Consider the following 162,736-nt stretch of genomic DNA (forward strand, 5'->3'; position numbering starts at 1 on the left):
TGCTGCGCCTGCGGCAGGATATCGTGCAAGGCCGACTGGCCCCGGATGAGGTGCTGACCGAGCAATCCCTGTCGGCGCGTCTGGGCGTCGGGCGGGGCACCGTGCGCACCGCCTTGTTCAGCCTGGAAGCCGATGAACTGGTGGTCCGCGCGCCCTATTCCAATTGGCGCGTCGCCCCGCTGAACGAGCAGGTGATCTGGGAAATCTATACGCTGCGCGAAGCGCTGGAGGGATTGGCGGCGCGGGTTCTCGCCGACCGGCTGACCGAGAATGGCCTTATCCGCTTGCAGCGGGCGCTCGCGGGGCTGGTCGCGGTGGAGGATGCCTCCGCCGATGCCCGCGTCGCTGCCGACCTGCATCTGCATCGCGACATCGTCGAGCTGACGCGGCACAGCCATCTCATCCGCCGCTATGCCGCGCTCTCCGCCAAGATCGAATGGCTCTATCGCTGGTCGGAACGGCATTGGCCAAAGCGCCGGCCGATGGCCGACAGCCATATCCACCTTATCCAGGCGCTGACCGGCGGGGACGGCGATGCGGCGGAGGCCGCGGTGCGGCTGCATATCTCCATCAGCCTGCGCGAAGATCTCGACGGGTTTCGTGAATTGCAGGCGCAATCCGTCGATCCCGTCTGACCGGCCCCGAACCGCCCAGGCTGCCGCCCCTGGTGCTCTGCCGTCAGCGATGGGATAATACCCTCGACTATGCGCTGGCGGCATGCATGTCGCTGGCTTCAACCGGTATGAAAGTCGAGCGCAATGACCGAAACCGCCCCCTATACCCCGCCCAAGGTCTGGACGGCCGAAGCATCGTCCGGCGGTGCTTTCGCCAATATCAACCGCCCCGTCGCGGGGCCGACGCATGAGAAGACGCTCCCCGTCGGCGAACACCCCTTCCAGCTCTATTCCCTGGCGACGCCGAACGGCCAAAAAGTCACGATCATGCTGGAGGAGCTGCTCGCCCTCGGCCATCAGGGCGCCGAATACGATGCCTGGCTGATCCGCATCAACGAAGGCAGCCAATTCTCCAGCGGCTTCGTGGACGTCAATCCGAACAGCAAGATCCCGGCCTTGCTCGACCGCAGCACGCAGCCGCCGACGCGCGTTTTCGAATCCGGCTCCATCCTCCTCTATCTGGCGGAGAAATTCGGCGCCCTGCTGCCGCAGGACCCAGCCGGACGGACAGAGGCTTTGAACTGGCTCTTCTGGCAAATGGCCTCGGCGCCTTATCTCGGCGGCGGCTTCGGCCATTTCTATGCCTATGCGCCCGAGAAGTTCGAATACCCCATCAACCGCTTCACCATGGAGACGAAGCGGCAGCTGGATGTGCTCGACCGGCAATTGGCCGAGCACCCTTATATCGCCGGGGCTGAATACAGCATCGCCGATATCGCCATTTGGCCCTGGTATGGCGGGCTGGTGCTGGGCGCGCTTTATAACGCGGCCGAATTCCTCTCGGTGCAGGATTATAAGCACCTGGGCCGCTGGGCGGCGGAGATCGCCGCTCGTCCGGCGGTCCTGCGCGGGCGGCGCGTCAACCGGGTCTGGGGTCCCGAGGAGGACCAGTTGGCCGAGCGTCATAGCGCTGCCGATTTCGGCTGAAGCCAGGCTGCATGGCATTGGGCGCGGGGGCGATGGCCCGCGCCCGTCGCGCCCCCCAGGCTGTGACAAAACGGCTGGCAATAGGTCCAAGCGAGCCACCGCATAAATTTTAACTGGTTCGAAACGATCAGCCCTTTCGGGTTGTTCTGACCGTCCGACGCTTGGCCGGCGCTTAACCGGCGCGGGGACGCCTTGCGTCGGCGCGGCGCCTTAGCACCCCAAAATCGCGGTCCGCCAGCCGCAGCCCCGCCGTTCGATGCGGCAAGGCAATTTTTTGAATTGTACCGGTATCGAACCGCAAGGCTTGAACAATAAGTGATTTATCGTAATAATTGTCGAGAGACAAAAACGCATCTCGGCTAGCTTAGCTTCCGTCCGCCTGTCATCGGATCCAAGACGTGTGACAGCCTGACGCTCGTTTGGCTGAAGGAACGGACCCGGATAAGGGACCGTTTCAATCGACTGCCTCAGTAACGATCGTATAGCACCCCATTGCGGCTGATGGGGATGTCCAAAGATAAACGAGGGAAGTTGCGATGACCGAAGCGGTTCGGCCGAAACCAGATGAGTGCCGCGCTAGGTCTGTCGCGCAAGCCCGCGCCAAGGCGCCGTTGCGATGGGCGATAGCGGCGACACTGTTCGGGTCGGCGACCCTTGCCTATTGTCAGGCCGGGGGCAGTTTCCCTCTGATCCGCACGGCATCGGCCCAATTTGCCAGCACGCTGCCGTCTGTGGTTGTGAGCTATCCGTTACAGCATGATGAAGATGCCCGCATCGCCTTTCTGGGCCAGTTTTCCGCCGTGAACCGGGTTGAACTGCGCGCGCAAGTGGGTGGCGTTCTGTCCGAAATACATTTCCAGGACGGCCAAATCGTCCATCAAGGCGACCTTCTCTTCGTGATCGATCCGACACCTTATGAGATCAATCTGGCACAAGCGAAAGCACAGCTCGCTTCCGCTCAGGCTAAATATATTCTTGCGAAACAAGAATTATACCGCGCGCAAACCTTGAAAGAAACGACCTTCGGCACCGCCGAGAATGTCGACGAACGCACGGCCGACGCATCGCTCGCCGAAGCCGCCGTTGAAGCGGCCACCGCGACCATTCGGGATGCCGCCTTCGATCTTCAACATTGCAATATTGTGGCGCCCTTCACGGGGCGGATCGGCGCGCATCAAGTGTCGATCGGCAGTCTCGTCGCCGGCAGTCGTTTCTCGACCTCGCCTACGACCCTGTTGGGCATATTGGTTTCGCTCGATCCGATTTATTTTAACTTCGACATGAGCGAGGCGGATTATCTCCGCTTCGAGACCTATCGCAGGGCGCAAGGTACGAAATTCGAGGGCCGGGTCATGATCCGGCTGAGCGACGAGACGCATTTCCTGCATCCCGGTCAGTTGGACTTCGTCAATAACGAAATAGACCGGTCAAGCGGGACGATCCATGCACGCGCGGCCTTGCCCAACACTGATCTTTCCTTGACGCCCGGTGCCTTCGGCCGTGTCCGTTTAACCGTCAGCCCGCCCGCCCCCGCGCTATTGGTGCCGGACGCCTCCGTTCTTCTCGATCAGGACCAGCATATCGTATTGACGGTCGCCGATGACGGCACGGTTGTGCCGAAAACCGTCGAGATCGGCGGCATGCGGGGCGGTCTGCGCATGATCGATTCAGGGCTGACGGCCCAGGATCGGGTCATCATTGACGGGATCGTGCGGGCAAACCCCGGCATGAAGGTCAAGGCTGATCCCGGGTCGATAAAATATGACGCGCCGGACGGACAGCAATAATCAATCGAGGTCGTCATGCGCTTTCCGCATTTTTTTATTGACCGCCCGATCTTTGCCATCGTTCTCAGCACCTTCGTAACGATCATCGGGCTTGGCGCGCTGGTGATCCTGCCCGTCGCGCAATATCCCGAGATCGTCCCGCCGACGGTACAGATCACCACCGTCTATCCCGGCGCCTCGGCCGAGACCGTGGCGCGCACCGTCGCGACACCGTTGGAGCAGGAGATCAACGGCGTCGAGAATATGCTCTATCTCAGCAGCCAATCCACGGGTGACGGAAAACTGACCGTTACGGTCACATTCCGTTTGGGCACCGACCTTAACGTCGCGCAGATGCTCACCCAGAACCGGGTCGATAACGCACTCTCCCGCCTGCCCGATGACGTGCAGCGGCAAGGCGTGGAGGTGCGCAAATCCACGCCCAATATCCTGCTCGCCGTGCATCTGTACTCGCCGGACAAGTCCCGTGACGTGCTTTATCTCTCGAACTACGCGACGCTTCACGTCAAGGACGCGCTTGCGCGCCTTCCGGGGGTGGGTGACGTCCAATATATCGGCGCGCGCGAATATGCGATGCGCATCTGGCTGGACCCGGACAAGATCGCGTCGCGCAATATGAATGCGTCCGAGGTCCTGGCCGCCTTGCGTGCCCAGAATTTGCAGGTCTCCGCCGGCATTCTCAATCAGACCCCGGTCACCTCGCATCAAGCCTATCAGATGAACGTCGAGACTCTGGGTCGGCTGACGACGCCGAAACAGTTTGAAGATATCGTGCTTAAAACCGATGCCGACGGGCATGTGACCCGATTGCGCGACGTCGGCCGTGCCGAGATCGGCGCCGCCGATTATGGCTCGACAAGCTATATGGACCGCGGACCGGGGCTTCCGCTTTTGATCTTCGCGGAACCCGGCGCCAACTCCCTCGCCGTCAATAGCGAGGTCCTGCAGACCATGGACCGCTTGTCCCGGCAATTTCCCGCCGGGGTCGGGTTCAAGATCATTTATGACCCGACCATCTTCATCAGCAAGTCGATCGACCATGTCGTCCATACGATCTTCGAGGCGATCATCCTCGTGGTGCTCGTGGTCGTGGTCTTCCTGCAGACCTGGCGGGCCTCCGTGATCCCCGTCATCGCCATCCCGGTCTCCTTGATCGGTTCCTTCGCGATACTGAATATCCTGGGAATTTCCCTCAATAATCTTTCGCTCTTCGGCTTGATCCTTGCGGTCGGCATCGTCGTCGACGACGCGATCGTCGTGGTCGAGAATGTCGAGCGTAATCTGCGGCTCGGCATGGCGCCAAAGGAAGCCGCTCATAAGACGATGGACGAGGTCGGCGGGGCGATCATTGCAATCGCCCTGACGCTTTGCGCCGTTTTCATACCCTCAGCCTTCATCTCCGGCATATCCGGGCAGTTCTTCAAGCAATTCGCGGTCACCATCGCGGCCTCGACCATCATATCCTGCTTCGTGTCGCTGACGCTGAGCCCCGCGCTCTGCGCGCTGCTTCTGAAGCCTCACGAAATGGGCGGGCCTGCCCGTCGCGGCCTGTTGCGGCGCCTCGTCCAGGGCGGTTTCGACCGCTTCAATATCGCCTTCAATGGGATGGCCGATGCCTATAGCGCGCTGACACGTCGCTTTTTGCGACTGAGCGCCTTGGTTCTCATCATCTATGTCGGGTTGCTTGCCTTGACGGTGTTCCAGTTTTCCAGAACGCCGACCGGGTTCATCCCCGAACAGGATCAAGGCTATCTGATCACGATCGTCCAATTGCCGCCGGGCTCCACCCTCGTGCGCACGGAAGCCGTGGTCGAACAGGCCATCAACATCATGCTCGATACGCCCGGCGTGCAGCATGTCGCGCCATTCGCGGGCCTCGACGCCACGACCTTTACGGTGGCGCCGAATGCGGGGACGATTTTCTCCGGCCTGCCGTCCTTGTACGATATGGCGACGCACGGGATCACGGCGAATGGCGTGCTGGCACAGCTGCGTCAGCGCCTGTCCGTGATCAAAGGCGCCTATGTCCTCACGATACCGCCGCCGCCCGTCCAGGGCCTCGGCAATGCCGGCGGCTTCAAGATGATGCTGGAGGATCAGGCCGGATTGGGCCCCGATGTTTTGGCGCAGGCGGCCCAGTCCCTGGTCTCAGCCGCGAATAGCGATCCGGCGATCGTCGGCGCCTTCACCTTGTTCAGCACGCGGGCGCCGTCGCTTTATCTGAATATCGATCGCCAGAAGGCGGAAATGGTCGGCCTGACGCCGACCGACGTGTTCAACACGCTGCAAGTCTATCTGGGCTCGCAATATGTCAATGACTTCAACTATCTCGGCCGGACCTACGAAGTCATTGTCCAGGCGGACGGCAAATTCCGCCGCAGCAATGGCGACATCTCCGGACTGAAGGCCCGCAATATCAGCGGGGATATGGTGCCTGTCGGCACCGTCGCCTCGTTCCTCGATCGGACAGCGCCTTATCGCGTGCCACGCTACAACCTCTTTCCAGCCGCCGAGGTGCAGGGCGTGGCGGCACCCGGCGTCGCCACGGGAACGGCCTTGGCCCATATGGAGGCCTTGGCGCAAAAACTGCTGCCGCGCGGGATCAGCTACGAATGGACCGATTTGGCCTATCAACAGGAACAGAAAGGCACGCCGACCTGGCTGGTCTTCGGCGCGGCGGCCTTGTTCGTTTTCCTGGTGCTGGCGGCACAATATGAAAGCTTGAAACTGCCCTTGGCGGTCGTTCTTATCGTGCCGATGTGCCTGCTCGCCTCGGTCACCGGCTTGCGGCTGAGAGGCATGCCGATCGACATTCTGGCGCAGATCGGCTTCGTGGTCCTGGTCGGCCTGGCCGCCAAGAACGCCATTCTGATCGTGGAATTCGCGCGTCAGGCCGAGGACGAGGGCCTGTCCCTCACGGACGCCACGGCCAAGGCGGCAAGGACGCGACTGCGGCCCATCCTGATGACCTCCTTCGCCTTCATCCTGGGAGTCGCACCGCTCGTCGTATCGACGGGCGCGGGCGCGGAGATGCGGCAGTCGCTCGGCACCGCCGTCTTCTTCGGCATGCTGGGCGTCACCCTGTTCGGCCTGCTCTTTACGCCGACGTTCTATACGGTGGTCCGGCGCCTCCGCTGGAAGCGTGGTCCTGTTGCAACCCCTCACCCGGCCGAACAGACGCTCCCGAAATAGATGCCGCCGACCCGCGGATATGGTCGGCGGCCGGTCGCATCAGCGCAAACGATGGGCCTCGAAATCCTCGCCGGCCGCGAAACGCGTCATCAGATCGGTGACCATCTCCGGCTGCTCGACATGGGGAACATGGGCGCAGTCCGGAAGCCCGACGAAATAGGCTTCGCGCGCCTGCCGGCCGAGCGCCATGGCGCGATCCGCATTCGCGCGCGGGTCATTCAAACCCCATAGCATCAGCAAAGGGCAATCGATCTCGCCGAAACGGTTATGGACGTCCCATTCCCGGCAGGCTTCAAGATTCATCTTGCCTTCCATGATCGCCTCAAACCCGCGCTTCAGGTGCGGCTGGGCGAAAACGTTCATTTGCATGATTTCCAGGGCATGCGGGACGCTGGCCAGGTCATAGACCATGCCCGCCAGGCGCTTGCGCACCGTCTCCAGGGAGGGGTTCGCCATGGTCGCCAGCGCCGCCGCCTTTGCCGCGCGGAAGCTTTCCAGACGCTGCTCGTCAGGCATGGAGACCGAGGCCGAGCTCAGCAGCGTGAGCTTCTCCACCTTACCCTTGCGCGCGAAATAGATCAGCAGCGCCAGAAGCGCGCCGTAGGAACTGCCGCAGAGGAAGAACTTATCGATGCCGAAAGCGTCGAGCACGCCGAGGAGATGCTTCACCATATGCGGCTGCGGCGGACCGCTTTCGAAATCACCCACGCCAGTGAAGCCATGCCCCATCAGATCCGGCGCGATAACGGTGAAGTATTTGCTGAGCGGATCAATCACCCGCATCCATGAATCGGTTGATGCGCCAATGCCGTGTACCAGCAGCAAAGGCGGGCCGCTGCCCTCGACATAGCAGCGGGTCAGGATTCCATTGGCCTCGATATAGGCGACGCGCATTGCGGATACCTTTTTCGGATCAGAACAGAAGGGGCAGAAGTTTGTCATGCAGCGGCCGCAGGGCCGCAGGGCCGACGAACCGGCCGCAATCCTGTATCAGTTCGCCGTTGACGGTCAGCGTCTGGTCCAAGACCACGCCGTCCGGATGGTTCTCACCGCCACCTTCCTCCCACCAGGGCAGTCCCATGCCGATGGCATTGGTGCCCGGCACCCGGATATCCTCGCTGAAGGACTGGCCGGTAAAGCGGGCGGCGGGATGGAACCCCATCGTGAAATGGATCAGTCTGCCATAGCCTTGGCCGCCGGCCGCGCGTCTCAGCGAGCGTTCCAGCGTCGGCCCGTCCTCCGCGCCTCCGCCCGAGAACTGAGTGATACTGCCGTCGACCTCGATGGTCAGCGGGCGGCGCAGGATGCGATAATGCTCATCAAACAGCGCCTGCAACACGACTTTGCCGTGTGCAGTCTTGTCTTTGGGATAAATGTTCTGCGCCCCCGGGGTTGTGTGCATCCCCGGTATATTGGCGACGCGATGTCGCTTGATTTTCACGGTATCGAGTTCGAACCGCACATCCGTGCCGAGGGGGCAGGTAACATGCGCTTCCTGTCCCGCTACGCTATCCAGCCATTCGACCAGGGCGACCTGGAAATCCATCAGCGCCGGGAAGGCGACACCGCCATAGATCCGGCCGAAGCTTTTCGCGCTCGGCATATTGAGCAGTCCGTAGCGCACGCGCCCAGCCTTCAGGGCGGCCGCATGCATCCGCGACCCCGCAAGATAGGGAAAACAGAAATCCAGCCAGACGTCTGACGCTGCCGCCGCCGCGATCAGCGAATCAGGGACGAACGGATCCGCCAGCGCCCCCTGAAAGGGCAGCTGCGGCAATAGCCCTGTCATCGGCCGCGCACCACACCGCTGAACGGCCTGCATCAGGCCCTCCACCAGCGCCGCGTCGGCCGTGCCGTCCGCCGTGATCAATACGCTTTCGCCGGCCTGGATCGCGAAATGCGTCTCGACCAGCGTCCGAATGGCGAGATCAAGATATTGATCTCCACGCATCATAGTCTGCATGGCGCTAAGCCTCCTCTAAGCGGCAGAACGACGGGTCGGGCGGCCGACTGCTCGGGGATAAGTACGTTCAGATAGCGGCTGGGTATCGACGATCGCACTCAACAGACGTACGAAGGCCGCCTCGATCCGGCCCAATTGACTGCGCGGATTTGTCACCAGGTAAACGTCGATGGCGGGCGGGTCGTCATAGGGTGGCAGGCGCCACAGCAGCCCATCATCCAGGTCGCGTTTCATGACGTGAATGGGCATCGCGCCGATGCCGACGCCCGCGACCAGCAGGCGTCGCAACTCTTCCAGATTGTCGGATATGCCAACCATGGGCACGGCGAGATTGGCTTGTTTGTTCAACGCGCCAATGGTTTGAACCCAGTCGGAAAACGTAAAGACGCGGAAACTGACGGCAGGTTCCCCTTCCAGATCGCGGAGCGTCAGGCCCTCTTTTCCAAAGAGATGATGGGACCGGCCACAAAAGAAGGCAAAATGTTCCCGATACAGATGCAGATATTCCAGATCCGGGTGTTTCACGCTCGCAAGACAAATCCCGATCTTGGTCGATTTGTTCATGGTGGATTCCACCACGCTGGAACTTGGACTGACCGAGATATCCATCGTCACGCGCGGATAGCGCCGATGAAATTCTGAAAACGTCGAGTCCACCAGATCACTGACGATATGGCTGGCCAGGCGGATCTGCAGCGTGCCCACCAGTGACTCGCTTTCCTCCTCCAGCAGCTTCGGCATATGCGTGATCGTGTGAAAGATCTCGCTACACTCACGATGCAGGATACGGCCGGCATCCGTCAGCCGAAAGCTGGTCGCACTGCGCACCGCCAAGCGAATGCCAAGCTGTTGCTCCAGCCGCTTGAGCGCGATGCTGACAGCCGGCTGACTGCGACACAAGGCGACCGCCGCGCGTGAGATGCTGCCTTCTTCGGCAATCGCCCAGAAAGCGCGCAGCAAATTCCAGTCCAGATCATTGGCCAGACGGCCGGTTCGGCGGTTGCTCATTGATAAGTTACCTTACACTTGATCCGAGCCCCAGAGTCTTCAGTAGGCGGTGTCTTCAGGCGATTATAGTTGCCGAAATCTACACATATATAGATTTGATTTATGCATTCATCGAAAATCTAAACTTGATCTATACTCACATACTGCGGCATCCTTGTCCAGCAATGGAACAAATGAGCAGCACGGCAGCATGAAGGTTGTGTATTCCGCGAGACAGGAGGCGCATGCGCCTGAATACTTCCTGGTGTCCGGCCGTCAGCGCGCGCATCCTGATGTCCCGGTGCGGATCGAAAGCCTGCTGAGCGGCGTCACGACATTAGGGCCTGACGTGATTGATGCCGCACCCGTGGCATTGCCCTATTTGAAACGCGTACACACCGCAGATTATCTGGCCTTTCTCGAAAGCGCTCATGCCCGCTGGACCGTCTTGCCGAATGCTGGGCCCGAGGTCGTTCCGAACGCGCATGCAAGGCGCGACGGGGGCGGTTACCCGACCTCGGTCGTCGGTCAGGCAGGCTATCATCTGATCGATCTGGCCTCGCCGATCGGTCGCAACACTTGGCCCTCGGTCTTGTGGAATGCCCATTCCGCAGCCACGGCCGCGTCCATGGTGCGCGACGGCGAAGCCGCCTACGCCTATGCGTTGTGCCGGCCACCCGGACATCACGCCGGCCCGGATTTTGCTGCAGGATTCTGTTACCTCAACAATGCGGCAGTCGCCGTCGAAGTGCTGCGCGAACGCTTTGCGCGCGTCGCCCTGGTGGATATCGATGTCCATCACGGCAACGGCACGCAGGAAATTTTTATCGACCGCCCCGATGTGCTTGTCGCCTCGCTGCACGGCGATCCCGCAGAGTTTTACCCCTTCTTCTGGGGCTATGCCTGCGAACAGGGAACAGGCGCCGGGCTAGGCGCCAATATCAATATGCCGCTGGCGCGCGGAACCGGCGACGACGCCTATCTCACGGCCCTGGAAACGGTGTTACATCAGGTCCGCGCCTTTCGTCCGGACGCCTTGGTGGTCTCGGTGGGATTTGACGGTTTCATCGACGATCCGCTGGCATTCCTCGCCTTGACCACGCCTGGCTTTGCCCGCATCGCCCAATCCTTGTCTCGGCTGAACCTCCCGACGGTGCTCGTTCAGGAAGGCGGCTATAACACGCACGAGCTTGGCCGCAATCTTGCAGCATTCTTGCATGCCTTCGAAACCAGTTCCGACGAGGTAACCGGCTCGGCTTTCACGCAGTAGGACCCATTATCATGCCCGACAGCAATCAAGTTGGCCTCCCCCCCGACCTCGCGCGGACCTTTGAACCCGTTACCCGCGCCAGCCATGCGCCCGGCGCGCTCTATACGGACCCAGCCGTCCTGCAGCGGGAGATGGACAGCATCTTCATGCGGGAGTGGCTCTGTCTGGCCCGATCGGAGGAGATCGCCAGTCCCGGCGATTACATGACCTTCCAGGTCGGCAGCGAACCCGTCATGATATGTCGCGACAAAGACATGGCGCCCCGCGCCTATGCCAATATGTGCCCGCATCGCGGTGCCAAATTGGTGATGGGGCAAGGCAATTCCCGCGCCTTCGTCTGTCCTTATCACGCCTGGAGCTTCAATCTCGACGGGCGGCTGATCGGGGCAAGCTGGATGGCGGAAGCGGAGGGTTTTGATAAGACCACCTGCCATCTGCACGAGTTCCATCTGCGCGAATGGGGCGGTTGGCTGTTCGTATCCGTGGCGCCGGATCCGCAGCCCTTTGAAGACTATATCGCCGTCTTCGATCAGAAATTCGGCTATGTGAAGATGGAGAATTTGAAAATCGGCGTCCGCCTGGATGCCGAACTCAATTGCAATTGGAAGCTGATGGTCGAGAACTTCCTCGACTTCTACCATGGCAAGATCCTGCATAAGGACACTGTCGGTCGTTTTCTGTCCACGCCCGACGTCACCTATGACCTGCGGCCCGAGGGGCAGGTCTATGTCGACCATTACGATGTCGGTACCTTGTCCAAGGACGGCAAGATCTTCAAGAAGCGTATCCCGACCATGGCCGACAAGCCCGAGCTTTTCGCTCAGGCAGCGGCGCTGCCGCCCAATCTCAGTGTGTTTCAGCGGCTGGACTATACGGTCTTCTTCACCAGCTGGCCGATCGGGCCGAACCGCATGCGCATGACCACCATGGCGCTATGGCAGGCCGAGGATCTTGAAGGCGAGAGCGGCAAGAAGATGACCGATGAATATATCTTCATGCTGAACAAGGTGTTGCAGGAAGATTTTGACATGGTCGAATCCCTGCAGCTGGCGCTGCAATCCACATCCTTTGTGCCGGGACGCATGTCCCGTCTTGAGCAGGGCGTACAGCATTTCGTCCAGCACAGCATCAAGCGCGCCTATGGAGACGAAGACTTCCGCGCTTAACCGGGAAGCCGGCACGCATTTTGATAGACGATTGCGGCGTTTCATGCGCAGCGCGCAATGATGCCCGGGCGTCGATGCCCGGTCGTTTTTTCGCCGGATCGTTTCGCCGCTTGATCGGTCCCCGATACCGGTCAAGCCGCGCGACCCGACTGGAAGAGCCAATCGGTGAGGATTGCTTGAGACATCCACCCTGCCCGATCCCGCCTGGCCCGAAAATGCTTGCTGGTTAAAAATCTTCTTTAGCAAAAGAGCGTGATCATCTAGCGTCGGGTCAGCAGACCGAGACTATCCCCCATCTTGAGGCAAATAGCATGGATGAGTTTCGATATCCCCCGCTTGCAAACGAGGGCCCGTTCCAAACGTCCCGGCGGAGCCTGCTGAAGGCCGGCGCCATGACGGCCGCGGCCGCAGGCCTGGTCGGTTTCGGCTTCTCGGATGCAGAAGCACAGACGGCGACACCCAAGAAGGGTGGAACCTTGCGCGTCGCGATGACCGGCGGCACCTCGGGTGACACGCTCGATGCCCATAACGCGCTCACCCAGCCCGACACCTATCGGGTCATGGCGCTGTATGACGGTCTCGTCGGCATGGCGGCGGATGGGCAGGTGGTCAACGCCTTGGCCGAGACGATGGAATGCGACAGCAAGGCCTCGTCCTGGACGATCCGGGTGCGAAGCGATGCCAAATTCCATGACGGGCGGCCGGTCACGGCCAAGGATGTGGCGGCAACCTTCAATCGGATCTGCAACCCGACCGCGCCGACTGTGGGCGCCGTGGCTCTCGCCCCGCTCGACCTCAAGAATATCAGCTATCTTGACGAGCGTACGCTGCGCATTCCCACCCAGACGCCCTACGCCATCCTGCGCGATGTCATCGCCTGCCCCTTCATGGCCGGCATCGTTCCGACCGACTATGACCCCAAGAAACCCGTGGGTGCGGGTCCGTTCAAGTTCAAATCCCTGACGCCCGGTCAGCAGACCGAGTTCCTGCGTTTCGACGAATACTGGGGCGGCGCTGCCCATCTGGACGGTTTCATTTTGCAGGAACAGTTCACGGACAATCTCTCGGCCTATAACGCCTTGCAGGGCGGTCAGGTCGATGCGGTTGCCAATGCACCGGCAAACCTCGTCCGGCAGGTCAAGAACAGCAGCACCCTCAAGGCCCTGGTGTCGGAACCTTCCGAGTTTACGCCTTTCACCATGCGGGCCGATGTTGCCCCCTTCAACAATCCCGATGTCCGCATGGCGCTGCGGCTGATGATGGACCGCGAGCGCTTCGTCAAAATCACGCTCTCGGGCCTGGGCACCGTCGCGAACGACCTTTATGGCCAGTATGATCCGTCCTTCGACAGTTCCCTTGTCCGCAAGCAGGATCTGGACAAGGCCCGCTTCCTGCTGAAGAAGGCCGGCGTCACCGACCTTGAACTGACAACCACCGACATGGCGAACGGCATTATCACCATGGCGGAAGTCTTCGCACAGCAGGCCGTCAAGGCCGGGGTCAAGGTGAAGGTCACCCAGGCCGATAACAACGTCTATTCCACCAATATGTTCACGAAAGTCCCCTTCTCGCAGGACTTCTATTACTATTCGCCCATCATGGGTCAGGCGCCCCTGTCCTTCCTGCCCGGCAGCTTCCTCAACGAAACGCATTGGGCGGATGCCGAATACTTCAAAGTCTATGACGAAGCGAAAGGCATCGTCGATTTTTCGAAGCGGACGGAGATGATCCACCGCCTGCAGCAGATCGAATTCGAACGCGGCACCTATATCATCCCGGCCTATAACTGCGTCATCGACCTCCTGGCGAAGAACGTCATGGGCCTGCCCAAGGCCCGCACCGGCTATGCCCTCGGCAATTTCTCGCTGACGAAGGCCTGGCTTGCCTGATATGGCCGAAGCGGTGCGGGCGGCACCCTGGCAAGGGGGCTGGGGATGGATCAGCGGCGGCACGATCGGGGCTATGCTCGTGCGCCGCATCGCGCTTGGCTTGGTGACGCTGCTTCTCGTCTCCCTGGTCGTCTTCGGGGCCACGCAGCTTCTGCCAGGCGACGTGGCGGTCGCGATCCTCGGCCGCACCGCGACGCCCGCACGCGTCGCGGCTCTGCGCGCGGCGCTGCATCTGGATCGGTCGCCGATGGCACAATACGGTCTTTGGCTGCTCGGTCTCTTCCAGGGCAATCTCGGCCGGTCGCTGGTCACCAATACCCCCGTCGCACAGGATATCGCGGGCCGCCTGCATAATTCGGCGATCCTCGTGTCGCTGACCGCCATCATCAGCCTGCCCATAGCGGTCGTCGCGGGGATCGCCGCAGCACACCGCCACGACAAGGCGACGGATCACGCGCTCTCGGCCGTCGCGCTGTCGCTCTCGGCCCTGCCCGAATTCGTGGTCGGCATCGCCTTGATTGTCCTGTCCTCCCTCGTCATTCCGCATTGGCTGCCGATGGTCTCCCTGGTCCGGCCGGGCCATTCGCCGCTGGAGACGCCGCGCATCCTGGTGCTGCCCTTGCTGACGCTGACCTTGATCGTCTTTCCCTATGTCTTCCGCATGATGCGTGGTTCGATGATCGATGTTCTGGAAAGCGACTATATCGAGATGGCCCGGCTCAAGGGTGTCGCGCGCCATCGCCTGCTCCTCGTCCATGCCCTGCCGAGCGCCCTGCCGCCGACAATTCAGGCGATCGCCCTGACCCTCGCCTATCTCGCGGGCGGGATCGTCGTCGTCGAATATGTCTTCGGCTATACCGGTATCGGCGCCGGCATCGTGCAGGCCGTCGTCTCGCGCGATCTGCCAGAGATCCAGGATTTCACGCTGATCCTGGCCGGCATCTACGTGCTTCTCAACATCGTCGCCGATACCTGCACGCTGGCTTTGACACCTAAACTGCGAACCGGGCGCCGATGATGACGGTCAGAACCTGGCTTCGCCGGACGGACTGGCCAACCGTCTTCGCGGCCGTCCTCGTCATTCTGGTCATGGCGATCGTCATCCTGGGCCCCTTCCTGGCGCCGCAATCGCCCACCGATTCCGTGGACGATGTTTTTGCGTTGCCTGCCCCAGGCGAGTTGCTGGGCAGCGACGTTCTCGGACGCGACGTGCTGTCCCGCGTTCTCTCCGGGGGCTGGCGCTTCCTGACCATGGCCGGGGCGGCCACCATTCTCGGTGTCGGCTTCGGCAGCCTGATCGGTATCCTGGCCGCCCTCATCGGCGGGATCCTGGATGAAATCATCATGCGGCTCGCCGATGTGGTGCTCGCCTTCCCGCAGCTCATCCTCGCTTTGCTGTTTGTGAGCTTTGCCGGATCAAGCCTCAGCCTCGTCGTTCTGGTCATCGCCATCGTGCATGTGCCGCAGGTCGCACGCACCTTGCGCGCCGCGTCGCTCAGGGTGGTGGGGGAGGATTATGTCCGCTATTCGGAAAGCATCGGCCTGCCCCGCCGCCGCATTGTCTGGCTTGATATCCTGCCCAATGTGCGGACCACGCTATTCGTGGAACTTGGCCTGCGTCTCACCTTTTCCATCGCGCTGATCGCAAGCTTGTCCTATCTCAGCTTCGGCGCGCAGCCGCCCTCGGCGGATTGGGGGCTCATGATCCATGAGAATCAGATCGGGATCGAAAGCAACCCCTGGCCGGTCATCGCGCCCGTCGTGCTGATCGCCCTTCTGTCCATCGGTATCAATGTCCTGAGCGACCGGCTGTCGCGCCGCCGTGGCAAGCGAGGCCGGTTGCAGACCGCCGCTCATCTGGCGCCCGTTCCGGCCAAGCTCGGCGAGACCGCGTGATGGGAAGCCTTTTCGCGAAGACCATGGCGAAGCCTGCAGCGGGTCTGGGCGCGGCCAAGCCTACCAGTGCCGGCATCGCGGTACGGCAACTGACGATCAACACCACGGACGGCGGCGTGCCGATCGTGCGCGGCATCTCGTTCACGGTGGCACCCGGCAGCATCCTGGGCCTGGTCGGCGAATCCGGCTCCGGCAAGACCACAGCCGGCCTCGCTTTGCTGGGCTATGCCCGATCGGGGCTCAAGATCGCCGGCGGCTCGGTCTCGATCGGCGGCGTGTCGATGCTCGATCTGCCGGAGCGTGAGCTAGTCGCCATGCGCGGCCGCGAAATAACCTATGTCCCGCAGGACCCGGCGACCGCTCTGCATCCGGGTCTGCGCTTGCGCACGCAAATGGCGGAATGCCTGCGGCAGCCGTCCGGCGCGCGTGAGCAGGCGCTGCACGGCATGCTGCAAGACGTCGGCCTGCCGGATCCGGCGCGTATCCTCGCCAGCTATCCGCATGAACTCTCCGGCGGTCAGCAGCAGCGGATCGCGATCGCGATGGCCTTTGCGGCAAAGCCGCAGGCCATTGTGATGGATGAGCCGACGACGGCGCTGGATGTCACCACGCAAACGCGCGTCCTGCAGCTGGTGCGCGCGCTTGCACAGCAACACCGTACGGCTGTCGTCTATGTCAGCCATGATCTGGCTGTGATCGCCTCTCTCGCCGATCAGGTGGCGGTCATGTATTCCGGGGAGATCGTGGAATCCGGAACCGCGGCCCAGGTCATCGGCCGTCGGCTGCACCCTTATACCCACGCGCTCCTGCGCGCCGTGCCCGATCCCGATCGCGCGCTATGGCTGGAGGGGCTGCCGGGCCAGGCGCCCGACCCGGCACAGCGCCCGCCGGGCTGCGTCTTCGCGCCACGCTGCGGCCTGGCCGAGCCAGCCTGCACCACGCAATCGCCGGATCCGGTTCTGGCGGAGCCGGACCATATGGTGCGCTGCTTCCGCGCGGGCAGCCTGCATATTGCAGCCCCCCGTCTTCTGCCCGCCGTCCCGCGGCCAGCCCAGCCGGTGTCGCCCTTGCTGCGCCTGACTGCCGTCCAAGCCTGGCATGGGCGGAAAGTCCTGCACGACATCGCCCTCGATATCGCGCCTGGCCGCGCGACAGCGATCGTCGGTGAATCCGGTTCGGGCAAAACCACGCTGGTGCGCTGCATCGCGGGCCTGCATAGCGCCTGGACGGGTGAGATCGCGCTGGCCGGCCAACCGCTCGCGACCAAGGCCAAGGCCAGACCGCTGGAGCAGTTGCGGCGCATCCAATACGTTTTCCAGAACCCCTACGCCTCTCTCAATCCGCGCCAGACCATCGGGCAATCCCTGCTGGTCGCGGCCCGGCATCTGCGGCGGGGGGAGCGGATTTCCCGCAACGAGACCCTGGCGGTCCTTGCCTCCGTCGGCCTGCCCGCTGCCGTCATCGACGCGCTGCCCGGGCAGCTGTCGGGCGGGCAGCGGCAGCGCGCGGCCATTGCCCGCGGATTGATCTGCCAGCCTGAACTGCTCATCTGCGATGAGGTGACATCGGCGCTTGACGTCTCCATCCAGGCAACAGTGATCGAGCTGCTTACCCGCCTGCAGGCGGAACGCGGTCTGACCATCCTGTTCGTCGCCCATAATATCGGCCTCGTGCGCAGCCTCGCACAGGATATCGTGGTGATGCAGGCGGGGCAGCTGGTCGAATCCGGCGAGACCCAGACGGTCCTGTCCGCGCCCATTGCGGCCGAGACCATCCGACTGATGCGCAGCGCCCCCCGGTTCGGCGCGGCGGCCCAGGATGAGTTTCATGATGGCGCGGCGCTGGACGCGTCTGGGATGGAGGCTAAACCGCTTCGCGGCTGACATAGCCGTAGAAGGAGACGGCGAGCAGAATGACGATGCCGTTCACCACATCCTGCACATGCGGTGAAATGACCATGATATTCATGAAATTGCTCAGCGCCGCCAGCAGCAGCGGCGGCGGCATGACAGCCGCCGCCTTCTTCTGTCAGCCGCGATAGGCCGGGGCGCCGCCCGGCGCGCCGGTAGCGCCGCCATCGACGACGATCTCGGTGCCGGTGATGTAGCGGGATTCGTCGGAGGCCAGGAACAGCGCGGATTGCGCCAGTTCATCGGCCTCCCCGAAACGCCCGAACGGAATGGCGGGCGTATACCTGGCTTCAAGCGCCGCCAATTCCGCCGGGCTCGGCGCCCGGCTGTTCCAGATCGGCGTGCGCGTGGCCCCCGGCGTGACCTGGTTCACGCGAATGCCGCGCAGCGCCAGATCGGTCGCGAAATTCCGCGTCATCGCCCGCACGCCGGCCTTGGTCGCCGCATAGCCGGCGCTATGCGGCAGGCCGAGCACCGCGTGAACGGAGCCGTTCAGGATCACCGAACCATGGTCAGGGATAAAAGGCAGCGCCGCCTGCACGGTGAAAAACACCGCCGTCAGATTGGTGCGGATGATCTGGTCGAACTGGGCGAGCGTCGTCTGCCCAAGCGGCGTCGGGCCGCCAATGCCGGCATTAGCGAAGACGATATCGAAATGCCCCAGCGCCTCAGCCGCTTCCGCCACGCCACGCTCCAGCGCTTCGATATCGGTGACATCGGCCTGAATGGCGACGGTGCCGGCCCCGATCAGCGCCGCGGCCTCATCCAGCTTCTTGCGGTCCCGCCCGGTAATGGCGACGCGTGCGCCCTCGGCCGCGAACATCCTGGCCGTGGCCAGGCCGATGCCGCTATTGCCGCCGGTAATCAGGGCCGTCTTATTGGCTAAACGCATGGGATCTCTACCTTGTCTTGAACGATGAAAGGATTATGTTCACAATCCATATCGTGAGATTATAATCATAATCTTGTTTGTCAAGGACCCTTCCGATGGGACGTTCCCAGGCCGCCAAGGCCGAAACGCATGACCGCATCGTCCGGATTGCCTCCGAACGGCTCCGCACCCATGGGCTCGACGGCGTCAGCGTGGCCGATCTGATGAAGGAGGCCGGGCTGACGGTCGGCGGCTTCTACAAGCACTTCGCGACGCGGGAGGATCTGGTGGCGGAAGCCGTCGCCTTCGGCCAAGGCACCTGGCAGGCCCGCATCGCCCAAGCCCCGTCGGAGGCCGAGAAGCCGAAGATCGGGGAGATGATCGACCGCTATCTCAGCCCCGCGCATCGCGATACGCCCGCGGCCGGCTGTCTGGCGGCAGCGCTGGTCGCGGAAATCGCCCGTGGCGGGCAGCAGACGCGGACGAGTTTTACAGGGGGGTTGACGAAAAGCTTCGACCTACTGGTCGAGCGCCTTCAGGCGGCGGGCAATACCGGCGATGACGCTGCCCTGCGGGCCAAGGCCATCACGGTCTATAGCGCGCTGATCGGCGCCGTCGGCCTGGCGCGCGCGGTGGATGACCCGGCCCTGTCCGAGGAAATTATGGCCAGCGCGGCTGCGCAGATCAAAGCGCTGGCCGCGCCTTAACAGCCATACGCTGGGCCAAGATGCAGATACCGGGCTGCGGGCGGTCAAGCGACATCTCGACCGCCTTTGTCATGCGCCGATCAGACGCGGCGTTCGGCCGTATGAAAGGCCGGCGCCTTGCGGATGCAGAATACGATGAGGACGACAGATTTTATGGCACTTCCAACTAACCTGACGGACGCTGGTGCCTGACCGATGAAGGATCAGGCCGCCGCGATTATGCTGGCGGCCCGTTCCGCCTGACGCGCGACGCTGGCCTTCACGCTGTCGACCTCAATCCCGGTCACCCGCAGCGGCGCCGCGCCGAGCGATTCGAAGATCAGCGCCAAGTCCTGCGCTTCGCTCGCCCAGCTCGGATGCAGGGTGACAGCACCGCCGCCATTCGCGAAGGAGCGGCGATCGCCGGTATCGAGATAGCTTTCCGTCGCCAGGCCCTCGGCCAGGATGATGTCATGCTGCGTCAGCTCGACATGGAAATAGGTTACGGCCTCTGCCTCGATCTGCCGGACGCTGGTGCCGTTGATGAGATGCTTGACCGGGATCAGCACGCCTTCCGCGAAGACCGCATGATCGGGCGAGAGATAAAGGTCGCGCGCCGGGACAGTCTCCCCGAAGGCACCGGCCGCGATCCGCACCGGCAGAACCTTCTGCGGCTCGGCATGACGGCGGCAGATGACCTGACGATGGCCGATCCAATTGACCGGCAGGGCCGCGCCGGAGGCGGTGATCAGCCTGTCGCCGATACGCAGATCCTCAACCTTCACCTCGCCTTGCTCGGTCAGGATCAGCGTGCCCGCCGCGAAGCAGGGCGCCGTAAAGACGATCTCCTCGCCGCCCGTGCCGTCCGCGACCAGCGACAGAGAACTTGAGAGGTCAGTGCCCGCGAAGGTGAAGGTTTCGGTCGTGCCGCCGCTGGTGACCGTCTCCTGCAAGTTGCCGCTGACGACCGCAGCGGTCAGCGTCGCCGAAGCGAACTGGGTCAGGTCAATCGCGTCGCCCGTGCCGAAGCCGGAGATGACCGCGCTGGTGAGCCCGTATGCGGCGGTGGTGACATCCGTCTCCTCAAGCGTTCCGGCGCCGGAGAAGACCAGGCTGCCCGACATATTGGCCTTGGGCGACTGCAGATTGATCACGCCGCCGCTCGTCAGGATAGTGGTGCCGGTGGCCGCGGCATTGCCGTCGATCGCCAGCGTGCCCCCGGCAATCGTCGTATTGCTAAGGACGGCACCTTTCAGAGTGACGTCGATCACGCCGCCGCCATAGACCGTTTCGCCGACAGCGACGGGCGCTGTACCGCTGACGGTCTGTGTGCCATAGACCTGATCGCCGGTCGCCGAGCCGACCAGCAGTTCGCTACCGCCTGCCGAGATGACCGTGTCGGTTTCGCTGCCGTCCAGCGTCGCCGAACCGCCGGAGAGGATCGTCGTGCTGAGGACAGAGCCGCCGGCACTGACCGTCAGCGACCCGCCGCTGCTGACCGTCAGCCCAGAACTTTTGACCCCGCTGGAGACCACCGTCTCCGTCGATGACCCTGAACTGGAGCCGGAGCTGACGACCGTGCCCGCGCCATAGACGATCGCCACGCCGCCCGTGCCATCGCTGGTCAAGGTCAGAGACGTGGCAAGGCCGCTGCCAGCGAAGGTGAAGGACTCACTATTGCCGCCGCTGCTGACCGTCTCCACAAGATTGCCGCCGACAAACGCCGAGGTCATCACGGCGCCCGAACCGAAATTCGTCAGGTCGATCACGTCACCCGTGCCGAAACCCGAGATCGTGGCGCTGACGCCGAAGCTGCTGCTGACGATGTCGGTTTCCTCAAGCGTCGCGGCGCCCGAGAAAATCAGGCTGCCGAGCAGATTGGCCTTGGGCGATTGCAGGTCGATGACGCCGCCGCTCATCAGCACCGTGGTACCGGTGCCCGAGACATTGCCGTTGAGATTGAACGTGCCGCCGCTCGATATCGTGGTGTCGTTGAGGATCGCGTCCTTCAGATCCAGGCCGATCGTGCCGCCGCTAAAGACCGTCTCATTGAAGGCGGTCGCCGTCCCGAAACTGATATTCTGGTAGCCGTAGATCTGGTCGCCGGTCGCGGTTCCGCTCAAAACCTCGATGCCGCCGGCCGAGATGACCGAGTCGGTATCGCTGCCGCTGACCATTGCCGAACCGCCGGAGAGGATCGTCGCGCTGACGATAGAGCCGCCGGAATTGACCGTCACCGTGCCGCCGCTGGTGACCGTGAGGCCAGTGCTTGTAGCCCCGCTGGAAACCACGGTCTCCACCGGCGCGGGCGGGACATAGACGATTTCCGTGCCGCTGCCGGCATCGGTCGTCGTTGACAGATAGGCCCCGATATTGCCGGCGAAGGTGAATGTCTCGGTGCCGGCGTTCCCGACGAGGGTCGCGACCGTATTGCCGCTGACCAATTGCGTGGTGAGCGTGCCACCGCTGATCGCCGTGAGGTCGATCACGTCGCCGACGCCGAAGCCGGAAATGACGGCGAGGTCGCCCTCGTTCGAGCTGACGACCGTCGTTTCCTCGAACGTCCCCGAGCCGATGAAGGTAAGCGAACCGCTGACGCTCGCCTTGGCGGAGTCAAGATCGACGATGCCGCCATTCTCGATGACGGTATCGACGGCGGTCGAACTGCCGTTGATATAAAGCAGGCCGCCATTGTCCAGCGTGATATCGGTCGCCGTGACACCCTTGATGAGCACCTCGATCGTGCCGCCGTTATAGACCGTCTCGTCGCTGATAATGGCGCCCGACAGATCGACGATCTGCATGCCTTGCACCTGATCGCCGGTCGCGGTGCCAAGAACGGTCTCGGTCGCGCCCTGAGCGATGGTGCTATCCGTGTCGGTCCCGCCGGCGGAAACAAGAATGGTGCTGCCGGACAGGGCAGTGATGTCGCTGATGATGCCGCCGCTCAGAACCGTGATCGCGCTGCCGCTGGTCAGGGTCGTGCCGCTCAGCGGGGAGCCGCTCGATACGGTCGTGGCCGTGGCGCTTGTGGTGGCCGAGGTCGGCGCGAAGGAAACGCCACGAATATTGGTATCCGTCGCCGCCGTCTCTAGCACGACGAAACTCTCACCGGTCTGCGCCGTCGTGGCACTCAATTCGTCGGTGATGCCATAAAGATAGGTCTGGTCGAGATCGCCGAGGGTCGAGTTCGTCGCGTAGAGCAGGACCTCGCCGCCCGCCGTCACCGTGCCCGTCAGGCCGATCAGACCCGTGGTGCCGGACGTGGCAGTGTTGGCCACCAGATCGAGACCATCGGACAGAGTATAATCCAGCACCCAATCGGTGCCGTTGAAGGTCCATTTCTGCAGACCGCCGTCGCCCAGGCCGCCCGCTTTCGGATTGCCGCTATCGGCGACGTAGAGCGTATCGGCGTCCGCGAAGAAGTAGCTCTCGGGGCTCAGATTAACGATAGAGCCGACATCGGCCCCATTGACGGCATTCGCGTCGGCCGTGGTCAACATCACGCTGCCGTCGATATTGGGCAGAACTTCCGCCGTGGTATCCGACACCGGCAGAAGCGTGCCGTAGGAGGAGATCTCCGACGTGCCGTCGGTGCCGCCCTGCGTGCTGTCGCGGGAGACATAAAGGACACCATCGACGATCTGGGCGTCGCGCGTGTCGGTGGTGGTGTCGATCGCGGTGGCGGAATTGGCGCCGTCCTGCACGTAGAAGACGCCCTGCGTGTCGTCGCCCTTCACGCCCTGGCCGGTTATATAGAAGCTTGTGCCGTCGACGGTCGCGACGCTGCGGATATTGTTCGTATTGAAGACGTTGTAGACGGCGGTGCTGGTATCGACGCTGGTATCATAGCCGATATCGGCGATGACACGCGCAACCGGCGTATAGGAACTGTCCAGAAGGCTGGTGGACTGCGCCAGCCGGGGATCGCCATAAACCGCCGCGCCGCCGGTATTATAGGTCGCGGCATTGACGCCATAGCCGCCAATGGTGAGAGACTGGCCGTCCTCGGACAGCTGCAGATAGCCTTCCGAGGAGGAGCCGTATTCGCCGGAAATCGCATATTCGGTGGTGCCGTTCTCAACCGTCGTGGTCTGCGGCAGCACCAGTTCACCGACGATGGAGGCGCTCGCCGTGCCGTCAAGCGACAGCTCTTCCAGGGCGATCGGCGTGGCCTGGTTGTCCGTATAGGTCCCGCTATTGTTGACGTCGCCTACCACGCTGATGACGAGGTCGCCTGCCGTGAAGGCCGTCAGCAGCTGATATTCTGTAGACGTAGACGACATGGGGCTCTCCACAAACGGTCAAGGCATCGCGCGCGTGCCCCCTGTAAATGAGCGCCCTTGGCTTGAATAATGACAGTTCAATGGCAGCCCTGAGAGAAGGCCGAGACTCGGCCAATTCCGGCAGGACATTGATCAGGAAAATATGCGCGTCTCTCCAAAACGGTTCGACTCCTCGCGCGACGCCGCCCCTTGCCACCCCGGACAGCCCGCGGCAGACTCGCGTGCTCTATGCTTTTGGCCAGGTGTGATGATCGATAATTCCGACGCCCGGACCCTCGCCGCCTATGACGCGGATGCGGCAAGCTTCGCCGAGGATTGGGAGAGCCAACCCAAGCCTACCGATCTTCATGACGCGGTGTGGCGGTTCTTTGCGCCGGGTCCGACCGCCGATATCGGCTGCGGCAGCGGGCGCGACACCGCCTGGCTCGTTCAGAACGGCTTCGCGGCAACCGGCTTCGATGGCTCAACGGGATTGTTGCAGGAGGCAAGCCGCCGTCACCCTGGCATTCGCTTCGTCCAGGCCATGCTGCCGGAACTGGCCGGTCTCGCGGATGCGAGCTTCGCGAATATTCTGTGCGAGACGGTGATCATGCATCTGCCGCCGCATGCGATTACCCCCGCCGTGACGCGGATGGTCGATCTGCTGATGCCGAACGGCAGCCTCTATCTCACCTGGCGCGTGACAGCGGGGCAAGATCGTCGTGACGACAATGCCCGGCTCTATACGGCCTTCGATCCTGATCGGGTGCTGCAGGCCCTGACCGGCACGACATTGCTATTGAACGAGCAAACAGACAGTGCCTCATCGGGCAAGGTCATCCGCCGTATCGTCGCGCGTAAGAAATTTGCTGCCTAACCGCTAAACGCAATTGCGGGGTTTCGACCCGAATGGATCGAAACCCCGCTTGCTAACCAGCGAATGCTAGCCGCGTCAGTTTACCACTGGATCTGGGTGCCGACGCCGAAGAGCTGAGACTGGACCTGGTTATTATCGGTACCGGCATTGCCGGTCGCGAAGTTATAGCCACCCTGCTGACGGACACCATAAAGGTAATCTGCGAACAGGTTCACGCCCGGCACCAGGGTATAAGTCAGACCCGCCGCGACACCGGTATTCTGCTGCTGACCGGTCGTCAGACCGGCGGAGGTGATGGTCGCACCTGAGCCAGCATCGATACCACCGGGCAGATCGCCCGTCTGGTTGAAGCGGAAGAAGCTTGCACCGACAACCAAAGGTCCGGTCGTATACATGCCGCCGACCAGCCAGCCGACCGCTGCGGTGCCGCCATCGGGTTCAAGCTGGAAGGTGTCGCCGTCCGCCATATTGAAGGCACCGTAGGACGAATTGCCACCGACCGTGAAACCGGCATAGCTGACGGTCGCACCACCCGAGAGGATGCTCATCTGCTTGTAGCCGGTGACGCCGTCCGGATCACCGGTATTCGCGACCTGTCCGGCATTTGTGTAATCAAGTCCGATCTGCACGCCGAGAGGGCCGAACTTGTTTGTGTACTGGCCGCCGACGTCGATCATGTTGCGCGGCATGCCGCCCGCAATCGGCGTCGCCGAAGACGTGACCACCGGTCCGGTGTTTTCGGCCGTCTGGTTCGGCGTGAAGCCGACCGCAAGCTGCAGACCCCCGAAGGTCGGTGACAGATAAACGATCTTGCTCGACGCCTGATCATAGGCGCTGCCGCTGTCAGGGAAAGGATAGACCGCGATGGCGTTGCCCGGGATCATGCCCTCGATATCGCCGTTCCAGCCGCCGTCGTTGAACCCTTCAAAAGTGCCGGTTTCAAAAAGGACGGAAGGGCCGTTTTCCTGGCCGAAGCTGACCTGGCCGAGTTCGGGCAGGCCAAGATAGCCATAGGCCTGGAAGACATACAGCGTTTCGCTGCTGGCCGCCTGGCCGCCGTTCATACGGATTTCAGCGGCGGCACCATAATGCAGACCATTGGCGGCGACGCCGTCGAAGCCCGGATAAAGGCGCATATAGCCAAGAAAATTATCCGTGCTGGTCTTTTCGCCCGTCGCGCTATTGTTATCGAGGGTTGATCCCTCAACACCGGCGTACCAGTTCACGCGTCCGTTCAGACGAACCGTGATCGATCCCGGGGATAGCTGGGAAGCGGCCGGCACCGTCTGCGCCATGGCCGAGCCCATAAACCCGATGCCGCCAACGCTCGCAAACGCTGCCACTCCGGCTAAAAGTAATTTACGCATTTTCGTCTCCACCTGACCGGCTTTTCATTCTTCTTATCTCGTTGCGATCCCTTCATTGAGGGAGCGAACGTTGGTAGCACGGATAATTCGGTAATCTTTTCCACACGTGACTGCAACATGGAAAACACAGGAAAGTTCGGAATGTGGCCGGATTAACACATGCTATTTATGTTATAAGAGTCATGCATTGTTTATGATCTACCCCAAAGCGGCGCCGTAGTTGTAGGGAGTGCAACAGGAAATAGTCTTGTTACATAAAGCAAAGTTTCTGGCCGTTGATCTGTCCGCTCACGATTTTGAGAGCGGGTTTGGTGTTGAATGATAGAATCGGCCGGACTTGGCGTTCCGGCACGAAGTTTAGAAAGAATAAGTAAAAAACAATCGACTTCGAATAAGTTCATGCCCTGAAACGAACACCGCCTCATTTTGTGCATTTTTGTCACACATCCCAGAGCTTGTTTTCGGATGCGCTTTACTATGGGTGAAGGTCTTGTTTCTTTCGGCGACGATCAGGGATTTGATCGCGCATTGAATATTGACGCTTTTTCTTGAAGACCCCGTAAAAACCAAGGCCTTACTCATCAAAAAGAGTAGAAACCATGATGCAGGCGCCCTTATCGGCTCCCATACGGCTGTCGCATTACCCAAGCGTGCTTGAAAGCCAATCGGTTGTTGCACTGCTCGACAAGGCCTATGCGAATGATTGGGCCCGCTTTCTCTCCTGGTGCGAGGACAAGCACGCCGCACCGATTGCAGCCGAACCGGACAGCGTGGCTGAGTTTTTGGAAGCCGAAGCGGCTTTAGGCTATGGTGCTCAGACGATCAGGCATCGTCTTGCGGCGATCGGTCATATGCATCGGCGCCATCGGGCGGTGCCGCCGCTTCTGCATCGCGACGGAAAGGTTATTCAGCTTGCACTGACGCGCATCGGGTCTGCGCGGGGCTCTCAAAATCCCTGGCAGGCGACGACGACGATTCTTCGAAGCATTCTTCTGAGTATTGAGGAGGATGCGCTTGAAGCCAGCAGAGACCGTGCGCTGCTGGCTCTTAGAATAGCGGGGGCTTTTCAGCTGTCCGAGCTCGCGACGCTGACTTTGGCCAAGATCAAACGCCAAGACCATCAGTTGGAAATTAGTCTTGGCAGTTGGGGCAGCCGTATCCCCAACCGGCGGAATGTGCTGACCATCGTCGATGATGCTGTCTTGCAACCTGTGGCATTGCTGGACGATTGGCTGACCCGATCCAAGCTGCGGACGGGCCGCGTATTCCGTCAGGTCGCTGCCAATCAAGCCAACGGCAATCCCATGACTAAGCAGGATATCGCTGCCGCCATTCAAGCCCGCGCTCTCGCGGCGGGGTACGGCGATGATGTATTGGACCGCATCAATGCCCGGAAATCATCCGCCAATACGATTGGTTGCGCGGTATAAAGCCCCACCTCTCACGTCAGACAGGGCTTTATACGGGCGATTTACGCGTTCGTCCTAGCCTTCTGGACCGCATTGCTGCGGCGTAGGTCGGCGATGACCGAGGGCATCTGCTCCCAGACATGCCGCAATCCCGGATCTTGCTGCGTCATGATGGCGGCCCGCTCCTCGGCGATCGCCGCCGCCTGATGCCCATATCGTTTGATCAGAGCAAGTGCGATCTCGACGCTGTTTTCTTGTGCCATCCTGCCTCTCCCCTTGGTCGAATGATCCGGTCACATATGGCCGGGCGGCATTTTTTCAATCGATCTTTCGGTCGTCCGCAGACCGGCCGCTGCCTCTATCCCCGTCGAAGCTTCAGCCAGGGCTCGCGGCCTTGGGCCTTGCCTCGGCCCGGCCCCGCAGTGACCGGACAGGGTCAGCGCAAGGCTCTTATTCGTCTGTCAGACAAGGAAATTGAACAAAAGTTCCCCTTCGCCGCAAAAATTGCGATTGCGGCGCACAAAACCCTTGCGGAATTCAGAGGGGAATAGTAGGTAATTAGTCGCAGCGACGGCGGTCCAGGATCGTGTCGCTGCTTTCTTGGACGTTTCCTCCCTAAACTTGGCGGTACTTCGGTACCGCTTTTTTTTGCCTAGGGCAGCGCCTCTAGAGCACGCGGTTTCGGTTTTGACAAGGGATCATTTCCTCGGCCGTCATGTTCGCGCAATAATGTTCCAATATTCGCTATAACGAAGCAGCCCGCAACCGAATAGCACCGCGCGATCTGCCATAGGAAAGAAAGTGCCGACCGGCCTCCATCAGCACCGCCGAGCATGCAGCAGAAGACTGTGACCGATCGCGCCATCCGATATGTCGAAGGCCGAATCACGGAGTCTTCAAGAAATCGGTTTCCATAAGTTACAAAGTAATTTGTGCATTGCATCTACGGGAGACTTAGCATCGGCGGGGTAAGGCGCCGCTTATGCCGAAAGGCCAAGGGAGAACAAGGTGATGCAGACAGTCACCGTTTATAATTACTGGACCTGGGTGCCAGGCGAGGGTCTTGGCAAAATTGCCTGCCGCAAGCGCACGCAGCAGCAGATCGAGGACATCTCCGGCATTCCCATCCTGGTCACGCGGCAGGACGTGGATGAGGCCGAGCTCAGCCTTGATGGCTCCTACAAACCCGAAAGACGGGACGGCTGTCCCAACCAAACCGTCGCGGCGCTGTAGAACATCGATCACCATCTTAATCTTAGATGACTGGAAGGCTAGGTCAGCATTTGTTATGATGATTGGCCTTCAGTCTGGAGATCAGGATGGAATACGCAGACCTGCGCGTTTTGGAAGCGGTCGCGCGGCACGGCAGCATGAACCGAGCCGCCGTCGAGTTGAATATGGTGCAATCCAATGTCACCGCCCGCATCCGCATCCTGGAGGATCAGGTCGGCACGCCGTTATTCGATCGCAGCCGGCGCGGTGTCGTGCTGACGGCGGCAGGGCAGCGGCTTTTGCCCTATGCATCGCGGCTCTCCGCCATCCTGAAGGAAGCCTATGCGGCGGCGCGGGATGATGGCGTACCACGCGGCATGCTGACGATCGGCTCGCTGGAAACGACCGCTGCCCTCAGGCTACCGCCGATTCTCGCATCCTTCATGCAGGCCCATCCCTCGGTCGATCTGGTTTTAACGACGGATACGAGCAATGCCCTGGTGGAAGACGTCCTGGCCCGCAAGCTCGACGGCGCTTTTGTCGCCGGCCCCGTGCAGCATCCGGATCTGCGGGAGGAGACGGTTTTTCAGGAGGAGCTGATGCTGGTGACCGCGCCCGGCGTGACCAGCCTCAAGGCACTCGCGCGCCTGCCGGAGGTCAAGATCATTGTCTTCCGGCGCGGCTGCTCCTATCGCCAGCGACTGGACAATCTCCTTGCTCAGCTTGGCATTCAGACCGCCAGACATCTGGAATTCGGGTCGCTGGACGCGATCCTCGGCTGTGTCGCTGCCGGTGTCGGCATCAGCCTTCTACCCAGGGCTGTCGTCAGCCCCTTCTGGCAGGATGGCCGGGTGCTTGCCCATGAACTGCCGCCCCAGGACGCACGGGTCGCCACCATGTTCATTCACCACAAGGATGTTCATCCCAGCAGCGCGCTGCGGGCCTTTCTCGCCACAGCCAGGCCCTTGCCGATGCCGCCCCAACGGATGGCGGCCGAGTAGGCGATCACGAAACCAGATTACCCTTCTCTCGATAATTCGTTATCCGAGATTAAGAATTGCGCTTAGCTATCTCGCCGTCCGATTGCGAGAGAATGGCATGCCCAAATCCCGATCCCGTCACGGCGCCAAGCCGGAGGTAAGCCCCGGCCGAGCAACCCTGGCGGCCGCCTGCGCCAGCCTGGTTGGTATCGGCCTCGCCCGATTCGCCTATGCGCCGCTTTTGCCCGCCATCATCGGCGCGCATTGGTTCGCACCCTCCGCCGCCGCCTATCTCGGTGCCGCCAACCTGGTCGGCTATCTGGCGGGCGCTTTGCTCACCCGCCCGATGGCGTCAAGGCTGCCGGCCCCCGCGCTGCTCCGCGGATTCATGCTGCTGGCGAGCATCGCCTTCTTCGCCTGTTCGGTCCCCGTCTCGCTGGTCTGGTTCTTCGTGTGGAGACTGCTGTCCGGCATTGCCGGCGGCGGTTTGATGGTATTGGCCGCGCCGACCGTACTGCCCTGGATTCCGCAATCGCGGCGCGGTGTCGCAAGCGGCGTCATCTTCGCGGGCATCGGCATCGGCATCGCGGCGTCAGGAACAATCGTGCCCCTGCTGCTGCAGCAAAATCTGGCCTTGGCCTGGGATGGGCTTGGCTTGCTCGCTTTGGTCCTGACGGCCGTTGCCTGGCGCGGCTGGCCGGCCAGATCGGCACCGGCGCCGACACTGGCAGCGCGGGCAAAGATCCCGGCGCATAGCCCGCTGCCGACGACACGGCTACGCGCGCTTTATGTCCAATATGCGCTGAACGCCGCCGGGCTCGTGCCCCACATGCTCTTTCTGGTGGATTACGTCGCCCGCGGTCTTGGCCAAGGTCTCGACAGCGGCGCGCAATATTGGGTTCTGTTCGGGCTCGGCGCGATCATCGGTCCGGTCTTGACCGGTCATCTGGCCGATCGAACCGGCTTCGGTCCCGCCCTGCGGCTGGCCTTTTTCATCCAGGCCGGTGCCGTCATCTTACCGGCGCTCGGCACCGGGACAGCGGGCCTGATCCTGTCCAGCCTCGTCATGGGTGCCTTCACGCCGGGGATCGTCCCCCTGGTTCTCGGCCGCGTCCACGAATTGCTGGCCCATCACCCATCCGCCCAGAAACAGGCCTGGAGCACGGCCACCACCGCCTTCGCCTTGCTGCAGGCCGGTGGCGCCTATGGCCTCACCTATCTTCTCACCGCGACCGGCGGTGACTACCGGTTACTATTCGTCATCGGTGCCTGCGCTTTCGCCCTGGGCCTTGGCATCGATCTCGTCGTCGGTGTTTCCTTATCCCGCAGACGCTTCGCCTGATCTTCAGCCCGGCAGGCTTCGGTTGACCCGCGCGAAAACGACGCAAGCGGTCAGCAGAAGCAGAATGCCGCCGGCCAGGAAGACGCCGGTGACACCGCTGAAGCTGAAGACCGATCCGCCGAGCGCGGCGCCGGCCGCAATGGCGATCTGCACGGCCGCGACCAAAATGCCGCCGGCACTCTCGGTCTCATCCGGCACGGAGCGCGCTGTCCAGGTCGACCAGCCGACCGGCACCGCGCCGAAGGCCATGCCCCAAAGCGCGACAAGCACCGCATGGGCCGGCAGGCCCAGATGCAAAACCGCAAGCCCCAGTCCCACGGCGCCGATGATCAGCGGCGCCAGTGTCAGCGTCAGGCGCAGGCTGCGCTCCAACAGAACGCCGGCCAGCATGGTGCCGACGAAATTCGCGACGCCGAAGCCCAGCAGCATCAGGGCGATCCCATTGGCGCCGATGCCGGCGGTGGTTTCCAGGAACGGCCTGACATAGGTGAACAAGGCGAAATGCCCGCCGAAGACGAGCACGGAGCAGATCACGCCAAGCCGCATGCCCGGTCGCAGCAGCACCTCCACCAAAGTCTCCAATCTCGCCGCGTGGTGGGACACCAACTTCGGCAGGAAGGTCATCTGGCAGAGCAGCGTCACCACACCGATCAGCGTCGCGAATAAAAAGACGCTGCGCCAGCCATACAGCCCGCCCAGATAGCTGCCGAGCGGCACGGCCACGATGGTCGCGACCGAAACGCCGCTGAACAGGATCGAAAGCGCGCGCGGCACCATGGGTGCCGGCACCAGCCTGATCGCAACCGCCGTCGCCATGCTCCAGAACCCGCCCAAAGCGATGCCGAGCAAAATGCGTGCGAGCAGCAGCAGGATCAGATTGGGCGCCGCCGCCACCAGCAGATTGGACAGGATGAGCAGGACCGAAAAGCCCATCAGGACAAGGCGGCGGTCCAGCCCACGGGTGACGACGGCGGCCAGAAGGGCCGCCACAAGGGCCACCAGCGCGGTCGCCGTCACTGCCTGCCCTGCCAAGGCTTCGGAAATATGCAGGCTCGCCGCCATCGGCGTCAGCAGGCTTGCGGGCAGAAATTCGGCGGTCACCAGGCTGAAGACGCCCAAGGTCAGGGAGAAGACGGCCGGCCAGGATGCCTTCTCAGGCACCGCGACCGACCAGTTCGGTTCCACACAGTCACTCATCACATTAGTCCTTAGTACGAACGGTTGCTCGCAGCATATACTGGGCGACCCGGACGAACTATGATAATAAGTCCGCGACTATTGATCGAAAGTCCGAATATGGCCTTGTCGAACCCATCCCTGCCATCGCTTGATCTGATGAGCGAGTTGCTGCTCGGCATGCGGCTGCGCGGTATCGAGTATCGGCGGATCGAGGTCGCGCCCCCCTTCGGCCTCAGCTTCGGCAATGCTTCGCAGCGCGCGCATCTCCATGTCGTGGTGTCCGGCGCGGCCTTTCTGCGCAGCGCGGAAGGCAGGATCTTCAGCCTGCCCGCTGGCACCGCTGTCTTTCTGCCGCATGGCGGCAAGCATCAACTGCTGTCGGCGATCGATATCCCTTGCCGCGATATCACAAGCTTTACGGGGGAGCCGCTCTGCGACGCGCTGTCCGAGATCAGGGATTGCGCCGGAAAACCCGGCTGCCCGGACAATACCCTCATTTTCAGCAGCTGCATGGAATTCGATCTCGGCGGCATGCAGCGCCTGGTGCGCCTGATGCCGGAAGCCCTGATCGTCGGCACGCTGTCGGAACGTCATCCTGAGGTCCTGCCGATCCTGACAGCCATGGAGAGCGAGGTTTGCGGACGGCGCGTAGGCTTCGGCGCCATTCTGGCGCGGCTCGCCGATGTCCTCTCCGCCATCATCGTGCGCGGCTGGGTGGAATGCGGCTGCGACGGTGCCGCCGGCCTCGTCGACGCCTTGCGCGATCCGCGCCTCGCCGGCGCCATCGCGGCACTGCATCGCGACCCCGGCCGCACCTGGACGGTCGCCGACCTGGCGGCGGAGACCGGCGCATCCCGCTCCGTCTTCGCGGAACGCTTTCACGCCGTCACCGGCGTGACGCCGCTGCGCTACGCGGCCGAGTTGCGCATGCGGCTCGCGACGCAATGGATCGGCAGCGAACAGATGCCGATCGATACCGTCGCCCATCGCCTCGGCTATGCGTCTCAGGCCGCGTTCAGCCGCGCCTTCAAACGGGTGACCGGGCAGCCACCCGGTATCGCGCGGGCATCACAGCTCAGGCCCCCAGATCAGCGGGCCGTCGCCGAGACCGCGTTCCCGCAGGAGCTGTGATTGACACAGCAAATGCATATCGGTCCGGCGCGCTCTTGACCTGACATCAGCGGTGCCGCTGTGATCTTGCGTAGCCGGCCAGGACCGCCATGCCGGCGAGCCCGCCGATACCCAAAGCGGCCAAGGCGCCCATAAGCCCGAGCGGGTCGATCAATGCGCCCGCCGCGATCATCCCGATCGGCCAGCTGCCGATGCAGACCGTGACCAGCCCCATGACCCGGCTGCGAAAGGCCGGCGGCGTCTCGGTCATGACGATGGTCGTCTGATGGATATTGTAGACCGCACTGCCGACGCCACCTAGGGCGAAGAGCACCAGCATGGGAACAAGCGCATGCGGCATGCGGCCGACGATCGCCGCCGCGATCAAAACCGAAAACAGAAGCGTGGCACCGCCCGCCAGCCATCGCAGCGGATGGCCCGGCAGCGGCCGCACGGCGACAAAAATACCAGCCAGCAGCGAGCCGGCGGGTTCGGCCGCCGCCAATACTCCGATCATGAACGGTGACAGGTCCAGCACCAGCTTGCCGATCGGCGTCAGTAAGGTGCTGTAGCTATAGCCAAAGAGATTGGTCAGGATCGTGACGCCCAGCAGCAGCACCAGCGTATGGCGGCGAACGGCGAAGGCCAGACCGTCGCGCAAGTCCTGAAGCGCGCCCAGCAGCGACAAGCGACGCAGAAGATCCTGCCGGTAGTGGATCCGCGCCACCAGAATCGCCATCCCGATATTCAGACAGGCCGAGAGCAGAAACGCACCGGCCAGGCCGAAATATTGATAGGCCAAACCGCCGAGCAGCGGGCCCGCGCACCGCGTCGCATAGCTCATCATGCTGTCAACCGCGACGGCGCGCAGCGCCAGCGCCGGGCCAGCGCTTTCGGCCACCATCCGTCGCCGCGCCGGCATTTCGGTCGCATAGACAAGTCCGCTGATCAGCGCTGCGATCCCGATCTGCCAAGGCCGCAGAACGCCTATGGCCGCCAGCATGCCGACGGTGCCGGCCGAAGCGGCACTCACCACCAGGCCGCCGACGACGATGCGCTTGCGATTGGTCGCGTCGGAAATGACGCCCATGAAAGCGCCTGTCACCAGAAGCGGCAGGCTGCGGGCGGCCGAGACCAGGGCGACATCGAATCCCGATCGCGTCACCTGCAGCGTGAACAAGGCCGCTGCCAGAACTTCCAGCCAAAGCATGGCGTTCGCGGCCCCGCCTGCGATCCATAGCGGCACCAGGCCCGGCGCCTTCAACAGGCGCTGCGCTGAACCGCCAAGTATCAGCATGGGCGCAGTGCCGGCGAATGGATCGATTTGACGCATTCGGTCGCGAGCCAGGTCTTGAAAGCCATAACCACGCTGCGTTGCGCGCTCCTCACCGGAATGGTGAGGCAATAGGGCTGATCAAGCGCGATCACATGACCGACCGGCACGACAAGCTGACCTGCCTCCACGGCTTCCGCGCAAAACATGCCCTGGCCCAGGGCGACACCCAATCCGCCGATCGCAAGGTCCAGCGCCGCGCGGGAGGAATTCGCCGTCATGCCGCGCTGCACGTCGCGGTCCGCCGTCACGCCGGCACTGTCGAACCAGCTCTTCCAGGTCGGGAAAGACGCGGAGGACGGCCCCCAATCCGTATGGATCAGCCTAGCCGCGAGCAAGTCTTCGGGTGCCGCCAAGGGACCGTATCTCTCCAAAAATGCCGGCGCGCAGACCGGATAGACGCAATCCTGCGCAATCTCTTCCGTCACATGCTCCCGATAATAGAACTGCCCGTAGGACAGACGAATATCGATCAGGCTCCGCTCGAAGGGCACCGGGTCATCTTCCCCGCGCAGGGATATGTCAATCGCACCATGATGATCCATGAAATCCGGCAGGCGGGAGGAGAGCCATCCCATGGCCACGGATTGTGCGACCGATATGACGAGGGACGATCGCCGCTCGCCGCCGCTGAGGTCCCGCGACACGGTTCTGATGTCGCCAAAGGCGCCGGTGACCTGAAGAAAAAGCTCCCTGCCCGCCTCGGTCAATACGGTGCTGCGATTGACCCGGTTGAAAAGCTGCCGCGCGATCTGCTCCTCCAGCCCGCGCACAAGCTGGCTGACGGCGGCGGGAGAGACCGCCAATTCGTCGGCGGCCGAGACGAAACTGCCCAACCGGGCTGCCGCTTCGAAAGCCTGCAGACTGCGCAATGACGGTGGAACGGCCATCGGCCCCCATGACGGCTGACAGGATAGATAAGCTCAGCTTTCCTATTTCCTGATATTTATCGTTTTTGGCAAGGGCAAATCCTGCGTAGCATCGGCAGCACGGTGACTGAGCGCAAAGGATGATCAAGAATGCCGAACGGAAAAATGATTTTGGCGGCGTTCTTCTACAACCCGCAGGGCGATCATCGCTTGTCCTGGCGGCATCCCCATGCACCAGGGCGAGAGATTTTCGATCTGGACTATTATCGGCGGTTAGTCGGAGAAGCCGAGCGCGCCAAGATCGATGCCATCTTCATCGCCGACCATCTCGGTATCTGGGACAATTACGACAGTGGCGTTGCGCATTACGCCAATGCGCGGCTGGAACCTATCTCTCTCGTCTCTGCCCTGGCGGCGGTAACGAAGGATATCGGTTTCATGGTCACGGCTTCGACCTCCTATAGCGAGCCTTACAATATCGCACGCACCTTCTCGTCCCTCGATCACATCAGCCAAGGCCGCATCGGCTGGAACGTTGTGACATCAGCGCTGACGGAGGAGGCGCAGAATTTTGGCCTTGACGGCAATATCGACCATGCCCGCCGCTACGACCGTGCGGCCGAATTTCTCGATGTCACCAAAGCTTTATGGGATAGCTGGGAAGACGGCGCGGTACTGATCGACAAAAGCTCGGGCTATTTCGCCGATCCCGCCAAAGTCCATTATCTGCATCACAAGGGCGAGCATTTCCGCGTCAAGGGTCCGCTCAATGTGCCGCGCTCGCCCCAGGGATATCCGGTGATCGTGCAAGCGGGATCGTCGGAAGCCGGCAAGAATCTCGCTGCCCTGCACGCCGATATCCAATTCGCTGTCATCCGCAACCTCGAACAGGGCCTCGCCTACCGCCGCGACATGAACGAGCGATTGGCCAGACAAGGCCGCACGCCGGAAAGCTTCCGCCTGCTTCCCGGCATCCTGCCGATTGTCGCATCCTCCAAGGACGAGGCTTTGGAGAAGCAGGCGGCGCTCGAATCCCTGATGATCGACCGGGTGGGCATCGACCTGCTGTCCAGCTGGGCCGGCGTCGATCTATCGACTTTCCCGCTCGATGGCCCGATTCCCGCTTTGCCGGATCTGGAAAGCTTCAACGGCTGGCGAACCTGGCTTAAGCTCATTCAGGAGGAATCGAACAAGGGCCTGTCCATCCGGCAATTGGCGCGCAAGATCGCGAATACCGGTTCCGTGTCGATGGTCGCCGGGACAGCCGCACACATCGCCGATCAGATGGAGGAATGGTTCGTTGCGGGGGCCGCTGACGGCTATAATCTGATGTTTCCCTTGCTGCCCGATGACTGGATGAATTTTATGCAGCAGGTCGTTCCGGAATTGCAGAAAAGAGGCCTCTTCAGGACGGAATATGAAACCGGCACGCTGCGGGACCGTCTGGGGCTGGCGCGACCGGAGAATTCCTTTGTGATCCCGAACTAACCTGGACAGTCAAGCAGCCAAGCACGGCGTCCGCGATAGCACCACCGTCACTTCGGAGTCGGAACAGTCCAACATCGTTCCAGGTCAGACGGTCCGATCTGGATTTTGCTTGTCATATCGTTATCGATATAAATAGAATGCCCAAGACCAGACCTTTTATAATACGGCCACCGGCTTCCGCGATTCGCGCCGGCCGCGACATCAGGCGCTGGCCCGTTCGGTCGGGTTTAAGGCATTTTTCTGCTTTGATTGACCGAAAGATTGAAGGCAAGGACCCGATTCTACCGATCTCATCAGGAGTTGCTTGAAAATGGCTAGCTTTGTGGCATAGAAGAACCTCCGTCCAACCTAGGATTGATCCATGTCCAAAGCCTTCCTTGCCCAGGTCATTCAGGAGAGTCTCGAAACCACCGGCGTTGCGGCCAATAAGGCAGCGACCGATGTTATCGATGCCATCGTCATGGAATTGAAGAAAGAAGGTGGTTTTACCCTTCCGTCCTTCGGAACCTTCACTGTCAAGAAGACAAAAGCGCGCAAGGCGCTCAACCCTCGGACCGGTGAACCCGTCAAGGTCAAGGCAGGCAAGACCGTGCGTTTCAAGGCCTCGCCCTCTCTCAAAAAAGCCGTCTGACGCGGCGTCTCGGCACGCCGCCGAGTCGCACGCATCCCAGACGCCAATCCTCGGCGATGAGGATTGGCGTCTGAACGGCTGTACTAGTTTGTGGAAAGTCTGACGTGACCGCCAAGGCTGGAGCAGACGCGCATCCAGCGAATCGCATCCAGGGCCGTTTCTGTTTTGAACCCCACGGTCAGCGGCGAACGCCGCTCCGCGACCGGAATGGTTGCGCAGATATCGGCAAAGAAGACGCTCGTGAACTTGAAAGCAACATCGCAGGGCTCAGCGACGCGATAGGGTTTGATGTGATGAGCGTCGCGCACGGCCGCCTCGGCGGCCTTACGGATCAAGGCCTGTGCCGCCCGCGGCGACAAGGCACGCGCCGCACGCTGACCCAAAGCTGACTTTACGCGCGCGAAATGCGAACCGAGGAAAAGACTGCCGCAATGCGCCTCCGTCACGTCATCGCCTGACAGCATGATAACCGGCACGCCCATGGCACCCGCATAAGCGCCATAAAACATCGCCTCCGACGCCGGCTCCCCGTTCAGCCAGGTACGCGCGAAAGCGAAATCGCTCGTTGTATGGGCAAGGACACCGTAATCCGCCGCCCTCGCATGGTAGCCGAGGCAGATCACCCCAGCGTAGCTGTCGTCAAGGCCCGCGAACATGCCGCCATGTTTGATATTGCCCCGGATCAGTTCGGCGCGCGGATCAAGAAGATCGGGCAGGATATTGGTCATCGGACCGTGACTGTCATTGACCAGAACTTCGGTGGCGCCGCCGACGAAGGCGCCTTCGATCGCGGCATTGGTCTCCGCCGTCATCAGCCTGCGCGCATCCTCATATTCGGCATTGCCCGGCCGCTGATGTGCAGGGATGACGACACCGGCGACACCCTCGATATCGGCAGACATATAGATTTTCATATCGGCTCCGCCAGATTGGCCCGTTCTTGCTTCGTTAGACGAGGTGACTGCCGAGCATGCAGCAGACGGCCATCCAGCGGATGGCGTCGCCGATCGACGGGGCCTCAAAGCCGACCGTCAATGCCGAATGGCGGCGCGCGACAGGAATGGTTTCGCATAGATCGGCTAACACCGCGCTGGTCAGATCCAATTCCAGCGCACAGGGTTCGGCGATCGTATAGGGTTTGATCCGTGTGGCGGACTGAACGGCGCGCTCGGCCGCATCGCGGATGCGGGCACGGGCCATCTGCGGCGACAGCGCTTTCGCGGCGCGCTGTCCCAGGGCGGTCTTGACGGTCACGACCTCAGCGCCGGGGAAAAGAGCGCCGCAGCTTCGCGCCGTCACGTCATCGCCCGACAGAAGAATGACCGGTACGGCCATCGCCCCGGCATAGGCGCCGAAGACCATCGCCTCCGAGGCTGGCAGGCCGTTCAACCGCACAGCGCTGAAATCCCGCGTGCTATAGGTATGGGCCAGCACACCGAAATCGGCGGCGGCGGCGTGATAGCCGACACACATCGCACCGGCATAACTGTCATCCAGACCCGCGAACATGCTGCCCGGCTTGATCTGACCACGAATGAGTTCGGCCCGGTCATCCAGCAAATCCGGAATCAGATTGATCATCGGCCCATGGCTGTCATTGACCAGCACTTCAGTCGCCCCGCCGGCAAAGGCGCCGGCAATAGCCGCATTCGCCTCCTCCGTCATCAACCGCCGGGAATGCTCGTATTCCAGGTTTCCGGGCTGCCCCTGTTTCGGCACCACAACCCCGGCCACCCCCTCGATATCGACCGAGATGAAGATTTTCATGATTGCGGTTGCCTCGCCAATTGACCGGATGTGCCAGCAAACAGGTTAAAGTGAAAGCGACGCCTCGGCATTGAAACGCTGCCACATGGCGGCATAGCCCGCATGGTCAAAGGCATAGGATCTGGTCTCCAACCGCTCGATCCAGCGTTCCGTCGCCAGTGCGGCCGCCTGCCAGCACCAGGCGACGTATTCGCTCTTGAGCCTGCTGGATGCCGTCCGAACCGAGACGGATTCCGCATGGAACTGCCGCTCCAATGCGTCGAATTCGGCGCGTATGTCCGGTTTCACCGCCTTGTAATGCGCCATGGCACGCCGGTGCAGCCGCTCATGCCGCCACCACAGCGTCTTCTCGGTATCGATCCCGCCGGGCAGCAGGCCGACCTCCGGCAGGGGAATCCCAAACAGCAGCGGCTTGAAGATGGAGAGGTCGGTCGCCGAACTCCCCGTCATCCAAACGACGACGCTGTCGGCCCGCGTCTCGGTGATCATCGCGCCCGTCGCGTGCCAGAAACGGGCCGGTGTCGGACCCGCATGCATGCAGACACGGACCGAACGCTCATCCTGCGTGACGTCATAGGTATCCTCATCGCCGACATCGCGCAGCACGGCGGCCATGTCATGCATGGTAATAAGACCACGCTTCCCCGCGAGCAGGCCGGCGGCACAGCTTTCACGCTCATCGGCGCCGGCCTCATATTCCCGCACCGGGTCCGCGAACATCGCGCGGAAATCAGCCTTGGCCCCACCGGCCGGCAGCGATGACAATTCCCAATCCGTGGTGATCTGGTAGCGGTTGGAGATCGCTTCCGTCGCTTTCGCGCGCCGCGCCGCCCAATGCTTGCCGGCGCAATTCACGACCCAGGCCTCGGTCCGATCCGATATCAGAAAGCCGCTGTCGAATTTGAAATTGCCCATCATCTGGACATTGCCGCCCTGGCCATAGGCCTCGACATGGGCGCCGATAACCGCGACCGCCTCGCGCGCCGTCGCCCCACGTTCCAATCCCAGACGCAGAAGGTCGAGGATGATGACGCCATCCTTCTCGGCGGCCTGGTTGCTGAAGGCCGCCTCATTGCCGATGGCGACACCATGCTCGTTGCAGCCGATCTCACCGCCCCAGGCCCAGAAGGATCGGTCCAGGATCACCTCATGCGTGTGCAAAGCCTGTGGAATAACCAGATGGCTGACGCGCACCAGGCTGCCCGCGCCATAATCCCGCGCCGGAAGACGCAAAATCTGCTGCGCCTCGTTCACTTCCGTATCGGCGTTCTTGGCCAGCAGCATGGCGCCATCGGCAGTCGCCTCCGGCAATGCGACGATCGTGTCACACATGGCCCGTCCTCCCTGTCCTTGCCCTATTGAATCGGGGCATTCATCGTCTCAACCGCGAAATGGCAGGCAGCCCAACGGCCGCCCGGCAAGGTCACGCGCGGCGGCGGGGTTTCGCAGATTGCCTGCGCATCCGGACAGCGCGTGCGGAACGGACAGCCGGATGGCGGGTCAACCGGGCTTGGCGGCTCGCCTGCCAGCGGCGTCTCGTCCCCCCGCAGGGCCGTCGGGTCCGCACGGGGGATGGAGGCCAGCAGCGCGCGGGTATAGGGGTGCGCGGGCTGCGCGAAGACCGCCGATGTCGGTCCGTTCTCGACCATGGTGCCGAGATACATCACCCCCACCGTCTCACACAGATATTCGATGACGCCGAGATCGTGGGAGATGAACAGCAGGGTCAGGTCCAGATCCCGCCGCAGATCATCAAGCAGATTCAGCACCTGGGCACGGACCGAAACATCAAGGCCGGAAACCGCCTCATCCGCCACCAGCAGCTTCGGCCGCACCGACAATGCGCGGGCAATGCCGACGCGCTGGCGCTGGCCACCGGAAAGCTCCGACGGATAGCGATTGGCGGCGGAGGCCGGCAGGCCCACACGCTCCAGCAGACGTGCGACCTCCCGCTCCACCTGATCGGCCGGCACAATGCCATGCAGGCGCAACGGCTCGGCAATCGCGCGCCCGATCCGCATGCGCGGATTGAGCGAGGAATAAGGGTCCTGGAAGACCATCTGCATCTGGCGGCGCAAGGCGCGGCGGCTGGCCGGATCAGCCTTGGTGATATCCTGGCCCTCGAACCGGATGGCGCCGTCATCGACCGAGAGCAGACCCAGCACCAACCGGCCGAGCGTCGTCTTGCCGCAACCGGATTCGCCGACAAGGCCGAAACTCTCACCACGGCCGATGGCAAAACTCACATCGCGCGCCGCCTGTACCCGTCGCTGCGGCTGGCCCATGAGACCGGCAACCAGGGAGCGTCGTAAAAGGAAGTATTTATCGAGCCCGATCACGGATAGCAGCGGCTGTTCAGCCATGGGTCGCCTCCGCTGTCGCCAGTGCCGGATGAAAGCAGGCGAAGCCGCCGCCACCCGCATCCTGCGTCCAGCCCGGTGCCGAGACCTCGCAATCCTCCTGCCGGTTCGGGCAACGCGGCGCGAAGCTGCAGCCCGGCGGCCGCTGCGCGGGGTCGGGCGGCATGCCGGCGATGGGATGCAGCGGATGGCCGGCGCGCGTGCCGCGCGGGATCGAGTTCAGTAGCGCGACCGTATAGGGATGACGCGGTGCCTCGAAAATCCGCCGGATCGGCGCTTCCTCCACGATACGGCCGGAATACATCACCGCCACACGGTCGCAGGTCTGGGCCACGACCCCCAGATCATGCGTCACCAGAACCAGCGCCATGCCGAGGCGCGACCGCAGGTCGGTGAGCAGACGAAGGATCTGCGCCTGGATGGTGACGTCCAGCGCCGTCGTCGGCTCATCCGCCAAAAGCAGCCGGGGGGAGGCGATCAAGGCGATGGCGATCGCCGCGCGCTGCCGCTGCCCGCCCGAAAGCTCGTGCGGATAGGAAGCCGCGATGCGCGCCGGGTCCGGCAGACCGACAAGACGCATGGCTTCCAGCATCCGCGCCCGACGCTCGGGCGCCGATCGCACACCATGATACCGCAACCCCTCGGCGATCTGCTGTCCGACCGTGATGACCGGGTTCAGCGCCGTCAGCGGGTCCTGGAACACCATGCCGATACCCGCCCCGCGAACGGATTGCAGCGCGCTTTCCTTGGCCTGCGCCAAGTCGACACCGTCAAAGCGGACAGAACCTTGGGTAATGCGTGCCTTGCCCGTCAGCAGGCGGATGATGGCGCGGATCGTCGTGCTTTTCCCGCAGCCGGATTCGCCGACGATGCCGTAGCTCTCGCCCGCGCGAATGGTGAAGGAGACGTCCTCGACCAGCGAGACCGTGCTGTCGCCGCGCGCAATGCCGATGCCCAGATGATCGACGTCGAGAAGATCCACCATGCTCAGGCGCGCCCCAATTCTGGCCGCAAGGCGTCCGCCAGCCCGTCACCCAGCAGGCTGAGCGAGATCGCGAGCAGCACGATGGCAAGGCCCGGAAAACCGCTGATCCAGGGCGCCTGGCTGACGAAACTATAGCCGTCCGCGATGATCAGTCCCCATTCCGGCAGAGGTGGCTGCGCGCCCAGACCCAGCCAGCCGAGCGAACTGCCGAGGAAGATATCCAGCACCGCGTCCGATGTTGCGTAGACCGCCGCCTGGACAATGACATTGGGCAGGATATGGCGGGCCAGGATGCGGGTATTGCCGAAGCCCAATAGCCGCGCGGCCTGCACGTAATCCGCTTGCTTGACGACCAGAATCTCGGCGCGGGTGATGCGCGCGTAGCTGACCCAGCCGACCGCCGCGACCGCGATATACATATTCTTCAGGCCCGGCCCGAGCACCGCGACGATGGCGATGACCGCGACGAAGAAGGGAAAAGCGACGGCGATATCGACCAGACGCATGGAGATGGCGTCCGTCAGCTTGCCGAAATAGCCGGCCGCCATGCCGACCGTGGTGCCGATGACGAAGGCTGGCACGACACAGAATAGCGCGATCTGCAGATCGATCCGGCTGCCATAGATAACGCGGGTGAAGACGCCACGACCCAGATTATCCGTGCCGAAGGGAAAGGCGAGGCTCGGCGGGTGCAGCGAATGCATGAGGTCCATCGTCGTCGGGTCACCCGGCAGCAGCATGGGACCGAAGATGGCGACCAATATCCAGCCCAGCATCAGACCGAGGCCAAGCTTGAGGTTGCGTGGCCAGTGCTTCATCCGATCTCGCTCCGCCGCACCCGGGGGTCCAGCATGATCTGGCCAAGATCGGTGATCAGATAGATCAGCACGACGATGATGCCGAACATCAGCGTCACCATCTGGATGGTCGGATAGTCGCGCGTGCCGATGGAGCTGATCATGAGCTGGCCGAGACCAGGCACGGCAAAGACATTCTCGACCAGCACGGTATTGCCGACCAGAAAGCCGATATTGAGGCCGAGCACGTTGAGGGCCGGCAGGATCGCGACGCGCAGCGCATGGCTGAGCAGGACAACGCGGCCAGGCAGGCCCTTGGCACGGGCGGTATCGATAAAGCCGGCCCCCAGCGCTTCGCCCAGGCTTGTGCGCAGCGCGCGCATCACCAGCGGCGCAACGTTCAGCGCGCAGGTCAGCGACGGCAGAAACAGGTTGTACAGCCGCGCGCCCCAGGTATTGCCGTAGCCCGCGATGGGGAAAAGATGGAAGGTTACCGCCAGCAGCAGGATAAGAATGAAACCTGTCCAATAGCTGGGCAGGCCGAGCCCGGCGGTCGCGACGACGCGCAGCACGTGATCGGCGCCCCGCCCTTGCTGTGTCGCCGCCAATATGCCCGCCGGCACGGCGATGACCAGTGAAATGACCGTGCTGTACAGCAACAGGACCAGCGTCGGCACCATCCGGTTCAGCACCAGCCGCGCGACCGGCTGGCCGTAATAGTAGGAGATTCCGAAATCGCCCTGAACCAGACTTTTAAGATAAAGCAGGTATTGCACGCCGATACTGCGGTCGAGCCCAAGACGCGCGCGGACGGCGGCCATCAGCGCGGGCGTCGCATGGATGCCGAGGATGGCCCGCGCCGGGTCGCCCGGAATAAGCCGCACGAGCAGAAAGACCGCGAGGGTTATTCCAAGCGCCACCGGTATCATCAGCAATAGGCGGCGCAGAATATAGGTCAGCATGCTTGCCTCATCATCCGCCGGCCCGGCCGACGGATGTTCTCATCAGAGGAATCAGCTCTTCCACACATCTTCCAGCCAGTAATTGCCGGTCGGTAGGATCCGGAAGCCACGGACATCGTCGCGCAGGGCGGTGATGGCCGGCGTCCAGTAAAGCCAGAGATAGGGCGCGTCGGAGAAGATCTGCCGCTGCATGTCCAGATAGATGCCGCGACGCTTGGCCTCGTCCAATTCACCCAGCGCGGCCGTCGCCATCTGGTCGACCTTCGGGTTGTTATAGAAGGTCCAGACAGAATCGCTGCCTTCGTCACCCGCACCGGCAAAGGCCACCAACTCGCAGGGGTCGAAGATGTCGCTGGTCATATAGCCCTGCGCCATCTCGTATTGGGATGCGCTCACCTGAGCGAGCTGCGTGTCTTGCTCCTCCGGCACGATGGTCATCTTGATGCCGAGCGGCAGCAGCATCTGCTGCACGATTTCGGCCACCTGGGCGAAGATCGTGTCCCCGCTATAGATCGTGCATTTCGCCGTGAAGCCGGTCGGCATGCTGCTGGCCGCCATCAGTTCCTTGGCCTTGGCGAGGTCATAGGGATAGGGCTTGTCCGTGACATCGGCCAGGAACATCTTGGGCAGGAAAGTGGTCGGCACTTCGCCATAGCCGAACAGGACTGCCTTGATGATGGCTTCCTTGTCGACGGCATAATTCATCGCCTGGCGGATCTTCACATCCTGGAAAACCGGCAGCTTTTCGTTGAACTGAATCCAGTCGATCCGGTCATAAGGCACGATCTGAATATCGATTCCAGACGCGTGCTTCAGCTTATCGACCTGGTTGAAGGGCACCTGCGTGCCGATATCGATCTCGCCCGACTGGACCTTTAACATCCGGACATTGTCGTCGGCGACGATCGAGAGCACGACGCCATCGAGGTAAGGACGCTTCGGATCCCAGAAATGCGGATTGCGGGCGAAGGTGATGCTGTCGCCCTTCTTCCATTCCGTCATCGCGAAGGGACCGGACCCGATCGGCTTATTGCCGAAGACATTGACGCCGACCTTGGTGAAATAGGCTTTCGGCACGATACAGGCGGCGTGAACAGAGACGGCCGCCAGGAAGGGCGCCCAATCCTGCTGCAGTTTGAAGACCATGGTATGCGCGTCCGGCGTTTCCATGCTCAGCTTCGGAAACAGCGAGCCGCACCAGGAATCCTTATCGTAGATCGCACGATTGAACGAGAATGCGACGTCCTCGGATGTCACGGGCGTGCCGTCCGAGAAGGTCGCGGCCGGGTTCAGATGGAAGGTATAGGTGCGCTTGTCGTCCGAAACGTCCCAGCTGGTGGCAAGGTCCGGTACGACCGAATCGCCGCTCGGGCTGGTGCGGACCAGCAGCTGAAACACCAGAAGCTTCGCCCAGATCGACATATTGTCGGACGGCACCACAGGCTCGAAAGACACGACATCCGCGGTACGCGCCATGGTCAGCACGCCGCCGCGCTTGGGCGTATCATCCGCGCGGGCCATCGGGGAGAAACCCACACCGGCCAGCGCGGTCGCCGCCAAGCCGAGCGCGGAACTTTGTAACAGCCGGCGGCGCGACAGCGCCATCGGGCGTGAGAATCCAGAGGAACCGGTCATGGGGCTTTGTCCTCGCAATGCCAAAGGGGAAAGGTCGAAGCAGGATGAGATGCACGGGCGCCGAAGCAATTCTGGGCGCAATTCGGACCCTTACTAAAGTTTCTGTCAAGAAAATTTGTGACTGGCGCGATCCGCGTCAGTTTGACCAAAAGGCGAGCATCGGCCTTACTTGGCTTTGCCACCAGTAAATCCCGATTTTTTCTATATCCGTTGTTTTATATGCATAAATACTGAGCAAATCATCCCGCTATCAGCTCAGTGCATTCTTCGCATTCAAAGTCTCGGGCGTTGAAATCACCCGAAGAGTGTGTTTCTTCTAAGAAAGACGTCGGGCCATCGGCTTGACGCTTAAGCTTATCCTGCGGGGAGCCCTTCATGTCGGCGGCCACACTGACCCAGACCATCGGGCGTACTCTCGCCGAGCTTCGACAAAGCCGGGGCTGGACCTTGAAGACCCTTAGTGAGGCCACAGGCGTCAGCGTGCCGGTTCTGTCCAAGATCGAGAACAACCAAACTGGCATTTCCTTTGAAACCGCGATGAAGATCATGGGGTCTCTGTCGCTCTCGCTGGATGAATTGACGGGCGACAAGCGGGAGCCTGCCCTAGTCAGCGGACGGCGCGCGATCAACCCGGCTGGTACCGCCCTCAAGATCCCATCCATGGGCCGCAGCTACGAACTCTTCGCGACCGAACTCCGCCAAAAGCGGATGGTGCCGATGATCACGACCGTCGATGTCCACAGTGCCGAGGAATGGGGTCCGCTCAGCCGTCATGACGGCGAGGAATGGATGTATGTGCTGGATGGAAGCATAGAATTACACACGGAACTCTATGCCCCGCTGACCATGAAAGCCGGCGACAGCGTCTATATCGATTCTGGAATGGGCCATGCCATGGTCGCGCTCAACGACGCGCCGGCAAGGGTCCTGTCCGTCTATGCCGGCACAGGCGCGCCCTTCGGCATGCCCCACTCCGACGGGTAACGTGACGCTCGCTCGGCGTCGCAAGCCCCTCCATCTTCGGTCAGGACGGCATCATCATCCAAGCGGTGGCAAGTCCTGACCGGGCTTGGTGACTAAGGAGGCAAATTCGGAAGATTGATCCGACACCGGATCCACCTCAGACTGTCACATTGCGCCTTGCATTAGCGAATTCCAGTGCCTCCACGAAAACCGCGATGCTGGTCACGCGCGACAGGAAATAAGTCGAGGCGCCGCTTTCCAGAGTTCGGTTCAGGACCAATTTATCCAGAGTAGAAGCATCCGATACCAAAATAATGCTCGCGCCCGGATAGGCATCGCTCAACGTCTCGACATCGCAAAAATCAGTGAACTCGACCTGATGGGAATGGTAGATGATCGTGTCGAACACTTGTTCGCGATGGAGCAGGCAATCATCAATGCTATCAAATTCCGTGATCTCGAATGAACTATTCGCGTTGAGGACAGCGCTGGAAAGCACTTCACGCGTCAGCGAAACCTCATCCACCCAAGCGATATGAGTGTTTTTCCGCCTATTTTTGAATAAAACCTCAGCATAGGCCCCGTTGATCGGACTAGTCATAAAAACCTCAACAAGATCTATTACAACTCAAATCTAGGCTTTCTTGTCCGGCGCAATTGAATGCACTTGATCCGCCATAAAAACATATGGGACCGGCCGCAAGATCAAGCCTCTCCCTCGCTCAAAATCGCGAGAACGCTCGGCGCAAAAAAACTGCGATTCCGGCCTGCCTCGCCGTACAAGCGAAGGATCCCGATCGCGGCAAGATTGCCGACAACCTTATTCGCGGCCTGAGGACTGACGTCTAGCCGTTTGGCGACACTGTTCGCACTAACGACTGGATCGAATGCTAGTGACCGAACAATGGAGAAAGCGCTGGAATGCGCGTGAACACCGGCTGCCTTAAGAGCCTCGATCCATTCACTGGACAGTCGTTCCAGACCATCGAAACAGGTCCAGGTTTCAAGAAGAGAGTCTTCGATAATGTCCAGGAACGTAAAGCACCACAGATCCCAGTCGCCGTTCATCTGCCCTGATTGAAGGGCTTCTTCAAGAGAAGCGGCATGTTTCGCGAAGGCGCGGGAGACAAAAAGGGGTGCCAGCCCTTCCCAACGCAGCATCATTGTCGTGAGCGAGCGACCAATAGTGTAACCGCCAATACTGCACGGAAAAATTGTACAAATTCGAGCAATTGCTATTGCCAATCGCAAAAGCATCGATATTTGCCCGCCCGAATTCACAAATTCTGCGAGGGATTGAACATGTTCAGCGATCTGCGCGGACACATGCAAGCCGATTTGGTCAAAGGTCGTTGATAAGCGATTTGCACTTCGCTTGTTTGTTTGATGGGAATTCTCTCTTCCGGACATGGTTGTGGCATCGCCATCGGCAAGCCGCATTGTCTCCAGAAGTATCAAAAAATCCTCGGCGCTTTCCGGACGATTTGCCCGAAGTACTATGTCGCCGTTCTGCTTGGCGAGGCGGAAGATCGGCTGAGGTATACGAACGCCCGGGCCGTCTGCCTCATGAACCAGCAATTCCAACAAGTCGAGCGACGGCACTCTTGACCCTGTCGCAATTATAGCGTCCCGCCGGCTCATCAAATGATAAAACTGAAACAGATCTGGGTTCTTATCGAGCCTTGCGTTACATTTTCCGACCGCGAATATCAATTTTTCGATACGCGTCTGAAAGCGGCAATGATCGACATACCGTGACAGTTCTTCTGGAACAAATGATGTCATGCCATGACGGTTCGGCTTAAACTCGACAGAGCTATAATTTCCCAAGAAATTACAATCCCAATGAATAGCAAGCTTTCTCGCGCGACGAGAGATGAACGCGCCGAGCTGGCAATTTAGTAATCAGACACAAATTTATAATATGGCATTATAACAAATCTCACTCAACCAAAAAGGCGAACATCTCCCCCCAACACAGGATGAGCCTAGCCATAATCACGGCTTTATTCGACACTTGGCGGAATATGAAAGATCAACTGCAAACACAGCCTATTCATTTCGCTGTGTCAGCTATACGCGATTATCGCTAGCCAACACAATATGGTTCTAACGAAAAAGTGAAGAATGGGGTGAATTGCCCGCGATCGCGATCGCGTTTTGGCATTTGAATCATAAGGTAGCAGCATTTTTCGAAAAATTTCCAAGGCAACACAATTGCGTTTCTGCTTGGCTGTATTGGCCGCCCGGCACCCTGTCTTTGCGATAAGTTTTATATTCACACATGCGAATGCAAGGTTACCGATTCAAAGTCTCCCAGCGGCGTGACTAATAAAACTTTCTATCAAATCTCTTCGTGTTTCTAAAATTAGTGATCACAAGCCCGCTCTCTGCTTACCGCAAAGAGCCCGTATTTATTTTCCTAATGACTAATTCATTTCTATAAATACAATGCTGAACAAATGTTCACCCATAAATCCCGAAAAATTCACAAGATATTTCGTTTATTATACAATGCTGCCTTTATCGGCATCAGTGACATTGCCAAGCCTTAAGCCGATGATGGGCGGCAATTCTGCGCTCCCGCCTTTCTGTATCAGGCTTAACCCCAAAAAGGAGGGATGCTCAGACCATCATGCGGGCTGTCGGAGCCGTCAGGTATAGGAACCGCTCCAACAAGCCCGCACCAGAAAACCTGGCTCCCCGTTTAAAATCGATGAAGTCTCAAACTTTGGAACTCGCAAATATCAGGTTATTTTGAGGTCGTTACCGCAAAATCAGAAGTTGTATTGCCGTATAGGGCTTGGTCACCGCTGAAGATGTCCGATCCGTTGAGCGTGACGCCATTGACATAGAGATTGCGGTCTTCACTGTCAGAGCCGCCATAGGCGTCATTGACGAAACCGATCCCGATCGTATGCGCACCGGAACCGAAGTTTCCGCTAAAGGAAAAGCCTTGTGTGGCATTCGCCTCATGAAGTGCCGATACCACCTGCGGCGTCGTCACGGCTTTGCCGTCTATATAAAGTACGAAATCCGCATTCCCCTGCCATGCGTCTTCTGACAAGGTCAAGGTCAGATTATCGGCAGGACCCGTGCCGGTGGTAGCACCTGGACCGACCGAGAAGTTGTCGGTACTGTCACCGGGCATGCTAGCACTCGTGCCCGCATAGGTTACGCCATCATAGGCGATGGAATTGACATAAAGATTGCGATCAAGGCCCTGACCGCCGTAAGCATCGTTGATGAAGCTGATCGCCACGTCGTTAACGCCGGAATTCCAATCACCGGTGAGCAGAAAGGTATTCGCGTCATCCGACGAATGCAGCGCCGATGTTTGATACTCCCCGCCGACCTGCTGGCCGTTGACCGCGACTGTGAAGGCCGCATCCCCTTTATAGGCATCCTCCGACATTTGCAGCGTCAGTGTATGCGCTGTCGCTGCTGGCGGATCGGCAGCGGGCGGACTAGCAGGCGCTGTCGCCGGATCGGTGGCAGCTGCGCTTTGGACGCCGAAATATTTGGCCCAGGCCGCCGCTTCCTGAGGTTTGTCATCCGACGCAGCCGAGAACGCGTAATTGCCGCCGAGGTCGGAATCCCATATGCCGACATACTGGATCTGAACACCGGCATTGGCGAGGGTCGAGGATAGCCACTGGACAAAAGTCGGATTGTCGGTCAGGTTGGAACCGTCATCCAGCGTATTCCCGGCGCCGGTTTCGCAAATGGCGATCGGCTTTCCCGTCGTTTTTGCAAAGTCAATGATATCCTGCAGGCTGAGGGCCGATCCGCCGCTGTCATCCAGCGAGTATTCGGAGGAAGCGGGATCCGTATAATAATGTTCGAGGTTGACGGGGTCTGCATCCCATTGCGCCAGGCTCGTATCATAGACGGGATTGGGAGAGTTCAGCTCCTGACCGCTTTTATCCCAGTCATATATCTTTGACCCGTCATGGTAAGGAAACACATCGCCGTAAACATCGACGCCGATTGTATCGACATAGGCGTTACCAGGGTAAAGCGTCTGAGTCACGTTGTCGATATCGCTGAAATTGACGATCCCCGGGTTCCAGGCGACCGTCATATTGACGCCATCGGCTTGAGCCGCAGAATGGAGAACCGTATAGATATGTTTGAAAGCCGCGACCCAATCTGCCTGCTCGGCCGCCGTACTGCCCGCAAATGACGTGGAATCGGCGAGATTCATCTCGACGCCCGGGCGCCAAACCTGCGTCATAAAACCCGCATCTGCCCAGGATTTGACCATGGATTGCAAGATGCTGTCATATGTGCCGTTCGCGAAGTTCTTATACATCTGATCGGCGGAGGGCGAGCCGGCTGCCGTCGAACTCATAGGCAAAGCGATCGTCGGAATTTTGCCTTGAAACGTCGGTGACGCCGCGGCCGATGTCGCCGACCACTCCACGTTGCTATCCCAATCGGTGACGAGCTGGCTCGAATCTACCGAGCTATTCATGAAAGTCGGCTGCGCACCCATAAGGCTCGCAAACTGCGTATTCGCCGCATCAAATTCCGCCTCTGCGTCCGGGTCGCTGATATTCGGATTTCCGACGGAAACGCCGAGTGGAAACGGAAGCCCTGAACTTGTTGTCATAACCACTCCTTGCGCACAAGAGCGCGGATCAGGCTATTGCTGGTCAAGCAAATGGCCGGGGTTTATCGAGCAACCGGACGCCCATTGGATGTCGGGTTGATGGTTATTGAAACCGCAACTAGAAAACCCGATCGCACTCTCTTCGTCGGTAATTTAGCTTACCTCAATGGTTTGACGTTTTTGTTATTGCTAAAACAGCTGGCCGGCGAATCGGAATTGTACGATTTTTTGCTTGATCTTGATTGCGCTCACCTTTTTGAGAGACAAAAGTCATTGCGCTATCTCTTTAGCGTCACTATCTCGATCGCATTCAACATAAACGTTGTTTAATCAACATTTTTTGAATATATCCAGCTGTATTGCTTTTCTTTAAAAACCATCTTATCGGCCGCTTGTTCTGTACAGTTCTTAATCGAGGTGATTTTTACTCATAAAAATCAACAAAAAATTTTATCTTTACTCCTTCTTAACCTCTTGTCACGTTCCACCTGAATCGTCCTTATCCGGGCTTGCTGGCTTTGCGTGGGTATTGCCATAAAGCAAATATTAATAATTCTCCTGCTCTTGTGACAGTCCTTACCTTTGGCCGACAGGACAGACGAATGCTCGTCGCGATCCGGGATATCATCCGCGGCATCCGTTGATGTCGTGTGGTGAGGGCTGGGCCATGTGCCGAATAGGAGGCTCGGGAAGCCAAGCTGCCAAACAGCGCCCTTGGCTCTGGCCGACCGAAAACCACGATCCCCCTCGGCGCGACCGCTTTCTCGCAAAAAGCCGGGCTGTGAAGATGATCTGTTTTGAATTAGGAACAGACGACCGCTGCACCGATCCCGGCGCGCATGCGACTGAGAAAGACCAGCACGCCCGACCGATGCGAGGACTAGCTCATTTGGCGCTATACGATCACCACATCGTCCAGAATCGCCTTCTCGCAGCACTTTCGGGCGAGGTGCTCGCTAAGCTGGCGCCGAAACTGACCTTGGTGACGATGACGCCGCGGCAAGACCTCTGTCAGCCTGAAGCCGTGATCGACTCCGTCTATTTTCCGGAAACCGGGATGATTTCCCAGGTCAGTAATCTCGATGAGGGGGAGCAGGCCGAGGTCGGCGTTATCGGCAGGGAGGGGATGCTGGGAAGCGCGCTCATCTCCGGCGTAGAAACCTCTTACACCGAGGCAATGGTTCAGCTCGCCGGCACAGCCCTGCGCATGAGCGCCCCGGATTTCAGCCGTGAAATGGAGCAAAACCTCGCTTTTCGCGAATTGTTGCTCCGCTATAGCGAGGCATTCCAAGCCCAGATCATGCAAACCGCCGCTTGCAACGGTCGACATCCCCTGGAACAGCGGCTGGCGCGTTGGCTGCTGATGGCCCAGGACCGTAGCGGCGAGGAACAGCTTGTACTGACGCAGGAGTTTCTGGCGATGATGCTCGGTGTCCATCGTCCCAGCATCACGATCAGCGCGCGCCGTATGCAACATGCAGGGCTCATTCGCTTTTCGGCCGGCCGCGTGACCATTCTGGATCGCGACCTTCTCGAAGCCAGGTGTTGCGAATGTTATGGCGCGGTCACGCGCCGCTTCCTCGCCCTGCTTGGTCCGTCTTTTGGCTAGGAATGTAAGGAACCTGACAGCCGAATTGATGATACTGGCGCAAAAGTATTTAATCGCTACATTTATACCGGCTCGTACGCGACTGAGAGGCAACCCGCACTCCCGCCCGATCTGAGCGAGGAGTGCCGAATGGCGCCTTTTCAATGCGGCACCATTTGCAATCGGCTGCTTGCTGCCCTTCCCCCGGATTCGCTGTCACGGGTCGTCGCAAAACTTAGTCATTTTATTTTAACAACAAAACAGATCGTCCAACGCGCTGACGCGCCGATCGAGGCCGTCTATTTCCCGGCAAGCGGCATGATCTCCCTGGTCAGTAACCTGCGTGACGGCATGCAGGCTGAGGTTGCCGTTGTGGGTACGGAGGGGATGCTCGGGACCTCAGTGATTTCTGGCGCTGAGACGTCTTTTGTCGAGGCCATTGTACAGATGCCCGGAACCGCGCTCAGGATGGCCAGCATCGATTTCAAGCGTGAGATCGAGACAAATGCGCCCTTTCGTAACATCATTCTTCGCTACAATGAGGCATTGCAAGCCCAGTTCATGCAAACGGCCGCCTGCAATGGTCGCCACGGATTGGGCCAGCGGCTCGGTCGCTGGCTGCTGATCGCGCATGATCGGGCCGATCGGGCGGAATTGCTGGTAACTCAGGAATTCATTGCCATGATGCTCGGCGTTCATCGCCCCAGCATCACGATCGCCGCCGGCAATCTTCAGCGAGCCGGTTTGATCCGCAGTTCCGGCGGCCGCATCACCGTGACCGACCGGGCTGGGCTCGAAGCGGCCTCCTGCGAATGCTATGGCGCGGTCCAGAAGCGCTTCGCAAACCTATTGGGATCCTAAGCATCGGGGCCGGCCTGCCGTAACCGTTGCGTGATCCGTACTATATGTGACAACCCGCTGGAATTTAGATTGTTACACTCAGCCCTCAGGTGGGAGAGGTTTTGCGCCGATGCCCATCAATCAGGTCAATGAAAACGGCATTTTTCTTGGAACTCGGCCATGCATCGGGTGTTCGCCAAAAATCAAGACAATCGTCCAGCCTGCGACTCAACCGCGGATGATCAACGAAATTTGAAGACCGCATGCGGCAAGGCAAAAACTGACGCTGAAGATCAAGCTATTGACCCAGCCGGAGGGCTGCGGCTGATACGAGACAGGAACGGCGCTGTCATCGGTCTCTGGCAAACCAGGAGTAGCCGCGAAGGCCCAGATGACGAAATCGAGGCGTTTGTCATGACCTTGTTAGATATTCTGCACGCGGGTGAGGGAATCGGCAAAGCACGCCATCGGCCCAGTCCCGCTCATCAAAATGCTCCGGCCAATCAAACCAGACCTTATTCAGACAATACTAAGGATTAGCCTCTCCCGGCTTGTCCTCAACGGCCTGGGCCTTGTCGCTGGTGCCCGCTTTTCGCATCACATTGCCGACATGCATTTTAACGGTTGCGAAACTAAGCTGCAGCTTTTTCGCAATAGCTCGGTCTGACTCCCCCAACCATAAATATCCCAGTATTTCTGCTTCGCGTTGCGTCAGCCCATGGAGCCGAAAACCCGCGGATGCTTGCTCATCACTCTTCCTTCGGGCTTCCTCCCCTTCGTCGGGCCCGTGATAGCCTCTTGGGACCGACAAACCGCCGGCACCCACCAAGGCCAAGGTCTTGGCGAAGACTCTCAAATCGCTGACACGAGAAGAGACATAAGCAGATACGCCAGCATTGAGCACGACATCGACCACCCGTGAATCGACCGTGATCTCGTCCGAGATAATGATAAGATAGGATGCCGGAAAAGACCTTCGCAGAACTTCGGTTTCGCCAAATCGCTCAAATAGGATTTCATGGGAGTGATAGACAATAATATCAAAACATTGCGCCTTATGAGAGGCGCAATCACTCACCGATTCAAATACCGAGATCTGAAATGCAGCGTCGATCTGGTTGATGACACGCGAAAAAACTTCTCGGGTTAGTTTTACGTCGTCGATCCAAGCTATGATGATCGGGGCGATGCTCTGACCACTTTGTACGGAACCTGGAAGCGACGGCATTGCATTTTTTAGGTCCGTTCCGTCTCTCTCCTCAATCATGAGACCATCCAGCGCTAATTTTTATCTTCTGTGCGAAGACGAAATTATAATTATTGAGATGCCTGTCCCAGTCAATAATCCGAATTATTTTTCTTGGGTTTTACTGCCTGCTTTTGTGGTCAGGGCTGCAAGCTCTTTTGCTAGGCTAAGAGAAAGCACCCTACAAATTTGACTAGATCATGGCGAGGTGAGCCGTTCAGGCTAAACCAGTAGCTTGTTGGCGCCTCGCTAGGATAAGCCATCCTTATGATGATCTGGCAATATTTATGCCCATCGCAAATTCAGCCGCTCAGTGTTTGGACAATGCACTGCCGTCCCTTTGCCGTTGCTGCATTGCGGCAGCATCGTCGCGGTTTTTTGAGACAGGATTTAGACCAGCACATTATCGGCCAGAGATTTCGACTCTGCCGTTAAGCCAGGACCGGTCGGCGCCAGCTTGCTTGCAACACTCTCCCAGTTGAACCGCTCAGCACAGGCCAGTTGAAAGCGCACCAGGCGGTCCCGCAATACATGCGGGTCCATTCGGCTGATCGAGGCGAGATGCATCGCAATCTCCCCGACGCTATAGACACGTCTCACAAAAAAATAATGATCCAGGACTTCGCTTAAATCCTCGTTGACATCCGACAATGAAAGAACAATCTGATTTTGTGCTATATAGGCTAATGTCTTGAGCTTGTGCCCCGATTCGAATCGGTCGGAAATGACCCCGAACCTGATAATATCGGACGCTTCGGACTCCGACGGCAGCGGCAATATCGACAGAACCTCGGTGGCGCGCCTCGGCAGCCTGTCAGACAAAATGGGAAAGCGATTTTTGCTCCTGGCATAATCCTTGGCAAATCGCACGGCATCCCGCCGCTTCGGCCACCAATCATAGGTGCCTGACAGGACAAGGTCGCTGACGACCCGCGCACCTGGCCTGAGCATGGTGACCGGGGGCATTCCGGGCAAGGTCAGCAGCACCGGTCTTGCGCCCGGCAGACTGGCCACATAATCCTGATCCCGCTTTGAAAGCGTCGCGATCGCCGAAAGCTGCGGCGACCGAAAAATCCTCCGCTCCCATCGCCCCGCCTGAATGGCAAGAAGCCAGGCTATCGGATTGCGCGGGAATATCCTCGGCAAGGCCTGGCTGGTGATATTATGAGCGATCAGGATAGCCGGTCCCGTCAAGCTGGAGACCAAAGCGTCAAACGGTTCCCAGGAACAAATCGTCAGATCCTGCCCAGCCTGTGCCACCGATACCAGGGCACGATTGTCACGCGTTGCGAAACGAGCCCGGTTGCGCGGGATACCACGGAGGATATTCCAAAGCTCAAGCCAGCGCGGCGCCGGTTTCGGACAGACGGTGGTGACGATATGGCCCAGGTCCCGCAAAGCCTGGATAGTCTTACGGTCGAAGACCTCGTCTCCGGCAGCGCCGTCAACCGGAGACTTGCCAATCCAAAGAATAAAAATGTCTCCGACTCCCTTGCCATTTATTGGCCGCCGGAAAGCAATGGCCGAACCTCCTGGCTTAAAATCCAGACTCGCAATCCCAAGCCGTTACGGCGACCACGCCCGCGCCGGTTGTCCGGAATTATCCAAGTCAAGCCCTCGGTTTGCCATTAGACATTGGGTACTAGACCACACGCCGCTTGCTTAGGGGAAACGGCCAGCTGATCAGCCAGGCTTCGCAATGCCTATCATAGAACAGGAGATTCTCCGATTTCTCCGATGGGTCGCAGGGCGCGATGGCATAAAGGGCAGGATGTCGCATGAGACAATTTGGCGAGGACCACGGATATGCCAGCCTCCTCATCGCCGCACTGCTGGGAACTGTCCTGTCGCTATTGTCGACGGGCTATCTATTCGCGACCGGCAATAATTTGTTCCATCTCGGTATCATCGGGGCTCTTTACGATCTGCCTCAATATCAGAACGACGCTTTCATCCAGTCGCTGCGCCACTACGCGTCAGGACCTTGGCTCATTCTGTCCGGCAAGGACAGAACGCTCACCGTTGACGGCCTGTTTTTTGTCCTCCTGTTCTTTTCACGCTTTTTGTCCATCCTCGGCTTTCTGCTCTGCGCTGCCCTGCTCGGGCTGGTCTCTTGGCGCGAAAGGCTGGTCTTCGCCAGCGTCATCGCCACTTGCAGCATCATGCGCGGCCTGTCGCTTGCCGGTGGCGGCGGCCTGTTCATTCCAGAATTCACCCAGTCGGAAATCGCCAATGGCCTGACGCTGATCATGCTCTACTGCCTCGGCCGGCGGAATCTGTTGGGCGGGATAATCCTCAACGCTTTGGTTTTCTTCACCAATGCCTTTTTTGCCGTCTGGAACGCCCTGCCCTTTCTGCTCGTGACCGGTTATTGGCTTCGGACGGGCGCTGTCAGCCCAAGGCAAGCGATGCGGCAGATCGCTCTGGCCAGCCTGCCGGCAATGGTGATCGCAGCGCCGATACTGGTCAATATCAGAAGCAATCCCCATTGCGGCCAGCCCATGGCGGTCGATTACCTGACCTTTCTGACGCAATACTGGCCGCTTCATTTTTTGATTTGGTCGAATTCGCTGGGCGCGATCTTCGGTCTCGCCGTCATCGTCATTCTCGGCGCGTGGGGTCTTTGTCTGCTGCGGCCAGTCAATCCCACGATCACCTTGTCGTCCCTGGCTTTTGTCCTGGTCTATGGCTTGGGAATCCTTGTCCCGATGGCGACGCACAATCCCGCCATCCTCAATCTTCATCTGCTCAGATCCAGCACCTGTCTGCACATCATGACCAGCCTGATTCTCGCCAGCCTGCTGACCCGCTGGGTTTTGAGTGGCGACCGCTTGGAACGCCGGGTACTCGGCCCGCTGCTGCTGCTGGCCTTCTGCTCTATCCGCGCCCTGGTGCCTTTGGCAGGCATTCCGCTCGCCATTGCCATGTCACCACGCCTGCAAAGGGTCGCGCGGCATGGGATCGAGCGTCGCGGCATACATGCCAAATGGCTTGCCGTCGCTGTCGGCGTGCTGATGCTGGGGCTTTGGAGCCTCTACGGTCGGCAACAGATCGCGACCCTGCGTCTCAGCCATCAGCAGGTCCGGACCTGGACCGCGATCGGGGAATGGGCGCGCAGCCAAACCCCGAGAGACGCCGTTTTTCTGCTTCCCACCAAGGACATCAGACCTCACGCGCCCGCGCCTTATTCCTATGCCGGCGATAGTGCGATCTTTGAATTCACTTCACATCGGCAAGTCTGGGTTGATTTCATCCGCGGCGCGGCCGTCATGTGGACGCCCTCCTATTACAGCGAATGGAATAGCCGTATCTGGCCGGTTCTGGCCCTGAAAACGCCCGGACAGCGGATGGACTATGCCCGCCGGAAGGGCATCACCTATCTCGTCGAAGCCTGTACCGGCGGCAGTGCCGCTTTCGGCGTCGATGGTCTTTGCGTCTATGCGACAAAAGTCCCGGGCAAGCCACCACCCAGCCTATGATCGCGCAACGGCGCAATGCGGATAAGGGAGCCGAACAGAACCAGCATCATGACGCTCGTCGGCGCCACGATGCCACCCCCGAAAAATAGCTGCGGGATCAGAACCACCAAAGCCAGGCTGCGGCTGAAGGTGGAGCCCAGGACAGCCCAAAGCAGAAAGACGTGGAAGATGACGGCCGTCAGCAGCCCATATTCATAGATGAGCTTATTGGCCGGCCATTGCACCTGGTTATCGCCCTTGGGGGAACTGCCCGGCCCCGCGCCGATCAACAGAAAGGACGGATCGGCGATCAATGTCATCGTATCCTCGAAGGGTAGGATGAGCCGCGCATAACCGCTGGAGTTGTGCGACGAAAGCTCGGTCGAGCGCTCCAGAAGATGCGAGAAGGCCCCGTTCAGCCCGGCCAGCAGGATGAGCGGCAATCCTATGCCCATCGCCAGTTTGAGAAGCCGACGGTCGAGGCGAAACAGCAGCAAGGGCGATACCAGCGCGATCGCGGCCAGCCCCGTCCCCGCCATGCCGGCGACAAGCCCCGTCATCAGGATCGTCAAACGCCAGATTTTTCGAAACCAGAGCAATTCCGCGGTAAGGGCGATGGCCAGATATTCCGAGGCGATCGAGGGTTCCAGAAAGAAGACCCCGTTCGGGGTGAGGAACGGCGAATTCCAACTATAGGGGCGCAAATAGGCAAAGCCGCGGACGAGAAGGCTGGGCGGCAGGATGTCATCCAGATTCGGCCAGAACCGATTTCCGACCGAGAATTGCACGGCCTGCTGCGCGATGATGATCAGCGCAATGACGAGCATGCCGCGTTGGAAAATATTGCAGCAGCGCATGGCGATATCGCGGCTGACATCGACACGGAAAACCAGACTGCTGTAGATGACCAGAAAGATCGCGACGGCCGGCAGGCTGCCAATCTCGCGCCCCGCGAAAGCCTCTCCAACCAAAGCGAATGTAACGCTGGCGAGAAGGGTGACGAAAAGCAATGCCCGCGTCGGGTCGATTACCGCCCGGCCGGTCAGGAAAATCCAGAACAGCGTTCCGAGCATGATAAAGACATCGATCCCGATGCCGCTGCCGGCCCCGGACGTCAGGCCGATTTTTTGAAGATATATCGCGGAGATGGCCAGGACGCCGAATGGCACAAGTATAGCGCTCTTGCCGACGATGACGGACAAGCCAGCAGCATCGAGAGACTGGTCACGCATCATCGCTTTGGCCTTCCTCAACGCAGATCCGGCAGGTGGATGGGATCGTCACGGCTTGGACGGCGCGTAGACGCGCACATAGTCGATCGCGATCGATGCCGTCTGTTCTGGATAGACCGCAGCCTTCTCCCAGGGAAAGCCGTAGGCCAGATCGAGAATGAGGAATTGCGGCTGGTTCGCATCGGAACCCGCAGGATGCGCGATCCTGGCGACCTCCTGTCCATTCAGATACCAGACCGTCTCTGTCTTCGTCACCAGAGAGCCAAATCTATTGAACCGATCGGCAAGATCGAGGTTCGTCCCGATGCCGAAGGTCCGCTGCATATAAGGTGCCGTGACATTCGGGCTACTCGTCCGGTCGTTCCAGTGAATCGACGCGAAATAGGTTTTGGCATTGCCGAAACTCTCGATCACATCATCCTCCCACTGCTTCACATAGCGATTGCTCGGCGGCCCGATGCCCTTGTCTATCCCCAAGGTCCAGAACGCGGCCCAAGCTGCGGGATTGTCGGAAAGCTTCATCCGCGCCTCGACATAGAAGGGCGGCGCGATGGCGAAACTGTTGAAGGTCGAGATGGCGCCGCCAAAATGGGTCGGCCGGCCACGCGTCTGCGCCGGATAGGATGCGGCGGAGGAGCGCGGCATGGGGCCGGCGGAGATTGTCAGAATAGAGTTTTCAACCGAAAATGGGCTGAATTTAGCGGGGTTTTCCGTCACAAACCATTCATAGCCGAAGCCTTCTTCGTTCTGCGGCGTCCAAACGCCGGTCCCCTTGTTGAGCCCTTCCATGCTCGGTCCGCCCGATCTCAATGACAGGCTGTCGAAATCGTCGTGAAAGACCAGCCTATAGCCGATCGGCTGGGCGCCCGCGCAGGCCGGCAGACCAAAAGCAAAGGCCGCAAGGCCTGCCGCTATCCATCTTGCCAAGGACGCCCTCCGCTTCTGGCTCATGGCCGACGCTGCCTTAGCTTCGGCAGACCAAAAACCACCTCATAGATCGCCGCATAGGCCAGGATCACGACGGCAAGGCAGATGCCGCCGAACAGCAGGCAATCAATCACCGCAGTCAGGGAATGCTGCTCGAATATCCAGCCCAGACCGAGATTGGCTGCCAGCCAGAACAGCGCGATGGCGACCAGAGCCACCAGGAAGGCGCCGCCATTGACCCACAACAGCCGTCCCCGCAGGCAGGCCATGAAAACGACCCCGATCAGCACTTCCTGCGCCGCCAGCAAAGCGAGATAGACCAAGGTCGAGCCGGACCAGTAACCGAGGGCCGCGGCCAAAAGACTGGCCGTGATATAGATATATTGGCATAGGGCGACCCGCCTGATTTTGCCGGTGCGCATCTGCGTCGCGGAAATCACCTGAAAGGCGTTCCCGGCCGCACCGATTGCGAAGGAGAGCGCGATCCAGGGTTCAAGCCTGGGGTCGCCGCCATTCAACCAAAGCGCCAGCAGACGTCCGTGATCGGCGATGATGACGCAGGACACCGCGCTGGCCACCAAGGTCGCGAGCAGAATAAAACCGCCCATGATCGCATCCGCCTGATCGGCGTCGCGCGAGACAAGCTCGGCATAGCGGATAGAGGCGAAGCGGCTCAGCTGGCTGATGACCTGGCGCCCCAGACTGAACAAGGCGCGCATCGCGACGAAGGTCGTAAGCGTCGCCGGGCTCGCCATGCTCGCCAAAATCATGACCGGAAGACTGAAACGGATCCAGGTCGCTGCCGGATCGGCAATCGCCAGGGGAATCACCCGGCCGATACGCCAACCGATGTCAGGCCAACCCGATATGAAAAGGCCGAGCGACCTTGGCTGTCGCAATAGCCAAGCCTGCGCCACGACGGCGGCGACCCCCGTGCCGAGCATGACATAGGCGAGCGCCGCAGGCCCGCCGTGGAAAACGAGAAGCGCCACCACCGACAAGGCATTGCGGCAGGCCACCATGCTCAGAAAAAGCCCCTCGACAAGGCGGAAATTCCCGAGCGTATCCAGCCAATAGCCGCGTACGATGAGAAGCGTATCCAGCGACAGGGTAACGATCAGGGCGAAAGGCCAAAACTGGAAGGCCGCGCTGCCGCGGATGATGGGTAAAGCGGCCCCCATGATGACGACCGCCGTGAAGGCCAGCATGATGCCGCGCGTCAGCGCCCAGATCTGACGGAAATACGCCGCCCCCGCCGGATCTGCCTGACGCGTGCCGGAGAGCAACTGGGCATGCCCGATGCTACGCAAACCGACATCGCTCACGCTACAAAGATTCGCGATCGCCAGGATGACGAGCCAATAAGCCGTTTCCGTCTGCCCCCAGACGCGCAATTGCAAGGGGAGAAGAATCAACTGATTGACGGCCAGACAAAGCTGCGTGCCGAGCGTGATCGAGAAGAATTGCAGAAAAATCTTCAATCTTCACCGCCGCAAAGGACCGGATTGCCCGGCCGAGCGGCCTGGCGAGAAATCCTTGTCTAGCATTAGCTCTTGCCTCGGAACACTGACCCTTATGCTTAGCGTCCTCTCTCTTATTTCCTGGCCTTTCTTAAAGATCTGCCTCTCCCCGCCAGGGCAGTCACTAGCGAAGGGATTATAGACGCCCGATCCGTCTCATTGCAGCTTGTCGCACCTTTGCCCAATCCGGAGGGTCCGCAGGAGTTCAGGATGAAACTGGTCTGGCACGCGAATAATCTTCTCGAAGCCGATTGGATCAGGGACCTATTGGGAACCCTCATTGACCAGGAAGCGCTCGACCTTGATTGCTCATGCTTCGATGACAATACGATCCATGTCGTGAGCAGCAATTGGAAGCCGCTGCCGCAGTATGAATCCTATTTCGCGCAATGCAGAAGCCGCTGCAAGACCCTCATCCTCTTTCACGCCAGCGATGAATATTTCTCGGGCGGCAATGCCCTGTATCGGCATTTCGACCTCGTACTGCGCAATTTCCGCACCTATCTGACGACAGGGCCGGGCATTCTGTCCTTGCCCTTCGGCTATTCGAACGGCACGCGCCGCAGCGGGGATAGCAAACCGGCGAAGGAGCGCCGCTATGCCTGGTCCTTCACGGGTGAGATCAAGGCCTCGCGCATCGATATGGCGGCGGCGATGGAGGGGTTCGGCGATAATCTCTTTACCCGCACCGCCTCCATTGACGATGCGGCGGGGCGCAAGCTCAGCAAAGCCGAATTCGACGCCATCCTCAGCGACACGGTCTTTTCGCCTTGCCCCATGGGGAATGTCATATTGGAGACTTGGCGGCTCTATGAAAGCCTGGAACTGGGATGCATCCCTTTGATCGAGCGCCGACCCAGTCTCGACTATTACCGTACGCTGCTCGGCGATCATCCGGTCCCGACCTTCGCCAGCTGGCGCAAAGCGCGGCTTTTTGCCGAAACGCTTTACGCCGACAAGCATAGCCTCGCGCAGTTGCAGACCCATATCGGCGATTGGTGGGCGACGGAAAAGGGCAAGCTCCGCGCGACGCTCCAGACAGCGATCGCCGGGCCATCGCAATCCGCGGCGCTCAACCGTTTCGCGGCCTTGCCCCATAACCGCTACCCGGTGCTCTATGAGCCGCTCCGGCTCGCGGAACTGCTGCGGCACCAAAGCACCGCCAGTCTGCGCCGCCGGCTGATGCGACCGACGGGTCCCCTCAAGCGCATCACACGTGACGCGCTCAGGCTGCAGTCACGAAAGCCAGCCTCATGACGTGGCGGTCCCCGTCAGGAATATGCTATTGCTAAGGCTGCCGGTGTAGCCGGCAAGATTGACCGTCAGGCTCACGCCGAAAGATGACAGATCGACCAAGGATGACCCGGCCGATTGCGTGACATGGCTACCGAGAATGGCCAGGCTCGTCAGACCGGGAATATTGTCCCAGGCCAGAAAATCGCCTTGCGACGGGGTAAAATCGGCGATGGTGATCGAGCCCGCAACCGGTTTGATGTCGAATTCATCTGCACCCGAACCGCCGACGAAAATATCGTTGCCTCCACCGCCGATAAAGACATCGTTGCCGGCACCACCGCTGAGAATATTGTTTCCGCTATTGCCAATCAGCAGGTCATTCCCGGCTCCGCCCACGGCATTCAGCGTTGCCGGTGAGATGGTCGCAATCGAACCGCCAGGCGTGCCGCCCGATAAGGGTTGCTTGGCCAGGATCGCCGCATACCAATTTTGCGCCAAAAGGGCATAGCCCGCATCGGTGGGATGCGTCCCGTCAAAGATCAGATCCGAGGACGGGAAATTGCTCTGGCTGACAAGGCTGACATTCAGCCCGGCGGCAATGGCTTGCTGCACCATCGCATCGATCGCCGTATTCAGGGCCGGCACCGTGCTGACACCGGTATTCGGCGGCAATTCGGAGACATAGACATGGGTCGCCGGGTTGGAGGCTTGAATGAGCAGAAGCATTTTGTTCAGATTGGCGATGATCGTCGCCTGCGGCACAAACTGCAGCAAATCATTGGTGCCCGCGAGAAGCAGAATGGCCTGCGGATTCTGTTCCGCCAGCAGATTGGGCAGCCGTTCCAGCAATTGCCCCGTCGTATCGCCGGGATAGCCGGCATTCTCCGGATCAAGCAAGGTCGATGGCCCGTCGCTTTGATCGCCGACGAAGTTCACCAGCGCGCCGGCGGCGATGAAGGATTGCCATAAGGGACCACGATAGCCCTGGTCCGTCGTGCTGCCCTGAATCGCCCAATCATTCGCTGTCCAGCCATGCGTGATCGAATCGCCGAAGGGCATGATCGATAATGCCTGCGACCATTGATCGGTCGCGAGATTGACCACGACGCCTTTGGAGTCGCTCTGCAGATTGAGCGTATTGGCAGCGCCACTGGCGCCGGTGACATTGACCGTCAGCGCGGCGCCGAAGGTCGCGGTGCCAGTCGCATAGTCATTGGCGCTGACGGCCGTGCCGGTCGTGGCAAGATAATCGCCCGCCACCGTTCCGGGATTGAGCTGCCCACCGAAAAACTCGAAAGTCCCTGTCGTGCTCTGCGTGCTGCTATGCATCAGCGCAATATTGGAATTTGCATTGCCGTCACCGGTGAAGGTGAAGCTCAACCGCTGCCAGCTGGTCGTCGCCGTCGCTGACTGCAGATAATCGATATTGGCAGAGCCACTATAGAAGTTGAAGCTGAAGGCACCGGATCCGCTGACCAGCTTCACCCAGACGCTGAACGTATAGTCGCCCGCCACGGTCGTCGGATAGTACAGCCCCGAGGATGCCGCGGACAGCTTGACCTTGTCGGCCGTGGCTGTCTTGCCGCCCAAGGGACCGACCGCCGCATTGGCCGTGATGGTCGGCGCTGTGCCGAAACTCGTCCAAGGCGCGGCGTTGAACGCCTCCGACTGGGTGATGAGATTTTCGTCTATGATAGGACCCGGCTGGTTATAGGTCAGGCCGTCGCTCAGCGTATAGGCGAAGGAATCCTGCTCGATCTCGCCGAACAGCAAATCCGCGGTCAGCGGCAGCGCCGCGTTCAGGCTGTACGTGTAACTGCCATTCGGCTGAATGATCAGATTGCCGTAGAGTCCGGCGATCGTGGTGGTCGCGGTAATGGCCAAGCCGTCGACGCTCGCGACCGACAGCACTGTCCCGGTCGGGGTGGTATCGTTCGATAGAAGATTGCCGCTCGCGATTGTCGTGCCGCCGACCACCACCGCGCCATTGTCCGCCGTCGCGACGGGTGTCGCACCGGTCAAGGTGACGGTCAGCGTGCTGCCGAGGGGGGAGGTGACGGGCCCCGTGGTATTGATGATGCTCCCGGTTGTCGCGACATAGGTGGCGGGTGTCGACCCGCTATTGACCTGCGCGCCCCAGAGCTGAAAGACGCCGTCGTCCGTCTGATCCAGGCCATGCATGATCGCGAGGGAGGAGGCCGCGCTGCCATCCCCCGAAAACGTAATGGAAAAGCGTTGCCAGGTGGAATTCGCGACAAATTCCTGCGTGACGGAAATGCCAGCGACGGCGCCGGCATAGGCCAGGGAGAATTCTCCGTTCCCTTGCACCAGCCTTATCCAGACGCTGAACGTATATTGCCCCGATACGGCGGAAAAGATCGACAGACTGGCGCCCGGCCCGTCGATATTCGCCTGATCGGCCGTCGCCGCGCCGCCATTCGGACCGACAGCCACATTGGCTTGCACGATCATCGGCGGAATGCCGACAGCGGTCACCTTGGTCCAGATCGCATTGTCGAATGCCTCAGACTGGGCGATCAGATTCTGCTGAACCAGCGTCACCGTCTGCGTCGTGCTGATACCGTCGGTCATCGCATAGGTGAAGACATCCGTCGCCACCTGGCCATTGGCCAGCGCCAGAACGCTCGCCTCATTATTAGTCAGCGTATAGCTGTAACTTCCGTTCGCCTGAATGACCAGGGTGCCATAGGTGCCGACAATCGTCGTCGCGCCGCTGATCGTCTTGCCGTTGACACTGGTGACCGTCAGCGGCGAGCCGGTATCGTTCGTCAGAACATTGCCCTTGGCGGCCCCGGTCGCCCCCTCGGTCAAGGCCGTGGTATCGGCCGAAGCCGTCGGCGGCGTGTAGGATCCATTACCCGTCACCGTCACCGTCAGGGTTGAGCTGATGGTGATCGGGGTGGTCACCGGCACCGTCGTATTCACGGCGGTGCCCGTGGTCGCCACATAGGTCAGCGGCGCGGTGCCGGCATTGAGCTGCGCACCCCAGAATTCCAGAACGCCCCCGGCGGCCTGGGCGGCCGTCAGCATCAGCGCGACATTGGAATTGGCGTTGCCGTCACCCGTGAAGGTCCAGCTCAATCTCGTCCAGGTCGCCGTCGCCGTCGCGGTCACCAGATGGTCGGCACCGGTCGAGGCATCCCAGTAATTGAAGCTGAAGATGCCGCTGCCGCTGACGAGCTTGACATAGACGCTGAACGTATAGGCGCCGCTGACACCGGTCGTCGTATAAAGCCCCGAACCGGCGGACCCGAGGGTCACCTTATCGGCGGTCGCCGCGCCGCCCGAGGGACCGGCCGCGACATTCGCTTGGACCGTTGGGCTGGCACCCGATGTCGCGAATTTAATCCAGATGGCATTGTCGAAAGCCTCAGACTGCGTGATCAGATTCTGCTCAACCTGCGTCACCGTCTGCGTATAGGTATTGCCGTCCGAAATCGTATAGGTGAAAACGTCGCTGACCTGCTGACCATTGGCCAGCGACAGGACATTGGCTTGCGCGCTCGCCAGCGTATAGGTGTAGCTGCCATTCGGTTGAATGATCAGCTTGCCGTAGACCCCGGTGATCGTCGTCGTATTGGTGATCGCGGTTGACCCGACATTCGTCACCGTCAAAGGCAAGCCCGCCGGATCCGTATCGTTGGTTAATATATTACCGCTGGCGACAAGCGTTCCGCCCTCGGTCACCGCACCAATATCGGCTGTCGCCACTGGGATCCCGGACGCAGACATCTGTGTTTCTCTGGATTGCTAGGGCAATATTCCTTCGAGCGGAATTGCCCGACGGACAGTATTTCTTTTCTCTAGACTCAGTATCGTGCAGGTTTCAGCAGTATCTCAGACATCCCGTCCGCCAACGTCGATCTGACCGGCAAGACCGCAGACCGGGCGCCCGAACGCTCTGAATATCGGCGCCCGTCGCTGGCGTTATCTGGGACCTGTCTCGCTCCAGGCGGTATCGGATCGATCCGGAAGCGCCGGTAACGGGCGGCGACCGCTATAGCCTGCATAAAAACCCATGCCCGTCAGCAGGCGCTTTGGTGCGCCCGTGATGATCGTCGCCACCAGCGCCCGACGGTCGGCCGGCAAGCGTTTCAAGGCTTCGACAATAATCCGCTGCGGTGTCCGCTCCGCTCTGACGACCCAGATGATCCGATCCGCCAGTCGCGACAGAACCAGGGGGTCCGGCACGCGCAGCAGGGGCGGCCCATCGATGACGACAAGATCATAGACCGACCGCGCATCCTCCACGAGCCGGCGAAAGCCCCGGCTATCCAGGAAGGTGATGGCATTCGGCGCGGCACCGCGCGCAAAGAGGCAATGCAGCTTTGTTTCCGCATGGATTTCCAGAAAGCTCTCCCGGTGCAGCTTGCCTGAGACTGCCGCCTCCAAACCGTGCAACCCCTTGCCCATCTTCAAATCCTCGGCCAAGGACGGCCGATGCAGATCGCCCTCGATCAGCAAGACACGCAAACTATCCCCGGCGGCCCGCAGCGCGACGGCCGCGGCCACGCTTGTCTTCCCCTCCCCCCGTTCCGCCGAGGTGACGAGTATGACGCTGCCACCTGGTCCTGGCGCGGAGTCTTGCAGACGCAAGCGAATGCCGCGCAAGGTTTCGGCAATCGCCCCATGCGGATGATCGAGAGCCAATCGCGCCAGCGTGCCGCGTCTTGAACCGATGATCGGCAGACAGCCGAGATTGGGAACGCGCAGCAAATCCGTCAAATCGTCCACCGATCCGATGAGAGCCTTGAAAAGTTGACGCTGCACAAAGAAGGTCATGGCAAGAATGCAACCCATGACGAAACCCAGGATCACGCAAAGCGCGGTGCGGGTTGCTTCCGGGTGGAGTGCGACTGTCGCCGGCGAGACAATCTGCGCGCGGTTGAGCTGACTGGCGGCAAGCTCCACATCATGCAGGCGCGCCAGCACATTGTCGTAGATCGCGTGTTTGTTCTGCGCAGAGGTCAAAAGCTGTTGCAGCTGAAACTGATTTTCCGCGACGCCTGCCGCGGCGACTCCCGCCTTGTCAACCTCAGCCTGCAGCGCATCGACACGCGCCTGCGCGACGGCCACCCGCTCGCCGACCGAGCCGAGCGCCTTGCCGCTCGCCACCGCCATCTGGCGGCGTAGCGTCTGGATCTGGTTCTGCAGCGCCTGCTGGTCGATATTCGCTGCCCCCGCCGACGCCTGCACTGCCGCCAGCCTCTGCGACATTTCGATCAGATGCTCTCGCAAGCTTTGCACCTGGGGCGACAAAGCGGATGCATCGTCGAAGCCGGATTTGATGAGGTTTTGGGACAGCTCCGCTTCCGAAAGTTGCTGCTTGGCGGCAGACAGCAAATCCCATTCCCGGCTGAGGGTGATATCGGCATAGGATCCCTGGGCCGAGGCAAAGACGCCATGGCCATGGCGGAAGGCCAGGACAGCGGCATCCGCCGCCGCAGCATCCTGCGCGGCCGCCGCGGCCTGCGCCTTGAGCCAAGCCTGCGGGGCGGTGATGGCGGTGCGTCTGGCCTCGTAATCCGTCGCAATATAGCGCGCCATGAGGTCATTGACGACCATCGCCGCCAGCCCGGCATTGCCGGCAGCCAGGCGGATCGCGATGACCCGGCTATCCGCGTCGCCCGTCACCTTCAGATTGGCGCGGAGATAGCCGACAATGCCGTCAATATGGCTGCTGGCGCCGCCCCGCGAACGCGGCCCCAGACTGCTGCCGCTGTCGCCGCTGCCGCCGAGACTGATCCCGGTCTTATAGCCGAACAGGGTCGCCGGCAGTTGTCCCATCAGCGCCCAAGGCAGCCTCAGGGCTGGAACCAGATCCTGGCTCCGATAGAGCGCAGGCAGGGTGGCGACATCAGCCAGAAGCGACGGCGACAGCAGCACGTCGATATCGGTCATGCGCGTCATCGTCTCGGTAGCTTGGTCTTTGGGCGCGTCAAGCATGAGAAGGCCGGTACTGCCGTAGCGGATCGGCATCATCTCTGACAGGAAGAAAGCAAGAAGAGCGAAGACCAGACCCGCGAATAAAATCGCCCGTTTGCGTGGCAAAACGATTTGAAGAATGGCACGCAGATCCACGCCTTTCATCCTCATGTTGATGACACGCCAGACAAGGGCTCGGGTGAGCCGGCAAGCCTGACGGTCAAGGAATAGGAACCCTGTCCGGGCCTTAGAGCTGATCCCGGTCAGATGGACTCATCTGACCGGGTGAAGATTTTCGCAAAACAAAGCGGCACCTGTTAGCCTAGACGAACAGGAAACGCTCTCACCCATCTTGATCAAGCAACCCGTTCCACCGCCGCAAAAGACTGTTCCACCTGCTGAGAGACCCAGGCATAGGTTTTCTCGAGGCCGGCGCGCAGGGAGTCGCTCGGTGCCCAATCCAGTGTTTCCCGGATCAGCCGATTGTCGGAATTGCGACCGCGCACACCAAGCGGCCCAGGGATATGACGTTTATGGATCTTTTTGCCGGCGATATCGGCCACCAGATCGACCATCTGATTGATCGTGACCATCTCGTCCGAACCGATATTGAGCGGACCACAACTGCCGGAGCGCATCAGTCGCAGCGTGCCTTCGATACATTCATCGACATAGAGGAAGGACCGCGTCTGGCAACCGTCGCCCCAGACTTCGATTTCGTCTTCGGCCGCTGCCATGGCGATCTTCCGGCAGATGGCGGCCGGTGCCTTCTCCCGCCCGCCCGTCCAGGTGCCTTCGGGTCCAAAGATATTGTGATAGCGCGCCACATGCACATCCATGCCGTAGTTATGGCGATACGCCATATACAGACGCTCGCTGAACAGCTTTTCCCATCCATATTCGCTGTCGGGCGCCGCCGGATAGGCCGAGTCCTCGGCACAATTCGGATTGTCCGGATCGGTCTGATTGTAAGCCGGATAGATGCAGGCCGAGGAGGAATAGAAGATCCGGCCGATCGTCCGCCGATGGCAGGCGTCGAGCATATTGAGATTGATCGATGCGGAATTCTGCATAATGGCAGCGTCATTCTCGCCCGAAAAAATATAGCCCGCACCGCCCATATCGGCCGCAAGCTGATAGACTTCGTCATAGTCACGATCGACGACCTTGGCCACGAATTGCTGGTCGCAAAGATCCCCGACCATGAATTCCGTCGCCAGATGTGACGCGTATTCATGGCGCTTGCTGTCCACGCCACGGACCCAGCATCCTTCCTCCAGCAGCCGCCGGACCAGATGGCCGCCGATGAATCCACCCGCACCACATACCAGGACAGACTTCGTCATCCGTTCATTCTCCAGATTTGTTTTGGTCAGATTGGCAAGCTTGCAACCGGCCGCCCATGCCTCAGTCAAAAGCAACGAAATCGCAACGGTTGCTCTTTCAATACAAGGGATCGATTTAAGAACCCAGCTGGATCAGCTAACCCAAAGGACTCAATGGCTCTATCCTCAACGCACAAACCATAATGACCCGACTTCCTGTTTGGCGAGTAGATAGATGGAACTAGACCGAAGACGGCGGATGACCAGGCGCGTCCTGCCGACATAAAGACGCGAGGCCCAGCTTGGCTCAGTACACTCTCATGAGGAGAGCGGTTATGCGTGTCGCCATCCATGACTATGCCGGCCATCCGTTTCAGTTCGACCTGTCGCGGGCGCTCGCGCGCCTGGGCCATGACGTCCGTCACTTCTATTTCGCGGATGATCCGGGTCCCAAGGGCGATAGAAGGGTCCGCGCCGAGGACCCGGCCGGTTTCTCGGTAGAGCCGATCCGCATTCCGCTCGCCTATTCGAAAGACAGCATGCTGCGGCGCTTTATATGCGACCAGCTTTATGCGCATGCCGCGGCGCGCAGCATCGCGGCCTTCAAGCCGGATGTCGTATTGTCCGGCAACGCCCCTCTGGACGTTCAACGCATCCTGCGTGCGACCGCACATCGGCGCCGTGCCAAATTCATCTTTTGGGTCCAGGACTTCTACGGATTGGCGATGCAGAAACTGCTCGCGCGGCGCTGGTTCGGGGCCGGACGCGTCATTGCTTATTGCTATCGCGCGAGCGAGATCAAGATCATGACAGGCAGTGACGCCATCATCCTCATCAGCCCGGGGTTTTTGCGCTATCTGCCGCCCGGCCTGAAGACCTCGAACCGGGTTCATGTCGTGCGCAACTGGGGATCGGTTGCGCTGATCACCCCTGGCGCGCGGGACAATGCCTGGCGCCGAAAGATGGGGCTGTCCGGACAATTTGTCTTCATGTATACGGGCACGCTCGCGCTGAAGCATGATCCTCAATTGCTGCTCGCCTTGTGCGACGCTTATGCGCAGAATGAGGCGGTTCAAATTGTCGTCGTCGCGGCCGGGATCAATGCGCAGCGACTGGCTGAGCTGCAAAGGCAAAGCCCGCGCCGCAACCTGACCCTTCTGCCCCTGCAGCCTGCCGAGGAGCTGCCGGAGGTTCTCGCCACGGCCGATGTGCTCTTGGCAATTCTTGAGGAGGATGCGGGGGAGTTTGCCGTTCCCTCCAAGCTTTTGAATTATCTTTGTGCGGGTAGACCGATCCTGCTCTCGGCACCCGGCGATAATCTTGCGACGGTCATTATGGAAGAAAGCGGCGCCGGACTGACGGTGACACCGCAGGATGCAAGCGGCTTCCTGGAAAGCGCCCAGGCGCTTCATCGCGACGATGCCAGCCGTCAGCGATTCGGGCAATCCGGTCGCGCCTATGCGGAGCGGCATTTCGCCATTGAGGCGATCGCGCTGCGCTTTGACGGCATAATTCGCCAGACCCTGTCACCCGCGCCTTTCTCCGCGGCTTCGACCGCGCAGAGCGAGAGCCCTTCGCCCGGCCCAGGCGAAGATAGGGTTAAGGACTTAGTCCAACCCTAAGTATCCTATCTTTATGATTAGATATTTCCCGGAAATTTTGAGTGCCAGACCGGAATATCGGGACAGAGTGATTATAGAATTTTTGTTTTGAAATCGGCACATTTGTTCAAGACAGATGTCGGAACAAGCGCGGAGCCGGTCGCCGTCGCAGGATGGCCGCCGCGCTTACTGCCAAACAGGAGAATTCAGGGCAATGCTGGACTTGCCTGACGCTGCCGAAGGGGCAGCTTTGCCTGGCCAAAACACTCCCGCAACGCTCGCTTCATCACAGGGCTCGATCCCGCTTTGTGTCGATCTTGACGGGACTTTGGTGAGAACCGATCTGCTTGTCGAGGGCCTGGTGTCCACTCTGATGAACGGACAGACCTTCCAAAAACTGCCAAGCCTGCTCACGCCTGATCGCGCGCTGTTGAAGCGGCGTCTGGCAGAGTTGGAAAATGTCGATGTCACGATACTTCCCTATAATGAGGCCTTGCTCGCCTATCTGGCGGAGCAAAAATCGCTGGGCACTCGCTTGGTTCTGGTGACGGCGGCCGATGAGAGACTAGCCCGCGCCGTGGCCGAGCATCTGGGACTATTCGATCTCGTTCTAAGCTCGGATGGCAGGACCAATCTCAAAGGTGAAGCGAAGGCGCGGATTCTTGTCGATTATTTCGGCAAGGGCGGTTTCGACTATGCCGGCAATGATCGGGCCGATCTCGCGGTCTGGGCTCAGGCACGGCGCGCGCTCGTCGTCAATGCGGGTACCGCCGTCAAGGCGAAGGCCAAGGCCTTGCCGGGCAGCGATCTCCGATTTGCCGACCGCCCTTCTGTCTTTCGCTATGCTTTAAAGGCCATGCGGCCGCATCAATGGTGCAAGAACGTTCTCGTCTTCGTGCCGATGGTCATGGCGCATGCGGTGGAAGATCCGCTGACCTGGCTTCATGCCATTGCCATGTTCCTGTCCTTCTGCGCCACGGCGTCCTGTATCTATCTGCTGAACGATATCGCCGATCTATCCGCCGACCGCCGGCATCCGCGCAAATGCCGGCGTCCTTTCGCAAGCGGACGGCTCAGCCTGCCGACAGGGTTCATACTCGCAGCATTCTGCGGCATTACTGGCCTTTCTCTCGCTTTTTTAGTCGGAGGTGAGGCGGTTATTTTAATTTATGCTGCAATATCCATCGCCTATTCTTTGGCACTCAAGGAATTCCCGATACTCGACGTCTTTCTATTGGCCACGCTTTACACCATCCGCATGCTGGGCGGCGGCGTCGCGACCGGATACGACGTCTCTCTCTGGCTTTTGGCCTTTTCGGGCTTTCTGTTCCTCTCCCTGGCACTGGTCAAGCGCGCCGGCGAGATGGAAGGCGTCCTGCGTCTGGGCGGGGCCGGAAAAGCCGCAAGGCGCGGCTATCTGTCCAGTGATTTGCAGATGCTGATCAGTTTCGGCTGCGCATCCTCCTTTGCCTCTAGCATCGTTCTGGCGCTTTTCGTCCGCAGCGATGAGGCCATGCTGCATTACGGAACGCCGCAACTGCTGTGGTTCATCATCCCGCTGACCTTGTTCTGGCAATGCCGCCTTTGGCTCTCCACCACGCGCGGCCATATGCATGATGACCCGATCGTCTATGCGGCGCGTGACTGGGTTTCCTGGATCGTCATCGCGCTCGTGCTCCTCGTCGTCATCGGTGCGGCCCTCGGTCTGCCTCTGAACCGGCTGGGGATCGCACCCTGATGACGCTCGGCACACTCGGCCTCATCCTGCTCAGCGTCTCCCTCTCGGCATTGGCGCAAGCCGCGTTCAAATTTGGCGTCGGCAGCGCCGGGCCGTCGGGCTTGGCCAAGGCCGGTCTTCTGACCTCCCTCAGCCAGACGCTCCTCACGCCCGGCGTCATACTCGGCCTGACGCTTTACGGCATCGGCACGCTGATTTGGCTTGGCGTATTGCGGCGTGTCGACCTGTCCCAGGCCTATCCCTTTATCGGCCTCGGCATCGCCCTGACCGCTTTTCTCGGCTTTGTCCTATTCGGCGAAAGTCTTAGCCCGCAAAAAATCCTCGGCACGCTGCTTGTCATCGGCGGCATCATCATCGTGGCTTGGGCCTAGCCCGAGCGCAGCTAGACCGGATGGTGACAGCACGCTAAAGCCCGGGAGGCAGGGGTTGTTCCTAAACGCCCTGCCTCCTCCGCTGCGATATCAAGCGGATCTGAACAATCCATCATTCCCTGCATAATTGCCCGGTTCATCCTGCTTGAACCGGCGCGGTCTGCGCCCTTGCCCTATTGGCAAGCCATGACAGGGGTAATCGACAGGATCACCTATAAAAAGCGCTAAGCAACTTTCAGGGAAAAGCGCAATTTCCAGAAAAAGCTTAGTCTTGTTTTAGATCTGACGCAGCGACACGGAAAATCGACCGGTTCCACCTATCTCTTTGGAAGGATTCTGGGCCTAGTTCCTTGGCTAGGCCTAAATCCTATGGTTGGGCTTCTCCAGCAAGTGACAATGCCATCGGTAACGGTAAAGAAATGACATTTATTTTGTGATGACAAGGTAATGTCATTTGTCCAAGATACTATCCAACGCACTCGGACAGAGTGAAATTCTAATCGATCATTATTCAGGAACAATAAGAATGGATAATACGCCATTGGATGAGGAAGTTTCCGGAACCGAGCCCGATTCCTACCGAATAGGGTCAGCCGACAAGGCCAGCAATGCCAGCACTATATCGGTCGGCTGGATCGCGGATCCTTCCCTGACCAGAGACTGCCTGAAGGAGCTAATATCCCGGATCGACACAAGATTCGTTATAACAACCTTTGATTCGCCCCAAAACTTGCCTGACAAAGCACAAGGGCTCTTGGATCTTGTGGTCTATCACGCTCAGGGAGCCGATTCGATTGACTTGGAAGAATTGAGGACCTTGGTACTCAGCATTCCCCCTGCAATACCCCTCATCATCCTGTCCGATGCGGTTCGTCTGTCGATCGATGCCATAGCCGCGATCATGCGACATAATGTATCCGGCTTCATCTACGCGCGTGAGACTTCCGTGAAGATGCTCCTATCCTCGCTCGCCTTCGTCAGATCGGGGGGGACCTTCATGCCAAAAGATTTTTTTGTTGCCGATACAAAGATAGAAAAACCCGATGGTACAAGGCCGCGGGAGCGACCGCTGCTGACACCCCGGGAAACAGAGGTTCTTGGGCTGATCAGACAAGGCAAGCCTAATAAGCTGATAGCGCATGCCCTGAACCTCAGCCCTTCGACCACTAAAATTCATGTCCGAAATGTCATGCACAAACTCGGCGCGACGAACCGCACCCAGGCTGCGATCGAGGCTTTGCGTTATCTGCGCATTGAGGTCGATCGGCAAAACGGCGGCTAAATCCAGTCAAGGCCAAGTCAAGGGCAGGTGGAGCCGATATCGCCTGCAGCAACCGGCCGTTCCCGTCACGGATTCACCCGAGGACAATGACAGAGCTCGGTCGTCTGCTCTGTCGCTTAACGGCAAAGACCTGGTCTAAACGACGGCAAGCGACCGCCGCATGCCTTTCGCAGGACGATCGCGAGCCGATTTGTTCGCCGCCGCCGCCGGAGAGGCTTTCCGCCTTAGCCCAGATCGCTTGCAGCAAAGCCTTATCCTAATCCTGATCTGGCTTTGACGCCCAGGCGGCAAAACAATAAAAATTTCAACATCAGGGCGGGTTTTATCCCATCCGGCAGCGATATCACTTTGATTTTCCATCAAACGACCGATTGGCAACCGGTGATGCTAAAGGATTGCACGCGGCTATTCGCTTGATCAAATAAACATCCCGATGGTCGCTCTTAATTATTTAGCCTGAAATGCCGACTCCCGATGGTTGTACTTAACCTAAAATAAGTCTCTTTGGGCTTAATATTTTTATGCGAATTTCGGCCTTCACCTAATCCACTGATCGCTAAACGGCCTGAGCTCGACCCTCGGAGGATGTTTTATGAATAATCTGTCGAACCGGCTAGCTGAGCAATCGCCAAGCTTAGTCCCTGAGAGCCTTACCAAAGACCAGGATAGCAGCCATCCGCTGACCAATATCGCATTAGTCGATGAATTGCCCTTGTTTCGTGGCGGCCTAAGCCAGGCCCTTCTGCAATCGCTGGGTCAGGGCGTTGCTATCCATCCTTTTCCGACGATCGAGGAAGCCGTGAGCTCGATCGGCACCGAAACGCAACTCATCGTTTTGTTCTCCCATCACAAAACTGAACAGCTGACGAGAGACGCGATCAAGGCGATAGCGTCCCACTCCGTCCCTATTCTCGTTGTCTCGGATGAAAAATTGTCGGATCTGGTCCCGTTTTTTAGAGAGGTTCTGCAATTCGGCATCTGCGGATTTGTATCGACGGTGGAGTCCGAATTCAAAATGATGCCTGCTGCGATATCCTTCGCCGCGACCGGTGGAACCTTTGTGCCGAAGGAATTCTACGCACAGGCCTCGGCGCAGCATAAGGAGCCGCGAAAAGCAGGGAAAACGATCGATCGCCTCACGGCTCGTCAGGCGGAGGTTTTTCAGTTGCTCAGGCAAGGCAAGCCAAACAAATTGATCGCCCATGAACTGCAGATGAGCCAATCGACGGTGAAGGTGCATGTCCGTGCCATTATGCAGACCATCGGCGCGACCAATCGCACGCAAGCGGTCTTCAAGGGGGAGCAGCCCCATCGTTCCATCGCTTGACCAGCCATAGTGTGGTGAAATCGATCAGCCGAATGCGGCCCATTCAGGCGGCGCGGGAAAAGCGCGCCAAACGGGCGGAAGCTGCCTCGACCTGAAAACCGTAGGGCGGAGGCACCTGTTCCGCCTCCCCTATCGCACAGGATTGACGCGATAGCCGTTACAGGCAGGCATCCTCAGCGCATGCGGCCCGCAAATGTCGGCCCGATAGCCCAGCGGCCTTAGCCCCCTTCTCTCGATGGTCAAGGCAGCGCGCGGGGCCGGACGGACGCGCCAGGTCCCTCGCCACCGCCGGAACGTCGATCGGAAGACGGTCGGCCAGCGGCACGCAAGATCCCGCAAAGCAGATGCAGTCAACGGATGCCGAATCGGATCAAATTCTTGTGGCTGGTATCATTAATGATTGATCATTATAGATGCTCACGCGCCGCCGGCTCATCATCCGACGACAAGGCAAAAGGTAAAAGGCCGCTTGGATCCCTGGAGCTTGAAAGCGTCCGACGAACAGCCGGCGCAGCCGCGTTTGCAAACTTTGTCAACCTTGATCGGCGCTATTTACGACACGGTCATCAATCCCGATACTTGGTCGGATGTTCTCGCCGATATCACCGATTTCGTCGGTGCCGCGCGCGGCATCCTGATTCTCGAAGATGCGATTGAGACGACAAAAAGCGCTTTTTACATATCCTTTACGGACCCGGACTGGGTCCGTAGCTATCTTGAAACCTATCTTCTGCTCAATCCCATGCGGCTCGCGACCTTCGGACAGGTCCAGGCCGGAAAGGTCATATTGACCTCGGACCTCATGGAGCCAGCGGAATATGCCAGAAGCCGCTTCGTCAAGGAATTTCTGTCGCAGCGCCAGATGGTTGATCTGGCGGTCGTGGTTCTGGAAGCGACAGCCACCACCATCACCGTGCTGTCCGTCGCGCGCAGCCGCCAACAAGGCATCGCGGACGAAGACGTCCGCCACAGGCTGGAGCTGATCGGGCCCCATGTCCGCAGGGCTGCAACCATCGGCCGCAGTCTCAACCGGGAGAAGCTCGCGGCTTCGACATTGTCCGATACGCTCGACGCGTTGGACGGAGCGATTTTCCTGTTGGACGGTCAGGCTGCCGTTCTCCATAGCAATCGCGGGGCACAATCCTTGCTGGCCGATAGGCCCGACGCGGCCGCGATCATCGGCGGCAGGCTCCGCCCCGGCAATCTACAGGCGCGCGACCTTCTGGATCAGGTTCTGATACAGGCGGGCAATGGTGATGATGCGCTCGGCACTGATGGTATTTCCATCATTTTCGCCGCCGCCAAAGGAAAAACCCTGGTCGGCACCGTTATCTCGCTGGTGAACGGATCGCGGCAGACGATCGCCGGCCCCTATCGCGCCGTTGCAGCGCTCTTCGTTCGAGAGCTGCAATTCGATAGCCCGGCTTCCGCGACCGTGTTGAAATCGCATTACGGCTTGACCCCGCGTGAGATCGCGGTCGTGGCCGGCATCGTCGAATTCGGCGGCGTGCCGCAGATTGCCGCGGTCATGGGCCTGACCAGCGCCACCGTGCGTTCACATCTGAAATCAATCTTTCTCAAGACCGGCACAAGCCGCCAGGCTGACCTGGTCAAACTTGTTGCGGGCACAGCCAGCCCCTTTCGGCGTAGCTAGAGCGCTGTTCCATCGCGCAAAGAGGCGCGGTGAGACGATTTCAGGTCTTTGTCAGGCGCAAAAGCCGATCTCCCCCAATCGGGGGATGTGCCCTTGGCTGGGCTATGCGTTTAGTGAAGCACAAGCAAGCCGGGACAGCGCAAACATCATGCGCACTCAATCCTCTGAGCCCGAACTGACGCAACCGCGCCTATGTCCGGAGAAATAAGATGGACTCAAACGTCACCGGCAGCCCAGGCGCCAATGGCACGATTGGCACAGGCAACGGAGCGAGTGGGACCTCCGGCTTTGCGGGCGGCGATGCCAGCGCGACGGCCGCGGCGGCTGCGGATTCCACGAATACGGCTGAGGCTCTAGGCGGCGACGGCGGTATCGGGGCCGGCGGTGCGGCCAATACCTTACCTGACCAGGACGGCGGCAGCGGCGGTGATGGTGGCGACGGCGGCGATGCGACGGCGGCAAGCGAGGTCACGCATGCCGACACGGACGGCAACTCGGCCAAGGCGACCGCGACGGGTGGGGACGGTGGTAATGGCGGGGTGGGCGGCCTGCCTGCGGCGGCCAGTGGCGTCGGCGGTGACGGGGGCAGCGCCAGCGCCAGCGCGACAGCCAGCAACACGGCTGGAATTGCCTCGGCCAGCGCGACCGCGACCGGCGGCAGTGGCGGCGATTCCCAGTATGATACGCCGCTATATACCGACAACACCTATATCGGCATCGTCCATCCCGCCGGCAACGGCGCCAATGTCAGCGGCAGTACCGCGAGCGCCAGCGGCACCACCATGGCGACGGCGACGGTCACCCAGACGGGCGGCAGCGGCGGCGATGGCCCGGCCGGCGGGGATGGTGGGTCAAGCACCCTCACCGATGCCGTTTCGGGCAAGACCGACGATGGCAGTCTCAACCTCAACCAGACCGCGAATGGCGGGGGTGGCGGGTATGGCGGTCCCTATGCCGGACCGGACACCGCGACCGGCGGCAATGCGACCTCCGACCTCACGCTCTCCGATACGTCGAGCAGCCAGGTCACGGTCGAACTCCACGCGACCGGGGGCGACGGCGGACCCGCGCTGCAACCGGCCGGCGGGTTGCTGACGGAAGGCAATGGCGGCCAAGGGGAAGCCAGCGGCACCATCACCGGCGCGGCCGATGTCTATGACGATGTTTTTGCGGCCGGCGGCTACGGCAATGCGCAGGGCGGCACGGCGACAGCCAGCGGCAACGGCACCGCCGGCACTTTGGCCAATGTCTATGTCACTGCGACCGGCGGCGGGGCCAATATCGCCGGCGGCGGCGCCAATGCCGTCGCCGTCGGAACCGGACCCACGGCCAATGTCACGGCGCTCGCGACCGGCGGCACCGGGGAGGCGACCACCGGCAAAGCCACGGCCAAGGCGACGGGCATCGGGCCGAGCGGCTCCGCCAACGCCAGTGCCGGCGGCAGCTACGAAAACAATCTCGTCGGCACCGAGGAATTTCTCAACGCCGGAGCCGTCGCTGCGGTTCTGGGCAATGCCACCGCCTATGCCGCCCAATCCCAAGGCGACAAGCTGGGTGCTCTCGATACGACGGACCAGGCCGTCTCCATGGCGGTGCTCAATCCGACCGCCGCCAGCAATGGCACGGATTTCGGAACCGGCGATCAACTGCTGGTCGATATCGAGCAGGGCGCCGGCAATTATGCCAGCCTCAGCGGCGCGGTCACCAATATCGAGACATTGGCCGGACAACTCGATTTTTCTGCCGATCCGCTGGACAGCGACCTGCTGCTCGATCTCGCGGGCGCGACAATGGTCGGCACCGGGGTCACCGAGGTCGATTTGCACGTCCAGGTCGGCTTCGCCTCCCTGTATGAGAGTTTTGCCAGCGGCGCCGCGGCGCTCGCCTATTTCGACCATAATGTCATCAACCTCGGCAGCATCGGCGACCTGGAAGACAGCCCCGCCCAGCTCAACCAGACCCCCGTCTATGTCACCCTCTCCGTCACGGTGGATGCACCGGATTCCGGCTTCTATGCCAATAGCCAGATCGGTGTCGGCTCCACCGTCACCGGGCCGGATGTCTTCACGCAAACCGAAACCGCGGCAGGCGGCGACTATCTTTGGAGCGACGTCGCCAATTGGAGCCTTGGCCTGCCGACGGCCGGCGCCTCCGTCGTCATGACGGGACAAGGCGTCGATGATATCGCCGGGCTCAGCCTCGCAAGCTTGAGCCTGTCTCCCGGCACCGCCAGTGCGGACGGCGTGCTGACGGTGACGGACGGCCTGACGGTCGATGCCCTGACAATCGCCCATACCAGCGAGATCGACGTGACCGGCGGCACCGTGACGCTCGATAGCGTCGCCACCGTCTCGGGCAGCGGTATAGCGCCAACGCTCTATGCGATCGGTGCGGGGGCCGTGATCGAGGATGCGGACGCGACGCCCCCGGCGCTGGACTATATCGCACAGGGCGGCGGCATGGTGCAGCTTGCCGCCGCGCCCAATGCCGCTTCGCAGCTTACCTATATCGGGGGCGGCATCTTTGCCCTGGCAGCGCCAGGTACGACGACCGACGCCCAATTGGCGTATCTCGGCAGCGGTGACGTGCTGGAACTGCCGGGCACAACCGTCTCCAATGTCGCCCTCGGCTCCGACAGCCTGAGCATCACCACCGATGCCGGGACCTTCGTTTTCAGCAACGTCACCTATGACGTCGGCGGTGTCGCAAGCTTCAGCGCCCGTCCTGACAGCAAGACGGGCCTGGAAGCGATCACCTTCTACAATCCCTCCGGCTATGCGCTTGCCGCCAATTCGCCCGGCACCCTGACCGTGGGTGGCGATACCATCGTCTCCGGCAGCACCTACGGCATCTCCAACGCAACCGATTTCGCCAATGGCTGGACCATTGTCCAGAACGGCACGGTGATCGGCGGTGTGGATGGCATTGCCAATCTCGGCACGCTGGCGGGTGGCTGGGACATTGAGTCAAACGCAGCCTTGGACGGCACAGACGGCGACGGCATCGTCAATACCGGCAGCATCGCGGGCGGCTGGGACATCAAGACCAACTCAGCCACGGACGGCGGAACGGACGGCATCGCCAATACCGGCACCGTCACAGGCGGCTGGGGCATCCAGACCAACGCAGTTCTGGACGGCGGAACTGACGGCATCGCCAATACCGGCAGCATCGCGGGTGGCTGGGACATCAAGACCAACTCAGCCACGGACGGCGGGACGGACGCCATCGCCAATACCGGCACCGTCGCGGGCGGCTGGGGCATCCAGACCAACGCGGTTCTGGACGGCGGCACCGACGGCATCGTCAATACCGGCACCGTCATCGGCGGCTGGGACATCCAGACCAACGCGGCTGTGGATGGCGGCACGGACGGTATCCTCAATACCGGAAACGTCACCTCCGGCTGGGATATCCAGGTCAATGGCCCGTTCACCAGCAACAGCGATGGGACCGTTGATTCAGGCAGCGTCACCGGCGGCAAAATCGGTATCGAGGACAAGAACGGCGGCGGCATGGTCGTCAATGGCGGCAGCATTACCGGCCAGACGGATAGCGGCATCGTCCTGTCGAACGGCGGCATTGTGAACAATACCGCCGGCGGCCTGATTTCGGGCCACAATGATGGCGTGGTGATCGGCGGCGGTGGCACCGTCACCAATGCCGGCACCATCGCCGCCACAGCAGGCGACGCCGTCGATTTTCTGGGCAAGGGCACAAACAAGCTCATCGTCCATCCGGGTGCGGTCTTCGTCGGTGCGGTGACGGCCGCATCCGGCGGCGACAACCTGCTGGAATTGGCGGATGGGCCCGATGCAGCGACAGCCGGAACGCTGTCCGGTTTGGGTGCAGGGTTTACCGGCTTCTCCGACATCACCGTCGATGCTGACGCGGACTGGGACCTGACCGGCAATACCTCTCTCGCGGAAGGCGCCAAGCTCTCCGACCTCGGCACCCTGACAGCGGAAGCCGGCTTCACCAATAACGGGCTGATCCTGACGGATCCCGCAACCCTTACCTTCGCGGGGGCCGTCACCGGCTCTGGCACGATCGATATCGGTGCCGGCAGTGACGTGACCTTTGACAATAGCGTCAGCAATAGCGAGACGGTTGCGTTTACAAGCAACACCGGCACGCTGACGCTCGGCGACCTGTCGGCCTTTCATGCCGATAGCCTACCTGCCGCACCCGTCAGCGGTTTCGTCGCCGGCGATCAGGTGCAGGCGGCGGCACTGGTGGGCGCATCCGCCAGTTTCAGCAGTAGCGGCGGGGATGCCAAGCTCAGTTTCACGCATGACGGCAAGGCAATCGGCAGCCTCACCTTTAGCGGCGCCTATACATCGGAAACGCTTCTGTTCGACAGCACCACGGGCGCGGTCGACACGACAGCCACCGCCCCTTGCTTCGTCAAAGGCACACATATTCTCACCATCCGTGGCCCTGTCACGGTAGAGACGCTGCGGGTCGGTGATCACGTCCTGACCATCGAGGGGTCTGCCCGCCCCGTGCAATGGCTTGGCCGCCGCAGCATCGATTGCCGGCGGCATCCGACGCCGTCCAAAGTCAATCCTGTGCGGATCAAGGCCGGTGCCTTCGGCTCATCCTTGCCCGAGCGCGATCTTTACCTGTCGCCGGACCACGCCGTCTTCGTGGAAGACGTGCTGATACCGGTGAAGCACCTCATCAACGACCGAACGATCTCTCAGGTGCAAGCGGATGTCGTCCGTTACTATCACGTCGAACTGCCGCGCCATGGCATCGTCCTGGCGGAAGGTCTGCCCACGGAAAGCTATCTCGATACCGGCGACCGCACCTCCTTCGTCGGTGGCGATGTGACGGCCCTTCATCCGGCCTGGGGGTCGGAGGCGATGGACGTTTCCCTTCTGATGGACGCCATCGGCTATGCCCCGCTGCGCGTCGCGGGCGACGAAGTCAATCGCGCGAAGGCGCTGCTGGCGGCCCAGGCGGCCTTCCTTGACACGGAACCGGGCCCCTTTGTGGCCGGCCCGTCAGGCCGCAACCCCTTCGCTTTCCTGACCGATCTGCTGCCAGTCGAACGGATCGAGTGAAGTCGGCAGAACGAGACTGACGCGCCAATAGGCCAAAAAACCGTGCATTTGCAAGCGTATCCGCGGTGAACCTGCGGGCCAGCCGCTGCTGCGACCTGCCCTCGGCCGTTATCATATCCATATAATACTAAATAAAATAGCAATTTAAAAATTAAATTGCCAACGAACGTACAACTAGCCATTGTGCCGTTAATAGCGATTCACAAGGCTGAAACCATGAGCAGCGCTCTGCGGACGGACGACAATCACGAGGCTGCGGTTTCAAGACCGGTGGCGCCGATCATTCGCGATGACGCCGAAGCGATACAGGTCGCCCGCGCCCTGGCACCGGATCTCGCCGCAGGCGCGATCGAGCGTGACCAGAAACGCATCCTGCCGCGTGCGGAGCTGGATCTTTTCTCATCCTCCGGCCTCTGGGGCATCACCGTGCCGCGGGCCTATGGCGGCGCCGATGTTTCCTTCGCAACGCTGGCGGAAGTCATCGCCACCATCTCCGCCGCCGACCCCTCCATCGGGCAGATTCCGCAGAACCATTTTGGCGTCGTCGAAGCGCTGCGCGTGACCGCGAATGAGGAGCAGAAGCGGCGCTTCTATCGGGGCGTTCTCGAAGGTCGACGCTTCGGCAATGCCTTTTCCGAATCCGGCAGCAAGCATGCCGGCATTTTCGATACCAAGCTTGTGCGCGACGGTGAGATCTATCGCGTCACCGGCCAGAAATTCTACGCCACCGGCGCGCTATTTGCCGATATCATCCCCATCGCCGCGACGGCCGAAGACGGCAACGCCTATCTGGTCTTTGCCGATCCGAAAGCGCCCGGGCTGACCGTTACCGACAACTGGTCCGGTTTCGGCCAGCGCACCACGGCCAGCGGCGCTGTCACGCTCGATCATGTGGCGATTGCCGCGCGCGACGTCGTGCCAGCCTATCTCGGCTATGATCAGCCCTCCGCCAACGGCCCTGTCTCACAGATCATCCAGGCGGCGGTCGATCTCGGCATCGCTCGCGCGGCGATCGCCGACACCATAGACTTCGTCCGCACGCGGTCCCGCCCTTGGGTCGATAGCGGCCGCGAAACGGCGGCCGAAGACCCCTATACCATTGCCGCTGTCGGTGATCTGGTCATTCGCCTGCATGCGGCCGAGGCCATTCTCGCCCTCGCCGGCACATCCGTTGATGCTGCGATCGCCGAAGCGACCGAACAGACCGTCGCCGCCGCGTCGCTGAAGGTCGCCGAAGCCAAGGTTCTCACGACGGAAATCGCTCTTCTCGCCGGCAATAAGCTGCATGAGTTGGCGGGCACCCGCTCCACCTTGCAGCAGCATGGGCTTGACCGGCATTGGCGCAATGCCCGTACCCATACGCTGCATGATCCCGTGCGCTGGAAATTCGCCCTCATCGGCAACCACACCCTGAACGGCGTGCTGCCGCCGCGTCATCCCTGGAATTGACGGCAGGATCACGCTCATGACGCGCCCTATCCTATTCAACGCTTTCGACATGAATTGCGTTGTCCACCAATCGCCCGGCCTGTGGCGGCATCCGCGTGACCGCGCCGATCGCTATTCCGATCTCAGCTACTGGACCGATCTCGCCCGCATTCTGGAGCGCGGCAAGTTCGACGCCTTGTTCATGGCCGATGTGCTCGGCGTCTATGACGTCTATGGCGGCAATACCGATCACGCCTTGCGGGAAGGCACCCAGGTGCCGCTGAACGACCCAATGTTGTCTGTCTCGGCCATGGCGGCGGTGACCGAGCATCTGGGATTCGGCGTCACCTGCACCCTCTCCTACGAACCGCCCTTCACCCTCGCGCGCCGCATTTCGACGCTCGATCATCTGACCAAGGGTCGCATCGGCTGGAACATCGTCACCGGCTATCTGGACAGTGCCGCGCGCGGTGTCTCCGGCGCCGCCAGCCAGCCCAAGCATGACACGCGCTATCAGATCGCCGAAGAATATATGGAGCTTGTCTACAAGCTTTGGGAAGGTAGCTGGGAGGAAGGCGCGGTTCTGCGTGACCGCGACAGCGGGGTTTTCACCGATCCCGCCAAGGTCCATCGCATCCGGCATGAGGGCGAATTCTTCAAGCTCGATGCCATTCACCTCAGCGAACCGTCGCCGCAACGCACGCCGGTTCTGTTCCAGGCCGGCACCTCAAGCAAAGGGCGGGATTTCGCCGCCCGGCAAGCCGAATGCGTCTTCATGGCCGCGCCCAGCAAGACCGTGGCGCGCGGCTATGTCGCTGATATCCGCAAGCGCGCGGCCGCCTATGGCCGCGATCCCTATAGCATCAAGATCTTCAACCTCACCACGGCCATTGTCGGCGCAACGCCGGACGCCGCGCGCGAGAAACATGCCGACTATCGCAGCTATGTCAGCATCCCCGGCGCGCTGACCTTGCTCTCCGGTTGGACGGGCATCGACTTCTCGGCCTACGACCTCGATGAGCCTTTGCGCTATATCCGTAATGAGGCAGTGCATTCAGCCGTGGAATCCTTCACGACGGCCGACCCTTCCCGCGTCTGGACGGTGCGGGAGGTCGCGGAATGGATCGGCATCGGCGGCTTCGGTCCGCTGCTGGTCGGCTCCGCCAGTGAGGTCGCGGATGAAATGGAATCCTGGGTGGCGGAAACCGATCTGGACGGTTTCAACCTCGCCTATGCCGTGACCCCGGAAAGTTTTGTCGACATCGCAGATCTTCTGGTGCCGGAACTGCAGCGTCGCGGCCGCTACAAGACTGACTATGCGGCCGGCACGCTGCGCGAAAAGCTGTTTCCCGGCCATGGACCGCGACTGAGCGACACACACCCGGCCGCCCAATCCCGCAAGACCATCCTGAGGGCCGCAGAATGAGCGCTGCTTTTGATCTGCGCGGGCAAACCGCCCGCATTCGCGACGGTGCTGAGGCGATCGCCGTGGCACACCGCCTGGCGGCGGCATTCGCACCCGGCGCGGCCGAGCGTGACCGCGACCGCCGCCTTCCGCATGCGGAGATGGACCGCTATTCGGAAAGCGGCCTTCTCGCCATCACCGTGCCGAAAGCCTATGGCGGCGCCGGCGTTTCCGCGGCAACCCTGGCGACGGTCACGGCTATCATCGCGGCCGCCGATGGCAGCATCGGCCAGATTCCGCAAAACCATTTCTTCGTCATCGAAGCCATCCGCCTCACCGCGACCGAAGTGCAGAAACGCCATTGGTTCGAGCGCGTTCTGCAGGGCGAGCGCTTCGGCAATGCGTTGAGCGAAGCGGGCACGAAAACCGCCCATGACTATGCAACCTTTCTGAAGCCTGACGCGCAAGACTTGCTCCGCCTCAATGGCCGCAAATTCTATTCGACCGGCGCTTTATTCGCGCATTGGGTGGCAGCCGTCGCCAAGGACAGGAATGACCGGCTGGTCTTCGCTTTCCTGAAACCCGACACGGCGGGCGTCACGCTGATCGATGACTGGTCCGGCTTCGGCCAGCGCACCACCGGCAGCGGCACCACGATCTTCGAGAATGCGATTGTCGACCCCCTCGGCGTCATCCCCTACCAGAACGCCTTCGATCACCCGACCTCGATGGGACCTCTGGCGCAGATCATCCATGCGGCGGTCGATATCGGCATCGGCCGCGCGGCCTTGGCTGAGACGATCGACTTCGTGCAGCATCGCAGCCGGCCCTGGATCGATAGCGGCAAGGAAACGGCGGCCGAAGATCCCTATACCATCGCACAGATCGGCGATTTGACCATCCGTCAGAATGCCGCCGAAGCCCTATTGGCGCGCGCCGGCCGCTATGTCGACGCGGCGGCCGAAACACCCACGGAGGAGACGGTGGCCGAGGCTTCGGTCGCCGTCGCCGAAGCCAAGGCGTTCGGGACAGAAGCGGCGTTGACGGCCGCCAATAAATTGCATGAACTGGCCGGCACGCGCTCGACCCTGGCCGCGCATAATCTCGACCGGCACTGGCGCAATGTCCGCGTCCATACGCTGCATGATCCCGCGCGCTGGAAATATGCCGCCATCGGCAATTACTATCTGAACGGCATCAAGCCGCCGCGCCACGGAGCGATTTGATGGCGCAGCCTGCTCTGGCGCTCCGCGATCTGGTCAAGACCTTCGGCGCGACACGCGCGCTGGACAATGCCAATCTGGTCGTGGAACGCGGTGCCATCCATGGCCTTATCGGCCAGAACGGCGCTGGCAAATCGACCATCATCAAGATCCTGGGCGGGCTTTACAAAGCGGATAGCGGCTCAGTCACGATCGACGGCCAAACGCTGACCCATGTCTCGCCAAGGGCGATCGAGCATCTCGGCATTCATATCATCCATCAGGAAGCGCTTCTGGTGCCCAGCTTCACGGTGGCGGAAGCGCTGTTTCTGGGCGCGGAACCCGGCATCGGTCCCTTGCTGTCCCGACGCACCATGCGCAAACGCGCCGAAGATATCATCGGCAGCTATTTCGACATGATGCTGCCACGCGACGCGCTGATTGGGGAATTGAGCGCCGCCCATCGGCAGATCGTGCAGATCACGCGCGCCTTGCTCAATCGCCCCGCCGTTCTGGTCTTCGATGAACCCACGGCCTCGCTGGTGCGGCGGGAAGCGCATCGGCTTTTCGGGCTTATCCGTCGCCTGCGCGATGAAGGCACATCGATCGTCTATATTTCGCACTACCTTGAGGAAGTGCAGGACCTTTGCGACAAGGTGACGGTCCTGCGCAACGGACGGGATGTCGCAACCTTGGACCCGCGCGACACGCCGCTGCAGGACATTGTCTCCCTCATGATCAATCGCGAGATTGGCGACATGTTCCCCAAATCGGCGGTGCCGATCGGCAAACCTGCGCTCAGCGTCCAGGGTCTGACCCGGCGCGGCCATTTCACGAATGTCGATTTCACGCTGCATGCGGGCGAGATTCTCGGCCTCACCGGTCTCGTCGGGTCCGGGGCCAAGGAAGTCCTCGCGGCCATCTTCGGCCTCGCACCCGCCGACCAGGGCAGCATCACGACCCATGGCAAGCAAGGCGCCGTCGGCTCTCCCGCTGGCGCCATCCGCCGGGGCCTCGGGCTGGTGCCCGAAGACCGGCGCGGCCAGGGCATCGCGCTCGATATGTCGGTGCGCGAGAACACCACCCTTGCCAGTCTGGGGAAGCTCACCCGCTTCGGCTTCATCAGCCGGCGCCGCGAGGCTGAGACTGTGCGGCAGCTGATCGCGCGCCTCGGCATCAAAACGCCGGGGCCGGATGCGCGGGTGCGCGATCTCAGCGGCGGCAATCAGCAAAAGGTCGTGCTCGCCAAATGGCTGAGCGCCGCCTCCGATATTTACCTGCTCGACGAGCCGACGGTCGCGATCGACGTCGCGGCCAAGGTGGAGATCTATCGCCTCTTGGGTGATCTCGCGCAGCGCGGTGCCGCCGTGCTGATCCTCTCCTCCGATCTGTTGGAGTTGCAGGGCATCTGCGACCGTATCCTAGTCCTCCATCGCGGCCGCATCACCCATCGGCTGCGGCCGGCGGACACGACGCCGGAGGAGATTCTGGCGGCCGCCACCGGCGCTGCCGGCCTCGGTGAAAGCATCGCGGCATGAGCAGCAATGTCCTCGCCGATCAAGCGCCCGCTTTCACCGAACGCTCTGTCGATCTGGAAGATCGGGATATCAGACGCGCCCGCCGCCAAAGCCAGGTCATCCGGCTTGGCTCCATCGCCGCGCTGATCGCGGTCTTCGCCTATTTCAGCGCCGTCGCCCCTGGTTTTGCCAATCTCGGCAATATCGCGAATGTCATCGAGCAATCGGCCGTGCTGGCTTTGCTCGCCTTCGGTATGAGCATCGTCGTGCTCGGCGGTGGTGGGGATGTCATCCGCGGCGGTATCGATCTATCGCTCGGCGCTAATCTCGGCCTTTGCGTCGCGGTCTTTGCGGTCGCATCCAACGCCGGCTTCAGTGACTGGCTGGCGGTCGCGATTACCTTCGGCACCGGGGCCGCTGTCGGCTTGCTCAATGCAATCGCCGTCGTCGGGCTTGGCGTCCTGCCGCTTCTGGCGACCCTTGCGGTGATGAATATCTGCGCGGGCGCCGAACTCGTTCTCACTCAGAACACGGTGATATCGACCAATTCGCCGCTGCTCGGCTCTATCGTCGGCCTGTCCTGGCTGGGGCTTTCCGTCACCGACTGGGTTCTGGTCGCGGCCACGGTTGTGCTGATTGTCCTGGTGCAGGGCACGCGCTGGGGGTTGCGATTGCAAGCCGTGGGCGGCCAGCGCCAGGCCGCGCGTGCTGCCGGGCTCCGCGTGCAGGCCTATCTGGCCGGCACCTATGTCGCGGCGGGACTTCTGGCAGCCCTCGCCGCCATCCTGCAGGCGGCGCGGCTCAGCGGCAGTTCGCCGGGCTCGGGCGATATCCTGCTCTCGGTCGTGCTCACCAGTCTGATGAGCACCGTCTTTTCGCGGCGCCTGCTGCCCACCATCGGCGGCACGCTGCTCAGCGTGCTGTTTATCGGCAGCCTGATCAACGGCTTCCAGCTTCTCAACGTCTCCAGCTATTGGGTGAACGGCGTGCAGGGCGTGCTCATCCTGTTCGTCGTCGCCGTGCGATCGCTGTCCACCCGCCGTGGGGGCGCCTGACATGTCGGCTTCCGTCCCTATGGGTCGCCCCATCGGCGCCCAGCTTGTCCGCGTCACCACGCCCGCCGCTCTCATCGCCCTTTTCCTGATCTTCGCGGCGATCTCACCGACTTTCCGCACGCCCGGCAATATCCTCCATATCCTGGTCAACAACTTCTCTCTCCCGGCCTTGGTCGCGCTGGGGATGACGCTGGTCATCTCTGCCGGTGGGATCGATTTGTCGGTCGGCGTCGCCGCAGATATCGCGGCCATGCTGGCCGTCACATTGATGGAGCATGGCTCGGGGCTCGGCCTCAGCCTCATCGCCGGTATCGGCGGCGCACTCGTCGTCGGGCTGCTCGATGCCCTGCTCATCACAGTCTTCGGCATCAGCCCCTTTCTCGCGACGCTCGGCGTGCTTTTCATCGGCGAGAGCGTGCAGCAATTGGCGACCAACGGCGGCACACCTATCTACCTCGTCTCCAACTATCCTGCCGCTGGGCTGGACTATCTCGCCCATGGGCAGATCCTCGGCCTGCCGCTGACACTTTGGCTGGTCGCGCTCGCCGTCGTCCTGGTGCAGGTTCTGCTGAGCAGCACCGCCTTCGGCAGGCATTTGCGTGCTATCGGCGCCGAGCCCCGCGTCGCCTGGCATTCGGGCCTGCCGGTGCGGCGGACGACCTGGCTTGTCTATCTGCTATCGGCGCTGCTTTGCGGTCTCGCCGGTCTGCTGCTCTCGGCGACCGTCAAATCCTATGTGCCGCTATCGGGCAATGCCTTCATGCTGGACGCGATCGGCGCGGTCTTTGTCGGCACAACCATCAGCCGCGAGGCGCGGCCGAATGTGCTCGGCACGCTGCTCGGCGTCTTCTTCTTCGGCATGCTGCATAACGGCCTCCTCCTGATCGGCTGGAATTTCTACTGGCAGCAGGTCGCTATCGGCCTTCTGGTCTTCATCGTGCTCGGCATCAGTTTCCTGAGCCGGCGATTGCAGACCGCCGACTGACTTTTCTTTCGTATAAGACAAGGATAAAACAATGTCGTTTCGGAAACGCCTTCTGGCCGGGCTTGCGCTCACGCTCGGCCTCGGCTCCCTCGCGGTCTCGGCGGCCCAGGCACAGGACGCCCCTAGCCTGAAGGGCAAGCGCATCGGCATCACCGTCGCGGGCACCGAACATTACTGGGATCTGAAAGCCTATCAGGGCCAGATTGACGAGGTGAAGCGCCTCGGCGGTATCCCCATCGCCCTTGATGCCGGCCGCAACGACAGCCGCCAGATCGCCCAGATCCAGACCCTGATCGCGCAGAAGCCTGATGCCATCGTCGAGCAGCTTGGCAGCGCGCCGGTGCTGCAACCCTGGCTGAAGAAAATCCGCGCCGCCGGTATTCCGCTCTTTACGGTCGATACCATCTCGCCCTACAGCATCAACGACACCACCTCGGACAATTACAGCATCGGCGAGAAACTCGCTTTGCAACTCGCGAGTGACATCAAGGGACGCGGCAATATTCTCGTCTTCAACGGTTTCTACAGCGTGCCCGTCTGCGCCATTCGGTATGACGAGCTGAAGCTTGTGCTGCGCGCCTTCCCCGATATCCATATCATCCAGCCGGAACTGCGCGACGTCATTCCCAATACGGTGCAGAACGCCTATTCCCAGGTCACCGATATGCTGCAGAAATATCCGAACAAGGGCGATATCGCAGCCATCTGGTCGGCTTGGGATGTGCCGCAGGTCGGCGCGACCCAGGCTGTCCTCGCCGCGCACCGGACCGAAGTGCGCACCTATGGTGTCGACGGCAGCCCGGATGTCGTGAAGATGGTGGCCGATCCTGCCTCCCCGGCTTCCGCCGTCGCCGCCCAGCAGCCCTATCTCATCGGCAAGACGGCCATCGATACGGTTGCGCGCTATCTCGCCGGCGATCATGACCTGCCGCCCTATACCTTCTTGCCCGCCATTCTGGTGAACAAGCAGAACGCGGCCGATGCGGCCAAGGCACTGGGACAGTCCTGATCGCCCTCAATCCATTCCGCCCGGACCATCGCCATGGCTAAGCCGCTGCGCCTCAACGCTTTCACCATGGCGACGCCGGATCATCTCTCGCCCGGCCTATGGCGGCATCCACGCAGCGATGCCGCCCGCTATCACCAACGCGGCTATTGGACGGAGCTTGCGCGCATTCTGGAGCGCGGGTTGTTCGATGGTCTGTTTATCGCCGATACTTTGGGCGTCAGCGATGTCTTCAAGGCCAGCCGGGATACGGCCCTGGCCGACGGGCTGCATCTCCCCGTCAATGATCCGCTTCTCGCCGTCTCGGCGATGGCGGAGGTGACGGAGCATCTGGGTTTCGGCGTCACGGTCTCCATGACCTACGAACATCCCTTCCAGCTTGCCCGCCGGATGTCGACGCTCGACCATCTGACGGACGGCCGCATCGGCTGGAATATGGTCACTTCGGCACTGGACAGCGCGTCGCGCGCCTTCGGCCGCGCGGCGCAACTGCCCCATGATTCGCGCTATGACATGGCCGATGAATACGCGGCGCTTTGCTACAAGCTTTGGGAAGGTAGCTGGTCCGATCGCGCCGTCATCAATGATGCGGCCAGCGGCCGCTATGTCGATCCGGCCCAGGTGCGATCCATTCATCACGACGGCGCGCATTTCAAGCTGGACGCCATCCATCTTTGCGAACCCTCCCCGCAACGGACGCCTGTCCTGTATCAGGCGGGTGCCTCGCCGCGCGGAAGGCGCTTCGGCGCGGAAAACGCAGAATGCATCTTCATCGGTGCGCCCTCCAAACGCGTGCTCGGCACATTCGTGGCGGCCGTGCGGGACAGCATTCGCGCGGCCGGGCGCGACCCGCATGAGGTACTGATCTTTGCCGAACATACAGTGATCGTCGGCAAGACGGACCGGGAAGCGGCGGCCAAGGAAGCCGAGTATCGGCATTACTGCTCGGACGAAGCGGCACTCGCGCTGATGTCCGGATGGATCGGGACCGATCTCAGCCGCTACAAGCTGGACGATCCCTTTCACCATATCGACAGCAATGCCATCCGCACGGCCGTGGAAGCGATGAGTTCCGCCGATCCCGATCGCGTCTGGACCATTCGGGAAATCGCCGCCTGGTGCGGCATCGGCGGCCTCAGCCCGGTGACGACCGGCTCGGCCGAGCGTGTCGCCGATACCCTCATCGCCTGGACCGAGGAAACCGATATCGACGGTTTCAATCTCGCCCATGCCGTCACGCATGAAAACTTCCGGGATATCGCCGATCTTCTGGTGCCGGAATTGCAGCGCAGAGGCGTCTACAAACAGGCCTATGCGCCCGGTACCCTACGCCAGAAGCTGTTCGGCCGTGGCGACCGCTTGCCGTCGCATCATCCCGCCGCCGCCCATCGCTGGCCAGCCGAATGACAATTCAGATGATACCGCAACATTCTTCGGCACTCCCTTTGCCGGACAACAGGACAAACAGATGATGGCCTATGACCGTTCCAATCTCCCCGACGACGTCAAGCTGGGCTCCGGCTGGGGCAGTGCCGGCGATCCGGAATGGGACGGACTGACCAAGCGCTTCCGCCCGGTCTTCGCGCGCATTCGTGAAGACGCCGTCAAGCGCGAACTTGGCCGCGGCCTGCCGCATGACGAGATCGGCTGGCTGCGCGAAACGGGTTTCACCGCCATGCGCGTGCCGCAGGAGGCCGGCGGCCTCGGTGTCAGCCTGGTCAATTTCTTCGCGCTTCTGATCGATCTATCGGAGGCCGATTCCAATATCACCCAGGCGCTGCGCGCGCATTTCGGCTTCGTCGAGCATATTCGCACGGAAGCACCACCGGCGCGCCAGGCGCGATGGTTCGACCGGCTATTGCGGGGCGATGTCGTCGGCGCCGGCTGGTCCGAACTCGGCAACGCGAAACAGGCCGCCTTCTCGGCGGAACTCCGCCAGACGGCAGAAGGATGGCGGCTCAACGGTTCCAAATTTTATACCACCGGCACGCTGTTTTCGGATTGGGTGCATGTCGGCGCCTCGGATAGTGAGGGCAATGGCGTCAGCGTCGTCGTCTCCCGCCATGCGCCGGGGGTGGAGGTATTGGACGACTGGAACGGCATGGGTCAGCGTCTCACCGCCAGCGGCACCACGCATTTCCGCGATGTGCCCGTGGAGGATTGCGAAATCGTGAGAGAGCGCGCGCCCTTCGGCTATTCCGAGGCCTTCTTTCAACTGGTGCATCTGGCGACGCTTGCCGGCATCGGCCGCGCCGCCGCCAGTGACACCGCATCCATCCTGCGCATCCGCAAGCGGAGCTACAGCAATGCAACGACCGCTATGGCGCCGGAGGACCCTCAGCTGCTGCAGGTCGTGGGCCGCGTGCGGGCCCATGCCTATGCCGCCGGCGCCATCGTTCACCACGCCGCGCGCGCCTTGGACAAGGCCGCCGCCATCGGCAATGATCAGGATCCGGCGCTGATCGCGGAGGCCGAGATCGAGATCTGGCAGGCGCAATCGGTCGTATCTCAGCTGATCATCGATGCCACGGCGTCCCTCTTCGATGCGCTCGGCGCCTCCGCCACGCTGCGCGACGCCGGACTTGATCGCTACTGGCGGAACGCCCGCACCATCAGCTCTCACAATCCGCGCGTCTATAAGGATCGCATCATCGGAGATTTTGCCGTCAACGGCCGCATTCCGCAGGGCCAATGGCGTATCGGGCAGGCATGAAGCCGGTCCAAACCCGAGAGCAGATCCCGGTCAGATGGAACCATCTGACCGGGCCAGGATGCTCGCAAAAACAATAATTTAAGGCGAAATCACCACCGGGCGTGAACGTAAGGGCGAATGTCCGCGTCGTAGATCCCGCGCAAAGTCTCCATGACCTGATCCGATAGCGGCGGCAGCGCGGCGGCCGCAGCGTTGGATTCCGCCTGCTCGGGATTGCGCGCACCCGGAATAACGACGGATACGGCCTCGAACATCAGGATCCAGCGCAAGGCCAGACGCGCCATGGTCGTATCGTCACCCACCAGCGGACGGATTTTCTCGACCGCTTCCAGCCCGACCTCGTATGGCACGCCGGAGAAGGTCTCGCCGACATCGAAGGCTTCGCCGTGCCGGTTGAACTTTCTGTGGTCGGACTCCGCGAATGTCGTCTCTGCCTTGAACTTACCCGACAGCAATCCGCTCGCCAGCGGCACGCGCGCGACGATCGCGACATCATGCGCCCGCGCCTGATCGAACAGCAGCGCGATCGGCCTGCGGCGAAAGATATTGAAGATGATCTGGATACTGACGACACCGGGATAGTCCAAAGCCTTCAGCGCTTCCTCAACCCGCTCGACGCTCACGCCATAGTCGCGGATAAGCCCCAAAGCCTTGATCTCTTCCAGGGTCTCGAACACCTCGGGATGGTAATAGAGGTCGGTCGGCGGGCAATGCAGCTGCACGAGATCGAGCTGGTCCATCTCCAGATTTTTCCGGCTGCGGTCGATCCAGGCGAGAAGATTCGCACGGCTATAGCCCTCGACCGTCTGTGCCGGCAGCCGCCGGCCGGCCTTCGTCGCGACAAAGGGCCGCTCGCCGCCACGCTCCTTCAACACGCCGGCAATCAGCCTTTCCGAATGCCCGTCGCCATAGACATCGGCCGTGTCGAGGAAGGTGACACCGGAATCGAGTGCCGCGTGCAAAGCCTTGCGCGAGGCCGCATCATCGACATCGCCCCAACTGGCCCCGATGGCCCAGGCCCCGAACCCGATTTCGCCGACGGCTTTGCCGGTCTTGCCGAAGAGTCTCGTTTTCATGTCGTCCCTCACGTTTCTACAGACATTCCGCCTGATCCGCACGGTATATCGCGTCGATCATTCTGGCCATTGTACGAACAGCGCCAGTTCGGACAGCGCCAATCCAATCACCCGATGCCGGGGTCCAATGCCCGTCTTTAGAAATGCCCGTCTTCAGAACAGATCCTTGGGCGGAAGACCATCCCTTGTATAGTCGACGGTCACGAAACGGCCGCCCTGCAGGCTTTCGGCGATCACATCCTGCGTGACGATCCCCTCCACTTGGTCGATGAACCCATCGGAACTGTCCTTCGGCCGCCATCCGATGCGGACACGTCCATCATCCCGCCAGAAGCTGCGGCTGTTATCGGATGCGCCCCATATCACGGTGAACCCGACATGCTCGGCTTGCGCGCAGCACTGCATCAAGGCGATGAAATCGTCATGAGACAGCCAGGTCGACAAAAACCGGCGGTCTGTCGGCTCCGGCAGGGTAGACCCGATCCGGACGACGACACTCTCAACCGCATGTTTTTCCCAATAGACCCGCGCGAGCATCTCGCCATAGGCTTTGGACAGGCCGTAATAGCCGTCCGGCCGCAAGACGCAGTCCTGGTCCAGCGTCTCCGACCTGTCATAAAGTCCCACGACATGAACCGAAGACGGAAAGACCACCCTAGCGCGGTGCCGCCTTGCCGCCTCGTAGATATGGAACGTGCCGCGGTAGTTGGGACCCAGGATCTCCTCGAAGGACTGCTCGGTTGATATGCCGCCGTAGTGAAGGATCAGATCGCAGCCCGCCGCCGCGTCGATGACAGCGTCCTTGTCTTCCAGCGACATCTCGAAAAACCGGGCGCCACGCGGCAAAGCGTCCGGAAAGGGCCGGATATCGGTCATGCGCAGCTGCCAGCCGCAGGCGCTAAGGCGCTGCGCCAGCACGCGCCCCAATTGTCCCGCGGCGCCCGTCAATAATGCGATGGGTTGAGGATTATGCGCCATAGGCTTCATCCGGCTTCGTTCGGTTGCATGGACCTAAGCGACGGGCATGCCGCATTGCTCCATCAATAGGCGCAAAGACAATTCCTCATCAGCCGTCAGGTCAAGAAGTGGCGTCCGCACCGCGCCGCAATCGCTGCCGCCGATCCGCACGCCGGCCTTGACGATCGAGACCGCGTAGCCCGCGCGTCTGTTGCGGATCGCGAGATAAGGGAGAAAAAACCGCCGCATCAGATCATCGACGACAGCCTGCTCGCCTGCGCGCCAGGCCTGAAAGAAGGCCAAAGCCGTCTCGGGCGCAAAATTATAGATGGCGGAGGAATAGGTGGTGATGCCGGCATTCGGCGTCGCGCTGGCGTAAACCTCCGCCGTCGGCATGCCGCCGATGAAGATGAAGCGATCTTCCAGACGGTAGCGCAGATTGACCAGCATCTCTGTCGCGCCAACGCCGTCCTTCACGCCGATCAGATTAGGACAGGTCTCCGCGACCGCCAGAAGGGTATCGGCGGCATAGATCGCATTGTCGCGGTTATAGGCGATGACACCGATCCCAACGGCCTTGCAGACTGCTTCCAGATGGCGCCGCAACCCCTCCTGCTCGGAATTCACAAGGTAGGGCGGCAGCACAAGGATACCGTCCGCCCCCGCCGCCTCGGCTGCCTTGGCCAGGTCAACCGCCATATCCGTGCCATAGCCGACCCCGGCCAGCAGCGGCATATGGTCCGGCACTTCCTCGGCCGCAGCGCGCACCACGCTTTTGTATTCGTCGAACTTCAGGGAAAAGAACTCGCCCGTGCCTCCGGCGGCGAATAGCGCGACCGCCCCGGCCAGCCCCTGGCGCGACACATGCGCGCGGTAACCCGCCTCATGGAAAACGCCCGACGCGTCGAAATACGTGACCGGGAAGGAGAGCAGACCGCTCGTCACGCAGGTTGCTAAATCACTCGGAGAAAAGGCCACAGATCCGAACTCCATTCGAATGCCGTCCGGCGGGTGCCGTCCGGACGCATCATGAACTTGGTGATGACAAAGGTTAGGTCAGGGCACAGCCGCCAAGGCGATCTCGGCATCCTCGGGACGCAAAAGCCTGCCGAGGCCGGATTTGACCGTCCGCGTCAATTCCTCCTCGGTGATGTCGGAGGTCGCGGCATCCAAAACGATCTCGCCGGAATGCAGAAAATTGATCCGGTCGCAAACTTCGAAGATCTGACTGTAGTTATGGACGATCAGGATGATCGAGACTTCCCGCTCCCGCCGCAGCTTCTGTACAAGCCCCAGGACATGCGCGCTTTCCCGCACGCCCAGCGCCGCCAGCGGCTCATCCAGGATCAGCACGCTCGGCGCGGAATAGATCGATCGCGCAACCGCCACGCATTGCCGCTGCCCGCCCGAAAGCCGGTCGACCGTGCTGTTCACGTTCGGAATATTGATGCCGAGCGTGCTAAGATATTCCTCCGCCATGCCACGCATCTTCTGGTTGTCCAGGAATTTCATCCCGAACATGCGCTTGCGATATTCCCGGCCGATGAACATGTTGTGGTAGATGCTGAGGTCACCGATCAAGGCAAGATCCTGATAGACCGTCTCGATCCCTTCGGACCGCGCGTCACGCGGTGACTCAAAGCGAATGGGTTTGCCTTTGGACGTGATCGTACCGCTGTCCGGCTTGTGATATCCGGACAGCACTTTGATGAGGGTGGATTTCCCGGCCCCATTGTCGCCGACAAGGGCCAGAACCTCGCCCTTGCGCAGCTTGACGCTGACATCGACCAAGGCCGTGACCGCGCCGAAGCTTTTGCTGACATGCGACATTTCCAGGACCACGGGCGCGTCGTCGCTTAGCCTTGGCGTGTTCATGTTTTGCATTAGATCCGCCTCCGCGCGCGCAACCGGTTGACCTGCACGTTGAGTATCATCGCCCCAAGGATGGCGGCCCCGAGATAGATATCCGAGACCGTCGCCTGCGCGCCGACCATGACGAGCCCGTTATTGAGCGTCGCCACGACAAAGGCGCCGATCAATGCGCCCACGACTGTGCCGGAGCCACCGAGCAGCGACGTGCCGCCGATGACCGCCGCCGCAATCGCCTGCAGCGTCAGGAAGGGGCTACCCGCCTGCGGATCGGCCGATGAGAACTGCACCGTGTTGATGATGCCCGCGAAAGCGGCCAGGCCGCCTGCGAGCATGAAATTGTAGATCTTGATACGGTCGGTTCTGACGCCGATCTCGCGCGCGCCGATGATATTGCTACCCGTCGCGATGGTGTGCAGGCCGAAGGTCGTCCGGTTGAGAACCAGGGCGATGACGATGACGGCCGCCAAGGTCCAAAGGAAGGGCGTAAAGGCCGTCACCGCGTGCCAGGACAGCAGCGAGTCGTCCGGCTGAAACAGGTTCTGGCCGAACAGGGCGTTGAACGGCTCCTGGATCGGCGCGACGATAGGCTGGCTGTCATTGATCCAGACGACGATACCCTGGAACAGAAACAGCGTTCCGACCGTCGTGATCAGCGACGGCACGCGAAACCGGACCGTCACGACACCGTTCAGAACGCCCACCGCGACGCCCATGACAAGGCTGATGATCGCGGCCAAAGGCAGCGGCACACCCAGGGAATTCGCCATCAGCACCATGCTATACGGTGCGAGGGAAAAGACGCTGCTGACGGACAGATCGATCTCGCCGGTGATCATCAGCATCACCTCGGCGATGGCGATCAAGCCAAGCCGGCCGGTGTCGCGCAGCACGACGCTCAGAAACTGCGACGTCAGAAACTGGTTGTCGCTGCCGATCTGAAAATAGATGACGAGTAGAACGGCCACCACCGCGATACTTGCCTCCCGGTAGCGGGAGAGCAGCGTCAGCGCCTTGTCCAGCGGCGTGGTCGGCCTTTGAAAGCCGACACTGCGCTTCCCCGCCGGGCTCAGCGCCCCGACCGGGTCATTCTTGATATTTGACACTATGCCCACGGTCCTCGTTTCCTGATCATCACCGTGCTTACCTCAGTGATCGGCCGCCCCTCGCGATACTGGTGGCGAGGGGCGTCGCGACGTTTCCAGTCTTGGTCGAATACTTAGACCGGCTCGGCGCGCGCCGTGCCCTCGAACCGAGACTTGCCCAGATACTGGTCGATATTGTCTTTGGTCACATAGGCCTCGCTCGTATTGGTATCGGCGGTGCCGACCAATCCTTGCGACAACTTCCACATATACATCTGCTGGACCGGCAGAAATCCCTGCAGATAGGCTTGCTGGTCGGTCGTGAAGGTCATGTCGCCGGATTTGATATAGCCCAGCGTCTGCGGGAAAAGATCGAAACCCGCGACAATCACGCCCTTCTTGGCCAGACCGTACTGAGCCGAGACGAAGCCCGCCGCATAGGTGTCCGACCCACCCGTCGTGAAAATACCCGCGACATTCTTATGGCTGAGCACATAACTGCCGATGCGCGAAATCTCCGTGGCCGCATCAACACCGGTATTGATCACATCATAGGTCACCGGATTGCCGTTGTCCTTGATGCATTGGATATAGCCGTCCAGCCTCGGTTGCTCGTTCAAAGACCCCGGCATGCCGATAGACAGCATGACATGGCTGCCCTTCGGCACCATTTTCAGCCATTTCTCGGCGATATTGTACCCAGCCTGAAACAAGGGCTGCCCGATATAGGACAGACGCTTATTGGGGCTGCCCTTGGGCACATCGGCATTGAAGGCGACGACAGGAATGCCGGCCGCCGCCGCGCGTGCGGTTGCCGCATCAAACGCCGTCGGGTCGACCAGACATACAGCGATCCCGTCGGCCTTTTCGGCGATGGCCGTCTCCATCGCATTGACCATCTCAGACACGACATTGTTCTGAGAGCCGGTCCATTGGTAATGGCAGCCGAAAGCCGCACAAGCGTCCTGAATGCCATACTGCGCCGGGACAAAGAACTGGTCCAAGGTCACATGGCAAACGAAGACGAATTTATAGGGTTTCTTGGGCAAGCCGGGATAAGGGCCCGACTGCGCCAGAGCCCTGCCGGCGGCCCCCGCCATCCCGATCGTCCCGATCCCCGTCGCGGCCAATAGACGCGCGGCTGACCGCCGCCCCATGCCCCGCGCAACCGCCCGGCCTAAGCCAAGGTCGTCAATTTGATCCACACGAGCCTCCCGTTTTGTTTTTTTTGCTTTGGAGCAAGAACCGGCACCGCCGCACCCTTGTGACCCTGTAGTCAGGTTACATTGTAATATGACAAATTTTCTGTCAATGTCTTTTCACGTCCGGCCCAAGGCCGGGCAAGCAGAGGGACAAGAGAACAAAAAAATGACAGATGCCTTTGCCACCCGCCGGATCGGGAAAACCAACCTCCATGTCACTGAGCTCGGAATAGGCGGCACGCCCTTCGGCAATATGTATCGGCCAATGGAGCCCAGGGATGTCACCGCCACCGTCGCGACCGCGATGGATGTCGGCATACGCTATTTCGACACGGCGCCCGTCTATGGGTTCGGCCTCAGCGAAACACGGCTCGGCGAAGGCATCCGCGATCTGCCGCGCCAGGATATCGTTGTGTCATCCAAGGTCGGCTACAGTCTGGTGCCCATCAGCCCGTCCGAACTCAAGCCGCAGCTTTGGGCCGAGCCCCCTGCGATGCGGGCGGATTTTGACTATACGCGCGATGCCGTGCTGCGCGGTGTCGAGGAAAGCCTCAAACGGCTCAAGACCCCTTATATCGACATGCTCGCGATCCATGATCCGGATGAGGCGGTCGATGTCGGCGCCGGTATCGATCCCTTCAGCAAAAGCCATTTCAAGGCGGCGATGGACGGGGCCTTTCCCACCCTGGCCGAACTCCGCGCCCAGGGCGTCATCAAGGCGATCGGCGTCGGCATCAATCAGTGGCAGATGCTCTGCGATTTCGCTGAAGCCGGCGATTTCGATTATTTTCTGCTCGCAGGCCGCTATACCTTGCTTGATCAAGACTCCATGGACCGGCTGCTGCCGCTGTGTGAAAAGCGATCGATCAGCCTGATCGTCGGTGGTCCCTATAATTCGGGCATTCTCGCGACCGGCGCCATTCCGTCTGCGACCTATGATTATCGCCCCGCGAGCGATGCGATCAAAGACAAGACCAAGGCCATCGAAGCCGTCTGCGGCCGGTATGGGATTCCTCTGCAAGCGGCGGCGCTGCAGTTTCCGCTTTTGAATCCCTTAGTCGCCAGCATCATCCCGGGTGCCAGGTCGGTCGAGGAAGTGCGCGCCAATGCGCAATACGTGCGTCACCCGATCCCGCCGGACTTCTGGCTTGAACTCAAATCCGCAGGCTTGATCGACCCCAGATCCCCGGTCGCCAGATCTCCGGTCGGCGGATAAAACTTGACAGGTCCAAGGCTAATCGGAAGACAAGAATCGCACCAAGGAACGGCTCATGCCTCAGACCCCGGCTGAAGACCTGCGGATAGCCCCTTCCCCCACGCGGACCGCTCAGCTTGCTGAGCGGATCGGCCGGGATATCCGCGCCGGGCGTCTGCAGCCGAGCCAGAAGCTGCCGACGGAGCAGGAGCTGATCGCGCAATATCAGGTGAGCCGCACGGTCGTCCGAGAGGCCATGGCAACGCTCCGCACCGAAGGGCTTATCGTCAGCCGCCAGGGGGCCGGGGTCTTCGTGGCGGACCATACCGCCGCGCGGCCCTTCCGAATCGTCTCCGAGGAGCTGAAGTCGCTCGTCGAAATCGAGAATGTCCTGCAGCTGCGTCTCGCGGTCGAGGTCGAGGCCGCCGGGCTCGCGGCCGAGCGGCGTACCGACGAAGACATCGCCTTGATCGGACGCGCGTTGGAGAGCATCGACGAGGCCATTGCGAGAGGTGCCTCAGCCGTCAAGGAGGATCTGGACTTCCACTGCGCCATCTCGGCCGCGACCGGTAATCCCTATTTCCAGCGCTTCATGCAGTTCCTGGGTCCCGTTATCATTCCGCGCCAAACCATTCGCGTCGGCCTTGAAACCGTCGAGGAGCGGCGATCCTATGTCAGCCAGGTCCAGAAGGAGCATCGCCAGCTTTTCGAGGCCGTCCGTCAGGGGGACAGCAAACTGGCGCGCCGCTGCGTGCGCACGCATCTGGAAGCCAGCCGCGATCGCTACCGGAAGCTGGCGGCCGGCCATCATCGCTGACACCCCCAGCGCTATTGCGCCAGGAATCCGCCATCGACCGCCAGGGTGTGCCCGGTAATCATGCTTGCAGCCGGGCTGGCCAGAAAGGCGATGGCATGCGCCACATCCTCGGCTTCCGCCAGACGCCCGAGCGGCGTCACCTCCCGGATGCGGCGCATCAGATCCGGGTTTTCCTCCAGCTGGCCGATGAAGGACGTGCGGGTCCAGGTCGGTGCCACGGCATTGACCCGAATGCCATACCCTGCCCATTCCACCGCCAAAGCGCGCGTCATATTCACGATCGCCCCCTTGGTCGTCTGGTAGGAGATATTGGGGTAAAGCCCGCCCCCTGACAGACCCATGATGGAGGCCGTGTTGACGATGACGCCGCCAGCGCCGCGCTTCACCATCAGCCCGGCCGCCGCACGGGCGCACAGGAAGGCGCCGGTCATATTCACGGCGACCACGGCATCCCAATCGGCGATATCAAGCTCAAGGGACGGCCGACGGATGGCCCGGCCGGCATTATTGACCAGGATATCCAATTGCCCTTCCTCGGCCGCGATCGTCTCGAAGCCAGAGGTCACGCTGGCCTCAGATGCCACATCCAGGGTCAGCCCGCGCGCCAGCCCTGGGGCAAATTCCTGCGCTGCGGCGGCCGCCGCAGCGCCGTCGATATCGGTCAGGATGACGCGGCAGCCCAGGGCGACCAGAAGCCTGGCAGTCGCCAGACCGATGCCCTGCGCCCCACCGGTAATCAGGGCAACCTTGCCATCGGCGCGGAAGGGCAGCAGGAGCGGATCCGGGCCTGTCATTGCGCCAGATAACCGCCGTCCACCGGCAGCACCACCCCTGTGATGAAGGAGGCCTCGTCCGAGGCCAGGAACAGGATGGCGTTCGCCACCTCCACCGGCCGGCCGACACGCCCGATCGGGTGGCGGGATGTCACGCCCGCCACATATTCGTCCGACAGTTTCGCGAGCGCCGCCGTCGCGATGGTGCCCGGCGCGACGGCGTTCACGCGCACGCCCCGGGTCGCCAGTTCTACGGCCAGATGCTTGGTGATGCCCGAGGCCACGAATTTGGCCGGGCCATAGACCGCCTGCCCGCTCTGCCCGGCCTCGCCCGAAATCGAGGACAGACAGACAATGGCGCCGCCGCCGGATTGCAGCATGGCCTCGGCCGCATATTTGCAGGTCAAAAACATCCCGCGCCCGTCCACCGCCATGACGTGATCGAAATCAGCCGCCGTCGCCGTCAGCAGATCGAATTCGGGGATGATCCCGGCATTCGCGACCAGGACATCGATGCGCCCGAAGGCGCTGACCGAGGCCGCCACCATCGCGCGCGCATCCGCGTCCTTGGACACATCGCCCACGACGCTTTGGACATCGTTGCCGGCGGCGGCAATGATCTCTCGCAAAGCCTCCAGCCGCTCGGCCGCGATATCGTTGATGATGAGACGCGCGCCTTCCGCCGCGAATAGCAGCGCCGTCGCATAGCCGATGCCGTTGGATGCCCCGGTGATGAGGACGGCTTTGCCCTTCATACGGCCGAGGCCGGCGGGAATCGCTTGCGTGTTCATGATAAGCCTTTCATTGCCGTGACGCTTAAGCTCAGGATTTGCGGCGCTTCTGGTTCAGACTGTCGATCAGAACCGCGCCGAAGATGACCGCGCCCTGAATGAACTGAACCCAGAAGGGCTGCACATTCTTCAGGGTCAGGCCGTTATTGATCAGTCCGATGATCAGCACGCCCAGCAGCGTGCCCAATATGCTGCCTTTGCCGCCGAACAGCGACGCGCCGCCGATGACGACGGCGGCAATGGCATTCAGCTCCAGCCCCACGGCCGCGATCGGCTGCGCGCTGTCCAGCCGGCCTGCCAGAATGACGCCGCCCAATCCGGCAAGCGCGCCCGAAATGATATAGACGATGGCCAGCGTGCGACCCACGGGAATGCCGGCCAGCCGCGCGGCCTCCCGATTGCCGCCGACGGCATAGACCTCGGCACCGAAGACCGTGCGCGCCAGCACCAATCCCGCGACCAGAAAGACGCCGAGCGTGATAAGCGCTGCCACCGGAAAGGGACCCAGATTGCCGCCGCCGATATTGTCGAAAGCATCGGGGAAGGAGAACAGCGTATTGCCGTTGGTCACGATGAAGGCGAGGCCGCGCGCCATCGCCAAAACCGCCAGACTGACGATGAAGGGACTCATATTCAGGAATGTCACCGCAAAAGCGATGAACCCGCCGGATAAAGCGCCGATGCCGATACCGACGATGATGGCCATGGGAACCGGCACATGCGCATTCAACGCCAGACCGGCCATGACCCCGGTAAAAGCGACGACGGAGCCGACCGAAAGATCGATGCCGCCCGTCACGATCACGAAAGTCTCGCCCACCGCGACGATGCCGATCAGCGAACTCGCGAGCAGGATCGACAGAATATTCGCCGACGTCAGAAAGGCCGGCGTCGTCAGCGCGAGATAGATCGAGATCGCGAGAAAGCCCACGACAATCGTAAGCTCATTAAGCGCGCGGGTGATGGACGCCAGTCCGAAACCGCGACGCTGAGGGGTTGAGGTTTGAGCGGATGCCATCGGGAGCCTTCTATTCTGAACGTCTGATTAACCGAGCGCCGCAAGCTGCATGACCCGCTCCTGGCTGAATTCGCTCCGTGGCAGGGCACCGGCAAGACGCCCTGCCCGCATCACAAGAATCCGGTCGCAAATCCCCAGCAGCTCGATCATGTCCGACGACACGACCAGGATCGCACTGCCTTGCTCCGCCAAAGCATTGATCAGCCGATAGACCTCGACCTTGGCACCGACATCGATGCCGCGCGTCGGCTCGTCGAGCAGGAAGACGCGCGGATGGGTGGTCAAAGCACGACCCAGAACCACCTTCTGCTGATTGCCACCGGACAGGGATTGCACCACTTGCCGGGTATTCGGGGTTCGGATGCGAAGCTCCGCCACCGTCTTATCGGCCAGGCGATCGATGCGCTTCGGCGCCAAGATGCTTCGGAACCAGGACAGTTTGCCGAGCGTCGACAAGGCAAGATTGCTGCGGATCGGGAAAGGCATCACCAACCCCTCCCCCTTCCGGTCTTCCGGCACGAAGGCGAGGCCGGCAGCGATCGCATCGCGCGGCGAGCGGATGCGGGCGTCTCGGGTGCCGACCCGCACACGGCCGCCGCTGCTCGCCAAAGCCCCGTAGATGGTCTTGAGGACCTCCGTGCGCCCAGCGCCGATAAGGCCGCCCAGGCCCACCACCTCCCCCGCGCGCACCGCGAAGGACACATCGCTGAAGGCCCCCGGTGCCGCCAGCCCTTCCACCTCAAGCAGAATATCGCCGACCACGGCATGCCGCTCGGGGAACAAGGCGTCGATCGGCCGGTTGACCATGGCCTGGATCAGGCTGGCCTCCGTCCAGTCGCCGACCGATCTGGTCTCCACCGCCATGCCGTCGCGCAGCACGGTGACGCGATTGCAAATCTCGAAGACTTCTTCAAGGTGATGACTGATGAAGACAAGACCGACGCCGGCGTCACGCAAAGCTTCGATGGTCGCGAACAGAATGCGTTGCTCGGCGGTCGTGAGCGTTGCGGTCGGCTCGTCCATCACGATCACCCTGGCCGAGCGTGACAAGGCCCGGGCGATTTCCACCAGCTGCTGCTGAGCGATGCCAAGGTGACGCACCCGCGCCTGGGGCGAGACCGCCAGCCCGACCCGCTCCAGCAAGGTCTTGGCCTGGCGATTGAGCTGGGCCCGGCGCACCGCCCCCAAAGCCCCGCGCGGCAGATTGCCGAGGAAGATATTCTCGGCCACCGACCGATCCGGCACCAGGCTCAATTCCTGATGGATGACGATGATACCGGCATCAAGCGCATCGCGCGGCCGATGCGGCGCGAAGGGCGCGCCTTCCAGTTGCATCTTGCCGGCATCCGGCGGAAAGACGCCGGCCAGGATCTTCATCAAAGTGGATTTGCCGGCGCCGTTCTCACCGACGATGCCGAGCACCTCCCCCTTATCGAGGGAGATGCTGACATCGGACAGCGCTTTCACGCCCGGAAATCCTTTGGAGATGGCTTGCATCTCCAGCAGATTTGCCATGGTCGATTGTCCCCGGATTACTGGCTGACCTCGTCGCCCCAAAGCCCATAGGCCTTGGCGGCCGGGCTATCGATATTGGCCTTGGTCAGCAGCATATGCGGCCAGAACTGATGGGCCGGAATTTTGCTTTTGTCGCCGCTGAGATAAGCCTCGACATAGGCGACCGATTGCTTCGCCATGGTCAGCGGATTCTGCGACAAGGTGCCGTCCATCTGTCCGTTGCGGATGGCGCTCAGCGCTTGTTCCGTGCCGTCGATGCTGATGATGATGATATGTTTGGGGCTGCCGATCGGCGCGAAGCGATTGGCCTGGCGGATGGCGCGGATGGCGCCAACGGCATTGTCGTCATTGCCGTTGAAGATCGCGTCCATATCGCTATGCGCGGCCAGAAGCTGGGTCGTGATATTGAAACCCTTGTCGGCATCGAAATCGGCCGCCTGACGGGCGATCAACTTCAGATCGGGATTGTCCTTCTGCAGCGCCGCGAACTCGGTCGCGAAACCCTGCTCGCGCTCATCGCCCGCCGTCGTGCCAAGCAGGCCCTCAAGGTCCACAACATTGCCCTTGATCGACCCGTAGCGCTGCTTCAGTTGGGCGGCGATGAAATCCGCGCCTTCCTTGCCCAGTTCCACATTGTCTGTCTCAAGGAAATTGACCTGACAGTCGCCGCAGGCAGCACCGCGGTCCAGCGTGAAGACCGGAATGCCTTTCTTATTCGCTTCCTTGACGACAGGCACAATGGAATTGGCATTGATCGGGTTCAGGATCAGTGCCGCGACATGCTGGTTGATCAGGTCGGTGACCTGATTGGTCTGGGTATTGGCGTCGCCATTGGCGCTGGTATTGATCAGGGTCAGATTGGGGTGCGCGCCAATGCCTTCCTTCACGCCCTTGGTCATGCCCTGGAAGAAGGGATTGGCGAGCGTCGCGACGCTCAGCCCGACGACATAATCGGCTGCCCGCACCGGCGAACTCGACCAGGCAAGGCAGGTTATCGCAATCGCGGTGGCGACAGTCCGTTTAACATTCGGCATGATTTTGACCCTCTTTTCTTATTATTTTTAACGAAGTCTTCCGCCGCCCCGAACCGGTTGAGGCAAAACGCTGGATGCTTAGCCTTTCCAGGCCGCGCCCGTCGTATTCAGATAAAGCGCATAGACGGACGTGCTGGCGGCCATGAAAAGCCGATGACCTTTTTTGCCACCGAAACAAAGATTGGCACAGGTTTCCGGCAAATGCACCTTGCCGATCAGATCGCCGTCCGGCGCGTAGCAGCGCACGCCGTCCTCCTGCGGGTCCGCCCAACCCATGCTGCACCAGACATTGCCGTCCGCATCCGTGCGCATGCCGTCCGTAAAGCCGGGCGCGAAATCCTCCGCGAAGACACGACCATGCGTCAGCCGCGTCCCCGCCACGTCAAAGACCCGGATATGGGCAGGACCGCCATGGGTAATGCCGCTGTCCACGACATAAAGCTTCGTCTCGTCAGGCGAAAACGCCAGACCGTTCGGGCGGCAGAAATCATCGGCGACAACAGCAGCCTCGCCGGTTTGCGGATCCAGCCGGTAGACGTGACGCGGCAACTCGGCCTCGGCGGTATGGCCCTCGTAAGGACCGTCGATCCCATAACCGGGATCGGTAAACCAGATGGCGCCGTCAGATGTCACGACCAGATCATTCGGCCCGTTGAGCGGCTTGCCCTGATAGCGGTCGAGCAATACCGTGATGCTGCCGTCGACCTCTGTGCGGGTCACGCGACGCGAATCATGTTCGCAGGTGACAAGGCGCCCTTCGCGGTCGCTCGTATTGCCGTTGGCGAAATTGCTTTGGCCGCGAAAGACGCTGACATGCCCGTCATCTTCCAGCCAGCGCAGCATGCGGTTGTTCGGAATGTCGCTCCACAGAAGATAGCCGCCGGCGGGAAAATAGACCGGACCTTCCGCCCAGCGGAATCCCGTCGCGATGCGCTCGATTCCGGCATTGCCCTGCCGCGCCTTGAAGCGCGGGTCAAGCGCCTCGACACGGCTGTCCGGATAGCGGGTATCCTGCAAAGGGCCCAGCGGCAGTCGGGCATACTGCCCGAATGATTGCGATGATTCCGGCATCGGCTGTCTCATCCTTCAATGAAGTCCCATATGCCGCATGAAAGCGACGATGATGGATCGCATATCGGCGTCATGCGTGAAGCCAAGGCTGTGCGCGCGCTCGGCCGAGAAATTCCCCGGCCAGGAATTGACGATCGCCTCGATCGCCGGATCGGGTTCCATACGCACGCGATCTGCCGCCGCATCCCCGCCCACGGACCGCAGCGCCTGCAGCATCTCTGTCACCGTCACCGACAGGCCTGGCATATTGATGACGCGATCGCTGCCGAGCAAGGCTCGCGGCAATTCATGCCCGTGCAAAAGATTAAGGATCGCCTGCTCCGGCGACATGATCCACAAAACCGTCTTCGGTGAGACCGGGCAAATCGCCATATCGCCATTCAGCGGTTCACGGATGATGCCGCTTGCGAAGCTGGACGCCGCCGCATTGGGCTTGCCCGGCCGCACCACGATCGTCGGCATCCGCAGGCTCAACCCGTCGATATAACCGCGCCGCGAATAGTCCGACAGCAGCAGATCGTTGATCGCCTTCTGCGTGCCGTAGGAGCTTTGCGGCTTCCAGACATAACTATCCGGCACCGTCGCCGGCATGGCCCCGCCGAAGACCGCGACCGAGCTCGTCGTCATCAGCTTCGCCCCCGGCGCCGCATGGCGCATGCGCTCCATGATCGCGCGGGTGGCATCGACGTTGATTGTCAGGCCAAGATCGAAATTCCGCTCTGCCTCGCCGGAAACGACCGCCGCCAGATGAAAGACGCTGTCCGTATCCTGATCGATCAGGCACGCGACCGCGCCCGGGTCCGCAATGTCGCCCGTTACGGGCAAAACGCGGGAATCGCCGAAGGCATGCGCCTCCATCTTGTCGAAGGCCAGAATCCTGGTCACCGGCGTCACGACGCCGGCGGCATTCGTCAGGCTTCCGCGCGCCAGAATGGCGGATATCAAACGTTGACCGAGGAAACCGGCGGCACCGGTTACGACAAGACGCATCCTGGTTTCTTTCCTTCCCGATCTCCGTCGGGTAAAAGCTGTATGACACCTTTACCGGCTTGGCCGCGCGACGCAAGTCAAATTTTCGGTGCGCGCGATGGCCTCGGCGATCCTGCCTTTCCCCCTAGTTGTATCTCCGATGAAGACTGTATGCTGGCGCCCATCGTCGCCGTTGGACGGCAGAAGGATAGGCAGAGTCATGGGGCCTCGCAGCCGGACGGATCAGCTGACCGAGGCTTTGCGCGCCCGCATCGGCCGGGGGATCTTTCCGGTCGGTTCGAAACTGCCGTCGGAACAGGCGATCGGCCTCAAATTCCAGGTCAGCCGCACGGTGGTGCGTGAGGCCGTGACGCGCCTGAAGGCTGACGGCCTGGTCGAAACGCGCAAAGGGACCGCCGCGCGCGTCTGCGCAGTCAGCCCAAGCCTGGACAAGGGATTGTCGATGCCGCGCTCCATCGACGGGCTGCTCGGCTTTCTGGAAGTCCGGCGCCCGATCGAAGGGGAAATGGCCGCCCTCGCCGCCGAACGCCGTACCAAGGCGCAAAGTGCCGCGATCAAGAAGGCGCTTCTGGCCGTCGAGAAGGCGCGGAACGACGGCGTCGATGAAGACCTGGACTTCCATCTTTCCATTGGCCAGGCAACGTCCAATGCCTATTGGAACCAGTTCGTGCGCATATTCGCCGATCCGATGCGCACAGCCATCCGCCTGACGCGCGCCAATGAAGCAAGGCGTCTCGATTTCGCGTCCGCCGTCGCCGAGGAGCATCGGCAGATTTATGACGCGATCGTCGCGCAAGACCCGCAAGCCGCCAGAACCGCCGCCTATCGTCATTTGGACAATGCGGCGACCAGGGTCTTGCTGGCGGATCAGGAATTCTGGCAACAGGAAGGCCGCGTGCTCGCGGAAGACTGGGCCATGCAGGATAAGGTCCGATCGTAAGCGCATGACCGTGACGTCACTCGGCGCGGATGACCTTGGCCCCGCTGCCCTCCAGCAGCCGGCATTGCATCGGGTCGGCCGCCGCATCCGTGATCAAGGTCCAGGGCCGGTCCAGGGGCGCCCAGAAAGGCTGCTTGGCCTGACCGAGCTTGCTGCTATCCGCCAGGACGACAATCTCGCTGGCCTGCGCCATCATCAGGGATTTCAGCGCCGTCTGCTCGGGCATCGCTTCGCATAGGCCGCGCCCCGCGACGACGCCGTCAGCGCTGACAAAGCAAATATCGGCCGTCACCTGCCGCAAGGCCTGTTCGGCAACCGGGCCGGAGGTCGCCATGCTGATCGACCGCACGGCGCCGCCCAGAACCATGACCTCAATCTCGGCCATGCCGGCCAGCAAAGGCACCAGGGGCATATTATTGGTGATGATCAGATGGCGGCGCTGGCGCAGCCCTTGCCCCATCGCCGCGACGGTCGAACCGCCGTCGAGGATCAGACGCTCACCGTCGCGCAAAAGCGCCAGTGCCGCCGCCGCGATCGCCGCTTTTGCGGACCGGTTGACCGCTCGTCTTGCCTGAAGGCTTTGTTCGACGTCCGTCACCGGGCCCGGCGTCAGGATCGCACCGCCATAAGTGCGCGTCACTGCCTGACTGGCCGAGAGTTCCTGAAGATCGCGCCGGATGGTGGAAGCCGAAACGCCGAAGCTCGCGGCCAGACGATCGACATCGGCCTGCCCGTTCTTGACCTCGGCGAGAATAGCCTCCCGCCGGTTCCGGCTGCGCCGCATGGCCCGTCAGTGCCGCCTGGGTGCCAGGTCCACCGCCTGACGCAGCGCCTCGATCATGGACCCCTCATCGGCGATGCCCTTGCCCGCGATATCGAAGGCCGTGCCGTGATCGACCGAGGTACGGACCACGGGCAGGCCGATGGTGACATTCACGCCCGATTCCAGGCCCAGAACCTTGATCGGCCCATGACCCTGATCGTGATACATGGCGACCACCAGGTCATAATCCCCGCGCGCCGCCAGATAGAACAAGGTATCGGCCGGCAAGGGACCGGTGACGGTCCACCCCTTCGCCTGGCAGGCAAGGACGGCGGGAATGATCTTCTCCGCCTCCTCGCCCTGACCGAACAGCCCGTTCTCACCGGCATGGGGATTGATGCCGCAAACGCCGATCCTAGGATTTTCAAAGCCGGCCTTCACCATCGTCTCATGCCCGCGCGCGATGGTCCGCTCCACCAGACCAGGCTCTATCTTCCGGATGGCATCCATCAGGCCGATATGGGTCGTGACATGGATGACGCGCAGCTTGGGCGAGACCAGCATCATGGAGACTTCCGGCGTATGCGTCAGCGCGGCCAGCAATTCGGTATGGCCGGGATATTTATGGCCGGCGGCATGCAGCGCCTCCTTGCTGAGCGGCGCGGTACAGATGGCATCGGCCTCTCCCGCCTCCACCAGCCGCGTGGCACGCTCGATATAGCGAAAGGCGCCCTCGCCGGAGATGGCGGAGAGTTTTCCGAAAGGATGACCGGCAGGGATAAGGCCAAGATCGATGCAATCGACCTCTCCGGGCGCGTAGCGGGCCTCGGCCGGGGTTGCGAGCGCATTGACCGTCAGACCGCTATGCACAACGGTGCCGGCCTCCCGCAGCCGCACCGCGTCACCGATCACCAGGGGCCGGCAAAGGTCCTGAACCTCTGACCTGGCCAAAGCCTTCATGATCACTTCAGGACCGACGCCGGACGCGTCTCCCATGGTGATTGCAATGATGGGACGCGTCTTGGATGAACTGCTCATGATCCGTTCTCCCTTGGCCTTAACCGGCGCAAATGCATAAGGCAGCGATGCAAGGTCCCGGCATCGCCGAAGGCGCCGGCCTTGGTCACAACGGGGATCGTCAAAGCCCCGCGCGTCAGGCCCAGCGGAACGCCGGCCTCGATCTCCGCCACCAACCGGATGCCCGTCACCGACAGCGCATCCAGCAGCGCCAGCGCGGTTTCCCCGCCGGTCGCGAACAGCGCGCCGATATGCGGGGCCGCCGGTCGCAGAATCTCCCCCAGACGGCGCGCGAGGTCCGCGCCTTGCGCAAGATCGGCGTCACTGTCCGGCGCGATCGACACCAGCACGTCCTGATCCGCCTGCAGCGCATCGGCGATCTGGCGGCCAGCCGTCTGCCAGGCAGCGTCACCGGACCCGGCGCGCAAGGTCGTAGGCGTGATCGTGACAGCGATGACGGTCGCCTCGGCCGCCACCACGGCCGCGGCAGCGCGTGACGCCTCGGCAATGCTGCCGACCACGAACAGGATGCCGCCCTTCACGTCCAGAACCTCGGCCGAGGCCGGCGTGCTCTCGGCCCGCGCCAATGCCAGCGCCAGGCCGCCCGATCCGGTCCAGAACAGTTGCTCTGCCCAGGGCAGCGTCGCGCGCGCGATAAGATCCATATCGGCCGGTGTCGCGGCATCGCAGACCAAGGCATCCAAGCCGGCCGCGATGGCCTCGGGCAGCCGTTGCGCCAGGGCACCGTCCCGCAAAGCATCCAGGCTGAGATGCGCGACACGGAGGCCCTCGCCGGTCAACACCGATACAAGATTGGCGGTCGGATAGCTGTGATCGCGCGCCCACAGGGCCGTGTCTTCCAAAGCCTGGCCCTGCAGGCGGATGCCACCGCCCTCCGTCGTGCGGCCGGTTTCAGGGAAGGCCGGCGCCACCACGGACAAGGCCCCTTGCCCTGCCTCCCGCAACAGCCGGACGGTCGCCGATAGCTCCGCCGCAGGTTGGCCGCGCAGCGTCGAGTCGATCTTCTTGAACAGGCGCAGACCCGGGGCATACCGGGCCTGCAGCAAACTGCGATGGCGCGCTGCTGCCTCCGTCGCGGTCAAGCGCCGACTATCCGCGTCGATCGCGACCACCGCCTCAGGCTCCACGTCGACACCCCAACTGACCGAGGCCCGCCATCCATGCCGCACAAAGGCAATGGCGCTATCGGCGGCACCGGTCAGGTCATCCGCCAGGATCAGCCAGGACGGTTGTGGCGTGCGAAGCGACAGAAGATCTCCCTCAGCAGGCCGTCGAACGGCACCGCTCATTTATGCGCGAATTGCGCAATTCATACGCGGGAGATGGTCGGTTGGCCAGGGGATTTTTGCGCACATCGCGCAAAATCCCCTGGCCGCGCTCAGTGCATGAGCGCTAAGGCATCCGTGAAGAAATCCGTGCCGCCGAAATTGCCCGACTTCAGCGCCATCAGCAGATCCGGTCCCTGCCCGGACATCGCCCGCAGCACCGGCACGCCCGGCGCAATCTCCGCACCAATGCGAAAGCCGGAAATGCTCAGCCGATCGACGACCGCGCCCGAGGTCTCGCCCCCGGCCACGATCAGGCGGCGCGTCCCGGCCTGAACCAGACCCTCCGCGATCGCGGCCATCGCCTGTTCGATCCTGTGCCCCGTGCTCTCCGCGTCCGGCCGGGCGCGCATGGCCGCGACCTGATCCGGCGCAGCGCTGCTGGCGATCAGCAAGGGGCCGGCAGCGAGGCGCGGCTTAGCCCAGTCAAGGGCTGCCGCCACTTCCGCCTCGGCATCGGCCAGCAGACGCTCGGCATCCAGACGCAAGATCGGCCCTTGCCCGGCGAAGGCATCGATCTGCGCCAGCGTCGCGGCCGAGCAACTGCCGGCAAGGATGGCCGCCTGACCGCCGACCGGCGCCTCGGCTGCCGCCGCGCCTTCGGCTTTTGCCACTCTACCGCTTGCGATCAGGGCTGCGGCCAGGCCAAGACCCAGGCCCGAGGCACCGGTCGAGACCGTATAGCCAAGCGTCACGGCGCCGATCGTCAGCAGATGACGGTCGAACACGGCATCGACGATCGCCATGCCGAAGCCCTCCGCCTGCAACTGCGCCAGCTTGGCACGCAGGGCGTCGGGACCGGCATCGACGATCTGAAGCGGCACCAGGCCGATGCGGGTCGCGGTCTGCCGAGACAGAACGCGCATCAGATTGGCGTCATGCATCGGGTTAAGCGGATGGTCCTTCAGCGGGCTTTCATTCAGCGGCATGACGCCGACAAATAAATTGCCCTGAAAGACAGTGCGTCCCGTCCCCGGAAAAGCGGGTGTCACCACCACCATCGGGCAAGCGCCGCTGTCGCGCAGCGCATCGGATACCGGCCCGATATTGCCGGCATCAGTCGAATCGAAGGTCGAGCAGATCTTGAACAGAACATGATCCGCGCCCTTTTGGCGCAGCCAGACTTCCGCCGCCTGCGAGGCCGCCACCGCCTCGGCCGCCGGGATGGAGCGGCTTTTCAATGCGACGACGACGGCATCGACGCCCGAAAGATCGAAGGCGGCGGCGGGCAAGCCGATCGTCTGCACCGTCCGCAGCCCCTGGCGCGCCAGCGTATTGGCGAGGTCCGAGGCCCCCGTGTAATCGTCAGCGATACAGCCGAGAGCGAGGGTCATGCGCTGATTCCACGGTAAGGTTTGAACCAGCCCAGGCCGTCGATCGTGGCGCCCGCCGGGCGATACTCGCACCCGACGAAGCCTTCATAACCCAGGCGGTCAAGCTCGGCCAAAAGGAAGGGGTAATTGAGTTCCTCGGCGTCAGGCTCATGGCGTGAGGGCACGCTCGCGATCTGGATATGGCCGATCGTCGGCATCAAACGCCGCAGCGCCATGGTGACGTCGCCATGCATGATGGCGCGGTGATAGATGTCGAACTGCAGTTTCAGGTTGGGCAGCGCCAGTGCGGCGATCAGGTCTTCGGCCAACGCAAAATCATTGAGAAAATATCCCGGCATGTCGCGGCGGTTGATCGGCTCCAGCACCAGGGTCCGGCCAGCCGCGCCGACACGCTCCGCCGTCCAGGCGACAGCCTCGCGATAGGCGGCGGATGCGCGCGCATCGCCGGCCTCCGCGATTCCGGCCATCAGATGCAAGCTGCGGCAGCCCGTGGCTTCGGCATAGATCAGCGCGGTCTCGACCCCGGCCTGCAATTCGCTGAAGCGTGACGGCAGCGCGGCCAGACCGCGTTCGCCCTTGCCCCAATCACCGGGCGGCAGGTTGAACAGCGCCTGTGTCAGCCCGTTGCGTTGCAGCTGGGCCGCGACGGCTTCGGGCGGATGCTCGTAGGGGAACAGGAACTCGACCGCCGAAAAACCCGCATCGGCTGCGGCCGCGAAACGATCCAGAAACGACCATTCCGTAAACATCATCGTCAGATTGGCGGCAAAATTCGGCATGCTGGCTTGTCCTATCCCTATGCGTCGCCCGGCAGGGGCGTGCCGGTGACGCGCCCGTATAGCCGCGCGACCGAGGCATCGTCATCGCGTCCCATGCCGCTGGCGGCGGTCATCATGAACATCTGCAGGGCGCTGCTCGCGATCGGCACCGGAAACTTCTCGGTGCGCGCCATGTCCATGATGATCCCAAGATCCTTGGTGAAGATCTCCACCGCGCTGCGCGGCGCATAATCGCCGTCCAGAACATGGGGCACCCGGTTCTCGAACATCCAGGAATTGCCGGCCGAGGCGGTGATGACCTCATAGACGCGACGGATGTCCAGACCCTGTTTGGCGGCGAAGGTAATCGCCTCGCAGGCGGCCGCGATATGAACGCCTGCGAGCAGCTGATTGATCATCTTGAAGGCAGCACCCGTGCCGGCGGAATCGCCGAGTTCATACAGCGTCGCTGCCATGGCATCCAACGCCGGCTTCGCCTTTTCGAAGGCGGTGGCGGAGCCTGACGCCAGGATGGTCAAGGCGCCTTCGGCCGCGCGCTGCGCGCCGCCGCTGATCGGCGCGTCAAGATAGTGGCGGCCCGTCGCCTCCACCCTTGCCGCCAGCCCGCGCGCCACATCGGGCGCCATGGTCGCGGCCGAGATGAAGACCGCATCCGCTGGCATTGTCTCGGCACAGCCGTCGGCCCCGAACAGCACGGCCTCGGTCTGCGCGGCATTGACGACGACGGAAATGACGATGGCGGAGCCTGCGGCCGCCTCCGCCGGTGTCGCGGCCACCCGTCCGCCTTCCGCCTGGAACCGGTCCCGCCCGGCCGCGGACACATCGCAGCCGACGACATCGAAGCCCGCGCGTTGCAAGGACAAAGCCATGCCGAAACCCATGGAGCCAAGACCGATAACGGTGATCTGCGGCTGTGCGGTGGAATTCATGGATCAGTCGTCCTCAGTGGAAGGAATAGAAAGCCAGGGGCCTTACCGGCGGCTGCGCCCCAGGAACAGGAAGGCGAGCGCCAGAAGAATGGCACCGAAGACGATCTCGCGCTCGCCTTGCGATACGTTCAAGGTGATGAGCATCGCCTCCAGCAGGATCACCGTCATCGCACCAGCGATACTGCCGCCGTAGCCGCCCTCCCCACCCGCCAGGCGACTGCCGCCGATCACGACCGCCGCGACCGGCGGCAAAAGATAGTCGTCACCCATACCAAGATAGGCCTGGGACGAGTAGCCGCTCAGCAGCAACCCCACCAATGCCGCCATCACGCCGCTGGTGATGAAGACGGCCGCATAGACGCGCCCCAGTCTGATGCCGGAGACGAGCGCCACAAGTTCGTTGCTGCCGATCGCATAGACGGCTCTGCCGAACGGCGTAAACCGCAAGGCGCCAATGACAATGACGGCGCAAACCGCCCAAAGCACGGCGGCCATCGGTATTTCGCCGACCATGCCGAGCGCCAGGAACTTTGCCGCCGGCGGCACGACGGTCGTGGGCGCGGCGGCATTCGTGTAGATCAGGGTCAAGCCCTGCAGCATCAGATTGATGCTAAGTGTCCAGATCAGCGAATTCACGCGCAGCACATAGACGCCGAGCATGTTCACGAGACCGACCGCGACGCCGATGCCGATCGCCGCGCCGAAGGCGACCCATTCATGCGGATGCGCCGCATAGAGATTGGTCGCGAAAATGCCGGTCAGCGTGATGGTCCAAGGGATCGACAGATCGATATGGCCGATCAGGATGGCGAGGGTTTCGCCGATCGCGACGAGGCCGATGAAGGCCGCCTGGATCAATTGCAGCCGGATGGTGTGCCAGGTCAGAAAATCCGCGCTGGCGATCACGCACAGCGCATAGACCACCGCCAGAATCAGCCAAGGCAGCGCCCCGCGCCGGACCGCCGCGGATAGGCGGGGGCCCGACCGGCCCGGCTGCAGATCTGTCGTGGCACTCATGACTGGCTCCTGCCCAGCAAGCTCGTCCAGCTTTGCGCCCTTAACAGCCTTATGCCGGCCAGGCCGAGCACGAGGATCAGAATCCCGCCCTCGATGAAGTCCTGCCAGAAGGCCGAGATGCCGACGACGCTCAGCACATTCAGGATGATGGACAGCAGAATGGCGCCAAGGATCGGGCCGATCATGCTGCCGCGTCCGCCGGTCAGCGCCACGCCACCCAGCACGGCGGCGGCGAGCGAGTTCAGCGTATAGACATTGCCGATGCTGGGATCGCCGGACGTCGTCTCGGCCGCCAGAAACAGCCCCGCGATGGCCGCGAACAGACCCGCCAGCATATAGGCCGCCATGCCCACCCTGCGGACCGGAATGCCGGAGGCAAAGGCGCTGTCGGGATTGTCGCCATAGGCCAGGATGAAGCGCCCCAGGCGACTGCGGAAGACCGGCAGCCAGATGACGAGCACCGCGAGCAGCAGCAGCACGGCGGAAAACGGCAGCAGGCCCCAGTTTCCCGTCAGAAGATTGGCGAAACTATCCGGAATCGAGCCACCCGGTTGCGGGCGCAAAGTCAGCGATATGCCGGCATAGACGAAGGAGGTGCAGAAGGTCGCGATCAGCGGCGCCACGCGGCCGTAAGCGACGACGACGCCGTTGATGGCGCCGGCCAGCACGCCGATCAGAAGCGAGGCGATGACCACCAGCACAATGCTCGTCGTCCCGTCACCCATGAAGGTCGCGGCGAAGCAATTGACCAGGCTGATTTCCGACCCGATCGACAGATCCAGCGCTCCGGTCATCAAAACCACGGTCTGCCCGAGTGCGGCGAGTGCCAGCGTCACGGATGCATTGGCCAGGCTCGCGATCCCGAAGGCGGATAAAATGGCCGGCTGATAGGCGGCATAAAGGGCGACCACGGCAATGACGCCGATGGCACAGCAAAGCGGGCCGATATGCTCGCCCAACCGATCGCGCATTTTGCTCATGCCGCCACAGTCCCGGTATCGCGAAATGACAGAGCCAGAATGGATTCCTCGTTGATCTCCGCGCCCGAAACGGCGCCGGCGATCTTGCCGCCGCGAAAGACCAGAACGCGCGAGCACAGAATCGGAAACTCGACCATATCCGTTGAATACAAAATGATGCCTTTGCCTGCCGCCGCAAGGTCGCGGATTGTTGCGTAGATCGTCTCGCGAGCTCCGGCATCGACACCGCGGGTCGGATCGCAGAACAGATAGATGTCGCGCTCGAAGGCCAGCCATTTGGCGGCGATCACCTTCTGCTGATTGCCGCCGCTGAGACTGCCGAGCGGCGCATCGGCCGACGAGCATTTGATCGCCAATTGCCGGATCAGCGCGGAAACGACGGCCTTCTCTTGCCTGGAATCGAGGAACAGAAAGCGCCGCAGGCGATTGAGGATGGTGATCGTGACATTATGCGCGATCGGCAGAAACATGAATCCGCCCATGTTCTTGCGATCGTCGGGAATGAAGGCGAGCCCTGCCGCGATCGCCTGCAAGGGCCGTGACGCGCGACGGGCCTGCCCACGAATGATGACATCGCCCCGCAACCCGCGACGGAAAAGCCCGAACAAAGCGAACAGCATGTCCTTCTGCCCTTGCCCTTCCAGACCGGCCAGACCCAGGACTTCCCCCGGGCGCAGATCGAAGGACACCCCGTTCAGCCGGCCGTCCAGGCGCAGATCCGCCACCTGCAGGATGGGCGGCGTTGAGTCCGGCGGCGCCGGTGGCGGCGGCACCGCATGCAATTGCTGCTGCGTCTCCCCCAGCATCAATTCAAGCGCGCGCTCGCGCGTGAAGCTGTGGCGCGGAAACGCACCGACCTTGCGCCCGCTGCGCAGGATCGTGACGCTGTCGGCAATATCCTCGATCTCTTCCATGCGATGCGAGATGAAGATGATCGCCCGGCCTTTGGCACGCAGGCCCCGCACGACGGTCAGCAGACGATGCACATCGGTCAGGCCAAGGGCCGATGTCGGCTCGTCCAGAATCAGCACGCGCGGATCGAAGGACATGGCCTTCGCGATTTCCACCAATTGGCGCTGCGCCAGGGACAAGGTCCCCACGCGCGCATCGGCCGCAATATCCGGCACGCCGATTTCGGCGAGCAGCGCTTCCGTGCGACGCAGACTGGCATCTTCCCGGATATGCCCGAAACGCCCGCGCTCCTCCCGGCCGATCAGCACGTTCTGCGCGACCGTCAAGCTGCCAAAGAGAGACAATTCCTGGTGCACGGTCGCGACACCGGCTTCGAAGGCCATGCGCGGCGAGGTCAGATGGCGTCCTTCGCCACCGATCGCGATGCTGCCGCCGTCGGGCAGGATATTGCCCGACAGCAGCTTCACGAGCGTACTTTTGCCGGCACCGTTCGCACCCAGAAGGGCCAGCACCTCGCCCGCAGCAAGGCTGAGGCTGACATCTTCCAGCGCAGTGATCCCACCATAGCGCTTGGTGAGATTTTCCGCCCGCAATACGGCATCCGGCATCGTGATTACTTCACAACGTCAGTGACGGGGATATGCACGCCGCATTGCGGAATGCTGATATTCGTCACGAAGCTGCCCGGCAGCTTGGGGAAGTAATCGACATCCGGCTTCATCTCATCCGTGGTCAAGGCCGTCAGCGGCACATTGGCGCTTTGCGGCAAGGACTGGCCGGAGAGTGTCGCAATGGCCGCGCGGATCGCGACCGCCACCAGCGCCGGCGACTGACCGATCACCGTGGCGGGGATCTTGTTCTCCGTCGCCAGCATCATGAAGCCGTTATCGGACTCGCCCGTCATCGGCACCAAAGGCGCATGAACCTGCAGGATCGCCTGCAAAGCGCCCGTCGCCCCCTCGGTGCCCCAGACACCGCCGATATCATGATGCGTCGCCAGCGCATCCGCCGTCACTTTCTGATTTGTGCCGACATCCCAACCGCCATAGACTTCGACAAGCTTCAGATCCGGATGGTCCTTGAACACGGATTTCGCGCCGTCGACCTGGTCGTTGTCGACGGTCGCGCCGGCAAGGCCGCGCACCATCAGGATGGTTTTATTGGCAGGCACCTGCTTGACCAGGAATTGCGCCCATTGACGGCCCATTTCGGTCTGGTCTTCGTTGACGTTGATCGCTTTCAGCGTGCCCACGGTATTGTCGAAGGCGACCACCACAATGCCCTGTTTCACGGCCTGGTTGATGACGCTGTCCAGCCCGGTGGGCGAGGCCGCATCGACCACGATGGCATCGTAACCCGACAGGATCATGCTGCGGATCTGCGAAATCTGCTGCGATACGTCATTGCCGGAATTGAAGATCTTGAAGCTGGAAATATGCTGCGCGACGTCCGGCTGCTTGACATAGGCGCTGGCGATATTGAGCATTTCGGTGCGCCAGTTATTGCCGTACAGCGAATTGCTGAACGCAATCTTATACGGGCCGGCCTTGTGCTTGGCCGCCATCATCGGCGTATCGGCGGTCGCCTTCACGAAACACTGCGCAAGGCTGGCCGGATCGGTCAGGCTTTGCGCCCGAGCACTGCCGGCGGTCAGAAGTCCAGCCGCCGCCATCAAGGCAAAGGCGCTCAGGCCCAGAAGACCGTTTCTGTAGGACATGTCTTTCCCCTGCGCCGTTCGTTTTCCTTGCCCCGAACCATCCGCGGCAACCATGACAGCGCTGTCATTGGAACCATGGCAAACTCTTCCCGGCCGGTCAAGATGCCTCTATCCGGTGTGGACGGGGCGGAGTTTCCGGAGCATGACAGGGACTATGGATCACCCGACCACAGGGCGCAGCACCGCCCGGCGCACCACGCTCACCGAAGTCGCCCAGCAGGCCGGCGTCAGTGAGATCACCGTGTCGCGGGTGCTGCGCGACAGCGGGCCCATCGCGCCGGCCACGCGGGACCGCGTCATGGCGGCCGTCCGCGCGCTCGGCTATGTGCCGAACCGCGTCGCCGGCACCCTTGCCTCCTCCGGCTCGAATCTCGTCGGCATCGTGCTGCCCTCGCTCGCCAATATCGTTTTCCCGGAAGTTCTGCGCGGCGCGGCCGGACCGCTGGCGACGATGGGCTATCAGCCCGTCATCGCCGTTACGGAATACGATATCGCGCGGGAAGAAACGCTCATCGAATCTCTGCTGTCCTGGCGGCCGGCCGGGCTGATCGTGACCGGGCTGGAACATACCCCGCGCGCCGAAGCCATGCTGCGCAATGCCGGCGTGCGCGTTGCGGAATTGATGGATAGCGACGGTACCGGCATCGACATCATCGTCGGATTTTCGAATGCCGAGGCCGGGCGCATCGCTGCCCGTCACCTGCTGTCGCGCGGCTACCGCCGCTTCGGCTATGTCGGCCATGGCGGGGGCGCCACCATCGGCGCCGATCTGCGCGCCGGCAAGCGCTGGACCGGCTTCACCACGACGCTGGCCGCCGCCGGGCATCCGCCGCTGGACAAGGAAATCGTCGACGCCCCGTCATCGATCGCCGCTGGCCGCTGCGGTTTGGCCGAACTCCTCGCGCGCTCGCCGCATCTCGACGCGATCTATTTCTCGAATGACGATATGGCGCTCGGCGGTTATTTCCACTGCCTCGCGAACGGCATTGCCGTGCCCGGTCAATTGGCCTTGTTCGGCCATAACGCGCTGGACGTCGGCCAAGTCGCCCCGCAGCCGCTATCGACCGTTCGGACGGCCAGGCTGAAGATCGGCGAAATTGCGGCCAGGCTCGTCTGCGGCGATGCGCCCTCGCAAAAAGTCGATGTCGGCGTCGAACTGGTCGAAGGTGCGACCGCATAATCCTCAACAGACACGACGGGAGACCGGCATGACCGAATCCAAGCTGCGCGAGCAGATCTGCACTTTCGCGCGCTCCTTGTTCGAGCGCGGATTGACGCCCGGCTCCTCCGGCAATATCAGCGCGCGCCTGCCGGAAGGCGGCTGGCTGATGACGCCCACCGATGCATCGATGGGCTTTCTCGACCCCGCGCGCATCTCGAAACTGGATGCGAATGCCGCATGGATCTCAGGCGACAAGCCGACCAAGGAGATTCCGCTGCATACGGCGCTCTATGACACGCGCCACGGCGCCGGCGCGATTGTTCATCTGCATTCCACGCATTCCGTCGCCGTCTCCATGCTGCCGGAAATCGATCCCCGCGCCGTCCTGCCGCCGCTCACGCCCTATTACCTCATGCGCGTCGGGCAGACCGCCCTGGTGCCCTACCACCGGCCAGGGGACCCGCAGGTGGCATCGGCCATTCGCGGGCTCGCCGGAAAATACAGCGCCGTGCTGCTGGCCAATCATGGGCCCGTCGTCGCCGGCAAAAGCCTGGAAGCCGCCGTCTATGCCATGGAAGAATTGGAGGAGACCGCCAAGCTTTATCTTCTGCTGCGCGGCCTCAACCCACGCGCCTTGTCATCCGCGCAAATCCAGGACCTGGCCGGCACCTTCGGACTGGATCTGCATCGGGATCACGATGATCCCGATGACCATCACCACCAACCGCATCATCACTGACGCGCGCTTCGACGCATTCACACCAGACGGCGGCCGTCTGCCGCCGTCACGACCGCGATTTCAACGACGATATAGGGTGACCATACAAGCCTGCCCTTGACGCTGCTCTGCCCACTGGTATGGTACCCGAACCAGAAACAATAGCGAACGCCGGAAAGGCGTCGAAAAAGGGGAAACCGAATGAAAAGGCGAGCGCTTCTTGCGGCGACTGCGTCCGCGGCGGCCATGGGTCTGCTGGATGTCGACAAAGTCTTCGCAGCCGACAAGCAGATCGTTTATCTGACGCCGGGTCTGGATCTGCCGTTCTGGCGGGCTGTCGCCAAAGGCGTCGGCGCCCATGCCAAGGCCGCCGGTTATGACTATAAGGTCTTCGACTCGCATAACAGCGCGCAGACGCAGTTGCAGAATGCGCAAGACGCCATCGCGCGCAATGTCGCCGGCATCGTCATTTCGCCGACTGACAGTTCCACGGCGCCGAGCGTGCTGGCGCTCGCACAGCGCAACGGCATACCCGTCGTCATCTGCGATATCGGCACCAATGGCGGCGATTACGTGTCCTTCATCAAGTCCGACAATTACAAGGGCGCCTACGGGGTCGGTGCGGCCTTCGCCAAAGCGCTCATCGCCAAAGGCTATCAGAAAGATCCCTTCGGTCTGGTGACGATTTCGCTGGCCCGCAAGAACGGCCAGGACCGCACGAACGGATTTCGCGATGCCATGAAGGCGGCCGGTCTGGTCGATCAAGCCGCGTTGAAGCAGATGGCCTCCTACACGACCGACGAAACCTATAAATTCGTCCAGGACATGCTGACGGCGTCGCCCAACCTGCATGGCATCTTCGTCGAAACCGATCAGCCGACGCTCGGCGCCATTCAGGCCCTCAAGGCCGCCAATCGTCAAAACGACGTGCTGGTCGCAAGCTTCGACGGCATCCCGGAATTCATCGATCTGCTCAAAAGCGGACAGATCGTCGTGGCCGGCATGCAGCAGCCTTATCTGATGGGCAATCAGGCAGCGGATGCGCTTCTGTCGGCCCTGAAGGGCGGCAAGCCCGCGAAGGAAATCCTGGTGCCGATCATGATCGCCACGCATGAGAATATCGACAGTCTGGTGCCGGTCGCCAATAAGACCGTCTTCGCTTTGGGCGACGGCTGACAGCGTCGACGATGCCGTCAAGCCATGCCGCTGTGACCGGTCGTGCTGTGACAGCCGAACGGCTTGAGCCTGTTCTGACGGTGAGCGGCGCCGAAAAATCCTTCGGTGCCGCCCGCGCGCTCAGCAACGCGACTATCGCCCTGCGGCGCGGCGAAGTGCATGGGCTGCTCGGCGCCAACGGCGCCGGCAAGTCCACGCTTTCCCGCGTCATGTCCGGCCATATCCGGCCTGACAAGGGCAGCATCACCCTGGACGGCCAGGCATTGTCCTTGCGCAATCCTCGTGCCGGGCTGGATGCGGGCATTGTCCTCGTCACGCAGGAAACCACGCTCGCGGCCGATCTGTCGGTCATGGAAAATATTTTCCTGGCCGATATGGGCACGCCTGGTCGGCTGTCTTTTTCGACCTTGCGAAAAAATGGTCTCAGGATCCTGAATTTCCTCGGGCAAGGCGATTCGTTAAGACTAGATGACAAGGTGAACAGCCTTTCGATCGCGCAAAAGCAATTGGTCGAGATTGCGAAAGCCTTGGCCGTCAAAGCCAAAATCATCATCTTCGATGAGCCGACATCCTCGCTCAGCCCCAGCGAGGTCGACCGGCTGTTCAGCCTGTTCGACAGGCTTCGCTCCGAAGGCTGTGCGATCGTCTTCGTCTCTCATCGTCTGGAGGAAGTGTTTCGCATCACGGATTGCGTCACGGTGATGCGGGAAGGCCGATCCGTCGCCGAATCCGTCGCCACCGCGTCGCTCAGCCAAGCCGATCTCATTCGCCTCATGGTCGGGCAGGAACTCGGGTCGGTCTATGCGAACCGGGTCGCGGCCACCCACGACAAGGGCCTGTGCCGTCTGTCGGTCAGGAACCTGGCCGTTGATCCCATCGTCAAGGACATCTCCTTCGATCTGCATCGGGGCGAAATTCTTGGCCTCGGCGGTCTGGTCGGCGCGGGCCGATCCGAAACGCTCGAAGCCATATTCGGATTGCGCAAACGGCGCGCTGGCAGCATGCAACTCGACGGCTCGCCCTTCGCGCCCCGCACGCCGGCCCAGGCCATTCGCGCCGGCGTCGCTTTGGTGCCCGAGGATCGGCGCCATCAGGCCATCGCGCCGGATATGACGGTCGCCGAGAATCTGCTGCTCGGCCATCTTGCCGCATCGAAGGGTTTCCTCTGCGGCTATAAGCGCCGCAATGCCGAGATAGAGGCGTTGCTGGCTCTGCTGGAACTGCCCTTGTCGCGGCTGCGGGACGATAGCCTGCTGAACCTCTCCGGCGGCATGCAGCAGAAGATCATCATCGCCCGTTGGCTGCTGCTGAAGCCCAAGGTTCTCATGCTCGATGAGCCGACACGCGGGGTTGATATCGCGACGCGCGCCTCGATCTACAAGCTCCTGCGCAAGATCGCCGATGAAGGCGTCGCGGTTCTGGTCGTCTCCTCGGATTTCGAGGAATTGCTCGGCTTGTGCGAGCGGGTGATCGTCGTCAGCGACGGCCGCTCCACCGCCGATTTGCCGGCCGCGTCCCTGGTCGAGGAGACGCTGACCTTTCTGGCCGCGCCGCGCAGTTCCATGGCGCCTGTCCAGACCTTGTTGACCAGTCTGGCTGCCGCGTATGACGGGATGGCGTTCTGGGGTATTTTCGACCAGCAGCGTATCACGTTTCTGGCGACAGCCGCGGCCGCCCCGCCACCATGGTTGCGCGCCGGTCAGGTCGCCGAGGTCGATCGCTTGCCGATCGGCGCTTTGCTGCAGAACGGGCATAATAACGTCAGCAGCGACCAAACCTATCAGATCCTGACGATGCCGCTGACAAATGAACGCGGCCATGAGAACGGCTTCATTGCGCTGGTCGTCTCGGCCAGTGCCGCACCGCTTCCCGCGCAGATCGTGCAACAGCGCGTGGTCGAAACCCTCGCGGCAGTTCCCTTGGCCCAAAGGGACGATATGGGAGACAGGCTATGAGCGGCAATTCTCAATTGGCCTTGCCGCGTACAAAGCGCCGCTTGCCCGGCCAGATCGGTCGTTTCGTGATGGCGCGGCTTGAACTCAGAATGCTGGCATTGGCGATTTTCATCGCCGTCGTTTTGTCCCTCGCCTCGCCCTATTTTTTGACCGTCAAGAATCTGCTCAACCTTCTCGACCAATCCATCGTCATCGGCGTCGTCTCCATCGGCATGACCTTCGTCATTCTGACCGGCGGCATCGACCTGTCCGTGGGTTCGGTCGCGGGTGTCTCCGGCATTATCTTCGGCATGACCATTCCTGTGCTCGGACTGGCCGGTGCCGCCGTCGCGGCCCTGCTGACAGGAACCCTGGCGGGATTGATCTCCGGTGTGCTGATCGCGGAATTCGGTCTGGCGTCTTTCGTCGTGACGCTGGGCATGATGGCGATCGGACGCAGCCTCGCCTATATCATATCCGGCGGCCAGGCGATTTCGAGTATTCCCTTTGTTCTGAACGCCTATGAATACGTCACCATACTCGGCATCCGGGCGAACGTCCTTGTCCTGCTCGTCGCCTATGCTCTGGCCTGGTTCTACTTGTCCTATACGAAGGGCGGAAGGACCATCTATGCCTTGGGCTCGAACCGCGAAGCCGCGCGTACCGCGGGCCTCAATATCCGTCTTTATGCGATCCTGCCTTATGTCATCTCCGGTTGCCTGGCGGCCTTTTCGATTATCCTGACCACCGGACAACTGCTATCCGTCGATCCGCTCGCCGGCAATCTCATGGAACTCGATTCCATCGCCGCCGTCGTCATCGGCGGCGCAAGCCTTTATGGCGGGCGCGGTTCCGTCATCGGCACGCTGCTCGGTGTTTTCATCATGGTGATGATCCGCAACGGACTGAACTTGCTGGGCGTCTCGCCCTTCTGGCAAGGCACGGCGATCGGTATCATCATCATCACCGCCGTGTTGCTGGAACGTCTGCTGAGCGGCCGGCGGACAAGATGATATCGGGACAAGCGCGATGACAGTGGATCGGCCTCTCTCCGAGGTCAAAGTCGGTCTGACCAAGCGCACGATGCGGGAGCAGATCGCCGATAAGATCACCGCGATGATCGTCGCCGGCCTGCTGCGCCCGGACGATGAACTGCCAAGCGAGCGCGATCTGGCGGTGACTTTGGGCGTCAGTCGGGAAACGGTGCGCGGGGCCGTACAATGTCTGGCGGCGCTGGGCATGGTCGAAATCGCCCAGGGGTCGCGCAGCCGTGTCGTCGATATGGCGCGATGGGCCAAGCATCCACCGCGCGACGCCGATATTCAGCGTTACACGGCCTTGGAAGTGCATAATGCCCGTTGCCTTGTCGAAGTGGCGGGCGCGCGCACGGCAGCCTTATCGATCACGCCATCGGCTTTGGGCCGTCTGCACCAGCTTGTGCAACAACAGAAGACGATGGTGGGTGATCCGGTCTCCTTCCAGATCTCCGACATGGAGTTTCACACCACCATCTACGAGGCCAGCAGCAACCGCCTTCTCACCGCTTTCCTGACGGATATCTATGGCTACGCACTCGATATGCGGCGGCGCGCCTTGCTGGTTCCACATGCGGTGCAGAAAAGCCTGAAGGATCATGAGGCTATTCTATTCGCCATCGACCGGGGGGATGCGGACGGTGCCGCCGCCGCGATGTCCACCCATCTCGCCCGCGTTCACCGCACCACCCAGGCGTCCCGCCGCTTATCGGCGACGCCCTAGACTGCTCAAGTTTGATGAGGAAATGCGCTTATGCACGTTCTGATAATCGGTGCTGCCGGCATGCTCGGCCGCAAGCTCAGCGAAGGTCTGGTGTCGGACGGTAAGATCGGGGACCGCGCGATCAAGCGTCTGACCTTGGCTGATGCGATCGCACCCAAGGTTCCGCACGGTTTCACGGGCGATGCCGCCTGCGTCACGGTCGATCTCACCGCGCCGGATGCGGCGGCCAGCCTGCTGCACGCGAAGCCCGACGTGATTTTTCATCTGGCGGCCATCGTCTCCGGCGAAGCGGAAGTCGATTTCGAAAAGGGCTATGCGGTCAATCTTGACGGCACCCGCGCGCTGTTCGAGGAAATTCGCCTTGCCCAGAAGGACGGTCCCTGGAAGCCGCGCCTCGTCTTCGCCTCGTCCATTGCCGTCTTCGGCGGGGATATGCCGGATGTCATCGGCGACGATTATTTCCATACGCCTGAGACAAGCTATGGCACCCAGAAGGCCATTTGCGAGCTGCTGCTTGCGGATTATTCCCGGCGCGGCATTTTCGACGGCATCGCCATCCGCCTGCCGACCGTTTGCGTGCGCCCCGGTGCGCCGAACAAGGCCGCGTCGGGCTTCTTTTCCGGCATCATCCGGGAGCCGCTGGCCGGTCTCCCCGCCATCCTGCCGGTCAGCGACGATGTCCGCCACTGGATGGCCAGCCCACGCGCGACCGTCGCGTTTCTGATCCATGCGGCTGAGATCGATTTGTCATTGATGAAGAACCGCCGCTGCATCACGATGCCGGGAACCTCCGTCACCGTCAAAGAGCAGATCGATGCCCTGGTTCGCGTCGCCGGCACCAAACTGGCCGATCTGATCGAGCGGAAGCGCGATCCGGCGATCGAGCTGATCGTCAGCGGCTGGGCACGCGGCTTCAATCCGCAGCGCGCGGAAAGTCTCGGTTTCAAAGCCGATAAAGAATTCGATGACATCGTCCGGATTCATATCCAGGACGAATTGGGCGGCAAACTGCCGAATCTGGGGTGAACAGCATGTCCGGAACACAGCCTGTCAAGACTTGGACGCGGGATAACTGGCCGATCGCGGCAGCGATGATCCAATATCCCAATAGCCTTCCGGGTGGCGGATCCGTGCAGGATCAATCGGCCGAAGGCTGGGCCTCGACTTTGGAGGATATCGTCGACGCCGGCTTCACGGATCTCGACCCGACCGATTCATGGCTGCGCCTGGCCGATCTTTCAAAATCGCGCCTGGACGAATTCATGGGCGTCGTGTCATCGCTTGGCCTGACAATTCCGGCGATTTCGACATCCCGCCGCAGCGTCATCGATCCGGACCAAGGTGACGCCTATCTGGACTATAGCCATAGGGTCATTGATACCGCTGCTGGTATCGGCGCGAAGGCCGTATCCTTCGGATTGTTCGGCCCGCTATCCCCGGCGCAAAAGCAGGTCCTGTGGTTTTGGACGAAACCCGGCGTGACCAACCCGGATGATCCCGCGACCTGGCAAAAGGCCGTGTCCCGTATCCGCGAGCTTGGCCGGCATGCGGCCGAGGTCGGGTTGGAAGTCTCGCTGGAAATGTATGAGGATACTTATCTCGGCACGGCGGACAGCGCCGTCCGCTTCGTGACGGAGGTCGATTGCCCGGCTGTCGGTCTCAATCTCGACCTCGGCAACCTCATCCGCCTGCATCGTCCGATCGAGCACTGGCAAACCATGCTGGAAAAGACCGTGCCTTTCGCCAAATACTGGCATGTCAAAAACTATATGCGCGATGAAGACCCGGATTCCGGCAGCATTGTCACCATGCCGACGCCGATGGAGTCAGGCCTCATCAGCTATCGCGTTGCCATCAAAATGGCAATCGCTGCCGGTTTCAACAGCGCATTTCTCGTCGAACATTACGGCGGCGACGGCCTGAGCATATGCGCGCGCAATCGTGACTATCTGCGCAGCATTCTGCCGAAGGCGCGACTGGGTTTGACGCCATAACAACGACAGTACAGCGTCGGGCAGGCGGATGACCTTGCCCAACGCCGCCCTGTCATTGGCCGATCGCGGCAATCCTCAGGGTCTCTGGATGCCGATCGTATTGAGATAGACCGACTGCAGCTTGCTTTTGCCAGTGATAAACAGACGATTGCGTTTGGCACCGCCGAAGCAAAGATTGGCAACGACTTCACCGGTCAGAATCTTGCCGAGCAAACGTCCGTCCTGACCATAGCAATGGACGCCGTCACCCGCGGCAACCCATAAATTGCCTCGCTCATCGATCCTCAGACCGTCAGGCACGCCGGGATCGATCTCGGTAAAGATTGCGCCCCCCGACAGCGTACCATTCCGGTTGACCTGAAACTTGCGGATATGATGCGGGGCGTCCTGGTCATGCGACCTTCCGCTATCGGCTACGAAAAGCGCCGTCTCATCCGCCGAGAAAGCCAGCCCATTCGGTTTGACGAAATCATCCGCGACGATCGCGAGGTCCCCCGTGATCGGGTCAAGCCGAAAGACATGGCAACCGTCAAGCTCGCTTTCGGCTTTATGACCTTCGTAATCGGTCAATATCCCATAAGGGGGATCGGTAAACCAAATAGCGCCATCGCTCGTGACGACGACGTCGTTCGGGGAATTCAGCCGGCGGCCCTGAAAATTATCCGCCAGCACGGTGATGCTTCCGTCATACTCCGTGCGCGTCACACGCCGCCCGCCATGCTCGCAGGTCAGCAGCCGCCCCTCCCGGTCGCGGGTATTGCCATTCGCAAAATTGGACGGCGAACGGAACAGCGAGACCTGGCCGCTCGTCTCATCCCATTTCAGCATCCGGTCCTTGGGAATATCGCTGAACAGCAAAGCGCGATTATCGCCGAACCAGACAGGCCCCTCCCCCCAGGCCAGACCATCGGCCAGGATTTCAAGATCGCAAACCGGAATGATGTAGTCGGAGAAGGTCTTATCTTGAGTTTCGAAATAGGACATTTTCTCTCTTTTTTCTTATTTAATGACAGTCCAATAGGTTTCCTCGACCTTCGAGAGATGCGCTGCCATCTCCTCCTCGGCACGGTCCGGGTCACGACGCTTGATCGCCGCGAATATCGCGCGATGCGCTTTGATGGCTGCCGCAAGCGCGATCGGATGGCTGAGGGAAATGCGCCGCTGCTCCTCCAGAAGTTCCAGAACAGCGTGATACAGCGCATCGACAAGGGGATTCTGAACGATGCTCATCAAGTGCGAATGAAAAGCATCATCGTGCAAGGCAAAGGCCGCCAGATCATTGGATTCGACCTCACTGGCCGTAAGGATCTCCTCCAATTCCGCGATCTGTTCCGGTGTCGCCAATAGTGCCGCACGCCGCGCGACGGATGTCTCGACAAAGGCTCTGGTCTGCTGAAACAGGCGCACCCCATGCGGCCGGGACACCAGCATTTTTGCGGCGCCTGACAAAAGGTCGAGCAGCTCCTTCGGGTCAGGCTCCGTCACACGGGTGCGATCGCCGTTGGAAACGGCGAGCAGCCCCTTCTTGTTCAGCCAAAGCAAAGCCTCCCGCACCGCGGGCCGGCCCACGCCGTAATGGACCATGAGGTCGCGTTCGGAGGGCAAGGCCTCACCGATCGACAATTCGCCCGCCAGAATGCGGCGCTCGATATCCTGAGCGATCTGGTCCGACAGGCGATCCCGGCGGAGGGCTACGGCAGGCTTAGCAAAACTCGTCAAGTATTAAGTCCCTCGGCAATGGCACGCTTGGCACGGACGAGTTCCGCCAGGAACCCGTCGCGCCAGTATCGCCGGCTGGGCAGATCTGACAATGGCACCAAGGCCCGCATGTCTGCCTCGATACGCGCCACCAGGTCCGGCGACCATTCCCGTGGGTCCGCCTGTTCCTGCGCCAAACCGAAATACATCGGCCCAAGGTTCTGGCAATATTCCTTAATCCCCTGGGCAGCGTTCAGATCGATCGTCGCGAATGGGCCAAGGAAGCACCAGCGCAGGCCCAACCCTTCGGAAATCGCCAGATCAACATCGGTCGGGCTGCAGATGCCGTCCTCGACCAGGCGGAAGGCTTCGCCGAGCAGCGCGCTCTGCAGCCTGTTCACCACAAAACCGTTGATTTCCCGCGCCAGCGTGATCGGGCTTTGCCCCAGCGACCGCATCAGATCGCCGACGAAGGCGAGTGTCTCCGGGCTGGTCCAAGGGGCCGGAATCAGTTCCACGAGCGGGATGAGATGGGGCGGGTTGATGGGATGGGCCACCAGATAGCGCGCGCCATGGGTCAGCCCCTCGGTGAAGGCGGAAGCGGGCAGGCCCGAGGTCGAACTGGCGACGACGGTCGCCGGGCCGAGAAGCGCATCGATCTGGCGATAGAGCGCCTGCTTGATCGGCAAACGTTCCGGCGCGCTTTCCTGGACGTAATCCGCCCCCTTCAGCGCGGTTTCAAGGTCGGGCGCGATGCTGCAGCGCTTGGCGGCCTCGGCATCCGTCTTGCGCACGAAATCGAGCGCGGCCTCCGCCGAGGCGGTCTGCGGATCATGGATGAGCACGTCATTGCCGGCTCTGGCGAAGACCACCGCCCATGACGAACCAACGACGCCGCAACCCAGAATGGTCACTTTCATAGTCTAACTCCTTTGCCCAGGCGGCCGATCAATGGGCTGAGCTGTGAACGGCGGATTTGCGACGGCGCGCCGCGGCATAGACGGAAAGCGCCACTGCGACGACCAGGATTCCGCCATTGAACAAGTATTCGACGTAGAAGGCCGCGCCGAGTTGCTGAACGCCCGAAAACGAGAAGGCGAGGATGAGAATAGACAGCAAGGTGCCGCCGACATTGACCCGCCCCGGACGGATCGAGGTGGCCCCCAGCAGCGAGGCCGCGAAGGCCGGCAGCAGATATTCCGGCCCAACCGAGGGCGTGCCGGAGCGCAGGATCGCGCCGAGCATGATCCCCGCGAGAGCGCAGAGAAGACCGGAGGAGATGAAAGCGGCATTGACGGCACGGCCGACATTGATACCGGACAGCTCCGCCGCGCGCGGATTGAAGCCGATGAAATACAGGCTGCGGCCCGCCGGGATACGCTCCAGCACAATCCACAGAATGATGCCGACCAGCAGAACGATAATGGCCGGGAAAGGGATGCCGAAGATATCGCCGGCGACCGACAGATAGCCTGCGGGCAATTGCAAACCCGAAATCTGCATGCCTTGCGTATACCAGTTCGACAGGCCGTAGAGGAGCGAGCCGACGCCCATCGTCGCGATGAAGGAATCGATCTTGAACCGCGTCACAAGAAACCCGTTGATCGCACCGACGGCCGCGCCGACGGCGAGCACGATGATGGCCGACACCACCCAGGGCAATTGCTGATTGGCCTGCAGACCCACCATCAGGACCTGCGCCAGACCGACATGATAGCCGACCGAGAGATCAAACCGTCCCGTGGTCAGCGGCATCATCACGGCCAGGGCGAGCAAGGCGGTGACGGACTGGCTGGTCAGAAGATTGCCGATATTGGACCGGCTCAGATAAGTATCGGGGCGCATAAGGCCGAAAACGATCAGGACCAGGACGAAAATCACCGCAAGCCCATAATTGGCGGCAAAATTGACCAGAACCTGTCTCTGCTTGGGCTGGGGCGCGGCGGTGCCGCGCTTCTCCACTATATCCTGACTGCTCATGGCGCCTTCCTCGGCTTGAATAGCATAGAGCTAAATTGAGACGGCATGCCGACCGCCTTGCGACGAATGGGAAACAAGCTGGTCGAGCGTCAGCTCGGGCCCAGCGAGTTCGGAGATTTGGCGGCCGCGACTGACGATGATCGCGCGATCGCAGAGTGCCGCGACCTCCTCCAGGTCCGTTGATATGACAAGCATAGTCCGACCGCCGGCGGCATAACCCCGCAGGATCTTATGGATCGCAAGCTTGGCACCGATATCGACGCCGGAAGTGGGCTCTTCCAGAATGACCAGATCGCCCTGATCATTCAGCCAGCGTGCGAGGCAGGTCTTCTGCTGATTGCCGCCGGACAGCCAGTCGATCAGGCTCGCTTCTCTGCGCGGCCTGACGTCGAAACGGTCGATGATCTGGCGTGCTTCCTCCCGCTCCCGCGCGGGGGACGTCCAGCGCCACATCGAGCCGCCGCGGATACGCGGATTGACGAAGATATTCTCGACCAGATTCATGCCGGCAAAGGCACTCTCGGCGGAACGGTCTCCGGCCAGCAGGCGAATGCCAAATTCGATCGAATCTCCGATCGACCGTTTCTGCGGCAAGGGTTTGCCGTTCAGGATGATCACGCCGGAGGTGATCGGTAGGGCGCCGAAAATGGCCCTGCCGATGGCTTCCTGGCCGCCGCCGCGCAGGCCGACCAGGCCAAGGATTTCTCCCGCCTGGGCTTCGAAACTGACCGGACCGCGACCGCCGATGGTCAGATCCCTGACCTCCAGCACGGCGCTGCCGCGCGTCTCCGCGCGGGGGTCCGCGCCGGACAGCTTCACCGGCGGCCGGCCCAGCATATGTTCAATCAAACCGTCGCCGGTCGCGCCGGCCATCGGCTCGGTCACGATATGACGACCGTTGCGGAAGACCGTGACCCGGTCAGCGAGACCGAAAAGCTCGTTCAACCTGTGCGAGACATAGATCATGCTCGTCCCGAGGCTGCGCAGCCTGCGCATCGCCTTGAAAAGCTGTACTGAATCGGCCTCGGGCAAAGCCGCCGTCGGCTCGTCGAGGACGAGCACCTTCGGTGCAAGCGCCAAGGTGCGGACGATGGCAAGGATTGCCTTTTCCGGCGCCGTGAGGGTGGAAACCAGCCGGTCGGGATCGAGCGGCGCGATTTCCATCGCCTCGTAAATCTTGACCGCCTGGGCTTTCACGGCAGACCAGTCGATCAGCCCGCGACGCCGGGGATAGCCCATGCCGAAGGCGATGTTCTCGCCCACGCTCAGTTCCTCGGCGAAGGCCGGATCCTGATGCACAAAGGCGATCGACAGACTATCCGTTCGCGGATCGACGACCTGCCCGTCGAGCGTGATCTCGCCCCCGTCACAGGCGTAGACGCCCGCCAGAATTTTAATGAAAGTTGATTTGCCTGCACCATTCTCACCGATCAGCGCATGGATCTCTCCCTTCTCCAGCGAGAAATCCACATGATCGAGCGCAAGCGATCCGTAAAAGCGCTTGGTCAGATTACGGATCGTTAGAATATTCTCAGCCTTGGACATCAATATTTTCCCGCGCGCTTCGGATGCGCCGCGCCCCAGGAAAACCCTGCGGCGCGGCGCGTCACATCAGGAACCCGAACAATCCTTCGTTTCGCCGAGCCAGATATTCTGATAATGGCAGGCGAAGTGATTGGACGGGATGAACTCGTCTTTCTTGCCGCCTTCCTGATCCGCATTCGCCTTGGTCACGAGATAGGTCGGCTGAATGAAGTGAGATGGTTCCTTGCCGGCCATGGCCTGAATAACGGCATCGATCGCCTGGAAACCGAACAGCGTGCTCGGCTCGGGCACTGTGGCCACCTCGTAATCGCCCTTGCGGATCAGATCATAGGCGGAGGGAGGGCCGTCGGACCCGACGAGCTTGATGTCGGTCGGCGCGATATTGGACGCACGCAAGGCCGCCGCGACATAGGGGTAGAAATTGTCGCAGCAGGTCGTTCCCCACCAATGATGGCCGTCATTGGCCAGAAGGCCGGAAATCACGGTCGGAATCCGCTGCGTCTGATCGGCGATCGGAATATTCTGCATGCCGAGGAATTTGCAGCCGGCGCAATTCTGGATCGGGGTTGTCGCCGCTTCGGCCTTGAAGCGGGCGATCGCAAAGCTATTGTCCAGGAAATGAACGACCTGCGCCGTACCTTTTGATTCCGCCAGCACATAGGCTGCCTGGGTTTCGCCGATCTCGGCCGGATTGGATGTTATATTGTCGTAAAGGTTAAGCTCCGGGTCGGGTCCGGGAAAAGCGGCGGCATGGATGCCGACCACCGGAATGCCGGCAGCGACGGCCTGCGCGATCGGACCCTGCAAAGCACTGGCATCGGCAGAGGTGATGATCGCATCGGGATGTACGGCGACCGCCTGCTGCATCGCCTGCAGCGTGCTGGTCACGGCACCGCGCCCGTTCAGGATATCGACCTGCCAACCCAGGATCTTGGCGGCCTCAACGACACCGCGACCCCAATTGACGAAAGAGACATAGGACTGATCGGCCGAGACATAGATGATGTGCTTGACGCCCTTCGGCGCCTGTTCCCCTGACGTCGGCCCAAGCCAGTCGGTCTGCGGCTTCGTGCGTTCCGCGACGATGCTGCTGGCTTGATCCGTCGTCAGGCTTTTATCGATGGTGGGGGCCGCCCAGGCGGGAAAGGGCTTCGCCTGGGTCGCGCTCCAGGCGGTCGGCGCGCTCGCGAGGGCGCCCAGCAATGCGGCGCTAGCCGCGGCGAGAGACAATACTCGAAGACGCATTTGGCTTGTTCCTCCCTGCTTTTGTTATTCCGATTGGTATGACAGGTTGACGATCATCCTGTCAAACGATTCTAAATGTCGACGAAAGACTGCCGCGCCTGACCGCAGACAAGACGACGCGCTCATCCGGGCAAGCCCGGATCGGCATCGTTCAATGGTCGGATAATTTGGCCGGACAGCGGTGCGATTGTCTCGGCAACCGGCCCGGTCGTCAGCAGGAACGGGGCAAGGTGTTGCGAGCGATATCAAGCATGCGACACCTAAACGTCGCCGCTACCTTGCTCTGTCAACACTATCGGCGCTGCTTAGAGGCTGTCCAATTTTAATAGATAATTCGTCATCCGCGCACTTGTTGCGCGGACCTGACGTTAAAGTCCCCCAGGTTTAGGTGAAAACGCCCCAAAATCCGTCGCCCGCGGCCTGTCCGGCCGAGCCTCGTGCCGCGGGTCTACCCGTTCCGGCGCCCAGACGCCGATGTGGCGCCCTGGCGGGTAGGTCCGCGGCACGAGGCCGCGGATGACGAATTTATCTATTAAAACCTGCCAAACTCTTGCGGCGCCCAGACGGCCGCGTGCTGACCGGCTAACCCACCGAGATTCGCAGAATTTTGATCGCCGCCGCCGCCGCGCCGAACCCGTTGTCGATATTGACGGCCAAAACCCCAGGGGCGCAGCTCGCCAGGGCAGAGTGCAAAGCAACCTGGCCCTGCGCGGCGACGCCATAGCCGACGGAGGTCGGCAAGGCGATCACCGGCGCCTCCACCAGTCCCGCCACGACACTGAACAGGGCGCCTTCCATCCCGGCCGCCACAAGCAAGACCCGCGCGGCGCGAAGCTCCTCCAGCCGCGCCATCAGCCGCCATAGGCCAGCGACCCCGACATCGACGATCATCGGTGCCGCATAGCCGTGAAAGCCCAAGGTCCGCGCGGCCTCGGTCGCCGCGCCCAGGTCAGACGTTCCGGCCGCGACGATCAGCGTCCCTGGCTTCGCCGCGCCATCCGGCGCAGCCGCGCCCAGGATGGCGGTGGCAGAGACAGGATCGAAATCGAGATCGGCACGGCAGGGATCAGGAAGGTCGCGGAACTGGTCAAGACGGAGCCTGGTCAATAGCAGACGGCGCCCTTCGGCCCTGGCCCGGTCCAGGATCGCGGCAATCTGCGCCGCGCTTTTGCTGCCGCAGAGCACGGCCTCCGCCACGCCGGTGCGGCGCTCGCGCTCCCAGTCCATGACGAAGCTCATGACGCGCCGTGCAGGAAGGCGGCACCGCGCCGATAGGGCCGCACACCCAGAAAGATGCGGCCCTCAGCCGCGCACAGCGCCCGCGCCGCGGTCTCATCCAAGCCGGGCGCCGCTTCGATCATCACGCCGGCATGGGTGATGCGGCAGCGGATATCGGCGCCCGCCGGCAAAGCCGCGCTGAGAAGGCCTTCCATGCGGTCGATGAAGGCAAGGTCATCGGCCTGGATCGCGATCCCCGTTTCCACGCGGCTCGCCAGACAAGGCTGGGCGGGCAGTTCCGCCAGGTCCGACAGGCCGAAGGCGCGCGCCAAAGCCCGCACGGCTGGCTTATCCATGCCGGCCAGGACAAAGGGATGCACCACGCCATGCTCGGCAGCCGCGGTCAGACCCGGCCGATAGTCTGAGAGATCGTCGAGATTGGCACCGGACGCGATCAGCATATCCGTCACCGCCGCGATACGGGCGTAAAGATTGGTCTTGCAGAAATAGCAGCGGTTCACCGGGTTCGCGCGATAGCGAGGATCGTCGAACTCCCCCGCGCCGGTCACAATCAACCGCCATCCGTCGCGCGCCGCATGGGCGCGCACGCGGGCCGTCGCATGGTCCGGCACCGCGGGCGAGACGGCATGCACCATGGTGACATCGGCCAGACGCCGATGCGCAGCATGAGCCAGCGTCATGCTGTCGACACCGCCGCTGACCGCCACGGCAAGGCGTGTATAGGTACCCAGGACCTGGTCCAGCATCATCCCTCCTCCGCGCGGCGCTTGGCCGCCCGTCGCGCTTCCAGACTGGCGCCAAGCATTAGATCGTCGCTCTCCGCCTTGCGGCTGCTGCCTGTCCCCCGCGTTGCGATCTTGATCCGCACCCCGTCCGAAGTCTCCGCCCGGCGGGGCAGAATAGCGCGCCGCTCCATATGCCAGCGCAGGCCGATGGTAGACGTCTCGGCAAAGCAGGCCTCGGCCACGGCCGCCTGATCCTCGGCGCGCAGCATGAGCCGGAACACATGCACCACGCGCCCCTTCTTGCCGAAGGCCGTGCTGATGACGAGGTCCCGCACCGTGTCGCGCGCCCGCAGGCGGTCCGCCGCGATGCCGATTTCCTCTCCGGTCATGTCATCGATATCGAAACTGAGAACCAGAATGTCTTCGGCGCCACCGGAATCCGAGGTCTCGAAGACCGTCGCCCGCAGGACATTCGGCAAGTCTGACAATTCCCGCGTGCCGGCGCCGGTACCGCTGGCGCGCAGCCGGCCCGCGACGCCGGAGAGCTTGACCCCAGAGATTGGGTCCCCGGAGACCGACACCAGATGACGCAGAATGGCCGCCCCGGTGGGGGTAACCCGCTCGCCGCTGACACCGTCATCGCGCCAGGCGAAGCCGGTCAGCAGCCGCATGGTGGCGGGCGCCGGTACCGGAAGCAGGCCATGGGCCGTCCGCACCATCCCGCCCCCGCGCGGCAGGTCGGATACCGCCCAATCCACCCCCGGCAGTGCGGCGGCAATGCTGCCGGCGGCCACGACGTCCATCAAAGAATCCCAGTCCCCGATTTCATGGAAATGGACATCCTCGACCGCCGTGCCATGGATGGCGGCCTCGCTTTCCGCTAGCAGGCGAAGGATGGCGATCGCCTGGACCGCGGTACCGGGGGATAAAGCTGCGGCCTCGATCCGCGCCACCATAGCGGCGAAATGCGCCGCATGATGGTGATGTCCAGGCTCAGCCAGGCCAAAGCGCAGGCACCGCAAACCGCCGCTCATGCCGGGTTCCAGTCGCGGCACGCCCGCGCCCTCGGGCAATACGGCCGCCGCATCCGCCAGCACGCGCTCGCGCAGCGCGGGCAGGGCGTCGACCATCGCGGACACGAACATATCGCCGGCAATGCCGCCAACGGCATCAAGCATGATCGCCGTTTTGGTCAAGCTGCGATATCCCCGGCCGTCGGCACATAAACCGGCACGACATAGGGGCCTTCCGGAATGAAGGCGACATGCGGATCCCCGTGCCGGGCGATACTGGCGGTAATGGAGGCCAGGATATCGGCGGAGATGGTCACGCAGGTGATGCGCCGCTCCTCGTCCGTCAGGCCCGTGGTATAAAGCTCGACAAGGCCAAGCCGGGTCGCCTTCAACTGCATCTCCGTCTGCCATTCGTCGATTTCGGCGAGCGACTTGGCGGTCAGCGTGGCCAGGAACCGATCCGGCCCCAGTTCCGCCAGGCGGTCCTGCGCCTCCCGGAATTCGGGTGATCCGAACCCTTCGGAACATTGGGAGGCGATGATCAGCGTGCCGCCGGGTGCCAGGATATCAAGCGGCGTCACCATGCCTTTGATGGTCTGGTAATAGGTCTTGTCGAGCGGATAGCCGGCGGAAGACGTCACCACCGTCTTGAACCGCCGCGGCACCGCAATCCTCGTCACGCCGGAAATGAAATCCACCGCCGCCAGATGGCTCGCGATGATTTCCCCGAAGGTCACATGGACCAGATCACGCTCTTCATCGATGACGGTATTGAGGGCGTAGACATCCCCAAGACGGCGAATGATCTCCAACTGCTCCTCATGCAGCGGATTGCCGACAAGGTTGCATTGCACGGCGAGAGGATCTTCCATGAAGCGCGCGGAATGGAAGGTGCGGATGGTCGTATGATGCGCGACGCCCGGCGCCACCACCTTCCGGCCGCCGGACCAGCCGGCCATGAAATGCGGCTCCACCAGGCCGGTCGCGATCCGCAGATCGGCTTCCGCGAAGCGGCGATCGATGCCGATCGGGGTGCCGCGCGTCGCTGTGTTGCCAAGGTCGAGATGCGCGGCGTCGTCCCGGGCGAAGTGATTCTCGACCCGCACATGATCCAGAACCCAGCGATCGCCGACCAGCTCCTCCAGCTCAGCGCCTTCGTTCGGACGATGCAACCCGGTCGCGACCAGGACAGTGATATTGGCAAGGGGGATGCCCGCGGCCAGCATGATCTCGATCATCGGTCTCAGGAACAGGGCGTTCGGCACCGGGCGCGTGATATCGCAAATCAGAATGCAGGCGCTGCGCTGGCCTTTCGCCAGATCGCGCAGCGAGGGTGACGCGATGGGCGCGTCCAATGCAGCGCGGATGGCGCCGGCACCGTCGGCCAGTTTCGGCAGCACCGCCTTGCGGACGATCGTAGGCAAGCAGCCTTCCGGCAGCGTTACGGTCAGCTGCCCCCGTCCGAAGGACAGATCGATCTTGTCTTGCGACATTGGCCCACTCCCTTGATCGCGACGCGGCCCGGTTTATTGCAGTGCAACTGCGGTCTATGAACGACATCGCCACGTCCCCAGCGCATGATAGACACCAGATCCGGGTTTAAGAACACCGCTCAGGAAAAATCCATTTTTTGGCGATTTCGCCTTAACCTCCCCAAAATGGGCAACTTGGCACCCATTCTCGTTTCTGACCTTGACACAGCAAGCGCACAGACGTGTGATCCTGGATTGGCGGGAGGCGCAGACACTGTGCCTCCACTTCAAAACAAATAATATGAGCCGAACGGTTCTCTGTCCTTGGCCAATATCCGACCGCAATGCCGGCTCGCTCTCGGTCCAGCCATCGATTGCAAAGCCGCCATGGGATAAACGCATGACCTATACTGTCGGCAAACATATCCAGCGCGTCAGGACGGCCGTCGCGTCAGACGAAGCGACCCGATCATCCGTCGTCGCCTCCTGGCGGCGCTGCACCTATAATTACGGCCTCGACCCCAGCGGCAAAGTTCCCCGCCGCCTGCTGTCGGGTGGAGAATTGAAGGCATCGACCGAGCGCCTTGAACCGATGCTGTTTGCCGCCACCGCGACGCTCGACCGCTTGCAGTCGATTGTCGTGGGCATGAGCTGTTGCATCCTTCTTGCCGGCCTCGACGGCGTTCCGGCTCACTGGCGGGGCCGCGATGCCGATATCGACGATTTGCGCCAGCTTGGTCTCTGGCCCGGCGTAGACTGGAGCGAACAGCACGAAGGCACCAACGGCATCGGAACCTGTTTGGTTGAGAAGCGCGAGATGGCAATCCAGCGTGAAGACCATTTCCATGCGCGGGACGTCGAACTCAGCTGCGTTGTCGCCCCGATTTTCGATCATCGGGGACAAGTGGCCGCAGCACTCGACATTGCCTATTATGGCAGTGCTCCGTCAGACGGGCTGATCGGCCTGCTGACTTTTGCCGTGCGCGAAGCGGCGTGGGAGATTGAGGCCGCCAATTTCCGCCAAGCCTTCGGCCCTGCGCGCCTGATATCCGTGCCCGACACCACGCGGGCCTGCGTCGGTCTGATCGCGGTCGATGACGACGACATGGTGCTCGGCGCCACCCGCGCCGCCCGGCAGACGCTGGGCGTAACCGACATGGCTTTACGGGATGGCATTCCGGCAGCGGACCTTCCGCTGGGCGCAATCTGTCACGGTGATACGATCGCCAATGCGGAACGCGGAACTTTTCGCCGCACGCTGGCCCGGACCAAAGGCAATATTTCCGCCGCCGCCAAAGTGCTGGATATCAGTCGCGCGACAATGAAACGCAAAGTAAAGCAATACGACCTTCGCCGGCCTGTCTGACCTGGACGGTCTTGCCGCGTCATCACGATCGCGGTCTCGGGCATCAAGTCGCCCGTGGGATGTGGCTCATGAATGACCCACTTGTCCCGAACCGGCTGGCATCGGCCTGATGACGCACAGGACCGGCCAAGGCATGCTTCGTCCCAAGGCATAAAACGGACAAATGCGGTCCGGCCGTATGGGAGACGCAATATGAGTGCCAAGACAGCACCCGATCACCATGCCCGATATTATACCAATCTAGACGAGGACTATCGGAATTTCGTTGGCGGCAAGTTTGTCGAAACCGCCTCGGACAAAATCGCGGTGACGAATCCGGCGACAGGCGCATTGCTGGGCCTTATTCCCGACAGCAGCGCGGCGGACGTCGATGCGGCTGTCCGGGCGGCCAGGTCAGCGCAGCCCGGCTGGGAAAAGACACCCGCCATCCAGCGCGCGAAGCATCTTCAGGCCATCGCGGCCAAATTGCGCGAACGCCGCACGGACCTTGCCGATCTTATTGTGCGTGAGCAGGGCAAGATCCGCAGTCTGGCGCAGATCGAAGTTGATTTCACAGCCGACTATATCGACTATATGGCGGAATGGAGCCGGCGCCTGGAAGGCGAGGTTTTGACCAGCGACCGGCCGAACGAAACGATCCTTCTGTTGAGAAAGCCGATCGGCGTTGTCGCGGGCATTCTCGCTTGGAATTTCCCGTTCTTCCTGATCGCCCGCAAAATGGCGCCCGCGCTCATCACCGGCAATACCATCGTCATCAAACCGAGCGAGGAGACGCCGCTCAACGCTTTCGCCTTTGCGGAACTGGTGGCGCAGACCGATCTTCCGGCCGGCGTGTTCAATCTCGTCGGTGGTCGCGGCACTGTCTGCGGCGAGGCGCTGATCAGCCACCCGGATATCGATCTCATTACCTTCACCGGCAGCGTCAAGACCGGTTCGCATATCATGCAGGTGGCGGGCCGGAACCTGACGCGCGTCAATCTCGAACTCGGCGGCAAGGCACCGACGATCGTGCTCGCCGATGCCGATCTCGATCTCGCCGCCAAGGCGATCTACGACTCCCGCATCATCAATACCGGTCAGGTCTGCAACTGCACCGAACGCGTCTATGTCCAGCATGCCGTGCATGACGCGCTGGTGGAAAAGCTCAAGACCCTCTTTGAAGCGACGCGTTACGGGGACCCGTCCACCGACAGCGAGGTCGATATGGGTCCTTTGATCAATCAGGCCGGCCTGGACAAGGTCAAGGCCGCCGTGGAGCTTGCCAGGAAGGACGGCGCGACGATCGTCTGCGGCGGCAGAATTGCCGAGCTGGGCCAAGGTTATCACTACGAACCGACCATCATTACCGGCGGTCGCGCGGAGATGAATATCATGCGTCAGGAGATCTTCGGGCCGGTGCTGCCCATTCAATCCGTGGACAGCCTGGACGAGGCGATCGCGCTTGCCAATGATTCCGAATACGGCTTGACCTCCGCGATCTTCACCCAGGATCTCAATGCCGCGCTCAAGGCAAGCCGCGAGCTGCAATTCGGTGAGACCTATATCAACCGGGAAAGCTTCGAAGCGATGCAGGGCTTCCACGCCGGGCGCCGCCATTCCGGAATAGGCGGGGCAGACGGCAAGCATGGGCTTTACGAATTCACCGAAACCCATGTCGTCTATATCCAAGGCCGGTAGCAGACTCCGCAAAACACCAGCAAGGGCCTGACCCGAGCCATAGGGCGCAAGCCGAATATCGGCGCCCTCAACAAAAACAATAAAAGGAACGAACCATGCCGCGCTTGCCCGATATCAAATTGATTCTTGCCACCGCAACCCTGGCCTTGGGCTTCTCCGCCGCCAGCATGGCCGCTGATATGCCGACGATCGGCGTTGTGGTGCCGACGCTGGATGCGCAGTTCTGGAACAAGGATATCAGCTTCCTCAAGACCGGTGCCGCCCAGCTCGGCGTCAATCTCATCGTGCTCAATGCCGACAACAAGCCGGATCAGATGATCCAGTCGATCCAGGATCTGGTCGCGCGTAAGGTCGACGGTATCATCTCGGTCGGATATTGGTCGACAGGGGCGCCGACGATCCTCTACGCAAAGCGCCAGCACATCCCGGTCATCCTGACCGACAGCTACCCGAAATTCTCGCCGCAGACCGGCAAATACACGAATTACATCGCCTTCGTGGGCCCGAGCGATGAGGATGCGGGATACCGCATGGGCAAGGCCCTTCTGGCCGAGGTCAAACCCGGTCCGGACGGCAAGAAGGTGATCGGCATCGTCAACGGCACAGCCGGCACCTCCGTCGCCATCGATCGCCGCAAGGGGCTGACAAAAGCCATCGCGGAAGACGGCAATGTCCGCATTGCCGGCGAAGTCGACGGCAATTTCGTGCGCGATCAATCGCAGACCGCCTTCGAAGCGCTGTATGAAGGCCATCCCGACATCACCGGCGTATGGGCCGGCAATGATGCCGAGGCGATGGGCGTCATCGCCGCACTGAAAAGCAAGGGCAAGGTTCCCGGCAAGGACGTCCTGATCTCGGCCATGGACCTCAACCCCGAGAATGTCGAGGAAGTGAAATCCGGCGAGCAGCTCTATGATATCGGCGGCCACTGGGTCCAAGGCGGCATCGGCCTGGTGATCATGTATGACTATATTCATGGCCACAAAATTTCGGCGAGCGACGCCACTATCAAGCTCAAGCTGCTGCCGATGACGCAGGCGGATGTCGGGCGTTACGTGCATGACTATCCGGGCGGACAGCCGGCCTATGACTTCAAGGCGCATTCCAAGACCTATAACAAGGACGCGCCCTCCCCGGCCTATGAGCTGCACTATTCCAACTGAGGCTAACGCAGATCCGCTTCGATAGCGGCGCGCAAGACAGCGCTGCCATCGAAGCGGCCAAATCACCAACGGTTCGGTTCATGACACTGGTTGCCTCTCACCTCTTCAAGCAGTTCGGACCGACGCGCGCGGCCAGCGATGTGTCGATTACGCTGCGCACAGGCACGGTCCATGCGATCGTCGGCGAGAATGGCGCGGGCAAATCAACAACGCTCCGCATGCTGGGCGGGGCCATGCGCCCTGACAGCGGCGAGATGACCTTGGACGGTGCAACTTACGCACCGCAATCCATCGGTGATGCGACAGCACGCGGCGTGGCGCTGGTCCATCAGGAAATCACCATCAATCGATCCCTGACCATCGCCGAGAATATCTTCATCGGCAATCTGCGCGGCTATGCGCGGGCCTTCGGCATCATCAAGCGGAAGCGCATGGCCGAAGTCGCGCAGGCCGCACTCGATCGGATCGGCGTCAAGATCTCGGTCACGACGAATATCGATCGCCTCAATCTCGGGGAACTCAAATGCATCGAGATCGCGCGCGCGATCTCCTCGGACCCGAAAACGCTGCTGCTCGACGAATCCACGGCCTATCTCGATCATCGGGAAGTCGATGCCGTCCTCAAGGTCATGCGGGAACTGAAATCCCAAGGCATGACCATCGGTTTCGTCTCGCATCATCTCAGCGAAGTGCTGGCCGCCGCCGATGACCTGACAATCCTCAAGGACGGTCAATTCGTCGGCTCTTTCCGCGCGGCTGAAATCGAGGCGAATGAAATTCATCGCCTGATGGTCGGGCGCGACCTCTCGCTCGGCACTTATCCGCCGCGCCCCCCACAAGCGGATCTGTCCGCCCCGGCCGTGATGCGCGTCGATAGGGTCGCTGTCGGGCGCGAGCTGAACGATTTCAGTGTGGACATCCGGCGCGGCGAAATTCTCGGCCTCGCCGGTCTGAAAGGCGCCGGCGCGGAAGCGCTGTTCGCCGGCATCGTCGGTGACGAGCCGCTACGCCATGGATCGATCGAGATGGCGGGACAGCCCTATCATCCCGGCAATCCGCGCCACGCCTGGAAGAATGGCATCGCCCATCTGCCTGGCGATCGCGGCAATGAGGGCCTGATCGCGGGATTCACCGTGCTCGACAATCTGGTCATGGCCCGGCCGCCGACGCGGGGGCCGTTCTTCGACAAAACCCGCGCAAGATCGATGTCCAACGATCTGATCAAGCTGATCGGCATCCGCACCGCCAGCGCGGATGCGCCTTGCCGCTCTCTTTCGGGTGGCAATATGCAGAAGGTCGTGCTTGGCAAATGCCTTGCGGTCGGGCCGGAGCTTCTGCTGCTCAATAACCCGACCCGTGGCGTCGATGTCGGTGCCCGCGTCGAAATCTATCGGCTCATCCGGCGGAAGGCGGCGGAAGGTCTCGCCATCATTCTATCGTCGGAAGACATGCCCGAACTCATCGGCATGTCGGACCGTCTTATCGTTCTGCGGCAAGGTGTGGTGGCGCGGGAATTCCCCGTAGCGGCCGATGTCGAAGAGCATGACGTCGTCAAGTATATGACCTGAGGCAGCAAGATGAACGAAGCAGGTAACGTGACCGCCGCCGGTGATCCGGTCATCAAAGGCCCTCGCCGGAATATTCCGCGGGTCGATCAGCTTCGGCGTGGGTTTCCGTTGATTTTTCTGGTGCTGCTGATCGCCGTTTTCACGATCATGTCGCCGCGCTTCCTGTCGCTGGACAATCTATCGACGGTCCTGGAGCAAGGCACGGTCCTGCTCGTTGCCGCGCTGGGCATGACCTTTATCATCATGGCCGGGTCCATCGATATCTCGGTCGGCGCCATTGTCGCTGTCTCGGCTTTGGTCGCAGCCCTCACCGCCGATAGTCTCGGCGTCTGGGCCATCATCCCCGCCGTGGCGGCGGGGGCGCTGTGCGGGCTTATCAACGGCCTGCTTCTGGCCGTGGGCAAGGTGCCCTCCTTTATCGCGACCATGGGAACGATGGTCGTCTATCGCGGCCTGGTTCTGTATTTCACGCGCGGCGCGCCGGTCTCGATCGATGATGACGGTTTTCTCTGGACCTATTCCGATTATTCCTGGGGCATCCCGCATTCCGTCATGATCGGCCTGGCCTTGGCTGTCCTGGCCTGGTGTATCATCAATTATACGGTCTTCGGCCGTGAGGTCAGGGCCATCGGCGGCGGGGAGCGCGTGTCGATACTGACCGGAATCGCTGTCACGCGCGTCAAGATATTCATGTTCGTGCTGCTGGGCGCCTTGGCCGGCATGGCCGGCTTGCTGCAGGGGGCGCGGACCATGGCTGCCACCTCGCAGCTTGGCCTCGGCCTCGAATTGGATGTCATCGCGGCCGTCGTGGTCGGCGGCACGCCATTGACGGGCGGCCTCGGCAGCATCGTCAATACCATGCTCGGCGTGCTGATCATCACGCTGCTCTCCAGCGGCATGAACATGGCGGGGGTAGACCCCTACCTGCAGAACATCATCAAGGGCATTGTCTTGATCTGCGCTGTCTTCGTCACCATCGATCGCAAGAAGATCGGCATCATCAAGTAAGCCTGGCCGAGCGCTGTCCTGTCAGGTGGCGCTCGGCCCGCGACAGCCTGTCTCACCAAATCGTATAGCCGCAGTCGACGGGGACCACCGCGCCGGTCATCGCGCTGGATGCGTCGCCCGCAAGAAAGAGAATGACCGAGGCTATTTCGTCAGCCCTTGCCACACGGCCCATCGGGGTCATGTCCATCCAGATCGGGAAGACCGCCGGATTGCCGAAACTGCCGCTGGACATGGGGGTATCGACGTAAGTCGGCGCCACGCTATTCACCCTGACCCCGCGTGCCGCCCATTCCCCCGCCAAGGACTTCGTCAGATGATGGACACCGGCCTTGGCGGAATTGTAATGCGCCTGGCGCTGCGGCTTGTTTGAAATCAAGCCGGAGATGGACCCCAAAGTGATGATGGAGCCGCGGCCGCGTGCCAGCATGGCCGTCCCGAAGGCGCGGCAGCACCAGAATACACCGTTCAAATCGACATCGACGATCCGGCGCCAGACGTCATCCTGAATGGCTTCGGCCGCCGTATCCGGCGACGTGATGCCGGCGCTCGCCACCAGAATCTCCACCGGACCATGACGGGCCTCGATCTCGCGCGCGATCGCGGAGACCGCATCAGGGTCGGATACATCCAGGATCTGCGTCTCCACGACATATCCTTTGTCGGCCAAGGACTGTCGGGCGAGTTCCAGCATCTCGGCGTTGCGGTCCCCGATGATGACCTTGGCACCGGCTTCGCTCAGGGCCTCGGCGGCAGCCAGGCCGATGCCACCACCGCCACCGGTCACGAAGGCAAGCCGACCGTCCAGCCGGGACTTATCCATATACATCGAGGAAGGCTCCGTTCTGCTCATGACAAGCACCATCGCTTAGCTTGATCAGCCGGACGGGCCATGCGCGCGTCCGGCTGAGGGAGATCGCTATTTCAAGTAGTTCGCCTGCTGCATCGCCGATACCGTCTGGGCTTGGGCCGCGGATAGCGCGGCCGCGACCGTTTCCCGTCCGGCGAGTGCCGCCGCAATATCCTGGCTGACGGTCGTGCCGATGGCCTGGAATTCCGGAATGGCGACAAACTGAATCCCCGTATAGGGCACGGGATTTTCGGTCGGATGCGCGGGATCCGCCGACAGGATCGCTTTCAGCACCATGCCCGCGAATGGCGCTGCCTTTTGATAGTTCGGATTATCATAGGTGGATTGCCGCGTTCCCGGAGGTGCCGCCACCCAACCCGCTGTCGTCCCGACCAAATTGACATAGTCCTTGGACGTCGCCCATTGAACGAAGGACTTCGCGGCGTCCAGATGATGCGTCGTCGCCGGAATAGCGAGTGACCAAGCCCAGAACCAGGCGGCCCCTTTCGGCGTGACATCGACCGGCGCCTGGGCGAAGGCCAAGACACCCCCGACTTTCGAGGTCTCCTTATTATACAACCGGCCCGCCGCCGAGGTCGCGTCCACCCAGATCGCGCAATGTCCGGTCGCGAACAGCGCCTGATTCTCATTGAATCCGTTTGACGTGGCACCCGGCGGCCCGTCGCGACGCAGAAGGTCGACGTAGAAGCTGACCGCCTTCTCCCAAGGCTGGGACGTCAGCTGCGGCTGCCAGGACATATCGAACCAGCTGCCGCCGAAGGTATTTGCCATGGTGGTGATGATACCCATGCTTTCACCCCAGCCCGGCTTGCCGCGTAGACAAATGCCATAAACGCCTTTCGACCGGTCCGTCAGCTTATCGGCCAAGCCCGCCACCTGGTTCCAGGTCGGATGCTCCGGCATCACCAGACCCGCCTGTTTGAACAGATCGCTGCGATATAAGGTGAAGGAACTCTCCGCATAGAAAGGCGCGGCATATAGCGTGCCGTTGACGGACAGCCCGTTTCTCAGCGAGGGAAACAGGTCCGCGTAGTCATAGCTTTTGTCGAAATCGTTCAAGGGCGACAGCCAGCCCAGCTTTCCCCAAATCGGCGTCTCGTAAGCGCCGATCGTAATGACATCGAACTCCCCGCCCTTCGTGGCGATATCGGTCGTCACCCGCTGACGTAGGACATTCTCTTCAAGAACGACCCAGTTGATCTTGTTGCCTGTGGCCTTTTCCCATTGCGGTGACAACCGCTTCATGATGATCATGTCATCATTATTGACGGTCGCGATCGTAATCGTCGCCGCCGAAACCGCCGGGGCACCGGCCAGCAGGCCAGCCAGCAGCACACCCACCTTTCCGGTGGATTTCCAAAATGATCTCACAATGTTTCCTCTCTTGACGGGTCTTTTGAATTTGCCCGAGGTTTATCGATAATCTAGGAGGGAATCACGCCATCCAGTTGCCACCGTCGACACCATAGGTTTGTGCCACGATGTAGTCCGCGTCATCACTCGCCAGAAAGGCGGCCAAGGAGGCGATTTCCTCAGGCTTGCCCATTCGCCCGAATGGAACCGCCTGCGAAACCTGACGTTTGTTTTCTCCAATCGGGATATTCATATATTTTGCGCAGAGAGAGTCAACAAAATCATACATTGGCGTATCAATCACACCCGGCGCGATCGCGTTGACATTGATGCCGTGCTTGATCAACGCCAGACCCGCGCTCTGCGTCAGGCTTATGACGGCCGCTTTGGACGCGCAATAGACCGACACCAGGGGCTCCCCTCGCCGACCCGCCTGCGACGCCAGGTTGATGATTTTGCCGCCGTCGCCCTGCGCGATCATGCGTTTGGCGGCCGCCTGCATCATAAACAGAAGGCCGGACACATTGACGGAGAATACTCTCTCGTAACTCTCCGGCGTCACCTCCAAAAACGGCAGCAGATCGAATTGTCCGGCGCTATTGACCAGAACATCGATGCGCCCGGCGCGTCCGACCACTCGCTCAGTGGCAGCCGATATCGACTCCTGCGATGTAACATCAAGTTCAACGGCGAAGGACTTGCCGCCAAGCGCCGTGCAGGCGGCCTGCGCATCGTCCAACCGCCGATCCGCGATGACGACAGTCAGACCCTCCTCGGCAAGCCGCTGCGCGATCGCGCGCCCTATGCCGCTGGCGCCACCCGTCACAACCGCAACCTTGCTGCGAAATTTCATTGTCTTGCTTCCAAGAATGACCGGCGTTCGACGCCAGGTTATTTTTCTTTTGTCTTGGCGCCGCGCGTGATTATTCGGCCGCGACGCACGAAATTATATCGCTATTCGGAAGATCGCCGGTTCTGGCCTTGTTTTTTTGATGTCCTTTCTCAGTCGATATCGATCGTTCAGACTTTCGCCGCGCCAATGCTCTCCGCCTCAAGCCTGACGAGAATGGCCTCCGCCGTCGCGGTATCCGTGACCAGGGCATTGATCAGGCGCGCACGCACGGCCCCGATAATGGCCGTCGCCTTGGCCGCCGAGGCCGCCACGCCGATGGTCAGCGGAATCGCTCTCATCTGCTCCACCGATACCGCGATCAGCCGGTCATCCCCTTCCCAGGGAATAATCTGCCCGTCGGCGTCGAAGTAATGCCGAATGACGTCACCCGCCGCATTCGCCAAGGCACGCTCGCTGGACGTCGCCGCACCGGCATGGATCGGGTCGACGGCATGGGGCAGTCCAACACCCACCAGCGCGACATTGATCCGGTCCCATAGCGCGACCTGATCGCGGATCGTCGGGTCGCTCATGAAAGCATCCCGGCTCTCGGGCGAGGGCAGATAAGGCGCATGGATGAAATGCGGCATGCCCCCGGTCTGCTCGGCGGCGAGCCGGACGAATTCGTTGATCTGAAAATGCGCCGCCGCCTGCTGCATGCCGCCCGTGGCGGGAACCGTGATCAGACCTGGAAATTTCGGAAGGCCGGCGCGAATGGTTTCCCGAACCGCGCGCCCCCAGCCGACCGCCAGAACGGACCCCTGCCCCACCTGCTCGTCACGCAGCATGGCACCGACCGGCCCGGCCAAGGCCGACAGAACGGTGACATCCGGTGCATTGACAATGGCCACACGCTTCAGCCCCAAGGCAAGCTTGATCTGCCCCGACGTCTCCTCCGCCGTCGCATAGTCCCGGATCTCGATCCGCACGATACCCTCCTCGCGGGCGCGGCGGATCAGGCGAGACACGGTGGCGGTAGACAGGCCCAGACGGCGCGCAATCTCCACCTGCGACAAATCCGATTCGTAATGGAGACGCGCGACCGTATGCAGCAAAGCCCGGCTCGTCGTCTTGTCCGTTGTCGCAGGCCTGGCCAAATGGGTGCTCCGTCCAGAGGGTCCCCAATCTATGCCCGAAATTTCCATGTCTTGCGAGACTGCCGCAAAATCGTGCAGAGCTTCCATCAGATCGCCGGCAGGACAGAATGCGCGGTAGTTCTTTCAATCGGTAGCAGCTCTTTCACCGCCCGCACCAGCCATGCGGTATCAACCGCTTTCTCCGTGTCCAACTGAATAACCGGCGACAGACCGATAGGCTGAGCGCGCTCCGCCAAAGCCCTCAGCTCCGGCGCGTATTCCGGCCCCAGATGTCCGGCATGGCGTCGCTCGCACCGATCCAGATAGCGCCGTTCGATGACCCTGGGATCGGTATGGCACCATAGCTCACAGGCAATCACGGCCTTGGCCGCCTTCACATGCTCCGTCAGAAATTCGACCGGCTGAAAACCGAACCAGGCATCGATCACAACGACGCTGCCCGGCGGAAACGCGCCGACCAAGGCCCAGATCGCCGCAAAACTCGCGCGGCCCATCGTCCGGTTATACAGACGGTCGCCCGCCCCCAGCTCACCGAACAGCGCCTCCTTGACCGTGTCGAGGCCCAGAAGCGGCGCACCAAGTGCGCGTGAGATGTCGCGGGAAACCGTGCTTTTCCCGCTGGCGGGAACGCCGTTCACCAGAATGGCGGAGGTCAGCATGCCGCGGCCTCACCAACCTGTGTCGCCGCGAATGCGAGCGCGCAGAGGCCCGCCCCGATCATGCCGGCATCATCGCCCAGAATCGCGGCCCGGATCGGACGTTGGAACCATTCGGAGTTGAAAGGCGCGTAATCCAGCGCCGCAAAGGCCTCCGCGCCCAGGCCGCCGCCGAGGACGATCAGATCGGGGTCGATGGCCGCGATCAAAGTCTCGATGGCACAGCGCAGCGGCCCGGCCCATTGCCGCAGGACGGTCAAGGCCAAGGCATCCCCTGCGCGGCCGCGCTGCAATAGCTCCGCCGCTCTCATCCCTTCGGGCAGGCCCGCTTCCCTGACTAGCCGACCGAGGGCGGATCCTGAACTGGTCGTCTCCACGCAGCCATAGCGGCCGCATTTACACAATGCACCGCCGGTGGCGTGGACCGTGATATGGCCCAGCTGACCGGCAAAGGAATGGCCCTGGACGGGTTTGCCGCCCATCGCGCAGGCACCACCTATCCCGGTCCCGATCGTCAGCAGCACCACGTTGGAGAAGCCCTGGGCGGCGCCGATGGCCATCTCCGCCCGCAGGGCCATGGCCGCGTCATTGTCCAGCCGCACCACGCGGCCCATTTCACCGCCCAGCAACTCCGGGATCGGCAGTTCCGCGATATCGAGATAGCCGGCCGATACCGCGCGGTTGCGCTGCACGTCGACCCGGCCGGGCAGACCAATCCCCACCGGACCGGAGGAGGACTGGTCCAATAGCCCGACGATCGTCTCGATCCTTTGCGCGAAGCCCTGCCGATCGGTGATGACCCGTTCATAGATCGGGGTCGAAATCCGACCGTCCTCATCGATCAAAGCGGCGCGCAGGTTAGTCCCGCCGACATCGATGCCGACAGCCTGACGACGCCCTTCGGCCTTTCGCGCAATAAGATTCATGACGGCCTCCGCTTACGCCGCTTTCGCTTGCGGCTTGGTCGCGGCGGCAACAGCCGCGCGCAGTTCCAACAGGCGCGGCACGGCGATCGTCGTCAACCGCTCAGCGGTCACGGCAGAATCGAGCGAAATGCAATCTTTCCACAGCGACCGGCCGGCGATGATGCCGGACGCGCCATTCGCCATGGCGATCTCCACCTGCTTGATGAAGGTCTCATGGTTGACGCCGGCGGACAGCACCGCCCAGGGAACCTCGCCGCAGAGTTTCGTGATCTGCGCGCAGGCCTCTGCCGTTCCGGGATAAGGCATCTTCAGCACCTTGCTGCCGCATTCCAGCGCCAGACGCGTGCACTCGACGATGATCGACGGGAACTTGGCGGCATAATCCGCGTCCGCCTCTCCCGGCATTTGATAGGTCAGGATTTCCACGACCAGAAGCAGGTCTTCCTTCGCGAAATCCGCCACGCAGTCGCGGATGATCTTCAGATTATACGCGTTGGCGCCTGCGATGTCGGGGCGCAGATAGACCATCAGCTTGGCACCCGTTCCGCCCATTTCACGCACCCGCCGCGCATCGACGCCGGGGCAAAGCTTCGACAGCTGAAAGCCTTCGGGCGAGGTGTCCCAGCCAGATTCGTCCAGACCGATCAGCAGCCCGGTCGAGCGCGCCAAAGTGCCTTCCTCTACCACGCCCGGAACCGCACAGACGGGATCGAGAAGAATGCAGGATGCCGCCGCATTGGCGAGGTAGCGCGCGATATCGCCCTTGACCTTTCCAAGCGTGGCCGTGCTGATCTTGGCCTGGTCGGTGGGATCCTTGGCCAGAAGCTTCCTCATGCCGCCGCGCTGATCGGCGGCGACCACCAGCATGAAACCTTCGGCATCGCAAATCTGCTGATAGCCACGACGCTCGGCCGTTGTCATTTTCACAGTCATGGAACTCTCCTTTTGGCTAGCGCGCTAGCCGATCATCATGGAAACGACATCACGCGGCGTCGTTTCAGAAATTTTGATATCCGCCACGGCACGGCCACGGCGCATCACGAAGGCGCGGTCCGCCACTTCGAAAACGTCCTGCATATTGTGGCTGATGACGATGACGGGGACATTTCTGGATTTCAGGTTGCGGATAAGATCCAGAACCTTCTTCTGCTCGGGCACGCCCAAAGCCGCCGTCGGCTCATCCAGGATCATCAGCTTCGCTTTCCAGTAGACAGCGCGACTGATGGCGACAGCCTGACGCTGCCCGCCCGACATCGTGCGCACCGGCGCGTCAAGGTCGCGGATCCGGATATGCATGTCATCCAGAACCTTCTTGGCCTCGCGCTTCATCCGGGCCTGATCAAGCTCGCGAAACAGGCCCAGGCGCTTATATTCAAGCTCACGGCCCAGGAAGATGTTCTCGGCAGCGCCAAGATTGTCGCAAAGGGCCAGGTCCTGGAACACGGTTTCGATACCCTGATCGCGAACGTCCATCGGCGAACTGGCGCGCAATTCCCGACCGCCCAGCATCACGCGGCCGCTGTCCGGCGGAAACACGCCGGAGATCACCTTCACAAGCGTTGACTTGCCGGCACCGTTATCGCCCAGAAGGGCCACGACTTCGCCGGCACCGATGGTGAAATCCACCTCGCTGAGCGCGACCAGACCGCCGAACCGCTTCCCGATGCCCTGACATTGCAGGATCGGCGTCGGCGCTTCGGGCGCCATCTTCAAAGCTGCGCTCATCGGATTATCCTCGCCTTTGCCTGGTCCATGAGAACCGCCAGGATGATGACTACGCCGACGGCCGCATATTGCCAGAAGGGGTCAATGCCTTCGATGATCAGGCCGTTCTGCAGCACTGAGATAATGAGGGCGCCGACGACGGTGCCGAGGATTTTGCCCTCACCGCCGAAAAGGGAGGCGCCGCCAATGACGATCGCTGCGATGGAAGACAGCATCAGCGCGTCACCGGCATTGGCAACCCCGCCCGAATAGCGCAGCACGTATAGAAATCCGGCCAGTCCCGCGAAAAGTGACGACATCATATAGATGCGGAAGATCTGCTTATTGACGGGAATACCGGCGCGGGATGCGGCTTTGGCATTGCCGCCCACGGCATAAAGGTGACGCCCGAATTTGGTGCGCGCCAGAACCCAGGCGCAGACCAGCGTGATCACCGCCAGATAGATGACCGGCAGGGGCAGAAAACCTGAGACATGCCGCAGCGCGATTCCCGTTATTCCTGGTGGCGGCGAGAAGAAATGGAACCCGGCCTTCGGGTGATAGTAAAGCACGAAGCCATTGCCCAGAAATCCAAGCGCGTTTGAATTGACGCTGACCGGCGGGCCGCCCGACAGGACATAGGCGACACCCTGCGCAATGCCGAGCGTGCCGAGCGTCGCGATGAAGGGTGGCACTTTCAGCCTGGACACCAGCAGACCGTTGATCGATCCTGCAATCACACCGACCACCAAGGCCACGGCGAGACCGGCCAGGATCATGACGACAAGCGGTTGCCCTGTCAGCTTCTGCATCGCCAAAGCCGAACAGACGCTGGCCAGACCCATGACGAATCCGACCGAGAGGTCGATACCGCCTGAGAGAATGACAAAGGTCTGCCCCAATGCCAGTACGAGCAGGACCGCCATATTGGTCCCGAGCGACTGGAAGTTGAACAGATTGCAAAAGCCGGGAGCGGCGATCGAAAAGAAGATGACCAGGAGAAGGAGGAACAGCCAAGCCCAAAGATTGCTCAGGATCTTCATCGCGCTGGAGCGCGTGAAATCATCCTGCTGCAGGGCTTTTTTGGCGCGAGCCTCGGAAACTCCCTTCGAGAAGACCTGCATGTTCATGGTCCTGTCCTCCGTCGGTTGTTGTTACGAGCCCGAATTCGTCCTGTAGATGGCGGCCTGGGCCGCTTGCGTATCGACGTTTTCACGCGTAATCGTCACGAAAGGAACGAAACTGTTCTTGGGGCTGACGGTCTTGCTTTCCAGCGCGTCGAAGGCGTCCTTGACCGCCGTGGCACCGATCAGCGCCGGCTGTTGCGCGATCACAAGGTCGATGGTCTTGTCTTTAAGCGCGTTGATCGCTTCCTGCGGCGCGTCGAAACTCGCGATCTTCACGGCGCCCTGCAGATTTGCGGTCTTGATGGCCGCGGCCGCGCCTTCCGCACTGAAGGTATTGCCGCCGAATATGCCTGCGATATCCGGGTTCCTCTGCAGAACCGCCTGGGTATCATTGCTCGCGATGGCGGAATTGGATTGTGTATAGTCGACACCTGCCAGACCGACGCCTGGGCCCGCTTCCTTGATAGCCTCCTTGCAGCCGTCGCGCCGCTTGGTGTCGGATACGACATTGGGTGTCGAGACAAGGATATAGACCTTGCCCTTGCCGCCCATGGCTTTGATCAAGGCCGTGCAGGCAAGCTTACCGCCGGCAAAATTATCGGATGAAATTCCCGCGACCGGAAAAGTGACCGATCCCTTTGTATAGTCACCGTCACCCAGCGTGGTATCGGCGGTCACGACCGGAATGCCACGGGTATTGGCGGTTTGCAGGGACGCGATCATCGCCTGCGGATCATTGGGCACAACGACCAGGGCATCGACATTGCGCGCGACCATCGCGTCGATGATGGGGGACTGCAGCGCCGGATTCCATTGCGAGGGGCCATCGGCCACCAGCTTCACGCCGAGCTTCGCTGCCTCCTCGCGCGCACCACGCTCCATCGTCATGTAGAACGGGTCGCCCTTGATGCCGTAGATCAGCGCGATCGTTGCCCCTTTCGCACTATCCGCATGGGCAGCCGGCAGAGCTATCACGCTGGAGCAAGCCAAAACGGTACTAGCCAGCAAGGCCGATATTCTCATTCCTGTTCTCCCATTCCTCATTGGCCCATCCTCCGAATTGCTCCGGGGCGAGCGCCTTGGGAGAAGAGAAACATATTTCAGGAATATATTGCAAACACCAAAGACTGCGAATTTTGCATGGAAGACCCGCTTTTAACGCTGATCTTACGACGCCTGAGGCAATCTCGGTTCGACTGTCCCAGCGTTGTGCGCGCGATGCCGCTCCCCTAGGTTGCCGGCATGAACACAAGTCGCATTCTACTGATCCGCCACGGCCAGTCCGCCTTCAATGCGGCCTATGAAGAGACCGGCCGGGATCCCCTGCTGTTTGATGCCCGGCTGACCGCCAAAGGCGAAGCGCAGGTCCTGGCAGCCCGGGAATTGCTGAAGGACGAGGATTTCGATCTGGTGGTCGCATCGCCGCTGACCCGGGCCTTGCAGACCGCTTTCGGCATATTCGAAGGACATCGGTCCAATCCGCATTTTGCCATCGAGGCGCTGCATCGCGAACATCTGGAAAGCAGCTGCGATGTCGGCCGGTCCCCGTCCTTGCTGCTGGCCGAGTTTCCCACCCTGGAATTCGGCCATCTCTCGGAAACCTGGTGGCATGTTGAGGGTGAGCCGCATGAATTCGGCTGGCATATCGAGCCTCCGGAATCCCTCAGCGAGCGTATTGCGCTCTTCCGCGCGTTTCTGGCCGCCAGACCGGAACAGCGGATCGCCGTCGTCGGTCATGGGACATTTTTTTACCATCTGACGGGCAGCTTTCTTCCGAACTGCGGCATGATCGAACTGGATCTCGATGCAAGGTGACCGCTGTCTATGTGAACTTTTGACACCGCGCGGCCAGTGATAACGCAACCTCACGCGGTCCGACTCCCGGTGCCGGACGCGCGATATTGTGAAGTGTCAATCACGTCAGGGTGAGGCAGTGAACGGGTAAGGGTGAGTAAGCGAAGCAGACAAGGAACCGCCATGGAACGCCCGGGGGAAGGCCAGTGACCGGTACAATCGACGTCAAGCCGCTTTTTGATGACACGCCCTTATCGGTGACCGCCAAGGCAGGTATCCCGACCGATGCAGATATTTCGGCCCTCGGTGCTCGCAGCCGCAATATTTATGATGGGGCAACAAAGCGGATCCTGCAGGCCCATAAGACCGTCGATCTCGGCACCATGGGGGTCAAGCTCAATGGTCTCATCGCAGTCGCCAAGGGCATGGACATCAAGAATGGCGGCCGTCAAAGCCTTTTCGAAAAAGCGACCGGTTTCTTTCGCAATGAGCGCGAGCGGATCATTGCCCATGTCGCAAATGTCCAGCAACGACTGGATGCCCTGATGAAAGAAGTCGAGGATATGGTCGCGGCGGAGCGCGACCATATCAAGACGCTGACCGATCTGCAGCTTGCCAATTTGGATTATCATCAGGATATGAAGGAAGCGGCGGCCACCGCAGAGGCATGGCTGGCGGCCGCCCAGGCGGCGCTCGCCGCCCCGCCCGACCCTGCGGACGAAATGGCCGCGGCCAGACGGGCGGCTCTCCAGCAGCTGACGGCTCGGCTTGAGCGCACAATCAACGATTTTCGTAATGCGATGACGCTGGCGAAACAGGAAGCGCTGACCATCACGCAGGAACAAGGTAATGCGCAGATTCTGATCGATGAGTTCGAGCGCGCGCAGACGATCGTGCTGCCCGCGCTCCGCAGCATCGTGGGTCAGGAGCTGATCCAGATCGACCAGAAGCACGCGGCGGAGACCGACGCGATGCTGCGATCGACCCTGGATGACGCCTTGCGTATTCAGGCGCAGATGACAGGCGACAATGCCGTTCGACTGAGCCAGCTGCAGCAGTCCTCGGCCATCAATACCGCAACGCTGATCGACTGCGAAACCATTCTCGAACAGGCTGCGCTGCGCGTAAAGGCAATCCAGGAGGAAGGCCGCAAAGCCCGCCTTCAGGATGCAACCAACCGCAGCGAGGTCGAGCGTCGCCTTCTCGCCCGCCTGGGCGAAGGCTAACTTTCCGATCAAAGGACCGTCCGATGGCCATCGACCTCCATAAGAAGGCGGAGCGCGCCGGCATCTGCCTCAAGAAGCAAGGTATCGGCAATCCACCCCATGTCCGCGTTGGTCTGATGATGGATATCTCAGGATCCATGCGGCATCTCTACCAGGACGGTGTCGTGCAGGAGGCGATCAACCATGTGCTTGGCCTCGCCATGAATTTCGACCCGACCCACCATCTCGATGTCTGGGTGTTCGACCATAAGCATGCGCAGTTGCCGGTGGCGGCGACGCCGCGCAATTTCCACGACTACGTGAACCGCCAGATCCTGACGGAAGACGCCATCCCAAAATGGGGCACCACCTGCTATGCGGGGGCCATGCACCAGTTGCAGGACCATTATTTCGGGCGGCATGCAGACCATGCCGCGCATCTGGACGGGCGTGAGGAAGGCCATCATGGCCTGCTCTCCCGCTTGTTCCATCGGCACGGTCAGGGTGATGACGCCGAAGGGCGCGACGGTGTTCGGAATTTCGATGCCGAAGCCCGTAAGCTGCCGGTTCTCGCGGTCATGATCACCGACGGCGATAACGAGGATCACGCGGCGGCGGAGCGCGCCATCCGGCGCTCTGCGCCCTACCCGGTCTTCTGGTCGCTGGTCGGTATCGGCGACCACGCTTTCCGGTTCCTGAAACAGATGGACCGGGAATTCGACGACGCGGAATTCGTCGATCTTGAGGATCTGCGGATCACCGACGATGCCCTTTATGCCGAGCTTGTCAGCCCGAAACTGGCAAGCTGGTTGAAGCAGCATCCGCCGCGCGCCTGAACCACTGATGCCCATGCTCCGCTGTCCCTTTCAGCACCTTTCGGAAAGCCGATCATGATCAATCTCAAAAAGGGCGAGGGCATCAATCTGTCCAAGGCCCATCCGAATACGACCCGCTTCATAGCCGATCTTACCTGGGATCCAAGTCCGGTCGCGACACAGCGCGTGGAAATGGAAATCGTTTGTTTTCTCCTCACGCAACAGGATGACGGAAGCCGCAAATGCGCGGCGGATGAGGATTTCGTGTTTTACAACAACCTCAAGGATCCCACCGGCTCCGTCACCCATAACCCCGATGACTGGCAGCATGGGGACGACACACTTCGGCTCGACCTCGCCAAGCTCAGCCAACGGAACCCCGACATTACCGAGATCTCGGTAATCGCCGAAATCTATGAGGGTATCGACCGCCGGCAGGATTTCGGCCATGTGAACCATGCGACCGTGAAGGTGATCGACGCGGACAGTAAAACGGATATCGCCCAATTCCGACTGACCGAGGAAGATGCGCAATTCACCGCCGTGCAACTCGGGTCTTTCGTTCAGGAAGGGGGCGAGTGGCATTTCAAGGCGGTCGGCAAAGGCTACCTGAAAGGGCTGGAGGCCTTCGTGATCGCCTATGGATTGCAGGTCGGGACGCCGGAATAACCTGGCGTCAGCCCGGTCTGGCGCTAAAGTCGTGCTGGCTGGCGGCGTGCGGAGCGGAAGGCAATGGTCGACCCCAAACCCCTGTTCGACGATGACAACACAGGGCCGCCCCTTGTCGCCCCGAAAGCTGCCGGGCATGCACCTGTCATGCCGACGCTTCTTGACCTTGATGCCATTCCAGACCGACCACGGACGGCAGACGCCTATTCGGTCCATGCGATCGATGAGGATCCGCTGGTGTCGGTCGCCTTGGCTCGCGGGGTACGGCTTTTCCCCGCTCTGATGCTAAGCCAAGCTCATCTCGTCCGCAACCTGCTCGGTGATTTGATCCCGCTCGACTTTGCGCGCTTGTCCGGCTTCGGGCGCGACACGCTCGACCGCTCGGCACGGCTGACGATCGCCATCGCGGCGCTGAACGAGCGATTCCACGCGCTCGATCTGGAACCGCTCATCGGTGGCATCATCAATCACGCGAAAGCGCATGCCGCTGGCAATAGGAAAGCCGGTCTGAGAGCGCTTCTGGCAGGTGTTATGCCGTTCGATCCGCGCCAGGCCCGCACAAGTCTGGATGCCGCCCGCAGCCTGGCCGAAGGCCTGCTGCAGGAGGTCGCTACCTGCGCAAAGGACATTCACCGCCTGGATCGCATCATGAGAACAGAAGCCGCCGCACTTGCCATCCTCAATGATCTCGCGGATCATGGCTCCATGGGCGATCTGCTCAACCGACGTTCTGGTCTGATCGACGCAGCCAATCAGGAAATCACCATTGCCGGCCAGCAGGCTGAGACGCTCCGGCTATTGGCTGAGCAATGGATCATGCGCATCGATGAAACGCGGGACGCGACCCTGCCGGCTCTGGGCTTTGCCGCCAGCCTATAAGGATTGCGCAGCCCTCACGGTGAATCTCTGCTAAATGCCGGGACTAAACACCTCTCATGTTCGCCACTTCAAGCTGCAGGCACGGTAAATCTGCGCCCGTATGACAGGCTGTTCAGCGTTGCCGCGGCTGGGTAAGGCAGGAGGCACG

The 162,736-nt window shown here is 61.5% G+C and carries 136 protein-coding genes (1 of these 136 only partly in view); 63 read left to right on the forward strand and 73 right to left on the reverse strand.

The annotated features are described in order from the left end of the window. From ACELLULO517_RS18045 to ACELLULO517_RS18060, 4 genes are all read left to right on the forward strand, one after another. A protein-coding gene (locus ACELLULO517_RS18045; protein ID WP_227308815.1) for a GntR family transcriptional regulator crosses the window boundary here: on the forward strand, positions 1–635 show its 3' portion. 61 nt of this gene lie to the left of the window's left edge; only the last 635 of its 696 coding nucleotides appear in the window; its start codon lies beyond the left edge, outside the window; the stop codon is at positions 633–635. A 123-nt stretch (positions 636–758) separates the two neighbouring features. Further along, on the forward strand, positions 759–1,601 hold the full coding sequence (gene yghU, locus ACELLULO517_RS18050) for a glutathione-dependent disulfide-bond oxidoreductase (protein WP_227308816.1): 843 nt from the start codon (positions 759–761) through the stop codon (positions 1,599–1,601). Between the two features lie 536 nt (positions 1,602–2,137). Beyond that, a complete protein-coding gene (locus ACELLULO517_RS18055; RefSeq protein ID WP_227308817.1) occupies positions 2,138–3,388 on the forward strand; it encodes an efflux RND transporter periplasmic adaptor subunit in 1,251 nt (416 codons plus the stop codon). A 15-nt stretch (positions 3,389–3,403) separates the two neighbouring features. Continuing rightward, a complete protein-coding gene (locus tag ACELLULO517_RS18060) occupies positions 3,404–6,580 on the forward strand; it encodes an efflux RND transporter permease subunit (protein WP_227308818.1) in 3,177 nt (1,058 codons plus the stop codon). 39 nt (positions 6,581–6,619) lie between these two features. Here ACELLULO517_RS18060 and ACELLULO517_RS18065 read toward each other — a convergent pair whose 3' ends face one another. From ACELLULO517_RS18065 to ACELLULO517_RS18075, 3 genes are read right to left on the reverse strand one after another with little or no spacing between them, the layout of a single operon-like run. After that, positions 6,620–7,474: an alpha/beta fold hydrolase gene (locus tag ACELLULO517_RS18065; RefSeq protein ID WP_227308819.1), complete on the reverse strand. Its 855-nt coding sequence runs from the start codon at positions 7,472–7,474 to the stop codon at positions 6,620–6,622. A gap of 19 nt (positions 7,475–7,493) precedes the next feature. Then, positions 7,494–8,543, reverse strand: a complete 1,050-nt coding sequence (locus tag ACELLULO517_RS18070) for a M29 family metallopeptidase (protein WP_227308820.1) — start codon at positions 8,541–8,543, stop codon at positions 7,494–7,496. A gap of 15 nt (positions 8,544–8,558) precedes the next feature. Further along, the gene (locus tag ACELLULO517_RS18075; protein ID WP_227308821.1) at positions 8,559–9,551 is read right to left on the reverse strand and encodes a LysR family transcriptional regulator; all 993 of its coding nucleotides are present in this window, start codon (positions 9,549–9,551) and stop codon (positions 8,559–8,561) included. 190 nt (positions 9,552–9,741) lie between these two features. Between ACELLULO517_RS18075 and ACELLULO517_RS18080 the strand changes: the two genes are divergently transcribed. From ACELLULO517_RS18080 to ACELLULO517_RS18105, 6 genes are all read left to right on the forward strand, one after another. After that, positions 9,742–10,800 carry a histone deacetylase family protein gene (locus ACELLULO517_RS18080; RefSeq protein ID WP_227308822.1) on the forward strand — a complete coding sequence of 353 codons (1,059 nt, stop codon included), beginning with the start codon at positions 9,742–9,744 and terminating at the stop codon, positions 10,798–10,800. Between the two features lie 11 nt (positions 10,801–10,811). Then, positions 10,812–11,966 (forward strand): aromatic ring-hydroxylating oxygenase subunit alpha, encoded by a 1,155-nt coding sequence (locus tag ACELLULO517_RS18085; RefSeq protein ID WP_227308823.1) that lies wholly within the window; start codon positions 10,812–10,814, stop codon positions 11,964–11,966. Between the two features lie 311 nt (positions 11,967–12,277). Further along, positions 12,278–13,855 (forward strand): ABC transporter substrate-binding protein, encoded by a 1,578-nt coding sequence (locus tag ACELLULO517_RS18090; protein ID WP_227308824.1) that lies wholly within the window; start codon positions 12,278–12,280, stop codon positions 13,853–13,855. A 1-nt stretch (position 13,856) separates the two neighbouring features. After that, the gene (locus tag ACELLULO517_RS18095) at positions 13,857–14,873 is read left to right on the forward strand and encodes an ABC transporter permease (protein WP_227308949.1); all 1,017 of its coding nucleotides are present in this window, start codon (positions 13,857–13,859) and stop codon (positions 14,871–14,873) included. Next, positions 14,873–15,751 carry an ABC transporter permease gene (locus ACELLULO517_RS18100; protein ID WP_227308825.1) on the forward strand — a complete coding sequence of 293 codons (879 nt, stop codon included), beginning with the start codon at positions 14,873–14,875 and terminating at the stop codon, positions 15,749–15,751. The genes ACELLULO517_RS18095 and ACELLULO517_RS18100 overlap by 1 nt, the downstream gene beginning before the upstream one ends. Continuing rightward, the gene (locus ACELLULO517_RS18105) at positions 15,751–17,634 is read left to right on the forward strand and encodes an oligopeptide/dipeptide ABC transporter ATP-binding protein (protein WP_227308950.1); all 1,884 of its coding nucleotides are present in this window, start codon (positions 15,751–15,753) and stop codon (positions 17,632–17,634) included. The genes ACELLULO517_RS18100 and ACELLULO517_RS18105 overlap by 1 nt, the downstream gene beginning before the upstream one ends. On the opposite strand, the gene ACELLULO517_RS18110 is transcribed toward ACELLULO517_RS18105, so the two are convergent. Beyond that, entirely contained in the window at positions 17,615–17,758 is a 144-nt protein-coding gene (locus ACELLULO517_RS18110) for a hypothetical protein (RefSeq protein ID WP_227308826.1), read from the reverse strand. The two genes, ACELLULO517_RS18105 and ACELLULO517_RS18110, sit on opposite strands and share 20 nt — an antisense overlap. A 21-nt stretch (positions 17,759–17,779) precedes the next feature. Further along, positions 17,780–18,553, reverse strand: a complete 774-nt coding sequence (locus ACELLULO517_RS18115; protein WP_227308827.1) for an SDR family NAD(P)-dependent oxidoreductase — start codon at positions 18,551–18,553, stop codon at positions 17,780–17,782. Between the two features lie 95 nt (positions 18,554–18,648). Here ACELLULO517_RS18115 and ACELLULO517_RS18120 point away from each other — a divergent pair, with 95 nt between their 5' ends. Continuing rightward, complete coding sequence (locus ACELLULO517_RS18120; RefSeq protein WP_227308828.1) at positions 18,649–19,239, forward strand: TetR/AcrR family transcriptional regulator; 591 nt, start codon at positions 18,649–18,651, stop codon at positions 19,237–19,239. A gap of 203 nt (positions 19,240–19,442) precedes the next feature. Here the strand turns inward: ACELLULO517_RS18120 and ACELLULO517_RS18125 are convergent, their stop codons facing one another. Further along, on the reverse strand, positions 19,443–23,504 hold the full coding sequence (locus ACELLULO517_RS18125; RefSeq protein WP_227308829.1) for a Hint domain-containing protein: 4,062 nt from the start codon (positions 23,502–23,504) through the stop codon (positions 19,443–19,445). A 247-nt stretch (positions 23,505–23,751) separates the two neighbouring features. Between ACELLULO517_RS18125 and ACELLULO517_RS18130 the strand changes: the two genes are divergently transcribed. Continuing rightward, complete coding sequence (locus ACELLULO517_RS18130) at positions 23,752–24,360, forward strand: class I SAM-dependent methyltransferase (protein WP_227308830.1); 609 nt, start codon at positions 23,752–23,754, stop codon at positions 24,358–24,360. Positions 24,361–24,440: 80 nt separating this feature from the next. Here ACELLULO517_RS18130 and ACELLULO517_RS18135 read toward each other — a convergent pair whose 3' ends face one another. Continuing rightward, positions 24,441–25,727 (reverse strand): porin, encoded by a 1,287-nt coding sequence (locus ACELLULO517_RS18135; RefSeq protein ID WP_227308831.1) that lies wholly within the window; start codon positions 25,725–25,727, stop codon positions 24,441–24,443. Between the two features lie 599 nt (positions 25,728–26,326). Between ACELLULO517_RS18135 and ACELLULO517_RS18140 the strand changes: the two genes are divergently transcribed. Further along, positions 26,327–27,157: a hypothetical protein gene (locus ACELLULO517_RS18140; protein ID WP_227308832.1), complete on the forward strand. Its 831-nt coding sequence runs from the start codon at positions 26,327–26,329 to the stop codon at positions 27,155–27,157. A gap of 41 nt (positions 27,158–27,198) precedes the next feature. Here ACELLULO517_RS18140 and ACELLULO517_RS18145 read toward each other — a convergent pair whose 3' ends face one another. Beyond that, positions 27,199–27,399 (reverse strand): hypothetical protein, encoded by a 201-nt coding sequence (locus ACELLULO517_RS18145; protein WP_227308833.1) that lies wholly within the window; start codon positions 27,397–27,399, stop codon positions 27,199–27,201. A gap of 748 nt (positions 27,400–28,147) precedes the next feature. On the opposite strand from ACELLULO517_RS18145, the gene ACELLULO517_RS18150 reads away from it, so the two are divergent. The 3 genes from ACELLULO517_RS18150 to ACELLULO517_RS18160 all read left to right on the forward strand — a co-directional run bounded on the left by ACELLULO517_RS18150 (position 28,148) and on the right by ACELLULO517_RS18160 (position 30,670). Beyond that, a complete protein-coding gene (locus ACELLULO517_RS18150) occupies positions 28,148–28,369 on the forward strand; it encodes a hypothetical protein (RefSeq protein WP_227308834.1) in 222 nt (73 codons plus the stop codon). A gap of 86 nt (positions 28,370–28,455) precedes the next feature. Beyond that, positions 28,456–29,349 (forward strand): LysR family transcriptional regulator, encoded by an 894-nt coding sequence (locus tag ACELLULO517_RS18155; RefSeq protein WP_227308835.1) that lies wholly within the window; start codon positions 28,456–28,458, stop codon positions 29,347–29,349. Between the two features lie 97 nt (positions 29,350–29,446). Beyond that, positions 29,447–30,670: a YbfB/YjiJ family MFS transporter gene (locus tag ACELLULO517_RS18160; protein ID WP_227308836.1), complete on the forward strand. Its 1,224-nt coding sequence runs from the start codon at positions 29,447–29,449 to the stop codon at positions 30,668–30,670. Positions 30,671–30,673: 3 nt separating this feature from the next. Here ACELLULO517_RS18160 and ACELLULO517_RS18165 read toward each other — a convergent pair whose 3' ends face one another. After that, positions 30,674–31,867 (reverse strand): MFS transporter, encoded by a 1,194-nt coding sequence (locus ACELLULO517_RS18165; RefSeq protein WP_227308837.1) that lies wholly within the window; start codon positions 31,865–31,867, stop codon positions 30,674–30,676. Between the two features lie 99 nt (positions 31,868–31,966). Between ACELLULO517_RS18165 and ACELLULO517_RS18170 the strand changes: the two genes are divergently transcribed. Continuing rightward, positions 31,967–32,980 (forward strand): AraC family transcriptional regulator, encoded by a 1,014-nt coding sequence (locus tag ACELLULO517_RS18170; RefSeq protein ID WP_227308838.1) that lies wholly within the window; start codon positions 31,967–31,969, stop codon positions 32,978–32,980. 46 nt (positions 32,981–33,026) lie between these two features. On the opposite strand, the gene ACELLULO517_RS18175 is transcribed toward ACELLULO517_RS18170, so the two are convergent. Together ACELLULO517_RS18175 and ACELLULO517_RS18180 are read right to left on the reverse strand one after the other, a co-directional pair. After that, entirely contained in the window at positions 33,027–34,256 is a 1,230-nt protein-coding gene (locus tag ACELLULO517_RS18175) for an MFS transporter (protein ID WP_227308839.1), read from the reverse strand. Then, a complete protein-coding gene (locus ACELLULO517_RS18180; RefSeq protein WP_227308840.1) occupies positions 34,250–35,182 on the reverse strand; it encodes a LysR substrate-binding domain-containing protein in 933 nt (310 codons plus the stop codon). The genes ACELLULO517_RS18175 and ACELLULO517_RS18180 overlap by 7 nt, the downstream gene beginning before the upstream one ends. 129 nt (positions 35,183–35,311) lie before the next feature. On the opposite strand from ACELLULO517_RS18180, the gene ACELLULO517_RS18185 reads away from it, so the two are divergent. Next, complete coding sequence (locus ACELLULO517_RS18185; protein ID WP_227308841.1) at positions 35,312–36,649, forward strand: LLM class flavin-dependent oxidoreductase; 1,338 nt, start codon at positions 35,312–35,314, stop codon at positions 36,647–36,649. Positions 36,650–37,010: 361 nt separating this feature from the next. Further along, positions 37,011–37,280, forward strand: a complete 270-nt coding sequence (locus tag ACELLULO517_RS18190) for an HU family DNA-binding protein (protein ID WP_227308842.1) — start codon at positions 37,011–37,013, stop codon at positions 37,278–37,280. An 83-nt stretch (positions 37,281–37,363) separates the two neighbouring features. Here ACELLULO517_RS18190 and ACELLULO517_RS18195 read toward each other — a convergent pair whose 3' ends face one another. Genes ACELLULO517_RS18195 through ACELLULO517_RS18230 form a run of 8 tightly spaced genes read right to left on the reverse strand, consistent with a single transcriptional unit; the run spans position 37,364 to position 45,786 of the window. Beyond that, positions 37,364–38,194 carry a M55 family metallopeptidase gene (locus ACELLULO517_RS18195; protein ID WP_227308843.1) on the reverse strand — a complete coding sequence of 277 codons (831 nt, stop codon included), beginning with the start codon at positions 38,192–38,194 and terminating at the stop codon, positions 37,364–37,366. A gap of 34 nt (positions 38,195–38,228) precedes the next feature. After that, on the reverse strand, positions 38,229–39,047 hold the full coding sequence (locus ACELLULO517_RS18200; RefSeq protein WP_227308844.1) for a M55 family metallopeptidase: 819 nt from the start codon (positions 39,045–39,047) through the stop codon (positions 38,229–38,231). 45 nt (positions 39,048–39,092) lie between these two features. Then, on the reverse strand, positions 39,093–40,379 hold the full coding sequence (locus ACELLULO517_RS18205; protein WP_227308845.1) for a C69 family dipeptidase: 1,287 nt from the start codon (positions 40,377–40,379) through the stop codon (positions 39,093–39,095). A 23-nt stretch (positions 40,380–40,402) separates the two neighbouring features. Beyond that, positions 40,403–41,410: an ABC transporter ATP-binding protein gene (locus ACELLULO517_RS18210; protein WP_227308846.1), complete on the reverse strand. Its 1,008-nt coding sequence runs from the start codon at positions 41,408–41,410 to the stop codon at positions 40,403–40,405. Then, positions 41,403–42,392, reverse strand: a complete 990-nt coding sequence (locus tag ACELLULO517_RS18215; RefSeq protein ID WP_227308847.1) for an ABC transporter ATP-binding protein — start codon at positions 42,390–42,392, stop codon at positions 41,403–41,405. The genes ACELLULO517_RS18210 and ACELLULO517_RS18215 overlap by 8 nt, the downstream gene beginning before the upstream one ends. 2 nt (positions 42,393–42,394) lie before the next feature. Beyond that, entirely contained in the window at positions 42,395–43,210 is an 816-nt protein-coding gene (locus ACELLULO517_RS18220; RefSeq protein ID WP_227308848.1) for an ABC transporter permease, read from the reverse strand. After that, positions 43,207–44,151 carry an ABC transporter permease gene (locus tag ACELLULO517_RS18225; RefSeq protein ID WP_227308849.1) on the reverse strand — a complete coding sequence of 315 codons (945 nt, stop codon included), beginning with the start codon at positions 44,149–44,151 and terminating at the stop codon, positions 43,207–43,209. Before ACELLULO517_RS18225 ends, ACELLULO517_RS18220 begins: the two co-directional genes overlap by 4 nt. Before the next feature lie 51 nt (positions 44,152–44,202). After that, positions 44,203–45,786 (reverse strand): ABC transporter substrate-binding protein, encoded by a 1,584-nt coding sequence (locus tag ACELLULO517_RS18230; RefSeq protein WP_227308850.1) that lies wholly within the window; start codon positions 45,784–45,786, stop codon positions 44,203–44,205. A gap of 375 nt (positions 45,787–46,161) precedes the next feature. Here ACELLULO517_RS18230 and ACELLULO517_RS18235 point away from each other — a divergent pair, with 375 nt between their 5' ends. Beyond that, positions 46,162–46,770, forward strand: coding sequence for a helix-turn-helix domain-containing protein (locus ACELLULO517_RS18235; protein ID WP_227308851.1), 609 nt, complete (start codon positions 46,162–46,164; stop codon positions 46,768–46,770). A 136-nt stretch (positions 46,771–46,906) separates the two neighbouring features. Here the strand turns inward: ACELLULO517_RS18235 and ACELLULO517_RS18240 are convergent, their stop codons facing one another. From ACELLULO517_RS18240 to ACELLULO517_RS18250, 3 genes are all read right to left on the reverse strand, one after another. After that, a complete protein-coding gene (locus ACELLULO517_RS18240; RefSeq protein WP_227308852.1) occupies positions 46,907–47,350 on the reverse strand; it encodes a hypothetical protein in 444 nt (147 codons plus the stop codon). 104 nt (positions 47,351–47,454) lie between these two features. Beyond that, positions 47,455–48,579 (reverse strand): Fic family protein, encoded by a 1,125-nt coding sequence (locus tag ACELLULO517_RS18245; protein ID WP_227308853.1) that lies wholly within the window; start codon positions 48,577–48,579, stop codon positions 47,455–47,457. Between the two features lie 922 nt (positions 48,580–49,501). Continuing rightward, entirely contained in the window at positions 49,502–51,364 is a 1,863-nt protein-coding gene (locus ACELLULO517_RS18250; protein ID WP_227308854.1) for a carbohydrate-binding domain-containing protein, read from the reverse strand. Between the two features lie 36 nt (positions 51,365–51,400). Here ACELLULO517_RS18250 and ACELLULO517_RS18255 point away from each other — a divergent pair, with 36 nt between their 5' ends. The 4 genes from ACELLULO517_RS18255 to ACELLULO517_RS18270 all read left to right on the forward strand — a co-directional run bounded on the left by ACELLULO517_RS18255 (position 51,401) and on the right by ACELLULO517_RS18270 (position 54,332). Continuing rightward, positions 51,401–51,694 carry a hypothetical protein gene (locus ACELLULO517_RS18255; RefSeq protein ID WP_227308855.1) on the forward strand — a complete coding sequence of 98 codons (294 nt, stop codon included), beginning with the start codon at positions 51,401–51,403 and terminating at the stop codon, positions 51,692–51,694. 457 nt (positions 51,695–52,151) lie between these two features. Beyond that, positions 52,152–52,973, forward strand: a complete 822-nt coding sequence (locus ACELLULO517_RS18260) for a Crp/Fnr family transcriptional regulator (protein WP_227308856.1) — start codon at positions 52,152–52,154, stop codon at positions 52,971–52,973. A 129-nt stretch (positions 52,974–53,102) separates the two neighbouring features. Further along, on the forward strand, positions 53,103–53,813 hold the full coding sequence (locus tag ACELLULO517_RS18265) for a Crp/Fnr family transcriptional regulator (RefSeq protein ID WP_227308857.1): 711 nt from the start codon (positions 53,103–53,105) through the stop codon (positions 53,811–53,813). 159 nt (positions 53,814–53,972) lie between these two features. Further along, the gene (locus tag ACELLULO517_RS18270) at positions 53,973–54,332 is read left to right on the forward strand and encodes a hypothetical protein (RefSeq protein ID WP_227308858.1); all 360 of its coding nucleotides are present in this window, start codon (positions 53,973–53,975) and stop codon (positions 54,330–54,332) included. Here ACELLULO517_RS18270 and ACELLULO517_RS18275 read toward each other — a convergent pair. Further along, a complete protein-coding gene (locus ACELLULO517_RS18275; protein ID WP_227308859.1) occupies positions 54,322–55,059 on the reverse strand; it encodes a helix-turn-helix transcriptional regulator in 738 nt (245 codons plus the stop codon). The two genes, ACELLULO517_RS18270 and ACELLULO517_RS18275, sit on opposite strands and share 11 nt — an antisense overlap. A gap of 369 nt (positions 55,060–55,428) precedes the next feature. Next, a complete protein-coding gene (locus ACELLULO517_RS18280) occupies positions 55,429–56,052 on the reverse strand; it encodes a hypothetical protein (protein ID WP_227308860.1) in 624 nt (207 codons plus the stop codon). Positions 56,053–56,816: 764 nt separating this feature from the next. Here ACELLULO517_RS18280 and ACELLULO517_RS18285 point away from each other — a divergent pair. Further along, positions 56,817–58,517, forward strand: a complete 1,701-nt coding sequence (locus ACELLULO517_RS18285) for a DUF6798 domain-containing protein (protein WP_227308861.1) — start codon at positions 56,817–56,819, stop codon at positions 58,515–58,517. Here the strand turns inward: ACELLULO517_RS18285 and ACELLULO517_RS18290 are convergent. Genes ACELLULO517_RS18290 through ACELLULO517_RS18300 form a run of 3 tightly spaced genes read right to left on the reverse strand, consistent with a single transcriptional unit; the run spans position 58,475 to position 62,136 of the window. Next, positions 58,475–59,731, reverse strand: a complete 1,257-nt coding sequence (locus tag ACELLULO517_RS18290) for a hypothetical protein (protein ID WP_227308862.1) — start codon at positions 59,729–59,731, stop codon at positions 58,475–58,477. The two genes, ACELLULO517_RS18285 and ACELLULO517_RS18290, sit on opposite strands and share 43 nt — an antisense overlap. A 45-nt stretch (positions 59,732–59,776) precedes the next feature. Then, positions 59,777–60,655, reverse strand: coding sequence for a glycoside hydrolase family 16 protein (locus tag ACELLULO517_RS18295; RefSeq protein ID WP_227308863.1), 879 nt, complete (start codon positions 60,653–60,655; stop codon positions 59,777–59,779). Positions 60,656–60,675: 20 nt separating this feature from the next. Next, positions 60,676–62,136, reverse strand: coding sequence for a hypothetical protein (locus ACELLULO517_RS18300; protein WP_227308864.1), 1,461 nt, complete (start codon positions 62,134–62,136; stop codon positions 60,676–60,678). Positions 62,137–62,385: 249 nt separating this feature from the next. Between ACELLULO517_RS18300 and ACELLULO517_RS18305 the strand changes: the two genes are divergently transcribed. After that, positions 62,386–63,432: a hypothetical protein gene (locus tag ACELLULO517_RS18305; RefSeq protein WP_227308865.1), complete on the forward strand. Its 1,047-nt coding sequence runs from the start codon at positions 62,386–62,388 to the stop codon at positions 63,430–63,432. On the opposite strand, the gene ACELLULO517_RS18315 is transcribed toward ACELLULO517_RS18305, so the two are convergent. The 3 genes from ACELLULO517_RS18315 to ACELLULO517_RS18325 all read right to left on the reverse strand — a co-directional run bounded on the left by ACELLULO517_RS18315 (position 63,427) and on the right by ACELLULO517_RS18325 (position 70,703). Then, complete coding sequence (locus ACELLULO517_RS18315; protein WP_319796439.1) at positions 63,427–67,164, reverse strand: phage head spike fiber domain-containing protein; 3,738 nt, start codon at positions 67,162–67,164, stop codon at positions 63,427–63,429. The two genes, ACELLULO517_RS18305 and ACELLULO517_RS18315, sit on opposite strands and share 6 nt — an antisense overlap. Before the next feature lie 195 nt (positions 67,165–67,359). After that, positions 67,360–69,513 (reverse strand): GumC family protein, encoded by a 2,154-nt coding sequence (locus ACELLULO517_RS18320; protein ID WP_227308866.1) that lies wholly within the window; start codon positions 69,511–69,513, stop codon positions 67,360–67,362. A 200-nt stretch (positions 69,514–69,713) separates the two neighbouring features. Then, complete coding sequence (locus ACELLULO517_RS18325; RefSeq protein WP_227308867.1) at positions 69,714–70,703, reverse strand: NAD-dependent epimerase/dehydratase family protein; 990 nt, start codon at positions 70,701–70,703, stop codon at positions 69,714–69,716. Between the two features lie 314 nt (positions 70,704–71,017). Between ACELLULO517_RS18325 and ACELLULO517_RS18330 the strand changes: the two genes are divergently transcribed. The 16 genes from ACELLULO517_RS18330 (at position 71,018) to ACELLULO517_RS18405 (ending at position 95,035) form a co-directional block, all read left to right on the forward strand. Next, positions 71,018–72,304 carry a glycosyltransferase family 4 protein gene (locus ACELLULO517_RS18330; protein ID WP_227308868.1) on the forward strand — a complete coding sequence of 429 codons (1,287 nt, stop codon included), beginning with the start codon at positions 71,018–71,020 and terminating at the stop codon, positions 72,302–72,304. A 193-nt stretch (positions 72,305–72,497) separates the two neighbouring features. Then, entirely contained in the window at positions 72,498–74,021 is a 1,524-nt protein-coding gene (locus tag ACELLULO517_RS18335) for a UbiA family prenyltransferase (protein ID WP_227308869.1), read from the forward strand. Beyond that, positions 74,021–74,392, forward strand: a complete 372-nt coding sequence (locus ACELLULO517_RS18340; protein WP_227308870.1) for an SMR family transporter — start codon at positions 74,021–74,023, stop codon at positions 74,390–74,392. Before ACELLULO517_RS18335 ends, ACELLULO517_RS18340 begins: the two co-directional genes overlap by 1 nt. 526 nt (positions 74,393–74,918) lie before the next feature. Beyond that, a complete protein-coding gene (locus ACELLULO517_RS18345; RefSeq protein WP_227308871.1) occupies positions 74,919–75,674 on the forward strand; it encodes a helix-turn-helix transcriptional regulator in 756 nt (251 codons plus the stop codon). A 592-nt stretch (positions 75,675–76,266) separates the two neighbouring features. Further along, positions 76,267–77,001: a response regulator transcription factor gene (locus tag ACELLULO517_RS18350; protein ID WP_227308872.1), complete on the forward strand. Its 735-nt coding sequence runs from the start codon at positions 76,267–76,269 to the stop codon at positions 76,999–77,001. 484 nt (positions 77,002–77,485) lie between these two features. Next, positions 77,486–78,655: a helix-turn-helix transcriptional regulator gene (locus tag ACELLULO517_RS18355; RefSeq protein WP_227308873.1), complete on the forward strand. Its 1,170-nt coding sequence runs from the start codon at positions 77,486–77,488 to the stop codon at positions 78,653–78,655. 209 nt (positions 78,656–78,864) lie between these two features. Then, positions 78,865–83,724, forward strand: a complete 4,860-nt coding sequence (locus tag ACELLULO517_RS18360) for a Hint domain-containing protein (protein ID WP_227308874.1) — start codon at positions 78,865–78,867, stop codon at positions 83,722–83,724. Positions 83,725–83,940: 216 nt separating this feature from the next. Further along, positions 83,941–85,173, forward strand: a complete 1,233-nt coding sequence (locus tag ACELLULO517_RS18365; RefSeq protein ID WP_227308875.1) for an SfnB family sulfur acquisition oxidoreductase — start codon at positions 83,941–83,943, stop codon at positions 85,171–85,173. Positions 85,174–85,189: 16 nt separating this feature from the next. After that, positions 85,190–86,578, forward strand: a complete 1,389-nt coding sequence (locus tag ACELLULO517_RS18370) for an LLM class flavin-dependent oxidoreductase (RefSeq protein WP_227308876.1) — start codon at positions 85,190–85,192, stop codon at positions 86,576–86,578. Beyond that, positions 86,575–87,783, forward strand: a complete 1,209-nt coding sequence (locus ACELLULO517_RS18375) for an SfnB family sulfur acquisition oxidoreductase (protein ID WP_227308877.1) — start codon at positions 86,575–86,577, stop codon at positions 87,781–87,783. Before ACELLULO517_RS18370 ends, ACELLULO517_RS18375 begins: the two co-directional genes overlap by 4 nt. Further along, positions 87,783–89,297: a sugar ABC transporter ATP-binding protein gene (locus ACELLULO517_RS18380; RefSeq protein ID WP_227308878.1), complete on the forward strand. Its 1,515-nt coding sequence runs from the start codon at positions 87,783–87,785 to the stop codon at positions 89,295–89,297. The genes ACELLULO517_RS18375 and ACELLULO517_RS18380 overlap by 1 nt, the downstream gene beginning before the upstream one ends. Further along, on the forward strand, positions 89,294–90,331 hold the full coding sequence (locus tag ACELLULO517_RS18385; protein WP_227308879.1) for an ABC transporter permease: 1,038 nt from the start codon (positions 89,294–89,296) through the stop codon (positions 90,329–90,331). Before ACELLULO517_RS18380 ends, ACELLULO517_RS18385 begins: the two co-directional genes overlap by 4 nt. A 1-nt stretch (position 90,332) precedes the next feature. After that, complete coding sequence (locus ACELLULO517_RS18390) at positions 90,333–91,316, forward strand: ABC transporter permease (RefSeq protein ID WP_227308880.1); 984 nt, start codon at positions 90,333–90,335, stop codon at positions 91,314–91,316. A gap of 31 nt (positions 91,317–91,347) precedes the next feature. Continuing rightward, on the forward strand, positions 91,348–92,325 hold the full coding sequence (locus tag ACELLULO517_RS18395; protein WP_227308881.1) for a sugar ABC transporter substrate-binding protein: 978 nt from the start codon (positions 91,348–91,350) through the stop codon (positions 92,323–92,325). A 33-nt stretch (positions 92,326–92,358) separates the two neighbouring features. After that, positions 92,359–93,729, forward strand: coding sequence for an LLM class flavin-dependent oxidoreductase (locus tag ACELLULO517_RS18400; protein WP_227308882.1), 1,371 nt, complete (start codon positions 92,359–92,361; stop codon positions 93,727–93,729). 61 nt (positions 93,730–93,790) lie between these two features. Further along, on the forward strand, positions 93,791–95,035 hold the full coding sequence (locus tag ACELLULO517_RS18405; RefSeq protein WP_227308883.1) for an acyl-CoA dehydrogenase family protein: 1,245 nt from the start codon (positions 93,791–93,793) through the stop codon (positions 95,033–95,035). Positions 95,036–95,124: 89 nt separating this feature from the next. Here the strand turns inward: ACELLULO517_RS18405 and ACELLULO517_RS18410 are convergent, their stop codons facing one another. The 6 genes from ACELLULO517_RS18410 to ACELLULO517_RS18435 all read right to left on the reverse strand — a co-directional run bounded on the left by ACELLULO517_RS18410 (position 95,125) and on the right by ACELLULO517_RS18435 (position 101,227). After that, complete coding sequence (locus tag ACELLULO517_RS18410; RefSeq protein WP_227308884.1) at positions 95,125–96,111, reverse strand: aldo/keto reductase; 987 nt, start codon at positions 96,109–96,111, stop codon at positions 95,125–95,127. A 153-nt stretch (positions 96,112–96,264) separates the two neighbouring features. Continuing rightward, positions 96,265–97,089 (reverse strand): NAD-dependent epimerase/dehydratase family protein, encoded by an 825-nt coding sequence (locus ACELLULO517_RS18415; RefSeq protein ID WP_227308885.1) that lies wholly within the window; start codon positions 97,087–97,089, stop codon positions 96,265–96,267. Positions 97,090–97,122: 33 nt separating this feature from the next. Further along, positions 97,123–98,061 (reverse strand): 5-dehydro-4-deoxyglucarate dehydratase, encoded by a 939-nt coding sequence (locus ACELLULO517_RS18420; RefSeq protein ID WP_227308886.1) that lies wholly within the window; start codon positions 98,059–98,061, stop codon positions 97,123–97,125. A gap of 63 nt (positions 98,062–98,124) precedes the next feature. Further along, the gene (locus ACELLULO517_RS18425) at positions 98,125–98,952 is read right to left on the reverse strand and encodes an ATP-binding cassette domain-containing protein (RefSeq protein ID WP_227308887.1); all 828 of its coding nucleotides are present in this window, start codon (positions 98,950–98,952) and stop codon (positions 98,125–98,127) included. Continuing rightward, positions 98,952–100,052, reverse strand: a complete 1,101-nt coding sequence (locus ACELLULO517_RS18430) for an ABC transporter permease (RefSeq protein WP_227308888.1) — start codon at positions 100,050–100,052, stop codon at positions 98,952–98,954. Before ACELLULO517_RS18430 ends, ACELLULO517_RS18425 begins: the two co-directional genes overlap by 1 nt. Positions 100,053–100,156: 104 nt before the next feature. Continuing rightward, the gene (locus ACELLULO517_RS18435; RefSeq protein ID WP_227308889.1) at positions 100,157–101,227 is read right to left on the reverse strand and encodes a sugar ABC transporter substrate-binding protein; all 1,071 of its coding nucleotides are present in this window, start codon (positions 101,225–101,227) and stop codon (positions 100,157–100,159) included. 163 nt (positions 101,228–101,390) lie between these two features. On the opposite strand from ACELLULO517_RS18435, the gene ACELLULO517_RS18440 reads away from it, so the two are divergent. Both ACELLULO517_RS18440 and ACELLULO517_RS18445 read left to right on the forward strand, forming a co-directional pair. Continuing rightward, a complete protein-coding gene (locus ACELLULO517_RS18440; RefSeq protein WP_227308890.1) occupies positions 101,391–102,440 on the forward strand; it encodes an aldo/keto reductase in 1,050 nt (349 codons plus the stop codon). Between the two features lie 55 nt (positions 102,441–102,495). Further along, a complete protein-coding gene (locus tag ACELLULO517_RS18445; RefSeq protein ID WP_227308891.1) occupies positions 102,496–103,236 on the forward strand; it encodes a FadR/GntR family transcriptional regulator in 741 nt (246 codons plus the stop codon). 11 nt (positions 103,237–103,247) lie between these two features. Here ACELLULO517_RS18445 and ACELLULO517_RS18450 read toward each other — a convergent pair whose 3' ends face one another. The 7 genes from ACELLULO517_RS18450 to denD (ACELLULO517_RS18480) all read right to left on the reverse strand — a co-directional run bounded on the left by ACELLULO517_RS18450 (position 103,248) and on the right by denD (ACELLULO517_RS18480) (position 110,428). Beyond that, the gene (locus tag ACELLULO517_RS18450) at positions 103,248–104,030 is read right to left on the reverse strand and encodes an SDR family NAD(P)-dependent oxidoreductase (RefSeq protein ID WP_227308892.1); all 783 of its coding nucleotides are present in this window, start codon (positions 104,028–104,030) and stop codon (positions 103,248–103,250) included. Continuing rightward, complete coding sequence (locus tag ACELLULO517_RS18455; RefSeq protein ID WP_227308893.1) at positions 104,027–104,800, reverse strand: SDR family NAD(P)-dependent oxidoreductase; 774 nt, start codon at positions 104,798–104,800, stop codon at positions 104,027–104,029. The genes ACELLULO517_RS18450 and ACELLULO517_RS18455 overlap by 4 nt, the downstream gene beginning before the upstream one ends. Positions 104,801–104,831: 31 nt before the next feature. Next, positions 104,832–105,818 (reverse strand): ABC transporter permease, encoded by a 987-nt coding sequence (locus tag ACELLULO517_RS18460; RefSeq protein ID WP_227308894.1) that lies wholly within the window; start codon positions 105,816–105,818, stop codon positions 104,832–104,834. A 27-nt stretch (positions 105,819–105,845) separates the two neighbouring features. Next, a complete protein-coding gene (locus ACELLULO517_RS18465) occupies positions 105,846–107,333 on the reverse strand; it encodes a sugar ABC transporter ATP-binding protein (RefSeq protein ID WP_227308895.1) in 1,488 nt (495 codons plus the stop codon). A gap of 17 nt (positions 107,334–107,350) precedes the next feature. Next, positions 107,351–108,367, reverse strand: a complete 1,017-nt coding sequence (locus ACELLULO517_RS18470; protein ID WP_227308896.1) for a sugar ABC transporter substrate-binding protein — start codon at positions 108,365–108,367, stop codon at positions 107,351–107,353. Between the two features lie 78 nt (positions 108,368–108,445). Then, positions 108,446–109,438 (reverse strand): SMP-30/gluconolactonase/LRE family protein, encoded by a 993-nt coding sequence (locus ACELLULO517_RS18475; RefSeq protein ID WP_227308897.1) that lies wholly within the window; start codon positions 109,436–109,438, stop codon positions 108,446–108,448. Positions 109,439–109,453: 15 nt separating this feature from the next. Further along, complete coding sequence (gene denD / locus ACELLULO517_RS18480) at positions 109,454–110,428, reverse strand: D-erythronate dehydrogenase (protein ID WP_227308898.1); 975 nt, start codon at positions 110,426–110,428, stop codon at positions 109,454–109,456. Between the two features lie 199 nt (positions 110,429–110,627). Between denD (ACELLULO517_RS18480) and ACELLULO517_RS18485 the strand changes: the two genes are divergently transcribed. Then, entirely contained in the window at positions 110,628–111,368 is a 741-nt protein-coding gene (locus tag ACELLULO517_RS18485; protein WP_227308899.1) for a FadR/GntR family transcriptional regulator, read from the forward strand. 16 nt (positions 111,369–111,384) lie between these two features. On the opposite strand, the gene ACELLULO517_RS18490 is transcribed toward ACELLULO517_RS18485, so the two are convergent. From ACELLULO517_RS18490 to ACELLULO517_RS18535, 10 genes are all read right to left on the reverse strand, one after another. After that, complete coding sequence (locus tag ACELLULO517_RS18490) at positions 111,385–112,152, reverse strand: DeoR/GlpR family DNA-binding transcription regulator (RefSeq protein WP_227308900.1); 768 nt, start codon at positions 112,150–112,152, stop codon at positions 111,385–111,387. Positions 112,153–112,158: 6 nt separating this feature from the next. Further along, entirely contained in the window at positions 112,159–113,169 is a 1,011-nt protein-coding gene (gene pdxA / locus ACELLULO517_RS18495) for a 4-hydroxythreonine-4-phosphate dehydrogenase PdxA (RefSeq protein WP_227308901.1), read from the reverse strand. Further along, positions 113,166–114,458 carry a four-carbon acid sugar kinase family protein gene (locus tag ACELLULO517_RS18500; protein ID WP_227308902.1) on the reverse strand — a complete coding sequence of 431 codons (1,293 nt, stop codon included), beginning with the start codon at positions 114,456–114,458 and terminating at the stop codon, positions 113,166–113,168. Before ACELLULO517_RS18500 ends, pdxA begins: the two co-directional genes overlap by 4 nt. A gap of 89 nt (positions 114,459–114,547) precedes the next feature. After that, positions 114,548–115,828: a 3-oxo-tetronate kinase gene (gene otnK / locus ACELLULO517_RS18505; protein ID WP_227308903.1), complete on the reverse strand. Its 1,281-nt coding sequence runs from the start codon at positions 115,826–115,828 to the stop codon at positions 114,548–114,550. Further along, positions 115,825–116,607: a 2-oxo-tetronate isomerase gene (gene otnI, locus ACELLULO517_RS18510; RefSeq protein ID WP_227308904.1), complete on the reverse strand. Its 783-nt coding sequence runs from the start codon at positions 116,605–116,607 to the stop codon at positions 115,825–115,827. The genes otnK and otnI overlap by 4 nt, the downstream gene beginning before the upstream one ends. 17 nt (positions 116,608–116,624) lie before the next feature. Continuing rightward, complete coding sequence (gene ltnD / locus ACELLULO517_RS18515; RefSeq protein WP_227308905.1) at positions 116,625–117,536, reverse strand: L-threonate dehydrogenase; 912 nt, start codon at positions 117,534–117,536, stop codon at positions 116,625–116,627. A gap of 42 nt (positions 117,537–117,578) precedes the next feature. After that, entirely contained in the window at positions 117,579–118,553 is a 975-nt protein-coding gene (locus tag ACELLULO517_RS18520) for an ABC transporter permease (protein ID WP_227308906.1), read from the reverse strand. Then, complete coding sequence (locus ACELLULO517_RS18525) at positions 118,550–119,533, reverse strand: ABC transporter permease (RefSeq protein ID WP_227308907.1); 984 nt, start codon at positions 119,531–119,533, stop codon at positions 118,550–118,552. The genes ACELLULO517_RS18520 and ACELLULO517_RS18525 overlap by 4 nt, the downstream gene beginning before the upstream one ends. Further along, positions 119,530–121,053, reverse strand: coding sequence for a sugar ABC transporter ATP-binding protein (locus tag ACELLULO517_RS18530; RefSeq protein ID WP_227308908.1), 1,524 nt, complete (start codon positions 121,051–121,053; stop codon positions 119,530–119,532). Before ACELLULO517_RS18530 ends, ACELLULO517_RS18525 begins: the two co-directional genes overlap by 4 nt. Positions 121,054–121,058: 5 nt before the next feature. Further along, positions 121,059–122,162, reverse strand: a complete 1,104-nt coding sequence (locus ACELLULO517_RS18535; protein WP_227308909.1) for a substrate-binding domain-containing protein — start codon at positions 122,160–122,162, stop codon at positions 121,059–121,061. Between the two features lie 142 nt (positions 122,163–122,304). Between ACELLULO517_RS18535 and ACELLULO517_RS18540 the strand changes: the two genes are divergently transcribed. The 8 genes from ACELLULO517_RS18540 (at position 122,305) to ACELLULO517_RS18575 (ending at position 130,904) form a co-directional block, all read left to right on the forward strand. Beyond that, positions 122,305–123,342, forward strand: a complete 1,038-nt coding sequence (locus ACELLULO517_RS18540) for a LacI family DNA-binding transcriptional regulator (RefSeq protein WP_227308910.1) — start codon at positions 122,305–122,307, stop codon at positions 123,340–123,342. A 28-nt stretch (positions 123,343–123,370) separates the two neighbouring features. Continuing rightward, positions 123,371–124,063: a 3-oxo-tetronate 4-phosphate decarboxylase gene (gene otnC, locus ACELLULO517_RS18545; RefSeq protein WP_227308911.1), complete on the forward strand. Its 693-nt coding sequence runs from the start codon at positions 123,371–123,373 to the stop codon at positions 124,061–124,063. A 180-nt stretch (positions 124,064–124,243) separates the two neighbouring features. Beyond that, the gene (locus ACELLULO517_RS18550; protein WP_227308912.1) at positions 124,244–125,218 is read left to right on the forward strand and encodes a substrate-binding domain-containing protein; all 975 of its coding nucleotides are present in this window, start codon (positions 124,244–124,246) and stop codon (positions 125,216–125,218) included. Between the two features lie 32 nt (positions 125,219–125,250). Next, on the forward strand, positions 125,251–127,173 hold the full coding sequence (locus ACELLULO517_RS18555; protein WP_227308913.1) for a sugar ABC transporter ATP-binding protein: 1,923 nt from the start codon (positions 125,251–125,253) through the stop codon (positions 127,171–127,173). Further along, positions 127,170–128,165 (forward strand): ABC transporter permease, encoded by a 996-nt coding sequence (locus ACELLULO517_RS18560; protein ID WP_227308914.1) that lies wholly within the window; start codon positions 127,170–127,172, stop codon positions 128,163–128,165. The genes ACELLULO517_RS18555 and ACELLULO517_RS18560 overlap by 4 nt, the downstream gene beginning before the upstream one ends. A 16-nt stretch (positions 128,166–128,181) precedes the next feature. Beyond that, positions 128,182–128,910 carry a FadR/GntR family transcriptional regulator gene (locus ACELLULO517_RS18565; RefSeq protein WP_227308915.1) on the forward strand — a complete coding sequence of 243 codons (729 nt, stop codon included), beginning with the start codon at positions 128,182–128,184 and terminating at the stop codon, positions 128,908–128,910. A gap of 30 nt (positions 128,911–128,940) precedes the next feature. Then, positions 128,941–129,936, forward strand: a complete 996-nt coding sequence (denD, locus tag ACELLULO517_RS18570; RefSeq protein ID WP_227308916.1) for a D-erythronate dehydrogenase — start codon at positions 128,941–128,943, stop codon at positions 129,934–129,936. Between the two features lie 5 nt (positions 129,937–129,941). Beyond that, positions 129,942–130,904 carry a sugar phosphate isomerase/epimerase family protein gene (locus ACELLULO517_RS18575; protein WP_227308917.1) on the forward strand — a complete coding sequence of 321 codons (963 nt, stop codon included), beginning with the start codon at positions 129,942–129,944 and terminating at the stop codon, positions 130,902–130,904. Between the two features lie 75 nt (positions 130,905–130,979). Here ACELLULO517_RS18575 and ACELLULO517_RS18580 read toward each other — a convergent pair whose 3' ends face one another. The 10 genes from ACELLULO517_RS18580 to ACELLULO517_RS18625 form a co-directional block, all read right to left on the reverse strand. Continuing rightward, complete coding sequence (locus ACELLULO517_RS18580; RefSeq protein WP_227308918.1) at positions 130,980–131,888, reverse strand: SMP-30/gluconolactonase/LRE family protein; 909 nt, start codon at positions 131,886–131,888, stop codon at positions 130,980–130,982. 15 nt (positions 131,889–131,903) lie between these two features. After that, complete coding sequence (locus ACELLULO517_RS18585) at positions 131,904–132,623, reverse strand: FCD domain-containing protein (RefSeq protein WP_227308919.1); 720 nt, start codon at positions 132,621–132,623, stop codon at positions 131,904–131,906. Continuing rightward, the gene (locus ACELLULO517_RS18590) at positions 132,620–133,522 is read right to left on the reverse strand and encodes a 3-hydroxyacyl-CoA dehydrogenase (protein WP_227308920.1); all 903 of its coding nucleotides are present in this window, start codon (positions 133,520–133,522) and stop codon (positions 132,620–132,622) included. The genes ACELLULO517_RS18585 and ACELLULO517_RS18590 overlap by 4 nt, the downstream gene beginning before the upstream one ends. 28 nt (positions 133,523–133,550) lie before the next feature. Then, positions 133,551–134,582 carry an ABC transporter permease gene (locus tag ACELLULO517_RS18595; protein WP_227308921.1) on the reverse strand — a complete coding sequence of 344 codons (1,032 nt, stop codon included), beginning with the start codon at positions 134,580–134,582 and terminating at the stop codon, positions 133,551–133,553. 30 nt (positions 134,583–134,612) lie between these two features. Then, entirely contained in the window at positions 134,613–136,127 is a 1,515-nt protein-coding gene (locus ACELLULO517_RS18600) for a sugar ABC transporter ATP-binding protein (RefSeq protein WP_227308922.1), read from the reverse strand. Positions 136,128–136,193: 66 nt separating this feature from the next. Beyond that, entirely contained in the window at positions 136,194–137,372 is a 1,179-nt protein-coding gene (locus ACELLULO517_RS18605; protein WP_227308923.1) for a substrate-binding domain-containing protein, read from the reverse strand. A 582-nt stretch (positions 137,373–137,954) separates the two neighbouring features. Next, the gene (gene larB / locus ACELLULO517_RS18610) at positions 137,955–138,611 is read right to left on the reverse strand and encodes a nickel pincer cofactor biosynthesis protein LarB (RefSeq protein ID WP_227308924.1); all 657 of its coding nucleotides are present in this window, start codon (positions 138,609–138,611) and stop codon (positions 137,955–137,957) included. After that, positions 138,608–139,357, reverse strand: a complete 750-nt coding sequence (locus ACELLULO517_RS18615) for an adenine nucleotide alpha-hydrolase family protein (RefSeq protein ID WP_227308925.1) — start codon at positions 139,355–139,357, stop codon at positions 138,608–138,610. The genes larB and ACELLULO517_RS18615 overlap by 4 nt, the downstream gene beginning before the upstream one ends. Beyond that, on the reverse strand, positions 139,357–140,532 hold the full coding sequence (gene larC / locus ACELLULO517_RS18620; protein ID WP_227308926.1) for a nickel pincer cofactor biosynthesis protein LarC: 1,176 nt from the start codon (positions 140,530–140,532) through the stop codon (positions 139,357–139,359). The genes ACELLULO517_RS18615 and larC overlap by 1 nt, the downstream gene beginning before the upstream one ends. Next, entirely contained in the window at positions 140,529–141,842 is a 1,314-nt protein-coding gene (locus ACELLULO517_RS18625; RefSeq protein WP_227308927.1) for a nickel-dependent lactate racemase family protein, read from the reverse strand. The genes larC and ACELLULO517_RS18625 overlap by 4 nt, the downstream gene beginning before the upstream one ends. Positions 141,843–142,221: 379 nt before the next feature. Between ACELLULO517_RS18625 and ACELLULO517_RS18630 the strand changes: the two genes are divergently transcribed. From ACELLULO517_RS18630 to ACELLULO517_RS18650, 5 genes are all read left to right on the forward strand, one after another. Beyond that, positions 142,222–143,187 carry a helix-turn-helix domain-containing protein gene (locus tag ACELLULO517_RS18630; RefSeq protein ID WP_227308928.1) on the forward strand — a complete coding sequence of 322 codons (966 nt, stop codon included), beginning with the start codon at positions 142,222–142,224 and terminating at the stop codon, positions 143,185–143,187. Between the two features lie 192 nt (positions 143,188–143,379). After that, complete coding sequence (gene aldA / locus ACELLULO517_RS18635) at positions 143,380–144,864, forward strand: aldehyde dehydrogenase (protein WP_227308929.1); 1,485 nt, start codon at positions 143,380–143,382, stop codon at positions 144,862–144,864. A gap of 95 nt (positions 144,865–144,959) precedes the next feature. Next, positions 144,960–146,027: an ABC transporter substrate-binding protein gene (locus tag ACELLULO517_RS18640; RefSeq protein ID WP_227308930.1), complete on the forward strand. Its 1,068-nt coding sequence runs from the start codon at positions 144,960–144,962 to the stop codon at positions 146,025–146,027. Positions 146,028–146,107: 80 nt separating this feature from the next. Then, the gene (locus tag ACELLULO517_RS18645; protein WP_227308931.1) at positions 146,108–147,595 is read left to right on the forward strand and encodes a sugar ABC transporter ATP-binding protein; all 1,488 of its coding nucleotides are present in this window, start codon (positions 146,108–146,110) and stop codon (positions 147,593–147,595) included. A 9-nt stretch (positions 147,596–147,604) separates the two neighbouring features. Further along, positions 147,605–148,603: an ABC transporter permease gene (locus ACELLULO517_RS18650; RefSeq protein ID WP_227308932.1), complete on the forward strand. Its 999-nt coding sequence runs from the start codon at positions 147,605–147,607 to the stop codon at positions 148,601–148,603. Between the two features lie 52 nt (positions 148,604–148,655). Here the strand turns inward: ACELLULO517_RS18650 and ACELLULO517_RS18655 are convergent, their stop codons facing one another. The 10 genes from ACELLULO517_RS18655 to ACELLULO517_RS18700 all read right to left on the reverse strand — a co-directional run bounded on the left by ACELLULO517_RS18655 (position 148,656) and on the right by ACELLULO517_RS18700 (position 158,249). After that, the gene (locus ACELLULO517_RS18655) at positions 148,656–149,429 is read right to left on the reverse strand and encodes an SDR family NAD(P)-dependent oxidoreductase (protein WP_227308933.1); all 774 of its coding nucleotides are present in this window, start codon (positions 149,427–149,429) and stop codon (positions 148,656–148,658) included. A gap of 90 nt (positions 149,430–149,519) precedes the next feature. Then, positions 149,520–150,842 carry an ABC transporter substrate-binding protein gene (locus tag ACELLULO517_RS18660; protein ID WP_227308934.1) on the reverse strand — a complete coding sequence of 441 codons (1,323 nt, stop codon included), beginning with the start codon at positions 150,840–150,842 and terminating at the stop codon, positions 149,520–149,522. 64 nt (positions 150,843–150,906) lie between these two features. Beyond that, positions 150,907–151,677 carry an L-iditol 2-dehydrogenase gene (locus ACELLULO517_RS18665; protein ID WP_227308935.1) on the reverse strand — a complete coding sequence of 257 codons (771 nt, stop codon included), beginning with the start codon at positions 151,675–151,677 and terminating at the stop codon, positions 150,907–150,909. A gap of 167 nt (positions 151,678–151,844) precedes the next feature. Beyond that, positions 151,845–152,813 (reverse strand): sugar-binding transcriptional regulator, encoded by a 969-nt coding sequence (locus ACELLULO517_RS18670; RefSeq protein ID WP_227308936.1) that lies wholly within the window; start codon positions 152,811–152,813, stop codon positions 151,845–151,847. Between the two features lie 86 nt (positions 152,814–152,899). Next, positions 152,900–153,472, reverse strand: a complete 573-nt coding sequence (locus tag ACELLULO517_RS18675; RefSeq protein ID WP_227308937.1) for an AAA family ATPase — start codon at positions 153,470–153,472, stop codon at positions 152,900–152,902. After that, a complete protein-coding gene (locus tag ACELLULO517_RS18680) occupies positions 153,466–154,395 on the reverse strand; it encodes an ROK family protein (RefSeq protein ID WP_227308938.1) in 930 nt (309 codons plus the stop codon). Before ACELLULO517_RS18680 ends, ACELLULO517_RS18675 begins: the two co-directional genes overlap by 7 nt. Positions 154,396–154,407: 12 nt before the next feature. Then, on the reverse strand, positions 154,408–155,328 hold the full coding sequence (locus tag ACELLULO517_RS18685; protein ID WP_227308939.1) for a hypothetical protein: 921 nt from the start codon (positions 155,326–155,328) through the stop codon (positions 154,408–154,410). A 24-nt stretch (positions 155,329–155,352) separates the two neighbouring features. After that, complete coding sequence (locus tag ACELLULO517_RS18690; RefSeq protein ID WP_227308940.1) at positions 155,353–156,120, reverse strand: ATP-binding cassette domain-containing protein; 768 nt, start codon at positions 156,118–156,120, stop codon at positions 155,353–155,355. Next, positions 156,117–157,229 (reverse strand): ABC transporter permease, encoded by a 1,113-nt coding sequence (locus ACELLULO517_RS18695; protein ID WP_227308941.1) that lies wholly within the window; start codon positions 157,227–157,229, stop codon positions 156,117–156,119. The genes ACELLULO517_RS18690 and ACELLULO517_RS18695 overlap by 4 nt, the downstream gene beginning before the upstream one ends. Positions 157,230–157,253: 24 nt before the next feature. After that, entirely contained in the window at positions 157,254–158,249 is a 996-nt protein-coding gene (locus tag ACELLULO517_RS18700) for an ABC transporter substrate-binding protein (protein ID WP_227308942.1), read from the reverse strand. Positions 158,250–158,468: 219 nt separating this feature from the next. Between ACELLULO517_RS18700 and ACELLULO517_RS18705 the strand changes: the two genes are divergently transcribed. From ACELLULO517_RS18705 to ACELLULO517_RS18725, 5 genes are all read left to right on the forward strand, one after another. Beyond that, the gene (locus tag ACELLULO517_RS18705) at positions 158,469–159,041 is read left to right on the forward strand and encodes a histidine phosphatase family protein (RefSeq protein WP_227308943.1); all 573 of its coding nucleotides are present in this window, start codon (positions 158,469–158,471) and stop codon (positions 159,039–159,041) included. Between the two features lie 185 nt (positions 159,042–159,226). Next, the gene (locus ACELLULO517_RS18710; protein WP_227308944.1) at positions 159,227–160,246 is read left to right on the forward strand and encodes a toxic anion resistance protein; all 1,020 of its coding nucleotides are present in this window, start codon (positions 159,227–159,229) and stop codon (positions 160,244–160,246) included. A 23-nt stretch (positions 160,247–160,269) separates the two neighbouring features. Then, the gene (locus tag ACELLULO517_RS18715) at positions 160,270–161,061 is read left to right on the forward strand and encodes a VWA domain-containing protein (RefSeq protein WP_227308945.1); all 792 of its coding nucleotides are present in this window, start codon (positions 160,270–160,272) and stop codon (positions 161,059–161,061) included. Between the two features lie 54 nt (positions 161,062–161,115). After that, positions 161,116–161,709: a TerD family protein gene (locus ACELLULO517_RS18720; RefSeq protein ID WP_227308946.1), complete on the forward strand. Its 594-nt coding sequence runs from the start codon at positions 161,116–161,118 to the stop codon at positions 161,707–161,709. Between the two features lie 147 nt (positions 161,710–161,856). Then, complete coding sequence (locus tag ACELLULO517_RS18725) at positions 161,857–162,588, forward strand: hypothetical protein (protein WP_227308947.1); 732 nt, start codon at positions 161,857–161,859, stop codon at positions 162,586–162,588. The last annotated feature ends 148 nt before the right edge of the window (positions 162,589–162,736 follow it).

Source organism: Acidisoma cellulosilyticum (genome assembly GCF_020621385.1).
GTDB lineage: Bacteria > Pseudomonadota > Alphaproteobacteria > Acetobacterales > Acetobacteraceae > Acidisoma > Acidisoma cellulosilyticum.

What these genes read in the sequence shown, in the direction of transcription:
- ACELLULO517_RS18405 (WP_227308883.1), top strand. Translation starts at nt 93,791, where the DNA reads ATGATGGCCTATGACCGTTCCAATCTCCCCGACGACGTCAAGCTGGGC.
- ACELLULO517_RS18250 (WP_227308854.1), bottom strand. Translation starts at nt 51,364, where the DNA reads ATGACAACAAGTTCAGGGCTTCCGTTTCCACTCGGCGTTTCCGTCGGA.
- ACELLULO517_RS18135 (WP_227308831.1), bottom strand. Translation starts at nt 25,727, where the DNA reads ATGCGTAAATTACTTTTAGCCGGAGTGGCAGCGTTTGCGAGCGTTGGC.
- ACELLULO517_RS18120 (WP_227308828.1), top strand. Translation starts at nt 18,649, where the DNA reads ATGGGACGTTCCCAGGCCGCCAAGGCCGAAACGCATGACCGCATCGTC.
- larB (WP_227308924.1), bottom strand. Translation starts at nt 138,611, where the DNA reads ATGAGCTTCGTCATGGACTGGGAGCGCGAGCGCCGCACCGGCGTGGCG.
- ACELLULO517_RS18500 (WP_227308902.1), bottom strand. Translation starts at nt 114,458, where the DNA reads ATGAGCGGTGCCGTTCGACGGCCTGCTGAGGGAGATCTTCTGTCGCTT.
- ACELLULO517_RS18100 (WP_227308825.1), top strand. Translation starts at nt 14,873, where the DNA reads ATGACGGTCAGAACCTGGCTTCGCCGGACGGACTGGCCAACCGTCTTC.
- ACELLULO517_RS18415 (WP_227308885.1), bottom strand. Translation starts at nt 97,089, where the DNA reads ATGGCGCATAATCCTCAACCCATCGCATTATTGACGGGCGCCGCGGGA.
- ACELLULO517_RS18225 (WP_227308849.1), bottom strand. Translation starts at nt 44,151, where the DNA reads ATGCTGACCTATATTCTGCGCCGCCTATTGCTGATGATACCGGTGGCG.
- ACELLULO517_RS18205 (WP_227308845.1), bottom strand. Translation starts at nt 40,379, where the DNA reads ATGTGTGACACGATCGTCGCATTGCCGGAGGCGACTGCCGATGGCGCC.
- ACELLULO517_RS18445 (WP_227308891.1), top strand. Translation starts at nt 102,496, where the DNA reads ATGCCTCAGACCCCGGCTGAAGACCTGCGGATAGCCCCTTCCCCCACG.
- ACELLULO517_RS18210 (WP_227308846.1), bottom strand. Translation starts at nt 41,410, where the DNA reads ATGGCTGAACAGCCGCTGCTATCCGTGATCGGGCTCGATAAATACTTC.
- ACELLULO517_RS18700 (WP_227308942.1), bottom strand. Translation starts at nt 158,249, where the DNA reads ATGAGAATATCGGCCTTGCTGGCTAGTACCGTTTTGGCTTGCTCCAGC.
- denD (WP_227308898.1), bottom strand. Translation starts at nt 110,428, where the DNA reads ATGCGTCTTGTCGTAACCGGTGCCGCCGGTTTCCTCGGTCAACGTTTG.
- ACELLULO517_RS18525 (WP_227308907.1), bottom strand. Translation starts at nt 119,533, where the DNA reads ATGAGCAAAATGCGCGATCGGTTGGGCGAGCATATCGGCCCGCTTTGC.
- ACELLULO517_RS18650 (WP_227308932.1), top strand. Translation starts at nt 147,605, where the DNA reads ATGAACGAAGCAGGTAACGTGACCGCCGCCGGTGATCCGGTCATCAAA.
- yghU (WP_227308816.1), top strand. Translation starts at nt 759, where the DNA reads ATGACCGAAACCGCCCCCTATACCCCGCCCAAGGTCTGGACGGCCGAA.
- ACELLULO517_RS18550 (WP_227308912.1), top strand. Translation starts at nt 124,244, where the DNA reads ATGAAAAGGCGAGCGCTTCTTGCGGCGACTGCGTCCGCGGCGGCCATG.
- ACELLULO517_RS18180 (WP_227308840.1), bottom strand. Translation starts at nt 35,182, where the DNA reads ATGGCCGTTCCACCGTCATTGCGCAGTCTGCAGGCTTTCGAAGCGGCA.
- ACELLULO517_RS18110 (WP_227308826.1), bottom strand. Translation starts at nt 17,758, where the DNA reads ATGCCGCCGCCGCTGCTGCTGGCGGCGCTGAGCAATTTCATGAATATC.
- ACELLULO517_RS18625 (WP_227308927.1), bottom strand. Translation starts at nt 141,842, where the DNA reads ATGTCGCAAGACAAGATCGATCTGTCCTTCGGACGGGGGCAGCTGACC.
- ACELLULO517_RS18260 (WP_227308856.1), top strand. Translation starts at nt 52,152, where the DNA reads ATGATCTGTTTTGAATTAGGAACAGACGACCGCTGCACCGATCCCGGC.
- ACELLULO517_RS18070 (WP_227308820.1), bottom strand. Translation starts at nt 8,543, where the DNA reads ATGCAGACTATGATGCGTGGAGATCAATATCTTGATCTCGCCATTCGG.
- ACELLULO517_RS18380 (WP_227308878.1), top strand. Translation starts at nt 87,783, where the DNA reads ATGGCGCAGCCTGCTCTGGCGCTCCGCGATCTGGTCAAGACCTTCGGC.
- ACELLULO517_RS18075 (WP_227308821.1), bottom strand. Translation starts at nt 9,551, where the DNA reads ATGAGCAACCGCCGAACCGGCCGTCTGGCCAATGATCTGGACTGGAAT.
- ACELLULO517_RS18655 (WP_227308933.1), bottom strand. Translation starts at nt 149,429, where the DNA reads ATGTATATGGATAAGTCCCGGCTGGACGGTCGGCTTGCCTTCGTGACC.
- ACELLULO517_RS18325 (WP_227308867.1), bottom strand. Translation starts at nt 70,703, where the DNA reads ATGACGAAGTCTGTCCTGGTATGTGGTGCGGGTGGATTCATCGGCGGC.
- aldA (WP_227308929.1), top strand. Translation starts at nt 143,380, where the DNA reads ATGAGTGCCAAGACAGCACCCGATCACCATGCCCGATATTATACCAAT.
- pdxA (WP_227308901.1), bottom strand. Translation starts at nt 113,169, where the DNA reads ATGAGCAGTTCATCCAAGACGCGTCCCATCATTGCAATCACCATGGGA.
- ACELLULO517_RS18095 (WP_227308949.1), top strand. Translation starts at nt 13,857, where the DNA reads ATGGCCGAAGCGGTGCGGGCGGCACCCTGGCAAGGGGGCTGGGGATGG.
- ACELLULO517_RS18530 (WP_227308908.1), bottom strand. Translation starts at nt 121,053, where the DNA reads ATGCCGGATGCCGTATTGCGGGCGGAAAATCTCACCAAGCGCTATGGT.
- ACELLULO517_RS18365 (WP_227308875.1), top strand. Translation starts at nt 83,941, where the DNA reads ATGAGCAGCGCTCTGCGGACGGACGACAATCACGAGGCTGCGGTTTCA.
- ACELLULO517_RS18465 (WP_227308895.1), bottom strand. Translation starts at nt 107,333, where the DNA reads ATGGCAAATCTGCTGGAGATGCAAGCCATCTCCAAAGGATTTCCGGGC.
- otnK (WP_227308903.1), bottom strand. Translation starts at nt 115,828, where the DNA reads ATGACCCTCGCTCTCGGCTGTATCGCTGACGATTACACGGGGGCCTCG.
- otnI (WP_227308904.1), bottom strand. Translation starts at nt 116,607, where the DNA reads ATGCCGAATTTTGCCGCCAATCTGACGATGATGTTTACGGAATGGTCG.
- ACELLULO517_RS18665 (WP_227308935.1), bottom strand. Translation starts at nt 151,677, where the DNA reads ATGAAATTTCGCAGCAAGGTTGCGGTTGTGACGGGTGGCGCCAGCGGC.
- ACELLULO517_RS18185 (WP_227308841.1), top strand. Translation starts at nt 35,312, where the DNA reads ATGCCGAACGGAAAAATGATTTTGGCGGCGTTCTTCTACAACCCGCAG.
- ACELLULO517_RS18640 (WP_227308930.1), top strand. Translation starts at nt 144,960, where the DNA reads ATGCCGCGCTTGCCCGATATCAAATTGATTCTTGCCACCGCAACCCTG.
- otnC (WP_227308911.1), top strand. Translation starts at nt 123,371, where the DNA reads ATGACCGAATCCAAGCTGCGCGAGCAGATCTGCACTTTCGCGCGCTCC.
- ACELLULO517_RS18680 (WP_227308938.1), bottom strand. Translation starts at nt 154,395, where the DNA reads ATGAATCTTATTGCGCGAAAGGCCGAAGGGCGTCGTCAGGCTGTCGGC.
- ACELLULO517_RS18425 (WP_227308887.1), bottom strand. Translation starts at nt 98,952, where the DNA reads ATGCAAAACATGAACACGCCAAGGCTAAGCGACGACGCGCCCGTGGTC.
- ACELLULO517_RS18420 (WP_227308886.1), bottom strand. Translation starts at nt 98,061, where the DNA reads ATGGAGTTCGGATCTGTGGCCTTTTCTCCGAGTGATTTAGCAACCTGC.
- ACELLULO517_RS18315 (WP_319796439.1), bottom strand. Translation starts at nt 67,164, where the DNA reads ATGTCTGCGTCCGGGATCCCAGTGGCGACAGCCGATATTGGTGCGGTG.
- ACELLULO517_RS18265 (WP_227308857.1), top strand. Translation starts at nt 53,103, where the DNA reads ATGGCGCCTTTTCAATGCGGCACCATTTGCAATCGGCTGCTTGCTGCC.
- ACELLULO517_RS18410 (WP_227308884.1), bottom strand. Translation starts at nt 96,111, where the DNA reads ATGAAAACGAGACTCTTCGGCAAGACCGGCAAAGCCGTCGGCGAAATC.
- ACELLULO517_RS18305 (WP_227308865.1), top strand. Translation starts at nt 62,386, where the DNA reads ATGAAACTGGTCTGGCACGCGAATAATCTTCTCGAAGCCGATTGGATC.
- ACELLULO517_RS18270 (WP_227308858.1), top strand. Translation starts at nt 53,973, where the DNA reads ATGCATCGGGTGTTCGCCAAAAATCAAGACAATCGTCCAGCCTGCGAC.
- ACELLULO517_RS18215 (WP_227308847.1), bottom strand. Translation starts at nt 42,392, where the DNA reads ATGGTGGATCTTCTCGACGTCGATCATCTGGGCATCGGCATTGCGCGC.
- ACELLULO517_RS18175 (WP_227308839.1), bottom strand. Translation starts at nt 34,256, where the DNA reads ATGCTGATACTTGGCGGTTCAGCGCAGCGCCTGTTGAAGGCGCCGGGC.
- ACELLULO517_RS18440 (WP_227308890.1), top strand. Translation starts at nt 101,391, where the DNA reads ATGACAGATGCCTTTGCCACCCGCCGGATCGGGAAAACCAACCTCCAT.
- ACELLULO517_RS18520 (WP_227308906.1), bottom strand. Translation starts at nt 118,553, where the DNA reads ATGAGTGCCACGACAGATCTGCAGCCGGGCCGGTCGGGCCCCCGCCTA.
- ACELLULO517_RS18470 (WP_227308896.1), bottom strand. Translation starts at nt 108,367, where the DNA reads ATGCCGAATGTTAAACGGACTGTCGCCACCGCGATTGCGATAACCTGC.
- ACELLULO517_RS18460 (WP_227308894.1), bottom strand. Translation starts at nt 105,818, where the DNA reads ATGGCATCCGCTCAAACCTCAACCCCTCAGCGTCGCGGTTTCGGACTG.
- ACELLULO517_RS18600 (WP_227308922.1), bottom strand. Translation starts at nt 136,127, where the DNA reads ATGTCCAAGGCTGAGAATATTCTAACGATCCGTAATCTGACCAAGCGC.
- ACELLULO517_RS18455 (WP_227308893.1), bottom strand. Translation starts at nt 104,800, where the DNA reads ATGAACACGCAAGCGATTCCCGCCGGCCTCGGCCGTATGAAGGGCAAA.
- ACELLULO517_RS18630 (WP_227308928.1), top strand. Translation starts at nt 142,222, where the DNA reads ATGACCTATACTGTCGGCAAACATATCCAGCGCGTCAGGACGGCCGTC.
- ACELLULO517_RS18695 (WP_227308941.1), bottom strand. Translation starts at nt 157,229, where the DNA reads ATGAACATGCAGGTCTTCTCGAAGGGAGTTTCCGAGGCTCGCGCCAAA.
- denD (WP_227308916.1), top strand. Translation starts at nt 128,941, where the DNA reads ATGCACGTTCTGATAATCGGTGCTGCCGGCATGCTCGGCCGCAAGCTC.
- ACELLULO517_RS18705 (WP_227308943.1), top strand. Translation starts at nt 158,469, where the DNA reads ATGAACACAAGTCGCATTCTACTGATCCGCCACGGCCAGTCCGCCTTC.
- ACELLULO517_RS18085 (WP_227308823.1), top strand. Translation starts at nt 10,812, where the DNA reads ATGCCCGACAGCAATCAAGTTGGCCTCCCCCCCGACCTCGCGCGGACC.
- ACELLULO517_RS18450 (WP_227308892.1), bottom strand. Translation starts at nt 104,030, where the DNA reads ATGACAGGCCCGGATCCGCTCCTGCTGCCCTTCCGCGCCGATGGCAAG.
- ACELLULO517_RS18345 (WP_227308871.1), top strand. Translation starts at nt 74,919, where the DNA reads ATGGATAATACGCCATTGGATGAGGAAGTTTCCGGAACCGAGCCCGAT.
- ACELLULO517_RS18190 (WP_227308842.1), top strand. Translation starts at nt 37,011, where the DNA reads ATGTCCAAAGCCTTCCTTGCCCAGGTCATTCAGGAGAGTCTCGAAACC.
- ACELLULO517_RS18370 (WP_227308876.1), top strand. Translation starts at nt 85,190, where the DNA reads ATGACGCGCCCTATCCTATTCAACGCTTTCGACATGAATTGCGTTGTC.
- ACELLULO517_RS18535 (WP_227308909.1), bottom strand. Translation starts at nt 122,162, where the DNA reads ATGTCCTACAGAAACGGTCTTCTGGGCCTGAGCGCCTTTGCCTTGATG.
- ACELLULO517_RS18360 (WP_227308874.1), top strand. Translation starts at nt 78,865, where the DNA reads ATGGACTCAAACGTCACCGGCAGCCCAGGCGCCAATGGCACGATTGGC.
- ACELLULO517_RS18720 (WP_227308946.1), top strand. Translation starts at nt 161,116, where the DNA reads ATGATCAATCTCAAAAAGGGCGAGGGCATCAATCTGTCCAAGGCCCAT.
- ACELLULO517_RS18675 (WP_227308937.1), bottom strand. Translation starts at nt 153,472, where the DNA reads ATGCTGACCTCCGCCATTCTGGTGAACGGCGTTCCCGCCAGCGGGAAA.
- ACELLULO517_RS18350 (WP_227308872.1), top strand. Translation starts at nt 76,267, where the DNA reads ATGAATAATCTGTCGAACCGGCTAGCTGAGCAATCGCCAAGCTTAGTC.
- ACELLULO517_RS18290 (WP_227308862.1), bottom strand. Translation starts at nt 59,731, where the DNA reads ATGATGCGTGACCAGTCTCTCGATGCTGCTGGCTTGTCCGTCATCGTC.
- ACELLULO517_RS18725 (WP_227308947.1), top strand. Translation starts at nt 161,857, where the DNA reads ATGCCGACGCTTCTTGACCTTGATGCCATTCCAGACCGACCACGGACG.
- ACELLULO517_RS18690 (WP_227308940.1), bottom strand. Translation starts at nt 156,120, where the DNA reads ATGAGCGCAGCTTTGAAGATGGCGCCCGAAGCGCCGACGCCGATCCTG.
- ACELLULO517_RS18595 (WP_227308921.1), bottom strand. Translation starts at nt 134,582, where the DNA reads ATGAGCAGTCAGGATATAGTGGAGAAGCGCGGCACCGCCGCGCCCCAG.
- ACELLULO517_RS18645 (WP_227308931.1), top strand. Translation starts at nt 146,108, where the DNA reads ATGACACTGGTTGCCTCTCACCTCTTCAAGCAGTTCGGACCGACGCGC.
- ACELLULO517_RS18080 (WP_227308822.1), top strand. Translation starts at nt 9,742, where the DNA reads ATGAAGGTTGTGTATTCCGCGAGACAGGAGGCGCATGCGCCTGAATAC.
- ACELLULO517_RS18330 (WP_227308868.1), top strand. Translation starts at nt 71,018, where the DNA reads ATGCGTGTCGCCATCCATGACTATGCCGGCCATCCGTTTCAGTTCGAC.
- ACELLULO517_RS18580 (WP_227308918.1), bottom strand. Translation starts at nt 131,888, where the DNA reads ATGTCCTATTTCGAAACTCAAGATAAGACCTTCTCCGACTACATCATT.
- ACELLULO517_RS18685 (WP_227308939.1), bottom strand. Translation starts at nt 155,328, where the DNA reads ATGACTGTGAAAATGACAACGGCCGAGCGTCGTGGCTATCAGCAGATT.
- ACELLULO517_RS18540 (WP_227308910.1), top strand. Translation starts at nt 122,305, where the DNA reads ATGACAGGGACTATGGATCACCCGACCACAGGGCGCAGCACCGCCCGG.
- ACELLULO517_RS18275 (WP_227308859.1), bottom strand. Translation starts at nt 55,059, where the DNA reads ATGATTGAGGAGAGAGACGGAACGGACCTAAAAAATGCAATGCCGTCG.
- ACELLULO517_RS18395 (WP_227308881.1), top strand. Translation starts at nt 91,348, where the DNA reads ATGTCGTTTCGGAAACGCCTTCTGGCCGGGCTTGCGCTCACGCTCGGC.
- ACELLULO517_RS18125 (WP_227308829.1), bottom strand. Translation starts at nt 23,504, where the DNA reads ATGTCGTCTACGTCTACAGAATATCAGCTGCTGACGGCCTTCACGGCA.
- ACELLULO517_RS18140 (WP_227308832.1), top strand. Translation starts at nt 26,327, where the DNA reads ATGATGCAGGCGCCCTTATCGGCTCCCATACGGCTGTCGCATTACCCA.
- ACELLULO517_RS18575 (WP_227308917.1), top strand. Translation starts at nt 129,942, where the DNA reads ATGTCCGGAACACAGCCTGTCAAGACTTGGACGCGGGATAACTGGCCG.
- ACELLULO517_RS18605 (WP_227308923.1), bottom strand. Translation starts at nt 137,372, where the DNA reads ATGCGTCTTCGAGTATTGTCTCTCGCCGCGGCTAGCGCCGCATTGCTG.
- ACELLULO517_RS18165 (WP_227308837.1), bottom strand. Translation starts at nt 31,867, where the DNA reads ATGAGTGACTGTGTGGAACCGAACTGGTCGGTCGCGGTGCCTGAGAAG.
- ACELLULO517_RS18145 (WP_227308833.1), bottom strand. Translation starts at nt 27,399, where the DNA reads ATGGCACAAGAAAACAGCGTCGAGATCGCACTTGCTCTGATCAAACGA.
- ACELLULO517_RS18230 (WP_227308850.1), bottom strand. Translation starts at nt 45,786, where the DNA reads ATGACCGGTTCCTCTGGATTCTCACGCCCGATGGCGCTGTCGCGCCGC.
- ACELLULO517_RS18090 (WP_227308824.1), top strand. Translation starts at nt 12,278, where the DNA reads ATGGATGAGTTTCGATATCCCCCGCTTGCAAACGAGGGCCCGTTCCAA.
- ACELLULO517_RS18390 (WP_227308880.1), top strand. Translation starts at nt 90,333, where the DNA reads ATGTCGGCTTCCGTCCCTATGGGTCGCCCCATCGGCGCCCAGCTTGTC.
- ACELLULO517_RS18065 (WP_227308819.1), bottom strand. Translation starts at nt 7,474, where the DNA reads ATGCGCGTCGCCTATATCGAGGCCAATGGAATCCTGACCCGCTGCTAT.
- ltnD (WP_227308905.1), bottom strand. Translation starts at nt 117,536, where the DNA reads ATGAATTCCACCGCACAGCCGCAGATCACCGTTATCGGTCTTGGCTCC.
- ACELLULO517_RS18160 (WP_227308836.1), top strand. Translation starts at nt 29,447, where the DNA reads ATGCCCAAATCCCGATCCCGTCACGGCGCCAAGCCGGAGGTAAGCCCC.
- ACELLULO517_RS18385 (WP_227308879.1), top strand. Translation starts at nt 89,294, where the DNA reads ATGAGCAGCAATGTCCTCGCCGATCAAGCGCCCGCTTTCACCGAACGC.
- ACELLULO517_RS18240 (WP_227308852.1), bottom strand. Translation starts at nt 47,350, where the DNA reads ATGACTAGTCCGATCAACGGGGCCTATGCTGAGGTTTTATTCAAAAAT.
- ACELLULO517_RS18285 (WP_227308861.1), top strand. Translation starts at nt 56,817, where the DNA reads ATGAGACAATTTGGCGAGGACCACGGATATGCCAGCCTCCTCATCGCC.
- ACELLULO517_RS18560 (WP_227308914.1), top strand. Translation starts at nt 127,170, where the DNA reads ATGAGCGGCAATTCTCAATTGGCCTTGCCGCGTACAAAGCGCCGCTTG.
- ACELLULO517_RS18475 (WP_227308897.1), bottom strand. Translation starts at nt 109,438, where the DNA reads ATGCCGGAATCATCGCAATCATTCGGGCAGTATGCCCGACTGCCGCTG.
- ACELLULO517_RS18130 (WP_227308830.1), top strand. Translation starts at nt 23,752, where the DNA reads ATGATCGATAATTCCGACGCCCGGACCCTCGCCGCCTATGACGCGGAT.
- ACELLULO517_RS18235 (WP_227308851.1), top strand. Translation starts at nt 46,162, where the DNA reads ATGTCGGCGGCCACACTGACCCAGACCATCGGGCGTACTCTCGCCGAG.
- ACELLULO517_RS18200 (WP_227308844.1), bottom strand. Translation starts at nt 39,047, where the DNA reads ATGAAAATCTTCATCTCGGTCGATATCGAGGGGGTGGCCGGGGTTGTG.
- ACELLULO517_RS18490 (WP_227308900.1), bottom strand. Translation starts at nt 112,152, where the DNA reads ATGCGGCGCAGCCGGAACCGGCGGGAGGCTATTCTCGCCGAGGTCAAG.
- ACELLULO517_RS18195 (WP_227308843.1), bottom strand. Translation starts at nt 38,194, where the DNA reads ATGAAAATCTATATGTCTGCCGATATCGAGGGTGTCGCCGGTGTCGTC.
- ACELLULO517_RS18400 (WP_227308882.1), top strand. Translation starts at nt 92,359, where the DNA reads ATGGCTAAGCCGCTGCGCCTCAACGCTTTCACCATGGCGACGCCGGAT.
- ACELLULO517_RS18715 (WP_227308945.1), top strand. Translation starts at nt 160,270, where the DNA reads ATGGCCATCGACCTCCATAAGAAGGCGGAGCGCGCCGGCATCTGCCTC.
- ACELLULO517_RS18155 (WP_227308835.1), top strand. Translation starts at nt 28,456, where the DNA reads ATGGAATACGCAGACCTGCGCGTTTTGGAAGCGGTCGCGCGGCACGGC.
- ACELLULO517_RS18055 (WP_227308817.1), top strand. Translation starts at nt 2,138, where the DNA reads ATGACCGAAGCGGTTCGGCCGAAACCAGATGAGTGCCGCGCTAGGTCT.
- ACELLULO517_RS18565 (WP_227308915.1), top strand. Translation starts at nt 128,182, where the DNA reads ATGACAGTGGATCGGCCTCTCTCCGAGGTCAAAGTCGGTCTGACCAAG.
- ACELLULO517_RS18060 (WP_227308818.1), top strand. Translation starts at nt 3,404, where the DNA reads ATGCGCTTTCCGCATTTTTTTATTGACCGCCCGATCTTTGCCATCGTT.
- ACELLULO517_RS18335 (WP_227308869.1), top strand. Translation starts at nt 72,498, where the DNA reads ATGCTGGACTTGCCTGACGCTGCCGAAGGGGCAGCTTTGCCTGGCCAA.
- ACELLULO517_RS18105 (WP_227308950.1), top strand. Translation starts at nt 15,751, where the DNA reads ATGGGAAGCCTTTTCGCGAAGACCATGGCGAAGCCTGCAGCGGGTCTG.
- ACELLULO517_RS18615 (WP_227308925.1), bottom strand. Translation starts at nt 139,357, where the DNA reads ATGCTGGACCAGGTCCTGGGTACCTATACACGCCTTGCCGTGGCGGTC.
- ACELLULO517_RS18590 (WP_227308920.1), bottom strand. Translation starts at nt 133,522, where the DNA reads ATGAAAGTGACCATTCTGGGTTGCGGCGTCGTTGGTTCGTCATGGGCG.
- ACELLULO517_RS18170 (WP_227308838.1), top strand. Translation starts at nt 31,967, where the DNA reads ATGGCCTTGTCGAACCCATCCCTGCCATCGCTTGATCTGATGAGCGAG.
- ACELLULO517_RS18375 (WP_227308877.1), top strand. Translation starts at nt 86,575, where the DNA reads ATGAGCGCTGCTTTTGATCTGCGCGGGCAAACCGCCCGCATTCGCGAC.
- ACELLULO517_RS18485 (WP_227308899.1), top strand. Translation starts at nt 110,628, where the DNA reads ATGGGGCCTCGCAGCCGGACGGATCAGCTGACCGAGGCTTTGCGCGCC.
- ACELLULO517_RS18340 (WP_227308870.1), top strand. Translation starts at nt 74,021, where the DNA reads ATGACGCTCGGCACACTCGGCCTCATCCTGCTCAGCGTCTCCCTCTCG.
- ACELLULO517_RS18115 (WP_227308827.1), bottom strand. Translation starts at nt 18,553, where the DNA reads ATGCGTTTAGCCAATAAGACGGCCCTGATTACCGGCGGCAATAGCGGC.
- ACELLULO517_RS18150 (WP_227308834.1), top strand. Translation starts at nt 28,148, where the DNA reads ATGCAGACAGTCACCGTTTATAATTACTGGACCTGGGTGCCAGGCGAG.
- ACELLULO517_RS18220 (WP_227308848.1), bottom strand. Translation starts at nt 43,210, where the DNA reads ATGAAGCACTGGCCACGCAACCTCAAGCTTGGCCTCGGTCTGATGCTG.